This window comes from Prauserella muralis (assembly GCF_003202285.1).
GTDB classification, from domain to species: Bacteria; Actinomycetota; Actinomycetes; order Mycobacteriales; family Pseudonocardiaceae; genus Prauserella_B; species Prauserella_B muralis.
Genome location: NZ_MASW01000005.1, coordinates 1 through 224659 on the forward strand (window position 1 = coordinate 1; position 224659 = coordinate 224659).

Below are 224659 nucleotides of genomic sequence, written 5' to 3' on the forward strand. Positions count from 1 at the left end.
CCGTGCGGCGGCACGTCTCAGCGGGTTCCGCAGAGCGCGTGCTCGATCAGCTCGACGGTCGGGTCGGTCGTGAGCTCCGGCGCGCCCGGTTTCGGCACCAGCGAGTCGGAGTTGATCGACACGACGACGCTGCGCGTGCCGTCGGTGGTGACGCCGTTGCGGGTCTTGAAGCCGTGGATGTCGCCGCCGTGTGACCACGAGCCGCCACACGAGTTCGGAATCCACATCAGGCCGAGCCCGTAGCGCGCGCCCGGCCACGCCGGGTCGAAATACGGTGCCCGCACGGTCCTCGTCATCTCGGCCAGCTGAGCCGGGCGCAGCACGCGGCCACCGAGCAGGGCCCGCAGGAACCGGTTGCCGTCCTCGGTGGTGCTGATCATCGCGCCCGCCGCTCCGCCCCAGGTCGGATTGAGCACGGTCGTGTCCACCGGCTCGGTCCACGTGCCCGGGTCCTCCGGCCGGTCGAGGTCGGTGAGGAACCGGGCGTAGCCGACGGCGTTCGGGCCGGGGACGAACGGAAAGCTCCCGGGCGCGTAGGTGTGGCGCAGCCCGAGCGGTTCGATGATGCGGGTGCGGACCTCGTGCTGCCAGCTGTGCCCGGTCACCCGGTGGATGATCATCCCGGCGAGGATGTAGTTGGTGTTGGAGTACCGCAGGTCCTCGCCCGGCGCGAAGTCGGGCTCGAACCGCATCGCCCTCGCGACCAGGTCGTGCGGGCGGAAGGTCCGGAACCGGGCGCGCTCGAACTGCTCCCGGTCGAACAACTCGGGCATGGCACGCAGGTACTCGGGCAGACCGCTGGTGTGCTGGAGAAGCTGGCGCACGGTGATCCTGCTGCCGTCGTTGCCGTTTCCGGACACGACGCCGGGAAGCCAGCGCTCCACGGTGTCCTCAAGCGACAGTCGACCCTCGCCGACCAGTTGCAGCACTGTCGCCGCGACGTAGGTCTTGGTGAAGCTGCCGATGCGGAACCGCGCGTTCCACGGCACCGGGGTCTCGCGGTCGGCGTCGCCGAATCCGCTGCGGACGGTGACCTCCCCGCGCGGTGTGTCGAGCTCGGCCAGCACGCCCGGTGCGCCCTGGTCCAGCAGGGCATTCGCGTCCCGCCGCAGGGTGTCGCGGTCCGTGCGGGAGCCGCTGCCGGCGTGGGCGGCGCCCGCCGCCACGGTGCCCATCGCCATCGTCATCGCCATCATGAGCGCAGAAATCCGTTTCATGGCCGCCACGCTAGGCAGCGCACGGGCGCCCGTCGTCGCCCTGCGACGGCAACTACGGCTACCCCCGGTGGGGTAGTGGTCGATACCACTGCCGGTGGGTGACCCCCGGCTCGTCTCGGGGCTACCGTGAGCGGGTGCGGACGACTCTGCGACCGGCCCTGGTCGACGTGTTGCTGGCCCTCGTGCTCACGGGACTGAACATCGCCACGCTGCTGAGCTGGGAAGGACCACGCACCGGGCCGGCCTTCGCGCTCGCCGTGCTCATGGCGGCGCCACTCGCGCTGCGGCAGCGGACCCCGGTGGTGACCCTGACGGTCATCGGCGCCGCGATGGCCGCGTACAGCCTGCTCGGCCACGGCGACATCCCGGGCGGCGGGGTGGGGCTGCTCATCGCCCTGTTCACGGTGGCCACCCTGCGTCCGCGCCCGGTGGTGACGGTGCTGTGGCTGGCCACGGTGGCGGTGCTCGCGATCGTCTACACCGAGGCGGCGGAGCAGCTCGCCTGGCCCGAGTACGTCCAGGCGGGACTGATCGCGCTCGGCGCGTGGGTGCTGGGGGAGAGCACCCGGCGCTGGGGCCTGCGCACGCAGCGCCTCGCCGAGCAGGCCGCCAGGGCGGCCGCCGACGAGCGCGTGCGGCTGGCGAGGGAACTGCACGACGTCGCCTCACACCACATGTCGGTGATCTCGCTGCAGGCGGGCATGGCCGAGTACGTGGTGGACAGCGACCCGCGGACGGCCAAGGAGGCGATGGCCACCGTCGGCGACGCCAGCCGCGCGGCGCTGACCGAGATGCGCCGCCTGCTCGACGTGCTGCGCGTCGACGACACCGCCGCCGACCGGGACCCGCAACCAGGCCTGGCCATGCTGGACGGGCTCGTGGCGCGCACACGCAACGCCGGGCTGCCGGTGGAGCTGACCGTCACCGGCAGCGTCCGGCCACTGCCGCCCGGCCCGGACCTGTGTGCCTACCGGATCGCGCAGGAGTCACTGACCAATGTGCTCAAGCACGCCGGACCGGCCAGCGCGCGGATCGACCTCGACTACGGAGAACGGACGGTGACCCTGCGGGTGAGCGACGACGGCACGGCGGCACGGCACGGCCAGGTCCCGGCGGCGGCGCACGGCATCCGCGGCATGCGCGAGCGCGCGGAACTCTACGGCGGTGTGCTCACGGCCGGGCCCGCGGAGGACGGCGGTTTCCGCGTGGTGCTGCGCCTTCCGGTGGGGGAGCGGCGATGACGGTGCGCGTGCTCGTCGCCGACGACCAGGCTCTGATCCGGGCGGGGCTGGCCGGCCTGCTGCGGACCTCCGAGGGGCTCGAGGTGGTGGGCGAGGCCGCCGACGGGGAACAGGCGGTGGCCCTGGCCACGGATCTCGCCCCGGACGTGGTGCTGATGGACATCAGAATGCCCGTGCTCGACGGGATCGCGGCCACGCGGAGACTCCTCGCCGGGGCCGGCGACAGCCCGCCGCGAGTGCTGATCCTCACCACGTTCGACCTCGACGAGTACGTCTACGCCGCCCTCCGGGACGGCGCCGCCGGGTTCCTGCTCAAGGACACCCCGCCCGACCGGATCATCGCCGCGGTCCACACCGTCGCCGCGGGCGACATGCTGATCGCGCCGCACATCACCCACCGGCTGATCGAGACCTACGCCCAGCACCACGAAGCGGCGCTGGCCCGGCGCGACCTGGCGGAGCTGACCGCGCGGGAGACGGAGGTGCTGCGGCTGGTCGGCAACGGCCTGTCCAACGCGCAGATCGCGCGGCGGCTCGTGCTCAGCGAGGCGACCGTGAAGACCCACGTCAAGCGGACGATGGGCAAGCTGCGGCTGAGCAGCCGCGCCCAGGCCGTCGTGGTGGCCTACGAGACCGGCTTGGTCGTCCCCGGCGCCGCCGCTCGGCGCCTAGGCTAAGCCCCTTCGCCATTTGCCTAAAGGCATTAGGCTGCTGCATAATGACTGATGGCAGGAGGGAGACCATGGCACGGGCGGGGCTCAACACGGAGCGGCTGACGCGGGCCGGAGCGGAGCTGGCCGACGAGGTCGGCTTCGACCAGGTCACCGTCTCGGCGCTGGCCAGGCGCTTCGACGTCAAGGTCGCGAGCCTGTACTCCCACGTGGCGAGCTCGCAGGACCTCAAGACGAGGATTGCCCTGTTCGCGCTGGACGAGCTCGCCGGCCGCGCGGCGGAGGCACTGGCAGGCCGGTCCGGCAAGCAGGCCCTGGCCGCTTTCGCCGGCGTCTACCGCGACTACGCCCGCGACCATCCCGGCCGCTACGCCGCGACCCAGCTCCGGCTCGACCCGGAGACGGCGGCCGCGAGCGCAGGGCGCAGGCACACGGAGCTGGCGCGGGCGATCCTGCGCGGCTACGACCTGGCGGAGCCGGAGCACACGCACGCCGTGCGGCTGCTGGGCAGCGTCGTCCACGGCTACCTCAGCCTCGAACTGGGTGGCGCGTTCAGCCACAGCGCGCCCGCCCCCGAGCAAAGCTGGCCCCGGATCGTCGACGCCCTGGACGCCCTCCTGCGGAACTGGCCCGCGAGCTGACGCGGATCCGCGACGACAGGCAAAGGATCATGAACACCACATCCACCCTGGCCACCACGCCCCTCACCGCGGAGCTCCTGCGCGGCGCGCTCGACCTCGAACGCACCCCGCACGGGGTCCTGCCGCACCGGCTGCCCGCCCGTGCCCGGGCGCAGTGCGCCGACCCGCAGCTGGCCATGGCCGAGGCCGAGCCCTCCGGCGTGCGGCTGGTCTTCCGCACCCGCGCCACCGCGATCGAGCTCGACACGCTGCCGACCAAGCGCCACTACGCGGGCGCCCCACCCCGGCCCGACGGCGTGTACGAACTGCTGGTGGACCGACGGCCGGCCGGGCAGGCCAGCGTGACCGGCGGCAACACGCTGGTCATCGACCCGGCCACCGGCGCCGTCGAGAAGCGGCCCGGCCCGGCCGCCACCGTGCGCTTCGCAGGCCTGCCTGGGCGAGCCAAGGACGTCGAGATCTGGTTGCCCCACACCGAGATCACCGAGCTCCTCGCGCTGCGCGCCGACGCCGTGGTCGAGCCGGTGCCGCCCCCGCGGCGGCCGGTGTGGCTGCACCACGGCAGCTCCATCAGCCACGGCTCCGGCGCCGCGGGCCCCACCACCACGTGGCCCGCGCTGGCCGCGTCCGCGGCCGGGGTGGAGCTGGTCAATCTCGGGCTGGGCGGCAGCGCCCTGCTCGACCCGTTCACCGCCCGCGCCCTGCGGGACACCCCGGCGGACGTCATCAGCGTCAAGATCGGTATCAACGTCGTCAACGCCGACCTGATGCGCCTGCGCGCCTTCGGCCCTGCCGTGCACGGTTTCCTCGACACGATCCGCGAAGGCCACCCCGCCACGCCGCTGCTGGTCGTGTCGCCGATCCACTGCCCGATCCACGAGGACACCCCGGGCCCGGGCGCGTTCGACGCCGAGGCGCTGCGCGCGGGCAGGCTGCGGTTCCGCGCGACCGGCGACCTCGCCGAACGGGCCGCGGGCAAGCTGACGCTGCGCGTCGTGCGCGACGAGCTGGCTCGCATCACGGAGCAGCGGGCCGCCGACGACGCGAACCTGCACTACCTCGACGGCCGCCTGCTCTACGGCGAGCAGGACTTCGCCGAGCTGCCGCTGCCCGACGAGCTGCACCCGGACGCCGTCACCCACCACCGCATCGGCGAGCGCTTCGCCGCGCTGGCCTTCGCCGCGGACGGCCCGCTCGATCCCCGCACCGCCGTTAGCCGGAGCTGATGCCGGGCACTCTCGGACGATGACCTTCGAGAGGCCGGAGGACGATGTCGCACACCACGATGCCGGCCGGAGCGGGGGAGCGAACGGCGCCCGTCCGGCCTCCGCCGTGGGCGCGGCACGCGTGTCCCGGCCGAGACCGCGCGGGTGGGCCGAGATGCTGCTGGTGGGGCTGGGGTTCGGCGTGTTCCAGCTGCTGTGGGTGGCGGTGTCCGGGGAGGCGGCCGTCGCGGACGCCAACGCGGACGCGCTCTACCGCTTCGAGCAGGAGCTCAACCTGGCCGTCGAACCCTCGTTCCACGCCCTCGCCGACGGCGAGGGCGTTCTGGCGAGCGTCGCGGGCTACTACTACGTCGTCACCCACTTCGCGGTGACCGCCGGGCTGCTGGTGTGGCTGTGGTGGCGGCACCCCCGCAGCTACCCGCGCCTGCGCACGACCCTCATCGGCGTCAGCCTCAGCGCGCTGATCTGTTTCTGGGTGGTTCCCGTCGCCCCGCCACGGCTGGCGATGGCGGCCTCCCCGGACACGCTGGTGCAACGCGACGTGTTCGGCTCGGCCCACGCCGACGGCGGGCTGCTCAGCCTGGCCAACCCCTACGCGGCGATGCCGTCCCTGCACGTCGCCTGGGCGGTGTGGGCCGCGCTCGTGGTGAGCCTGGCCCGGCACCGGCTGCGGTGGCTGGTGTGGCTGTACCCGCTGACGACCACCGCGGTGGTGCTGGCGACCGGCAACCACTACCTGCTCGACGCCGTGGCAGGGTTCGTCCTCGTCCTCGCGGTGCACGCCGCACTGGGCCTCGGTGACGCGCGTCTCCTCCGCGACGTGCCGGTTGCTGGCACGCTGATACCCGCGAGTAACCGTGTCGCCGAGGAGGACCCCCGATGCGCCCACCGACCGCGCAGAGTTCCGTGGAGATCGCCGCGCCACCCGGCCTCGTCTACCGGCTGGTGTCCGACGTGCCGGGGCAGGGCCGCTGGGCCGCCGAGATCGACCGCTGCCGGTGGCTCGGCGGAGCCACCGGAGCGGTCGTGGGCGCGCGGTTCCGCGGCGTCAACCAGCACCGATCGCGGCGCTGGGCCACCACCTGCGTCGTGACCGAGGCGGAGCCCAGCAGGCGGTTCGCCTTCCGCGTCCAGGTCATGGGCGTGCCGTCGGCGTTGTGGCGCTACGAGATCGAGCCGACCGAGACCGGCTGCCGCGTCATCGAGAGCACCCGGAGGCTGACCCCCCGGATCACCACCCTCGCGGTCAACCGGCTGCTGCTGGGCATCCGCGACCGCGACGAGCACAACCAGCGCAACATCGAGGCCACCCTCGCGTCCCTGAGGCAGTACGCCGAGCTGGAGGCACGCGACGCCACGGCGCGCTGACCGCGGATCGCGGCGTCAGAGACGGTCGACGACCACGCGCATGCACTCGGTGCGCCCGCAGCAGGGCACCCCGCACTGCTGCTTGGCCGTCGGGCGCAGGCAGCCGACGCACAGCCCGTCGACCATCTTCTTCGTGGTCCGGACAACCTTGCCCCTGCGGTTGGCGACCCGGTCGGCGGACTTGTCGAGCACGCGAGCGGCCTCGGTCCAGAATCCCATCGTCCGTTCCTCCTCCTACCCGAGAACGACAGTGCGTGACACTACAGTCACTCACGGCGAAGGGGATCTCAAGCAGATCCACCTGAGGGGCTGACGGCAGGCGCTCCGCCACGGGGGTGAATCGCCCACCGCCCACGGCCGAAGCCGGGAAAGGGCTTTCGGTACGGCGACCTCCGGCTTAGACTCCCCGGCGACCATGGAACCCACCCGTTCGGATGACGCCATGCCCGCAGGTCAGCAGCCTTCGCCACGTTCGCGCCCGCCCCGCGAGCCGATCAGAAAGCCGGGGATCTGGGCCGGACTGGTCGCGATCGTGCTGCTCGGCGTCCCGTGGTACCTGCCACCCGGCGTGATCGAGCCCGTGGTGCTCGGGCTGCCGCTGTGGACGATCGTCGCGATCGGCTCGTCGATCCTGCTGTGTGCCTATCTGACCTGGGTGATCTCCGCCCACTGGAACATGGTGGAGGACGAGGAGGAGGCGGCGGCCGCCGACGCGGGCCCTGTCGACGAGGAACGGGGGCGCTGAGCCGTGGACAACCTGTCCTTCGGCGGCGCGGCGGGCATCGTCGTGCTGCTCGGATACGCCGTGATCATGCTGGGCATCGGGTTCGTCGTGGGCCGCAACCGGCCCGGCGCCCGCGAGAACATGAAGAGCTACTACCTCGCCGGGGGCAACCTCGGCATGCTGGTGCTGTTCTTCACCCTGTACGCCACGCAGTACAGCGGCAACACGGTGGTGGGCTACGCGCCGCAGGCCTACCGCGAGGGCTTCGTGTGGTGGCAGTCGGTCACGTTCTTCACCGCGATCATCGCCGGGTACATGCTCTTCGCGCCGAGGCTGTACGTGCTGGCGAAGAAGCACTCCTTCATCACCCCGACCGACTGGGTGCGGTTCCGCTTCCGGTCCACGCCGGTCACCCTGATGGCCACGTTCCTCATGCTGTGGGCGCTGGCGAACTACGTGCTGGAACAGCTCATCGCCATGGGCCACGCGATCGCGGGCCTGACCGGCGATACGGTGCCGTACCAGCTCGGCGTGGCGGTGTTCGTCGTCGTCATGCTCGCCTACTCCTGGATGGGCGGGATGCGCGCGGTCGCCCTGACCGACGTGATGCAGGGCATCGCCCTGCTGATCGGCATCATCGTGCTGCTCGTGGGTGCGCTCTACCTGGCGGGCGGCTCGATCGGCGACCTGACCCAGTACCTCGCCGAGAACGAGCCCGACGCGATCGCCGTCCCGCCGCTGGAGACGTCGGTCAACTGGTTCTCGATGATCCTGCTCGTGGGCATCGGCATCGCCCTGTACCCGCACGCCATCCAGCGGATCTACTCGGCCCGCAGCGAGCGCACGCTCAAGCGCTCGCTCAAGCGGATGGTGTGGATGCCGCTCATCACCGCCGGTGTCGTGTTCTGCATCGGCATGCTGGGCATCCGGCTCTTCCCCGGACTGTCCGAAGCGGACTCGGAACGGCTCGTCGGCATGATCGCCAACGAGGTGGGCTCGCTGAACGTCGTGTTCTACGTGGCCATGATCCTGCTGTTCGGCGGGGTCGTCGCCGCGATCGTGTCCACGGCGGACTCCGCGCTGCTCAGTTTCTCCTCGATCATCTCGCGTGACCTCTACGGCCGGTACCTGCGGCCGAAGGCGAGCGAGCGGCGTCAGGTCGTCGTCGGCAAGGTGGCCGGGGTGGTCGCGGTGATCGGCCTCCTGCTGCTGGCGTGGAACCCGCCCGCCACGCTCGTCGAGGTGTTCGTGCTGAAGATGGAGCTGCTCATCCAGCTGGCACCCGTCTTCGTGCTCGGGATGTACTGGCGGCGGATGGCGGCCGGACCCGCGTTCTGGGGCATGCTGGCGGGCGCCGCACTGGCCGGCGGCATGACGATCGCCGGCGAGGAGTCGGTGTTCGGTGTGCACGGCGGCATCGTCGGGCTGCTGCTGAACCTCGCCATCTGCGTCGTCGGATCACTGCTCGTGCCGCAGCGGCCGGAGCCCGCCGGCGAGCAACCGTCCGACACGGCGACGGTGCGGCCCCCGCTCGACGCCGCCGGCGCGGACTAGCGAACCGGCGGTTCAACCAGCGGCAGCGGCGCCGGGAAGTGGCAGGCCACCGGGTGAGCGGTGTCGCGGATCTCGAGTGCGGGCTCGTCGGCCCGGCACCGCTGCTGCGCCTTCCAGCACCGGGTGTGGAAGCGGCACCCCGCCGGCGGGTCCAGCGGAGACGGCACGTCGCCGGTCAGCACGATCTCCCCGCCGGGCGCGTCGTCCCGCCAGTCGTCCACGCTCGGCGCGGCCGACAGCAGCGCCTGGGTGTAGGGATGCGCCGCGTGCAGGAAGACCTGCTCGGTGTCGCCCGACTCGACGATGCCGCCGAGGTGCATGACCGCGACCCGGTCGGCGAAGTGCCGCACCACCCCGAGATCGTGGGTGATGAACAGGTACGCCACGCCGAGCTCGTCCTGCAACTGCCGCAGCAACGTCAGCACCTGCGCCTGGATCGACACGTCGAGCGCCGAGACCGCCTCGTCGCAGACGATGACCCTCGGCCGCACGGCCAGCGCCCGCGCGATCGAGATCCGCTGCCGCTGCCCGCCGGAGAACTGGTGCGGGTAGCGCGCCGCGTGTCCTGCGTTGAGCCCCACCCGCTCCAGCAGGTCCGCCAGCTCGGCGTCCCACCGGTCCTGCGGCACGAGCCCGGGGTGGATCCGCCACGCCTCGGTGATGAGCTCCCGCACGGTCATGTGCGGGTTGAGCGAGGCGTACGGGTCCTGGAACACCAGCTGCACCTGGCGGCGCACGGCCTTGAGGTCGCGGCGCGCCAGCCCCGTCACGTCCCTGCCGTCGAGCCGGACCTCACCCGCGATCGGGCGCAGCAGTCCCACCACCGTGCGCGCGACCGTGGACTTGCCGCACCCCGACTCACCGACGAGGCACACGGTCTGGCCCTCGTGCACCGCCAGGTTCACCCCGGCGACGGCGCGCACCTCGCGGCGCCTGCCGAACAGGCCCTGCCGCGTCCGGTACCCCGCGACCAGGTCGACGAGCTCAAGCACCGGCGTGGCCGACGGTTGCGCCACGGCTGACCACCTCCTCCGCGTAGTGACACGCACTCGACCTGCCGGGGGCGACCTCGCGCAGCGGCGGCTCCTCCGTGCGGCAGCGCTGCCGGGCGAACGGGCACCGCGGATGGAACGCGCAGCCGCCCGGCAGAGCCGCGATGTCCGGCGGGTAGCCCTCGATCGGCCGGACCCGTCGGTCGCCGTCGCGCGCCGACGGGCTCGCGGCCAACAGACCGAGCGTGTAGGGATGGGCGGGCGCGGGGTAGACGTCGGCGACGGCACCCGCCTCCACCGCCTGCCCCGCGTACATGACGACCACCGAACGCGCGGCCCTGGCCACCACACCCAGATCGTGGCTGATGATGACCATCGCCAGCCCGGCGCGCTGGCGCTGCCGCAGCAGTCGCAGGATCTGAGCCTGCACGGTGACGTCCAGCGCCGTCGTGGGCTCGTCGGCGACGAGCAGCCGCGGCTCGAGCGCGAGCGCCATGGCGATCATCACCCGCTGCCGCATCCCGCCGGAGAACTCGTGCGGATAGGCACCCGCGCGCCGCGCGGCGTCGGGGATGCCGACCTCGGTCATCGCCTCCACCGCGCGCCTGCCCGCGTCGGCCCGCCCGAGACCACGACGCCGGCGGAACATCTCGGCCACCTGGTAGCCGACGGTCAGCGAGGGGTTCAGCGCGCTCAGCGGATCCTGGAAGATCATCGCCAGCTCCTCGCCCCGGAGCCTGCGCACGCGGTCGGCGTCGGCGGCGCGCAGATCCGTGCCGTCCCAGCGGATCTCGCCCGCCTCGACGCGGGCCTGCGCGGGCAGCAGCCCCAGCACCGCCAGCGAGCTGAGGCTCTTGCCACTGCCCGACTCGCCGACGATCGCCAGCGTCTCGCCCTCGCCGACCGTGAACGACACCCCGCGCACCGCCCGCACGTCGCCGAACGCGACCACGAGCCCGGACACCTCCAGCAACGCACTCACCGGACCACCGCCGCACTGGCCTGCCCGGACCCGGACCTCGCCGCGTCGCCCAGGATGCCGACACAGACCACCACGAGCGTGAGCGCCACTCCCGGCACGGCGGCGATCCACCACGCCGAGGCGAGGTAGTCGCGGCCCCCGGCGATGGTGGAGCCCCACGAGGCCTGGTCGATCGGCACCCCGAGGCCGAGATAGCTCAGCGCCGCCTCGGCCACCATCGTCAGTCCCACCTGGACGGTCGCGGCCACCAGCAGCGGCTGCACGCAGGAGGGATAGATGTAGCGGGTCATGATGCGCACGCTGCCCGCGCCCAGCACCCGCGCCGAGTCCACGAACTCGCGGTTGCGCGCCGACAGCGCCGAGCCGCGCACCACCCTGGCGAAGATCACCCACCGGGTCACCGCCAGCGCGATGATGACGTTGGTCAGGCTCGGCCCGAGCGCGCCCGCGAGCAGGATCGCGAGCAGGATGCTGGGAAAGGCCAGCTGCATGTCGCCGACCCGCGAGATGACCGCGTCCAGCCAGCCGCCGTAGTACCCGGCGAGCAGGCCGAGCACCAGCCCGGTCAGCCCGCCGACCACGACCACGGTGACGGCCACCAGCAGCGAGACCCGGGACCCGGCGATGACCTGCGCCAGCAGGTCCCTGCCGAGCTGATCGGTGCCCAGCAGGGCGAACGAGCCGTCGGAGAGGGTGCTGCCCGGGGGCAGCAGCCGGTCGGCCACGCCGGTGGACACACTGTCGTAGGGCACGAGCAGCGGGCCGAACACGGCGACGAGCACGAACAGCGCCAGCACCCCGCCCGCGACCCTGGCTGCGGTCGTCTTCATACGGTCTCCAGCGTGATTCTCGGGTCGAGCCAGAAGTAGAGGACGTCGACCAGCAGGTTCAGTCCGATGTAGAACACGGCGATGAGCAGGATCGCCGCCTCCGCGACGGCGTAGTCGCGGTTGACGATCGACTCGATCATCAGCGAGCCGATGCCCGGCCAGGCGAAGACCTGCTCGATGATCACCGCGTCGGCGATGAAGTTGCCGAGCACGAGCCCCAGCACGGTCACCACCGGGGTCAGCGTGTTGCGCAGGACGTGCACGTTGAACACCACCTGCTCGGAAAGGCCCTTCGACCGCGCAGTGCGCACGTAGTCCTTGCCGAGCTCCTCCAGCGTCCCGTTGCGCACGAGCCGCGCGAGCCAGCCGAGGAACGGCAGCGCGAGCGTGAACGCGGGCAGCACCAGCGCCAGCGGGGTGCCGTCGGCGGTGGCGGGCAGGATGTCGAGCGTGCGGGCGAAGACGAGCACGAGCATGATGCCGACCCAGAACGACGGCAGCGCCTGGCCGGTGAGCGCGAGGTAGTTCACGAGCCGGTCGGCGAACCGGCCCGTGTGCCGTGCGGCGTACACCCCGAGGGGGAACCCGACGAGCAGCGTGAGCGCCAGCGCGTAGCCGGCCAGGGTCAGCGTGGCGGGCAGCCGTTCCAGGACGCCGGCGAAGGCGTCGCCGCCGAGCCGCCACGACTCGCCGAAGTCGAGCCGGACGACCTCGCCGAGATGGCGCACGTACTGCACCAGCAGCGGGTCGGCCAGTCCCAGGTCGGCCCGCAGGGCCTCCCGCTCGGCCTCGGTGGCCTGGCTGCCGAGGATCAGCGACGCCGGGTCGCCGGGAATCACGCGCAGCGCCAGGAACACGATGGTGATGGCGCCGAAGAGGAGAAACACCGACTGCCCCAGCCGGCGCGCCACGTAGATGATCACGTCAGTGTGCTCTTCCTGCCCGGCTCGACGCGCGCACCACCAGCTCGGCGGGCAGGTGCCGCTTCTCCGGAGCGGACTCGTCGTCGCGGGCCTTCATCCGCTGTTGCAGCACATCGACCGCGGTGGTGCCGATGTCGGCGGCCGGAAGCCGCACGGTGGTCAGCGGGGGATTGAGGTAGGCGGCGAACGGGTGGTCGCCGAACCCGCCGACGAGCACGTCGCCGGGGACGCGCAGGCCGGCCTCGGTGAGCGCCCGGTAGACCCCGAGCGCGAAGTAGTCGTTGCCGACCATGATCGCGTCCGGCAGGTCACCGCCGCGCACGATCTCCTGAGCCAGCCGGTAGGCGTCGGCGGGTTCCCACGGCAGGGCCAGCGACTCGTGACGCCGCGTGGGCACGGCGCGCACCGGCTCGTGGGGCTGGAGACCGGACTCGGCCAGCGCCCGCCGGAAACCCGCGGTGCGGTCCTCGACCGGGGAGATCGGCAGGTCCTCCTCCAGCAGGCACAGCGAGCGCGCACCGCTGTCGATGAGGTGCCGGGTGGCGACGTAGGCGCCGTGTTCGTAGTCGACACCGACGAAGTCGAGGTCGAGAGCAGGGAAGTCACGGTTGAGGCACACCAGCGGAACCCCCGACTCGTCGAGCCGGGCCCAGTGCTCGCCGTCGCTGCGGACGGGAACGACCAGCGCGCCGTCGACGCCCCAGCGCAGCAGCGTCTCCGCCGCGGCGCGGTCCCCGTCCGGGCTCTCCTCGGTCACCAGCAGCATGAGCGAGTAGCCGTTGACCCGCCCCCGCTGCTCGATGGCGCTGATGAGCTGGGCGTAGAACGGGTTCGACGGGTTGGTGATGACGAGGCCGAGGGTCATCGCCGAGCCGAGCACGAGGGAACGGGCCATGGAGTTGGGCACGTACCCGAGGCGCTCGGCCTCGGCCTTGATGCGGGCTCTGGTGTCCTCGCCGACGCTGTCCTTGCCGGTCAGCGCGCGCGACACCGTGTTGACCGACACCCCGAGCGACTTCGCGATGTCCTTCAGCGTCACCCGCCGTGACTCCACCATGCGTCTCTCCTCAGGTCGCCAGCGTCACGCCACGCAGATCCGGCTGGTTGCTCGGCACCGGCTCGAATCCCTCGACCGTGCTGCGCAGACCGTAGGTGCTGATGAGCGCGGCCGGGAAGATACCGACGGCGTCGTCCCAGATGATCTTGCAGGCCTGACCGTAGAGGCGGCCGCGGGTGCGCCGGTCGGAGTCCTGGTGCGCCCGGCGCAGGATGCCGTCGAGCCGCGGGTTGCGGTAGCCCATCCGGTCGGCCTGCGAGTCGTACAGCCTGCCGAGGGTGAAATCGGCATCGCCGGTGGTCACGGTGTTGATCTGCAGATCCATGTCGAACTCCTTGGCGTTGAGGCGCCGCAGCCACTCCGCCTTCTCCAGGTTCTGCGGCTCGACGGTGACGCCGACCTTCGCCCAGTCGGAGATCATCGCCTGCGCGAGCGCGTCGGCCAGCGGCCCGGTGTCGCTGAACCACATCAGCGAGGTGCGAAAGCCGTCGCCCAGACCGGCCGCGGCGAGGTCGCGCTTCGCGGCGTCGGGGTCGTGCTCGTACGGCTGCTGCGGAGCGTGCCCGAACACGGTGGAGGGAATCGGCGCCGTCATCAGCTCGGCGCCGTCGCCGAAGAGGTTGCGCACGGTCCCGGCCACGTCGACCGCCCGCCACATGGCCCTGCGCACCCGCGGGTCGGTGAACGGCTCGCGCCCGCAGTTGAACCAGGTGAAGTAGTAGGCGTAGCTGGGCACGGTCTCGAGCCGGATCTCGTCGAGGCCCTCCAGCTCCCGCAGCTGGTCGGGCGGGATCGGCCACAGCACGTTGAGGTCTCCGGTGCGCAGCGCCGTGATCTGGCTGGAGGTCTCCGGGATGAACGGCAGCGTGACGCGGTTCAGCTTCGGCGTGCCGTTCCAGTAGTCGACGGCGGCCAGCCGCAGCTCGTCGGAGGGGGTGAACGCCTCCACCCGGAACGGGCCGCTGCCGATCGGCTTGCGGAAGAAGCCCTCGTCGTTCATCTTCGCCGCGGGCAGGATGAACATCAGCGTCAGGTTCACCGGCATGGTGCCCAGCGGCTCGCTGGTGGTGACGCGCAGCGTCGTGTCGTCGGGAGCGTCCACAGTGGATACCGACGTCCACAGTGCCGACTGCGCCGTGCCGGCGTCCTTGACGCGTTCCAGGGACGCCTTGACGTCGCGTGCGGTGAGCTTGCTGCCGTCGTGGAAGGTCACGTCGTCGCGCAGCGCGAACACCCACGTGTTCGGGTCAGGCTGCTCCCACGAGGTGGCGACGTGGGGGACCAGCTTGTCGCCGTCGCGGCGGATCAGCGTGTCGTAGATCAGCCGCCCGGCCAGCAGTGTGCTCTCGTCGACACTGCTCGGGCCGTGCGGGTCGAGGTCGTTGATGGGCTGGGCGAAGGCCGCGCGCAGCGCCTGCTCGGCGGCGCCCTGGTCGCCGCCGCCGACACTGCAGGCGGCGAGGTAGGCGCCGGCCAGGCTGATGCTGCTGATCTTGAGGAAGTCGCGCCGGCTGTGCGTGCTCACCATGGTGGTCTCCTATGCTCATTCCTTGAGCGTGAGATAGATCTGAACCTTGACCGATCCTTCGTCCCCCTCGACGGATCCGCGGATCCGCAACCACTGGCCGAACTCCCGCACCGGCCAGGAGATCATGCCCTCGCCCTCACAGACCTGCGGCGGGTACTCGGCGTCGCACCAGTGCAGGCCGTCCGGGGAGACCTGCGTGGTCAGCACCACCCGTACCGCGGGGGAGGAGGCGCGCAACACCTGCACGAACCAGCGGGCCTCCGTGGCCCAGCCGGTCTCGTACGGCTCGGTGGCGAAGTCCCCTTCCAGGACCCGATAGCGTTCGAGCACCGCGGCTTGTGACTGTCGCATGAGGACCTACCAATCCACCGAGATCAGGACCGAGTCCAGGAAGAGGAAGTTCCGGACGTCGGTGTGGGTGCGGGTGCTGACGTAGAAGTTGAGCAGGTTGTCCAGCGAGTCGTAGCGCTCGGCGTAGGCGGGAACGGGCACGTCGCGCATGTCGTAGACGCGGTCGTTGACCTGCAGCTCGACGTTGCGCTGCCGCTCGGTATCGAGCTGCCAGCGCAGGTAGTGCCAGTTGACCTTGGTCGGCACCTCGTTGTAGCAGAAGGACTGTGGCTCGCCGAAGTAGCGCCAGTCGTCCGGGTTCGGCGCGGTGAAGTCGTCGGTGGCGGCGAGCTTCGCCTTGCCCTCCAGGTGCTCCCTTGGCGTCGGCTCGGGCACGACCGGATACATCCAGCGGCGCGTGAACCGGTTCTGCAGGTCGGTGTTCTGGTACCGGGCGACGCAGTGGTAGCGGACGCCGCGGTCGTCGCAGATGTCCGTGGCGACGGTGAAGGCGCCGAACTGCTGCTCCGAAGGGTGGATGTTGCCGTCCCAGTCGCCCGCTCCGGCCTTGCGGGCCGCGCCGTTCTCCTCCGAGGCCGCCTCGGCCTTGTAGGTGAAGTACGTCTCGAACTGCACGAGGCCCTTCTTGGCCATCGTCAGCCGCCGGATGGCCACCGCGGTGTGGCCTGCGAGGGGCCGGGTGGCGACCTTGAGCGCGTAGGTGCCCGTCATCGCACCGTGGGTGCCGACGTCGAAGAACGTGCAGGAACTCAACTGCGGCGGGCGGAAGTCGCGCATGTGGTCGTCGACGGTGTCGAGGTTGCCCTCGCCGTCGTGGTTGCCGATGAGCTCGGTCCAGCCGTGGGTGCCGGAGTTGAACTGGTCGAACACCAGAATGCGGGAGAGCGGGTTGTAACGGGACAGCGCCGGGTCGGCGTCGAGCATGGCCCGCCGCAGACTGCCGGCGAGCGGTGTCTCATTGGAGTAACCCAAGGTTTCAGCTCCTGAGGAGAGGCGTGAGCGCTCCGGTAGTTAACGTTCACGTGAGCGCTAATTCGAGCTGGGTGAACGTTAACCCTCCGGCTTGGCTGAGTCAACGGTGCCGCCTGATGAAAACGCCGGACCCTTGACAGTCGCTCCGCCGCGGACATAGATTGCCTGCTCGGCAGCTCCATTAACGTTAACTTTAACGTTAATGCTGCGTGTCTCTTCTCTCCCCGAAGACGTCATCAGCTGTTGGTTCCGCGTTCGCGCACACCGGGCACTGTGGCCCCGGACGAAAGGACCGATCGATGCGTGTGAAGTCAGTACTGACCGCCGCCGCGCTGGCGGTGGCCCTCACCTCGGCGCCCGTGGCGAGCTCCGCGGCCGAGCAGACCGCGCGGCCGTGCGGTGACGCCCCGGCCGCGCCGGTGGCCACCGGCGCGGTGTTCAACGACCCGGCGGGGGGAGACCCCACGGCGATCGTGCGGCAGATCTGCTCCCTGGTGCGGCAGGCGCCGAGCGGGTCGCGCATCCGCGTCGCCCACTTCGTGATCTCCGGCGAGGCCGGCCTCGACGTCGCCACCGAGCTCGCCGAGGCACACGAGCGCGGCGTCGACGTGCAACTGGTGCTCGACGGCTGGCAGGTGGACAACCCCGCCGTCGAGCTGTTGCGCCGCACGCTGGGCACCGACGAGTCCCGGCGGTCGTGGCTGCACGTCTGCACCGGCCTCTCGCCCGAGGGCAACACCGCGGCCTGCATCGGCACGAAGGGCCAGCACAACAAGTTCTACCTGTTCTCCCAGACCGGCGGCGAGTCCGATGTGGTCGTGCAGTCGTCGGCCAACTTCACCGACCTCAACTCGACGACGTACTGGAACAACGCCGTCACCCTGCCCGGCAACACCCGGCTGTACCGGGCGTACGACGCCTACTTCGAGGACCTGGCCGCCGAGCGGCGCACCGACGACTACGCGCGCACGACCACGACCGGCATGCGCGGCGGATCGGTGACCGCCTACTTCTTCCCGTTCGCGACCGGCGATCCGGTGCTGGATTTCCTCGCCGGGGCGGGGTGCGACACGCGCACCACCATCCGCATCGGCATGTCCGAATGGGACACCTACCGCATCGGCATCGCCGAGCGGCTGCTCGAACTGGCGCGCCGGGGCTGCCAGGTGCGTATCGTGCACGGCAAGCTCGACGCCGAGGTCCGGGACGTGCTCTCGGGGCATCCGAACATCGCCCTGCGCGCGCTCGACGACGCCGGCGCGCTGCCCGGCCGCATCCACTCCAAGTACCTGCTGCTGGAAGGCCGCCATGGCGGCGACCGGCACGCGCGATGGGTGCTCACCGGCAGTCCGAACTACAACCACACCTCGTTGCGGCGCAACGACGAGGCGATGATCAAGACCAACATCGGCTCGCTCTACGAGCAGTACGAGGACAACTTCGCCACCATGTACACCGCCGCCGGCTGAGTCCCCGCCCCAAGCTCCCCAATGCGGCATTCGCTCCACTGGATGGAGCGAATGCCGCATTGGGGAGATCTAACGTGACGAATGTGGCATTGGGGAGCTTGGGGCGGCGGCGTGTGCGGTGTGCTCGTGCCTGCGCCGGTAGACGAGTGCCGCCATCGCCAGCAGCATCACGCCGTGCCCGATGCCCATCAGCGCGCCACCGGAGACGACGCCGGCCCAGTAGGGCGGCAGCAGCACGACGAACGGCAGGTACATCGCCAGCGTCATCTCGACGATGGAGCCCCGGCTGTGGCGGCGGAACCACATCCAGCCCGCCATCGCGACGGCCATCTCGGTCGCCATCACCATGGCCCTGGCGTCGGTGTGGTCGAACACGGCCGACCAGCCCGCCGCGGAGAAGCCCCACCGGACGAGCGGGCCGAGGATCGCCATCCCGAGCCCCATCGCGATCGACATCTCGACGAAGTGCAGCACCGCCCTGCGAGTGACCGAACGGGTCGGTGCGGGCGCGCCGTGGTCGTGTTCAATGCGGGTCGGATGCCCATGGGAAACGCCGGCGGTTGTCATGGCTCCTCCAGAAATGGATAGCGGAACTATCTATAATGGGAAGCTACACTATCCATGTGGCGATGTCTACCGGAAGGAGCGCGAGCGCATGCGGATGGCGGAGCTGAGCCGGGAGTCGGGAGTCGCGGTGGCGACGATCAAGTACTACCAGCGGGAGGGACTGCTCCCGCCCGGCGAGCTGACGAGCCCGAACCAGGCCCGGTACGGCGCGGCGCACGTGCGCCGCCTCAAGCTCGTGCGTGCGCTGCTCGAGATCGGCGGGCTGTCCATCGCGGCGGTGCGGGAGGTGCTCGCGGCGATCGACGAGCCGGGCGTCTCCACCCACGACGTCCTGGGCGTCGCGCAGCACGGGCTGCCCGCCGTGAGGGCGGACCTGGGCGACGAGGACCGCGCGTGGGCGATGAAGCGCGTCGAGGCGATGGCCGCCGGGCGGGGCTGGGAGCTGCACCCGGAGTCGCCGCTGACCGACTCGCTCGTCGGTGTGCTCTGCGCGCTGCGCGACGTCGGGCACGAGTGGGTGCTCGACGCGCTCGACCGCTATGCCGAGGCCGCCGATCAGGTCGCCGGCGCCGACATCGACGCGGTCGCGCGCCTCGGCTCCACGGAGGCCATCGTCGAGGGCGCCGTGGTGGGCACGGTGCTCGGTGACGCCCTGCTCGCCACGCTGCGCCGCCTCGCCCACGCCGAGGTCTCGCGCAGGCGGTTCCAGAATCCGCCGCCGGTGCCCCGGCAGGAGGATTCCGGGCGATAATGCCCGGCATGGCCTACGATCCCGACCTCGCCGACCGCATCCGGGCCCTCGTCGGCACCGAGCGAAACCTCACCGAGCAGCGGATGTTCGGGGGCTTGGCGTTCCTCGTCAACGGCAACATGTCGGTGGCCGCGAGCGGTCAGGGCGGCCTGCTGGTGCGCCTCGGTCCCGACGAGGGCGACACCGTGACCGAAGGCGAGCACGTGCGGCCGATGGTGATGCGCGGCCGTCCGATGCGGGGGTGGTGGCAGGTCGACGCCGAGGCCCTGGACGCCGCGGGCGAGCTGGAGCGATGGGTCGGCCGCGGTCTCGCCTACGCGCGGTCGCTGCCGCCGAAGCCTGCCCGCGCCTGACCGCGCCGGTGGACAGCCGGGCGGCACGGGGCGATACTCCCGCCATGCCCAGCGTCGACCGGCGTGCGCACACTCGCCTCAGCACCGCCGAGGTGGCGGCGCGGGAGGCGTTCGCGTACTGGCGGGAGATGATCTGCGCGACGTTCGTGCGGCTCGCCGCCGAGCCGGTGTCCGACGCGGACTTCAGCGGCCGGATCGACCACGTGCCGGTGGGCGAGGTCGAGCTGTCCACGGTGGTCGCCTGTGGCCAGCACGTTCGCCGCACCCGTGGCCTGATCGCGGCGGACACCGGGGAGTTCCTGCTGGCCAGCATCCAGCTGCGCGGTGAGGGCCGCGTGGGGCAGGACGGCCGCACGGCGATCCTGACCCCGGGCACGATGGCCTTCTACGACAGCACGCGGCCCTACACGCTGCACTTCGACCAGCCCTTTCACCAGCTGGTGGTGCAGGTGCCGAAGAGCGAGCTGCTGCTGCGGGACAGCCGCGATCTCACCGCGCGGGCGCTCGGCCCCGGCACCCCGGGTGGGGTCGTGTCGTCGTTCTTTCGCTCCCTCGCCGAGGGCGCGGGTTCCGGCGCCGCGGAGCTGACCGTGCTCGTGCCGCACGCGATGGGCCTGCTCTCGGCCGCGGCGTCCTACGCGGGCCGCCTCGCGCCCGCCCGGCCCGCCGCCGACGCGTGGGCTCGCGAGCGGGTGCTCGGCTTCCTCCGCCGCCACCTGGCCGATCCGGCGCTCGACGCCGAGACGGTGGCCAGGGCCTGCCACGTGTCCCGCCGCACCGTCTACCGCCTGGCCGGTCCCGGCGGCGTGGCCGTCCAGCTCCGCAGGCTGCGCCTGGAACGCGCCAGGGCGCTGCTGCTGGCCGAGCCGCTGCGTCCGGTGGCAGGCATCGCGGCCGACTGCGGCTTCGACAGCGAGTCCGGCTTCTACCGCGCGTTCCGCGCCGCCACCGGGCAGACCCCGGCCGAGTACCGGCGCAGCCACGGCTCCGGCACAGCCGGACAGTGACGACGGCACACGCGGTCAGCCGCGCGGCCGCGCGGCCGGCGCATCGTGACACCACCACGGTCAACCGACGATCCGATGTGGAGGTCACCATGGACAGCACGGTGCGGGTGGCGGCAGTGCAGGCGGAGCCGGCGTGGCTCGATCTCGCGGCCGGTGTCGACCGGACCATCGACCTGATCGGGCAGGCGGCCGCGGGTGGCGCGCAGCTCATCGCGTTCCCCGAGACGTTCCTGCCCGGCTACCCGTGGTGGATCTGGCTCGACTCTCCCGCGGCCGGCATGGCGTTCGTGCCCCGGTACGCGGTCAACTCGATGACCCGCGACGGCGCCGAGCTGCGCGCCATCGCCGACGCCGCGCACAGGCACGGCATCCACGTCGTGCTCGGCTTCAGCGAGCGTGCGGGCGGCAGCCTCTACATGGCGCAGGCGTTCGTGTCCGGCACCGGCGAGCTGATCTCCGTGCGCCGCAAGCTCAAGCCGACCCACGTCGAGCGCGCGGTGTTCGGCGAGGGCGACGGCAGCGACCTGCAGGTCCACGACACGGCACTGGGCAGGCTCGGCGGGCTCAACTGCTGGGAGCACCTGCAGCCGCTCACCAAGTACGCGATGTACAGCATGGGCGAGCAGATCCACGTGGCGTCGTGGCCGAGCTTCTCCGTCTACCGGGGAGCGGCCACCGCGCTCGGGCCCGAGGTCAACACGGCGGCAAGCCTGATCTACGCCGTGGAGGGGCAGACCTTCGTCGTCGCCCCGTGCGGTGTCGTGGGCGCGGCGGCGCAGGAGACGTTCTGCGACAGCGACCTCAAGCGCCAGCTGCTGCCGCCCGGCGGCGGCTTCGCGCGGATCTACGGCCCGGAGGGCTCGGTGCTGGCGGAACCACTCGCCGAGACCGAGGAGGGCATCCTCTACGCCGACCTGAGCCCGGACCTGCTGGCCATCGCCAAGTCGGCGGCCGACCCGGTGGGCCACTACTCCCGGCCCGACGTGCTGCGGCTGCTGGTCAACCGCAACGCGGCCCCGCAGGTGATCGAGGCGCCGCCGGAGGCGCAGCCCGCCATGGAGACCTTCCCGCCCACGATGGCGCCGGCGTGAGCGCGCGGGCGACGGAGCAGGCGATCCCGCCGCGGCCGGCCGTCCCGGCCACCGGAGACCAGCACGTCGAGTACCTCGCCTGCCCTCCCCGGACCGGGCTGCGGCGCGCCGTGGGCTGAGCGGGGGCAGCCCGGCGTCAGCGTCCCGTCAGGGGGTGCTGCTGGGATCGGGACATGACGACACCGGAGGAGGGGCGGGGTGCGGCGGCGACGCTCGCCGACGCGGTGTGGGAGGCGGCCCGTGACGCCGCCGCCGGGCAGTTCGGGCTGCTCGTGTCCCGGATCGCCGCGCTGGGCGAGGCGGAGCTGGCGGCGCCGACGCGGCTCGAGGGCTGGTGCGTGCGGGAGCTGCTGGCCCACCTGACCCGCAACGTCGACGCCGTCCGGTCCGGCCTGGACGCGCCGTCCCCGCCCCGCGCGGAGATGGACCTTGCCGGGTACTACGACGGCGCGGCGCCGGTCGCGGCGGCGGTCCGGCAGCGTTCGCTCGACGACGCGGCCGGGCTCTCCGGACGAGCGCTGCGGCAGCGGTTCGCGGCGACGGTCGGCCAGGTCGGCGCCAGGCTGGCGGCGGTTCCCGGCGACCGGGTGGTGCGGGTGCGGCTGGGCAGCGTGCGCCTGTCGGACTTCCTCGTCACCCGGTGCGTCGAAGGTGTGGTGCACGGGCTCGACCTGGCCAGGGCCGTCGACGCCGACCCGGCGGGGTTCGTGCATCCCCCCGCGGCCTCGGCGTGCGTGCGGCTGCTGGCGGCCCGGGCGGCGCGACAGGGGCAGCCGGTGTGCCCGCCTGCCGTGACGGCACCGGTGGACACCGCCGTGATCCGGTTCGTCGAGCACCTGACCGGGCGCGCGACCGAGGGCGACCTCGGTGCGCTGGCCGCGGTCGCCCCGGTCCTGTGCTGAGGGCGGGGCCGCGGCCCGTCGCGGTGTTGTGCGCGGGGTCGGCCGTGCTGCTCATCGGCATGGGACTGCGGCAGGCGTTCGCGATGTTCCTGCATCCGGTGACCACCGAGCTGCACTGGTCGCGGGAGAGCTTCTCGCTCGGCATCGCCGTGCAGCTGCTGGTGTGGGGCTTCTCCCAACCGGTGGCGGGGGCGATCGCCGACCGCTACGGCACGGGGCGCGTCGTGTTCGGCGGCGGCCTGCTCTACGCCGCAGGGGTCGGACTGTCGGCGCTGGCCTGGTCGCCGGTCCACTTCGGATTGACTGTGGGCTGCATGGTCGGGATGGGCATGGGCGGCGCGGGATTCGCCGTCGTGCTGGCCGGGATGGTGCGGGCGATGCCGCCCGAACGCAGCTCCCTCGTCATGGGCATCGGCACGGCGGCCGCGTCGGTCGGTCAGTTCCTGCTCGTGCCACTGGCCGCCGGGCTGATCAGCGCTCGTGGCTGGGCACCCGCGCTGGCGTTGCTGGCGGTGGTGGCCGCGGCCATGTGCCCGCTGGGGTTCGCGCTGCGCGGCAAGCCAGCGGCGCGTGCCGAACCGGCGGGCGGCGGCGCGCTCGCGGCCGCCCGGCAGGCGTTCGCCCACCCCGGGTTCGTCATGCTGACGCTGGGCTACTTCGTGTGCGGCTTCCAGCTGGCGTTCATCGGCAACCACCTGCCCGCCTACCTGGAGGACCTGGGCAGCTCCGCGGCCGCGGGCGCCATGGCGCTGTCGCTGGTGGGGCTCTGCAACGTCGTGGGCTGTCTCGTCTTCGGCGCGCTCGGCGACCGCTATCCGAAGAAACATCTGCTGGCCTCGATCTACCTCGCGCGGGCCGTGGCCATCACCTGGTTCGTCCTGGCCCCGCCGTCCCTGCCGGGGCTGGTCGCCTTCGCCGCCGTGATGGGCTTTCTGTGGCTGTCGACCGTGCCGCTGACCACCGGGCTGGTGACCGAACTGCTCGGCTCGGCCCACCTGGCGATGCTCGGCGGGCTGGTGTTCTGCAGCCACCAGGTGGGCAGCTTCCTCGGCGTGTGGCTCGGCGGGCTGATCTTCGACCACACCGGCAGCTACACCGCGGTGTGGTGGGCCTCGGTGGTACTCGGGCTGCTCTCGGCCGCGCTGCATCTCGGCATCAGGCGGGCTCCCCGGACCGCCGTGGCGCTCGCCTGAGCGGGCGCGGACGCGGGCCACCGCACTATGACAGCTGTCATAGTCCCCGGGTACGATCCTCGGCGTGACCGTGCGGTTTCTGGTGCTGGGCCCGGTGGCGCTGCTGCGGGGCGACCGGGGCGAGGTGCTGCCCGGCCGCCGGGAGCAGGCCCTGCTGGCCGCGCTGCTGGCCCACCGCAACGCCGTCGTCCCGGCCGAGCGGCTCGCCTCGTGGGCCTGGGCGGGGGAGACGTCGCCCAGCCGCAACGCCCTGCAGGCGCGCATCTCCCGCCTGCGTGCCCTGCTCGGCCCCTCCGGTGCGGCACGGCTGGAGTACCGCGCGGGCGGCTACCGCCTGCTCGCCGCGCAGGGCGAGGTCGACGCCGACCGGCTCCACGCCGCGCTCGACGAGGCCCGTCTGCTGCTCACCGGTGGCAGGCCCGCCGAGGCCGGGCGAGTGCTCGCGGCGGCGCTGGCCCTGTGCCGGGGAACGCCGTACGCGCCCTACGGCGAGGCGCCCTTCGCGACCACGGCGGCGGCCGCGCTCGACGAGCAGGTGTGCGCCGCGCGCGAACTGCGGGCCCGCGCCGCGCTGGAGGCGGGCCAGCTGCAGCACGCGATCGCGCTGGGCACCCAGCTCGTGCGGGAGCGGCCGCAGCGGCCGGACGGGGCGCACGTGCTCATGTGCGCCCTGCACCGCGCCGAACGGCGGAGCGAGGCCCTGGCGGTCTACGACACCGTGCGCCGCGCGCTGGCCCGCGAGACCGGCCTCGAACCGGCGCCGGAGCTGCGCACGCTGCAGCGGCAGATCCTGCGGGAGGAGCGCGAGCGGGCCGCCGCCACCACGCTGCCCGGCCCCGGTGGCCCGCTGGGCGGCGACCCGCTCGGCACCGTCCGCTGGCTCGCCGCCGAGGGCGAGGTGGACGCCGCGCTGCGGCTCGGCGTGCGCTGTGCGTGGGGCTGGTCGCTGACCGGTGAGCGCGAGCAGGCCAGGGCCCTGCTGCACGAGCTGCTCGTGCTGCGACCCCGTCCCGGCGATCGGGCGCTCGACCTGCGGGCCAGAGCGTGGGCCGCGGCGCTGGGCGCGCACGGCCCCGAGGAGCACACCGCGCTGCGGCAGGCCCGCGACGCCCTGGCCGCACTCGCGGGCACCTGGACGGTGAGCGACGCAGTGGCCGCCGTGCTCGTCGCCGAACGCCACCACGAGCGTGGCGAGCCCGCCCCGGCACGGCGGCTGCTCGCCGACGCCACGCACGCGCTGGGCGCCCACCACGACGAGTGGGGACTCGCGCTCACCCGCCTGGTGCGGGCCAGGGGCCTGCTGCTCACCGGCGCGTGCGACGACGCCGAACGCACGGCGGCCGGGGCGCTGCGATGCTTCCACGCCCTGTCCGACCCGGCCGGCGAGCTGGCCGGTCTCGACCTGCTGGGCTACGCGAGCGAGGTCCGCGGCCAGTACGACCACGCCGCGCGGCATCACCTCACGGCCGTCCGCTACGCCGAGCAGGCGGGGTGGCCGCACGCGCACGGTATGCAGCTCGCGCGCCTGGGCAACGTGCTGCACCTGGCCGGCGACCAGCAGGGCGGCCGCACCCGGCTGCGGCAGGCGCTCGCGCAGGGCCGCCGCAGCGGGTCGGCGTTCGTCGAGGCCTTCGCCCGCAACGGCCTCGCACTGGTCGCCGCCCGCGCGGGGCAGCACATGCGGGCGGCACAGGCCCACCGCAGCGCGCTGCGCTGGTACCGCGACACCCGCTCACACTCCGGTGTCGCCTTCACCGCCGCCGCCCTGTCCCGGCTCACCCCGGACGAGGCCGAGGCCGCCGCCCTGTGCCGCGAGGCCTACGCCGCCGCCGTCACCACGGCCGATCCCCGGTCGGTGGCCTATGCGCTGGAGAGCGCGGCCGTCCGCGCCGCCTCGCCCGCCGAGGTGGCCGCCCTGCACGGCGCGGCGGCCGCCCTGCGCGAGCGCGCCGGGCGCCCGTTGCCCGCAGGCGAGCAGCCGGACCTGGACCGTGCCGTGCGGCGGGCCCGGCAGGTGCTCGGTCCGGCTTTCGCGCGGTACCGCGACGCCGCCGCCACGGCCGCCGACGGCGGCACCGGCCCCGGCGAGCTGCCGGCTCTGACCGCGGGCTCGTAGCCGGTGACAGGCGGCCGGCCGCGCCGCTCTACTTCGTGAGCCGCCTGCTGCCGCCGTGCCAGTCCTCCTCCATGCCCGTCTCGCCCGGCTCGACGCCGAACGCGCGCAGCTGCGGGCGTTCCCGCAGGCTGCGCTTCAGCTCCGCGAACCCGGGGAACGAGGCCAGCCCGACGACGTGGTCCCACAGCCGCACCGCGTCGTCGTCGCCCGGCAGCCTGCTGATGACGGGGCCGAAGAACGCCGTGCCCTCGGGCGGTCCGAAGTGGATGATCGGGGTGCCGACGTCCTTGCCCGTCAGCGACAGCGCCTCGTCGGTCTCGGCCTGGATGAGCTCGTCCCAGTCGCCGTCCTCCAGGGCGTCCGCGAGCGCCGCAGGCAACCCGGCCTGCTGCAGCAGCGGCTCGACGAAGGCCCGCTCGCCGTAGGCGGCGGTGTCCCGCCCCGCGGAGGAGGGTGCGTCGAACGTCTGCGTGCCGATCGCCTCGTACAGCGGCCCGACGGCGTCGCGGCCGTGCTCGGCCCTGGCCTTCGCCGCCACCCGCAGCAGCCGCAGACCCGCGGTGTGCCCGGCCTCGTAGCCCGCCGGGAAGTGCCGTTCGTAGTCGACGCCGGCGTTGACCAGCCGCAGTGAGATGAACCGCCAGTCCACCGTGTAGTCGCGTCGCGCGACGACCTTGCGCACCCATTTGCTGGTCATCCAGGCGAACGGGCACACCGGGTCGAAGTAGAAGTGGATGTCGGTGCTGCTCGCGCCGGTCACGGCAGATCGCTCCTTCCCGGCCCGGACTCCGCCCCGGACCCTCGGACCCGACTATAGGCGCCGGGCACCGAGGGGGCCCGGCGTGTCAGGCGTTGACGTCGTGCTGGCTGTACACCGACTCGTGCCACGGGATGAAGAACCGTTTGAGCCCGTTGACGACGAAGTAGAGCAGCAGGCCCAGCACCGAGAGCAGGATGATGACCGCGAACAGGGCGGGGGCGTTCAGCTCGTTGAGGGTGCGCACGACGAGGTAGCCCAGGCCCTCGCTGCCGCCCAGGTACTCGCCCACGATCGTGCCGATGATCGCGAAGACGATGCCGACCTCCATGCCGGCGAACACGTACGGCATCGTGCTCTTCAGTTCCAGATGCCGGAACGTGTGCCAGCGGCTGGCGTTGAGGGCGCGCATGACGTCGCGCTGCCCGGACTCGACCGACCGGACGCCGAGCTGGACGTTGAGCATGATCGGGAAGAACGCGAGCATCGCCGACATGATGATCTTCGACGTCATGCCGAAGCCGAACCAGATGACGAACAGCGGGATGAGCGCCACCTTCGGCACCACCTGCGAGGCCACGATCATGGGCCGGAGGCTGTACTCCATCCAGCGGACCTTGCCGAGGATGGCGCCGACCGTGATGCCCGCGCCGAGCGCGATGAGGAAGCCGGCGATCGTCTCGGTGGCGGTGACCCTGGCGTGCGCCCAGGTCTCCGGATCCTGCACGAGGTCCACCAGGCTCGCCAGGACGGTGCCCGGCCGCGGAAGCACGAGCTCGGACATGTTGTTGACCCGCACGAACACATCCCACGCCAGGAAGAACACGGCCAGCAGCAGTGGCGTGCTGATCCAGGGCAGCCACCTGCCCATTCGCTGAGGAGACATGGCCGGCCTCATTCCTCTCCGTCGAGCGCGTGACGCAGCTCGCGCACGATCTTGCCGAACTCGGCCTCGGTCTCGACGTCGATGTCACGCGGCCTGGCGAAGTCGACGTGGGTGATGCCGCTGATGCGCCCCGGCCGCGGGGTCAGGTGCACGACGCGGTCGCCCAGGAAGACGGCCTCCGCGATGTCGTGGGTGACGAACACGACCGTGGCGTTGGTGGCGAGCGCGATCCGCTGCAGCTCCAGGTTCATCCGCTCGCGGGTGAGCGCGTCCAGCGCTCCGAACGGCTCGTCCATCAGCAGCAGCTTCGGGTGCGTCGACAGCGCGCGGGCGATCGCGACGCGCTGCCGCATCCCGCCGGACAGCTCGCGCGGGTAGGACTTCTCGAAGCCCTGCAGGCCCACCAGCTCGGCCAGCTCCCTGGCGCGTTCGCGCCGCTCGGCCTTGCCGTCACCACGCAGCTGCAACGGCAGCGCGATGTTGTCGAGCACCGAGTACCACGGAAACAGGTTCGCCTCCTGGAACACGACGCCCAGCTGCGACACCACCGAGGAGTCCACTGTGGAGCCGTCCCACAGGGAGCGTCCCTCGACGAGGATCTTGCCCTCGGTCGGGGACAGCAGCCCGGCCAGCATGCGGAGCAGGGTGGTCTTGCCGCAGCCGGAACGGCCGATGAGCGAAACGAACTCGCCGTCGGTGATGGTGAGGTCGATGTCGTCGAGGGCCTGGGTGGTGGCACGTTTGGTCCGGAACTGCTTGCCGACCCCGGTCAACTCCAGCTTCGGCGGTGCCGCCGGGGCGGGAGTCCCGGCTGCGGCGTCGAGCGTCTCGGCGTGGTGGGCGGACATCGGGCTCCTTGGGCTCAGGCCTGGGATTCGGGCAGCATGCTGTTGTCGAACCACGAGGTGGCGTCCCCGCCGGGCTTGGCGATCCCGGCCTTGGTCAGTTCCTCGTAACCGGCGAGCCAGGCGCTCTCGTCGGTGACGAGCAGGGGCTGATCGGGGTCGCCTCCGGTCCAGATCTCGCGCATCTCGCCGAGGCTCTTGCGGGCGATGGTGTCGTCGTCGAGCGTGGCGAAGGAGTACTTCTCGCGCAGCGTGGCGAGCGTCTTGTCGAAGTTCTCGTCGGCGACGTAGGCGGCCAGTGCGTCGTGGATGCCCGCCATGAAGCCCTTGAGCGCCTCGGGGTTGTTCTTCATGACCTCCCTGGTGCTGACGTAGACCTGGGTGTCCGCCTTGACGACGGTACCGGGGTCGAACACGCCAGCGTCGTCGTGTTGGGACTGCACGATGTTGGCGGTGTCGATGCTCACCGCGTAGCCGGCGATGCGGCCCTGCTGCACGAGCGTGAACGTGCCGGGGGTGAGGCCGGTGACCTGCTGCTGCGTCTTCGCCGGGTCGAGTCCGGCGTTGGCCAGCACCAGCGACACCACCTTGCTGCTGGTGCCGCCTTCCGAGGGCACCCCGATGGTCTTGCCGACGAAGTCCTCCGGCTTCTCCAGCGGGTCGTTCTTGCTGTAGACGATGCGCAACGAGGAGCCCCGGCTGAGGGTGCCGATGTTCACGATCGGCTGCTTCGACTCCGCCACGGCGGTCATCACGTCGATCTGGCCGATGCGGCTGACCGGACCGACGCCGGAGAGCAGCGTCTGCATCGCCTGAGGAGAGCCCTTGACGGCCTGCAGCTCCACTTCCACACCGTGCTTGGCGAAGTGCCCGCCCGCCACGGCGAGCAGCTCCGGCGACATCGACAGGGTCTCCAGCGGCAGCAGGCTGAGGAACGTCATCGCGCCCTCGCCGCCACCACCGCCCGCGGCGGGACTCGACCCACAGGCCGACAGCAACGTGGGGCCGGCGGCCACGGCGGCGGTGGCCATGGCGGAACGCCTCAGGAAGGCCCTTCTGGACAGTGAGGACGGGATCAGCGATTGGGTCGACACGATCTGTCTCCTAGTTCCCTTCGGCCGGCCACCACCCTGTGACCGGCTGGAGGGAGGTTGGCCCGATCCGGCGCCTCGCGTCAAGCGCGCGGTCAGTCCACACGAGCACCGGCGAGACCCGGTTCCGGCCGCCCCGACGGCATGGCGGGCGGCCGTGCGCAGGCGCCGGACGGCGGCATCCCGCGTGCCTCGTGCGGCGGTCCCGCGCGCCGGGCGCGCACTGCCGTTTTCCCGCGCTGGCCTGGGGAATCGGGTGTCCCGTGCCACCCGGGTTCGTGCGGCGGGACCGGGGTCCGGCACCGACCGGACATGCCCCGGCGCGCCACCGTGACCGACGGCGAGGCAGGCCCACCGGTATCGACGCCGTCTATGCACGGCATCGGAACTTTCACTTTCCCGCCACTGAGCGGAGATCTCTACTGTCGTCAGACATGAGGATCGTGGTTTCCCGGCTCGAGGACTTCCCGCCGGGCGAGCGCCGGATCGTGCAGGCCGGACGCCGCTCCATCGGCGTCTTCCGGGTCGGTGACAACTTCTACGCGCTGAACAACTACTGCCCGCACCAGGGTGGCCCGCTCTGCCTCGGCACGACGCAGCCGTGGGTCACCTCGGCCAGGCCGGGGGAGTTCGTGCTCGACGAGCAGGAGGCACTCGTGGCGTGCCCGTGGCACGGCTGGGAGTACGACCTCGCGACGGGCCAGTCGTTCCTCGGCCCCGGCGAGCCGCCGGCGCGGACCTACGACGTCAAGGTCGAGGTCGCCTCCGGCGAGGGAGAGCCCAAGGGCGGCCGCATTCCGGGTCCCTACGTCGCCGAGACGTACCCGGTGCACGTCGAGGACGCCTACGTGGTGGTGGAGACGACCAGCGGTTCTCGGCGCCGCGAGACACCGGGAGGTGAAGGGTGAGCAACACAGCAGTCGCCGAGGCGGCGGGCCGCACGGCCGGCAAGCCCGGCTACACGATCGTCGATGCCGACATCCATCCGTCGGCACCGGCGGCGGAGATCCGCGCGCGATTGACCGGCGACCACCTGGCGCGCTGGGACATGTTCGGCAGCAGGGTGCCGGGGCCGCCGGAGATCTACCCTCGCGTGCGCAACGCCGGTTTCCGGCTCGACGCCTGGCCCGAGCAGGGACCGCCCGGCAGCGACCTGAGGCTCATCCAGGACCAGCTGCTCGACGAGTTCGAGGTCGACCACGGCATTCTCATCCCGCTGCAGGGGCACAGCTGGGGCGCCGAGGAGCCGGAGTACGCGGCCGCGCTGTGCCGCGCGCTCAACGACTGGCAGCGCGACGCGCTGCTGGGTCCCGAGCCGAGGCTGCACGGCTCCATCGCGATCCCCATGGAGTCGCCCGACCTCGCCGCCGAGGAGATCGCCCTGCGCGCGGACGATCCGCGGTTCGTGCAGATCCTGCTGTCCACGGGCGGAGAACTCGGCTTCGGCCGCAGGCGCTACTGGCCGATCTATGCGGCGGCGCAGGAGGCCGGGCTGCCGATCGCCGCGCACACCGGCGGGCTGGAGCAGCACCGCGGCGCGGGCTGGCCCTCCTTCTACCTGGAGGAGCACGTCTGGAACGGCAACATGATGGCCGCGCTCATCCTGAGCATGGTGAGCGAGGGCGTCTTCGACCGGTTCCCGGACCTGCAGGTGATCTGCGTCGAGGGCGGCATCGCGTGGGCGGGCCCGCTGATGTGGGCGCTCGACGACGCCTGGGAGCGGCTGCGCACCGACGTTCCGCACCTGCGCAAGCCACCGTCGGAGTACGTCCGCGAGCACTTCTGGTTCACCACGCAGCCGATCGAGGAACCCGACGACCCCGGCGACCTGGAGATCACCCTCGGCCACGTCGGCATGAACGAGCGGATCATGTTCGCCTCCGACTATCCACATTGGGACTTCGACTCGCCGCGGCACGCGCCGCGCGTGTTCCCCGCCGCGTTGCGCACCGGGATCATGGGTGCGAACGCGTGCCGGTTGTACGGGCTTGCCGACCGGGCCGCGGAGGCGGTGCGATGACCGCCGCGGCTCCCGCAGGCACCGGCACGATCGACACCGACGTCCACTGCGCACCGGCGAGTCTGGCCGACCTGACGCCGTACTTCGAGCCCTACTGGCGCACCTACGTGCTGGAGGGCGGCGTGTCGCTGTCCGCAACACAGGGCCTGGCCTACCCGCCACAGGCGCCGACCACCGCGACCCCCGAGGCGCGGGAGGCGGGGCTCACTCCGGCCAGGACGGTCGGCGACCTGCGGGCACACGTGCTGGACCCGCAGGGCCTGCGGGCGGCGCTGCTGACGTGCACGGCGTCCTTCGCGTGCAACCGCAACCCGTACTACGAGGCGGCACTCACGCGCGCGGTGAACGACTGGATGATCACCGAGTGGCTCGACGCCGACGACCGGCTGCGGGCCGGCATGGTGGTGCCGACGCTGGACACCGAGGCCGCCGTGGCCGAGATCGAGCGGATCGGTGACGATCCCCGCGTCGTGCAGGTGCTGTTGCCCACCCGCACCGACGCCCCGTGGGGCAACAAGCGGCACCGCCCGCTGCTGCGGGCCGCCGCCGAGCACGGGCTCGTGGTCGGGCTGCACGCGTGGGGCCGGGTCGGCAACGCGCCCACCTCCAGCGGCCTGACGCACACGTACCTGGAGGACTACCTCGCCAACTCGCAGACGATCGTGCAGGCGCAGGTCGCCAGCCTGGTCACCGAGGGGGTGTTCGCCGAGCTGCCGGACCTGCGGGTGACTTTGCTGGAGTCCGGGTTCTCGTGGCTGCCGACCCTGCTGTGGCGGTTCGACAAGGACTGGAAGGGCGTGTGGCGCGAGGTGCCGTGGCTGGACAGCAAGCCGTCCGACGTCGTACGCGGGCACATCCGGCTGACCACCAACCCCGCTCACCTGCCGAGGCAGGCCACCCAGGTGCGGCAGGCGCTGGACCTGCTCGACGCGAAGGCGATGCTGCTCTACTCCAGTGACCATCCGCACGACCACGGCACCGGGCACGACCGGCTCGTCGCGGCGCTCACGCCCGACGAGCGGGACGCGATCTTCGCGGGCAACGCCGCGGAGTGGTACCGCCTCGGGTAGCGGATCCGGCGCGGCCCGGCGGCCACCCGGCCGCCGGGCCCGTCCTTGACAGCCGATCGGCGGCGGCCGCTAATAGAACCATGGGTTCGGGCCGGGGCAACGCCGCACGACGGCCGGCGTCGCTGGCCAGCCTGGATCTCAACCTCCTGGTGTTTCTGCGGGAACTGCTGCGCGAGCGCAACGTCACCAGGGCCGCCGAGCGCGTCGGCGTCAGCCAGCCGACCGCGAGTGCGGCGCTGGCCCGCCTGCGCAGGCACTTCGGCGACGAGCTGCTGGTGCGTTCGCGCGGCTCGTTCGTGCTGTCCCCGCTGGCGGCGCAACTGGCGCCCCAGGTGGAGCCCGTCTGCGCGAGCCTGGAGCGGTTGTTCTCCACCAGCGCGGAGTTCCGCCCCGCCGAGTCGGATCGCGAGTTCACCCTGTTGATGGCGGACTACGTGCTCGTCACGCTGGGCGAGCAGCTGTCGCGGGAGATGTTCAAGACCGCACCCGGCATCCGGCTGCACGCGAAGGTGCTGCAGAAGCTGCCCGCCGACATTCCGGAGGCACTGCGGCTCATCGACGGCATCGTCTCCGTCGGCAAGGCCGAGCTGCACGCACCCGGGATCCATTCGGTGGAACTGTTCCGCGACCGGTGGGTGTGCATCGTCGATCGCGACAACCCGGTCAGCGAGCGACTCGAACTGGCCGACCTGGAACGGATGCCGTGGGTCGTGCCGCATCACCCGGACGGCGGCTACCCGCCGAGCTCGCCGCTCGGGCCATTGATGGCGCGGCTGGCCACGCATCCGCGGGTCGCCGTGCGCGTCGACAGCTACCGCGCCACTCCCTACTTCGTGGCGGGCACCGACCGGATCGCGATCATGCAGCACCGCCTCGCCCGCCAGTTCCGCGGCCGCGCGGACCTGCGCGTGCTCGAATGCCCCGGAGATCCGCCACCCATCGTGGAGAAGCTGTGGTGGCACGAGGAACGGGAAACCGACGAGGGGCACCGGTGGCTGCGCGGCGTGGTGGAGCGTGCCGCCCGCCCGCTCGATCACCGCAACGCCCTCGCCGCCAGGACACGCCACGCCGCCTCGGCGTGAATTCGCCTGCGGCACAAGACATTTGACCGGTCTCCCGTCGCGACACCCTGCCGTCCGACTTCGGTCATTCGCTGCCTGCTCCGGTGTGCGACCGTCCATTAGCGTCGCCGATCGAGCCCGGAAAACCTTGCCCGGCAGGAGATGATCGACGTGACCTGTTCCTCGACGGCGACCACCGTGACCCGCAGGACGCGGGAGGTGGCCTTCGACGGCGAGCTCCGGATCGTGTCCCGGCGGGCCGAGGCCGACGGGGTCATCTCGCTGCGGCTGGCCACCGGAACCGGGGATCCGCTGCCGGAGTGGTCTCCGGGCGCGCACCTCGATGTGCTGCTGCCCACAGGGTTCGTCCGCCAGTACTCGCTGTGCGGCCCGGTGGAGGATCGCTCGACGTGGCGGATCGGCGTGCTGCGGGAGAGCGACGGCAGGGGCGGCTCCGCCTGGCTGCACGACAACGCCACCGAGGGTGGTCTGCTGCGGGTACGCGGGCCACGCAACAACTTCCCGCTGCTGCCCGCCCGTCGCTACGTGTTCATCGCGGGCGGCATCGGGATCACGCCGCTGCTGCCGATGATCGCCGAGGCGCAGCGCGCTGGCGCCGACTGGGTGCTGCACTACGGTGGCCGCACGAGCACGTCGATGGCGTTCCTGCCGGAGCTGCGCGGCCACGCCGGGCGCGTGCTCGTCCGTCCGGAGGACACCCAGGGCAGGCTCGACCTCGCCGCCGTGCTCGGCGAACCGCAACCGTCCACACTGGTCTACTGCTGCGGTCCCGGCGGGCTCATCGACGCGGTCCGGGACCGCTGCCGCGGCTGGCCCGCTGGCAGCCTGCACGTCGAGCGGTTCACCCCGGTCGAACCGCCCGAGGACGAGGTGGCGGACGGGCCCGCCACCGAGGTGGAGTGCACGCGTTCCGGGGTGACGCTGACCGTGCCGCCGGGGACCTCGATCCTCGAGGCCGCCGAGCGAGCCGGAATCAGCGTGCTGTCCTCGTGCTCGGAGGGCATCTGCGGCACGTGCGAGACCGAGGTCCTCGGCGGCGAGGTGGAGCACCGTGACTCCGTGCTCACCGACGAGGAGCGGGAGGAGGGGGAGACGATGATGATCTGCGTGTCCCGGGCCAGGGGCGGCCGGCTCGTCCTCGACCTCTGACGGCTGCCGCTCCAGGTGCCCGCGCGGGGGCGAGATGACCGTACGATCGGTCGTATTGTCCGGTGTGCGGTGTGGCAGGATGTGCGCCGATGACTGAGCGGGCGCGCCCGGCGCAACCAGGACGTACCGGGGCCGCGGTGGTGGACCGGCGGCTGCAGCGCGGCGCGCGGTCCCGGCGGACCATCGTGCGGCACGCCGTGCACGTCGCCTCGGAAGAGGGCCTCGCCGGGCTGAGCCTCGGCAGGCTCGCCACCGACCTCAGGCTCAGCAAGAGCGGGGTGCAGTCGCTGTTCGGCACCAAGGAGCGGCTTCAGGTCGCGGCCGTCGAGTTCGCCCACGACGCGTTCGCCGATGCCGTCGTCCGCCCGGCGCTCACCGCGCCGCGGGGTGCCGCGCGCCTGCGCACGCTGATCGAACGCTGGATCGCCTACGCCGAGGCGCCCCTGTTCACCGGAGGCTGTTTCTGGGCGGCCAACCTCGCCGACTTCGACAGCAGGCCGGGCCCGGTCCGCGACGCGCTGTTCCGGCACCAGCAGGACTGGCGCGACCTGCTCGCCACCGAGTTGCGGCAGGCCGCCGAGCTCGGCGAGATCGGCGAACTCGACACCGATCTCGCCGCGTTCCAGATCGACGCCGTGCTCGTGGCCGCCAACACCGCACTCCGGCTCGGCGAGGCCGACGCCGCGGGCAAGGTCCGCCGCGTCGTGGAGAGCTTCCTGACACCCGCCCGCTGAGCCGCGCGTCGACCCACCACGCACGGACCTTCGTCCGCGCAACGGCCGGCGTCCGGCCTGTCCTGCGTGCTGTCCGAACCGGGAGCGCTTGACGAACCGTGGTGGCACCGCCGACAATCGCGACTGTGCCGGACGATTGTCCGTCACGCGGACGACGGAAGGTGACGGCGGATGCCGGACAGGACAGCGCCCGCGGGCTCCGGCGACCGGGGACCGCTCGCCGGGCTGCTGGTGGCCGACTTCTCGCGCATCCTCGCCGGGCCCTACGCCACGATGCTGCTGGCCGACCTCGGGGCGGACGTCGTGAAGGTCGAGGGCCCCCAGGGAGACGACACCCGCAGCTGGACACCGCCCGCACGCGACGGGGTGTCGACCTACTACCTCGGGATCAACCGGGGCAAGCGCTCGATCGCCCTGGACCTGCGCGACGAGCACGACGGTGCGCTCGGCAGGGAACTGGCCCGCCGCGCCGACGTGGTGATCGAGAACTTCCGGCCGGGTGGCCTGGCGAAGTACGGGCTTGGCTTCGAGCAGGTGCGCGAGCGCAACCCTGGCGTCGTCTACGCCTCGATCACCGGGTTCGGCTCCGGCCCTGGCCGCGACGTGCCGGGCTACGACCTGATGGTGCAGGCGATCTCCGGGCTGATGAGCCTCACCGGTGACCCGGACGGCCCGCCGTACCGGGCGGGGATCTCGGTGTTCGACGTGATGGCGGGCAACCACGCCGCCATCGGCATCCTCGCCGCCCTGCGCCACCGGGACGCCACGGGCGAGGGGCAGCACGTCGAGGTCAACCTGCTGTCGTCGGCGCTGACCGGGCTGGTCAACCACAGCTCCGCCTACGTCGCCGGGGGAGAGGTGCCCTACCGGATGGGCAACGCGCACCCCAGCGTGTTCCCCTACGAGCCACTGCCCACCGCCGACAACGACCTGATCGTCGCGGCCGCCAACGACGGGCAGTTCCGCAAGCTGTGCACGGTGCTCGGCGTGCCGGAGCTGGCCGACGATCCCCGGTTCGCGCGCAACGCCGACCGCACCGCCAACCGGGCGCAGCTGCGGCCGCTGCTGGTGGAGCGGCTGGTCACCCGCGCCGCGAGCGAGTGGTTCGACCTGCTGGTCGAGGCCGGGGTGCCGTGCGGGCCGATCAACACCATCGACGGCGGGTTCGCGATGGCCGAGCGGTTCGGGCTCGACCCGATCGTCCGCGTCGGCGACGGCGAGCGGGCCGTGCCCACCACCCGGCACCCCATCACCTTCTCGGCCAGCTCCGTCACCTACCGGTTGCCACCACCCGAGCTGGACGAGCACGGAAAGCAGCTGCGCGCCTGGCTGGCCGCCGACGGGGAGGACGGGCATGACTGACGGGACCGACGGCTATCCCACGGCGCTCGGCGCCGCGGACCGCACGCGGATCACCCTGCTCGGCCAGGACCTCGCCGAGGACATCATGGGCTCGGTGGGCTTCGGGGAGCTGGCGTTCTGGCTGGCCGCCCAGCGCAGGCCGACGCCGGGGGAGACGCGCGTGTTCGAGGCGGTGCTGGCGGCACTGGCCGACCACGGCTTCACGCCCACGGCCATCGTCACCCGCCTGACGTATCTGTCGGCACCCGACTCGATCCAGGGCGCGCTGGCGGCCGGGCTGCTCGGCGGCGGCTCCCGGTTCCTCGGCGTCACCGAGGACACCGGAGCGTTCCTGCACGCCGTGCTGGCCGCACGGGACGACCCGCCCGCCGACGAGGCCGGGTGGGACGCGCTGGCGCTCGAGACCGTGCGTGCCCGCCGCGAGGCCGGGCAGTTCGTGCCCGGCCTGGGGCATCACCTGCACAAGGACGGCGACCCGCGCACGCCCCGCCTGATGCGCATCGCCACCGAGGAGGGCCTGTTCGGCCCGCACCTGTCGCTGTTCGCCGCGATCGGCCGGGTGCACCCGCGAGTGCTCGGCAGGACCCTGCCGCTCAACGGCGCCGGCGTGTGCGGCGCCGCGCTCGCCGACCTCGGGCTCCCGCTGGCGCTGCTGCGGGGCTTCGCGCTGCTCGCCCGCACCGCAGGGCTCATCGGCCAGCTCGCCGAGGAGATGCGCAGCCCCGTCGCGCGCGACATCTTCCTCGCCGTCGACTCGCACAACCGGCCCGTCCCGCCCCAGCCTGACACCAACGGAGGTTCTCATGGCTGAACTGGTCGCGGTGATCGCATCCACCCACCACCCGTTCTACTACCGTGCCAGCCAGTCAACGGGCCAGGACCGGCCCGACTTCGCCGACGAATGGGTCCGCAAGATCACCGCGTTCCGCGAGACGCTCACGCGCGCCAGGCCCGACGTGCTGGTGATGGTCGGCTCCGACCACTTCCACCAGCTGTGGCTGGACAACATGCCGCAGTTCCTGGTCGGCAAGGCCCCGTTCTACGACGCCAACTTCCACAACGAGGAACGCGAGTTCGGCCTGCCCAGGATGCTGCTGTCCGGGCAGGAGGACCTGTCGGCGTACCTGCTGCGCGAAGGGCTGGACGCCGGGTTCGATCTCGCCTTCTCCAACGAGCTGCGCATCGACCACTCGATCACCTGCCCGATCATCACCCTGCGCCCGCAGAACGACCTGCCGATCGTTCCCATCTACACCAACATCTTCGCGCCGCCACTTCCGCAGCCGAAACGGTTCGTCCAACTCGGACAGACCATCAGGGAGCTCGTCGAGTCGTGGCCCGAGGACAAGCGGGTCGCCGTGATCGGCACCGGGCACCTCTCGCTGGAACTGGGCGGTCCCCGCCAGTTCGGTGATCACGGACCCGACCCGGAGTTCGACCGCAAGGCGGTGGACTGGATCGCGCACGGCGACCTGGAGAAGTGCCTCGGCGAGGTGACGCTGGAAAGCCTGCACCTGCCGGGCAACGCCACCCACGGATTCATGGACTTCATGCTCATGATGGGTGTCGCCGGTGAGGGCCGGGCCGCCGACTACGTCGACACGCTCGACCTGTTCCACACCATGGAGGCCTACTTCACCTGGTATCCCGAGGGAGGCTCCCGGTGAGCAAGTACCTGATGAACAAGTTCCTCTACACCATCGACCGCGACCCCGCGCTCGTCGCCCGGTACAAAGAGGACCCCCGTGGCACGGTCGCCTGGTGGGAGACCGAGCAGGCGGGCCGGATCCTCAACTGTGCCGAGGCCGAGGCCACCACGTGGCTGCGGTTCTCCGACGAGGAGCGCACCGCGCTCGCCGAACACGACTACCCGACGCTGTTCGATCTGGGCGCGCACCCGTTTCTGACCCTGACGCTGTTCATCGCCATGTTCGAACACGACTACGCCGAGCCGCTGGCGTTCCAGCGCGAGTACGCCCGCCGGCTCGCGGGCAGGACACTGCCCTATCCCGACATCGCCACCTGAGGCCACCTGAGGCCACCTGACGCCGCGCCGAGAGTGGAGGCGTGGCCGGTCGTGGCTGCTCTCATCCAATGAGAACCCGCGTTGACCCTCTCGGGACGCCCTGGTTTGTTCACCCAGCCAGTTCGTCCGGTTTCACACGAGAGTGGGTCCCCATGACGCACCTGCCCTTGGACCACGCGGGTCCCCGGAACACCCGCGAAGCGCGGAAGGTGGCCGTCGCCAGCTTCGTCGGCACGGCCATCGAGTGGTACGACTTCTTCCTCTACGGCGCGGCGGCCGCGCTCGTCTTCGGCCCGCAGTTCTTCCCGTCCGGCGACCCGGTGCTCAGCCAGCTCGGTTCGTTCGCCACGTTCGCCGTGGGGTTTCTGACCCGGCCGCTGGGCGGGATGATCGCCGGGCATTTCGGCGACCGGATCGGGCGCAAGCGCATCCTCATCCTCTCGCTGCTGCTGATGGGCTCGGCGACCGTGGTGGTCGGGTTGCTGCCCACCTACGCGCAGATCGGCGTCGCGGCGCCGGTGATCCTCGTCGTGCTGCGGTTGCTGCAGGGCCTTGCGGTCGGCGCGGAGTGGGGCGGGGCGGCGCTCATGGCCGTCGAGCACGCCCCGCCGAAGCGGCGCACGCTGTACGGCTCGTCGACGCAGCTCGGTGTCCCGGCGGGCGCGATCCTCGCCAACCTGATGATGCTCGTGCTGTCGGCCACGACCGGCCCCGCGTTCACCGCATGGGGCTGGCGCATCGGTTTCGTCGCGAGCATCGTGCTCGTCGTGTTCGGGCTGGTGGTCCGGCGGACACTGACCGAGAGCCCGCTGTTCGCGCAGGCCGCCGCGCGCCGGGCCACCGCGAGGGTGCCGCTGGTGCAGGTGCTGCGCCGCTACCCGGCCGGGGTGCTGGTCGCGATCTTCGCCACCGCCGCCTCGCCCGCCATCGGCTACACCGTGCTCACGTTCATCCTGTCCTACGGCACCGAGCACGTCGGGTACTCACGCGACGCGCTGCTGGTGGTGATCATCGTCATCAGCGCCCTGCAGTTCGTGTCCACGCTCGTGCTGGCCGACGCCGCCGACCGCTGGGGCCGCCGCCGCACGATGGTCGTCGGCTCGCTGGTGCAGGTCGTGGCGGCGCTGGCGTTCTTCCCGCTGTTCGACACGGGTGTCGTGCTGCTCGCCGTGGTGGCGTGCGGGTTCGCCATGGTGGCCAACACGGCGCAGTACGCGCCGCTGCCCGCGGTGATGAGTGACCTGTTCCCGACGAACCTGCGCTACAGCGGGTCGTCGCTGGGCTACCAGTTCGGCAGCATCGTGGGCGGCTCGCTGGCGCCGATCGTGGCGACGGCGCTCTATGCCGGGACGCGGAACTCGCTGCTGATCGGTGGGTACCTGGCCGGGATGACCGTGCTGGCCCTGGTGGCGATCCTGCTGGCCCACACCGCCGCGCTCACCCACCGGGTCACCGACGCGGAGCGCCGGCTCGTGGCGAAGTGACCACGTTGGCTGTACCCCCGTGTGTGGTTATATATGGGGGTACAGTCGACGTGGTGCTGGGGGAAGGGGAACGGTCGCGATGCCGAAGATCAACGTGTACCTGCCGGACGAGCTGGCCGAGGGGGTGCGGGCCACCGGCGTGCCGGTGTCGGCGATCTGCCAGCGAGCACTGGAGCAGTCGGTGCGCCGGGTGAGCGCCATCCGCGCGACCGTCCTCGGCGACGTCGAGTCGGACGATCCGACGGCGCGGCTTTCGCAGTTCACCGACCGCACCCGCGCGGTCATCCGGCTCGCCGTCGAGCGGGCCCGGGCCGACGGTGCCCCCGAGGTCGGCACCGAGCACGTCCTGCACGGCATCCTCGCCGAAGGCGCCAACCTGGCCCTGCGCGTGCTGGCGGCCCTCGAGGTCGAGCCGGACCACGTGGAGCGCGCACTCGCCGCCGCGCCCGTGCCGGAGACGCCGCCGGGGGAGCGGCCTCGCGCGGCGCGCTTCAGCGGCCCCGCCGCCAACGTCCTGGAGCTCACCGTCACCGAGGCGCTCGCACTCGGCCACAACTACGTCGGCTGCGAGCACCTGCTGCTCGGCCTGGTGGGCGAGCCCGACGGCACGGCGGGCCAGGTGCTGCGCGCCCTCGGCGTGGACGCCAAGGGAACCCGGCGCGCCGTCGTCGCCGCACTGAGCGGCTACACGCACCTGCGGGCGCAGAGCGCAGGTCAGCCGGAGGTGGCCACGATGCTGGCCACGGCGGTCCGCGACCAGCTGCGTCCCGTGCTCGACCGCCTCGACCGGCTGGAGCGGCACGCCGGGATCGCCGGGGAGTGAACGTCCACCGCGGACGTCGCCGCCGCGGATGAACCGGCTCCGCCGCCGGCCCGTGTAGCGAGCATGACGACCGAGGTCCGCGACGACCAGAGCGCCCGCGATGCCCGGGACGCCGGGGGCGCCGAGGACGGCGCCCCCGGCGGCCGCCCGCGCCGGGCGCGGGCCCGGGTCGCGACGGCGCTGGCGGGTGTTGTCGTGTTCGTCGCGCTGGTCGCGCCGAACGGCACCGGCAACCTCGGCCCGGCCGCGTTCGCGCGGATCCCGGTCGAGGCGCTGGTCGGCGTCGCGGTCCTCGTCGTCCTGCCCGCCCGCCCCCGGCGGGTGACCGCCGCGCTGGCCGGCGTAGCGCTCGGTGGGCTCGCGGTGCTGCGGCTCGTCGACTGGGGCTTCCACGCCGTGCTCGCCAGGCCCTTCGATCCGGTCTTCGACTGGGGCATGTTCGGCCGGGCCGGCGAGTTCCTGACCGCCTCGCTCGGCGGTGGCGGCGCCCTCGGCATCACCGCCGCCGCGGGCCTGCTCGCCGTGGCGGTGCTCGTGTGTGTCCCGCTGTCCGTGCTGCGCCTGACGCGCGTGGCGGTGACCCGCCGGAGCACGACGCTGCGGCTCACCGGTGCGGCGGGGGTGGTGTGGCTGGTGTGCGCGGTGCTGAGCGTGGAGCTCACACCCGGCGTGCCGGTCGCCTCCGGCAGCGCCGCCGACCTGGCCTACGACCACGCCCGGCAGTTCGGCGCGAGCCTGCGTGACGGCGAGAGGTTCGCGCAGGAGGCCGCCGTCGACGACTTCCGCGCCACGCCGGGCGCGCAGTTGCTCACCGGCCTGCGTGGCAAGGACGTCGTCGTGGCCTTCGTCGAGAGCTACGGGCGCGACGCCGTGGAGGACCCGCAGTTCGCACCGGACATCGGCGCGGTGCTCGCCGCGGGCGGCGCCCGGCTGCGCGCGGCCGGGTTCGGCTCGCGCAGCGCGTATCTGACCTCGCCGACCCTGGGCGGCGGCAGCTGGCTCGCCCACGCCACGCTGCTGTCGGGACTGTGGGTGGACAACGAACAGCGCTACCGCACACTGCTCAACAGCGACCGGTTCACCCTCAACCGCGCCTTCCGCCGCGCGGGATGGCGCACGGTCGGCGTGATGCCCGGGCTCACGCGGGCGTGGCCCGAAGGCCGGTTCTACGGCTACGACCGCGTCTACGGCGCCGACGACCTCGGCTACCGGGGGCCGCGGTTCAGCTGGGCCACGATGCCCGACCAGTTCACGCTCGCCGCGTTCGAACGGCTCGAACGCGCCCGGGCCGACCGTGCCCCCGTGATGGCCGAGATTCCCCTGCTGTCGAGCCACGCGCCCTGGTCGCCGCTGCCCCGGCTGGTCGGCTGGGAGGAGCTGGGCGACGGCTCGGTGTTCGCGAGCATGGCCGGGCCCGGCGCGCATCCGGACGCCATCTCGTCGCGGGAGACCTCCCGGGTGCGCGACGACTACCGGAAGGCCCTCGAGTACTCCCTGACCACCCTGGTGTCCTATGTGGAGGCCCATGGCGACGACGACCTCGTGCTGGTGGTGCTCGGTGACCACCAGCCCTCGCCGCTGGTCACCGGTGAGCCCGGCAGCAGGGACGTGCCGGTCAGCGTGATCGCCAGGGACCCGCGGGTGTTCGAACGACTCGGCGGCTGGGGCTGGCACGACGGGCTCGAGCCGGGCCCGGACGCCCCGGTCTGGCGGATGGACGCCTTCCGCGACCGGTTCCTCACGGCGTTCGGCCCGCGGGGCGCGGGCGGGTCTTGACCGGCCTGCCGCGGCTGCCCACACTGGACCGACCGCTTGCCGGACGACTGTCCGCGCAGGAGCGAGGGACCTTTACTCTCGTTTTCCGGGAGTAAAGGTCCCTTGCTCACCGTGATCGGAGGGCGCTCATGGACCTCGGACTGCTGGTGCTGCGGCTGTTGCTGGCCGCGCTGCTGTTCGGGCACGGCACGCAGAAGCTGCTCGGCTGGTTCGGCGGGGCGGGCATCGCGGGCACCGCCGCCGTGTTCGAGCGGTGGGGCTTCGTCCCCGGCTCGCGCCTGGTCGTGCTGGCCGCGCTGACCGAACTGGCCGGCGCGGCCTCGATCGCCACCGGCCTGCTCACCCCGGGCGGCTGCGCGCTGGTGATCGGGACGATGGCCGTCGCGGCGGCCGCCACCGCGGGCAACGGGTTCTGGGCGCAGCAGGGGGGCTGCGAGGTGCCGTTCTGCTACGGCGCGCTGGCTGTCGTCCTCGCCGTCACCGGGCCGGGCTCCTGGTCGCTCGACGCGGCCCTCGGCCTTTCGGGGCTGGCGGGTCCGGTGTGGGGCGCCGCGGCACTCGCCGTGGGACTGCTCGCCGCGGGCGTTCCGCTGGCCGCGCGGGCGCGGGTGCTGCGGGCGCGGGCCTGACCGGGAGCTCTCAGTGGGTGGCGACGGTCTCGATGGGGCGCGCGCGCCAGGCGTCCCAGTCGGCCCCGATCGCGCTCGCGGCGTGCAGCAGCAGCGGCAGGTGCCGGCCGGTGAGTCGGTCCATGTCCGTCTCGGCCGCGTGGGCGTTGACGTTGACGGCCGCCACCACCCGGCCGTCGCCGTCGCGGATCGGGGCGGCCACCGAACGGATGCCGAGCGCCAGCTCCTGGTCGGTCGCGGCCCAGCCCTTGGCGCGGACGTCGCGGAGCACGGCGTCGATCTCGTCGCGCTCCGGCTGCCAGCGGGGCGTCAGTCCCGACCGGCTGGGTTCGGCCAGCACCCGGTCCAGTTCGCCGGGCGGCAGCGCCGCGAGCAGGACTTTGCCGAGCGAGGTCTGCAGCGCGGGGAAGCGGGTGCCGATCGTCACCGTCAGCGTCACCAGCTTCGGTACCGCGACGCGGGCGACGTAGACGATGTCGGAGCCGTCGAGCTGGGCGATCGAGCACGACTCGCCGGTCTCGCGCACCAGGTCCCGCAGATGCGGCCGGGCCAGGTCCCAGAAGTCGGCGGAGCCGATGTAGGCCATCCCCAGCTCCAGCACCCGCGGGGTGAGGGAGAACGCGCCGTCGGCGCTGCGCACGTAGCCCAGCTGCTCCAGGGTGATGAGGATACGGCGGGCCGTGGGCCTGGCCAGCCCCGTCGCCGTGGCGACCTCGCTGAGTGTCATGGTCGCGTGGCCGGGCCGGAAGCAGCGCAGCACATCGAGACCCCTGGCCAGTGCCTCGATGAACTCGGGATTGCCGTCTCGACGCATGGCCGCAGCGTAGCCCGCCGGACGGCCGTCCGATAATCGGCGCTCCACAGAAGGGGCGGGTTGACAACGGATCGGGCGGGGTCGAAAGTATGCGGCGAGGCGATGACCGTACAGCGGACTTGTGTTCGCTATCGTCCGCCGGGCGATGCGGCCGAGTGAGGAGTTCATCGATGAACGAGCGAGCCGAGTTCAGGCCAGGGCAGCCGGTGGTGTTGCGGGGCGGCACCGTCCTGCCGATGGACGGCACCCACCAGGTGCTCGGCAACACCGACGTGCTCGTCGTGGACGACCGGATCGCCGCCGTGGGACGTGACCTGGCGGTTCCCGACGGCGCCGCGGTGATCGACGCGACCGACGGCATCGTCCTGCCGGGCATGATCGACACTCATCGGCACATGTGGCAGACCGCGATGCGCGGCTACGGCGCCGACTGGACGCTCACGCAGTACTTCGTCTGGTACTACCTCGACCACGGCAGGCTGTTCCGGCCGGAGGACATCCATGCGGGCAACGTCCTCGCCGCCGTCGAGGCGCTCGACGCCGGGGTCACGACGGTGGTCGACTGGTCGCACGGTCTGCAGACCGTCGACCATGCCGACGCCGCCGTCGACGCCCTGCGGTCCGTGCCCGGCCGTCACGTCCTCGCCTACGGCAACATCCAGGCCGCGCCCGCCGAGTGGACCGCGGCGCCGGAGTTCCGCGACTTCGTGCGGCGCCGCATCACCGGCGACGACATGCTCGGCTTCCAGCTCGCCTTCGACGTCACCGGCGACCCGGAGTTCCCGGAGAAGCCCGCCTTCGAGGTGGCGCGCGACCTCGGTGTCGCGGTCACCACGCACGCCGGCGTGTGGGGCGCCACGAGCGACGACGGCATCCGGCTGATGCACGAGCACGGCTTCATGACCCCCGAGACGATCTACGTGCACGCCGCCTCCCTCTCTGCCGACTCCTACCACCGCATCGCCGCGACGGGCGGGTCCATCTCGGTCTCCACCGAGAGCGAGCAGAGCGCAGGGCAGGGCTACCCGCCCACCTGGGCCATCCGGGCCCACGGAATCCCGGTGTCGTTGTCGATGGACACGAGCGTGTGGTGGAGCGGCGACCTGTTCTCGGCCATGCGGGCCACGCTGGGCGCCGACCGGTCCCGGGAACACCTGGAGGCGCACAACTGCGGCGACACCGTGACGCACTGCGCGCTGCGCGCGGAGCAGGTCGTGGACTGGGCGACGCGGGGCGGCGCTCGCGCCCTCGGCAGGGACGGTGACCTGGGCAGCGTGGAGCCCGGCAGGAAGGCCGACGTGGTGCTGCTCAAGAACGAGCACTCGCCGGTGTCGTTCCCGGTGCTCAACCCGTTCGGGCACGTGGCGTTCCAGGCCCAGCGGGCGGACGTGCACACCGTGCTGGTCGACGGCAAGGTCGTCAAGCACGACCACCGGCTGCTCGGCGTCGACCTGGCCGCCGTGCGCCGCGAGGTCGAGCAGACGATCGACCACCTGCGCTCGTCGATGGGGGAGCAGGCGTGGCGGGACGGGATGAACCCGCAGATCCCGGAGACCAAGGTGCTCGACAACCCGTACACCTACACCGACTACCGCAGCTCCGCCACCCACACGGCGAGCTAGGGGCCGGGGCACGCTCAGCGCAGCCGGGCGAGCACGTCGGGGCGGTGACTGTAGAGCCGCGCGATGCCGCCGACGGTGAACTCGGTGAGCAGGTCGATCACCGCTTCGCGGTCGGGCGCGGCACCGGGCCAGGACAGGTTCACCAGCGCCTCGGTCATCGCGAAGTACATCGCCACCAGCGCGGTGTCGGCGCGGCCGGACTCGATGCCGTGTGTGGCCCACCGCTCGCGGCTGGCGGCCGTGTAGACCTCCGCGAGCCGGGAGCGCAGCCGCGTCAGCGCCGGGATGCCGGCCCGCTCGGCCTCCTGCAGCACCGGCAGCGCCTCCGGGTGGGCGGCGACGAAGTCGAACATGCTGGCGTAGTTCTTCCGGGCCCACGAGCGCAGGCCCAGGTCGGCGTCGCCGCTGCCGCGGGCCGCGATGGTGCGGAAGGCCAGCTCCTCGAGCTCGGCGACCGTCTGAGCGAACAGCGCGGTCTTGTCGCCGAACTGCTCGTAGACGGCCTGCCGCGTGAGTCCGGCGCCCCGGGCGATCTGCTCGATCGTCGCGCCCTGCAGGCCCTGGTCGGCGAAGGCCCGCCGCGCGGCACGCAGCACGAGCGCCCGCTGCTCCTCCACGGGCACCCGCCGCGGCCGCCCGGGACCACGCTGCCGAGGGGTTGACATCTGTACGACCTCACCTCGATCCTTTTTCCGACAACGATGTCGGAAATTGGCTCACCGGGGAGCATGATGCGTCCGCACCACCGGCGGCTCACCGCCCTGCTCGTGTCCATCATCGGTCTGCTCTCGCTGACCGTCGGAGCCGCACCGGCCGGCGCGACCGACTTCTATCTCCCGCCCTCGCCCCTGCCTGCGGGCGACAACGGCGACATCATCCGGCACGAACCAACGCGGTTCTTCCTCGACCCGGCCAAGCTCGTTGCGGCTCCCGCGAGCGCGCGGCGCATCATGTACCGCAGCACCGACACGCACGGCGAGCCCGTGGCCGTCACCGGCACCGTGCTCACCCCCACGGTGCCCTGGACCGGCGCGGGCGAGCGTCCCATCATCGGCTACGCGGCGGGCACCCAGGGCGTCGGTGACCGGTGCGCGCCGTCGAAGGCGATGGCCATGGGCACGGAGTACGAGGGGCCGTTCCTCTCCGGCCTGCTGGCGCGCGGCTACGGCGTCGTGGTGACCGACTACGAGGGTCTCGGCACGCCGGGCGTGCACACCTACGTCAACCGCAAGGCCGAGGCGCATGCCGTGCTCGACGCGATCCGCGCCGCGCAGCGCCTGCCCGAGGCCGCTCTGCCCGATGCGGGCCCGGTCGCCATCGCGGGCTACTCGCAGGGCGGTGGCGCCTCGGCGGCCGCGGCGGAGCTGCAGCCCGCCTACGCGCCGGAGCTGAAGCTCAAGGGCGCCTACGCGGGCGCTCCGCCCGCGGACCTTGCGGCCGTCGCCGGTCGTCTCGACGGGCACTCCGCGGTGGGCTTCCTGCTCTTCGCCGTGGCGAGCATGAACGACGCCTATCCCGAGCTGGACATCGCCGCCGTGCTCAACGACAGGGGCAGGGGCCTGCAGGAGCAGGTGGAGAACGAGTGCACGGCCGACGCGCTCGTCAACCACGCCTTCACGCGCACGAGGGACCTCACCCGGGACGGCAGGCCGATCACCGCCTACCTCGGCGAGGAGCCCTACGCCTCCGTGGTGGAGCAGCAGCGGATCGGCACCCTGGCTCCCCAGGCGCCCGTGCTCGTCACCCACAGCGCGACCGACGACATCGTCCCCTACGCCCAGGGCCGCGCCATGGCCCGCGCGTGGTGTGCCGACGGTGCCACGGTGCGGTTCCGGACCCTGGCGACGCCGAGCCACGTCGGCGGCTACGCCGCCTCCGTCCCGATCGCGTTCGCGTGGCTGGAGGGCCGCATCCAGGGGCTGCCCGCTCCGAGCAACTGCGGCACGTTCTGAGCGGCTCGCTCCGAGGCCGCGGCGGCCGTTCTCGATGACGCCACGCCCCGGCGACCCCGTGGGCGCGGTGGCGCGGCGCGGATCTCGCGCACCTGCTCGACGCCGGTCCGGCCCCGCTCACGCGGCCGCGGTCGCCGTGATCCGGCACCGCTTACTGTGGGGCCTTGCCCGACCCCGCTTCCGGCTGGGAGATCCTGACATGGCCAGTAAGTTCACCGAGCTTGCGATCGACTGCGCCGATCCTCACGCTCTGGCGCGATTCTGGTGCGCGGTCCTGGACTACGAGGTGCAGGGCGACGACGACGGTGTTGTCACGATCGGCTCCCCCGCGGTCCCGGAAGGCGGCAAGCGCCCCGGCCCGGTGCCACCGACGTTGACGTTCGCGCGGGTGCCCGAGGGCAAGACCGCCAAGAACAGGCTCCACATCGACGTCAACCCGACCGACAGGGACCCCGACGACGAGGTGCGTCGCCTCCTCGACCTCGGTGCCCAGCGCGTCGACGTCGGCCAGGGCACCGCGAGCTGGGTCGTACTCGCCGACCCCGAGGGCAACGAGTTCTGTGTCCTCGCGGACCGCCGCCCCTGACCGGCACCCCGCACGGGAACGCAGAGCTCGCGGCGCGGAACGCAGGACTCGCGGCCCGGAACGCAGGACTCGCGGCCCGGCCCGCGACAGATGTCGCGGTCGCCGGTGCCGTTGCGCACCGTTTCTTTCTGTGCTGCGGAAGCACGGTCGCCGCGACGTCTCCTCCCTGGGCATCGTGGAGCTGCCACGGCGCCCGCCGCCGGCCGCCCGACGACGCGCCGGCCCGACAGCGAGGAGATGACCCATGACGCTCGCCCCTCCCGGACCGCCACCGGTGTTGCCCGCGGACAACGCCCACCTCATCGGAGGCGACTGGGTGCCGGCCGCGAGCGGCGAGGTGATCGAGGTGCTCAACCCCGCGACCGGCCAGGTGCTGGCGCGCGTGCCCCGCGGCACCGCCGCTGACGTGGACGCGGCGGTGTCGGCCGCCACCGCCGCCTTCCCGGCATGGCGCGACACCAGCCCGTCGGCGCGGGCGGCGTTGCTGACCCGGTGGGCCGCGCTCATCGACGAGCGGGAGTCCGAACTGGACCAGCTGGAGTCGCAGGAGGTCGGGCGTCCGCACTGGGGGCCCACACCCATGGCCGGCATGCTGCGGTTCATCGCGGGACAGGCCGACAAGGTCAGCGGGCTCAGCCTGCCCGCCCACAGCCCGGACGTGCTGGGGCTGACCCTGCGCGAGCCCTACGGCGTCGTCGGCAGCGTGATCCCCTGGAACGCGCCGGGTCCCATGTTCGCCAACGACGTCGGCGCCGCCATCGCGGCGGGCAACACCATCGTGATCAAGCCCGCCGAGGACGCTCCGCTGACCCCGCTCGCGCTGGCCCGGCTGGCGCTGGAGGCCGGGATCCCGCCCGGTGTGGTCAACGTCGTCACCGGCTACGGCCCCGAGGCGGGTGCGGCCATCCCGGCGCATCCCGGCGTGGCCAGGATGAGCTTCACGGGCTCGCCCGCCACCGGCTCGGCCGTGATGGAAGCCTGCGCCAAGCGGATCATCCCGCTGCACCTCGAACTCGGCGGCAAGTCGCCGCAGGTGGTGCTCGCCGACGCCGACCTCGCCGCGGCCATTCCCGCCATCGTCCGCGGCATCACCCTCAACACCGGGCAGATCTGTGCCGCGGGCTCGCGCGTGGTCGTCGACCGCTCCGTGCACGCCGAGGTGGTGCGGGGTCTCGCCGAAGGACTGGCCTCGGTCACGGTCGGTCCGTGGTACGAGAACGTGCAGATGGGCCCGCTCATCAACGCCACGCAGCGCGAGCGGGTGCTCGGCTACCTCGACGCGGGCCGTCAGGAGGGCGCCGAACTCGTCGTCGGTGGCGGCGTGCCGTCGGGGGAGCGGTTCGACGACGGCTTCTTCGTCGAGGCCACGCTGTTCGACCGGGTCGAGCCCGGCATGCGCATCGCGCAGGAGGAGATCTTCGGCCCGGTGCTGTCGGTGATCCCCGTCGACGGCCCGGAGGAGGCGCTGGCCGTCGCCAACGGCACCGACTACGGCCTGGTCGCCTCGGTGTGGACCTCCGACGTCGGCAAGGCCGTGACCATGTCCCGCGGGTTGCAGGCCGGGCAGGTCGCGGTGAACGCCGCGCTCGGGGCCGGGCTGATCGGCGGCCCCTTCGGCGGCTACAAGCGCAGCGGCTTCGGCCGCACGATGGGCGCCGACGCCGTACTCAACTACACCCAGGTCAAGACGGTGTCGCTGCGAGGCACCGCATGAACGCCGCCACACGGAGTAGTCGCGGCACCAGCAGCACGAGCGGAAAGGACTGAGGCGCGGTGGCGGAGACAGTGCGGGCGGCGGTGCAGGCCGGGCCACGCCGGATCGAGATCCGGGAGTTCCCCCGGCCGAAGATCGGGCCGGACGACGGGCTGCTGCGGGTGGAGGCCAACGGCATCTGCGGCAGCGACGTCGAGATGTACAAGGGGCACATGCGGGCCGGAGGGCCGCCGTTCGTGCCAGGGCACGAACCACTCGGCGTCATCGAGGAGATCGGCGACCGCGCCGCCGAACGCTGGGGCGTCAAACCGGGCGACCGGGTGGCGCTGGAGGTGATCGTGCCGTGCCGCTCCTGCCACGCGTGCCTCACCGGCCGCTACCAGTCGTGTCCGAATCGGACGGTGGGCCACGGCGTGACCCCGGTCGACGTCGAGCCGGGCATCTGGGGCGGGCTCGCCGAGTACCTGTACCTGTCGCCGGGCGCGGTCCTGCACCCGGTCGACCGCACCCTGCCCGCCGAGCTGGCGGCCATGTTCAACCCGCTCGGCGCGGGCGTGCGCTGGGCCTGCCACCTCGGCGGCGTCCGGCTCGGTGACACCGTGGTCGTGCTCGGCGCCGGTCAGCGCGGGCTCGCCTGCGTGATCGCCGCCCGCTGCGCGGGTGCGGGCACCGTCATCGTCACCGGGCTGGAGGCCGACCGGCACAAGCTGGCGCTGGCCCGCGAGTTCGGGGCCGACCACACGATCGTCGTCGACGGCGACGACGCCGAGGACACCGTCGAGCGGGTCGGTGACATCACCGGCGGCGCCATGGCCGACGTGGTATTGGAACTGACGCCCATGGCCACGGCACCGGTCACCGACGCGCTGCTCGCCGCACGGCACGGCGGCCGCGTCGTGCTCGCCGGGCTCAAGGGCGGCAAGCAGGTCCCGCTCCAGACCGATCTCATGATCAACAGGGCGCTCACCGTCGTCGGCGCGTTCGGCGTGGACGCGACCGCCTACGCCCAGGCCATCTCCATCATCGAGTCGCGGCGCTTCCCGCTGGAGAAACTGCACACCCACACCTTCGGCCTCGACGACACCGCGCACGCGATGGAGGTGCTCGCCGGCGAGGTGCCGGGCGAACAGGCCGTGCACGTGTCCGTCCACCCGAACTCCTGACCGTTCCTGACCGCCGCCGACCGGAGGAGGCCTCCCGCCGTGCTCGTGGACACCCACGCCCACCTGCTGCCCCGCGACTACCCCGCCGATGCGCCGGAGTGCTTCCCGCGCATGGAGGCCGTCGACGGCGACACCGCAAGGACACTGCTGTTCGGCAGCGTGCGCTTCCGCGCCAAGGACGTCTTCTTCGACGCCGAGCGGCGGATCGAGCAGGCCGCGGCGTCGGGTGTGGACACCGAGGTGCTCACTCCCATGCCGCCGCTGCTGCGCTACGACCTGCCCGCGGGCGACGGGCTGTCGCTGGCCCGGCACGTCAACGAGTTCACCGCCACCCTGTGCGCCACCGACCCGTCCAGGCTCATCGGTTTCGGCATGGTGCCGATGCAGGACGTCGACGCCGCCACCGCGGAGCTCGCCGCGATCCGCGACGCCGGGCTGCGCGGCGTCGAGATCGCCTCCAACGTGCTCGGTGTCTCGATCGGCGACGAGCGTTTCCTGCCGTTCTTCGCCGAGGCGGAGCGGCTCGGGCTGGCGATCTTCGTGCACGCCATGCCGGTACAGATGGACCGGCTGCCCGCCTCCGCCATGGGCACCTACGTGGTCGGCATCGAGGGCGCGCTCGCGGCGTCGTCGCTCATCCTCGGCGGCACCGCCGACAAGTGCCCGGACCTGCGAGTGTCGTTCAGCCACGCCGCGGGCGGCTTCCCGCTCATGGTGCCGCGCGCCCAGTACTTCTGGAGCGGCACCTGGAACGAGGAACCCCCGGTGCCGGAGCGCGCCGTCGCCCACACCGACGGGCCGTCCCCGCTGGACTACGCCCGCCGCTTCTACTACGACACGATGGTGTTCGACCGGCGCGCCCTGCGCTACGTGATCGACCTGCTCGGCGACGACCGGCTGCTCATCGGCTCCGACTTCCCGGCGATGCCGCGGGAGGTGCCGGCCGCGCGCACGCTGCTGTCGCTGGAGCTCGCCGGCGAGGCGCTGGAGAACATCAGCCACCGCAACGCGCAGCGCTGGCTCGGCATGGAACTCACGTGACGGGAGGCAGCAGCCCCTCCCTGACCGCGACGAGTGCCGCCTGCGTCCGCGACGACAGCCCCAGCTTGGCCAGCACGTGGCTGACGTGGGTGCGGGCGGTCCGCTCGCTGATGCCGAGCTCACCGGCGATCTGCCGGTTGGACATGCCCTCGGCCACCAGCACCAGAATGGAGCGCTCGCGGGTGGTCAGTGCCGCGAGCCCGCTGGCGGGGGAGGAGAGCTGGCGGGCGAGCCGCCCCGCCACCGCCGGGTCGAGGTGTACCTCGCCGCGCGCCGCCGCGCGCACGGCCGCGGCGATCTCGTCCGGTTCCGCGTCCTTGAGCAGGTAACCGGCCGCACCCGCCCGCAGCGCGGACTGCACGCGCTCGGTCTCGCCGAAACTGGTGAGCACCACGACCGCCAGCCCGGGATGGCGCTCCCGCACCGCGCCGATCGCGGTGATGCCGTCCATGCGGGGCATGAGCATGTCCATGAGCACCACCTGCGGCAGCCGCAGCTCGGCGGCCAGCCTGGCGAGCCGGTCGAGCGCGTCGGCGCCGTCGGAGGCCTCGCCGACCACGTGAATGCCGGGCATCGTGTCCAGGAACGCGGTCAGGCCGCGGCGCACGACGGCATGGTCGTCGACGACGAGCACCCCGATGCCGCCATCCGGCGCCTGCCCGTTCACGAGGCCGCCTCCAGCGGGGTCACCGGGATCCGGGCGCGCACCCGCGTCCCGCGCCGGGCGCCGCCGACCTCCAGGGTGCCGCCCCAGCGTTCGGCCCGCTCGCGCATCGAGACCAGGCCGATGCCACCGGAGCAGCCCGCGTCCGTCCCCGCCGGGCGGCCGAGTCCCACGCCGTCGTCGCATACCTCCAGCAGCAGCCACCCCGGCACCCGGTCGTCGCCCCGGTCGAGCCGCACCACCGCCGAGGAGGCCTGCGCGTGCTTGACCACGTTGTGCAGCGCCTCCTGCGTGATCCGGTAGAGATCCTCGGCCAGCTCGGTCGGCAGCTCCGGCAGCTGTCCGGCCTCGACCTCCACGTGCAGGCCGGTGGCGGCGTGCACCGACTCGGCGTGGGTGCGCACCGCGGACGCCAGGCCGCGGCCGACCAGCTCGGTGGGGTGCAGCTGCAGCACGAGGCCGCGCAGGTCCGCGAGCGCGTTCTGCGCCAGCTCCAGCAGCTCGTCGGCCACGGCGCCCACGCCGTCCGGGCCGCCGCCGAGTCCCGCGTCCACCTGGGCCCGCAGCGCCTTGGCCTGCATGCGCATCGAGAACACCTGCTGCACCACGGAGTCGTGCAGCTCGCGGGCCAGCCGGGCGCGTTCCTCGACCTGTGCGTCGTGCCGCGAGCGGGCCAGCAGGTCGGCCGAGTCGACGGCCATCGCCGCCTGGTCGGCCATCGCGTCCAGGAAGTCGAGCGTCTCGGGGCCCGGGTCCTCGCCGGGCGAGTAGTAGGCGTTGAGCACGCCCACCGCCCTGCCGCGCACCACGAGCGGCACGGCGACGAAGCTGTCCCACTCGGGCCCGCCCATGATGTCGTGCAGCGGCGCCCACGCCGGGTCGGCGAGCACGGCGGCCTTGCGGTGGGGCACGACGATGCGGCTGCGGGTGCGGAAGGCCTCGACGAACATCATGCGCGCGCCGAGCCGCCTGCACTGTTCCAGCCGCTCGGCGAAGTCCTCGGCGTCGGTGAACCCGGCCTTGCCGACAACGCGCATCAGCCCGCCCTCGACCCGCAGGATCTGCACGGCCGCGATGTGCGTGGCCTGCATGACCTCCCTGGCCACCACGTCGAGCGTCACGCTGAGTGACGCCGCGTCGGCGACGCTGGAGGCGGCCCTGGCGATCGCCGCGAGCCTGCGCTGGCCGCGCCGGGCGTCGTCGAAGGAGCCCGCGTCACCGGCCGGCCTGCCGCACTCCGGGCACCGGCCGTCCTGCTCCGTCGTCTCCACCGTCACGCCGACCCCTTCGTCCCCGCCGTGCGCGCGGGTCCCAGTCTCGTCAGCGCTCACGCCTGCTGCAAGCAGGCCGCCGCTTTCCGGCGCAACGACTCGCATCGAACGCGACAAATGACGTAGGACGCCTGGTGAGCGGCGCCGGGGTGTACCCGGACGGACAACGGGCTACCCCGCGGGGCGATGAATGCTTCCGGTGGCGCCCGAGGGCGCCGGATCATGGCGCTCGCGGGCGCGGCCGCCCTGTGCGTGCCCGCGCTGGTGCTGCGCTTCGCCGTCGGCCACGCCAGCCCCGTGCTGGGCACGTTCGTCTACGGGGCCGCCTTCATCGGCGCGGCACTGCTGCTGGTGTGGGGCACCGAACTGGCCGAGCTCGAGGTGCCGACCGGCGTGGCGCTGTCCGCGCTCGCGGTGGTGGCGATCCTGCCCGAGTACGCGATCGACCTGCAGTTCGCCTGGCGGGCGGGGGAGAACCCGGCCATGGCGCCGCTCGCGCTGGCCAACATGACCGGCGCCAACCGGCTGCTCATCGGCATCGGCTGGGCGGTGGTCGTGTTCGTCGGCGCACTCGGCTACCGCGCACGGCGCAGGCGCGGCGAGTACGACGACGCCGAGGGCGAGCAGGGCGGCGGCCCGTACGTGAGCAGGCTGCGCAGGCTCGCCACCGTCGACGTCGTCGTCCTCGGCGCCGCCTCGCTCTACATGCTGCACATGCCGTTCCGGTCGACGCTGAGTCTCGTCGACACCGCGGTGCTGCTCGCGATGTTCGGCTTCTACGTGGCGCGGATCAGCCGCGCGCCGCAGGAGGAACCCGAGTTCATCGGTCCTCCCGCCCTCATCGCGCGGGCGTCCACCGCGTGGCGGCGCACCATCGTGGTCGGGCTCATGACCTCGGCTGCCGCGGTGATCGTGCTGATGGCGCATCCGCTCAGCGAGTCGATCACCGGCACCGGCACGCTGATCGGGGTCGACAAGTTCCTCATGGTGCAGTGGGTCGCACCGCTGGCCACCGAGTCGGCCGAGCTGCTGCCCGCGTGCCTGTTCGCCTGGCGGCAGCTGCCCGACAAGGGACTCGGCACGCTGCTGTCGTCGAAGATCAACCAGTGGACGCTGCTGGTCAGCATGGTGCCCGCGGCGTTCGCGCTGTCCGCGGGCAGCCTGTCCGGCCTGCCGATGGACGCCGTGCAGCGGCAGGAGATCCTGCTGACCGCGGCGCAGTCGCTGTTCGCGCTGAGCCTGCTGATCGACCTGCGGATCAGCGTGCGGGAGGCCGCCGCGATCATGGCGATCTTCCTCGGTGACCTCACCGCGAGCGTGGTGCTGAGCGGGCAGGACACGATGACCGCGGTGCGGTTCGGCTTCTCGGCGCTCTACCTGGTTCTGGCGGCGGTGCGGCTGGCCCGCGCCCGCCGCGCGATCCCGGGGGTGCTGCGGGACGGGGTGCGAACGCACCCCCGGGAGCTGGTGGACGACGTGCGTGCCGTGGCCTGAGCGTCGCTCAGCCGCCGGACACGCGCCCGGGAACCTGCTTGCCGGTGTCGTAGGCGATCTGCAGGAAGTCCGAGGCGGCCACCACGGTCAGCAGGGTGCTCACCACGCGGGTGGCACGCGGGGCGGCGACCAGGCCCGCCGTCATGCCCGTCGCGATCCACACGCTCAGGCAGAACGGGCAGGTCAGCATCTCGCCGACCGCGTGCTGGGCGCCGTGGCCGCGCACCGACTCGTTGAGCTCCGCCATCCCGGCGGGCTCCTCGTAGTGGGCGAAGGGCGCCCGCAGCGGGCTGGTGACGGCGTCCTTGGCCAGCAGCCTGCTGGCCTTGTGCGTCGCCACCGCCACCCGCACCGTGTCGCCGGTGCTGATGCGCTGGGGCAGCCGGACGCCCAGCGCCCTGCCCGCGGCCGTGAGTGCCCCGGCGAGCCCGGCGTACGTGCCGAGCACGACCAGGTAGCCGCGCAGCGGCCGGTTCGCCTCTCCGGCGTACAGCCGGTGAACCCGTTGCCACGCCCGCGCGGCCTTCGAGGCGGCCGAGGCCGTCGAGGCGGTCGTGTCCTTCGATGTGTTCGAGGGGGATGTCAGCGCTGCCATGTCCGGGGGCTACCCGGTCCGGCGGGGCGCAACCCGCCCGGATGAGCACGGGCGCGATCGACCGGAACCGCTCCGAAACCGAATCGCTATTGACACGAATAGGTGACCGGCGTCACCCTATCGGGGCGCTGCGCCACGGTTAGCAATTGTTCGCCCGCGGTGAGATGAGGTTGCCGTATGACGGAAACCAGTGGGGCCGATTCGGAACAGTTCACGTTGCCGGGCAAGCATTTGCCGCCGGTCGAACTCGCGAATCTCCCGGAGCCGGTGCCCCTGCGCAGGATCACCGGCGCCAGTGTCATCATCCTCGCGACCGCCATCGGGTCGGGGGAGATGATTCTGTGGCCCTACATCACCTCCCAGATCGGATTCGTCTTCCTCTGGGCCGCCATCGTCGGATTCGGCATCCAGTTCTTCCTGAACATGGAGATCGAGCGGTACACGCTCGCCACGGGAGAATCCGCCATCACGGGATTCGCGCGATTCTGGAAACCGTGGTGGTGGTTGTTCATCGTCTTCGCGCTGCTGCAGAACTTCTGGCCCGGCTGGGCCACCGGCGCCGCGACGACGGTCTCGTTCGCGCTCGGCCTCGGCGAGGACGCGCCGGTCGTGCCGATCACGATCGCGGCGCTGGTGGCCATCGGCATCACGCTCACGCTCTCGCCCGTGGTCTACCAGTGGGTCGAGAAGATCCAGGGCGTGCTCGTCGCGCTCATCATGGTGTTCGTCATCGTCGCCATCCCGGTGGCCACCACGCCCGACGCCTGGGGCTCGCTGTTCACCGAGGGTATCGGTGACATCGGCTTCCCCATCGGGCACGAGGGGCTCAGTGCGGCGCTGCTGCTAGGCGCGCTGGCCTTCGCAGGCGCGGGCGGGGCGAACAACCTGGTGCAGAGCAACTACATCCGGGACAAGCGCATGGGCATGGGGCAGCGGATGCCGCGCATCGTCTCGCCGATCACGGGCCACGAGGAGGCCAGGCCGTCGCTGGGCTACCTGTTCCCGACCGACCGGGAGAACATGCGCCGGTGGAAGGGCTGGTGGAAGGTCGCCAACTGGGAGCAGTTCATCACCTTCTTCCTCATCGGCGTGGCGACGCTGGTGGTGCTGTCCGTGCTGGCGTACTCCACGCTGCCGGTCGGCCAGGTGGAGCAGGAGGACCTGGCGTTCCTGCTGCTGGAAGGGCAGGTGCTGCAGGACGTCGTCGCGCCGTGGTTCGGCACCGCGTTCTGGGCGGCCGGCACGGTGGCGCTGTTCTCCACCAACCTCGGCATCATCGACTACACGTGCCGCCTGGTCGCCGACCAGCTGAAGGTCAACGCTCTCAAGGACAGCCACTTCTGGTCGGAGAGCAAGATCTACGCCGCGTTCGTGTGGCTGATGATCGTCGTCGGGTCCGCGATCCTGCTCGCGGGTGTGGACCAGCCGTTCCTGCTGGTGGTCATCTCGTCGTCCATCGCGGGCGTGCAGATGTTCATCTACTCCGGCCTGCTGATCCTGCTCAACCGCAAGGGTCTGCCGAAGCCCATCCGGATCGGTGGCGTGCGGCTGGCGGTGCTCGCCGTGTCCTTCGTCTTCTTCGGGTTCCTCTCGGTGCTGCTGGTCCTCGACAACCTGGGCGGCTGAGGCTGTGCTCAAGCAGCTGTGGCTACGCGTGCTCGTGGCGCTGGTGATCTGGTTCGTCCTGCTGGCGCTGATGTGGGCGGTCGGCATCCTGGGCTGAGCGCGCTATTCTGCCCAGCGGCGCACAGTGGTGTGGATTCACGCGCTACCAGGAGGTGTGGACGTGGGCGCGCCGACGGGACAGGAGGGCTCCTCGCCGGGGATGTCGGAGCAGGAGGCCCGCCAGTACATGGAGCGGCTGCGGTCGGCTCCGGTCGAGCAGGTCGCCGCGGAGCTGATCTCCAGCGTGCTCAACGCGGCCCAGGTGAAGCTGGGCAGGCGGGACGCGCGGCTGCTGATCGACCTCGCCGCGATGATGACCGACCAGGTCCGCGAGTACGTCTCGGGCGACCTCGGCAAGCAGATCGACCAGGCGCTGGCACAGCTGCGCCTGCACCAGGTCAACGCCGAGAACGAGGCGGCGGGCCGGGAGCCGGAGGCAGGCGATCTGGACCGGGTTCCCGCCCCGCCCCGGGCCGCGGGGCAGGCGGCACCGGCCGAACAACCCCGCCCGGCGTCGAGGCTGTGGGTGCCCGGGCAGTGACCGGCCGGGCCGGTGCGGCCCGGAACGGCTCAGGACGGCGAGAAGCCGGTCTCGCGTGAGGGCGGGTCGGTCGGCAGGACTTCGGTGGCGTCCTGCTGGTCGATCACGTCCTGGTCCTCCGCGGCCGCGCGCTTGGCGTCCTTGATCGCCTCGCGGGCCTCGTCGAGCTTGCGCTCGTCCGGCTGCTGGCCGGTGGTGCGGCCTGGCCTGTCGTCCGACATCGCGCCTCCCTTCGACGGCAGCGGCTTCCGGCGTACCACCGCAGGGCGAGGCGCAAACGGAGCACTACTCCTGCCTGCGGTACCGGGCGAGGTAGCGCTCGTGCAGGTCGGCGTCGCGTTCCGCGCGCGCCGCGGCCCGCGTGCGCCTGGCCGTGCCGCGCGGGTAGCCGTACTTGCTCAGCCGGTGCTCGACGCTTTCCTCGGCGTAGGCGAGCGAGTAGAAGTAGCCGACCAGCGCGGCGAGCAACACCAGCGGCAGCCGGAGCCCGAGCGGTCCGGGCAGCAGCAGCCACGCCGAGCACAGCGGCGCGAGCAGCACGGTGCTGCGTGCCGCGTGCCGCCACATCCAGGTCCGTGCCGTCACGTCCCGCAGCACCCATTCCCGGTACGCCTGCGGCAGTCTGCCGCCGACCGCATACCACAGCCACTGCACCGGGCCGGGCCGGTCGCGCTCGCTCGCCATGTCAGCACACTAACAGTTAGGGTGCTAACTGAACTACGATGCCGGGATGGACGTCGATCTCGGCGAGGACCCGCTGGCGCTGGACCGGCAGGTGTGTTTCGCGCTGTCCGTGGCCTCCCGCAGCGTGATCGCGATCTACCGGCCGCTGCTCAGGCCGTTCGGCCTGACCCACCCGCAGTACCTGGTGCTGCTCGCCCTGTGGGAGAGGACTCCGCGCACGGTGAAGGATCTCTGCGACGTGCTGCGCGCCGAGCCGGCCACGCTCTCGCCCCTGCTGAAGCGCCTGGAGTCGCTCGGCTACGTCAGCCGCCGCCGGGGGACGGCCGACGAGCGCACGCTCACCGTGGACCTCACCGGCGCGGGGCACGCGTTGCGCGCGGAGGCGGAGAAGATCCCGTACCGGGTCGTGGAGACCCTCGGCATGGAGGTGGCCGAACTGGAGCGGTTGCACGCGGCGCTCGGCCGCGTGATCGCCGCCACCGGCCGAGCGGAACGGCGCTGAGGCTCACCCGCCCGCCCTGCCGGCGAGCACCACGGTCATCCAGGCGCCCATCAGCCGCACCGGAATTCGCCTGTGGACGGTCCACTGTGCCCGTTCCAGCTCGGCGATGCCGTGCTGTCCGTGCAGAACCGCCACGAGGCGCCCTCCTGGCCGGGTCACGCGGTGCAGTTCCGGCCACAGCAGGCCGCCGGAGCCCGCCAGCCCGCCGTGCGCGGCCACCTGCCGGTTCCACGGAGGGTTGACCAAGACCACGTCGGCCCGGCCGCGGGCGACGGGCAGGCGGGTGGCGTCCGCACGGGCGAGGCCGGCGCGCACGCGCGCCGCCGTGGCGTTGTGCCGGGCCGCCGCCAGCGCCGCCGGATCGAGGTCGAAGCCCTGGAACCGGCCGTCCGGCTGCCGGCGGGCCGCCTCGATCAGCAGCGTCCCGGCCCCGGCGCAGGGATCGAGCACGACCTCGCCACCGCCGGGCCCGGCAAGGCGGGCCATGGCGGCGGCGAGCGGAGGATGCAGGGTGCCGGGGACACCGCGGGTCTTGTAGGCCCGCCGGTGCAGGGGCGCGGTGGTGAGCCGGACGCCCAGCACGGCGGAGCCGTCGCCGAGCAGCAGCCGCCAGTGCTGCGCGGTGCCGGGAGGGCGCTGCCCGTCCCGCCGGGACACGTAGCGCGCACCGGCACGGGCGAGCAGCCCGCCCACGGCGTCCTCGGCGTCGAAGCGGCTGAAGGCCCGCCTGCCCAGCACGGTGGCGGTCACCGCGACGGCCCGGGCCGGTGCGAGGTGTGCGCCGACGGTCTCGCGCAGGGCGGCCCTGGTGTGCCCGGCGTCCGGCGCGGTCGCCACGACGACGATCGCGTCGTCGGCGGTGGTCAGCGCGGCGACGCGGTCGGGTACCGGGGCGGCGACCAGCACCTGCCGGTGTCCCGTTCCCAGCACGGCTCCGGCCCCGCGGGTGATGATCTCGGATGCGGTGAGGTCCTCGAGTCCTCGAAGGGTGCGCACGAGCACGTGCGCACCCGAGGGAACGCGATGCACGGTCGTCCTCTGACGTCGCGACTCGGGGACCGCCGGGTGGCGGCCCCCGCATCGCCGGCGGCGGGCTCGCGCCGCGCCGTCGAGCCGGCGGCGTCAGAGGAACAGGAACACCGTGAACACGGCCGGGAGCGTATCCGGGCGCGGCCCCGGCGACGAACTGAATATCGAGGTCGCGCGATAACCGGAGGGGCTGTTTACCGTCGGGAACGCAACCCTTACGCTACGTTCGACAGCCCAGCCGCCCCTTCCAGGTCCAGCGAGGTACGCATGCCCGATCCGGTGCCGCAGAGCGAGCGTGTTCCCGCCGGCGTCGACCCGAACATCGCCAGCATCGCGCGGGTGTACGACGCCTTCCTCGGCGGGAAGGACAACTACGAGATCGACCGCCAGGTGTTCGAAGGCGTCAAGGCGAAGGCGCCCGAGGCGGCCGACCTCGCCTACGAGAACCGCAGCTTCCTCATCCGCGTGTGCCGGTTCCTCGCGCAGCAGACCGGCCTCGAGCAGTACCTGGACTGCGGGTCCGGGCTGCCCACCGCGGAGAACGTCCACCAGGTCGTGCAGCGCATCAACCCGGACGCGCGCGTGGTGTACGTCGACAACGACCCCGTCGTCAGCGCCCACGGCCGCGCGCTGCTGGAGGAGAACGACTTCACGCACTTCGCCTCCGCCGACATCTTCAAGCCGCAGGAACTGCTGAACAACGAGGTCGTGGTCAAGCACATCGACTTCAGCCAGCCGCTGGCGTTCCTGCAGATGGGCACGCTGCACCACTACGAGGGCGCGAGCGAGGACCCGGCGAAGATCATGAAGGAGTACATCGACGCGCTGCCGTCGGGCTCCTACGTCGCCATCAGCCACTTCCTCGACCCGGAGAACGAATACAGCAGCGTCGCGCGCAAGATGGAGGAGGTGTTCCGGCACAGCCCCATGGGCAGCGGAACCTTCCGCACGCTCGCGGAGATCGAGGAGCTGTTCGACGGTCTCGAGCTGTGCGAGCCCGGCGTCGTCCGCTGCGCCGACTGGTGGATGGACGGGCCGAGGCTCAAGCCGCTGAACCAGGTGCAGCACTGCATCGCGGGCGGGGTCGCCCGCAAGCCCTGACCAGCGGGCGGCGGCGCCCCGGACTGGGGGCTCAGGCGAGCCGCAGGGTGTCGCCGCGCCGCAGCAGCCGGATCTCGGCGGGCAGCTTGCGGTCGGCGACCTCGGTCAGGAAGTTCGACAGCGGCGAGGTGAACAGGCCGTAGTCGTCGAAGTGCACCGGCACCACACCGGCCGGGCGCAGCCACTCGACCAGGTCGGCGCCCTGCCGGTCGTCCATCGACAGCCGCACCCCGAGCACTCGTGTCCCGCCGAGGTGCAGCACCGCCAGGTCGAGGTCGCCGAACCACGCGGCGATCTGCCGGAGCTCGTCGTGCAGCACCGTGTCGCCGCTGAGGTAGATCCGGCGCACGCGGGCATCCGGGTCCGGGCGGTACTCGAGCACGCTGCCCTGCACCGGGGGCAGCAGCCGGTCGAGCGGCGTCGCCGAGTGGCGGGCGGGCACGGCGGTCACGGTGAGGCTCGCGTCGCCGTCGGTGAGCCGCTGGCTCGACCACGTGCGCATGCCGGTGGCCTCGCGAAAACCCTGCCTGGCGAGCCTTCTCGCGGCGTGCCCGGTGGTCAGGATCGGGACGTCCCGGCTCAGTTCGCGCCGGGCGACGCGGTCGAAGTGGTCGCCGTGCAGGTGGGACAGCAGCACCGCGTCCAGCGGGGGCAGGTCGGCGGGCTGGGCCGCGGGCTCGGTGCGCCGCCGCGTCACCAGGCCGTGGCCGATGTGCACCCACTGGCCGCGGTGCAGGAAGTTCGGGTCGGTCAGCAGCGTGAACGGACCCAGCCGCAGCAGCGTCGTCGCCGTGCCGATGAACGTCAGCCCGTCGGCCCCGGGCTCCGGCGCAGCCGTCATCGTCGCCTCCTCTCCGGCGGCCCGACATCGGGCACGCGGCCGGGCCGCAACCGCGCGTGCACCTGGCCGGGACCCGGGCCCGAGCGCGCGGCCAGCGCGTCGGCGACCGCGCCCGTGGCGAACGCGTAGACGCCCTTGTGCGCCAGGTCGACCAGCAACTCGGCCCGGGGCCACGTCCAGGGTGGCGCGCCGACCCCGGTGGCGTTCTCCAGCGTCTGGTCGTTGGTCAGGCGGACGGCGAGGAACATCGCCGACGCCCACGGGCCGCGCAGCCCGGCGCCCGCCATCACACCCCGCAGGGTGCCCAGCAGCACGCCCTGCCCCGCGTGCATGGCGAGGTTGAGCCACCTCGGCTGCCGGTGCGGGTACTCGGCCCGCCCGAACAGCCGCTCCAGCGTGCGCGCGGGGACGTGCGAGTCGGGCCTGCCGGTGAGCCGCTGCTCGGCCTTCTCGGCCGCCGTCATCGCGGCGACTCCCACCGCGCCCGCGACGGCGCCCTGCGCGGCCGATCGCCACCACATGCGTGCCCCTTCCGTTCCGCCCCTGGTGGGTCCGTCCGCTGCGTACCCGGGCCCGGCAGGGGCAAACCGCGCTCGACACCCGTGGCGATCCCGTGTATGGTACCAATCAGTTCCGGAACTAGGAGGTTCTCAATGGCGGGGGACACGCTCAGCGCGGCGTTCGCGGCGCTCGCCGATCCGACCCGGCGCGCGATCCTCGACCGGCTCCGCGAGGGCGAGGCGTCGGTCGCCGAACTGGCCGAGCCGTTCGCGATGACGCCGCGCGCGGTGTCGAAGCACGTCGCGGTGCTGGAGGCGGCCGGGCTCGTCACGCGGGGACGCGCCGCGCAGCGCAGGCCGAGCCGCATCCGCGTGGAGCCGCTGGCCGACATCGACGACTGGCTGCACAGCTACCGGCAGCTCTGGCAGGGCCGGTTCGACCGCCTGGACGCCCGGCTGGCCCGGCAGCAGGGTGGCCGATCCACGGACACCACGGACACCACGGACACGGACACCACCGACGAGGGGAGACCGTCATGACCGACGCCATGCTCAACCACGACACACGCGACCGCGACGCGCGCACGATCACGATCGTCCGGGTCTTCGACGCGCCACGGGAGCTGGTGTTCGGCAACTGGGTGCGAGCCGAGGACGTCGCCGGCTGGTTCGCGCCCGACGGCTACACCGTCACCGGCTGCGAGCTCGACGCCAGGGCAGGCGGGCAGTGGTGGGTGGAGTACCGCTCCGCCACCGGCGAGACCCACCGCGAGTCCGGGCGGTTCCGGGAGATCGCCGAACCGGACCGGCTGGTGTTCACGCTCACCCAGTCCGACGACCAGGGCCACACCGGACCCGAGACCGTGGTGACCGTCAGCTTCGCCGCCACGGGCACCGGAACCGAGATGACGTTCGAGCAGACCGGCTTCCCGTCCACCGGCCTGCGCGACGGCAACGCCGAGGGCTGGGACGAATGCTTCGGCAAGCTCGACCGGCAGCTCGCCGAGACCGAGATCCGTCGCGAGTTCGAGGAATGGTTCGCGAGCGCGGCCGCGAAGGACCTCGACGCCGTGATGACGAAGATCGCCGACGACGCCGTGTCCTACGAGCACGAGGCGCCGCTGGTCCACACGGGAGCCGAGCGGATCCGGGAGGTGTGCCGCCACGGGTTCTCCGTGGCCGACGGCGACTTCCGTTGGGACATCCCCGACCTGCGGGTGATCGTGCGCGACGACATCGCCGTCACCTGGGGGCTCAACCGGATGCGCGTCGACGGCCCTGCCGGGCGGCACGAGTCGTGGTCGCGCGGCACGCGGATCTTCCAGAAGGTCGGCGGCCGCTGGCGGATGATCCACCAGCACGTGTCGTTCCCGTACGACCCGCGGTCGGGCCGGGCCGTGCTCGACGCGGCCCCCGCGGACTGACCTTTCCGGCGGGGACGTTCGGCCCTGGCCGCGGCGTGCGCGCGCCGATCCTGCGGCGCTTCCTCGAACTGGCGCCAGGCGGCCGGCCGCACCTGCCGGTGGCGCCCGGCGCGCCGCTCGCCGAGTTCGAGCGCATCGCCGCGCGGTACCCGGTGTTCCGCGTGCTGCCGTACCAGCCGGAGTGACCGGCTCGCTCAGCCGCCATCGAGGAACGTGAGCACGTCCCGCGCCACCGCGCGCCGGTGCGTGCTCACGTGCCCGAGGCCCGGGTAGATCCGCAGCCGCCCGTGGGGGATCAGCTCCGCGGTGCGGGCGAACCGGTCCCTGCCGTAGAACGCGTCGCGCTCGCCACCCGCGACGAGCGCAGGGGCGGTGATGGCGGCGAGCCTGGGCTCGCCGTCGAAGGCGTCCTCGGCCTCCAGCGTGGCTAGCAGGTCCGGATCGCCCGTGCCGAGAAGCCGGCTGCCCACCAGCCAACCCGCACCGGCGAGCAGACGACGGGTGGTGGCGCGCGTGCCCAGCCCGGCCAGCATCGCGGCGGCCGCCCTGCGCGGGTTGCCCGCGCGGAGCCACTCGCACGTCCGCCGCTGCAGCCTTTTGCCCTGGGGGCCGAGCCGGCAGGCCGCGGAGACCACGGCCAGGCGCCGCACGAGCGCGGGATGGTCGGCGGCCAGTTGCAGCGCGATGCTGCCCCCGGTGGACACGCCCACCACGTCCAGCGGCCCGTCGAGGCGCACGTGACGCAGCGCCTCGGCGTAGTCGCGGGCGAGCCCGGCGATCGTCACGGGCGCGGCTAGGCCCGGCCTGCGGTTGATCCACCATACCTGGCGGTGGCGAGCCAGCGGGCGCAGCTGCGCCAGCTGTGCGCGCAGGTCGGACCCCTCCGGCTGCCGGTGATGGGCCGTGATGCCGGGCAGGAACACCAGCGGGGCGCCGGACCCCACCCGCAGGTACGGCATGCCGCCGTGCAGGGCACCGTGGGCGAGGGCGGGTTCCGGCACGGTCGTCACTGCTCGATGGGAATGGAGACCTCGGTGCGGTACTCCTCCGGTGTGCCGGTCCGGTCCGGGCCGACCAGATAGACCTCCGTCGGCGGGCCCGCCGCGTGGTGCCCGTGCACGGCGATCCACTTGTCCAGGGCGGCGTAGGCGTCGCCGATCTTGTCGTACGGTCCCTGATGGACTGTCCTCACGCACCGGCCGGCGGACAGCTCGGCCAGTGGCGCGCCGTGACCGGGGCCGAGCCGTTCGGCGCCCGCGACCGGCACGCGCACCTCGAGCTCCACCGGTTGCTCCGGCGAGTACTCGCTCAGGTAGGCGACCTCGGGTGCGCCGGCGGGCGTGAGGCCGTACCGGCCCGCCGTGGCGACCAGCGATCCGATCGTGCTGCCGATCGCGTCGCCGAGCCGGTCCGCGTCGACCCGTTGCCGTTGCACGAACGCCGTTCTGTCGGGCATGTCGCAGATGGTGACGTCGTAGTTCATGGTCATTGCTCCTTGCCGGGGATGCCGGCCGCGTGCGCCGGCGCGGTGCTGGTGAGGATGCGGCGCAGCCGCGCGATGCCCGCGTGTGTGCCGAGGACGACAAGCACGTCGCCGGGGCACAGCCGCTCCCGCGGTGAGGGTGCGGGGATGACCGTGCCGTCGTGCACGACGGCGACGACCGTCGCGCCGGTCCGGGTGCGGGCGCGCGTGTCGCCCAACGTCGCGCCCGCGTGGACCGAGTCGGCGGGGATGTCGATCTCGGCGGCGGCCAGTCCCGGGATGTCCCTGGTGAGGTCCGCGAGCCGCTCGGACAGTTGGGGCACACCGAGGATCTCGATGACGGCGTCGGCCTCCGTGCGGGTGAGCCGGAACGCCGGTCGCGACGTCTCCTCCTCGCCCGGTGGGTAGGTCACGACGTCGAAGGCGTCCTCGTTGCGGGAGACCACGATGCCGACGCGGTCACCGTGTGCGGTGCTGAACTCGTACCGGATGCCGACACCGGGCAGAAGCGCTTCCGTGATCTCCACATCGCCCAGCATGCGCGGGGCCGTGCGCACCGGGATAGGGACTTGCGGCACTGGCCCGGGTCCGAAAGTCCATTGCCGCCGGAGTCGCCGGGCGCCGCGGCAGGGCGTCCCGACTGGCACTCAGCGCGGCTTGACCACGGTCAGGACCACCACGGAGTCCTCCAGCGCGTCGAGACTGTGCCGTTCGGGCGGGATCGCGATGAGGTCGCCGTGCAGGCCATCCCAGTCGATGTCCCCGGCGTGCAGCCGGATCCTGCCGCGCAGGACGAACAACGTCGCCTCGCCGGGGCTGTCGTGTTCGGCCAGTGAGCTGCCTGCCGTGAGCGCGAGCACGGTCTGCCGGAGCATGTGCTCGTGCCCGCCGTAGACGGTTTCCGCGCTGCGGCCGTGTGGCGCGCAGGCGGCACGCTTGAGCAGCTCACGGGCGAGGGCGTCGAGCGAGGACTTCCGCATCACCCGAGTGTGCCAGCAGCGGCCGGCGGCTGCGCGGCGTCATGGCCGCGGAGGCGGGCCGCCGCCACGATCTCGCCGGGTGTGGGTAGCCCGGCGTGCCTCGTCGCCGCGCGCCGCCGCGGTGATCGCCGCCACCACGTCCCGCAGCGCGGGCGGCAACTGCTCGCCCGCGCGGAGCACCAGCCGCAGCCGGCGGCCGAGGTTCAGGCCCTCGGTCGGCACGACGACCAGCTTGCCGCTGGCCACGTCCTCCGCGAGTGCCAGCGAGCTCAGCACGGCGGGCCCGATGCCCGCTTCCGCGGCGGCCTTGATGGCCGTGGTGGACGACAGCTCCATGATCGGTGCGGACCGGGACCGATGGCCGAGCCGCTCCAGCTCGTGGTCGAGCACATACCGGGTGCCGGAACCCGGTTCCCTGCTGATCAACGGGGTGGCCGCCAGCTCGGCCGCGGGCACCGGCCTGCTCCGCCGCGCCCAGGCGTGGCCGGGCGGCACGACGAGCAGCAGCTCGTCCTGAGCCAGCACCTGCGACTCCAGGCCTGCCGGGACGTCCGCACCCTCCACGAAGCCGAGATCGGCGCCGCCCCCGAGCACCAGCTCCGCCACCTTGGACGAGTTCACCACCTGCAGGCCGATGGCGGCCGCCGGCACGCGCCTGCGGACCTCGGCCAGCCAGCCCGGCAACAGGTACTCCGCGATGGTCATGCTGCAGGCGAGCTGGATCCGGCTGGCCTGCTGCTCGCGCAACGCCGTGATGCCGGCGTCGAGCGCGGCCGCGGCGTCCACCACCCGCCCGGCCCAGTCGGCGATGACCGCACCTTCGTCGGTGAGCCGGGAACCGGTGGCGGAGCGCACGATGAGCGGCACCCCGATCAACCGCTCCATGTTGCGGATCCGGGACGCCGCCGCGGGCTGGGAGATGCCGTGTTCCCGCGCGGCCCGGCCGAGGCTGCCCAGGCGGGCGACGCTGAGCAGCAGATCGAGGGCGCCGATCTCGGGCACGTGCGACGGCAGCGGCACCGTCTCACCGTAGACCAAAGTCTGGTTTGGGGGTACCCAGAGCCAAGGCCGGTACCCGGGGTCCCGGCACCGCATTAGCGTCACGGTGCGTCAAGACATCCCGGAGGCGCCGATGCGGTACGGCTTCGCCATCGACCAGCGCACGTGCATCGGCTGCCATGCGTGCACGGTGGCCTGCAAGACCGAGCACGACGTGCCGGTCGGTCAGTTCCGCACGTGGGTGAAGTACGTCGAGTCGGGGGAGTTCCCCGCCACGACCCGGGACTTCGGGGTCCTGCGGTGTAACCACTGCACCGACGCGCCCTGCGTGACGATCTGCCCGACGCAGGCACTGTTCCAGCGCGACGACGGCATCGTCGACTTCGACAACGAGCGCTGCATCGGCTGCAAGGCGTGCCTGCAGGCATGCCCCTACGACGCGATCTACCTCGACGAGCAGACCCACACCGCCGCCAAGTGCAACTTCTGTGCGCACCGCGTCGACGCCGGGCTGGAGCCCGCCTGCGTGGTCGTGTGCCCGACGCACTCGATCTGGGTGGGCGACCTGGACGATCCCGGCAGCGGGATCGCGCGGCTCGTGGCCGGCAACCCCGTGCAGGTGCGCGCGCCGGAGCAGCACACCGGACCCAACGTCTTCTACCTCGGGGCCGATCGCGCGGTGCTCGACCCGCTCGCCGCGCCGACCGGCGACACCTACCTCTGGGCGCGCCCCGACGAGCACCGCAGGTCGGTGTCGGCGGACCTGCCCACCGACCCCGTGAGCAAGGCCCGCACCACGCTCAACACCGCACATCCCCGGCCCTGGGGCTGGCGGGTGACCACCTACCTGTGGACCAAGGCGGTCGGTGCGGGCGCCATGCTGCTCGCCGCGGTCGCGGTGCTGGCGGGCGCCGACCTCGGCGTGCTCGGCGACCTGGTGGCACCCGCGCTCGGCGTCGGCGGCGTCGCTCTCACCGGAGGTCTGCTCGTCTGGGATCTCAAACGTCCCGAGCGGTTCCTCTACATCCTGCTCAAGCCGAACCCGCGATCGTGGATGTTCTGGGGCGCCGTGGTCCTGGCCGCCGGCGCGGCGCTGTTCACGGCGTGGCTGGCCGTCGGCGTCCTGGCGGCCGCGGGCGTGCTGCCGTCCGGCAGCGCGGGCACCGTGCGCGCATGGCTCGCCGTACCGACCGTGCTCGCCGCGGCGATGGTCGCGGGCTACACGGGCTTCCTCTTCGGGCAGGCCGAGGGACGCGACCTCTGGCAGAGCCCGTTGCTGCTCTGGCAGCTCATCGTGCAGGCGGCGATGGCGGGCGGCGGCGCGCTCGCCGTCGCCGCGGTCACGGTGGGGCCGGTCCCCGGCGTGCGGACCCTGGTGCTGCCCGCGGTCGCGCTGGCGGCCGCCGTGCACGCGGTGATGGCGGTCGTCGAGTACACCGGGCGGCACGCCACGGCGCACGCCGCCGTCGCGGCACGCATGGTCGTCGCGGGCCGCTACGCCCGCCTGTTCTGGGGCGGGGGAGTCGGCCTCACCCTGGCAGGCGCGGCTCTCGCCGCGGCCGCCTGGGCGGGAGCGCCCGGGGCGACCGGGCTGGCCGCGGGTCTCGTGCTGCAGGCCGCGCTCCTCGCGCACGAGAGCGTGTTCGTCCGCGCGGGGCAGGACGTCCCGCTGTCGTGAGTTCTCGCCCACCCGTGGAAAAGGAGTCGCCCATGAGCGGGACGGAACCGTACCTTCCCGGCGCACGCAGCCACGAGCACCTGCGCAACTTCCCTCCGGTGTCCAGCTGGGACGACCACGTCGAGTACGACGCGAAGGCCCATCCGCGCAAGGTGGCGCGCTCGTACCTGCTCGTGCCCACCACCTGCTTCAACTGCGAGAGCGCCTGCGGGCTGCTGGCCTATGTGGACAAAAGCGATCTCTCGGTGACGAAGCTGGAGGGCAACCCCGCGCACCCGGGTTCGCGGGGCCGCAACTGCGCCAAGGGGCCTGCCACGATCAACCAGATCAACGACCCCGAACGCATCCTCCACCCCCTGCGACGCACCGGGGAGCGCGGCGGTGGCGGCTGGGAACGGGTCTCGTGGGACGAGGCGCTGGACGACATCGCGGGGCGCATCCGGGCGGCGATCGCCGAGGACCGCCACGACGAGGTCATGTACCACGTGGGCAGGCCCGGCGAGGACGGTTTCGCGGAGCGGTTCCTCACCGCGTGGGGCATCGACGGCCACAACACGCACACCAACATCTGCTCCGCGGGCGCGCGGTTCGGGATGTCGCTGTGGACCGGGTTCGACCGGCCCTCGGCCGACCACGCCAACGCCAAGGTCATCCTGCTGCTGTCCAGCCACCTGGAGACCGGGCACTACTTCAACCCGCACGCGCAGCGCATCATGGAGGGCAAGCAGTCCGGCGCCAAGCTCGTCGTCCTGGACCCGCGGCTGTCCAACACCGCCGCGCACGCCGACGTCTGGCTCACCCCCTGGCCCGGCAGCGAGGCGGCCATCCTGCTGTCCATCGCCTCCCACCTGCTGCGGACCCGGCGGATCGACACCGAGTTCCTGCGCCGGTGGCTCAACTGGCGAACCTACCTCGCCGAACTGCATCCCCTGGTGCCGCAGGACTTCGAGACGTTCCTCGACCGGCTCACCGACGACTACGCCCGCTACACCTTCGAGTTCGCCGCGGAGGAGGCACAGATCCCCGCCGACCGGATCGAGCAGCTCGCCGAGGTGGTCGCCGACTGCGACGGCAGGCTCGCCGCCCACGTGTGGCGCGGGCCGACCGCGGGCAACCTGGGTGGCTGGCAGGTCTCCCGGGCGCTGTGGTTCGTCCTCGCCCTGACCGGCAGTATCGGCACGCGGGGTGGGACGAGCCCGAACGGCTGGCACAAGTTCATCCCCCACGGCCCGGGCAGGCCGGAGGCGCACGAACGCTGGAACGAGCTCATCTGGCCGCGCGAGTACCCCCTGTCGACCAACGAGATGTCGTTCCTGCTGCCGCACTTCCTCGCCGAGGGCAGGGGCAGGCTCGCGGTGTACTTCTCGCGCGTGTACAACCCGGTGTGGACCAACCCGGACGGGTTCACCTGGATCGAGCAGCTGTCCGACCTGGACACCGTGGGCCTGCACGTCGCGCTCACGCCCACCTGGTCGGAGACGGCCGAGTTCGCCGACTACGTGCTGCCGATGGGACACGCGACCGAACGGCACGACACGCATTCGTACGAGACCCACGCGGGCCGGTGGCTGGGCTTCCGGCAGCCGGTGCGCCGCGTCGCGATGGACCGGCTGGGCATGGACTACACCGACACCCGCGACGTCAACCCCGGCGAGGTGTGGGAGGAGAACGAGTTCTGGATCGAGCTGTCCTGGCGCATCGACCCCGACGGCGAGCTCGGCATCCGGCGGTACTTCGAGTCCCCCTACCGACCGGGGGCAAAGATCACCGTGGACGAGTACTACCGGTGGCTGTTCGAGAACCAGGTGCCCGGCCTGCCGAAGAAGGCGGCCGAGGAGGGCATGGAGCCGCTGGAGTACATGCGCCGCTACGGCGTGGTCGCGCTGGACGACGACGTGTACCGCGGGGACGAGCGGCCGCTCGGCGACGAGCAGCTCGCCGGAGCGGAGGCCGGCCCCGGGGGCGTGCTGCGCCTGCCGGTGACCCCGGACTCGGTCGCGCCGGTCGTGGGGGAGGCCGGCGCCGTCGGGCTGCGGCACGAGGACGGCACGGCGACGGTGGGCTGGCCGACGCCCTCGCGCAGGCTCGAGCTGTACTCCACGACCATGCGCGACTGGGGCAGGGCCGAGCACGCCATCCCCGGCTACCTCCGCTCGCACGTCGCCCGCCGCGAGATCGACATCGAGGCCGGCGAGCTGGTGCTCGTGCCCACCTTCCGGCTGCCCACGCTCATCCACACGCGCTCGGGTAACGCCAAGTACCTCAACGAGATCTCCAACACCCACCCGCTGTGGCTCAGCTCGCTCGACGCGGCGCGGCACGGCATGGTCACCGACGACCTGGTGCGGATCAGCACCGAGATCGGCTACTTCGTGGCCAGGGTGTGGGTCACGGAGGGCATCCGGCCCGGGGTGTGCGCCCTCTCGCACCACATGGGCCGCTGGCGGCTGCATCCCGGCGAGGGCAGCCGGTGGGTCACGGGCATGGTGGAACTGTCCCATCCGGACGGTGAGCACACCTGGCTGCTGCGGCACCGCGGAGGCATCGAGCCGTTCACCTCCTCCGACCCCGACTCCAGCCGGATCAACTGGGAGGACCCCGGAGTGCACCAGAACCTCGCGTTCGCCGTGCACCCGGACCCCGACTCGGGGATGCACTGCTGGCTGCAGAAGATCCGCCTCGAGTTCGCCCGCCCTGGCGATCGCTACGGCGACGTGTACGTCGACACCCGCCGATCGGCGGCGGTCTACCGTGAGTGGCTGGCGAAGGCCCGGCCCGATCTCGGTCCCGGCGGGCAGCGGCGGCCGGAGTTCATGATGCGCCCGCTGGCGCCGAAACGCCGCGGCTACCGGGTGCCGGGATGCTGACCCGCAGCCGGGGCCGTTCCGCCGTTGACGACACCGCCCTGTGGAACGCCGTCGGGGCGGTGGAGGACCCGGAGCTGCACCGGGGCATCGGTGAGCTCGGCATGCTGCGCACGGCGCGCGGTGACCGCGCGGGAACGGCCCGCGTCGAGGTGGCCCTGACGACGGCGGGCTGCCCGCTGCGGGAGCACCTGCGCGAGGCGGTGACGGCCGCGGCGCTCACGGTGCCGGGCGTGCGACGGGCCGAGGTGGCCTTCACGACACTGTCCGCGCGGCAGCGGATGGAGCTGGCCCAGCGGTTGCGAGGCGAGCGCTCCACCCGGTTCGGCGCGCGGACGCTCGTCTACGCGGTCGCCAGCGGCAAGGGCGGTGTCGGCAAGTCCTCGGTCGCGGCGAACCTGGCGGTCGCGCTCGCCCGCCGCGGCAAGCGGGTCGGGCTGCTCGACGCCGACGTCTGGGGCTACTCGGTTCCCCAGCTGTTCGGCGTGCGACGCAACCCCGTCGCGCTGAACGGGCTGATGCTGCCACTGCAGGCGCACGGAGTGCGACTGATGTCGGTGGGGTTCCTCGTCGCCGACGACGCCCCCGTCCTGTGGCGCGGGCCGCTGCTGCACAAGGCACTGGAGCAGTTCCTCGCCGACGTCCACTGGGGAGAGCTGGACGTCCTGCTGCTCGACCTGCCGCCGGGCACCGGCGACATCACGCTGTCGCTGCTGGAGCTGGTGCCCGAGGCGGCACTGCTGGCGGTCACCACGCCGCAGCCCGCGGCGCAGGCCGTCGCCTCCAGGGTCGGCAGGCTGGCCCGGCAGCAGCGGATGCCCGTGGCCGGGGTCGTGGAGAACATGAGCACTCTCGTCTGCGCCGGCTGCGGTGAGCACACCGCCCCGTTCGGTGCGGGCGGCGGGCAGCGTCTCGCCGACGAGCTCGGCACCGAGCTGCTCGGCCGGATACCGCTCGACGCCGCGCTGCGCGAAGCGGGCGACACCGGCCTGCCCGTGGTGGCCGGTGACGCCAACGCCCCGTCGGCCGTCGCGCTCACGGAGCTGGCCGCCCGGCTGCCCGCCGTCCGGCGCGGGCTCGCCGGCCTGGCGCTGCCGCTGACCGTCGTGCGCTGAGCAGCCGTGACCACCGCGCGCAAACCGGCGCCGAGCCCGTCCCGGCGGCCCGGCGTGGCGAGGACCCTACTCGCCGACGCCGTGGCCGGCATCAGCGTGGCGATGGTGGGGATCCCGCAGTCGCTCGCCTACGCCGAGCTCGCCGGGATGCCCCCGGTCGCCGGCCTGTACGCGGGCGCGGTGCCGCCGCTGCTCGCCGCCGTCTTCGCGTCCTCGCCGTACCTGCAGACCGGGCCGGTCGCGATCACCGCGCTGCTCACGTTCGGCACGCTGAGCACCATGGCCGAGCCCGGCAGCCCGGAGTACGTCGGCCTCGGCCTGGCCCTCGCGTTCGTCGTGGGGGCCGTGCGCGTGGCGCTCGGGCTGGTGCGAGCGGGCTGGCTGGCGTACCTGATGTCGCAACCGATGCTGCTCGGCTTCGTGCCCGCCGCCGCGGTCCTCATCGCGTGCTCGCAGCTGCCGAAGGCGCTGGGTGTCTCCTCGCCCCCGGACCGCGGCAACGACATCCTCGAGGCGGCGTGGGCGGTGGCCCATCCGGGGCAGTGGGGCCTGCCCGCGCTGGCGTTCGCGGTGCTGAGCGCACTGGTCATCGTCGGAGGGCGGCGCCTGCACCGGCTGTTTCCCGGGGTGCTGGCCGCCGCGGTGCTCGGGATCGTGGCCTCGGCGGTCCTCGGCTACCGGGGCGCGGTGGTGGGCGCCGTGCCCGCAGGGCTCCCGCCGTTCACGCTCGACGACCTCCCGTGGGACCGGCTGCCGGAGCTGATCCTGCCGGGCGTGGTCATCGCGCTCATCGGGTTCACCGAGGCGGCCTCGATCGCCCGCCGGTTCGCCACCGAGGAACGGGTCCGCTGGAGCGCCGACCGGGAGTTCGTCAGCCAGGGGGTCGCCAACCTGACCGCCGCCGCGGTGGGAGGCATGCCATGCGGGGGCTCGTTCTCGCGCAGCTCGGTCAACCGGATGTCCGGCGCCAGAACCCGATGGTCCGGCGCGTTCACCGGGCTTGCCGTGCTGGCGTTCCTGCCGCTGGCCGGGATCCTGCGCCCGCTGCCGCTCGCCGTGCTCGGCGCGATCGTCGTGGTGGCGGTCGCCGGGCTCCTGCGGTTCCGGCCGCTGCTGCGGCTGTGGCGGCTTTCGCGTCCGCAGGCGCTCATCGCCTGGAGCACGTTCCTCGCCACCATGCTGCTGGCGCCCAGGATCGATCTCGCGGTGCTGGCGGGCATCGCGTTGTCGATCGTGGTGTTCCTGTGGCGCATGCTGCACCTCGAGGTCGACGTCGAGGCACCGGACGGCACGCTGACCCTGACCCCGCGCGGCGTGTTGTGGTTCGGCACCGCGCAGCGCCTGGACGCCGCGCTGCTCGACGCGCTCGCCGCCCATCCCGCGGCCACGCGGCTCGTCGTGAACCTCGGCGGGCTCGGCCGCGTCGACACCACGGGCGCGCTGGTGCTGCGGTCGATGCTGGACCATGCCCGCGAGGCAGGCCTGGAGGCCGAGGTGCGGGGTGTGCCGCCGCAGTCGAGGGCGCTCACCGAACGCATCCTGGGCCCGGACACCGGACCGCTGGACTGACGGTTTCGCCGCGCGCTCAGGTGGCGTGGGCCGCCCACAGCAGCGACGACAACAGCACGCCGAGGCCGTTGGTGGCCCAGTGCATGCCCGCCGAGGCCAGCACGCTGCCGCTGCGCCTGCGCAGTTCGCTGAACAGCACGCCCGCCACCGCGGTGAAGAGAACGACACCGGTGACGATGAGGACCTGAGCGGTGGGCCCGCTGCCGAGGACGTTGCCGAGCGCCTGGTTCTGCTCGCCGAGATGCAGCGACGGCAGGATGTGCCACAGCCCGAACAGCGTCGACGACAGGCCGACGGCCCAGACCGTGCCGAGCGGGCGCTTCAGCATCCCGAGCAGCACGCCACGGAAGGCGATCTCCTCCAGCAGCACGGTGTTCAGCGGGATGATGACGAGCGCGGTGAGCAGTGCCGAGCCGAGCGCCATGTCGTAGCGGACGTCGAGAAAGCTCGACGAGGTCCACGGCAGCAGGGCGCCGACCACGTACACCGTGGCGACCACCGCCACCGCGATCCCGCCGTAGAGCGCGCCCTTGCGCCAGCTCCGGCGGCTCAGGCCGAGGTCGTGCCAGGAAAGGCCGAGGCGCCGGGCGACGCCGACGAGCACCACGGCCACGGCGGGACCGGCGACCAGCCCGATGCCGGGTGGGCCGAGCTTGGTGATGAGGTGGACACCGACGAGGAGTGCCAGTACCAGTCCCAGGGCCAGGATCTGGCGGAGTCTTCCCGGAGCGGAGGCCGTCGGGGTGCCCGGGCTCGCGGTGTTCGGTGTGGCGTCGATACCCTCCAGGGTACGCGCGAGCGCGGGTTCGCGCCGCCTCAGCGGCGTTCCCGCAGCAGTGCCTCCAGCCGGGCCGTGTCGTCGCCGGTCCAGCCCGGCGGCGGCGCGATCGCCAGCCACGCGGTCACGGCCATCTCCCGGTACCGGTGGCCGAAGCCGGACGGCATGTCGTTGGCGAGGCCGAGGTCCGCGGTCAGCTGCGCGAACGTGATGAACGGGTACCAGCGCAGGCCTCCGTCGGCGGGCTGGGCTCCGCGCTCGGTGATCCAGGTCGGCTTGCCCACCAGCAGATCCGGTGACCACCAGACCACCGGGTCGGAGGCACGCTGCAGGTAGAGCACGCGCGGCCACATCCACGGTCCTGCGGGGCGGCCGAGGTCGGCCGCCCGGTGGGCGAACCGCACGGCGGCCCCGCCGCCGTAGACCGGCAACGCCTCCGGCGAGCCCGGGTCGCGGCCGCGCACGAGCTCGTGCCAGATCGGGCTGTTGTGGGGCGGTCCCACGAGCAGCACGCCGTCCGTGCGCGCCCGCATGTCGGTGAGGTCGCGGAAGGCGGCCTCCGCGCCGTAGGCCCCGAGGCTCTCCCCGAACACGAGCAGGCGCGGCCGCTCGGCCGGGGGCACTCGCGACCAGCGCGCGCGCACCTGCTCGAAGAGCTCCCGGCCCGCGGTCCGTGCCTGGCTGCCGTCCAGCACGAACGACAGCCAGCTGGGCAGGTACGAGTACTGGATGGTGGCCACGGCCGTGTCGCCGTTGTACAGGTATTCCAGGGCGGTCAGGAACTCGTCGTCCACCCACCCGGTCCCGGTGGAGGTCACGACGGCGAGCACCTCCCGGGAGAACGCGCCGGTGCGCTCCAGCTCGCGCACGGCGAGCGCCGCCGCGTCGCGGATCGACGGCGCCGACTCCAGCCCCGCGTACACGCGCACGGGCGTGCTCGCGGGGCGGCCGCTGAACCGGGCCAGGTCGGCGGCGGCGGGCCCGCTCGCGATGAACGCCCTGCCGTCGCGGCCCAGCGACTCCCACGGCACCAGCGAGGCGGGGCTTCCGGAGCGCTCGGCAGCGACCGGGCGCGTGACCCCCTCCGGGGTGAGATGGTTGCTGGTGCGGAAGTTGTCGTTCGCCACGGCGAGCAGGCCGTAGCCGACCGTGAGCTGAACCAGCGCCACCAGGATGGTCACCGCGATGGCCGCCGTGCGCCGCGCGGTCACCGGGCGCAACCGGCGGGCCAGCACGCGGCCGAACCTGCGTGCCGCGCGCCCGCGGACGCGGGCCACCGCCAGCAACTCCAGAAAGATCACGACGGCGATCAGCGGGACCGCCAGGTACGGCAGCGTGGCCGGCACGGGAAGGCCCATCAGCGCAGACAGCTCCCGCTGCCAGACCGCGCCGAGGTAGGCGAAGGACGCCAGCAGCGGCCCCGCGGTGTAGCCGAGCATCCGCCAGGCCAGCTCGCCCAGCCGGGCGTCGGCACGTCGCCGCCACAGCCGCCTGCCCACAGCGCCGAGGCAGACGCCCAGCAGGTATCCGATGCCCACGGCGAGCCCGCTGATGAGCCCCTGCAGCAGCCATGGGCGGGGCAGCAGCGACGGCGTCAGCGACACACAGTAGAAGCACAGCCCGAACACCGCGCCGAGAAAGTCGACGTGCTCGCGCAGCGTGGGGTGCCGTCGCAACGCAGCGGCTGCCGCGGCGGCCCGGCGGTCGGTGCGGCTCCACGGCGAAAGCAGCGGGGGCAGCGGTGTCGTCGCGATGTCCGGTTCCCGCAGCACCCGTCCACGGTGCCGGGCCGCGGCGGCTCCTGGTCAGGGCTGGACGGACCCTGCTGCTGGAGTCCAACGGCGCGGTGGCGGGTTCCTTCGCCCCTGCCGGGCGACGCGGTGTCCCGGTCAGTGTCGGCCCATGAAGACTGAGGTGAACGCGAGACGGCTGTGGGCAGGCGGCGCGGCGAGCGCGTGTGTGGCGGCGCTGGTCGCGGTGGTGGGCATTCTCATCGCGCGGGGCATCGCCCATGTCGCCGTGCTCGCACCGCGGGGCGAGGGCGTGTGGGTGGGCGCCAACACGATCACCTATGCCCTGGGCGCGGCCGGGGTGGCGCTGCTCGCCACGGCGGTGCTGCACGTGCTGCTGGTGACGGCGCCGAGGCCCCGGCTGTTCTACGGCTGGATCATGGTTCTGTTCACCGCCATCGCGATCGTGCTGCCGCTGAGCCTGTCCTACGACCTCGGCGCGCGGGTGGCCACGGCCCTGATCAACCTGGCGATCGGGTTCGCGATCGTCGTGACGCTGGAGGGGGTCGCCAGGGCCGCCCTGCTGGAGAGCCGCCCCGGCGACCGGTCGTCCTACGAGAACGACCCGTTCGGACGCCGCTGACCGGGTGCTGGTCAGCGACGGCGGAAGAGCCGTCGCACCGTGCCGGGCTCGCGCTTGCCGTCCTGGGCGCAGGAACAGCGCCGGGACATGGGGACGTCGCCGAGCACCTGCTCGACGTGCTGCCCGCAACCGCGGTAGGTGGGCTTGCCGCAGCGGGAACAGGTGGTGCGCTGACACATGGTTTCTTGGTTCCTTTCGTTCTCCGGGTGCGTTCAGGCCCCGGCAGGCAAGAGCAGCTGGGACCAGGCCCCGTATCCACCGATCAGGTCGGAGACGTCGGAGCGGCCTTTCGCGCGCAGCAGGCTCGCCGCGACAGAGGATCGCGTCCCGCCCGCGCAGTAGACGACGAGCGGTGCCGCCGCGGGCACCTGGCCGAGCCGCTTCGGCAGCTCGGCCAGCGGGATGTGCAGTGACCCGTCGATGCGGCCCCCGGCGAGTTCGCCGGCGTTGCGCACGTCGAGCACCACGGGTTCGACCTCGCCGCCGCGGGCCTGCCGCAGTTCGCGCGCGGTGAGCCGGCTCGCCCTGGTCAGCTCACCCTCCATGGCGGGGAACACGGCTTCCGGCTCGGGCAGGTGTCCGGCCACGGTGTCGAGGCCGATCCGGGCCAGGCGGACGACCACCTCCTCCTCGCGGCCGTCGGGAGCGACGATGAGAATCGGCCTGCCCGGCTCCAGCACCGTCCCCGCCAGCTCGGCGAACCGGCCGTCGGCGGGGACGTTCAGCGAGCCCCGCAGGTGTCCCGCCGCGAACTCGTGCGGCTCGCGTGCGTCCACGACGACCGCGCCGTCGGCCCGCAGGGCGAGGAACTCGTCGGCGGTGAGGGGGCGCAGGCGGCGGTCGGTGTCGAGCAGCTCCCGGCGCTTGCGGTTCAGCACGGCGTCGTAGCCGAAGTAGCCGGGTGCCGAGGGCTGGCCCTCGGTGACGATCGCGACGAAGTCCTCCTCGGTCATCGGGGCGCAGGCGTAGTTCATCAGCCGCTGCAGGCCGATCGTCGACTGCCGTTCGGTGGAGAGGTTCTTCCCGCAGGCCGACCCGGCGCCGTGGGCGGGGAACACGCGCACCTCGTCGGGCAGCGCCATCAGCTTGTGCTGGACACTGTCGTACAGCATCCTGGCGAGCTCGTCGGCGGTCGAGCCGAGCGAGGCCAGCAGGTCCGGGCGTCCCACGTCGCCGATGAACAGTGCGTCACCGGTCAGCACGCCGTAGGGCACGGAGTCCCCAGTGTGCTCGTAGACGAGGACGCTGATCGACTCGGGTGTGTGCCCGGGGGTCTCCAGGATCTCCAGCACCACGTCACCGAGGGGGATCCGTTCGCCGCCGGTCAGTGCGCGGACGTCGAACTCCGTTCCCGAGGCGCGGCGGCCGTAGCCGATCCACGCGCCGGTGCGTTCGGCGAGCTCCAGGTGCCCGGAGACGAAGTCGGCGTGGAAGTGGGTGTTGACGACGCCCTCGATGCGCAACCCGCGTGCGTGGGCGTCGGCAAGGTACTCCCCGACGTCACGGCGCGGGTCAACGACCACGGCACGTCCCGTGGTCTCGTCACCGATGAGGTAGGAAGCCTGGGACAGGCAGTCGAGGTAGTACTGGGTGAAGATCATGGTTTTCCTTCGCATGTCGTCCATACCCCCCGGGGTATATCCACGGTAGCGACATGCCCGGAAACGCGCAAACGAGGCCGGCTCGGCCGACGTACTGCTGGGGGAGGGCGCTCAGGTGCGGGTCAACGCGCACGACGCCTGCAGCATCAGCGCGTGCACGAACAGCTGGGGCAGGTTGCCGCGCAGCTGGTGCTGCACCACGTCGTACTCTTCGGCGTAGAGGCCGGGCGGCCCGCACGCCGCCCTGCTGCGTTCGAACCAGCCCCTGGCCTCGACGACTTCGCCCTGCTGCAGGCACGCCAGCGCGGTGAAGAACCCGCACAGCAGGAACGCGCCCTCGGCCGCATGAAGCGGCCTTTCGTCGTGCCGGAACCGGTAGACGTAGCCGTCCTCGGTGAGCTGCTCGCGCACCGCCTGCAACGTCGCGGTGCTGCGCGGGTCCTGCGCGGGCACGCCCCCCCGGATCGCCGGCAGCAGCAGCGCGGCGTCCACCCTGGGGTCGTGCGGGGAACGCTGCCAGCGCCCGTCCGGGTGCAGGCAGTCGCTCGCGGCGTCGGCGACGATCGCGTCGGCGAGCGCACTCCACGACGCGGCGTCACCGCGGCCCGGCTCCACGGCGGCGATCGCCCGCAGGCCGGACGCGCAGATGAGCCGCGAGTGGGCCCAGTGGTCGTCCTCCAGCTCCCAGACACCCGCGTCGGGCTCTCCCCAGCGCTTCTCGATCCCCGACACGGCCGTCTCCACGGCCTGCCACCGTGTGCTGTCCAGCCGGCCGCGCCTGCCCGCGGCCGCGAGCACCAGCAGCACCTCGCCGAGCGCGTCCAGCTGGAACTGGGCGCCTGCCCGGTTACCCGTCTTCGGCACCCCGCCCGGGTACCCGGGCAGCCCCTCGATCGGGCGCTCGGGCGGCACCGGGTCACCACTGACGGTGTACACGGGACGCAGCGACGCGCCGTCGGCCAGCAACCGTTCCACGAGCCAGTCCACGTGCCGGTCGAACAGCCGGTCGTCACCGGCGGCCGCGAGGGCCTGCGCGGCGTAGCTCTGGTCGCGGATCCACGTGTAGCGATAGTCGTAGTTGCGGCCCGCGCGGGCCCGCTCGGGCAGCGACGTGGTGGCCGCTGCGACCACACCGCCATGGTCGCTCGTCATCCCCCGGTGCACGGCATAGGCGAGCCGCGCGTCGCGGTCGCCGATGACGCCGTCGAGACGCGGCACCTCCGCGCGCCACTTGTGCTCGGTGACCTCCCAGGCCCGATCGGGATCCGGTGGCGGCCCCTCGAACGGCCGCTCGGAGATCTCCAGCACGAAATCGTGGGTGGACCCGCCGGGCACCGCCATCCGCGCCGCCAGGCCCGGTCCCGCGGCCTTGGCCTCGGGACAGCCCGACCAGCGCAGGTACAGCCCGCCGAGCCGCGCGTGCCAGACGCCGTCGTCCCGGGCCAGCTCCCGCATCGGCTCACGGCCGAAGTCGGACCTCGGGTCGAGCGCCACGTCCACCTCGGCGTCCCCGTCGAGGGCGTGCACCTGCCGCAGCAGCACCAGCCGCCCGGTGCCGCCCGGCAGGGCCATCGCCTCCCGGGACTCGATCGCGCCGCCGGACAGCCGCCAGCGCGACCGCCAGATCAGCGACCCGTCCTCGTAGAAGCCGCCGGGCACGAACCACGGATCGGCGGGACGGATCGTGTAGTGACCATGCCCGCCGAGCAGCCGCGCGAAGACGGACTCGGAGTCCCAGCGCGGCGCGCACAGCCACACGATCTCGCCGCGCTGCCCGATGAGCGCGCCGCGTTCGCCGTCGGCCAGCAGCGCGTAGTCGCGCAGGACATGCGGCCCCGGAGTCATCGCCGCTTCCCCCGCCAGGCCCGCGCGCCGGTCACCGTCGCCGCGGTGACGGCCGCGGCGACGGCGCCCACGGTGCCTGCCCGCGCCGCGCGCCGTGCGGGCGACGGCTCCGGCTTGCCCGGCAGCCCGTGTTCCCCCGAGCGGGCCATCCGCATCACCTGGGCGGTGTGCAGCGCCGTGCGTCCTGTGCCCGCGTCGGCGATCTGCGAGGAACACGAGAACCCGTCGGCCACGACCAGCGTGGAGGGGTCGGCCTCCCGGACTGCGGGCAGCAGCGCCTGCTCCCCGCAGTCCATCGAGATGTCGTACTTGCCGTCCTCGAAACCCCACGACCCGGCCAGCCCGCAGCAGCCGCCCTTGAGGTTCTGCACCGAAAGGCCCATGTCCTCCAGCAGCTCCCGCTCGGGGTCCATGCCACCGGTCGCGCGCTGGTGGCAGTGTCCCCACAGCAGCGCATCGCCGGAGGCCTCCGGCGGTTCGATGCCGAAGGTGCGGAAGAACTCCGGGAAGTGGTAGGCGTTGGCGGCCAGCCTCCGTGCGTCGTCGTCGTGCGGCATCATCCGGAACAGCTCGTCCTTGAACACGGCGAGGCAGCTCGGTTCCATGCCGACGATCGGGACGTCCTCTCGCAGGTAGGGACGCAGCTGGTCGAGCACGCGGGCGAGGTAGCGCTGTGCGAGGTCGAGGAAGCCGTAGTCGTAGAGCGGCCTGCCGCAGCACACGTGTGCCTGTGGCATGATGACGCGCCACCCGGCGGCCTCGATCTCCTCGACGCAGGCCACGCCGACATCGGTGTGCAGGTGGTTGTTGAAGGTGTCGGGGAACAGCACGACCGGCCTGCCGTGCGGGTTCGCCGTGCCGCCCCGGCGGCGGAACCACTCCTGCAGCGTCATCGGCGCGAACGCGGGCAGTGGCCGCTTCTGGTCGAGGCCGGCGACGAGCTTGGTCAGCCGGGACAGCACCGGGGTCTGCGTCGCGAGGTTGGCCAGCGCGGGCACGCGGGCCGCGACGCGGGAGGCCTGGTCGATGAGGCCGAGCGCGTACGCGTGCCGCGGCCGCCAGCGCCGCCACGAACGGTAGTGGTGGTGCCGGAACTCCGCCTTGTAGGTGGGGACGTCCACCTTCACCGGACAGTCGCTGGTGCAGCCCTTGCAGGCCAGGCACAGATCGAGCGACTCGGCCACGTCCTTGGACTGCCAGCCGTCGGTGATGACGTCGCCCTGCAGCATTTCGAACAGCAGCCTGGCCCTGCCGCGGGTGCTGTGCTTCTCCTCGCGCGTGACCTGGTAGCTGGGACACATGGTCTGCGTGGCCGTCGGGTTGCGGCACTTGCCGATGCCGACGCAGCGCAGGCCGGCGTGGGCGAAATCGCCGCGCTCCTCGCCGTAGAACATGGTGGTGTCGGGCCGCCACGGGTTGTAGTCCGTGCCGAGCCGCAGGTCCTCGTCGAGGGGGTAGGCGTCGACGACCTTGCCGGGGTTCATCTTGTACTCGGGGTCCCAGATCGCCTTGAACTCGCGCATCGCCTGCAGGAGCCGGGGCCCGTACTGCTTCTCGAGCAGTTCGCCGCGTTGCTGGCCGTCGCCGTGCTCGCCCGAGAGGCTCCCGCCGAAGGACACCACGAGGTCGGCGGCGTCCTCCAGGAAGGCGCGGTAGGTGCGGATACCGGAGCGGCTGCGCAGATCGAAATTGATGCGGGAGTGCACGCAGCCCTGAGCCAGGTGGCCGTACATGGCGCCGCTGAGGCCGTACTCGGCCATCTTCTCCTGGAGCGCGGCTAGGTACTCGCCGATCCGCTCGGGCGGCACCGCCGAGTCCTCCCAGCCGGGCCAGTTGTCCCTGCCGTGCGCGAACGCGGTGCCGCCGAGGCCGCCCTCGCGGATCTCCCAGATGTCCTCGCTGTTGCCGCCCTCCTGGACGCTCTTGGCGATGAGCATGCGGTCGTCGCTGTACTTCTTCTTGCGCCGCAGCCACTCCGTGAAGCGTTCGGCCTGGGTGAGCGACTCGTCCGCGGTGTCGGCGCCGAACTGCACGAGCAGCCACGCACCCTCGGGCGCGCCGGGGAGTTCCTTGATGTCCTCGGCGTGCATGTGCTGTTCCAGCTGGCTTTCGATCAGGTCGTGGTCCAGCGCCTCCAGCCCGATCGGCCGCCATTTCTCGACGATCTCGGTGACGTGTTCGGCGGCCTGCACGATGTCGTCGTAGCGCACGACGACCAGCGTGCGCTGCCGCAGTGCCGGGGTGAGCAGCAGCGTGGAGCGCAGCACGGTCACGCAGGTGCTCTCGGTGCCGACGAGCGCCCTGGCGACGTTGAACCCGCGCTCGGGCAGCAGTTCGTCGAGGTTGTAGCCGGAGACGCGCCTCGGCACCTCGGTCACCGGGGCGAACCCGCCGCGGATCGCGTCGGCGTAGCGGTCGCGCAGATCGCGCAGCTTCGCGTAGATCTCGCCCTTGCGCCCGCCCTCCGCGATGATCGCGTCGAGCCGGTCCTCCTCGTCGACGCCGACCCAGAAGCGCTCGCCGTCGTAGGTGACGATTTCGAGGGCCTCGACGTTGTCGCTGGTGCGCGGGCCGGGGCCGTACAGCTGCGACTGCACCGAGTGGATGCCGCACGAGTTGTTGCCGATGTTGCCACCGATCGCGCACCGCGAGTGCGACGACGGGTCCGGACCGAACACCAGCCCGTACGTGCCGGTGGCGATGTTGAGCTGCTCGTTGATCACGCCGGGCTCGCAGGTCACCTGCCGCCGCTCGGGGTCGCACTCGCCGATGCCGGTGAGGTACTTGGTGTGGTCGAGCACCAGCGCGTAGTTCACCGTCTCGCCGGACAGGCTCGTGCCGCCACCGCGGTTGAGCACCGGCGCGCCGAACCGGCTCGCCACCCGGTGTGCCGCCACCACGTCGTCGAGCGTCTTCGGCACGACGACACCGATGGGCACCTGCCGGTAGTTCGACGCGTCGTTGGCGTACATCGCCAGCGAGCCACGGTCGAAGCGCACCTCGCCCTCGACCTCGGCGCGCAGGGCGCGTTCGAGGGAACGGACATCGATCCGGACCCTCCCTCGCGGTGGGCCGGGTACGGCGGGGTCGGTTTTGGCCGGGACGTCCCGCACGGCCTGCCGAGCCGTGCTCGCCATGATGGTCTCCTCTCGGTCAGGCCGCGCGGGAGCCGTGGACCCGCAACGGTTCGAGGTCCGCCCAGCGCACCTCCAGCCCCAGGCCTGCCCGGCCGGAGTCCGGGCGCAGCGCCCCGCCCCGGGGGCTGAGGGTGCCGTCGAAGGCCGTACTCTCGCAGCGGACGTGGTCGTGGAAGTACTCGAGATGCCGCAGCCGCCGCACCGCGCAGAAGGCGTGGGCCGACACGGCGGGCGCGCAGTGCGCGGACAGGTCGATCTGGTGGACGCCGGTGAGCCCGGCCACCTCCAGCAACCCGGAGATGCCGCCGCAGCGCGTGACGTCGGCCTGCAGGCAGTCCACCGCCCCCGCGCCGAGAAGGTCGGCGAAGTCCCGCGGCACGAACGCGTACTCGCCCGCCGCCACGTCGAGCCCGCCGGGTCCGCGGTCGCGCAGCAGGCGCAGGCCGGCGAGGTCGTCGGAGGTGACCGGTTCCTCGAGCCAGGACACGCCCCACTCGGCGGCGAACCGGTGAGCCCAGTACAGGGCCTGCTTGCGGGAGAGCGCGCCGTTGGCGTCGGTGTAGAGTTCCGGCTCCGCGCCGATCGCGTCGCGGACCGCGGTGAGCCGCTTCGGATCCTCCGCGGGGAATCGCGACGTCTTCAGCTTCACTCTGCCGATGCCCTGCTCGACCCAGCCTGCGAGCTGCCCGGTCAGCCGGTCGAGGGGGTAGTTGCAGAACCCGCCGCTGCCGTAGACCGGCACCTCGTCGTGATGCGCGGGCAAGGCCCGGTACAGCGGGACGTCCAGCAGGCGGGCCTTGAGGTCCCACAACGCGATGTCCACGGCGGACACCGCCATCGCGCCCGCGCCGGAGCGGCCGGCGTTGCGGATGGCGGCCGTCATCCGATGCCAGAGGGCGGGCGGCGCGAGAGCGTCCCCGCCGCGCACGACCGAGCCCAGCTTCGACTCGACGAACGTGGCGGCGGAGACGTCGCCGTAGGTGTAGCCGGTTCCGGTGCGGCCCCCGCCGTGCACCTGGACGAGAACCATGGTCGTCGAGTCCCATTCCAGGGTGCCGTCGGACTCGACGCCGTCCGGCCCGTCGGTGGGCACCGAGAACGCGTGCACGTCGACGGCGTCGACGGGCACCGTCCCGGCGTCGGCTGCGTGGGCCATCACCGGTCGCGGCCGGGCAGGTTCTCGTAGAACTCGCTCAGCTTCTGGCGGAAGCCGCGGACCCCGACGCCGATCTTCTCCGGGTCGGACATCATGGCCTTGGCCGACTTCTTACCCTGCTCCATCTTGATGTGCGGGGGCAGCGGCGGGATCTCCTGGTCCACCTTGAACTCCAGCACGACGGGGCGGTCACTGGACAGCGCCTCGCGCCACGCCTGCTCGATGCCGCCGACGTCCTCGCAGTAGATGCCACGCATGCCGAGCAGTTCGGCGTAGCGGGCGAACGGCACGTCGGGGATGTACTGCGAGCCCATGAACTTCGGGTCGCCGCCCATGGCCCGCTGCTCCCACGTGACCTGATTGAGGTCCTGGTTGTTGAACACGCAGAAGATCAGCGGTGGGGAGCCGCCGAGCTGGTCGGCGTAGCGCTGCACCGTGATCATCTCGTTCATGCCGTTCATCTGGAAGGCGCCGTCACCGACGAACGCGATGACCGGGTGGTCCGGGTAGTCGAACTTGGCCGCGATCGCGTACGGCACACCGGGTCCCATCGTGGCCAGCGTTCCGGACAGCGAGGCGCGCATCCCGTTGCGCAGCTTGAGGTGACGGGCCCACCAGTTGGTCGCCGAACCCGAGTCGGCGGTGAGGATGGCGTCGTCGGGCAGCAGGGGGGAGAGCACCTGCGCCACCGCCTGCGGATTGATCTTGCCCTCGAAGTGCTGGCCTGCACGGTCTTCGAGCGTGCGGTTCCAGGTGCGCACGTTCTTCTCGATCCGCTCGCGCCAGCCGCGGTCCTCCTTGCGCTGCAGCAGGGGGATGAGCTCCTTCAGGGTCTCCTTGGCGTCGCCGACGACGTGGGCGTCCATGGGGTAGCGAACCCCGATCATGCTGCCGTCGATGTCGATCTCGACCCCGCGGGCGCTGCCCTCGTCGGGCAGCCACTCGGCGTAGGGGAAGCTCGTGCCGACCATGAACAGGGTGTCGCAGTTCATCACCATGTCGTCGCTGGGTTCGGAACCGAGCAGACCGATGGGGCCGGTGACGAACGGCAGGTCGTCGTCGAGCACCTCACGTCCGAGCAGCGCCTTGGCGACACCGGCGCCGAGCAGTTCGGCGACCTCGATGATCTCGCTCTCCGCATGACGGGCGCCCTGGCCGACGAGCATGGCGACCTTCTGCCCCTCGTTGAGCACCTCGGCAGCCTTGGCGAGCTCCTCCTTGTTGGGCAGCACCCTCGGCTGGCTCCAGCCGACGCTGGAGTACACGGCGCCGTGGGTCTTGGGTGGCGCGGGCTGGGCCTCCTCCTCCTGCAGGTCGACCGGCACGACGATGGTCGCGACGCTGCGGGTGGTGAGCGCGGTCTTGAACGCCCTGTCGATCACGTGCCGGACCTGGCCGGGATGCATGCACGACTGGATGAACTCCGACACGTCGGCGAACAGGCTCTCCAGGTGCACCTCCTGCTGGTAGTGGGCGCCTTGGGAGATCCGCTTCTGCTGGCCGACGATGGCCACCACGGGCTGGTGGTCGAGCTTGGCGTCGTACAGGCCGTTGAGCAGGTGGATGGCGCCGGGCCCGGACGTCGCCACACAGCAGCCCACCTCGCCGGTGAACTTGGCGTGGCCGCACGCCATGAACGCGGCCATCTCCTCGTGCCTGGTCTGCACGAACTGGGGGTCGCCCTCGGCGCGGTCGAACGCGCCGAGCAGGCCGTTGATGCCGTCGCCCGGGTAGCCGTAGACGCGGTGCACACCCCATTCCCGGATGCGGTCGACGATGTAGTCAGCCACCTGCTGCATTGCTGTTCCTCCGACTCGATGCGGGATGGTCCTCGTTCGAGTTCCCGGTGCAAAGGTTGTGAAACACACTGGTCGTGATCGATGCCCCGCAGTCGCGGCCGCTGTCCTGCAGTGGTGTGCTCGGTCCGGCGAGTCGCGTCCCCGGCACCCCGGCTGTGCAGTGGTGCGTTGACGTGGCGCGTTGCGGGTCCGAGCCGCTCATCCGCTGTGTCACCCGATGGTGTACTGGGTAGTCGAACTGGTGTTCGAGTACCGTCGAGCTTATGGGGGAGACACGGATATCGCAACGGGCTCAGAGCCTGGACAAGATTGCGTCGCTGCAACGGCAGCTCGGACGCATATCGGCCGCGCTGTACCGGCGCCTGAACACGTATCTGGAGGTGGTGGGGGATCCAGCGGATGCCGCCCAGGAACTTGCGCTGGTGCTGGCGGTCAGCGTTCCGCACGCTCGCCGTGAGCTGGCGGTCGCGGAGGCGCTGGCACGGCGCCTGCCGGAGACGTTCGCCGCGCTGCGCGCCGGGGAGATCGATGCCTACAAGGCACGCAAGGTCGTCGAACCGACCGCATGTCTGACCGACGAGCAGGCCAGGGCCGTCGACCGGGGACTGGTCGGCAGGCTCGAGGGCAAGACGCCGGTCAACGTGCGGCGAGCGGTGCAACGGGTCGTGCACAAGGTCGACCCGGCCGGTGCCGCCGCACGGGCCATGCGCAGGCGCGCCGACCGGCGTGTCGAGCTGCGCCACCGGGACGAGGCCATGGCCACGGTGGCGGCAGAGCTGCCTGCCGAGGTGGCCAGCGCCGTCTACGCGAGGATCGATCGTGCGGCGCGGGGTCTTCGCTGCAAACGGGAGTCACGCTCGCTCGACCAGCTCCGCGCCGACGTGCTGACGGACCTGGTCCTGGGCGGCCAGTGCGGAACCGAAGCGACCAAGGCGGAGATCTTCGTCTACATCGACTTCCGCACGCTGGCGCAGTTGAACAACGACCCCGCCGAGCTGGCCGGTCACGGGTCGATTCCGGCCTGGCTGGCGCGGCAGATCGCGCACGATCCGTCGAGCGTCTGGCGGCGCATCGTCACCGATCCGCTCACCGGCCGTCCGGTGGATGTGGGGCGGCAGCGGTACCGCCCGCCCGTGGTCACCGGCGAGTTCGTGCGCGTCCGGGATCGTGAGTGCCGCTTCCCGGGCTGCCAGCGGCCCGCCCAGTTCGGCGACGTGGATCATCACAGGCCCTGGGGCAAGCACGGCGGCACCAACCACCGCGAGCTCATCGGCTACTGCCGCCGCCACCATCGGCTCAAGGACAAGCCTGGCTGGGACTACGGGCTGGACGGGGGCACCGGAAGGTTGACCGTCACCACGCCGGGCGGGCGGACGTACACCAGCGATCCGCCACCCCTGCACGATCCTCCGCCCGGCTGAGCGGCGCACGCACTGGAGCGCTGCGGTGCGAGGACGTGCGGTGGTTCGTCGGTCTTCCGGGCGGTCGTCCGTGTGACCTACGCCCCTTGCCGTTGGTACCCCTGCGGGGTATATTTCCGGCGGCAGTTACCCCGAGGGGGTATAAGGGAGGAGATCGCGATGCGTGGAAACGTCACCGATCACGCGACGCCGGGGCAGCACGGTCGGGCGCAGCAGGGTGACCGCCGGCATGACGGTCACGGGCACCGCGGCCACGGGCACGGTAGTCACGGGCACAGCGGCCACGACAAGCACGCCGGGCACTCGCCGGCCATGTTCCGCGACCGGTTCTGGCTGTCGCTGGTGCTGACACTTCCGGTGATCGCCTACGCGGACATGATCCAGATGTGGCTCGGCTACACGGCGCCCGCGTTCCCCGGCGCGAGCCTGATCGCGCCCGTGCTCGGCACCGCGATCTTCGCGTACGGCGGATGGCCGTTCCTGGTGGGTGCGGTGGCGGAGATCCGCGACCGCGCGCCCGGCATGATGCTGCTCATCGGCATGGCGATCTCGGTCGCCTACGTGGCCAGCCTCGCGGCCAGCATCGGCCTATTCGAGGTGGAGGTCTGGTGGGAGCTGTCACTGCTCATCGTCATCATGCTCCTCGGCCACTGGATGGAGATGCGGGCAATCGGCCAGGCCCAGGGAGCGCTGGCGGCGCTTGCCGAGCTACTGCCCGACGAGGCGGAACGCGTGCTCCCCGACGGGACGGTGACCACCGTTCGCATCAGCGACCTGTCCGTGGGCGACGTCGTGCTCGTCCGCCCCGGCGGACGCGTACCCGCCGATGGCACGATCGTCGACGGGTCCGCGGATCTGGACGAGTCCATGCTCACCGGAGAGTCCACACCGGTCACCCGCGGGGAAGGCGAGCGTGTCGTCGCCGCGAGCGTGTCCACCGACAGCTCGCTGCGGGTGCGAGTGGATGCCGTGGGCGACGACACGGCACTCGCCGGCATCCAGCGGCTGGTCGCCGAGGCACAGGAATCGAAGTCGCGGACCCAACTGCTGGCCGACCGCGCGGCCGCGCTGCTGTTCTACGTGGCCGTGGCAGTCGCTGCGGTCACCGTGCTCGCGTGGGTACTGCTCGGCGATCCCGACGCTGCGCTCGTGCGCTCGGTGACCGTGCTGATCATCGCCTGCCCGCACGCGCTCGGCCTGGCCATCCCGCTCGTGACGTCGATCTCCACGGCGAAGTCGGCCCGCAACGGCATCCTGGTGAAGGATCGCCTCGCGCTGGAACGGATGCGCGACGTGGACGCCGTCCTGTTCGACAAGACAGGCACGCTGACCGAGGGCCAGCACGCCGTCACCGGCGTCGCCGCCGTGGACGGTGACGAGGACGGCCTCGTCGCCCTCGCCGCCGCCGTCGAGTCGGACAGCGAGCATCCGCTGGCGCGGGCGATCGTTGCCGACGCCGCGCAGCGCGGTGTCACGGTGCCCGCCGCCGGGACCTTCCGCGCCATGACCGGTCGCGGTGTCGAGGCCACGATCGACGGACGGCAGGTGTCCGTGGGCGGTCCGGCGTTGCTGCGCGAGAGCGGGGTGCGCATCCCGGAGGAGCTCGGCGAGCGGGTCGCCGCATGGCAGTCGAGGGGATCGGCCGTGTTGTACGTGCTCAGCGGCGAAGGGATGCTCGGTGCGCTGGCTCTGGAGGACCAGGTCCGTGCCGAATCCCGCGCCGCGGTCGCTGCGCTGCACCGCCTCGGCATCACGGTTGCCATGGTCACCGGCGACGCGACACAGGTCGCCGAGGCGGTGGCCGCGGACCTCGGCATCGACGAGGTGTTCGCCGAGGTGCTGCCCGAGGACAAGGACTCCGTGGTGGCGGATCTGCAACGGCGCGGCCACATCGTGGCCATGGTCGGCGACGGTGTGAACGACGCGCCTGCCCTGGCGCGAGCCGACGTGGGCATCGCGATCGGCGCCGGCACGGACGTGGCCATCGAGTCCGCCGGTATCGTGCTGGCCTCCGACGACCCCCGCGCTGTGGTGGCGGCGAGGACACTGTCTGCGGCGAGCTATCGCAAGATGATCCAGAACCTGTGGTGGGCGGCGGGGTACAACCTCGCCGCGATCCCGCTCGCCGCCGGCGCGCTTGCCTGGGCCGGATTCGTGCTGCCGATGGCGGTTGGGGCTGTGCTGATGAGCCTGTCGACCGTGGTCGTCGCGCTCAACGCCCAGCTGTTGCGTAGGGTCGACCTCCGGCCCGGCCGTGCGGCGGTCGGCTGAGCGGGCGCCGGCGTTCGGGTCCGGACCACTCCGGTCCGGACCCGAACCGCTGTCGCGGCGAGGTTGTCAGGAACGCTGCCTGACACGGAAGAAGTTGCTCTCCTCACCGCCCTTGCGGTGCTCCTGGTACACGAATTCCAGCTTGCGTTCGTCGAAGGTGGACAGCCACTCCTCCCACGACACGTGCTCGAGCTTCTCCCCGCCGTAGCCGGGGAAGTCGAAGCGGAGCCTGCCGAGGTGATCGTCGTAGGTGCTGCCCGGCACGCTAGCGGGAACCGCACCCCGCTGTTCGGCCCACGCCTTGATCTCGTCGTGGTCGGTCGTCACCAGAGTCTGTCCCGGGTACTCCTCGTGCGACATGTCGCCAATCTCCTTCCTGGTGTCGAAGAGGTCGCGGTAGCGAGTCAGCAGCGGCGAAACCAGGCGTCGCCCACCACCATGTCGTCGATGCCCTGCGACTCACAGAACCGGGTCAGATCGGACAGATGGTTGATGAACCCGGTGCCTTTGAAGTTGAGTGAGGTGTTGCACAGCATGCCGGTGCCGCGTTCCGCGGCGAACGCCGTCAGCAGCTCGTGCAGCTTCGCGTTGCCGGCCTGGCTCACCGTCTGAACACGGGCGGTGCCGTCGACATGCGTGACGGCACCGAAGCCATCGGTGCGGAACCGCCGGAAGTACAGCATGTGCGGGTCGGGGGTGTCGTCGTCGAAGACGTCGGCGAGGTCCTCGACGCGGCAGCACGGCGCGATCGGCCGGTAGTCCTCGCGTTGCTTGATGGTGTTGAGCCGGTCCTTCGTCGCCGGGTCGAAAGGCTCGGCGAGCAGCGAGCGGTTGCCCAAAGCGCGGGGGCCGATCTCCCACCGCCCCTGCACCCACGCGACGATGCGCCGCTCGGCCAGCGCCGAGGCCACGGCTCGCGGATCAAGGGGTACGCAAGACCACCGCGCCGGGTCCGGGGCTGTGTCCCATTCGAATTCCAGTCCGCTGTAGACGTCCCATTCGATGTGCGGGTCGCCGGTGCTGGAGCACCAGGCGTCGATGGCCGTGCCCAGCGCCGAACCCGAGTCATTGGTGCACGGTGGCACGAACACCGACGAGAAGTAGCCTTCGGATCGCCAGCGGGCGTTCCACTCGCAGTTGAGTCCGCACCCGCCGGAGATCCGCAGTGGAATGCCGGGCGGCAGTTCCTCCTTCGCGGTGAGCGAGAACTCGGTGAACAGGCGGTCGGACAGCACGGCGGCCGCTGTGGTGGCCACTTCGGATTCGACACCGGCGTTGTACACCGGCGAGTCGCGAAACGATTCCTTCGGGGCGGGGTAGAGCGTGGGTTGGCGCAGGATGCGCTCGACGGTGTCGGTGATCGCGTCATCCGTGTGGGCGGTGTCACCGAAGGCGGCCAGCGCCATGAGCTTGCCGCTGTCGGACAGGTCGGGCACGGCGCCGGTGTCCGCGAAGGTCGGGTCGGCGAGCGCGAAGAGGAACGCATACCGGGCCCCGGGCTGATCCAGCACCGGAATCTCCCGTTGCACCGTGTAGTCCTCACCGATCAGGTAGAACGCGCCGGTGACCCCCTCCCACACGAGCACGGCCTGCTCCCGGGGTGTTTCGCTGTCCGGGGCCATGCCGAGCGCCATCATGATGTGCGAGCGGACATGTGAGGACGAGAACAGCTCGACCTGCTCGCCGAGGAAGCGGGTGCTGCGCCGCACCGGGGCAGCGACGCCGTGGTAGCCGGCGCCGACGGGCAGCCTGCCGGACTGCCAGCCGCCGAGCGCGACCACGTCGGGTACGCGGTCCAGACGTTCGGCGACGTGCAGCATGGTGCTGGGCGTGAACGGCGAGTGGCGGGGAAAGGAGTCCTTCTCGGACTCCAGGGAGAACCTCAGGCGTCCGTCGTCGAGCACGGCGATGGCCCCGTCGTGTCCCGGTTTGCAGGCCGCTACGAGCATGCCCGCCGGGTACCCTTGCGTCCGGAGGGCAAACGGCAGCGATGCGGACGGTCAGCCGCGCCGCCGGGAGTCGTCGTCGAGCGGGTAGTCGCTGAGTCCGACCGCGCCCGTCGGGCTGGCCTGCTCGCCGCGGGAGGACGCTGCCGCCCGCCCCGGCTGGGCCGGCTGGTCGGGGGACTCGTCGCCGAGTTCGTCCTTCTCGTTCTCGGCGGGGGAGGTGCGGTTCGCTTCCCGCTCGGCGAGATGCTCGACGTACTCCTGCTGCGGATCGTTCTGCTGGTCCTGCATGACCTGGCGGGTACCCGGGCGGGGGCGGTGCCGAACGTCTGCGCCTTGTCGGGTTGTCGCTGCGGCGCCCGTCAGCCCTCGCGCGAGCCGATGGTCACGTTCGTCTGCTGGCGTTGCCCGTTCCGCACGAACGTCAGCTGGTGTTGCTGGCCGGGCTCGGCCCGCCGCAACGCGGACAGGACGTCCTCGACGTTGGCGATCTGCTGGTCGTCGAACCGGACGATCACGTCGCCCCTGCGCAGGCCTGCTTCGGTGGCGGGGCCGCCGTCGTCGACGCCGAGTACGAGCGCGCCCTGTTGGGTCTGCAGGCCCAGCTGGTCCCGGATCGCGGGAGTGATCCGGCCGAGCGACACCCCGAGGTAGGCGTGGGTGGCCGTGCCGTCCTTCAGCAGCTCGTCGGCCACGTCGAGGACGGTGGCCGAGGGGATCGCGAAGCCCAGCGACACGGCACCGGCCGACGGTGGGATGTAGGCCTCGTTGATGCCGATGACGCGGCCCTGCGCGTCCAGCAGCGCGCCGCCGGAGTTGCCGGGCGAGATCGAGGCATCCGTCTGGATCAGATCGACCAGCGACTGGGTCTGGCCCGCCGATCCGGGGATCTCCCGGTGCAGCCCCGAGATGATGCCCGCCGTCACCGAGTTCTGGAACCCGAGCGGGCTGCCGATCGCCAGTGCGCGCTCGCCCTGTCGCGGCAGCTGCGTCCGATACTCCGGAACCGGCAGGTTGCCGCGCTCGGTGCGGAGCACGGCGAGGTCGGTGACCTCGTCGGTGGCGAGCACCCTCCCGCCCGACTGCGTGCCGTCGGCGTAGACCAGGGTGACCTGGCGCTGGTTCTTGACCACATGCTGGTTGGTGACCACGACGTTGTCGCGCAGCACCACACCGCTGCCGAGGCCCGAGCCGGTGCGCACGGTGACGACACTCGGCTCGACCTGCTCGACCAGGTCGGCGTAGCCGGTGTCCTGCTGGCCCTGCGCCGGCGCGCTCGTCTGCTGCTGTGCCCGCGAATCCTGCCGGCCGCCTCCGTCCGCGGTGCATCCGACGGGGGCCAGGACCAGTGCGGAGGCCGCGGCCGCCGCGAGAGCGCGCTTCCACGACCGGGGTGACGAGTGGGGCGACATGCTGGACGACTACCCGAGCACCGACCGGGTGAATCCCCGATCGCGGCCGCGGCACATCACGAAGGAAAAACGCCCTGATTCGGACACCGGCGGAGAGGGCACTCCGATCGGGAACCCGTCGTGTGCCGCCCGGAGAGGAGCCGCCCGTGCGCCCGTTCGTTCCGGCAGCCGCAACCGCCGTCGCGCTGCCGCTGCTCGCGGCCTGTGGTGACACACCACCCACCGACCGGATGCCGCCGGCCCCGCCGAGCGTGTCGTCGACGACGACGCCGACCAGCCCGCCGGCGAAGCCCGGCGAGGAGATCACCGTGCGCGGCACCGTGGCCAGCGGTGTGGAGCCGAACTGCCTGGTGCTGTCGGCCGGCGGACGGGAGTACCTGCTGCTCGAGCCGGAGCCGGTGCTGAAGCCGGGCGTGCAGGCGGTGGTACGCGGTAGGACACACCCGAACCAGGCCACGACGTGCATGCAGGGCACCCCGCTGCGGGTGCTCGACGCCTGGCGCGCCTGAGCGCTGCGGCGGGCAGCGCCCGCGAGATCACAGGAGGAGATTGGCGATGAGTACCCCGTACGAGCCCGCCACGAGGACCGCACCGCAGGAGACCGTGGGCAGCTATCCGCGGTATGCCGACGCGGAGCGCGCCGTGGACTACCTGTCCGACCACGACTTCCCGGTCGAGCGCACCGTGATCGTCGGCCGGGGACTGGAGATGGTGGAGCAGATCACCGGCCGCTACACCGTCGCCTCGGCCGCGGGCAGGGGAGCGGCGACCGGTGCGGTGGTCGGCGCCCTGTTCGGCTGGCTGTTCGGCCTGTTCGGCTGGGTGGCGCCGCTGATCGGCGACCTGTGGCTGGCGTTGTGGGGAGCGCTCTTCGGCGCGGTGGCCGGGGCGTTGATCGGCGCCGCGTTCGGGGCGGCCGGACACGCCGCGACCCGCGGCAGGCGCGACTTCAGCTCGTTCCCCGGCGTCCGGGCAGCCAGCTACGACGTACTGGCCGACACCCAGGTGGCCGACCGGGCCCGCGAGGCGTTGCAGGCCGAGGGTGCGCCAGGCGTGGGGAACACCGGCCATGCGCGCTGACCCGCGTCGCCTGCTCGCCGCGCTCGTGGCCGTTGTCACCGGGCTGACGCTCGCGGCCTGCGGCACGGCCTCGCCGCGCACCGCCGACGTCGACGGCCTGGTCCAGCCTGCGGGCGGCAAGGACGTGCCCTACTGCGGTGCGCACATGCTGCGGGGGCGCATGGCGCCCGCGGAACCCGCCGACGGTGGCAGGCAGGCGATGCTGCGGCTGACCAACACCTTCGCCGGTGCCTGCGTGCTGCAGGGCTACGGCGAGCTGCGGCTCATCGGTCCCGAGGGGCAGTCGCTGCCGACCGCGATGCGGCGCACCTCGGGTGCGGTGCCCGATCCGCTGGTCCTGGACCCGGGCGAGCGGGCCGGGATGCTGCTGCGGTGGGGCACGACGGCGGCGCCGTCGGAGCGGGGTGCCGCGCAGTGCCAGCCGGATCCCGCCTACCTGCTGGTGTCGCCGGCCCACGACAACGACCGGTTCCGCGTGAACTGGCCGTTCGGCCCGGTGTGCCGCAACGGACTGTTCCAGCTGACCGCGTTCCAGCCGATCTGATGGCGGATCGCGGCCCGACCGAAGGGCACACCGGATGACTCCGACCCTCAGGCTGGGCACCATCGCGGGCGTGCGCGTGGGCATGCACTGGAGCGTGCTCGGCATCCTCATCGTGCTCGTCGTGGGCCTGGGTTACGCCAGCTGGCCCCGGGTCCTTCCCGGCTACCCCGCCTACGCCTACGCCGTCGCCGCCCTCGTGGCGGCGGTGCTGTTCCTGGCGTCGCTGCTGGCGCACGAGCTGGCCCACGCGGTCGTCGCGCGGCGCAACGGCATCGGCGTGGAGGGCATCACGCTGTGGCTGCTCGGCGGCGTGGCGCGGCTGCGCGGTGAGACCCGCTCGCCGGGGGCGGATCTGCGGATCGCCGGGGTCGGCCCCCTGATGAGCGTGCTGGTGGGCGCCGGATTCGGCCTCGTCGCCTGGTTGTGCGCCACCGTCGACGCGCCGTCGCTGGTGTCCATCGTCCCCGCCTACCTCGCGGTGATCAACGGCGTGCTCGCGGCTTTCAACCTGATTCCGGCCGCACCGCTGGACGGCGGCCGGATCCTGCGGGCAGCGCTGTGGGCGTGGCGCGGCGACCGCACCAGGGCCGCGGTGTGGTCGGCGCGCGCGGGCCGCGGCCTCGGCCTGGCCCTGGTGTTCCTCGGTGCGTGGCGGCTGCTGTTCGACGGCGCGGGCAACGGCCTGTGGTGGATCCTCATCGGCCTGTTCATCGCGAGCATGGCCGGCGCCGAGGAACGCCAGGCCGAACTCGGCTCCGCACTCGCCGGCGTCCGCGTCCGCGACGTCATGACGCCCGGCCCCGACACCGCCGACGGCGACGCCACCGTGTCGGCGTTCCTGCACGACGTGGCGCTGGTCCGCAGGCATTCGGCCTTTCCGCTGCTCGACGAGCACGGCAGGCTCCAGGGTCTCATCACGCTGAACCGGCTCAAGTCGGTGCCCGCGGAGTGGCGCGACACCACCCGGCTCGCCGACGTGGCGTGCCCGCCTGTGGACGTGCCGCTCGCCGAGCCGGACGAGCCGCTGTCGGACCTGCTGCAACGGCTCGGCGGCTGCACCGACGGCAGGGCACTGGTCTTCTCGGACGGTGAGCTGGCAGGCATCGTCTCGCCGAGCGACATCAGCCGCATGGTGACGCTGCGCGGCATCGGCGCGGGCCGGCAGGGCACCGGCGCCGACCTGACGGGTGAGCCCTACGTTCCGCCCGGCAGGCGGATGTGAGCAACGGGCGGGACACCGCCGCTCACCGGGCCGGGTCGATCACCGTCATGCCCACGGGCGAGGCGCCGTCCAGCGCGGCGAGCGCCGGGCCGGCGTCGGCGAGCCCGATCACGTCGCCGAGCAGCCGCTCCGGCCGCAGCGTGCCGTCGGAGATCAGCGCCAGCATGGCGGGGTACTCGCTGGCGGCCATCCCGTGGGAGCCGTAGAGCTGCAGTTCCCACGCCACCACCAGGTCCATCGGCAGCGGTGGGGTGGCCGCCTCGCCGAGCAGCAGCCCCACCTGGACGTGCCTGCCGCGCCTGCGCAGGCAGCGCACCGACGACACGGCCGTGGCCGCCGACCCCAGCGCGTCGAGCGACACGGCCGCGCCACCCCCGGTGAGCTCGCGGATCGTCGCCGCCGGGTCGGGGTCCGCCGCGGCGTCGACGACGGCTTCCGCGCCGAGGTCACGGGCCAGCCGCAGCGCCGAGGTCGCGACGTCGACGGCCGCCACCCGGGCACCGAGCGCGGCGCCGATCAGCACCGCGGACAGGCCCACCCCTCCGCAGCCGTGCACCGCGAGCCACTGGCCGCGGGTGAGCCGGCCGTGCGCGGTCAGCGCACGGAACGCGGTCGCGAAGCGGCAGCCCAGCGACGCCGCCGTCACGAAGTCCACCGAGTCCGGCAGCGCGACGAGGTTCGTGTCCGCGGCGTGGATCGCGACCCGCTCGGCGAACGAGCCCGGCCCGGTGAAGCCCGGCTGCGTCTGGTATGGACAGACCTGGGCCTCGCCCGCGTGACAGTGCTCGCATCGGCCGCAACCGCAGACGAACGGCACGGTCACGCGGTCACCGGGCCGCCACCGGGTGACCTCGGGTCCCGTCCGCGCGACGGTGCCGGCGAGCTCGTGGCCGGGAACATGCGGCAGCGGCACCGGATCGTGCCCCCTCCACGCATGCCAGTCGGACCGGCACAGCCCGGTCGCGCCGACGGTGAGCACCACACCATCGGCCGGGCACACGGGCTCCGGCACGTCGGCCAGTTCGGGAACGACCCCGTGGTCGGGGTAGACGACCGCCCTCACCCGCACGGATTCTGCCAGGCCCGCTCCGCTCACTCGGTGAACGGGTAGGCGCCCTGCCCGTCGGCGCCGCCGATGCGCACGCGTTGCCGGCGCACGTCGTAGGCGTCCGTCTCGTACCGGTACTGCGGCACGTAGACGTGGCCCCAGGTGTGTCCGGGCGCGCCCGCCAGCCTGCTTGGCACCTCCAACAGGCGGGCGCTCGCGCGCACTCCGGCGAATACGCCGCCGTCGTCGGCGTGGAACGCCGAGGCCATGGGCCCCTCGGCGGGCGAAAGGACGACCCTGGGGGCTCGCGCGGTGCCCTCCACCACCGGGTAGTCGTCGACACACGGGAACACGAAACCGATCATCTGGTCCACCAGTACCGGGCTGCGGGCCCGCAGAAACCGCGCGAGCGGGACGATGTCACGCACGACCGGCGCACTCACCGCCAGCCAGCCCTGTGGATCGGTGCTGCGGTCCTCGGCGAGCACCCGCACCCGGTCCGCCCCCTCGGGAACCGCGCCGCGCTGCACCGTGAGGTTCCGCCAGGGCCGGAAGTCTCGCCAGTCCTCGTCCCGGCCGTGCCGGGGGTCGTCGTAGGGCAGCTGCGCGGGCGCCGGGTCGCGGATGGCCACGGTGCCGAGCGGCCTCACCGTCGATCCGGGGCCGTGCGACTGTCCGAACTCGACGGACACCGTGTTGCCCTGTTCCGGCCGGCCCGCCAGCCACAACGACAGCAGCTGTTCCGGTGCCAGCGCGGGCAGCGCGAACCATTCGGTGGCGAGTGAGCCCGTGGTGACGGGGCCGCCGCGCAGGCTGCCCCACACGTGCGGGGTGGCCGAGTGCGGCAGGGCCCGCGGACCCCGGCGGGGCTCCGCGGGCATGGGCCGGCCGGGTAGCCCGCCCCCGGCGACGAACCCGTCGAGCACGGGCCGCGCGGCAGGCGCCGCCACCGGGTGGAGAGTCCCTCCCGCGGCAAGCGGCAGCAGTTCGACATGGTCCTCGAGCCCGCACCGCGGGCCGTTGGTGAGCCGGTCCCAGTTGTCGCCGCCGACGGAGTAGCTCGCGGCCATGGCCGACGGCGCCGCGAGGAAACCGCCGAGCAGCACGGCGACCGACGTCAGGGCGGCGAGCGTGAGCGCCGAGGCGGGCATCGCGGTCCAGCCCGGATTGCCCGCCGGGTGCCGGGTCCTCGCCCGCGATCTGACCACCAGGGGCCTCAGCGCCACGACCCCGCCCGCGGCGGCACCGGCCAGCAACCACAGCACCGGGTTGTCGAGCGGGAGGCCGCCGGGCCGCACCGGCGAGTCGGACCAGGGGACACCGTAGTCGGAGTGCGTGGGCCAGGCGTTGGGACCGACGAACGACAGGCCCGCGGCCAGCGCCACCAGGCCCAGCCCGGCGGGCCCGAGCACCCGGACCGCCCTCCGGGCGCCGGCCAGTCCGCCCGCGCGCGCGAGCAGTACCACGGCGACGGCCAGCACCGGGGCGCTGAGCCCGGCGAGTGCGCCGAAGTGGTGTGACCACTTGGTGGGCGTGAGCCACATCGCGGCGAATCCCGCGGTGAGGGCGCCGAGCAGCAACCCGGCGCCGGGCAGCCCGGCGGCGCGGTGGGTGCGGCGCAGGATGCCGGCCGCGAGCAGCAGCATCGCCACGACGGTCAGCAGCACGGCCAGCCGCTTGCCCGCGGCGCCGAACGTCGTCGTGCCGAGCAGGCCCTCGTAGCGCTGGATCTCCTCGTACCAGCCGAGGCTCGGACCCAGCTCGTCGCGGATCTCCGTGGCGCGGAACACGGCGCCGGCGGTCGAGTCGGCGAACAACGCGACCAGCCCCACCGAGCCGACCCCGAGCAGCATCGCCGCCCGCGCGGCGATCGCCCACCACGGCGCTCGCGGGCTGCCGGCGACGGTCCGCACGACCTTGGGTGCGAACAGCGCCACGGTGCACAGCACGACGACACCGCTGGGGGTGACGGCGATGGTCGACCCGGCGGCCAGTGCGGCCAGCCCGAGCCAGCCGAACGGCGCGGTGCTGTCCGGCCGGGTGGCCTTGAGCAGCGCCGCGAACGTGGCGGCGTAGCCGAGGGCGACGAATGCCTCGGGCCGCACGCCCAGGTTGAACGGCAGCCAGCAGGCCAGGAAGAACACGGCGGTGAGCAGGTGCAGCCCCAGCGGTCTGCGGGATCGGCACAGCGGGTGCACGATGCCCCTGCTGACGACGAGCCAGGTGAGCAGGCCCGCGGCGACGCTCGGCAGGCGCAGCACCACCGGCTGCAGACTGAGCTCGGAGACCTGCCTGACTACCTGGTGCACCAGGGTGAACAGTTCGGAGGCGTCGAACCAGCGGTAGTAGTTGGTCATGTCGTCGCCGTTGCGGGCGATCAGCGCGGCCCAGCCGTCGTCGTCGGCGACGGGGCCGATCACCGCCCAGCAGGCGAGCACTCCGGCCAGGCCGAGGTCGGCGAGCAGCAGCCCGGGCCGGACGCGTGGCGCCGGCACGCGCGTGGGCGGCGAGGCCGCCACGAGCAGCACCAGGCTGCAGGCGAGCAGGATGAGCGCGGCATGCACGAGGCTCGATTTGAGGTCGGTCGGGGAGGTGTCGAACCACGCGAAGGCCCGCGCCGTGACCTGGAGCCCTGCGGCCTGTTCCGGCGGCAGGTCCGTGTCGAGGACGAAGATCTCCGGTGCCGCGACCCCGGGCAGCCGTATCGGCGGGCGGTCGCCGAGCACCATGGTGGTCTGGTGGGCGTCGGCGTCGATCACCAGGTCGCACCGCGCGGCGGACGGTGGGGGCAGCGGCACCTGCCGCTCACCGAGCACCACCTGCAGCGCGCCTCGCTGCGCGGCGACGATCAGCCCGGGCCGGTCGAGCCCGGGCGGGGTCGTGGCGAGGATCGTGCTCCGCTCCGCGCCGGGGGCGAGCGCGGCCCGCAGGCCGGCGCAGGGCACGGTGGCGTGGAACGAGACCGGGCGGTACGGCGTGAGGAACGCGGTGGTCGGCGTGGCCGGCTCACCGGCGGCGGGCCAGTGCACGGTGGTGCGGTCGTTCCATACCGGAGCGAAGGGAAGTACTGCCGCGAGCACGAGCCCGGCCAGCCCCGTCACCAGCCCGAGTGCGTGGGCCGTCCGGGCGATCGACGCCCTGGGGCGCGACGTCGCGGGCCTGGCCGGAGCCTGCCGGGTCCGTTCGGCGTGGATCGTCACCGCACGGCTCCGTGCGTGGTGCGACGAATGAGTGCCACCCCCTCGGACCATGGACTGCGGGCGAGCCTGCCCGGATGCTGCGCTTCGGGCGGCGTTCGCCTGCTGTGTCGTGGCCGGAGACGGCGGTGTTAGCGGGGGAGACCGTACTGTGACGCCTCCCGGGCGGAGCCGGGGCTCAGCCCGCGCGGCGGTGCGGCGGGTAGGTCAGGGCGAAGTCGAGCGGCACGCGGCCCGCCGAGCGGATGCAGGTGAGCACGGCGGCGAGACTGGGCAGCCAGCGCTGGTGGGTGTCCGGCTCCACGATCCAGTGCGACAGGTCGTCGGGCCTGCGCTCGTCGGGCAGCGGGATGGTGGTGCCCGCCGTGAGCACGCGGACGCCGTCGGGCAGCGGCTGCAGGTCGAACGCGGGCGCGTCCGCCTCGACGAGCAGCAGCACGACGGAGCCGCGCCGGGTCGGCACGCTCAGCGCCGGCCCGGCGCAGCCCTGCCGGGACAGGCTGTAGAGCACCTGGTCCGACAGCGACCTCGGCACGAGCACGGCGCCGATCCCGGAGCCGGTGACCAGCACGGGCGCGCCGCCCTGCCAGCGCACCGGCCAGCCGAAGAGGCCGCGGTAGTCCGGCGTGCTGCACTCGTCCAGGCGTGCGGTGGGCTCGGGCATCAGGCTCTGTTCGGCGCGCATGACGGTTCCCTTCAAGCCCATCGCGGGCCACGTGGCGGCACTGCGTTGTCCGTACCCGCGGTACTCTAATGGCACTGCGTGCCGTTAGCAAGATGTCCTGTTAGGTTCTGCCCATGCCCGACGAGCCTTCCCGATCGCCCCGGCCCCGCGCGGGCCGGACCACCGCAGGCAGGCGCAAGCTGCGCCACGCCCTCACCGTGGCGGCGATCGAGAAGTTCCTCGAGCAGGGCTACGAGGCCACGACCGTGGACGAGATCGCCTCGGCGGCCGGGGTCGGCAGGCGGACCTTCTTCCGGTACTTCCGGTCGAAGGAGGACGCGATCTTTCCCAACCACGAGGAGGTGCTGCGCGACATCGAGCGGCTGTTCGCCGCGGCCGATCCCGCGCGCAACCCCGTGGAGGTCGCGTGCGCGGCCGTGGGGCTGGTGCTCGACTTCTACCTGGCCGACCCGGAGGTCTCGGTGAAGCGGTACGCGCTGACGAGAACCGTGCCGTCGTTGCGGGACAAGGAGGTCGCCAGCGTCGACCGCTACCAGCGCGTGCTGGCCGCCTACCTGCGGGCGCGGTTCGAGGCCGACGGCGACCCCATAGCCGACCTGCGCGGCTCCGTGGCCGCGGCGGCGGTGGCGGCAGCGCACAACCATGTGCTGCGCCGCTGGCTGCGCAGCGGCGGCACCGACGACGTGCACGCGCACGCCAGGGAGGCGTTCCGGCTCGTCACCGACGCCTTCTCCGAGCCGGAACGGCAGGCCGAGCGCGGCGAGCAGCCTGCGGACCAGACGGTGGTCGCCGTGCTGACCACCACCACGCCACTGCCGGACGTGGTGAGCAGGCTCAGCGCCGCCCTGCGCGGCACGGGCGCCGAGCAGGGCGCACCATGACCGGCCCCTAACGGCACGGCGTGCCGTTAGGGGCCGTGGGGTGCGGGCCGGGCGGTCAGGTGGCGCGGCCGCTGAGCTTGTCACGCATCCGGTCGATCAGTCCCGCCCCGGGGGCCAGGATGCGGTTGGCCGGTGGCTTGTCCGGCGCCTGCGGGTGCGGCCGGGTCGGGGCGGTGCGCTTGGCGTCGATGATCTTCTCGCCCAGCTCCACCAGCTCGTCCTCGGAGCAGGCCTCCCGCAGCTTGGGCAGCAGGTCGTTCTCCTCGTCCTCGACGTGATGGCGGATCGACTCCATGAGCTTGCCGAGCAGCTCGTCGAACTTGGGGTCGGTCGCCTCCAGGTCCTCCAGCTGCTTCATGAGCAGCTCCGCCTCGGAGTGCTCCTCGATCTCGTGATCGGCGACCTCGTCGCCGTTCGGCAGCCGCTTGCGCGCGGCCGGGTACATGTACTGCTCCTCGGCCACGGAGTGCCGCACGAGCTCGGTGATGACGTGGTCGGTCAGCTCCCTGCGCCTGCGCGGGTCGACCGTCGTGTCCTCGAGTTCGGTGAACACCTGCTCGACCTCACGGTGGTCGGCGATGATCACGTCGATCAGGTTCTGTCGCTGGGACGTCGTCATGGCGTCTCCTCGGTGGCGGGTCGGCCAGTTCGGTACGGCACCGGGATACCCCCGGCCCCGGGGGCGAAACGGCCGTGATTCGCCCCGCGGTGCGGCGGGAATTCCTCGGAGTGAGCTGAGCTGACCCGGCACGTGCAGCACGTGCGGTGAGGGAGGAGACATCGTGAGCCCGCGACACAGGACAAGCCACGACGAGCGGCCTGCCGCCGAGCAGCCGCAGGCGCCGATGGTGCCCGAGGAGCAGTACGGTCCGTGGAAGGGCATGCGGCCCCCGCACACCCACCCGTCGGCCGTGCCCGCCGACCGGTACCGCAGGCCCTCGCGCCAGGTGCCGTTCCGGGACGTGCTGGCCGGGTTCCCCAGCGCGCTGGTGTTCCTGGCCGGGGTGTGGCTGCTGGTATGCCCGTGGCTGATCGACCACCCGGTGGCCGCGGCCGGGTTCAGCCCGGCGTGGAACGACATCCTGACCGGCCTCGTGGTGGCCGGCCTCGGTGCGGTGCGTGCCGTGTCGCCGTTCCGCACCGCCTGGGCGGGCTGGCTCGCCGTGCTGGCGGGCGGCTGGCTGGTCGCCGCGCCGTTCGCGCTCGGCTTCGAGGAACCAGGACAGGTGGCAGGCGCGACCGGCAACGACATCGCCGCGGGCGGTTTCGTCGTCGCGCTCAGCCTCGCCGGCCTGGCGCTGGCGGCGTTCTGGCAACGGCGTGCGGCTCGGGAGACCGGAACGCGGAACTCGCGGGCCTGAACGCAGGACTCGCGGGCCTGAACGCAGGACTCGCGGGCCTGAACGCAGGACTCGCGAGCCCCGGCCGGGCTCGCGAGTCCCGCGACCGCCGCGTCGTCAGCTGAGGCCCTCCTTGAGCTTGCCGACCATGCCCTTGCCCCCGGTGAGGTGCGGGTCGCGCGGCTGCGGTTCGCCGTCGTAGCTGGCGAACAGCTTCGGGTCCGGCGGGGGAGCGGTCCCCGGGCCGCCCAGCGGCTCGGGCGACTCCACGATGCCCATCTCGTGGGAGCCGTCCGGGGCGGTGCCCCGAGCCCAGGCGCCCTGTGCGGAGTCGTTGCCCTCCGAGAGGTTCCACAGGCTCGTGGCGTGCTCGCGGTGCTCCTCGTCGAACAGCGCGCTCGGGGCGACGGTGTCCTCGATGCCGTCCTGCTTGAGCTGCTCGATCGCGGCCAGCCACATGTTCTGGTGGTAGGTGTCGCGCGCCAGGTTGAACTTCAGCATGTCCTTGACACCGGGGTCGTCGGTCATGTTGTACAGCCGCGCGGTCTGCAGCCTGCCCTGTGCCTCGGCCGCCACGTTGGCGCGGAAGTCGGCGAGCAGGTTGCCGCTGGCCACGATGTAGCCGCCGTTCCACGGCACGCCCTGGCTGTTGTTCGGCATGGCCCCGCCGCCCGCGACGATGGCCTGCTGCGGGTCCATCCCGCCGATCACCGCGGCTATCACCGGGTCCTGCACCGCCCGGGTGGTCTCGGTCGCGGGAGCGCCCTCGAGCAGCCGGGCCACCATGGTGGCGATCATCTCGACGTGACCGATCTCCTCGGTCGCGATGTCCATGATCAGGTCCTTGTACTTGCCCTCCATGCGGCAGTTCCAGCCCTGGAACAGGTACTGCATGGTCACGGTCATCTCGCCCCAGGCGCCGCCGACCAGCTCCTGCAGCTTCCGCGCGTACACGGGATCCGGCTGCTCCGGCTTCGCTTCGAACTGCAGCCGTTTCGTGTGTTGGAACATGAGTCTCCTACTCAGTGTGAGGTGGGCATTACGCCGCGAAGAGTTGCCTCGCACCGGCCGGGCAAACACCCGATCGGGCTTTTGTTTGCCCGATCGGGGGCCGGGTAGCCCGGCAGCGACCCATCGACCGAGAGGGGGTTCCCATGCCAGACCAGCGAGGCGAGGCTCACGTGCGCAGGCCGGTCCGCCTGGCGGCGCTGACGGTCGGCGCCGCGTTCCTCGTCGTGGGCGTACTGGGCTTCCTCCCCGGCGTCACCACGGACTACGGCGAGCTCGAGTTCGCGGGCCCGGACTCCGGGGCCCAGCTGTTCGGCCTGTTCACCGTGTCGGTGCTGCACAACATCGTCCACCTCGGATTCGGCGTGCTCGGTGTCGCGGCGGCCGCCGCGCCCGCCCTGGCCCGCGCCTACCTGATCTGGGGCGGTGGTCTGTACCTGCTGCTCGCGGTGTACGGGGCGGGCATCGACCGCTCGAGCCAGTTCAACGTCGTCCCGGTGGACGCGGCGGACAACTGGCTGCACGCCGGACTCGGCCTCGGCATGATCGCCCTCGGCGTGCTCACCACGGCGGCCGAGCGAGCGAGGGAGACGGCCGCACAGCGACGGCGATGACGACGTGGCGGCACCGCGCTCTCGCCCCCGCACGGTGGCTCCGGGAGGCGCTGCGCGCGCCGGGCCGGGAGCGCGAAGGACTGACCCAGAGCGCCAAGATGGCCGTGGCGGCCGTCGCCGCCTTCCTGGCAGGGCAGCTGGTCGACCCGGCGCAGTCGTTCATCGCCCCGTACGCGGCCGTGTTCATCATGAGCGAGACGGTGTACCGGTCGCTGACCAACGCGGCGAGCCAGGTGGCGGCGCTCGTGCTCGGGGTGGTCCTCGCCTTTGTCACGATCCAGCTGGTCCCACAGCAGATCGCCGCGCTCGCCGTGGCCGTGTTCGCCGGGATGCTGATCGGCCAGTGGGGCAGGCTGGGCGGCAGCGGCATCTGGGTCGGCGTCACGGCCCTGCTCATGCTGACCTACGGATCCGCGGGGAACGTCCTGTACCTGCTGTACCGCGTGGCCGAGACCATGATCGGCGCGTCGATCGGCGTCGCGGTCAACACGCTCATCCTGCCGCCGCTGCATCTGCGGGACACGCAACACGCCGTCGAGCGCACCAGCGCCGACATCGCCCGGCAGCTGAGCGACATCGCCGAGGGGCTGCGGCACGAGTGGACCGAGGACGACGCACGCGACTGGCTGCACGCGGCGCGCTCGATCGAGGCCGGCGCGCGCTACGCGACGGAGGTGGCCGGCCAGGCGCGGGAGAGCACCTGGCTCAACGTGCGCAACCTCTTTCCCGGCGTCCACGACCGCAGGCACAGTGCCGTCGCTCACCAGGCCGCCATCGCGACCCTCGGCGAGGTCGCCCGGCAGCTCGAGCACATCGCCGACGTGCTGCTCGCGACCAGCAGGCCCGGCAACCTGTCGCTGGGGCTGGACCGTGACTTCGCCAACGGCTTCCCCGCGCTGCTCGACGCGATGGCCGACGCCGTCGGCCGGTACGGCCGCCAGGAGAACCGGGAGGGACGGGGTGCGACCCGCCTGGCCGAGGCACTGCGGCGGATCCTGGACCACCATCACCGGCTCGCCGACGACGGCGAGCAGAGCATCCACCCGCCGGGTGCCGGGAGCGGGCGAGTCACGCTGCTGCTGGCCACCGAACGCGCCGTGCGCGCCATGCTGGAGGACTCCACAGGGGCGACGGCCGCCCGGTGACCAGCGGCAGCGGCAAGCGCTAGGAGCGGGACGCGGACGCCGTGGCGAGCGCCTCCTCCCGGCTCGCGGTCAGCTCCAGCACCTCGTCGAGCCCGGTCAGCTGCAGCGGCCGCAGCACCGTCCTGCTGGGCGCGACCACCCGGAAGGCGATGTCGCGTGCGGCGCACTCCTCGTGCGCGCTCATCAGCACGGTGAGCCCGGCCGAGCCGAAGAACGACACGTCACTGAGGTCGGCAACCAGCGGCCCCGGTGGCACGGCCCGGCCCGCGGCGGCGTGCAGCTCGGCGCGCAACGTGTCCACGGTGCCCAGGTCGACCTCACCCACGGCGGCCACCACGATCGTCGGCGTGTCGCCGGCGGATTCTGTCCTCACGTCCAGCAAGTCGCTCATGGCGAGTCCTCTCGCTACCCCTCGTGTCAACGGCAACGGCGGCGAGAGCCACGACCCGCGGGAAACCCAGCGGGGGACGAGCAACCACGGATACGGGAGCACCTCGCCGCGAACCGGCTGGTAGCTCAACCGTGCCCGAAATGTTAGCGCACGGAGTCTTCGCCCGCACAACCCCACCGCCGCCCCGGGTGTTCGCGATCACCCGGCACGGGCATCGGCCCGCGACGTTTGGAGCCGCGCGGCACCGGGTACGGCTGCGGCGCGGTAGGCCGACGGCGACGGGAGGGTGGCGTGCAGTTCCGCCAGGTGTTCGAGGACATCTTCCGGTTCGAGATCCTGCTGGCGGCCGGGGTGTTCGCGGCGATCGCCGCGGCGCTGCTGCTGGCGCTGGCGCTGAGCAGGAAGAAGTCGGGCGACCGGCGCAGGCGCGACTCCCATCCCCTTGTCGAGGGCGGGTACGCGCTCGTGCTCGCCGCCGTGGCCGGCGTCATCGTCTACATCACCGCCTCGGCTCACGACGAGGTCCGCGAGGCGAGCACCACCAACCGCACCGATCCCGCGCCCGCCGCCGAGGTGAAGGTCACCGCGTTCCAGTGGTGCTGGCAGTTCGACTACGCCCGCAACGACAAGACGGTCACCGGCGTGTGTTCCGAGAAGGACCGCAAGCTGCCCACGCTGATCGTGCCTGCCGGACAACCGGTGAAGTTCAACCTGACGTCGTCGGACGTGATCCACTCGTTCTGGATCCCCGACCTCGCGGTCAAGATGGACGCCTTCCCGGACCACACCAACAGCGTGACACTGACGTTCGACCATCCGGGGCGCTGGCTCGGCCGCTGTGCCGAGTTCTGCGGGCCGTACCACCCTTCGATGCACTTCTATGTCCGTGCCGTGCCGCCTGAGCAGTACGAGCAGTGGGTGCAGGCATGACGAGCCGCCTCACGGCGACCGAGCCACCGGGGCCGCAGCCGACCCACGAGCCGCCGCGGTCGTGGCTGGCCAGCACCGACCACAAACGCATCGCCATCCTGACGCTGGGCACCGCGCTGGTGTTGCTGTTCGCGATGGGCGGCCTGGCGCTGGCCATGCGCACCCAGCTGGCGCAGCCGGACTCCGACTTCGTGCAGAACGACACCTACAACCAGCTGTTCACCATGCACGGCTCGGGGATGATCTACCTGGTCATCACCCCCATGGCGCTGGCGCTCGGGCTGTATCTGGTGCCCCTGCAGGTCGGTTCCCCCACGGTCGCCGCGCCGCGCACCACCATGCTCGGGTACTGGCTCTACGTGCTGGGCGCGATCGCCGTGCTGTCCGGGTTCCTCACCGCGGGTGGCGCGGCCAAGGAGGGCTGGACGGCCTACACCCCGCTCTCCAGCGCCCGGTTCGCCCCGAACGTCGGCACCGACCTGTGGATCCTCGGCAACTTCGCCTCCAGTCTCGGCATGATCCTCATCGCGGGAACGGTCCTGTGGACGGTGCTGCTGAAACGCGCGCGCGGCATGACGATGCTGCGCGTGCCGGTGTTCAGCTGGGCCATGGTGGCGACCAACCTCATGGTGCTGGCTGCCTTTCCCTCGTTGCTCATCGCGCTCGGGCTGCTGGCGGTCGGCCGGATGAGCCCGGACGTCTTCAGCAGCAACGTCTGGAACATTGGCTACCAGCACCTGTTCTGGTTCTACGGGCACCCGGTCGTGTACGTGATGTTCTTCCCATTCGTGGGCGCGGTCGCCGAGGTGCTGGCCACGTTCGCGCGGAGGCGGTTCTTCGGCTACAAGGCGACGGTGCTGTCACTGCTGGCATTCGCGGCGCTGTCGATGAGCGTGTGGGGCCACCACATGTTCACCACCGGCCAGGTGGCCGACGACTACTACTCGCTGACGTCGATCGCGTTGCTGGTCCCCGCCGGGATCGAGTACTTCGCGATGCTGGGCACGATCATCGGTGCGCGGCTGCGCTTCAGCGTGCCCATGCTGTTCGCGCTGGCCTTCATCCCGCAGTTCCTCGTCGGCGGGCTCACCGGCATCATGGTCGCGACACCGGTGCTCGACTACCAGATGCAGGACTCCTACTTCGTCGTCGCGCACTTCCACTACACCCTCGCGGCGGGCAGCCTGTTCGGTTTCTTCGCCGGGTTCTACTTCTGGTTCCCCAAGGCCACCGGCATCATGCTCGGCAAGGGTCTCGGCCACGTACACTTCTGGCTGATGGTCGTCGGCATCAACGCCACGTTCCTGCCGATGTTCTGGCTGGGCATGGAAGGCATGCCGCGGCGCGTCGCCTCGTACCTGCCCACGGACGGCTTCGGCACGCTCAACTTCATCTCGACCGTCGGGTCCTGGGTGCTCGGCGTGGCGATGCTGGCGTTCGCGGCGAACCTCGTCGTGTCGATCGTGCGCAGGCGCACCCGCCGGGCGGCGGACAACCCGTGGGAGGCGCACACCCTCGAGTGGGCGACGTCGTCCCCGCCGCCGCCGCTGAACTTCGACGCCGCGCACCCGCTGCCGCCGATCACCAGCTTCACCCCGCTGCTCGACCTGCGGCGCAAGCACGTCAAGGACAGGGAGCCGACGTGAACCCCGCGCTGAAGCCCGTGCTCGTCGTCCTCGGCTGGGCGGCGTTCAACGCGGTCCTGGTGCTGCTGATGCTCGTCTACGGCGAGAACGCGTTGTTCATCGGCATGTACGGGGCGGCGGTCGGGCTCGCCCTGCTCGTCGCGGGCGCGGTGTTCCTCGGCAGGCGGGACCCGGCAGGGCAAGGCCGTCGCACGGTCGCCGTGGCCAGCCAGTCGGGTCTGCTGTTCGCGCTCGCCGCCGTGCTGGCCGGGGCGGGGCTGATCTTCGGCTACTGGCTGACCGGCTTCGCGATCATCCCGCTGCTGGCGGCGTTGGCCCGGCAACGCAAGGAAGTGCTGCCGCGGGGCGCCGCGCCCGCGGCCACCGAGGTGTCCACTCTGCACAGCCAGCGGCCGCAGGGTGGAGATGGTGGCCCGGTGGCCAAAGGGGTCAAGGCGGCCACGGCCACGGTCGTCGCGGCCAAGGCGGCGGGCTGGTGGCGCCGCCGGAGGAGGAGCTCCAGGACATGACGGGCGGGATCGTCCACATGGGAGCCATGGGGTTGCTGGTCTCCGTGGCGGCGCCGGTGCTCGTGCTCGCAACCCGGGAGCGGGTTCCGTGGCGGCGGGTGCCCGCGCCGCCCGCGGCGGTGTTGCCCGGCTTCGTCGTCCTGCACGGGATCGTCACGATCGTCCCGGCACACTGGCACCTTCCGGCGCCGGTGGACGGCCTGCTGCACGCCGTGCTGCTGGCGGGAGCCGTGGTGTTCTGGCTGCCCGTCGTCGGGCCACGCAGGCCGGGTGAGGCGGCACGCGCGGTGTATCTGTTCCTGGCGGGGCCGTCGCTGGATCTGGCCGCGATCTACCTGATCATCCAGGGCGACTCGGCCGGCGGGCTGGCCATGATCGTGGGAATGCTGCCGATCGGGCTCGCGGCCATGGCGGTGACCTGGCGCTGGATCACGGAGGAGGAGCGGCACGCATGGTGAAGGCCAAGCTCGCGGATGCGGTGGACCGCCGGTTCCAGGCCGCGAAGGGCCTGCGTCCCCGGGCGAACAAGGTGTTTCCCGAGCACTTCTCGTTCCTGTTCGGTGAGCTCGCGCTCTACAGCTTCGTGGTGCTGCTGATCTCCGGAGTGTACCTGTCGCTGTTCTTCGACCCCTCGATGGAGAAGGTCGTCTACGACGGGTCGTACACGCTGCTCGACGGGCTGCGCATGTCCCGTGCCTTCGAGACCACGCTGAACCTGTCGTTCGAGGTGCGCGGCGGTCTGCTGGTGCGGCAGGTGCATCACTGGGCGGCGCTGGTGTTCGTCGCCGCCATTCTCGTGCACATGCTGCGGATCTTCTTCACCGGAGCGTTCCGCAATCCCCGCGAGTCGAACTGGCTCATCGGCGTGTTCATGCTCGCCATCGCGGTCGCGGAGGGGTTCGTCGGCTACTCGCTGCCCGACGACCTGCTCTCCGGCACCGGCGTGCGGATCGCCTCCGGCATGATGCTGTCGATTCCCGTGGCCGGCTCGTGGATCCACTGGATCGTCTTCGGTGCCGAGTTCCCTGGCGACATCTTCATCCCGCGGTTCTTCACCCTGCACATCCTGATCCTGCCCGGCCTGCTGCTGGCGCTGGTGGCGGTGCACCTGGCCAGCGTGTGGTACCAGGAGCACACCCAGTTCCCCGGCAAGCGGGCCAAGGAGCGCAACGCGGTCGGCACCCGCACGATCCCGGCGTTCGCCATGAAGAGCACCGGGCTGGCCACGGGCGTGACCGGCGTGCTGCTGCTCATGGGCGCGTTCCTGCAGATCAACCCGGTCTTCAACTACGGCCCGTATCACCCGGAGAAGGTCTCGACCTTCGCGCAGCCCGACTGGTACCTGCTGTTCGTGGAGGGTGCGCTGCGGTTGTTCCCTCCGTGGGACATCGTGGCGTTCGGGTACCGGATTCCGGCCGCGTTCTGGCCCGCCGTGGTGTTGCCGGTGCTGCTGTTCACGATCGTGGGCCTGTACCCGTTCCTGGAGGCGTGGCTCACCAAGGACCGGAGGCACCACAACCTGCTGCAGCGGCCGCGGGACGTGCCCGTGCGCACCAGCCTCGGCACGATGGGCATCACGTTCTACCTGGTGCTGCTGCTGATGGGGATGGACGACGTGCTGGCGTTCCTCTTCGACATCCCGGTGACCCGCATGGTGTGGATCGGCCGGGTCGGCATCGTGGTGCTGCCGGTCCTGGTCGCCTGGGTCACCTACCGGGTGTGCCTGCGGTTGCAGCGCTACGACCGCGATGTGCTGGAGTCCGGAGTGCACGTCGGCGTCATCGAGCCGAACCCGGAGGGCTACTTCGTGGAGGTGCGCCAGCGGCTGCACGCCGAGGCGGGCGACGGCAGGCCCGTGCGGCCCCGCTACGACGGCAGCCGGGTGCCCGCGCTGCCCGGTGACGTGGAGATCCAGGCGGACGCCGAGCCCGCCCAGCGCGCGGGCCGCGACTGACGAGCAGGCTCAGGGCTGCTTGCCGAGCAGCCAGAAGGCGGGCCCGACGGGGCCGGTGAAGTCGCCGAGAGCGATGAAGTAGCCGTCGGAGTCGACGTCGATGGGCAGCTGCGGCAGCGGGCGGGTGGCCGGACCGAAGATCGGCTTGGCGTAGTCGGCCAGGTTGAACTGCGATTGGTGGCAGGGGCACATGGCCCGGTCCAGCGCCGTCTCGTACATGCCCACCGGGCAGCCGAGGTGCGTGCACACGCGCGAAAAGGCGTAGTAGTCGCCGTAGTTCATGCCCGCGCGCTCGGGCCACTCGGCCACGTCGGTGTCCTCGGGAAGCCGGTACAGGGTGGCCGGGTTGTCCGACTGTTCCATCACCTTCGCGAGCTTCTCCGGGTCGTCCGCCTCGGCCTCCCGGAACGGAAACACGACGAGCGAGGCCCCTGGCTCCAGATCGGCGGGCGTGACGAGCTCGACCTTCGTCGGCTCGGTCGCCAGTCGCAGGTACACCTTCTCACCGACCTGCGGCCGCCAGCCGGTGTGCCACAGGGTGTCCTTCGGCTCGGCGTGGGGGCCGGTCTCCCACGGATCACGCACGAAGGCGCCGAGGCCGACCACGCCGAGGGTCGTGCCGAGGATCCCGCCGCTGGCGAGCGCGGCCCTGCTGAACACGGACCGGCGGTTGAGTCCCGCGTTGTCGCGGGCGTCGTCGACGGTCGCGACGAAGACGCTGCGGTCCTCCTCGCTGGAGCCGTTCTCCAGGTGCCGCTGCTGGACCGCGACCTCCTGGGGCAGCAGCCGTTTGACGGTGAGGATGAGCGCGGCCGCGACACCGAGCACCGCCAGCCCGAGGAAGAGCCCGAGCAGCGGGGTGTAGAGGGTGTAGAGGTAGTGGTTCTCCTCGCCGGGCGGCACGTAGTGCCAGGGCCAGAACAGGAACATGCCTCCCGCCGCCAGCGCCGAGAGCCCGCCGCCGATCCAGCAGGTCAGCACCAGCAGGCGCGACCCGCGGCTCGCGGTCGCCTCCGGTCGCCCGCTGCCCCGGTACTCCTCCAGCTGGACGCCGTCGAGCTCCGCGCTGCGCCGCACCAGCTCGTCGCGCGAGCGACCGTCACCCTCCACCGCAGACCCTCCCGAGCCTCGCCGGACACATCTGGCCCGACGGGACTATCCGGAGGCGGACGCTCCGAAACCCCGCGGAGGGTGATCGGCGCGCCGGGCTCAGCGGCGGCGGGGCTTGCCGCCCCGCAGCGCGAGTGCGACCCCGCCCGCTCCGGCGGCGGTCGCCGCGGCGGCGACGGCGCCGTGGTGGTGCGACAGCCACAGCTGCGGGCTGTGCTTCTTGGCCTGCCCGTCGAACCGGCCGTGGGCGCCGAAGTCCTGGCCGGCCTCGTCGTCGAGCGGATGCCACAGGTTCGCCGGGCGCCGCGGGTCCTCGGGACGCTCCGTCTGCTGCGAGTCGTAACCGGTGCGGGCCAGGTAGCGGTCGAGCAGGCCGGGAGCGATCTTGTTGACGACCAGCGTGCCGACGGTGGCCAGCCCGGCCCAGTACTCGCGGCGGCGCGGGTGGTCGGCGGCGTAGACGATGGCGCGGGCGGCGACCTCCGGCTCGTAGATCGGTGGCACGGGCTGCGCCTTGTGCCGCATGCGCGACAGCGCCCAGTCGAACTGCGGGGTGTTGATGCCGGGCAGCTGCACCATGGTCAGGTGCACCTTGCTGCCCTCGTGCAGCAGCTCGCACCGCAGCGACTCGGTGAAGCCCTGGATCGCGTGCTTGGCGCCGCAGTACGCCGACTGCAGCGGGACACCCCGGTAGGCCAGCGCCGAGCCGATCTGCACGATCGTGCCGCGCTCGCGGGGCCGCATCAGGTCGAGCGCGACCTTGGTGCCGTGCACGAAGCCGTGGTAGGTGGCGTCGGTGACGCGGCGGAACTCCTCCGGCTCGATCTCGGTGAACGGTCCGAACACCGTGGCGAACGCGCCGTTGACCCACACGTCGATGGGACCCAGCTCGGACTCGATCGTGTCTGCCGCCGACCGCAGTGCCGGGTAGTCGGTGACATCGACGGGCACCGGCAGGGCCGTGCCGCCCGCCTGCTCGACGTCCCGTGCGGCGGCCCGCAGCCCCTGCTCGCCGCGGGCGATCAGCGCCACCCGGTCGCCCCGCGCGCCCAGCATCCGTGCGGTGGCCCTGCCGACCCCGGCGCTGGCCCCGGTGACGACGACGGTCTTCGGCGTGCGGTTGCTCATCGTGCCTCCTTGCTCGTTCACGTGTCGCCGTGCTCGCGCCTGCTCGTACCGGATACCCGGTACCGTGCCGCCGATGCGTCCTGCCTGGCGGGGATGGCTACGGGGTTCGGCGCCTGCCGGGCCCGCCGAGCTGGTCCTGACGCCGCTGTTCCGCGTCGCGCTCCGCGGTGCCTGCCTCGCCCTCGCCGGGCGGCAGGTTGTCGGGTGGCGGCATGCGCAGCAGCTTCGCGAACGGCACGTCGGTGGTGGAGTGCAGCACGACCGACAGGGCGATCGTGATGGCGACGAGGTCGAACACCGCCTGGCCGCCGCTGATGCCCGCGTGCAGGGCGTGCAGGCCGTAGACGGCCGAGGCGAATCCCTTCGGGCCGAACCAGGCGGCGGCCGCCCGCTCGGTGGCGGTCAGCCGGGTGCGCAGCATCGACAGCAGGATCGACGCGGGGCGGACGACGAAGATCGCGAGCAGCGCCACCAGCCAGGCGCCCCAGCTGAGGTCGCTGATGCGGTCCGGGGTGATGAGGGCGCCGAAGACGAGCAGCGCGGCGAACTTGGTCAGCTCGGAGAGCAGGTCCCCGAAGGGGTGGAAGTGCCTGGCCGCCGTGCGGTCGAGGGTGGCCAGCGCGGACCCGGCGGCGAACGCGCCGAGGTAGGGGTTGGCGTGGGTGAGGTCGCACGCCGCGTAGAGCACCACCGCGATCGCGAGCGGCCCCAGCGGTTGCAGGCGTGGCTCTGCCGACAGCAGGGGCAGCCGCCACGCCAGGGTGACCAGCGCGGTGATGGCGATGCCGAGGCCGAGACCCAGGACCAGCTCGAGCACCAGCTGCCCCGGATGGGGGCTCTGGTGCTTGGCGACCGCGATGAAGATCAGCACGAAGGGCAGGGCCAGGCCGTCGTTGAGGCCTGACTCGACGTTGAGCAGCCTGCGCAGGCGCAGCGGGATGTCCTTCCTGCCCACGATGATCGAGGCGAACACCGGGTCGGTGGGGGCGAGGATCGCGCCCACCAGCAGGGCCGTCGGCCAGTCCAGCCCGGCGAGGAAGTGCGCGGGCACGGCGACGCCGACCATGATCAGCGGCATGCCCAGGCCCAGTGCCCTGCCGGAGAGCCGCCAGCCCTCGCGGAGCGCGGCGAGGTTCGCCCGCTGGCCGTCGGTGAACAGCACCGTGTACAGGGCCAGGTCGGCGAGGGTCGTGGCGGCGCCCTCCGGGATGTGGACGACGCCGAACCCTCCCTGGCCGAGCAGGGCGCCCGCCAGCAGGAACAGCAGCGCCGTCGACAGCACCGTCCGGGCGGCCAGCCCGGACAACGACACGCTCAGCAGCAGGACCGCCCCGAAGGCGAGCACCAGCGCCACGGATCGTCCTCTCGTCCTCGCGCGCTGCCGTGCTCATCGGCGGGCCGGGCGACGACAGCGCGATCGGTGCCCCGGAGGTCCCGGGGCACCGATGGCGGGGCAGGGCGGGGTTACTGGCCGGCCTTCACGCCGGGCTCGCCCGCCTGGAACTGGATCATCTCCTTGGGCTTGGCGCCGGGGGCGTTGGGCTCGGGGCCCCGCTTGCCCATCGGCAGGACGACCCGCTTGTACGTGGCCTCCAGCACCATGGCGCTGCCCGTGTAGAAGGCCACCCCGGCCGAGGCCACCAGCGTCCAGCCCGCCGCGATCTCGACGCCGCCGAAGCCGCCGATCAGCCCGATCGCCAGCAGCGTCGAGCCGGCCGCCAGCGTGAGCAGCACCAGCGAGACCGCGAGGTTCTCGGCCATGGCGGCGAAGGCGCCGATCCACGTGATGGCCGCCAGCCCGATGAACCAGAAGCCGAACGCGGTCGCGGCGACGGGACTGGTCGCCGTGCCCGGCACGATGCCGAGCGCCACCAGCAGGTGGTAGATGCCGTAGGCGATCCAGAACGAACCCCACGCGCCGTGGATGCCCGTGGCCAGGGCGTCGCGGGCGCGGTAGGACCACATGCCGGCGAGGAACTGGGCGATACCACCGAAGGCGAAGGCCATGGGGGCCAGCACCAGTGGCGTCGTCGTGTCGTTGCCGTACCAGCCTGCGATGTTGGCGGCGACCATGAAGGTCGACACGGCGAACCCCCACAGGCCGAGCACCGATGGGGCCGCCACCGGGCTCAGGTTGATGTTGGTGTGCTCGCGCCAGAACGTGAACTCGTTGGCGTTGCCGTTACCGTCCGCGGCACGGGTCCGGCCGTCCGAGACGGCCGCGCTCCGGGTCATGGCGGTTCCACCTCCTTCAGGTGGTCGATTGCTGCGTGCATCAATCGCCTACCCGCCACCCGGGCGGGGCACTCTGCTGTTGCTCTTTCGTGATGTGACAGGACAAACCGGGATGTTTCGGGCGGGACCGTGACCGTCGTGTCGTCGCAGGGCAGGGGCGTCTGCCGCGGTGCGGGACGGTCGCGGAGAATGGGGGAGTTCCCGACGAAGGTGCCCTCCGTGTCAGCTGAGCAGGATCCGGCCGCGGCCGTGCGGTCGCGGCTGCGGGCCGACTGCGCGCGCTGCGCTGCCCTGTGCTGCGTCGCGCTGCCGTTCTCCGTCTCCGCGGACTTCCCGGTCGACAAGCCGGCGGGCGAGCCGTGCGGCAACCTGCTCGCCGACCACCGCTGCGGCATCCACGACCGGCTGCGCGAACGGGGATTCGCCGGCTGCACGGTGTTCGACTGCTTCGGCGCGGGCCAGCAGACCACCCAGGTCACCTTCGGCGGCCGCGGCTGGCGGGACGAGCCGGGCGCGGCCACCCGCATGTTCACCGTGTTCGGCGTCCAGCGGCAGCTGCACGAGCTGCTGTGGTACCTCGCCGAGGCGGTGCGGCGGCCGCAGGCTCGCCCTGTCCGCGAACGCCTGAACGGGGCGCTGACCGACGTCGAGCGGCTCACCCGGGGCAGTGCCGAGGAACTGGCGCGGCTGGATGTGGCGGCCGTGCGGGCCGACGTGAACACCCTGCTGCTGCGGGTCAGCGAGCTGGTGCGCGCGACCGTGCCCGGCCGCAGGCGCGAGCACCTGCGCGCCGACCTTGCCGGGGCCAGGCTGGCCGGAGCGCGGCTGCGGGGCGCGAACCTGCGCGGCGCCTGCCTGATCGCGGCGAACCTGCGGGGCGCCGATCTGCGTCTTGCCGACCTCATCGGTGCCGACCTGCGCGACGCCGACCTCGGCGGTGCGGATCTCACCGGCAGTCTCTTCGTGACCCAGGCCCAGGTCAACGCCGCTCGCGGTGACGCGGGCACCCGGATCCCGGCCGCCCTGACGCGGCCCGCGCACTGGTAGCGGAACGGCCGATCTTGACAGGCAGCCGTTTGGCTGCCTAAGCTGAAATGCAGCCAAACGGCTGCCTATCCGGGAAGGCGCACATGGACGAGGTGTTCAGGGCACTGGCCGATCCCAGCAGGCGCAGGCTCCTCGACAGTCTCAACGCCCGCAACGGGCAGAGCCTGCGCGAGCTGTGCGCGGGGCTGGACATGGCACGCCAGTCGGTGAGCAAGCACCTCGCCGTGCTGGAGGAGGTGCACCTCGTCACCACCGTGTGGCACGGCAGGCAGAAGCTGCACTACCTCAACGCCGCACCGATCAACGCCATCGCCGAACGCTGGATCCACCAGTACGACCGCGAGCGCGTGCGGGCGCTTGCCGACCTCAAGACAGCATTGGAGTCCGAACCGATGAGCCAGCCCGACTTCGTCTACACCACCTACATCCAGACCACGCCGGAACGGCTCTGGCAGGCACTGACCGACCCGGCGTTCACCCGCCGGTACTGGGGCCTGGCCTTCGAGACCGACTGGCGCCCCGGCTCGCCGATGGTGTGGGAGGAGGGCGGCGCCCGCATCGCCGACGCCGAGCAGGTGGTGCTGGAGGCACAGCCGCACCGGCGGCTCTCCTACACCTGGCACACCCCCACCGCCGAGTGGGCCACGCGCGCCGGGATCACCGACGACGTGCTCGCCACGCTGGCCGCCGAGCGCCGCTCGAAGGTGACCTTCGAGATCGAGCCGCTCGACGGCCAGGTCAAGCTGACCGTCGTGCACGACGGCTTCGAGCCGGACAGCACGATGCTGAGCATGGTCAGCCAGGGCTGGCCGCACCTGCTGTCCGCGCTGAAGACGTTGCTCGAGACGGGCGAGCCGCTGCCCGATCCCCAGCCGGCGGGCTGAGCCCGCCTCGCGGCCAGGGCTCAGGGGATGGCCAGCGCGGGCGCGTCCTGTCCGGGAGCCGGCGTCAGTGCCAGCCGGTTGGCGTCGGCGAGTTCCCACGCGGTCCGGCGCGGGGGCGCGCCGTCGAGCTGCCACTGCCCGAGCAGCAATGCCACCTTGGCCTGCATCTCGGTGCGCAGCCGGTGGAACGAGTCGGCCGGGTTGGCGCCGACCTGGCCCAGCAGCAGCCACCACGCCCAGGCGGCGGCGCCCGCGTTGGCCACGAAGTCGGGGATCACCGGTATCCCGCGTGCGGCGAGCATCGCCTCGGCCTCCGGCGTGGTCGCCGAGTTGGCCGCCTCCACGACCACCTTCGCCGCCACGTCCATCGAGTTGTCCGGCGTGAGCGCGTAGGAGATCGCGGCGGGCACGAGGATGTCGGCCTCGGTCGCGATGACCGCCGAGGAGGGCAGGCGCCGCACGTTCTCGGGCACGCGGGTGCGGTCGATCTCGCCGTAGGCGTCGCGCAGTTCGAGCAGTGCCGGGACGTCGAGCCCGTCCGGGTGATAGAGGGTGCCCGCCGCGTCGGCCACGGCCACCACGCGCATGCCTGCCTCGTGCAGGTACCAGGCCGCGCCGCCGCCCATGGTGCCGATGCCCTGGATGGCCACGGTCGTCTCCGGCACCGGCCAGGCCCACGTGCTCGCGGCGCCGAGGCAGGCCTGGGCCACGCCGTAGCCGCCGATCACGTCGCCGAGCAGCAGCCCGCCCGGCACCGGCGCGTCCAGCCCGGCCCGCACCCTCCGCAGCGTGCGCTGCGGGTCGGCCGAGCGGGTGATGGCGGCGTGGTAGGACTGCTCGAGGCCGAGGCGCGCGAACACGTCGTCGATGAGGTGCTGGGGCACGCCGAGGTCCTCGGCGGTCACCCAGTGGGCGTCCAGCCACGGGCGCATGGCCTGGCAGAAGCGTTCGAGCACGCCGACCGCGCGCGGGTCCTTCGGGTCGAAGTCGATGCCGCCCTTGGCGCCACCGACGGGCAGGTTGAACGTCGCGGTCTTCGCGGCCATGCCGCGCGCGAGGTCCTCCACCTCGGACTGGGTGCAGCCTGCCCGCATGCGCGTCCCGCCGGTCGCCAGCCCGGAGACCAACGTGTGCACGACGAGATAGCCGTGGGCGCCGGTGACCGGATCGGTCCACGTCAGTCGCAGCAACGGCTCGGCGTCGCGTACCGTCGCCGCGTTCGCCGCGGCCCGCGCCGGCACGGTCCGGCCGGACGGGTCGTGCATCGTGGTCACCTGGCCCACCTCCATCGCTTCCGATCGGGTCGTTCTCGAACCGGCCGCGGGCACGGCAGGACACCGCCGATGCCGGAAACGGCCGACGGTCTTTGCGTCGCTGCGGGATGCCCGGTGCGGGGTGCTCGGGGCCGGTACGTCCAGAGTGCGGCCTGTGATCACGCTGCGTCCAGTTAAGGATCATGCACGGTGACGTTCACGCTTCCTGCACAGCTGGAGGCGCGCCCGGAGAACACGGCCTAGTCTTGCGGCATGGAGCTGTCGTTGCATCGATTGCGGATGCTGCGGGAGTTGCATCGCAGGGGCACGGTCACCGCCGCCGCCGCGGCGCTGCACTACACGGCTTCCGCCGTGTCCCAGCAACTCGCGCAACTGGAGCGGGACGTCGGCGCGAAGTTGTTCGAGCGGCTGGGCAGGCGAGTGCAGCTCACCGATCTGGGCATGCTGCTCACCGAGCACGCCGAGGTGATTCTCGGCTCGGTCGAGCGGGCCACCATGGCGCTGGAGGAGGCGCAGGACGGCGTCGCCGCACGGTTGACCGCGGGAGTGTGGGCCTCCGTCGCCACGGGACTGCTGCCGCCCGCGCTGGCGGCGCTGGCGGCCGACCATCCGGGCATCGAGGTCCGAACCAAGGAGCTGGCCCCGGAGGAGACGGCGGGCGCGGTGCGCGACGGCTCCCTCGACTTCTCCTTCGTCATCGACTATTCGGACTATCCGATGCCGTGGGACCCGACACTGGCGCGCGTGGTGATCGCGGTGGAGCGCCTGCACGCGGCGGTGCCTGCGGGTTCGGTGCCCGCCAGCGCGGTGGAGCTGACGCAACTGGCCGACTACCGGTGGATCCTCGCCGGCCCGCGGTCCCATTTCGGCCGTGCCGTCCGGATCGCGTGCCAGCGGCACGGGTTCGAACCGAAGATCGACCACGAGGTGGGGGAGCAGGCCACGGCGCTGGCGATGGTCGCGGCCGGGCTCGGCGTCACCCTCGTGTCGGATCTCGGGCTGTCGCTGCGCCCGCCAGGGGTGGACATCGTCGCGCTCACCGAGCCGGTGATGCGCACCGTGTCCATCGCCCACCGCGCCTCGGCGGCCCGCAGGCCCTCGCTGCAACTGGTGATCGAGGCCGTGCGCGCCGCCGCCGCCGAGCAGGGCCTGGGTGCCAGCGGCGCGCTGCCCGTACCGGATTGAGTTCGTGAGCGCAGAGGCGAACCCCGGCGTGCGGTAGTCTCGGCGCGCACCAGCGGCGCGACCCCGGGAGGTGAAACCCGTGTCCGGCAGTGCAGGCAGGGTCCTCCCGCCGTGGCCGCCACACCGGACGGCCTGACGGCGGCGAGCGCCCGCGGCTCGTCCCGAAAGGCGCCCATGACCGCTTCACCGTCCGTGTTCCCCTCCCTGTCCGCCGTCGTGGCGACCCTGCGTGCCGCCGGATGCGTGTTCGCCGAGGACGAGGCGCGCCTGCTGCTCGCCGAGGCGCGGGAGCCCGCCGCGCTCGCCGAGCTGGTGGCGCGGCGCGCCGCCGGGACGCCGCTGGAACACGTCCTCGGCTGGACGGCCTTCCACGGGCTGCGCATCGTGACCGAGCCCGGCGTCTTCGTGCCGCGCAGGCGCACCGAGTTCCTCGTCGACGAGGCCGCGCGGCTCGCCCCGCCGGGCTCGGTCGTGGCCGACCTCTGCTGCGGCACGGGCGCGGTGGGCCTGGCACTGGCGACGGCGCTCGGCGCCACCCGGCTGCACGCCACCGACATCGAGCCCGCCGCCGTGCGCTGCGCCCGGCGCAACCTCGCGCGCGTCGGCGGCCACGTCCACGAGGGTGACCTCGACGCGCCCCTGCCCGCCGCGTTGCGCGGGCGGATCGGCGTGCTCACCGCCAACGTGCCCTACGTGCCGACGGCCGAGGTCGCCCTGCTGCCGCCGGAGGCGAGGGAGCACGAGCCGGCGATCGCCCTCGACGGGGGCGCCGACGGGCTCGCCGTCGTGCGCCGGGTGAGCGCCCTGGCGCCACGCTGGCTCGTTCCCGGGGGACGCCTGCTGGTCGAGACCAGCGAGCGGCAGGCGCCCGTCGCCGCCGAGACGTTCCGCGGCGACGGGCTGGAGCCGGCGGTGACGACGTCGGCGGAGCTGGGGGCCACCGTCGTCGTCGGCACCCTGCCCGCCTGAGCCCTCACGGTGGACGCCTTGCGCCGCTCGGTGCCGCCTGTTATGCATGAGTCATGCATGAGTGCCGCATCGCTCGGAGCCGGTGACGCGTGGGCGCGCTGCTCGCGCTCGCCTCGGCGGCCTGCTACGGGCTGTCCGACTTCGCGGGTGGCCTGCTGTCCCGGCACACGCACGCCACCCACGTGGCGCTGGCCGGGCAGGCAGGCGGCCTCGTGCTCGCGCTGGCGGCCACGCCGCTGGCGACGGCGGCGGCGGTGAGCCCGGCCGATGTCGGCTGGGGCTTGCTCTCCGGCGTCGGGACCGGCGTCGGGATGCTGCTGCTGTTCCGGGGGCTGAGCCGGGCGGCGATGAGCGTGGTGGTGCCGGTGAGCGCGGTCGGCGGGGTGGCGTTGCCGGTGCTGGCCGGGGTGGTCCTGCTGGGCGAGCGGCCCTCCCTGGCGGCCTGGGCCGGGATCGGCGTGGCGGTGCCCGCGCTGTGGCTGGTCTCGCGGCCCCGCGACGGTGGCTCCGGGCCCGTGGCGGCGGCCGGGGACGGTCTGCTCGCCGGCGCCGGGATCGCCCTGCAGTACCTGGCACTGGCGCAGGCGGGCCCCGCGTCCGGCCTCTGGCCGGTGGTCGCGGGCCGGGTGGCCGCGATCGGCACCCTGCTCGTGCCCGCACTGGCCGCCGCGCGCCGGCCGCGTCCGCCCGCGCGGGTCACGCTCGGCGCCGCCGCCACCGGCGCGGCCGCCGCGCTCGCGCTCGTCTGTTACCTGCTGGCCACGCGCCAGCAGCTCGTCGTCATCGCGGTGGTGCTGTCGTCGCTGTACCCGGCCATCCCGGTGCTGCTCGGCATCACCCTGCTCCGGGAGCGGCTGTCGTGGACGCAGACGGCGGGCCTCGGGGCGGCGGGCGCCGCGGTCGCCCTGCTGACGGCCGGGTAGCCGGCGCGCCGGCGTCCGGGCCCGCCACGGCCTCAGCGCGCGGCGAGATCGGCCTCGACGGCGGCGACGGCCTGCTCCGGGGTGACGTCACGGCCGAGCACCAGCCCGTCGCAGACGAGCGCCGTGGCGCCGGTGGCGGCGACGACCTGCCGGGCCGCGACGCGCCACGGCAGCCCGCGCCGGCGGGCGGCCCGCCACACCGCGGGCAGCAGCCACGCGGTGTTGCGCGGATCGGCCACCGTCAGCTCCACCTCGTCGTCGGCGAAGCGTTCCCGCAGCGCCCGGTACACCGCGCCGGTGCGCTCCATGTCGTCGCGGCAGTGCGCGTACGGGTCCTCGGCACCGGCCGCGCCCAGCACCCCGATCGCCTCGCCGTCGAGCCTGCCGCAGCAGCCCGATCCGCCCATCTGCTGATCCCACTGCCGGACCAGCACCACACTGTGCCGCGCCACGTCGCCCACCTCCCGTCGCCTTCCATTATCCGCCGGGTTGCGACCGTCGGCGGTGCCGCGGCGGCCCGGCCCGCGCTAGGCTCACCGCGCTGGGCTGGGGGTGGGGTATGGGAACGGTGGACGTGCGGCCCGCGCCACGGGACGGTGTGGCGCCGCTGCCGGGCTTCGCGTGGCGACCGGTCGGCCTCGTCGCGTTGGCGCAGCTCGCCGTGCTCACCGCGGTGTCCTGGCGGTACGGCTTCCACCGCGACGAGCTGTACTTCGTGGCGGCGGGTGAGCGGCCCGCGTGGGGCTACGTGGACCAGCCTCCGCTCGTGCCGATGCTGGCCAGGGCCGCCGGGGAGGTCCTCGGCGACAGCCCGGCCGCGCTGCGGGTGGTGCCGGGCCTGGTCGCGGCGGCGACGGTCGTGGTCGTCGCGCTCGTGGCCAGGGAGCTGGGCGGCGGCCGCGCCGCCCAGGTGCTGACGGCGGCGGCCACGGCGCTGTCGGCGTTCGTGCTCGTCACCGGGCACATGCTGTCCACCGCGACGCTCGACCTGCTGGTGTGGACGGTCGTCGGGTTGCTCGCGCTGCGGCTGCTGCGCACGGGCGACGGCCGCTGGTGGGTCGCCATCGGCCTGGCGGTCGGGGCAGGCCTGGCCGCGAAGTGGCTGGTGCTGCTGCTGGTGGCGGTGCTCGGGCTCGCGGTCCTGCTGGTGGGGCCGCGCAGCGTGCTGCGCAGCGGCTGGCTCGGCGCCGGTGTCGCGCTCGCCGCGGCGCTCGCCGCCCCGGTGGTGGTGTGGCAGGCGGCGCACGACTTCCCGCTGCTCACCGTCGCGGGCGGCATCAGCGAGGACGACGGCGCCGAGAACCGGATCCTGTTCGTGCCGCTGCAGCTGGCCTACCTGTCGCCGGTGCTGGCGCCGGTGTGGCTGGCTGGGCTCGTCCGGCTGTGGCGGCGGCCGGAGCTGCGGTGGGCGCGTGCCCTGGCGGTGAGCTACCCGCTGCTGTGCATCGCGCTGCTGGCGCTCGGCGGCAAGCCGTACTACTCGATCCCGCTGTTGCTGCTGCTCGTGGCGGCCGGGGCCGAACCGACGCTGCACTGGCTGCGGCGGGGCCCGGTCGCGTCGCGACGCTCGCTGGCCACCACGTCCGCGGTGGTGGGCGGCGTCCTGTCGGTGGTGGTGGCCCTGCCGGTGCTGCCGCCGGGCCTGCTGAACGGTCCCGTGCTCGCCATGAACAAGGAACAGGGCGAGCAGGTGGGGTGGCCGGAGTTCGCGGCGACGATCGCGCGGGCGTGGCGGCAGATCCCGCCGCCGGAGCGCGCCACCGCGGTGATCGTGACGAGCAACTACGGCCAGGCCGGCGCGATCGAGCGGTACGGTCCCGGCCTCGGGCTGCCCCAGCCCTACTCGGGGCACATGTCCTACGCGGACTGGGGCCCGCCGCCGGACACCCTGCGCGGCCCGGTGCTGCTGGTGGGGCCGGCAGGCGAGGACACCCCGGATGCCTTCACCGCCTGCCGGGTCGTGGCCTCCCACGACAACGGCCTCGGCGTCGACAACGACGAGCAGGGCACCCGCGTGCGCCTGTGCGCGGGCACCACCGCGCCGTGGTCCCGGCTGTGGCCGCGGCTGCACCACTTCTACTGACAAGCAGGGCCGGCCCGCCGCGGCTTGCGGCCAGTGGCGGTCAGCGGCCCTTCGGCATGACCAGCCACAGCACCAGGTAGGCCAGGACCTGCGGCCCGGGCAGCAGGCAGGACAGCACGAACAGCAGGCGCACCGTGTTGGGGTTCCAGCCGTAGCGCTCGGCCAGCCCGCCGCACACACCCGCGATCATGCGATTGCTGCGCGAGCGGGTGAGGCGATTCGTCGTCTGTGTCATGCCTCCACGATCCCGCGGCCCCCGCGGTCCCGCATCGGTGAGGTCCCTGACGCGGACCCGGAGATCAGCGCGGCCGGGTGCCGGGCGCCGGTTCCGCCGGTGGTGAGCCGCTTGGCGTAGCAGTGGTCCACGTACGGGCCCTCGGTGTACGGCTCGATCTCGGTGTAGCCGTGCCGCAGGTACAGGGCACGGGCCTCGACGAGGTCGGACCGGGTGTCCAGGCGCAGCGTGTGCACCCCCCGCGCGCGGGCCCGGGCCTCCAGCTCGCGCAGCAGCGCCGAGGCGATCCCGCGCCCGCGGGCGGCGTGGTGGACGAACACGCGGGTCAGCTCCCCGATGCCGCCCGGAATCAGCCGCAGCCCCGCGCAGCCGAGAACCGCGCCGTGTTCCCGCGCCAGGAGCAGCAGCCCGTCCGGAGGGACCAGGTCGTCGCTGGGCTCGTCCCGCAGCGCGGCGTCGACCTCCTCCGCGGTGGCCGGGCGACCGTGGTACCGCCCGGCGACGTCGCTGACGTAGTCGCGCAGCACGCGCCTCGCCTCGGGCGCCGACGGCGGGGTCTCGGCGATGGTCACGGCAGGGTGCCCGGTCATCGGTGGGCGCTCACCTCCGGTCGTGGTCCGCCGAGTCTGCCGGGGCGCCACGGCCCGGGGCGAGCCGTTTTTTCGCCTGCGGCTTCGCGGGACCGCTAGGGTGGCGGCGCCGAGGTGAGGAGGACGACGTGACCGACGCCCGGAGTTCCGACGACCGGCTGCGGGACAGCGTGGACAGGCCCAGCTCCGCCCGGGTCTACGACTACATCCTGGGCGGCACCCATCACTACGCCATCGACAGGGACTTCGCCGAGCGGCAGCTGGCGATCATGCCCGAGATGCGGCTGGCCATGCAGGCCAACCGGGCGTTCCTGGGCCGGGCGGTGCGCTACGCCGTGGACCAGGGCGTGCGGCAGTTCGTCGACATCGGCTCGGGACTGCCCACCGTCGGCAACGTGCACGAGGTGGCCGACGAGGCGGCGCCGGGGCAGTGCCGGGTGGTCTACGTCGACAACGAGCCGATCGCGCGGGCGCACGCCGAGATCCTGCTGGCCGACACCGCCGACCCGGACCGGCACCGGGCCCTGCTCGGCGACTTCTTCGACCATGCGCGCCTGTGGGACGAGATCGTCGCCACCGGCCTGATCGACCGCACCCGGCCCACCTGCCTGCTCGTGGTGGGCATCCTGCACTTCATGCCGCCCGAGCGGGATCCGGAGGCGTCGCTGGCGTTCTACCGCGAGCGGCTGGCGCCGGGCTCGCTGCTCGTGCTGTCCCACGGCTCCCGCCGCGCCGACGACGCGCAACAGCGTGAGGTGGAGCGCAACTACCAGCAGACCACCAACCGGATGCACCTGCGCACCGCGGAGGAGTTCCTGCCGTTCTTCGGGGACTGGACGCTGGCCGAGCCCGGCATCGTGCCCGCGGCGCGGTGGCGGCCCGACGCGGCCACGCGCTTCGCCGACGACCCGGACCGCGCGCCCGTGCTGGCCGGGGTGGCCCGCAAGGGCGGCGACGGCTCCGCGACGGCCTGAGGCTCAGTCCTGCCGGGTGCGGGCGCGTCGCCGTGGCCGGGCGGGCACCGGCGTCCGGGCCGGGATTCCTTCCGCAGGACGGAAGAACGGGGCGGGGGTGGCGACGTGCGCGGGGCGGACGAGGCATGATCGCGGGGTAGTCGGACCAGGAGGCCAGATGAGCATTGTCGGCACCCGCGTGGTCCGTGTCGAGGACGGCACGCTGATCACGAAGGGCGGCACCTACGTCGAGGACCTGCGGCACGAGGCGCTCACCGGCGCCGTGCACGCGACGTTCGTGCGCAGCCCCGTCGCGCACGCCCGCATCACGTCGATCGACACCTCGGAGGCCCTGCAGGCGCCCGGGGTCGTCGCGGTCTACACGGCCGCCGACATCGACCTCGCGCCGGGGCAGGCCGGGCCCGTCGCCCAGCCGTGGCTCGCCGACGGCGTCGTGCGCTACGTCGGCGAGCCGGTCGCGCTCGTGCTCACCGAGCAGCGTTACCAGCTCGCCGACGCCGCCGAGCTCGTCGACGTCGACTACGACCCGCTGGAGGCGGTCGCGAGCATCGACGCCGCGCTGGCCGACGAGACGCTGCTGTTTCCGGACCTCGGCAGCAACGTCGCGCAGGTCACCGGAGGCGAGTTCGACGAGCACGCGTTCGACGACTGCGAGGTCGTGGTCACCGAGACGATCGTCAACCAGCGCGTGGCACCCGCGCCGCTGGAGGTGCGCGGCGCCGCCCTCGCCTGGGGCGAGGACGACCGGCTGACGGTGTGGCTCTCCACCCAGAACCCGCAGCTGGCGCGCACGATCATCGCGCTGGGCCTCGGGGTCGGCGAGGAGCGGATCCGCATCGTGACCCCGGACGTCGGCGGCGGCTTCGGCGCCAAGATCGGCTCCGACCCGGAGCCGGTGGTGCTCGGGTGGGCGGCCAGGCGGGCGGGCAGGCCGGTGCGCTGGACGGAGACGCGCAGCGAGAACCTCACCGCGATGACCCACGGCCGCGCACAGCAGAACACGGTCACCATCGGCGGGCGCCGCGACGGCACCGTGCTGGCGTTCCGGCTCGAGGTGGTGCAGGACGCGGGCGCCTACCCGAGGACGCTGTTCCTGCCGACGCTGACCGAGCTGATGGCCTCCGGCGTCTACCACTTCCCGCGCGTGGAGACCAGCAGCAAGGGCGTGGTCACCAACACCACGCCGATCTCGGCCTACCGCGGTGCGGGCAGGCCCGAGGCGACCGCGGCGATCGAGCGCGCGATGGACCTGTTCGCCGCCGAGATCGGCCGCGACCCCGCCGAGGTGCGCAGGACCAACTTCATCCGGCCGGAGGAATTCCCGTACCAGACCCCCACGGGGGCCAGCTACGACACCGGCGAGTACGCCGCCGCCCTCGACCGCGTGCTGGAGGCGGGCGGTTACCACCAGCTGCGCGCGGAGCAGGCACGCAGGCGGGAGGCGGGCGAGCCGGTGGCGCTGGGCCTCGGGCTGGCGGCCTACGTCGAGATCACCGGCGGCGACGGCGGCGGCGAGAGCGGCCGGGTCGACGTCAACCCGGACGGCTCGCTCACCGCCTACACCGGCGCCTCGCCGCACGGCCAGGGCCTCGGCACCTCGCTGATGATGCTGCTGTCCGACCAGTTCGGCATTCCGCTGGAGCGCATCACCGTCCGCCACGGCGACACCGATGAGGTGCCCACCGGCGTCGGCACCTTCGGGTCCCGGTCGCTGCAGCTGGGCGGCTCCGCCGTGCGCCGGGCCGCCGAGACCGTGATCGAGCGGGCCCGCGCGCTGGCCGCCGAGATGCTGGAGGCCTCGCCCGACGACGTCGTGCTCGACACCGACCGGGGTGCCTGGCACGTGCGCGGCGCGCCGTCGAGCGCCACCGTCGGCTGGGCCGATGTGGCGGCCCGCGCCGGGGACGGCGAGTTGTCGGAGGACGTCTGGTACGACGAGGGCACGCCGACCTTCCCGTTCGGCGCGCACCTCGCGGTGGTGGAGGTGGACACGCTCACCGGCAAGGTCGTGCTGCGGCGCATCGTCGCTCTCGACGACGCCGGCCCGGTGGTGAACCCGCTGGCCTTCGAGGGTCAGCGGCACGGCGGGCTGGGCCAGGGCGCGGCTCAGGCGCTGCTGGAGGTGATGAGCTACGACAGCGACGGCAACCCCACCACGGCCACGCTCGCGGACTACTCGTTCATCAGCGCCACGGAGCTGCCCGACTTCGAACTGCTCCACATGGCCACGCCCACGACCCGCAACGCGCTCGGCGTCAAGGGCATCGGCGAGGCGGCGACCATCGGCTCCACCCCGGCCGTGCACAACGCCGTCGTGGACGCCCTGGCGCACCTGGGGGTGAGGCATCTGGACATGCCCGCCACACCGCTTCGGGTGTGGCAGGCGATCAACGACGCGAGGAAGGCGGACTGAGCGGTGCGGGTCACGATCGAGGTCAACGGGCGGACGGTGTCCGAGGAGGTCGAGGACCGGATGCTGCTCGTGCACTTCCTGCGCGAGCAGGCCGGAATGACCGCCACGAACATCGGCTGCGACACCACGTCGTGCGGCGCGTGCACGGTGCTGCTCGACGGCGAGTCGGTGAAGTCGTGCACGGTGCTGGCGGCGCAGGCCGACGGGCACGCGGTGACGACGCTGGAGGGGCTCACCGGCCCTGACGGCGACCTGCACCCCGTGCAGCGCGCGTTCCGCGAGCAGCACGGACTGCAGTGCGGCTTCTGCACGCCGGGGATGATCATGGCGTCGGTGTCGCTGCTGGCGCACAACCCCAAGCCCACGCGCGAGGAGGTGCGCACGGGGCTCGAGGGCAACCTGTGCCGCTGCACCGGCTACCACAACATCGTCAACGCGGTGGTCGACGCGTCCGGGCAGGAGGTCGCCCAGTGATCCCGGCACAGTTCCGTTACCAGCGCGCGAACACCGTCGAGGAGGCGCTCGCCGCGCTCGCCGAGCACGGCGACGAGGCCAAGCCGCTCGCGGGCGGCCACTCCCTGCTCCCGCTGATGAAGCTGCGGCTGGCCGCACCCGAGGTGCTGGTGGACCTCGCGCCGCTGGACGAGCTGCGGTTCGTGCGGCTCGACGGCGACACCGTGCGCATCGGCGCGCTGACCCGCCACCACGACCTGCACGGCGACGGCGTGCTGCGCGAGCATGCGCCGCTGCTGGCCCACGTCGCCGGCGAGGTGGGCGACCAGCAGGTGCGCCACCGCGGCACGATCGGCGGCTCGCTGGTGCACGCCGACCCGGCCGCCGACCTGGCCGCGGCGCTGCTGGCCTGCGACGGGACCCTGGTGGCCCGCGGACCGCGGGGCGAGCGGGAGATCCCCGCCACGGAGTTCTTCCTCGGCCCGTTCACCACCCCGCTGGAGCCGGACGAGCTGCTCACCGAGGTCCGGCTGCCTCGCCAGACCGGCCGTGGCTGGGCGTTCGAGAAGTTCACCCGGCGCGCCATCGACTGGGCGATCGTGGGCGTGGCCGTGTGCGGGCAGTCCGTGGGGCTGGTCAACATGGCGGGCACGCCGCTGCGGGCGAGCGCGACCGAGCGGGCGCTGGCCTCCGGCGCGCCGATCGCCGAGGCCGCCGAGCTGGCCGCCGAGGGCACCAGCCCGGTCGACGAGCCGCACGCCACCGCGGAGTACCGCCGCCACCTGGCCCGCGTCCTCACCGCCCGCGCCCTGGAGGCCGCGGCCGCCTGACCGGTGGTGCCCAGAGCTCCCCAATGCCACATTTGTTCCACTGGATGGAGCGAATGCCGCATTGGGGAGCCGGGTGGGCTCGCGGAGGGGTCGCCGGCATCTACTACGATCCCTTGCCCATGGCCTCCCCTTCCCACCGCGTGTACCTCCACATCGGTCTGCCGAAGACCGGCACGACCTCGCTGCAGGCCCTGATGTGGCACCACCGTGAGGCGATGGCCGCCGACGGCGTGCTCTATCCGGGTGCGGAGAGAGGCGAGCAGCACCGCGCGATCATCGACGTGCACAACACGCGGTACAAGGCGTGGAACGAGGAGCGCGTGCCGGGCGCGTTCGAGCGCGTCGTCGCGGAGCTCGAGAACACCGACAAGCCCGCGTCGGTCTTCTCCACGGAGCTGATGGCCCCCGCCAGCCCGGAGGAGGCACAGCAGGTGCTCTCCGCGCTGTCGTTCGCCGAGGTGCACGTGGTGTGCACCGTGCGCGACTTCGCCCGGCAGGTGCCCTCGGTGTGGCAGGAGAACGTCAAGACCCGGCACAGGACCACCTACGACGCCTTCCTCGGCGCCCTGCGCTCCGGCGAGCTCAACGGCATCACCCGGCCGTTCTGGGACTTCCAGGACCTGCCGAGGGTGCTGCGCACCTGGGGCGGCACCCTGCCGCCGGAGCGGGTCCACGTCGTGACGGTCCCGCCGCGCGGTGCGTCGTCGCGGCTGCTGTGGGAGCGCTTCGCTCCGGTGGTCGGCCTGGACCCGGAGAACTACTCCACCGAGGTGCCGCAGGAGAACTTCTCCCTCGGCATGGTCGAGACGGAGCTGCTGCGCAGGATCAACGTCGCGCTGGACAAGGACTTCCCGTGGATGCGCTACGCCACCACGGTCAAGGACACCTTCGCCGCCAAGATCCTGTCGCGCCTGCCCGATCCGTCGCCGATCCGGGTGCCCGCCGAGGACTACCCCTGGATCTGCGAGACCGCGCAGCGGTTCATCGACGACATCCGCGACCGTGGCTACCACGTCGTCGGCGACCTGGACGACCTCATGCCCGCGCCGCCGCGCGAGGGTGAGCCGGAGCCGTCCACCATGCCCGCCGACTCGGAACTGCTCGCCGTCGCGGTCAAGGCGCTCGCCCGCTACCTGCAGTTCAGGGCCGCACCCCGCGCCGCACCGCCGTCGGCGGTCCCGGCGCCCGTGCGCAGGCTCTCGCACACGCTGCGCGGGCTGTCCGAGCAGTACCCGCAGCTGATGACGGCCCGCCGGATCTACTCGAAGGCGAAGTCGCAGCTGCGCCGCTGACCACTCCCGGCTGGGCGACGCTCAGGGAGCGGTCCGCGTTGCCGGGCGCCCGTCCTCGGCGTCCGGCAGCGTGTCGAGCACGTCCGCGGCGATCGCGCGGGCCGAGGGTTCCAGCTCGGCGTTGAGCGTGCGGAACACATGCTGGGCGCGTTCGGCGGGCCAGTCGGCGGGTAGGTGCTCGCGGGGCAGGCGCGGGTCGCCTCGGATGGCCTGCAACCACTCGGTCTGCAGCAGCAGGTGCCGCGCCAGCGGGTCACCGGACTGCGTGGCGCGCTCCGGCGTCTCCCACCGGGCGAGGAACCGCCGGTAGCGCCCGGCCTGGCTGTCGAGGTCCCACGCGTCGCGCACCAGCTCGGCCACGTCGGTGGGCGGCAGCGCCCTGGCCTGGAACACCTTGATGTGCTCGTCGGCTTCCAGCCCCTCGAGCAGGGGCTCCACGTCGACGGTCGACGGCGCGATCCACAGCCCGCTCTGCAGGCTGCCGAACCCGGCCCACAGCAGGCGCGAGCGCAGGACATGCCGCTGCCGCTGCCACGACTCGGGCATCGAGAAGCCGAGCAGCGTCCACGTGCCGTCCCCGTGGGCGTTGACCGCACCGAGCCGCCAGACGCGGGTCTCGCCGTCCTGCAGGATCGCGGTGGAGCGCTCGGTGAGGCCCACGTAGACGCTGCGGCCCCGGCGCGTGCGGGTCAGCAGGCCGCGCCGCGCCATCCGGCTCAGCGTCGAGCGGGTCGCGTGCTCGGACACCCCGGCTCTGCTCAGCACGTCGAGCACGCTGGCGGTGGCGACGTGCACGCCGCGGCCGAGCACGTACGAGCCGAAGAAGGTGAGCAGCAGCGCCTGGGGACGCGGCGCCTCCGGGAGCTCGGAGAACTCCGCGGGCTCCGCGTCGGCCCCGCCCAGGGGGGCCAGCTCGGCGAGATCATCGGTCACGACGCCATCGTAAGCGCTTCGATATTGGGCAAGCCATTGACTGCCGTAGCGATAGTGCTTAACTTTCTGACGTCCCCAGCGGCCAGCAACGAGGCAGGGTTCCCGCGATGTCAGACACTTCAGCTCCCCGCCACTCCCGGACGCAGCTCCGGCGTGCGGTGCTGTCGAGCTACCTCGGCAGCGTCATCGAGTACTACGACTTCCTTCTCTATGCGACCGCGTCGGCGGTCGTGTTCAGCAAGGTGTTCTTCTCCAGCCTCGACCCGGTGGTCGGCACGGTCGCGAGCCTGGGCACGTTCACCACCGGCTACCTGGCCCGTCCGCTCGGCGGCGTGCTGTTCGGCCACTTCGGCGACGTGCTCGGCCGCAAGCGGATGCTCGTGATCACGATGACGATGATGGGCATCGCCAGCACACTGATCGGCCTGCTGCCCACCTACGACCAGATCGGCGCCTGGGCGCCGATCCTGCTCGTGCTGCTGCGCGTGCTGCAGGGTGTGGCGGTCGGCGGCGAGTGGGGCGGTGCCGTGCTGATGTCCGCCGAGCACGCCACCACCCGGCGCGGGCTGTGGGCCAGCTTCACCAACGCCGGCGCGCCCAGCGGCATGGTGGTCTCCACACTCATGCTCACCCTCGCCGCCGCCGTCACCACCGACGAGCAGTTCCTCGCCTGGGGCTGGCGGGTGCCGTTCCTGCTCAGCGTCGTGCTGCTCGCCATCGGGCTGTTCGTGCGGCTCAAGGTGGAGGAGACGCCGGTGTTCGCCGCCGCGCAGGACCGGACCCCGCGTTCCCTGCCGCTCGTGGAGGTGCTGCGCAAGCACCCGAAGAACCTGCTGCTCGCCGTCGGCGTCGGCTTCGGCGCCTTCGTCGCGCAGGGCACGCTCACCACGTTCCTCATCGCCTACGCCGTGGGTGCCGGCTTCGAGCGGCAGACCGTGCTCAACGCGCTGACACTGTCGTCGGTGGGCGCCGTGTTCGGCATCGTCGGCTTCTCGGCGCTGTCGGACCGCGTCGGCAGGCGCCCGGTGGTGCTCGGCGGCGCCGTGGCGACCGCCGCGGTGGCCTTCCTGCTCTTCCCGATGATCGACAGCGGCTCGGCGGTGCTGCTCACCCTGGCCGTCGTGCTCGGCCAGTCGGTGACGCACCCGGCGATGTACGGGCCGCTCGCGGCGCTGTTCACCGAGATGTTCGGCACCCGCAACCGCTACACCGGCGCGTCGCTGGGCTACCAGATCGCGGGGCTCGGCGCCGGCATCGGGCCCGTCGTGTTCGCCAGCATGACCGGCGCGGGCACCACGGCGATCTCGGCGGTGATCGCGGGCTGCTGCCTGCTCACCGTGGTGTGCATCCTCATCACGCGGGAGAGCCACCGCGCCAACCTCACCGACGAGCCGGTGGAGGCCGGGACGGTGGCCGGCCGCAGCGGCGTCACGCCTGGCTGATCGCGCGGTAGTCCGGCGCCTTCGAGACCAGCCCGCTCTCCAGGTGGAACCTCCTGGCTGTCTCGAAGGCGCCCCGGCGTACGGCGGGCGTGCGGGGGGCCTCCCGGCGCAGGATCGGCAGCAGGGCGTCCAGCGCGGCGGGCTTGGACTTGTCCAGGTAGCGCCCCAGCAGGTCCCGTGCCCGGGCCTCGTCACCGTGGATGACGTCCAGCGCGCGCTGGATCGCCCGCTGGAAGCCGGCCAGCTCCTCGCGTTTGCGATCCAGCAGCCGGGTGGTGCTGAACACGATGCCGTGCAGCGCGCCCCGCAGGCTCGGCACGTCGCCGCGGGCGGGGGAGAGGTAGATGCGGCCCACCCCGGTCGCCTCGGCCTGCTGCCCGATCGGCTGGAAGAACGCCAGCGCGTCCACCCGCCCGGACCGCAGGGCACCGATGGCCGCCGTCGCCGAGCTGCCGAGGTTCACGAGCGTGGCGTCGACGGCGGCATCGCGGCCGATGCTGCCGAACAGGTAGTTCACGAGCCCTTCGGTGCCGCTGCCGGGGCCCGTGATGCCGATCCGCCTGCCCACCAGCGCCCCGACTCGCTCGCCGGTGCCGGCCTCGTCGCCGGGCCCGTCGAACGACGACGCGACGATGAGGTCGACGTAGTACTCGGTCACCAGGCTGGACACGATCCGGGTCCCGTCGTCGATGCGGGCGAGGTTGAACGCGTCGGTGGTCACCCCGGCGCCGAGGTCGATGCTGCCGGACTTCAGCGCCGCGGCGACCTTGGCGCCCGTGCCGAGCCGGGGCCGTTCGCCCAGGGTGAGACCCGCGTCGGTGAAGAAGCCCTCGTGCTCGGCGATGAACAGCGGCAGGAAGGCCACGGAGTTGCTGATCTGGCCGATGTTGAGCACACCGGGCGGGGTCGTGGAGTGCCGCGTGGCGCAGCCCGCGGCCAGCAGCGGGCCGGCCGCGAGTCCTTTGAGTACACTGCGGCGGCTGGGGAACCGGCGCTCACTCATCGATCGGCTTCCAGCGGTTGACACGCTTGCCGAGCAGGCCCACCACGACGTTGAGCACGGCCGCGATGACGCTGAGCACGACGAGCGTGGCGAACACGCCCGCGGTGTCGAACTGGGCGGCGGCGTCGTTGATGAGGTAACCGAGGCCGCGGTTGGAAGCCACCAGCTCGCCGATCACCGCGCCGATCAACGCGTACGGGATGGCCACCTTCAGCCCGGTGAGCACGCCGGTCATCGACGCGGGCAGCACCACCTTGCGGGCGATGTGCCAGCGGTTGCCGCCCATCAGCCGCACCGCGTCGACGAGCCCGCGGTCGACGTCGCGCACCCCGGCCGCGGTGTTGAGGAACACCAGGAAGAACACCGTCGCCGCGGCCAGCAGCACCTTCATGTGCATCTCGATGCCGAACCAGACGATGAACAGCGGCGCCAGCGCCACCTTCGGGATGGAGTACAGCGCCATCACGAACGGGTCGAGCACCCGGTACACCAGCGACAGCGAGGCCAGCACGAACCCGGCCAGCGCGCCGGTGACCGCGCCGAGCGCGAAGCCGTAGACGATCTCCTGCACGGTGATCCAGGTGTGCAGCCACAGCGTGCCGTCGGCCGCCCACTCGCCGAGCCGTTCGGCGATGTCGCTGGGCTTGCTGATGAACGTGATGTCGATCCAGCGGTCGGCCGCCAGCTGCCAGAATCCCAGCAGCAGCACGAGCAGCGCCAGCCGCAGCGACCACACCGTGGTGGTGCTGCCGTGGCGCTGCCACCAGGTGCGCGGCAGCGCGACCCGCACGGGCCCCTCTTGCCTGCCCGCCGGGGTCAGCAGGTCGTCGGTGGTGCTCATCGGGCTCCCTCCCGCAGCGCGGCGGCCAGTTCGGTGTGCAGGGCGACGAACGCGGGGTCGACGCGCAGCGCGTCCGCGGAGCGTGGCCGGGGCAGCTCGACGGCGCGGTCCAGCAGGATGGTGCCGATCGGGCCGAGCACCACCACGCGGTCGCCGAGCAGGAGCGCCTCCTCGATGTCGTGGGTGACGAACACGACCGTCTGGCCGCCCTCGGCCCACAGCCGCAGCAGCTCCTCCTGCAGCTCGCGGCGCAGCTGCGCGTCGAGCGCGCCGAACGGCTCGTCCATGAGCAGGGTGGCCGGGTCTGCCGCGAGCATCCTGGCCAGGCTCGCCCTGCGCCGCATGCCGCCGGAGAGCTCGCGAGGGTAGTGGTGCTCGAAGCCGGCGAGCCCGACCCGCTCGATCAGGCCGGCCGCCACGCGCCTGCGCTCGGCCGAGGGCACGCCGCGGATCTCCAGCGGCATCTCGACGTTGCGCTGCACGCCCCGCCACGGCATGAGCGTGTCGGACTGGGTGAGGTAGCCGATCTCGGTGTCCGGCCCGGACAGCGGCCGGTCCTTGTAGCGCACCTCGCCCTCGCTGGGCTCGGTGAGCCCGGCCAGCAGGTTCAGCAGCGTCGACTTGCCACAGCCGCTGCGCCCGAGCACGGCGACGAAGCTGCCCTCCTCGATGCTCAGGGTGAAGTCGCGCAGCGCGACGGTGGCCACGTCGTCCTTGGCGAAGCGTTTCGTCAGCCCGCTGGTGTGCAGGAGTGCGGTCATCGTTGACCCCGTTCGTCGGTCTCGTCCTCGGCCCGCAGGCCGTAGGCGTCGTAGCTGAGCTCACCGGCCTGCCAGCGTGCGCGCAGGCCTTCCTCCGTGGACAGCCGCTGTCGCACGGACTCCAGTGCGGAGTCCACATCGGAGCGCGCCACCGCGGTGACGCCGTCGTCGTCGAGCACGAGCACGTCACCGGGCTCGATCGTGGTGCCGCCGATCTCCACCGGCACGTCGATGCTGCCGCGCTCGGTCTTGGTGGCGCCGCGTATCCGCCGCCAGCGGGTCCACACGGCGGGTCCACTGCGGACCAGGTCGGCGCTGTCGCGCACGGACGCGTTGACCAGCACTCCCGCGACGCCCCGCACGCGGGCCTGGGTGGCGAGCAGGTCGCCGAGCAGCGCGACCGGCCGCGGCTGCGGCATCGTCAGCACGAGAACCTCACCCGGCCGGGCGTGAGCCATCACCTCGTGCACGGTGCGGTTGTCGTCCTGCCCGCACAGCGCGATCCGCGCGGGACCGGCCACGGCGCGCCCGCCGGGCAGCGGTAGCCACTCGACGTCGAGCAGCCCGCGCCTGCCGTAGGCCTCGTACACGGTGGCGGTCCCGGCGGCGGCCAGTTCGTCCCATGCCGCGCTCACAGTGCGCCCACCACGTTCGGCAGCAGCCGCTGGAACGCCTCGGCCTGCCGGATCGCCGGGTCGCCGGTGACCTTGCGGGCGTGGTTGCCGCGCTGGTCGGCCCGCTGCGTGTAGTACTCCCGCAGGTACTGCTGCGCGGCCATGCATCGCATCGCGTCGGCCTTGCGGTCGAACACCGGGGTGATGTCGACGTAGACGCTCGGCGTGAACCCGCACAGCTCCGGCTGGTGTGGCTCGAACACGAGGAACTCCGACGGGGGTGCGGTGCGGAACCCGCTGGCCACTCCGGCTCCGGAGCTGAGCAGCCGCGCCCGCGCGACCATCGCGTGCGCCACGGGGTGGTCGGGGTTGAACGGGTCCCGCTCCGGGTGGGTGAGCACCACGTGCGGCGCGACGTCGCGCATCAGCTCGGCGAGCCGGTCGACGGATTCCTGCGTCGCGTGCAGGGGATAGTCGCCGAGGTCGAAGGCCTGGAACTCGGCGCCCACGGCGGCGGCGGCCTTGGTGGCCTCCTCGTGCCGGATGCGCTTGACGTTCTCCTCGGTCTGGCCTTCCTGCTTCCACAGCTCGCCGGACTCGCCGCGCTCGCCGTAGGACAGGGCCACGACGAGCGCCCTTCCGCCCGCCGCGGTGTGCGCGGCCACCGTTCCCGCGGCGCGCCACACGAAGTCGGCGCTGTGCGCGCCGACCACCAGCAGCCGTCGCTCGCTCATGCCTGGCTCCTCGCCGGTGCGTCGGCCAGCGGTGCGGCGCCGACGAGCCACCTGCTGTTGTGCACGGTCATCGTGCGGACCTCGGTGTCGGTGAACCCGGCCTCGAGCAGGCGGTCGGCCGCGATCGCGAGCCCGTCCTCCACCGGTGGGTTGAACGGCTGGCCGAGATCGCTGGAGACCACCGAGTGCTCGGGCCCGGCGTCGCGGATGTTGCCCAGCCACACGTCCCAGCCGACCTTGCCGGTGTAGGGCGTGGTGAGGCAGCGCTCCAGCAGGGCGCCCTTCGCGGCGAGGGCGCGCTGCCGTTCGATGCCGACGCGCTGGGAGGTGAACTCGGGGTGGGTCACCACCACGCGCCGCACGCCCTCCTCGGCGGCGGCGTCGATCACCCGGGCGATCTCGTCGGAGTGCAGGTGCCCGGTGGCCAGCACCATGTCGTGCTTGGCGATCAGCCGCAGGATCTGCCGGGTCGGCTCGTGGACCTCGCCGTCGGCGCCGAGCACGTCGACCGGGTCGGCGGCCATCCCGGCGTCACGCAGTTCCTCCTGGATCCTCGCCCACATCGGGGGAGTGGCGCCCTCCGGCTCGGCGGCCTGGCACTGCCGCTGGTTGGCACTGTCCACAGTGGGCATCCAGACGACCTTGGCGCCGCTGCGGCCCGCGATCTCGACGGCGATGGGGTTCAGCCCGCCGACGGAGGCGTTGAGGGTGACCGCGCCGAGCACGTCGGTGCCCGGCCGTGCGCGCCGGACCACCTCGGCGCGTTCGGCGGTGGGGACGTAGTGGGACTTCAGGACGAAGCCCGCCATGCCGACGGCGGCGAACCGCTCGGCGAGGGTGACGTCGTCGACGCGGCGCCGCATCACGTCGGGCGCGATGTGGACGTGCACGTCGTAGGCGCCCCGGACCAGGTCACGCGCGTGCGCGGACGGCTGGGGATGCTCGGTCATGTCGCTCCTTTGCGGCCATTATCGACGCCGAGATTGTTAACAATCTTGGCGCAGACGTCAACCCATCCGACGCCGGCCGCGAGCGGAGGCCGCCGCGGCTGGGGTTTCGTTACGGGAGGTGCCGCACGCCGCCCTCGGCGTTGTCGACCTCGCGCAACGCGGCGATGACGCTGCGCAGGTGGGCACGCGCGGCCTGTTCGGCGGCCTCGGCGTCGTGGGCGCAGATCGCCTCGATGATGGCCAGGTGCTCGGGCAGCGACACGGCAGGCCTGCCCGGGTGCATGGCGAGCTTGAACTGGTGGCGCACGCTCTGCGCGCGCAGCCGCTCCAGCACGCGCGAGGCCGTCTCCTGGCCGCTGATCTCCCGGATCCGGCGGTGCAGGGTCTGGTTGAGCCGGGAGTAGCCGAGCACGTCGCCGCTGGACACCGCCGCGCGCATGTGCGTGCCGATGGCCGTGAGCTCCCCGATCTCCGTCGCCGTCACCCGTTCGGCCGCCTTGGCCGCGCAGAGGCCCTCCAGCATCATGCGCACCTCGCTGATCTCGACGGCCTCGGCCAGCGACACGGCACGGACCCGGGCGCCGCGGTTCTGCACCCGCTCGACCAGGCCCTCGTTGGTCAGTTCGAGCAGCGCCGAGCGCACGGCCGCCCTGCTCGCGGCGAAGCGCGCGGACAGGTCCGCCTCCACGAGCCGCTGGTTGGGCACGAACTCACCGCGCACGATCGCGTCCCGGATCGCGTCCACCACCGGCTTGCCCTGCACGGGCCGCGCCGTCTCGCCCTCGGTCACCCTCGTCTCCCGGATCGCAGGTTGAACTATTGTCGCCAATTTTGTTAGCTAGTGTATCGGTGCGAACGAGAGGAGCCGGAAATGCGCGAGGACGCGCCGACCATCGCGGTGCTGGGGCTGGGCGAGGCGGGCGGCGCGATCGCCGGCGACCTCGTCGCCGCCGGGGCGGTGGTGCGCGGCTACGACCCCGCGGTGCCCGCAGGCGAGGGTGTCGCCGCCACGGCGGGCGAGGCCGACGCCGCCGCGGGAGCGGACCTCGTGCTCAGCGTCAACAGTGCCTCGGCGGCGGTCGGCGCCCTGCGGGCCGGGATCGGCGGCCTCGGTGCGGGCGCGCTGTGGGCGGATCTGAACACGGCCTCGCCCGGGGTGAAACGGGAGCTCGACCGGATCGCCGCCGAGCACGGCACCACCTGCGTCGACGTCGCGATCATGGCACCCGTGCCGGGCCGGGGCCTGCGGGTGCCGATGCTGGCCAGCGGCCCGGACGCGGCACGCGTGGCGGCACTGCTGGAGCCACTCGGCGCGTCGGTGGGCGTGCTCGACGGCCCCGCCGGGCTGGCGGCGAGCCGCAAGCTGCTGCGCAGCGTCTTCTTCAAGGGGCTCGCCGCCGCGGTGGTGGAGGCGCTCGAGGCAGGCAGGGCGGCGGGCTGCGAGGAATGGCTGCGGGACAACATCGTCACCGAGCTGAGCGCCGCCGACTCCTCCACGGTGGACCGCCTGGTGGGCGGGACGCACCGGCACGCCGTGCGCCGGCAGGCCGAGATGGCCGCGGCCGCCGACATGCTCACCGAGCTGGGCGTGCCGCCCGCGGTGACCGGCGCCAGCCGCGACCTGCTCGCGCGGCTGGCGGGCTCCCGCGCTGACCACGCCGCGGGCTGACCGCAGAACTCGCGGGCCTGAACGCAGGACTCGCGGGCCTGAGCGCAGGACTCGCGGGTCAGCCCGCCACCGGGATGCTGATCTCGGTGCGGTACTCGGCGACCCGGTCCGTCTCACCGGGGCCGACGAGGTAGGTCTCCGTCGGCGGTCCCACCGGCCGCTGCCGGTGTTCGACCACCCACTCCTCCAGCGCCCGGTACGCCGCACCGATCCCGTCGTAGGCGCCGTGGTGCACGGTACTGGCGCAGCGGCGCGGCGGCAGCGTCACGAGCGGCGCCTGGTGGCCGGGCCGCAGCCGCTCGGCGCCGGCGACCGGCAGCCTCGCCTCGATCAGCAGCGGCACGTCGGGCGCGAACGCGCTCAGATACGCCACCTCGGGTGGGCCGGAGGGGATGAGCCGGTGCCGTTCGGCCCGCGGGTAGAGCGACGCGGTCAGCGTGCGGATCGTCTCGTCGAGGGTCTCCAGCCACGTCTTGCCCCGCCGGGCCAGCGCGGTGCGGCGGGGCGTGTTGTGCAACGTGACGTCGTAACGCATGCGGTGGCGCCTTCCACGATCAGCTCTCCTCGTCTCCTGACGTGGCCCTCCGGCCTGCCGGCAGTCGCACGTCAACATATCGAGGCAGGCGGGACGCCACGGCGCTCGCCTGAATGGCCTCACGAGATCACCGAGATGGCGGTGAACCGCGGCCGTGCGGCCGCACGTGTGTCCGAGAGCCCGGGAGGTTCGGCCAGATGGGATCGGGCATGAGATGCGGCCGAGCGGGTAGCCGGGCCGGGTGACCGGCAACGAGGACACCACGACCAGCACCGTCCGCGTCGGCCTGCTCACCGATCCCGGGCTGCCCACCGAGGTGGCGGGCACACTCGCCGGCGAGCTGCCGGGGGAGCTCACCGAGCGGGTCGGCGGCGGCATCGCCTGGCACGTCGACCACCGGCAGGAGCCGATGACGCTGGACGACGACGGCGAGGTGCCACTCGCGCGGATCGCCCAGCGCATGCGGGCCAAGCACGGCTGGGATCTGCTGCTCTGCGTGACCGACCTGCCGAGGCGGGTGGAGTTCCGGCCGGTGGTCGCGGAGGTGAGCACCCGGCACGGGATCGCGCTGGCATCGCTGCCCGCGGTGGGCGCGATCCGCCTCCGCCCGCACCTGTGCGACACCCTGGTCCGTCTCGTGGCGGAGCTGCGCGAGCGCGGCGGCGGGCGGCCACGGGGCACGGCGCGCGGCCTCTTCGCGCCCGCGCGGTGGCTGGACAATCCCGACGCCGACATCGACGCCTCGCTGGCGCTGGTGGGCGTGCGCGGGCGCCTGCGGCTGCTGTTCGGCATGGTGCGCGACAACCGGCCGTGGCGGCTGGTGCCCCAGCTGTCCAGCGCGTTCGCCGCGGCCGTGGCGACGGGCGCCTTCGGCGTGTTCTTCAACAGCATCTGGACCATGGCCGACGCGCTCAGCGGCTGGCGGCTGGCGCTGGTCAACCTGCTGGCCGCCACGGCGATGGTCACGTGGGTGACCGGCTACAACGGACTGTGGGAGCGGCCGCTGGGCACCGAGGCCAGGGCCAGGGCGGCGCTGTACAACGCGGCGACGATCACGACCGTGTTGCTCGGCGTCGCCTGCATGTACGCGGTGCTGTTCACGGCGACCACCCTGGCGGCGCTGGCGGTGATCACGCCGCCGTACTTCGAGCAGACCCTGGGTCACCCGGTCGGCTTCGGCGACTACCTGCAGCTGGCGTGGCTGGCCAGCTCGATGGGCACGGTCGCGGGCGCGCTCGGGTCCAGTCTGGAGTCCGCCGACGCGGTCCGGCAGGCGACCTACAGCAGGCGCGAGCGCGAACGGCGGGAGCGCCTGGCCGAACAGGAACGCGAGGAGAAGGAGACCGGCGAGTACGAGTGAGGTGAGGTCAGCCGTCGAAGAGCCTGCCGACGTGGTAGCGCAGCACCTCCATGGCGTCGTCGGGGCCGCGCTGCCCGACGAGCACGCTCGTGCCGAGCCCGTGGTTGACGGCCAGCAGCCGGGCCGCCTCGGTGGCCGGGTCGCGGTCGGCGGCCAGCTCGCCGCTCGCCCTGGCGTGGCGCAGCACGCCGGTCAGCTCCCGCTCCAGGCGGGCGGGCCCCGCGACGAACGGTTGCCCGGCCAGTTCCGGATCGGTCATGGCCAGCACCGCGTAGGACGTCCAGACCAGGTGGAAGGCGCGGCTCCGCTCGTCGGTGGGCAGGGCCTCGGCGAGGAACGCCTCGACGTAGGCGCGGGCGGGCACCGGCCGGGGCAGCGCCGCCAGCCGTGCGGCCCATCGCGTCCGGCTGCGCTCCTCCAGCAGGAGCAGCGTGCCGTGCAGCAACTGCGCCTTGGTCTCGAAGTAGTACTGCACCAGGCGCAGGGACACCCCGGCCTCCGCGGCGACGGCGCGCAGGGTCACCGCGTGCAGGCCGTCGCGGGCGGCGACGCGGACCAGCGCGTCGGCGATCCCGGCGCGCCGCTCGGTGTGGTCGACCGTCTTCGGCACGGCACCTCCTTCATGGTACACATGTATCATATCAGCGGGACGGGTCGCGGTGAGACGGGAGCTGCCATGACGGAGCGCAAACCACCCGGTGTCAGTTTCGAGTCCTGGGTGGACAAGCAGATTCGCGAGGCGCAGGAGCGGGGCGAGTTCGACAACCTGCCGGGCGCGGGCAAACCGCTGCCGGGTGCCGGCGGCCGGGTCGAGGAGAACGAGTGGCTGCGCGACTTCGTGCGCCGCGAGGGCGTCTCCACCGAGGCCTTGCTGCCGACGTCGCTGCGGCTGCGCAAGGAGGTCGAGCGGTTGCCGGAGGCGGTGCGCGGCCTGCGCACCGAGGGCGAGGTCCGCGACGTCGTCGCAGGCCTCAACCGCCGGATCGCCGAGTGGATGCGCACCGGGACCGGCCCGCGGATCCCGCTCGGGCTCGTCGACGCCGACGACGTGGTGCGGCACTGGCGCGCGGGCTGACCCGCGCCGGTCGTGCTCGGGCCTTTCGCCGGTGGCGAAAACCCCAGGACGCGATTTCGCCGGTGGCGAAGCCGGGCCGTGAGCACTGTGGACACTGCCGTCGTTGCCCTAGCGTCGCCGGGAGATCGACCGGCGAGAAAGGGCGGCAGATGGCGCAGACGGCACAGGCAACCACCCCGTCCGGGGTGACACTGACGGACTCGGTGTCCGAACGGCTCATGGCGCAACGGATCCTCGTGCTGGGGCAGGAGGTGACCGACGACATCGCCAACCGCCTCACGGCCCAGATGCTGCTGCTGGCCGCCGACGATCCGCACGCCGACATCGCGCTGTACATCAACTCGCCGGGCGGGTCCATCTCGGCGGGCATGGCGATCTTCGACACGATGGAACTCGTCGCCTGCGACGTCGCCACGTACGGGCTCGGGCTGGCGGCGTCGATGGGGCAGTTCCTGCTGTCGGCGGGCGCTGCTGGCAAGCGGTACGCGCTGCCGCACTGCCAGGTCATGATGCACCAGCCCACCGGAGGCGTGGGTGGCACGGAGTCCGACATCGCCAGCCAGGCGGCGATGCTGCGGCACAGCAAGCGCGAGATGGCCGAGCTGATCGCGGCGCACACCGGGCAGCCGGTGGAGCGCATCACCGCCGACGCCGACCGCGACCGGTGGTTCTCGGCCGAGGAGGCGCTCGACTACGGCTTCATCGACAGGGTGGTCTCGCGGGCGGGCCAGCTCCGGTGAGTCCGCTGTAGACGAAAGGCGGGTGAGCCACGGCGCCCTCGCACACCGCGCCGGGCGGCGGCGAGCCCACGGGCACCCTCAGTACGCAGCGTGCACCGACGGTGCCCTGGTGCGCCGCCGGACCGCGTTGCCTCTCGCCCGGCACTAGGCTGGCGGGCGAGGAGGTGCGTATGACGGACGAGACCGGGCAGGCGCGGGTGGTGCGCAACGAGGAGCTGGCCCGTTACGAGCTCTGGGTCGGCGACGCGGTCGCCGGCTTCAGCGAGTACGCCGACAGTGACGGGCGCACGGTCTTCCGGCACACCGAGATCGACGACGCCTTCGCCGGGCAGGGCCTGGGCAAGGTGCTCGCGGCCGGGGCGCTCGACGAGGCGGTCGGCCGTGGCCGGGTGATCGTGCCGGTGTGCCCGTTCATCGGCTCCTACGTGCGCAAGAACCCCGGCTACACCGAGCACGTGCGGTGGCCGGAGGGCACCGCGGGGGAGTGACTCGCGCGGGTGGCCGCCCGGCGCGACCTCGCCGGGCGGCCACCGTCGGGGACGCCGGCGGCTCAGGCGTGCAGCGCCTCCTTGAGCGTGGCGGCGGCCTGCGCGATCGCCGCTGCGGCGGCGTGGGTCTCCCGCAGCGCGTTGAGCATCACGAAGTCGTGGATGACCCCGGTGTAGCGCACGGCCACCACGGGCACCCCGGCCTCGCGCAGCCGCGCCGCATAGGCCTCGCCCTCGTCACGCAGCACGTCGGCCTCGGCGGTGATCACCAGTGCCGGCGGCAGGTCGCGCAGCTCGTCCAGGCTCGCCAGCAGTGGTGAGGCCGTGCTCTCGGTCCGCTGGGCGTGGTCGGGGATGTACTGGTCGAGGAACCAGACCATCCCTTCGGCGCGCAGGAAGTAGCCCTCGCCGAACCGGCGGTAGGACTCGCTGTCCATGCGCAGGTCGGTGACCGGGTAGAACAGCACCTGGTGGCGGAAGCTCACCGTGCCGCGCCGTGTGGCGAGCAGGGTCACCGCGGCGGCCATGTTGCCGCCCGCCGAGTCGCCCGCGATGGCGATCCGCCGCGGGTCGAGCCCGTGCTCGGCGCCGTGCTCGGCGACCCACACGGCCGCCGTGTAGTTCTGTTCCACGGGCACCGGGTACTGGGCTTCGGGTGAGCGGTCGTACTCGGGGAAGACGACGGCGGCGTTCGCGCCCGCGGCCAGTTCGGCGACGAGCCTGCCGTGGGTGTGCGCGTTGCCGAAGACCCAGCCCGCGCCGTGCAGGTAGACGATCACCGGAAGCGGGCCGGTGGCGCCGCGGGGCCGGACGATGCGGAGTCTGACCTCCCCGGTCGGGCCACCCGGGATGATGAGGTCCTCGACGTCGGTCTCGGGCGCGGCGATCTCGCCCGCCTGCACCTCGTCGACCGCGGCGCGGCCCTCCTCGATGGGCAGCTGGTAGAGGTACGGCGGCGCCTCGGTGGCCTCGGCGAAGGACAGGGCGGCGGGCTCGAGGGCCAGGTTGTGCGGGTTGGCGGTCATGGCGATCTCCTTGTCGGTTGCGGTCCGGCCGGGCCTGGGTTCGGGTTGACGGCGACCGGTACATCGCACACAACCATATTGTGCACAATTTAATTGCCTAACATGGGATAGCTCACTTCGTCTTGCGCCGGGGACGGCCCCCGGCGACGATGGCGTGTTGATCGCCGGCGGTGGACGGACAGGAGGCGCGCGATGGCGGCACAGGAGGCCGGGCCCCGGCTGGACGACCAGGTGTGCTTCGCGCTCTACGCGGCCACGCGTGCGGTCACCGCGCTCTACCGGCCGCTGCTCGACGACCTGGGGCTGACGTATCCGCAGTACCTGGTGATGCTGGCGTTGTGGGAGCACGACGAGCTGGCCGTCAACGAGCTGGGGCGGCTGCTGCACCTGGACTCCGGAACGCTGTCGCCCCTGCTCAAGCGGCTGGAGAAGCTGGAACTGGTCGAGCGGCGGCGGCGGGCCGACGACGAGCGCTCGGTGCGGGTCACGGTCGCACCCGCGGGCCGCGCGCTGCGCGCGAAGGCCGTCCCGCTGCCCGGCGTCGTGGGCGAGGCCATGGGCCTGGACGAGCGGCAGCTGGACGAGCTGCGGCGGACCCTGCGCGGCGTCACCGAGTCGGTCAACGACTACCGGGCCACACTCGGCTAGAGTTAGTTCACATATTTACTAACTTGGCCGGTGCGGGAGGGGTGCATGGCCGCGGACGAGGACAGCGGGGACGCCGCCGAGCTCGACTTCTGGTCTTTCGTCGACCTCGCCAAGCGCAGGCTTGCCGACGAGTACGGCTTCCGGCACCAGCTCGCCACCGAACTGCTGCTCACGCTGAACCGGGCGGCCAACATCGTCACCTACGACCTCGAGGCGTCCGTGCACCGGCCCCGGGGGCGGTCCTGGTCGGGCTTCCGGCTGCTGTTCGTCACCTGGCTCGCCGGGCCGCTGGAGGCCAAGAAGGCCGCCGAGCTCACCGGGATGAGCAGGGCGGCGGTGTCCAACCTCGCCAAGACCCAGGTCGCCGACGGCCTGCTCGAGCGCATGCCCGCCGAGCGGGACGGCCGCTCGGTGCTCCTCTCGCTCACCGAGCGGGGCAGGCAGGAGATGGTCGAGCTCTTCGCCGAGCAGAACGAGCGCGAGTACGAGTGGGCGACCGTGCTCACCGAGGCCGAGCAGCGCATTCTCGTGATGCTGCTCGACAAGCTCGTCACCAACCGCGACCAGTTCGACGTGCGGGGGCGGAACTGAGCCGCGCCGGCTCTTGACAGAGTTAGTAAATGTATTAACTATATGAGGCAGGCCTGCCCGCGGCCCTCGACCAGACAGCAAGGAGGCAGTCATGGCGTACTACCGCCAGGTCGGCACCGTGCCCCCGAAGCGCCACACGCAGCATCGCAACGACGAAGGCGGGCTCTACTACGAGGAGCTGATGGGCGAGGAGGGCTTCTCCTCCGACTCGTCCCTGCTGTACCACCGCGGGCTGCCCTCGGCGATCGTCGACTCTCAGGTGTGGGAGCTGCCCGACCAGGCCACCACCGCCAACCACCCGCTCAAGCCCCGGCATCTCAGGCTGCACGAGTTGTTCGCCAAAGAGGCCTGGGCCGAGACCGACGTGGTCACCGGGCGCAGGCTCGTGCTCGGCAACGGCGACGTCCGCATCTCCTACGTCGTGTCCACCCAGGACTCGCCGTTGTACCGCAACGCCGTCGGCGACGAGATCGTCTACATCGAGTCCGGCCAGGCCACCGTGGAGACCGTGTTCGGAACCCTGGAGGCCGGGCAGGGCGACTACGTCGTCATCCCGACCTCGACCACGCACCGCTGGCTTCCGCACGGGGAGGGGCCGCTGCGCGCCTACGCCATCGAGGCCAACAGCCACGTCGCGCCGCCCAAGCGCTACCTGTCGCGCTACGGCCAGCTGCTCGAGCACGCGCCCTACTGCGAGCGTGACCTGCACGGGCCCACCGAGCCGCTGCTGCGCGAGGGCACCGACGTCGAGGTGCTCGTCAAGCACCGCGCGGGCGGAACGGTCGTCGGCACGCGCATGGTGTACCCGGCCCATCCCTTCGACGTGGTCGGCTGGGACGGCTGCCTGTACCCGTACACGTTCAGCATCCACGACTTCGAGCCGATCACCGGCCGCGTGCACCAGCCGCCGCCGGCGCACCAGGTCTTCGAGGGCCACAACTTCGTGGTGTGCAACTTCGTGCCCCGCAAGGTGGACTACCACCCGCTGTCCATCCCCGTGCCCTACTACCACTCCAATGTGGACTCCGACGAGGTCATGTTCTACTGCGGCGGCGACTACGAGGCCCGCAAGGGCTCCGGCATCGGGCAGGGCTCGGTCTCGGTGCACCCCGGCGGCTACGCGCACGGCCCGCAGCCCGGCGCGTACGAGCGCAGCATCGGCGCCGAGTTCTTCGACGAGCTCGCGGTCATGGTCGACACCTTCCGCCCGCTCGAGCTGGGGGAGGGCGGCCTTGCCTGCGAGGACAGCGGCTACGCGTGGACGTGGGCCGGGCGGGGGCCGCGGGCGTGAGCGCAGTGCCCGCCTTCGCCAGGCAGCTGTGCGACGACGCGGCCGTGTTCCCCCCGGGGCTGCTGCCGCTGGCCGACGCGGTGCCCGCGCACCGGGCCCACCGCGCGGCGGCCTACGCCGGCGCGGTCGGCCCGCTGGTGCTGGCCGCGCCCGCACTGCGGGAACTGGGTGGGCTGCTGGATTCCGGGGAGCCGCTGGAGCTCGCGGTCACCGCGCCGTCCGGGCCGGAGCAGGCGGCCGCGGCGCTGAGCGCCGCCCGCGGTCTGCCGGTGGCGGTGCGGGCCGTCGAGGTCGCCGTGCCCCCGGAGCTGGGGGTGCCGGAGTTCTTCGCCGCGCTGGACGGCGTCGAGGTGCAGGCGCCGGTGTTCGTCGAGGTGCCGCGCGACGCGCGGCGGCCCGCCGTCCTCGCCGCGTGCGCCGAGCGCGGCCACCCGGCCAAGTTCCGCACCGGCGGGGTCACCGCGGAGCTGTACCCGGACGAGGCCGAGCTGGCCGCCGCGGTCGCGGCGGCCGTCCGGGCGGGCGTGCCGTTCAAGGCCACCGCCGGGCTGCACCACGCGATCCGCAACACCGACCCGGAGACCGGGTTCGAGCAGCACGGATTTCTCAACCTGCTGCTCGCCACGGACGCCGCGCTCGGCGGCGCCGACGAGGCCGAGCTGGCCGCCGTGCTCGCCGAGCGCGACGCCGGGTCCGTCTCCGCCCGCGTGCGGGAGCTCGGCGCATCGCGGACCGCGGCGGCACGCGCCGCGTTCGTGTCCTTCGGAACGTGCAGCATCACCGAGCCGCTCGGCGAGCTCGCGGACCTCGGGCTGGTCCCGGCCTCGCTGCTGCGGCGGGGAAGGGGTTGACGCATGAGCACCATCGACATTCCGGCCGGGTCCGGGTTCGGACTGGCCAACCTGCCCTACGGCGTGTTCTCCCCGCCGGGCGCGCCGCCCAGGGTGGGCGTGCGGGTCGGCGACTCGGTGGTCGACCTGGCCGCCCTGCTCGGCGACGACGTGTTCGCCCGGCCGTCGCTCAACGCGTTCCTGGCCCAGGGCCGGGCACGGTGGGCCGAGGTGCGGGAGCGGATCACCGAGCTGGTCTCCGGCGACGTGCCCGGCGCCGCCGTCCACCCGCTGAGCGCGGTGCGCCTGCACCTGCCCTTCGAGGTCGCCGACTACGTCGACTTCTACGCCTCCGAGCACCATGCGTCGAACCTGGGCAGGCTGTTCCGCCCCGACGCCGCGCCGCTCATGCCGAACTGGAAGCACCTGCCCGTGGGCTACCACGGCCGCGCCGGCACGGTCGTGGTGTCGGGCACCGACATCGTCCGCCCCTGCGGGCAGCGCAAGGCACCCGACGAGGACAGCCCGACGTTCGGCGAGAGCCGCAGGCTCGACATCGAGGCCGAGCTTGGCTTCGTCGTCGGCACCGGCTCGCCGCTGGGCACGCCGGTGGCCTGCGCGGACTTCGCCGAGCACGTGTTCGGCGCCGTGCTCGTCAACGACTGGTCGGCCCGCGACATCCAGGCCTGGGAGTACGTGCCGCTGGGGCCGTTTCTCGGCAAGAGTTTCGCGACGTCGGTCTCGCCGTGGGTGGTGCCGCTGCTCGCGCTGGAGGCGGCACGCGTGCCGACGCCCGACCAGCACCCGCGGCCGCTGCCCTACCTGGCCGAGACCGAGCCGTGGGGCCTGGACATCGACCTGTCCGTGGAGTGGAACGGCGAGGAGGTCGCGCGCCCGCCGTACCGGGAGATGTACTGGTCGCCCGCGCAGATGCTCGCGCACCTGACCGTCAACGGCGCCACGTGCCGCACCGGGGACCTCTACGCCTCGGGCACGATCTCCGGCCCCGAGAAGCACCAGCGCGGCGCGTTCATCGAGCTGACGTGGGGCGGCAGGGAGCCGGTGACGGTGAAGGGCGAGCAGCGCACGTTCCTGCAGGACGGCGACGAGGTCTGCATCTCCGCGACCGCCCCTGGCGCCGACGGTGGCCGGATCGGCTTCGGCGAGGTGCGCGGGCGGATCCTGCCCGCCCGTCCACAGTAGAAACAGGACAGAAGCGGACATCGTGCCCCACCCCGGGCGGGCCGCGCGTCCTGGCGCGCTGAACAACACGGTCGCCGCGTCACCTCCGGCGGGTGGCCTGCGCGCGGGGCGCTGCCCGGTTGGCATCATGAGGCAGCCGACCGAGCCGAAAGTGGGGTCCGTGCCGTGGGGAAGAAGCTGCCTGCCGTCGTGCGCGACGTGCCCGGTGCGGGCGGGGTCCGCGAGGCGAACGCGGCGGCCGTGCTGGGCGCCGTCCGCGTCGGTGGCCCGCTGTCCCGGGCGGCGATCGCCCGGCACACCGGCCTGAGCATGCCGACCGTGAGCCGCCAGGTCGCGGCCCTGATCGACCTCGGCCTGCTGTGTGAGGTGGCGGGGCAGGCCGAGACCAGGGCCGTCGGAAGGCCCACCGTCCCGGTCGACCTCCACGACGACCTCATCGCCGCCTGCGGCGTGCACGTCGGCATCACCACCACGACGTACGGACTGACCAACCTGCGGGGCAGCCTGCTCGGCAGCGAGCGCATCGCGACCCCGCCAGGAGCGCCGGAGAAGGTGCTGCGGCACATCGCCGGGGAGGTCACGGCGTTTCTGGCGCGCTGGCCGCAGCGCCGCATCATCGGCGTGGGGTTCGCCATCGGTGGCCAGGTCGACGCCGAGCGCGGGCTGCTGGACCACGAACGGCTCGCCTGGCGTGGTGTCGCGGCGCGCACCGTCCTGGAGCAGGTCACCGGCCTGCCGGTGTACCTCGACGGGCACGTGCCCGCCATGGCCGCCGCCGAGTTGCTGTTCGGCGCGTCCGGGCGCGCCGCGAGCTCGCTGTACTTCTACGCGCGCGAGATGGTGGGCGTCGCCGTCGCCACCCACGGCAGGCTGCACCGGGGGCCGGGGCAGTCGGGCAGCATCGCCCACCTGCCGGTGGGCACCGACGTCGCCTGCACCTGCGGCCGCACCGGCTGCCTGGAGGCGACCGTCGCCGAGAGCGCCGTGCTCGGCCGCGCCATGCGGGCGGGCGTGATCGGCACCGCGGACATGGGTCTGCTGCGCGGCGCGGCCGAGGCCGGTGACCCGGAGGCCGACCGGATCCTCGCCGAGCGGGCGCGGGCACTGGGGCGGGCGGTCGGGCTCGTCCGCGACGTGGTGAATCCGGAGCTGGTCGTGCTCGGCGGGCAGGCCATCACGGACGCCCCCGGCTACCTGGAGGAGCTGCTGCGCAGCTTCGCCGAGACGACCGCGCTGCCCGGCACGGGCATCGTGGAGGTCACACGGTTCGGCCCTGACGTGCAGGCGATGGCCGCGTGCACCGGTCTGCTCACCCAGCTCTACGACCACCCGCTGTCCGTGCTCGGCGCCTGAGGCACTTCTTTCCCGGCGTTCCGAAGTGGACGCCGGCGCGGCGATCGCCGCCCGGGGCGTGGACCGTGTTGCCGGATCCGCCGGTGCGGGGGGATCGTTGGCGGCCGATACCGCCGACCGTCACCCGGCGGAGGTCCCGAACGCATCCGGCGCACCCCGAGGAGCTCCCATGCCCCGCATACTCGCCCTGTCCGGCAGTCCCTCACCCACCATCCGCACGGAGGCCGTGCTGACCCATCTCGTCGGCCGCCTTCGGGCGCAGGCCCACCGGGTGGCCCTCACCCCGGTGCGCGAGCTGCCGCCCGGCCCGCTGTTGTCGGCCGACACCGCGCATCCCGACATCGCCGCCGTCGCCGGCGCCGTCGGCGCGTCCGACGGCATCATCGTGGCCTCACCCGTCTACAAGGCGGCCTACAGCGGACTGCTGAAGTCCTTGCTCGACCTGCTCCCGCAGTACGCCTTCGACGGCAAGATCGTGTTGCCGCTGGCCACCGGCGGCAGCCTCGCCCACGTGCTCGCCATCGACTACGCGCTGCGCCCGGTGTTGCAGTCCCTGGGCGCGGAGCATGTGACGTCCGGCCATTTCCTGCTGGACCGGCACATCCGCGTCACCGGGCACGGTGTGTCACTGGATCCGGAGGCGGAGGCCCCATTGCGGTCCGCTGTGGACGGTTTCTCCGTGGCGCTGCACCGGCGCGCGCGGCTGGCCGTCGCCTCCTGACTCCGCCACGACGCCACCGTCGAGTGCCCCGACCGGTCCGGCCACCCTGGGCGCTCAGTCGATACAGAACTCGTTGCCCTCGATGTCCTGCATGGGGATGCAGGAGTCGGTGCCGTCGTACAACGTCCGCACGTGGACCGCGCCGAGCGGCACCAGCCGCGCGCATTCGGCCTCGAGCGCGGCGAGGCGCTCCTCACCCACGAGCCCGGTGCCGACCCGCACGTCGAGGTGGACCCGGTTCTTGGCGGCCTTGCCCTCGGGAACACGCTGGAAGTACAGCCGCGGGCCCACCCCTGAGGGATCAACGCAGGCGAACCAGGAGTCGCGCTCCTCAGGAGGTTGTGCCTGCTGGAAGTCATCCCAGGAGGCGAAGCCGGCCGGTGGCGGCGGGATGACGTAGCCCAGCACCTCGCACCAGAAACGAGCGAGGCGTTCGGGTTCTGCGCAGTCGAAGGTGACTTGGAACTGTCTGGTCGCTGACATCGGGTGCACCGTATCGCGAGCCAGGCGGCCTTCGCCGCCCGTTTTGCAGGTCGGCCCGCAAGCAGGTCGTGGCCCGGGCGGGGCGTCAGCGTGCCCTGCGGCGGGCGAGGAAGTAGGAGATCCAGAACGCGGCGGCGGAGGCCAGCATCAGCGCGGCGAGAAACCACATGATGGCATCGGGCTCGAAGGCCACCAGCATCACCGCGAACAGCGCGAGCGCCAGCACGGTGAGGACCGCCATGGCCCTGATGCGCTGCTTCGGGATGTGCGTCACGGTCCGTTCGCGTTCGTCGGCCATGGTGCCATCCTGCCAGGTGGGACACCCGGTTGCGCTTTCCGTATGCTCGCGGTCGGCGATCATGAGCACGGGGGTGGACGTGGAGCTGTCGCAGACGTTCGGGTGGCGGGACCGCACGGTGGCGTGGGATAGGTTCGGTACGGGACCCGCGGTGGTGCTGTGTCACGGCACCCCCTGGTCGGCGCAGCTGTGGGCACCGTTCGCCAGGGCGCTGAGCCGCGAGTTCACGGTGTACGTGTGGGACATGCCCGGCTACGGCCGGTCCTCGAAGGAGCCCGGGCACGCCGTGGACCTCGGCACCCAGGGCGAGGTGTTCGCCGGCCTGCTCGCCCACTGGGAGCTCGCGCAGCCGCACGTGATCGCCCACGACTACGGCGGTGCCGTGTCGCTGCGCGCGCACCTGCTGCACGGTGCCCGCTACGCCTCGCTGGCCCTGGTCGACGTGGTGGCGCTGGCGCCGTGGGGCTCGGAGTTCTTCCGGCTCGTGGCGCAGCACGCGGACGTGTTCACCGCGCAACCGTCCACAGTGCACCAGGGTGCGCTGGAGGCCTACATCGGCACGGCCAGCCACCGCGGGCTCACCGCAGGGCAGCTGGCCACCCTCACCGCGCCGTGGCTGACGCCCGAGGGGCAGCGCGCGTTCTACCGGCAGATCGCCGAGGCCGACCAGCGCTACACCGACGAGATCGAGGGCCGCTACGGCGAGCTGGACCTGCCGGTGGCCGTGGTCTGGGGTGCCGAGGACACGTGGATCCCCGTGGACAGGGCGCACCGGCTCGCCGGCGCCATCCCCGGAGCGCACCTGGAGATCATCGAGGGTGCGGGCCACCTCATCCAGTACGACGCGCCCGTCGAGCTGGCGATGACGCTGCACCGCTGGCTGGCCGCGCGCGTGTGAGCCCTGCGGGCGCGGCCTGTCAGACCTGCCAGTCGCGCAGCACCGCGCCGGTGTCGCCGCCCGGTTTCGCGGGCGGCGCCGGGGTGGCGACGGCGGTGCGGGAGAACCGCGGCGCCGGGGCCGCCTGCAGCACCCCGTCGACCTCCAGCAGCGTCTGCCGCGCGGCGATGTGCGGGTGCTCGGCGACCTCCTCGAGCGACAGCACGGGGGTGACACACGCGTCGGTGCCGCCGAACACCTCGGTCCACTCGTCGCGCGTGCGGGTCAGAAACGCTTGGCTGAACGCCGCGCGCAGCCGCGGCCAGCCCGCGCGGTCCAGCTGGGCGGGCAGCTCCGCGGCGTCGAGACCGAGGCCGTCCAGCAGCTGCGCGTAGAACCGGGCCTCCAGTGCCCCGACCGCGACCCAGCGGCCGTCGGCGCACACGTAGGTGTCGTAGAACGGGGCCGCGCCGTCGAGCAGGTTGGCGCCGCGCTCGTCGCTCCATCCGCCGTAGCCGCGCATGGCCCACACCATCTGCAGCAGCACGCTGGCGCCGTCGACCATCGCGGCGTCCACGACCTGGCCCTCGCCGGAGCGTTCCCGCTCCCACAACGCGGCCAGCACCCCCGCGACGAGGAACATCGAGCCGCCGCCGAAGTCGCCGACCAGGTTCAGCGGCGGCACCGGCGGCTCGCCCGGCCTGCCGATGGCGTGCAGGGCGCCGGTCAGCCCGAGGTAGTTGATGTCGTGACCGGCCCGCTCGGCCAGCGGGCCGTCCTGGCCCCAGCCGGTCACCCGGCCGTACACCAGGCGCGGGTTGCGCGCGTGACAGTCGGCGGGCCCCACACCCATCCGCTCGGCCACCCCGGGGCGGAAACCCTCCAGCAGCACGTCCGCCCCGCCCGCGAGCCGCAGCACGAGCTCCCTGCCCTCCGCGGTCTTCAGGTCGGCGGCGACGGAGCGGCGGCCGCGCAGCAGCTGGTCGGGTCTGCCGCCCGCCAGGTCGAGCCCGCCGGAGGGCCGCTCGACGCGCACCACGTCGGCGCCCAGGTCGGCCAGCACCATCGCGGCGTGCGGGCCGGGCCCGATCCCGGCCAGCTCGACGACCCGCAGTCCCGCCAGTGGTCCCGCCACGATGCCCGTCCCCTCTCGTCGCCCGACCGCCCCGCAGCTGCCGGTGCCGGGCACGTGACGGCGATCGTGCCGCTGCGTGTCCGGCGCCGCGCTTTTGGCGACACCCTACAAACTCTCGACCCGGTGCGTGGCGGGTCCCCGCATTACCCGACCGGCCGGTAACGAGCAGGGTAGGGCATGGTGCAGGCGGCGGTCCGCGACCCGGGCGTCGCCTTTCGTCTGTCGTCGTGTGGATTGGTGAGGTTGTCGGTTTTGTTCAGTCGTGTCGCGATCGTGAACCGCGGTGAGGCCGCCATGCGGCTGATCCATGCCGTGCGGGACCACAACGCCGGTGGTGGACCGCGGGTGGAGACCATCGCCCTCTACACCGACGCCGACCGCACGGCGACGTTCGTCCGGGAGGCCGACCACGCCTACCTGCTCGGCCCGGCGTCCGCGCGCCCGTACCTCGATCTGGAGGTGCTCGAGCGCGCCTTGGTGGAGACCGGCGCCGACGCCGCGTGGGTCGGCTGGGGATTCGTCGCGGAGGACCCCGCGTTCGCCGAGCTGTGCGAGAAGCTGGGCGTCACGTTCATCGGCCCGAGCGCCGAGGCGATGCGCAAGCTCGGGGACAAGATCGGCGCCAAGCTCATCGCCGAGGAGGTCGGCGTCCCGGTGGCGCCGTGGAGCAGGGGAGCGGTCGAGACCGTCGACGCCGCGCTGGCCGCGGCCGCCGACATCGGCTACCCGCTCATGCTCAAGGCCACCGCGGGCGGCGGCGGGCGCGGCATCCGGGTGGTCACCGGCGAGGACGAGCTGCGCGACGCCTTCGAGCGCACCAGCGCCGAGGCCGCACGCGCCTTCGGCAGCGGCGTGGTGTTCCTGGAGCGGCTGGTCACCGGTGCCCGGCACGTCGAGGTGCAGGTGATCGCCGACGGCCAGGGCACCGCGTGGGCGCTGGGCGTGCGCGACTGCTCGGTGCAGCGGCGCAACCAGAAGGTCATCGAGGAGTCGGCGTCGCCGCTGCTGAGCCCGGAGCAGACCAGGGAGCTGAAGGCCTCCGCCGAGCGGCTGGCCGTCGCCGTCGGCTACCGCGGCGCGGCGACGGTGGAGTTCCTGTACCACCCCGGCGAGAAGCTGTTCGCCTTCCTGGAGGTCAACACCCGCCTGCAGGTGGAGCACCCGATCACCGAGGCCACCACCGGCGTCGACCTGGTGCGGGCGCAGCTGCACGTCGCGGCGGGCGGCACGCTGGAGGGCGAGATCCCCGGCGAGCTCGGCCACGCCGTGGAGGCGCGGCTCAACGCGGAGGACCCCGACCGCGACTTCGCCCCCGCGCCCGGCCGCATCGCCCTGCTGAAGCTGCCCGCCGGGCCGGGCATCCGGGTCGACACCGGGGTCAGCGAGGGCGACGTCATCCCCGCCGACTTCGACTCGATGATCGCCAAGATCATCGCCTACGGCCGCGACCGCGACGAGGCACTGGCCCGCCTGCGCCGCGCCGTCACCGAGACGACCGTGCTCATCGAGGGCGGCAGCACCAACAAGAGCTTCCTGCTCGACCTGCTCGACGCGCCCGAGGTCATCGAGGCCAGCGCCGACACCGGCTGGATCGACCGCGTGCGCGCCGAGGGGAGGCTGGCCAGCACCCGCCACTCCGGCATCGCGCTGGCGGCCGCCGCGATCGAGGCCTACGAGGACGAGGAACGCGCCGAGCGGCAGCGGCTGTTCTCCACCGCCTACGGTGGCCGCCCGCAGGTCCAGCACGAGGGCGGGCGCCCCATCGACCTGAAGCTGCGCGGCACCACCTTCCGGGTCACCGTCGCGCGGACCGGGCCGCAGCGCTTCCGCATCGGCATCACCGACGCGGGCGAGCTGCGGCCGGTGGACGTCGAGCTGCAGCGCTACGACACGCGCTCGGGCCAGATCGTCGTCAACGGCAGCCGGTTCCGGCTCGTCACCGGGACCTACGGCCCGATCCACCTGGTCGAGGTCGACGGGGTCGCGCACCGCATCAGCCGCGACGAGGGTGGCGTGGTGCGCTCGCCCGCGCCCGCGCTGGTGGTCGCCACGCCGGTGGAGATCGGCGACGAGGTCGAGGCGGGCGCGCCCGTGCTGGTGCTGGAGAGCATGAAGATGGAGACCGTGCTGCGCGCGCCGTTCCGCGCGACGCTGCGCGAGCGGGGTGTCTCCGTCGGCAGCCAGGTGGAGACCGGCGCGCCGCTGCTGCGTCTCGAACCGCTGGCCGACGACGCCGCCGCGGCGGCGCCCGCGGCCGCGGCGAGTGGCGTGGACCTCGCCCTGCCCGCCGAGCCCGCCGGGCTCACCGCCGAGCGCAGGGCGCGGCGCTGCCTGGCCGAGCTGCGCGGCAGGCTGCTCGGTTTCGACATCGACCCGCACGACGAGGGCCGCGTGCTGGCCGACTACCTCGCCGCCCGCGCCGAGCTCGTCGCCGCGGGGCACCGGCCGGTCGAGGAGGAGGCCGAGCTGCTGCGCACCTTCGCCGACCTCTCGGAGCTGGTCCGCAACCGGCCCGCGGGGGAGGAGACCAAGGCCGAGACCCGCGTGCACAGCCCGCGGGAGTACTTCCACACCTACCTGCAGAGCCTCGACGTGGAGCGCGCCGGGCTGTCGGAGACCTTCCAGCAGCGGCTCGCGCGGGCGCTCGGCCACTACGGCGTCGAGGACCTGGAGCGCGGACCGGAGCTGGACGAGGCGGTGTTCCGCATCTTCCTCGCCCACCAGCGGGCCGCCTCCGACGTCGGCATCGTCACCGCGCTGCTGCAGCAGTGGCTCACCGAGCCCGCGCCGGCCAACTCCGTGCGCGAGGCGGTGGGCCAGCTGCTGGAGCACCTCATCGTCGCCACCCAGCTGCGCTTTCCCGCGGTCGGCGACCTGGCGCGCAGCGCGGTGTTCCGCTGGTTCGCCCAGCCCATGCTGCGCCGCAACCGGGCCGAGATCTACGCCAGGGTGCGCGCCCACCTGCGGTACCTGGACGAGCACCCGGACGCGGCCGACCGCGACGAGCGCATCGCGGAGATGGTCGCCAGCCCCGAGCCGCTGGTGCGGGTGCTCGGGCAGCGGATCGGCAGGCCCGGCGCCGACCTCGGCCCGCTGCTGGAGGTGCTGAGCCGCCGCTACTACCGCAGCCGCGGGCTGGAGAACGCCGCCGGGCGCAGGGTCGCGGGCCGCGCGTGCTTCACCGGCGAGTACGAGCTGGAGGGCGAGCGGCTGCGGCTGGTCGCCACCGCGGGCGACTTCACCGAGCTGACCGCCGCGCTGCACGCGGTCGCCGAGGTGGCCGCCGACGCGCAGGCCCCGGCCGTGCTGGTGGCCGACGTCTACCTGACCTGGGACGAGCAGCCCGGCGACGCCGACGCGATGGCCTCGGCACTGCGCGAGGTGCTGGCGGGCGTGCCGCTTCCCGGCAGGGTCCGGCGCGTGACCACGACGGTCGCGGGCCGCAGCGGCGCCGCGATGCACCACCACTTCACGTTCCGCCCCTCGTCGACGGGACTCGCCGAGGAGCGGCTGATCCGCGGCCTGCACCCGCTGATCGCGCAGCGGCTGGAACTGCGCCGGTGGCAGAACTTCGACCTCACGCGGCTGCCGTCGGCCGACGAGGAGGTCTACCTGTTTCGCTGTGTCGCGCCGCGCAACCCCTCCGACGAGCGGCTCGTCGCCATGGCCCAGGTGCGGGACCTGACGCCGCTGCGCGACTCGGAGGGCCGCGTGCTGGCCCTGCCCGCGGTCGAGGGCACCCTGGACGCCTGCCTCGACGCCATCCGCACCGTGCAGGCGCGCCGCCCGGCCAAGAAGCGCTTCGACACCAACCGGATCCTGCTGTACGTGTGGCCGCCGAGCGAGCTGACCCTCGACGAGCTCAAGGCCATCGCGCGGCGCGTCGTGCCCACCACCGCGGGAGCGGGGCTGGAGGAGGTGCTGTTCCTCGGCCGCCAGCGCGACCCGGAGACCGGCGAGCTCACCGACATCGCCGTGCGCATCTCCTACCACGCGGGCTCCGGGATGCGCCTGACGATCGACGAGCCGCCGACCGAGCTGATCCAGCCGCTGGACGACTACGGCCAGAAGGTGCTGCGTGCCCGCCGCCGCGGCACCGTGTACCCCTACGAGCTGGTCGGGCTGCTCGCCGGACGCGGTGGCGAGTTCACCGAGCACGACCTCGACGACACCGGGGCGCTCGTGCCGGTCGAGCGGCCGAAGGGCCGGAACAAGGCCGGCATCGTCGCCGGGGTGGTGCGCACCCCGACGCCGCGGCACCCGGAGGGTGTCACCCGGGTGGTGCTGCTCGGCGACCCGACGAAGGCGCTGGGTGCGCTGTCCGAACCCGAGTGCGCGCGGGTGATCGCCGCGCTCGACCTCGCCGAGCGCCTGCGCGTGCCGGTGGAGTGGTTCGCCCTGTCGGCGGGCGCGCGGATCGCGATGGACTCCGGCACCGAGAACATGGACTGGGTCGCCGCCGCGCTCAAGCGCATCGTCCACTTCACCCAGGACGGCGGCGAGATCAACATCGTGGTGGCCGGGATCAACGTCGGCGCCCAGCCGTACTGGAACGCCGAGGCGACGATGCTGATGCACACCAAGGGCATCCTGGTGATGACGCCGGACTCGTCGATGGTGCTCACCGGCAAGCAGTCACTGGACTTCTCCGGCGGGGTGTCGGCCGAGGACAACTTCGGCATCGGCGGCTACGACCGGGTCATGGGCCCCAACGGGCAGGCGCAGTACTGGGCGCCGGACCTGGCCGGTGCGCGGGACGTGCTCATGGCGCACTACGACCACAGCTACGTGGTGCCCGGCGAGCAGCGCCCGCGCCGCGCGCAGACGACCGACCCCGTCGACCGCGACGTATCCGGCTTCCCGCACAACGTGGTGGGCAGCGACTTCACCACGGTCGGCGAGATCTTCTCGCGCGAGGCCAACCCCGACCGCAAGAAGGCCTTCGACATCCGCACGGTGATGCGTGCCGTCGCCGACCAGGACCACCCGGTGCTGGAGCGCTGGGCGGGCATGGCCGACGCCGAGACGGCCGTGGTCCAGGACGTGCACCTCGGTGGCTGGCCGGTGTGCCTGGTGGGCATCGAGTCGCGGTCGGTGCCGCGGCGCGGCTTCCCGCCGACCGACGGCCCGGACACCTACACCGCGGGCACGCTGTTCCCGCGCTCGTCGAAGAAGGTGGCGCGTGCCATCAACGCCGCGAGCGGCAACCGGCCGCTGGTGGTGCTGGCGAACCTGTCCGGCTTCGACGGCTCGCCGGAGTCGATGCGCAAGCTCCAGCTGGAGTACGGTGCGGAGATCGGCAGGGCGATCGTCAACTTCACCGGCCCGATCGTGTTCTGCGTGATCTCCCGCTACCACGGCGGCGCGTTCGTGGTGTTCTCCAAGGCGCTGAACCCGAACATGACCGTGCTGGCCGTCGACGGCTCGTTCGCCTCGGTCATCGGTGGCGCGCCCGCCGCGGCGGTCGTGTTCGCCGGGGACGTCAACGCCCGCACCGACAACGACGAGCGGGTCCGTGAGCTGCAGGAGCGGCTGGCGGAGGCGAGCGGCGCGGAGCGGGCCGCGTTGAGCACCCGCCTCGCCGACGTGCGCGCGAGCGTGCGCGCCGAGAAGGTGGGCGAGGTGGCCGCCGAGTTCGACGGCGTGCACAGCATCCAGCGCGCCGTGCGGGTCGGCTCGGTCGACGCGGTGATCGCACCCGCCGACCTGCGCCCGGAGATCATCGCCGCCGTCGAACGGGGACTGGCGGCGCGGTAGCCGACGCGGGCCCATGACCCGCGGGCGCCGGCTGGTCCGCCGGTGCCCGCGGGCCATGGTGTGCCCGGGGGACGAGGGTCACGACGAGGCGACCCGCTCGGGCTCGCCGTCGTCCTCCCCGGCGAGGGCGTTGATCCGCTTCTCCTCGCGCACCGACCGGATGGCGGCCGTCAGGCCCGCCGCCCAGAGCACCCCGACCGCGGTGAGCACGGCCGCCGTGAGGCCGGGCGCGACCCCCGCGGAGGTCAGCAGCGTCCGCGCGTTGGTGAACACGATCAGCCCGCCGGCGCCCGCGCCGAGCACCCGCGGGGGCAGCCTGCGCACCAGCCACGCGGCGACCGGCGCGGCCAGCACGCCGCCGATCATCAGGCCGGCCACCACCGTGTAGTTTAGCTGCTCCTCGCTGGAGAGGCTGACCAGGAAGCCGATGCTCGCGGCCAGCGCCACGATGAACTCCGAGGTGTCGACCGAACCGACCACCTTGCGCGGCTCGAGCCTGCCCGACGACAGCAGGGTCGTCGTGGCCACCGGGCCCCAGCCACCGCCGCCGCTGGCGTCGACGAACCCCGCGACCAGGCCGAGCGGCGCGAGGAAACGGGCGCCGGGTCGCGTGCTGGTGATGAGCCTGCCGAGTTTCAGGAACGCGAACCGGATCAGCACGTAGAGGCCGAGCACGAGCAGGATCGTGGTGATCCAGACCGAAGCCGACTCGGTGGACAGCGAGGTCAGCACGTACGCGCCGAGGACGGCGCCGACCGCGCCGGGCAGCGCCAGGATGCCAACGGTGCGCCAGTCGATGTTGCGGAACCGCCAGTGCGCCACCCCGGACGCCAGGGACGTGCCCACCTCCGCCAGGTGCACGGCCGCCGACGCGACCGCGGGCACGGTGCCCGCCGCCACCAGGGTGGTGGTGGCGGTGACGCCGAACGCCATGCCCAGTGAGCCGTCGACGAGCTGGGCGAGGAACCCGGCCAGACCGAACAGCAGAAGAGTGCGCATACGGACCTCGGTTTCGCGAAAAAGGGAAGCGGTTGTCGTTGATAACCTCACCCGCCGGGTGAATTGCTCGCCAGCGAATCCGATCGTGACAGAACGGTGCCGCTCGGGTCCACCGTGTCCCGTATTTCCTGGCCTGCGTGGGACGATGCGGCCGGATGGCGCATTTGTTTCTTTCTGGAAGAAAGCGCAGACCGGTGGGCGTTTCCTTCGTCAGCTCCGCCTTTTTTGGTTTCTCGCCGTTAGCAATGCCGTGAAAGAAAAGGGCGGGCACCGCCGTGTGATTCGCGCCTCAGGCCCGGCGTCCGGTTTCCGCGTGGCCCAGCTCGGTGAGCCTGCCCGTCAGAAACGCCCGCTCGGGTTCGGTGCCGCCGAGGTCCAGCGCCCGCCGGTACGCCAGCGCGGCCTCGTCCCGGCGGTCCAGCCTGCGCAGCAGGTCGGCCTTGACCGCGGGCAGGTACCGGTAGGCCGCCAGCCGCCCGTCCCGCTCCAGCTCCGCCACCTCGGCGAGCGCGGCCTCGGCGCCACGGACCATCGCCACCGCCACGGCCCGGTTGAGCGCGACCACCGGCGACGGCCACACGGCCAGCAGCGCGTCGTAGACCACCAGGATCTGCGGCCAGTCGGTGTCGGCGTAGGTGGGTGCGGCGGCGTGCAGCGTCGCGATGGCGCCCTGCAGTCCGAACCGGCCGGGTCGGCCGCCCCGCAGCGCCCGCACCACCAGCTCGTCGGCCTCGGCGATGTCGTGCGCGTCCCAGGCGGAGCGGTCCTGATCCTCCAGCGGCAGCAGGCGGCCGTCCGCGTCCGTGCGGGTGGCGCGGCGGGCGTGGTTGGCCAGCAGCAGCGCGAGCAGGCCGGCCACCTCGCGTTCGGCGGGCAGCAGCGCGTGCAGCAGCCGCGCCAGGTCCAGCGCCCGCGTGGCGAGGTCGGCCCTGGTGAGCGCGGGCCCGGCCCGCGCCGTGTGCCCGGTGGTGAACAGCAGATGCACGACGGTCAGCGCCGCGTCGAGCCGGGCGGGCAGCTCCTCCCGCGGCGGCAGCCGGAACGGGATGCGCGCGGCCGCGATCTTCTTCTTGGCCCGGGTGATCCTGGCCGCCATGGTCGGCTCGGGCACCAGGAACGCCGCGGCGATGTCGGCGGTGGCCACACCGCAGGCCAGTCGCAGCGTGAGCGCCACCTGGGCCTCCCGGGTCAACGCCGGGTGGCAGCACAGCAGCACCAGCCGCAGCCGGTCGTCGGCGACCACCTGGCCGGTGCCTGCCTGCTCGGCGGGCACCGGCTCGACGAGCAGGCGCAGCTTCGACCGCAGCGTCCTGGCCCTGCGCAGCGCGTCGAGCGCGTTGTGCCGGGCCACCGTGGTGAGCCAGGCGCCGGGCTTCGCCGGCACGCCGCCGCGGCCCCACTCCTCGAGCGCGGCGGCGTAGGCGTCCTGGACGCACTCCTCGGCAAGGTCGAGGTCGCGGGTGAGGCGCACCGTCGCGGCGAGCACCGCCGTCCACTCGCGACGGTGCGCCTGCTCCAGGGCCTGCCGGAGGGTCGTCATTCCTCGAGCAGCGGCCGCACCTCGACGGCGCCGTCCATGATGGGCAGCAGCGTGCCGATGGCGATGGCCTGCTCGAGGTCGGCGGCCTCCACCACGAAGAACCCGGCGAGCACCTCCTTGCTCTCCAGGAACGGCCCGTCGGTGACCAGCCCGTCCTTGTGGATCGTGCGGGCGGTGGCACGCGGCTGCAGGGCCTGTTCGTGGACGACCCGCGCGCCCATGGCGGCGATCTTCTCGCCCGCGCTGAGGTTGGCCTCCATGACCTCCGGCGGGATGTCGGCCACGTCGCCGGGGAGTTCGGCCTCGTAGATCAGGATCGCGTACTGCGGCATCGCCGGCCCCGTTCCCTCGTCCCGCTCGCTCACCAGTTGCCCGTCTCCGGTCCCATCGCACCGTAGCCCAGCTCGCCCGCCCGGCAGTAGCGGGCGACGACGGCTCCGGTGCCGAGGGCGGTGCAGTCGCGCAGGGCGAAGGCGGCGGGCAGGGTGCCCGCCCCGAACAGGCGCTTGCCGCCACCGACGAGGACGGGCAGCGTCAGCAGGTGCAGCTCGTCGACGAGGTCGTGGCCGAGCAGGGTCTGCACCAGCTCGCCGCTGCCGTGCACCTGGAGCTCGCCCTCGCCGTCCCGCTTGAGCCTGCCGACGGCTGTGCCGAGGTCTCCGGTCAGCAGTGTCGCGCCGGACCAGGTCAGCTCGCGCGGGGAGCGGGAGGCGACGTACTTCGGCAGGGCGTTCATCCTGGCGCCGATCGGGTCGGCGGGGCCGGCCAGCGGCCACGAGGCGGCGAAGATGTCGTAGGTGCGGCGGCCCAGCAGCAGGGCACCGGCCCTGCCGACCACGTCGGTCATGAGCCGTACCGCCTCCTCGCGCAGATACGGAACGGCCCAGCCGCCGTGCTCGAAGCCGCCGTCGCGGTCCTCGCCGGGGCCGCCGGGGGACTGGACCACCCCGTCCAGGGAGAGGAACGCGGTCACCATCAGTGTGCGCATGTCGGGTCCTTTGCCGTCGTGCTCGGTGGCGCCGGGTGGCGCCCTTGCCGAAAGACGGCGAACGGGACGCGCGGGAATCGACAACGAACGGCCCCAGGTGTGTCCGGGGTCTCACCTCGGGGCCGGGCGCCGCTCAGGCGGCGAGCGCGGGCGCGCGCAGCAGCGCCTCGCCGGAGGCGGTCAGCACCGCCGGCACCAGCGTGCCGACCGGCCCGGGTCCCGAGGGCCGGACCAGGCCCTCGTGGGTCAGGTGGTGGGCGGTGTACTGGTCGCAGCACGGCACGCCGTCGATGAACAGGTCGGGCTCACTGCTGCAGCGCAACTGGGCCCGGCCGGCGGCGACCGCGCGGAGCATGGCCAGTGATCGGTGGCTCGTGGCGAACATGGCAGGCCCCTTTCCGGTCCGATACCCCTACGTCGAACGCGGCGCCGCGAATTCGACATCGTGGCTGGGACTGTCCCGCGCTCGGACGGGTTCCCCTAGGGGCCTTGTTCCCTGCGCGCGCGGACGTAGGACTCGATCCCGTCGAGGACGCGGTGCACCCCGAAGTCGAGATCGAGGCCGATGCCGCTGTCCGGAAGGCCGGTGGGCTGGAACACGCCGTCGCCGATCAGCGCGGTGAGCGCCGGATAGCGGTCCGGATCGACGAACTCGCGCAGGGCGGCGTCGTAGCCCGCCTCGGACTCCTCGGTGGTGAGGCCCGCCCTGGCGCGCCCGGCCGTCATGTCGACGGCGAATCCCGCGAACTGGCGGACGGCGGCCAGGAGCAACAGGGTCGCCGAGATGGCGTCGCCTCCGGTCAGCCCGGCGCGGGTCAGCGGCCGCAGCGCCGCCTCGAACCACGCGAGCTGGTGGGGGCCCGCCGGCGGTGTGCTGAGCTGTGCCCGCAGCGTCCACGGATGGCGCAGGTACAGCTCCCACAGCGCGTGCACCCAGGCCTCCAGCTCGGCGCGCCAGTCGGCCGGGTCTCCGGTGTAGGGCGGCGGATCGCCGGCTGCCTTGTCGGTCATGAGCTCGACCAGCTGGTCCTTGCCGGAGACGTAGCGGTACAGCGACATCGTCGTGTAGCCCAGCTCCGTGGCCACCCGCTGCATGGACAGCGCGTCGAGGCCTTCGGCGTCGGCGAGGGAGATCGCCGCCTGCGCGATCTGGTCGAGAGTCAGCTTGGGTTTCGGGCCTCTGCTCGGCCTCTGCCCGCCGCGCCACAGCAGCTCCAGCAACTCCAGCCGTGCCCGGGGGTCGTTCGCGTCCGCCATCAGCTCCTCGTTCGTCGTGCTTGACGACCATCCTAAAACTGTGTATCACTTACACAAAACAGTGTAGGAGATACGCAGTTATGGAGATGTGGTGAACGGCGAACACGCGATCGAAGTGACGGGGCTGCGCAAGGCCTACGGTTCCGTCCCGGTGCTGGACGGCATCGACCTGAGAGTGGAGCGCGGCAGCATGCTGGCGCTGCTCGGGCCCAACGGCGCGGGCAAGACCACGACCGTGCGCATCCTGAGCACGCTGCTCCGGCCGGACGCCGGCACGGCGCGCGTCCACGGCTTCGACGTCGAGCGGCAGGCGGGCGCCGTCCGCAGGTCCATCGGCGTCACCGGTCAGCACACGGCCGTCGACGGGCTGCTGACCGGCTACGAGAACCTCGTGCTGATGGGCAGGCTGTTCCGGCTGCCCGGCCGTGCGGCACGGAGCAGGGCCACGGAGCTGCTCGAGCGGTTCGGCCTCGCCGAGGCGGCATCCCGGCAGGCCAAGACCTACTCGGGAGGCATGCGGCGCAGGCTCGACCTCGCCATCAGCCTCATCGCCGCACCGCCCGTGCTGTTCCTCGACGAGCCGACCACCGGGCTCGACCCGCGCAGCCGCAACGCCGTGTGGGAGACCGTGCGCGAGCTGCTCACCGGCGGGGTGACGGTCCTGCTGACGACGCAGTACCTGGAGGAGGCCGACCAGCTCGCCGACCGGGTCGCCGTCGTCGACGGCGGCCGCATCGTGGCCGACGGCACCCCGGCACGGCTGAAGCAGCAGGTGGGCGCGGAGCTGCTGGAGCTGGCCTTCGCCGACCCGGGCGCGTTCCACCTGGCACGGGAGATCCTCGGCCAGGACGGCCCGCGTGCCGACGAGCGCGCCCTGCGGGTCAGTGTCGCGGTCGAGCACCCCAAGGACGTGCGGCGGATCCTCGACCTGCTCGCCGAACGCGGCGTCGATCCCGACCGGCTCGGCGTGGAGAAGCCCACGCTCGACGACGTCTTCCTCACCCTCACCGGAGCGCACGCGGGAGGTGGGCAGTGAACACCGTGAACACCGTGAACACCCCGGTGACGCGCGCGGGCGAGGCGCGCTGGGCGCTGTCCAACGCCGGTGCCCTCGTCGGCCGCAGCCTGCGGCACATCACCCGCAGTCCCGAGCAGCTGATGCTGATGCTGTTCCTGCCGACGATGCTGCTGCTGATGTTCCGCTACCTCTTCGGCGGCGCGATCGCCACCGGGGGAATGTCCTATGTCAACTACGTGATCGCGGGCAACATCGCGGTGAGCGTCACGTTCAACGCGACGGCCACGAGCGTGGCGGTGGCAGGCGACATGCTGGAGGGGATCGTCGAACGCTTCCGGTCCATGCCCGTGTCCAGCCCTGCCGTGCTCGTCGGGCATGTCGCCGCCTCGCTGGCGCGCAACCTCGTCTCGATCGCGGTGATGGTCGGCGTCGGGCTGCTGGCGGGCTTCCGCCCGGTCGCGGGGCCGGGGCAGTGGCTCGCGGCACTGGGCCTGCTCGTGCTGTTCACGCTGGGCGTGTCGTGGATCGCCGTGCTGCTCGGCGTGCTCGCGAAGACGGTGGAGGGCGCCAGCGGCCTGTCCATGCCCCTGGTGTTCGTTCCCTACGTCAGCAGTGCGTTCGTCCCGCCCGGCACCATGCCGGAGGCCCTGCGGGTGATCGCCGAGAACCAGCCGGTGACGCCGATGGTCGACGCGGTGCGGGCACTGTTTCTCGACCAGCCCGTCGGCGACAGCGCCTGGCTCGCCGTGGCGTGGTGGGGTGGCCTCACGCTGGTGGCCGTCCCGCTGGCGGGCGTGCTGTTCCGGCGCCGGTCCGCCCCCGGGAGCCGGTGATCGTCCCGGCCGCGGCCTGCCGCCGCGTCAGGGCCGCGGCCGCGCCGCCGTGGCGACGAGGACGTCCCTGGTGAGCTCCAGGTGGCCGCGGTGCTGGGCCAGCTCCTCGTACACGTGCTGCAGGGCGCCCGCCTGGGTGGTGCCGGGCACGGCGTCACGGTAGGCCGGGGGCGGCTCGTGCCGCAGCGGCGCGGCGGCGTCGGCGGCGGCGACATCGGCCCGCAGCTGGGCCTTGGCTGCCGCCACCCGCCGCACCAGCTCCTCCACCGGGCCGGTGGCGGTGAACTCGGCGTCGCGGTCCCGGTGCACGGTGCGGCCGGCGACCAGATGACCCGCCCAGTACTCCGCCACGCCGAGGCAGTGCGTGACGATGGCGTACGGCGAGTTGGCGCCGGGCAGGCCGGGCCGCGTGTTGGCCAGGTCATCACCCAGCCCGGTGAGCACCTCGGCCATGCCGTCGAGCGCGCGGTCGGTGAAGTAGAGGTACTGCTCCTCGGTCAGCATGCGCGTCATCGTCACATGGGCCCGCGGGGGCCGACAGGGACATCCGTCGCGTCGAGCACGAACGCCGCCACACCGCCCAGCGCCACCAGCAGCGCCAGCGCGCCGACGCCGATGCCGAGCCGGGCGAGCCCGGTGAGCGGGCCGCGGCGCAGCGCCAGCGCGCCGAACACGATCGCGAGGACGCCGACCGGCAGCACCGCGAACCACAGCGCGCCCAGCACGAGCGCGAACACCACCGTGATCCAGCCGTAGGGCTGCGCGTCCCGGAACCCGGGCAGCACCAGCAGCCACGCCACCCACGTGGAGACGGCGAGCACGAGACCCACGGCGGCGATGGCCACCGAGGCCGGCGCCAGCCCGGACCGGGGCAGGCCTCCGGACCGATCGTCCGGTGTGGACACCCGGCTCACCTCCCTTCGCGACGTCCGGCCGTGGCGTCGGCCGCCCGGCGCCGGATGGTACCGGCAGCCGGCGCCGGGCCGGACCGCGTACGACCGGGCCCAAACCGGTTGTGACACCGCCACGCCGGATGCCACGATCAGGCGGGCGGCGCGCGGGCGCGCCGCGGAAAGGAGCCCGGTGACCCGGCCGGAACATCCCTTCGACACGGTGACCGTCGAGGAGCTGCGCGCGGGCGGCAGCGTCAAGTGGACCTCGCACGGCGACGCTCTCGGCGCCTTCATCGCCGAGATGGACTTCGGCACCGCGCCCGCCGTGCGCGACGCGCTGCGCGAGGCGGTGGAGCGGGCAGCGTTCGGCTACCTGCCGCGGCGGCTGTCCGACGACCTGGCCCTGGCCTGCGCCGCCTGGCACGCCGAGCGGTACGGCTGGAACCCCGCCGCCGAGTGGATCCACCCGCTGCCCGACGTGCTCAAGGGCCTCGAGGTCGCCCTCGACCTGCGCTCGCCGCCCGGGCGCCCGCTGATCCTGCCGACGCCGGCCTACATGCCGTTTCTCACCGCGCCCGCGCTGCTCGGCCGGGACCTCATCCAGGTGCCGATGGCCCGCGCCGGCGACGCCTACGAACTCGACCTCGACGCCCTCGGCGCCGCCTTCCGCGCAGGCGGCGACCTGCTCGTGTTGTGCAACCCGTGGAACCCGGTCGGGCGGGTGTTCACCGAGTCCGAACTCGCCGCCGTCGCCGACGTGGTCGAGCGGCACGGCGGCCACGTGTTCGCCGACGAGATCCACGCGCCGCTGACCTATCCCGGCCACCGGCACGTGCCCTACGCCTCGGTCTCCGACGCCGCGGCGCGCCATGCGGTGACGGCGACGTCGGCGTCGAAGGCGTGGAACCTGCCCGGCCTCAAGTGCGCCCAGCTGATCCTCACCAACCCCGGCGACGCGGCTCGCTTCGCCGAGACCGGGTCACTGGCCACCCACGGCGCCAGCACGCTGGGCGTGATCGCCGGCATCGCCGCCTACACGGCCGGACGGGCCTGGCTCGACGACGTGCTCGGCTACCTCGACGGCAACCGGCGCCTGCTCGCGACGCTGCTGGCCGAGCACCTTCCCGGCGTCGGGTACACGATGCCCGAGGGCACCTACCTCGCCTGGCTGGACTTCACCGGCCTCGGGCTGGGCGACCACCCGGGCGCCGTCCTCCACGAACGTGCCGGTGTCGTGCTCGTGGACGGGCCGGAATGCGGCGAGCCGGGGCGCGGGCACGCGCGGCTCAACTTCGCCACGCCCCGGCCGGTTCTGGAGCGGCTCGTCACCGGCCTCGCCGGGGCGGTCAGCACGGCTGGCTCCCGGCCATGACCGCAACCGGCAGCACGGTCGACGGCCGCGCGGCCGTCCAGCGCAGGACGATCGTGGTGCTGTCGATCGCGCAGGTGCTCGGCGGGCTGGGCGTCGCCATCGGCGTGGCCGTCGGCGGCCTGATCGCCGCGGACGTCGCGGGCACCGAGGCCGTCGCCGGGCTCGCCCAGACCTGCGGCGTGCTCGGTGCCGCGCTGGCCGCGGTCCCGCTGGCGTGGCTCACGCGCAGGCACGGCAGGCGTGCGGGCCTGGTCAGCGGGCTGCTGACCGGCGCGCTCGGCGCCGCACTCGTCGTGCTCGCCTCGACGGCACGCTGGCTCCCGCTGCTGCTGGCCGGGCTGGTGCTCTTCGGCGCCGCGACCGCGGCCGGGCTGCAGGCCCGCTACGGCGCCACCGACCTGGCCGTGCCGGAGCGGACGGCGCGGGCCCTGTCGGTGGTCGTGTGGGCCACGACCGTGGGCTCCGTGCTCGGGCCCAACCTCACCGACCCGGCAGGCAGGCTCGGCGTCGCGCTCGGTCTTCCCGCCCTCACCGGCCCCTTCCTCGTCACCGTCGTCGCGTTCACCGCGGCCGCGGGCGTGCTGTTCGTGCTGCTGCGGCCCGACCCGCTGCGGCTGAGCGCGGCCGGCCCTGCCGGCGGTACGCGGCCCGGCCCCGACGGCGGCGGTGTCGTCGCGTCGCTGCGCGACATCGTGGTGCGGCCACGGGCGCTCGTCGGCCTGTGCGCCATCGCCTCCTCCCACGTGGCGATGGTCTCGGTGATGGTGATGACGCCGGTGCACATGCACCACGACGTGTCGCTGTCGCTCATCGGGTTCGTCATCAGCGTGCACATCCTCGGCATGTACGGGTTCTCACCGCTCACCGGCTACCTCGCCGACCGGGCGGGGCGGCTGCCGGTGATCGTCGCGGGCACGCTGATCACTGCCGCCGCGGGCGTGGTCAGCGCGACGGCACCCGGCCACGACGCGGTCCGGCTCGGCATCGGCCTGTTCCTGCTCGGGCTGGGCTGGTCATGCGGGCTGGTCGCGGGATCGGCGCTGCTGTCCGAGTCGGTACCGGAGCGGACCCGCACCGCCGCGCAGGGTGTCTCGGACCTCGTCATGAACGGCTCCGCGGCGATCGGCGGCTCGCTGGCGGGTCTGGTGGTGGCCCTGTGGTCGTACGGCTGGCTCGCCACCGGCGCCGCGGTGCTGATGCTCGCGGTCGGGGTGTTCTCGGTGCTGCACACCCGCCGCCGGACGGCGGTGGCGCCGTGATCCTTCCGGCCGCCGTCGCCCGCGGCGTCGCCCGCGGCACCGTCACCCTCGCGTTCCGCCGCTGGGCGAGACAGAACGTGCGGCAGGGCGACACCCTGACGACACCGGCCGGAGTCATCGCCATCGGCGCGGTCACCACCGTCGATCCCGCCGCGATCACCGACACCGACGCCGCCAGGGCGGGTGCGTCGTCCGCGGGCGCCGTCCTGGCGGCGTTGCGTGGCGACGCGTCCGACCCCGTCTTCCGGATCGAACTCAGCTGGGCGGGGCCCGACCCGCGCGTGGCTCTCAGCGCCGACGACACGCTCACCCCGGCCGACGTCGCCGCGATCGCCGACCGCCTCGGCCGCCTCGACCGGCGGTCCGCACACGGGCCGTGGACCCACGACGTGCTGCGCCTGATCGCGGCCCAGCCCGGGCGGAGGGCCGCCGAGCTGGCCGCCTCGCTGGGGCGCGACCGCGACCGGCTCAAGCTCGACATCCGCAAGCTGAAGCAACTCGGCCTCACCCACAGCCTGGACGTCGGCTACCGGATCTCCCCGCGAGGCGCCGCCTACCTCGCGGCGCTCGACGCGTAGACCCGGCGCTGTCACGTTCGGCGCCTCGGTCTCGTCACCCGGTCGGACATGGCAGCGAGAGCCGGGGAGGCACGATGATGACGGCGACCATGACACAGCAGCACACGGCGCGGCAGGCCGCGGTGACCGCGATCACCGCGCTGGCCGGGCTGGCGACCGTGGTGGCCGGGGTGTGGGCGCTGGCCGACACCGGCTCGTTCGCGGCGTTCGCCGGGTTCGACGAGCACGTCCACTTCCTGCACGACATCGGCGCGTTCCAGCTGGGCCTGGGCGCGGGCCTGCTGCTCGGCCTCATCTGGTCGGACGCGCTGGCCACCGTGCTGGCCGCGTTCCTTGTCGGCAACACGGTGCACGTGGTGAACCATGTGGTCGACCTCGACCACGGCGGCAGCCTCTACCAGCCGTGGGCGCTCGGCGTCCTTTCGGTGCTGGTCGCCGTGGCGCTCGGGCTGCGACTGCGGCTGCTCGGGCTGGTCCCGGGGGTGGTGGGCACGGCCACCGTCGCCGAGCTGGCGCCGTTCGTACGGCAGAAGACGATCAGCATCACCACCTACCGCAAGGACGGCAGGCCCGGCAGCAGCCCGGTGAGCATCGCGGTGGAGGGCGACCACGCCTTCGTCCGCAGCTTCGAGAACTCGCTCAAGACCAAACGGCTGCGGCGCAACCCGCAGGTGGAGATCGCGCCGTCGAACTGGTCGGGCAAGCGGATCACGGGGCAGCCGGTCACCGCCCGCATGCGGCGGCTCGACGGTGCGGAGCACCGGCACGCCGCGGCGGTGCTGCGCCGGAAGTACCCCGTGCTGCACGGGGTCGTCGTACCGTTGTTCCATCGCGTGCTGCGCGCCAGGACCGGGCGTACGGTCCACTTCGAACTCCGCGTGGATTGACCGGGTTCGTGCTCTTGACGTGCGGCGCGGCGGTCTTCAGTATCAGTTGATCTCCGCGCAGCGCCGAAGGGAGTGAGGAATGGCCCGGCCCGGTTCCGGCGATGGCGGCTTCGTCCGCGTGCTCGGCAGGCTCGACGTGGTGGCGATCGCGTTCGGCGCCATGATCGGCTTCGGGTGGATCGTGCTCACCGGCGGCTTCCTGGAGGACGCGGGCAGCCTCGGCGCGGCGCTGGCGTTCGTGCTCGGCGGCGTGGTGGTGGGCCTGGTCGGCCTGACGTACGCGGAGCTGGTCTCGGCCATGCCCGAGGCGGGCGGCGAGCACAACTACGCCCTGCGGGCGCTCGGCGCGCGGCCCGCGTTCATCACGTCGTGGACGCTGGTGCTGGGGTACGTGTCGGTCGTGGCGTTCGAGGCCGTGGCGCTGCCGCAGACGCTGCTCTACCTGGTGCCCGAGCTGCCGGTGGGCCGCATGTGGTCGATCGCGGGCTACGACGTGTACGCGAGCTGGGTGGCGGTCGGCGTCGCGGGCGCGGTCATCATCACGGTGCTCAACTACGTGGGCGTGCGGCCCGCGGCCGTGTTCCAGACCATCGCCGTGCTGTTCCTGCTCGCCGTCGGTGTGCTGCTGACCGTCGGCTCGGTCACCGGCGGCTCGGCGGCCAACCTGGAGCCGCTGTTCTCCGGCGGTGTCTCCGGTGTGCTGCTCGTGCTCGTGGCCACGCCGTTCCTGTTCGTCGGCTTCGACGTCATCCCGCAGTCGGCAGGGGAGATCAACCTGCCGCCCCGGCGCATCGGCACGCTGCTGGTGATCTCGGTCGGCCTCGCGGTCGCGTGGTACGTGATGATCATGGTGACGGTCGGCTCCGGGCTGGCCCACGGGCGGCGGGCCGACGCCGAACTGCCGACGGCCGATGCCATGTCCGCGCTGTGGGGCAGCCCCGCGATGGGCACCGTGCTGGTCCTCGGCGGCATCGCGGGCATCCTGACCAGTTGGAACGGGTTCATGCTCGGCGCGAGCAGGCTGCTGTTCGCGATGGCGTCCTCGGGCATGCTGCCGCGCTGGTTCGGCCGGATCCACCCCCGGTTCGGCACGCCGGCCAACGCGGTGCTGTTCATCGGGGCGCTGTCGGTCCTGGCGCCGCTGTTCGGCAGGCAGATGCTGGTGTGGCTGGTGGACGCGGGCAGTCTCAGCATCATCGTGGCCTACCTGCTGGTGGCGCTGAGCTTCCTGGCGCTGCGCCGCCGCGAGCCGAGCATGCCGAGGCCGTTCCGGGTCCGGGCCGGACGGACCACCGGCGTGCTGGCGGTGCTGCTGAGCCTGGGCACCGGTGTGCTGTTCCTGCCCGGCATGCCCGCCGAGCTGATCTGGCCCGCCGAGTGGATCATCGTCGGCGCGTGGTGGCTGGCCGGAGTCGCGCTCGTGCTGCGCGTTCCGCGGGTGCGGCCCGGCGCCGATGCCGAACACCGCCTCGCCGAACAGGTCCGCAGCCGCTCCTGAGGGCCCTCGCCCGCGAGTCCTGCACTCAGGCCCGCGAGTCCTGCACTCAGGCCCGCGAGTCCTGCACCCAGGTCCGCGAGTTCTGCGCTCAGGTCCGCGAGTTCTGCGCTCAGGTCCGCCAGATGTGCGGGCAGGTGCGCGCGCGGCGCGCACGGAATCCCGATTCGCACGCGTCCCGTGGTCCCGTCGCCATCTCCCCAATGTGGCATTGGTGGCGTTCAACGCCACCAATGCCACATTGGGGAGACACGGCTGCCACGCGCCGGACGCGAGAGCACCGGGTCGCGGTTCCGGCCGGGATGGCAGTGCAGGTGAACCCGAGCGCAGAACTCGCGGGCAGGAGTGCAGGACTCGCGGGCAGGAGTGCAGGACTCGCGAGGTGGGTGCGGGGGATAGTCACTGACAAAACGCGACAAGTTTTCGCGTAACCCTTGCGGCCGCGCGGCCGGGTTCGCCATATTGGTTTGGACCAGTTCGCCGACGAAGGGTCCATACCATGCTTCGCCGCAGAACCTTCCTCGCCGGCCTGGGGGCCACCGCGCTGACCGTGCCCGCCGCGACGGCGTGGGCGCGGACGGCAGCGCCCGCACCCCTCTCGCTGACGATCGTCAACGACTCCGGTGAGTTCGCCAACGACTCGATCTGGGTGTACGTGGTCGGCACCGACCTCGTGAACAACGTCCAATGCAGAGCGACACCCGACGGCACGGCCGTGCCGGTCTCGGTGTCCGACAACGGTTCCGACGGCTACACCGACTACGCCATGCCGCTCGCCGCGAGCGGCGCCACCACCCTGCACCTGCCCACCATGTCCGGCCGCGTCTACTTCGCACTGGGCAGCAAGCTCAAGTTCAAGGCCGTCGCCGACGGCAACGGCAGGCCCGCCCTGCAGTACCCGGCGGGCTGGGTCGAGTCGGACCCGAACTTCGGCGTGCTGCACGACTTCGTGGAGTTCACCCACGTCGCGCCGGGCACGCCCGACCTGCGGCCTGGCATGTACTGCAACACGACGATGGTCGACCAGTTCAGCGTGCCGCTGGCCATCCGGCTCGACGGCGCCCGCTCGCAGACCACGGGCACCCTCGCGCCCGGTGGCCGGGCACGGATCTTCGCCGACGTGGCCGCGCAGCAGGACTTCGGCTCCCTTGTGGTGGACGACGTGCGGGTGATCGCGCCAGGGCACGGCCTCGACGCGGGCCGCTTCCGCCGCGACTACTTCGACGCCTACATCGACCAGGTGTGGAACCGCTACCGCGGGACCGACCTGCGGATCCAGACCGAGGGCGGCGGCTACACCGGCCACGTCGACGGCAGCGGGCACTTCGTGTTCACCAAGGACACCGGCGAGGCCACCAGGCCCATCCCGCGGCCGTCGACCCGGGACGTGTTCTTCTGCGACGGCGCCCTCGCCGCACCCAACGACGGGCTGACCGGCCCGGTCGCCGCCGTGCTCGGCGCGGGCTTCAACCGCTCGATCCTGCACGAGCCGGGCACCCAGCCCGGCACCGACCCAGCCGCCTTCTACCGCAACCCGGTGACCAACCACTACGCCCGCATCGCCCACTCGGCGACCGTCGACGGGCGCGCCTACGGCTTCGCCTTCGACGACGTGGGCGGGTTCGCCTCCTACGTCGAGGACCCGCAGCCCACCTCGATCACGGTCACCCTCACCCCCTTCTGAGGCACACGGAGATCCCGATGACCCGACTGTTCAGCCTCGCCGCGGCCGTGCTCGCCGGCGCGGCACTCGTGCTCACCGGCACCGCGACCGCGGCGCAGGACCGACAGCAACACCAGCAACCACACGAACCCGGGGCCGCGGCACTGCCGGGCAAGCAGCTCACCGGGTACTGGCAGAACTTCGTCAACGGCGCCACCCCGTTGCGGGTGGCCGACGTGCCGGACGCCTACGACGTCATCGCGCTCGCGTTCGCCGAGGCCGACCCGGCGCGGCCGGGGGCGGTGACGTTCGGCGTCGATCCCGGCCTCTCGAACGCGCTCGGCGGCTACACCGACGCCGACCTCGCCGCCGACATCGCGGCCAAGAAGGCCGCGGGCACCTCGGTGGTGCTCTCCATCGGCGGCGAGCGCGGCAACGTCGACTTCTCGAGTCCCGCCGCCGTGAGCAACTTCGTCGACTCGTTCGCCGCCATCGCCGGGGAGTACGGCATCCAGGGGCTGGACGTGGACCTGGAGCACGGCTTCGACGTCGGCAACGTGGCCAGCGCGATCCGGCAGCTGCGCGAGCGGCTGGGGGAGGACTTCCTGCTCACCATGGCGCCGCAGACGCTCGACGTGCAGCCGGGCGGCACGTACCTGCGGCTCATCGACCAGGTCGCCGATCTCGTCACCGTCGTGCACACCCAGTACTACAACTCCGGGTCGATGAACGGCTGCCACGGCCAGGTCGTCCACCAGGGCAGCGTCGACTTCATCACCGCGCAGGCCTGCATCCTGCTGGAGCACCTGCGGCCGGAGCAGGTGTCGCTGGGCCTGCCCGCGAGCCCGTCGGCGGCGGGCAGCGGCTACGTCGCGCCGGACGTCGTCACCGCGGCGCTCGACTGCCTCACCAGGGGGCAGCGGTGCGGTTCCTACGTGCCCGCGCAGCCGGTGCCCGGCCTGAGCGGTGTCATGACGTGGTCGGTGAACTGGGACGTCGCGGACGGCCGGTCGTTCTCCGGCCCGGTGCGGGCGCACCTGGACTCGCTCGGCTGAGCAGCGCGAGAGCCCTCGGCGTGCTGGCCGCCGGTGCCGGTGTGTTGGCCGCCCGCGTCACGTGGGTGGCCAACACACCGACGTGCGTGGCGGACGCGGCCGCCGGTGAGGCGGGTGCTTGCCCTGCGGCCACCCGGACGGGTACAGTCTGCAAGCGCTTTCACGGAAAGCGCTTTCTCCTGCCGGCCGGAACTCTGACTCAAGGGTGAGCGTGATGTCGAAGCCGCGATGGTCCTTGCTCGTGATCGGCGCCCTGGTCGCGGCGCTGGTTCCCGGTGTCCAGGCGGCGGCCCGGGACGACGGGCCGATCCTGGACCCGATCCCGCACGACCCGGTGACCTCCGGCCTGGGACTGACCGTGACGGAGTTCGCCCGGTTCCCCAAGTCCGAGCCGACGCCCGCGCCCACCGACCCCCGCCTGATGCGGCACGCCCGCATCAACCACCTCGGCGAACTGCCCGACGGCTCCGGGCGCACCTACGTTCCCGACCTCAACGGCTCGCTGTACCTGCTCGGCGCCGACCGCCGGCCCCGGGCCTACCTCGACGTCAAGGCCTCCTTCCCGGACTTCTTCTCCGGCAGGGGCCTGGGGCAGGGCTTCGGGTTCGTCACCTTCCACCCCGGGTTCGCGCGCAACGGGATCTTCTACACGGTGCACACCGAGTCCGGTGCCGCCCTCGCCACCCCGACGACCCACCCGGGGCAGCCGGGCACCCGGTTCCACGGGGTCGTCACCGAATGGACCGCCGACGATCCCGCGGCCGACGTCTTCCACGGCAGCCGCAGAGAGGTGCTGCGGCTCGGCTTCGCGACGCAGATCCACGGCATCCAGCAGATCGGCTTCAACCCGACCGCACGCCCCGGCGACACCGACCACGGCCTGCTCTACGTCGCCGTCGGCGATGGCGGCCTCGGCGTGTCCAGCACCGAACCGCAGGAACTGTCCACACCGCACGGCAAGATCCTGCGCATCGACCCCGCGGGCGACGACGGGCCCACCGGCAGCTACGGGATCCCGGCGGCCAACCCGTTCACGGACACCCCCGGCGCCCTCGGCGAGATCTTCGCCTACGGCATGCGCGATCCCCACCGGTTCAGCTGGGATCCGCAGGCGGGCAACCGGATGTTCCTCGCCCACATCGGCCAGCACGCCATCGAGGCGGTCTACGAGGTCCGCTCCGGGGACAACCTCGGCTGGAGCGAGCGGGAGGGCACGTTCCGCTACGACCGTGCCGACCGCTGCCGCCTGTACCCGCTGCCCGCCGACGACGAACAGTACGGCTACGTCTATCCCGTGGCGCAGTACGACCACAACCCGCCCGCGGGCTGGAACTGCGACGGCGACGTGGGCCGCGCCATCAGCGGTGGCTTCGTCTACCGGGGCGAGGCGGTGCCGCAGCTGCGCGGCAAGTACCTGTTCGCCGACCTGGTGGACGGCCGCGTGTTCTACACCGAGGCGGCACGGATGCGCCGCGGCGCCGAGCCCGCGACCATCCACACGCTCAAGATCTACGACCAGGACACCCAGCGCTGGACGAGCACGGCCGAACTGGCCGGGGACAGCCGAGTCGACCTGCGCCTCGGCCGCGACGCCGAGGGCGAGCTCTACCTGCTGTCGAAGGCCAACGGCACGGTCTGGAAGATCACCGGCACCAGGCCCTTCGCCGGGTGCAGGCCCTCCGGCGCGACGGTCGGCGACGTCACCGCGGCGACGGACTGGGCACCGGTCACCCCGGCCAAGTGGCGTTTCCCCGGGCGGGAGGTCGTCCTCGCCGAGGCGGGCACGCCCCGGCCGGGGCCCCGCAGGCCCTTCGAGTACGCGGTGCTCACCACCGGCCCGGAGTACACCTCCGTGCGCGTGGACGCCGAGGTGCGCCTCGACACGCCGGTGGAGGTCAGCAACCGCGACGTGGTGCTCGTGTTCGGCCACCAGTCCGACACGCGGTTCTACTACGCACACCTGTCGAGCGACAACACGATCTACCCCCACAACGGGATCTTCGTGGTGGACGACGCCGACCGGCTGCGCATCGACGACCAGTGGGACGCCCGCCGTTCACGCGGCGCCGCCCCGGCCGTGAGCGACACCCAATGGCACCACGCGCGCGTCACGCACTGCGCCGCCACCGGCGAGATCGCCGTCTACGTCGACGACATGCGGCATCCGTTGATGACCGCCGTCGACAGGACGCTGTCGGCGGGGCGGGTCGGCTTCGGCTCGTTCGACAACATCGGCAGCCTGCGCGAGCTCACCGTGACCGGCGGCGTCGCGTAGGGCTCAGCGGCCGCAGGCGAAGCCCGCCCAGTCCTGCGGCGGGACGCCGAGCCGGACGCGCTCCAGGTCCGCCAGGATCTCCTCCAGCGCGCCCGGCTCGGCCAGGTAGCCGAGCACGGCGCGGTGGAACGCGTTCGTCATGGCGGGCGGCATCAGGTCGCTGGCGTCGTAGCAGAGCACGTCGGCCGTGGTGAGGATCCTGGCGACGGACCGGCTCACGCGGTCGGTCTGCGCGGCGGCCGACACCGCCCTGTTGACGGTGAACACCGCGCCCTGCTCGGCCCGTGGCCAGAGCCGCTGGGCGTCGTCGGAGGCGAGGAAGCGCATCAACTCTCTCGCCTGCGGCGTGCTCCGGAACATCGTGGCCAGGTCGGCCGACACCTCCCACGCCCGTGCGGTGCCCGCCGTGGGGCCGGGGGTGGGGAAGAACGCCAGCCGCGCGCCCGCCTTCCGGTAGTCGCTCACCACCGACGAGCCCTGGTGCTCGAGGAAGCAGCCCGGCGGGTCGGCGAACATCGTGTCGTTGGCCTCGGTGAAGTCGGTGAGCAGCGCACCACCGCGGCCGCCGTGCACGGCGCCCTCGGCGAGCACCAGCTCGCCCCACGCCTCCCACGCGGCGCGCACCTCGGGCGCGGTCCAGGGCAGCTCACCGGCGGCCCAGCGCTGGTAGACCCGCGGGCCCGCCCTGCGCAGCAGGATGTCCTCGATCCAGTCGGTGCCGGGGAACCCGGACGCCGCCATGGCTCCCATGCCGAGGCACCACGGCGTCCGTCCCTCGGCGGCGTGGGTGCGCGTGAGGCGCACCAGCTGTGACCAGGTGGCGGGTGCCGGGCCCTGCAGCATCGCGGGGTTGTACCAGACCATGCCCTTGAGCGTCGCCTTCACCACCACCGCGTAGGGCCGTCCCGTGCCGGCCTGGGCCAGCTGCAGCCACTGTGGACTGTAGGAGCGGCGCAGCGTGTCCGCCAGCTCGGCCACATCGGACAGTGCGCCCTGCCGCTGGTAGTTCACCAGCTCGTTGGGACTGGGCAGCACCGCGACATCCGGTGGCGTCCCACCGCGCACGTCGACTGCGAGCACCGCGCTGAGCGAGCGGGTGCCGTGGTAGTCGTAGGCGATGCCCGTCTGGCGGCGGAACTGCTCCAGTATCTCCCGGAACGCCGCGCCCTCGGCACCCGTCCACGGCCCGATGATCGTCACCGCCCCCGCGGTGCCGCAGCCGGTCGTCAGCGTCGCCAGCGCGGCGAGCACCAGCAGCAGTGCCCGCCCCGGCCGCCTGCGTCCCGGTCTCATGTCAGGTGAAACCGGTACTCGTTGATCCGCGCCTGGAAGCCGGTCACCACCAGGGCGGCGAGGCCCGCCGAGCACAGCACGATCAGCCAGCGCAGCATCGACGGCCACAGTGCCGCGGCGAGGGCGCTGTCGGCCCGCTCGCCCGCGACGGTCAGGTCGTGCTCGGCCGCCGAGGCGCGCGGCGGAGCCGATCCGCTCGGTGTGGCGGCGAACTCGGCGACGGCCGGGCCGCAGCCGATGCTCCAGCACCGGCCGGTGACCAGTGCGGCGACGAGGCGCCGGTCGGCGGCGGTCGAGGACTGGACCCGCTGCTGCCAGGCTCCGACGTCCTCCCGCAGCTGCACCGCCCCGGCCTGCGCCTGGGCCTGCGCGGGCAGCGTGAGCGCGGTGAGCGTGGCGACGGCGAGGAGCAACCCGGTCGCCGCCAGCAGATGCGGGTTCAGCGTGCGGCGGAAACGCCGGCGGAAGTACAGCTGCACGGCGACGAGCGCCGCGCCCAGCACGAGCACCGGCACCACCCACACCGCGACCGTGGCCGGGTGCGTCCAGCCGGTGGCGAGCTGCCGGTCGAGCGCGTCCAGCTGCGCGGCGCGCAGCCTGCTCAGGTGCGCCAGCATGCCGTCGGAGCCGTGCAGCAGCTGCGCGGCGTACCAGACGTCGGTCGCGGCGGCCACCGACTCGTCGCCGGAGCGGTATCGCACGTCCGCCTGCGCCATCCAGCTCGTGTAGGACGCGAGCAGTCCCTGCACCAGCTGGAGCTCGCGGCGGCTCACGGGACCCGCCGCGTTGTGCTCGCCCGCCTGCGCGAGGCTCTGCCCGGCCACGCCGAGCTGGGTCTGCGCGAGCTCACCGGAGCCGCCCAGCCGTGCAGGGCCGTCGTCGAGCGCCAGCACCGCCGCCGTGTTGGCCCGCACCAGCGACTCGTAGGCGGAGGCGGAGCCGAGGATCGCGGGCACCGCCTGCGCCCGTGCCGTCTCGACGGTGTCGCGGACCCCGGTGAACGCGGCGAACGACGTCACCGCGACCAGGGCGACGCCGACGAGCAGCCAGCCGCGCAGCAGCCGCAGCCGCCGCCCGGTGGTGCTGCGGCCCTCACCCACCCGGACGGTGGCGAGCAGGGCGGTGCCGAGCTGCGCGGCGATTCCGTGCCTCACAACCGCGTCCTCGGCCGTACCGCGTGGGCGAGGTCGATCAGCACCCCGTGGCTGTCCGGGTCGCGCGCCTGCCGGGTCAGGGCGTGGAACGACTGCTCGAGCAGCAGCCGCAGCCTGCGTTCGCGCTGCTGCTGCCGCAGCTGCCCAGCCTTCTCCAGCGCCACCTCCCGTACCTCGGTGGTCAGCCGGTCGCGGGTGGGGCCCCAGCCGGGGGTCTCCTCGTCGTCGAGCGACAAGGTCGGCAGGCGGTCGAACGCCTGGCGCAGGTCCTCGACCGACGGCAGGCCCGCGGGCAGCCGCCCGGCGAGCACGCGCACCGCCGCGATCCGGGCCGCCGCGGCGTGCAGGGACACATCGGGGACCTGGTCGAGCGCGGCCACCGCGCCGGGCCGGTCACCCTCGGCCAGCCGCAGCCGGGCGAGCCCGAACGCGGCACCTGCCTGGCTCCGGTCGCGCAGCCACACCGCGCGGTAGAACTCGGCTGCCTCGGTGGCCCTGCCCTGGTACTCGGCGCAGTAGCCGAGGGCGAGCTTCGGTGCCGCCTCGCCGGGCAGCGCCCGGTAGACGCGGTCGAAGCAGGCCTCGGCGGCGGTGGGCCCGGTGGCGGCGAGGGACACCAGGCCGCGGTGCCAGGCCAGGCGCCAGTCGTGCTCGGCGGCGTCACCGAGCGCGGCCTCCGCCTCGGCGAGGCAGGTCCACGCGCGGGCGGGGTCGGCGAGGTCGAGGTGGGCGCGGCAGCGGGTGAGCGAAAGCTCCGCCGACTGCCAGGGCACGCCGGAGAGCTGGCCGAGGAGCCTGCGGGCGTCGGGTGAGCGCAGGTCGGCGAGGAAGGCGGCGGCGACGTCGGCCTGGTCGATCCGGGGCGGGGGCAGCAGCACGGCGGCCGCGGCGGGGGAGGGCAGCCCCGGGGCGAGCAGGGGCGGTCGGTACTGGCGGGCGGGCCGGGCGGTCCACCGGTCGAGAGCGGGCACGGTGCCGAGCCCGGCGTCGAGCAGTGCGGTCGTCTCGGCGAACACGGCCGACGGCGCGGGGCGCGCTTCGCCGTCGCGCAGCGACTGGATCTCGCGCAGCACGCCGTCGAGCGTGGCGGCCATGTCGGCGGCGGAGGCGAAGCGCTGCGGGAACGCGGCGGTGGCGCGGTCGAGCGCGTGCCGCAGCGAACGCACCCCGAAGCCCGTGCCGCCGTCGCCGGGGCGGGCCGCGGCGTCGGCACTGGCGTCGAGCAGCTCGGTCAGCGTCCTGCCGAGGGTGTGCAGGTCCGCGCGGACGGTGACGCCGTGGTCGCGCAGCTCGTCCTCGCCGACCTGGTAGCGGCGGGTGAAGGCCAGCGGTGTGCTGTCGTCGCCGACCCTGCGGGTGGCGCCCAGATCGATGAGCGTGACGCGGTGGCCGCCGTGGATGACGTTGTCCGGCTTCAGGTCGCAGTAGAGCAGGCCCTGGCCGTGCAGGTAGTGCAGTGCGTCGAGCAGCTCCTGCGCGTAGCCGATGACGTGCTCGGCCCGCAGCGGCTCGCCGAACACCTCCTCGCCCGCGGCGAGCCTGCGCAGCAGCTCCCGCAGGGACAACCCGGCGACGTACTCCATGACGAGGTAGCCGCGGGACTGGCCGGTGTACGGGTCGGCATGGCGGACGTTGCCGAAGATGCGCACGATGTTCGGGTGGTGCAGGGCGGTCAGCACGCGGCGCTCGGCGTCGGCGAGCCGCGTGTCGGCCGGGTCGATCATGCCCTTGACGGCGACGTGCATGCCGTCCAGTTCCAGGTCCCTGGCCAGATACACCCAGCCGAGGCCCCCGTGTGCCAGGCAGCCGAGCACCTCGTACTTGCCGCCGAGGACGTCGCCGGGCCGCAGGGCGGGCTCCGGATCGGACGGCTGCGGGGTGACCGGCTCGCGCGGCGCGGGCACCTCCACGAACGGCAGCCGCACCTCGGCCTGCTCCGACCACGGCAGCCTCGGCACGCCGAGCAGCTCGCCGCCGAGTGCCTCGGTGGGGGCGTCGCCGCGTGCGGACGAGCCCGCGGCGGGCGTCGTCGGGTCCGGGGTCGTCGCCTCGCTGCGCGGCATGTCGATCGACCCTACCGAACCGGGGCGGGGCGCAGGGCCGCTTCCCGGCGATCGGGGCCCGGGTGTCCCGGCGCTGGAGGGCCGAAAGGCCCTTCGGTAACCGGGCAACCACCGCGATTCTGACCGTGGCACATCACGAAGGAGGCCACGATGACGCACCCGGCTCACACCACCACCTGGCACGTCGAGATCTACATCGACGAGCACGAGGACAAGACCAGGGCGGAGGCGCGGTTGCACACCAGCGCGGACACCCACCTCACCGGGCGGGGCCTCGCCCGGCGCAACCCGCGCGACACCGACGTGCCCGAAATCGGCGACGAGCTCGCCGTCGCCCGTGCGCTGGCCGACCTGGCGCACCAGCTCATCGAGGCGACGGCGGGCGACATCGAGGCGGTCACGCACAAGCCGGCTCACCTCACGAGCTGACCGTGGCCACCCGTCGCGTCCGGCTCGCACTCGTCGCCGGGACCGTCCTTGCGGTCGTGGCGGTGCTCGTCGCCGTGCTGTTGTTGTTCGGAGAAGACGACTCCCCGCGGACGCCGCCCGCGGCGCCGCGCGGCCGGGCGGCGCTGGGTCTCGCGGTGAAGATCGACAACGTCGACCTGGCGCGTCCGCAGACCGGGCTCGCCTCGGCGGACGTGGTGTACGTCGAGCCGGTCGAGGGCGGGCTGACGCGACTGGTCGCGGTGTACTCGGCCCCGCCCGCCGTCGCCGGGCCGGTGCGCAGCGCCCGCGAGACCGATGTGGAGCTGCTCGCCCAGTACGGGCGGCCGGCCCTGGCCTTCTCCGGTGAGGCGCCACAGCTGCGCGGGCTGCTCGATCGCTCGCCACTCGTGCTCGCCTCACCGCAGGAGGCGCCGTCGGCGTACTTCAGGGACGCCGCGCGGGGAGCTCCGCACAACCTGTACGTGCGTCCGGGCCGGCTGCCCCGCGGCGAGGGAAAGCCGGTCTCCGACGTGCTGGCGTTCGGCCCCGCTCCCGCCCGGGGCACCCCTCGCGACTCGTACGAGGTGCGGTATCCGGCGGCGGCGGTGCGGTTCGACTGGGACGGCGCGCGCTGGACGGTGACGATGAACGGGACGCCGTTACGCTCCACCGAGTCCGGGCGCCTCACCGCGGCGTCCGTGGTCGTGCAGCGGGTGGCGGTGCGTCCGGGGCGGGTCACCGACGCCGCCGGTTCGGCGTCCCCGGTCGCGCGGACGGTCGGCAGTGGCCAGGCCGTGGTGCTCCGCGACGGCACGCTCTACCCGGCCCGCTGGTCGCGGCCGCGGCCCGCCGACGGCACCCGCTTCACCACCGGCTCCGGAGCATCGCTGCCGCTTGCCGGCGGGGTGGTGTGGGTGCTGCTCGTACCCGGTCGCTGACCCGCCGGCTCAGTGCGGCGCGATCTGGGCGTAGTGACCGTCGTAGCGGCGGTAGAGCACCGAGCCCCTGCCGGAGCCGGTGTCGGCGAAGAACGTGAACGGCAGGTCGGTCTCGTCGAGCCGCCGGGCCGCCTCGGCGGGCGTCAGCTCCGGCACGGGATGGACGTTGACGGTCAGCGGCACCGACTGCTCGCCCGCCGGCGGCGCCGGCGACGAGAGCCGGGCGAGCCGGTATCCGGTGGGGCCGACGCGGTACACCACGCTGTCCTCGCCGGTGCCGGCGTCGGTGAAGAGGTAGCAGTCGTAGTCCATCAGGTCCATGGTCAGCGCCGCCTGGTCCGGGTCGCACTCGGCGAGCCGGTACTCCTTGCGGCGCACGATCTCCCGCTGACCCGCGGGGCGCGCGAGCGGCAGCGGGCCTGCCGGGGCGACGCCCGTCCACGGGCGGGCCCTCCTCGGTCCGCTCAGCTGGGCCACCTGGTCGCGCAGCCGGGCACGAAGCTGCCCGGCCGCCTCGGTGAAGAACGCCGCCGCGACCTGCGCGCGCACGAAGCGGCCGTCGACCTCCAGGTTCGCCTGCGCCAGCGCCGGGACCGGTGCGCTGGGCCGGGTGAACGCGGTGAGCTTGACGCGGGCCGATCCCAGCCGGCCGGGCAGTCGCCGCGCGAAGCCGGCCAGCTGCTTGCGCACGTACTCCCGCGCGCTGTCGAGCACCTCACCCCGGGTCTGCACCACAAGCCCGCATGCCAGAGCCTGCCTGCGCATCCGCATCGTTCCTTCCCTCGAACCGCGGTGGTCATCGCGACCACCGGCGACGGCGGACAGGGCACAAGGTCCCCGGCGGCCGCCGCGGACCCCGGCCGTGCCCGATTCTCCCAGTCCGGGCCCGCGTGCGGGCGACGGCGCGACGGCAGCGAGCCGGCGCTCAGCCCTCGCCCCGGTGGGGCGTCACCCCGGCCTCCTCGTCCAGCAGCGCGATCACCTGCGCGTCGGTGACCTCGGGGAAGTCGCGGTAGGCGTGGCCGACGGCGCGCATCCACACGCGCGGGTTCGGGCACACGGTGTGGTCGGCGGAGGCGGCCAGCTCCTCCAGGACGTCGGCGGGCGCGACCGGCACGGCGAGCACCACCCGGCCTGCGCCGCGGGCCCGCAGGACGCGCAGCGCCGCCCGCACCGTCGCGCCGGTGGCGACGCCGTCGTCGACGAGCACCACCGTGCGGCCGGTCACCGCGAGCGCGGGCCTGCCCCGGCGGTAGCGGGCCGCGCGGCGGTCCAGCTCGGCGAACTCGTGGCGGGCCGCGGCCTCGACGTCCTCGTGGGACAGCCCGAGCCGTTGCTGCAGCCCGGTGTTGGTCACCAGCACGCCGCCCTCGCCGACCGCCCCGACGGCCAGCTCCGGCTGCCGCGGCGCACCGATCTTGCGGACGAGCAGCGCGTCCAGCGGCGCCCCGAGCGCGTCGGCCACCTCCCTGGCGACCACGACACCGCCCCGGGGAAGTCCCAGCACGATCGGATGCCGTTCTCGCAGGAACCGCAGCCGTTCGCCCAGCTCGCGGCCCGCGTCGGCGCGGTCGTCGAACCGCATCGCGCACCTCCGGAAAGGTCGGGTCCTGTCGTGCCCCTCGATGCTCGCGCCCGCACGCCGCGGCGGTGAAGGGCCGAAGGTCCCCCTTGCGGCAGTCGGGCGGGCCGGAAGTCCGCCACGACGAGGGACCAACGACCCGCGAGCAGGGACCTACGACTGCAGTGCCGCGCCCGCGCCGCGCCCTACCGTCGTCGGTACCAGGACAAGACAGGAGAGAACCATGAGCACTCAGGGCTCTGTGACAGGAAAGGTCGTCGTGGGGATCGACGGCTCCGAGGCGTCGACGCAGGCGACGCGGTGGGCGGCCCGGCTGGCGGCCCAGCGGGAACTGCCGCTCTACATCGTGCACGCCTACGGCCTGCTCGGTCGTTACTACGGCGAGCTGCCGATCTCGTCGGGCGTGTTCGAGGCGGTGGAGGACGAGGCCAAGACGCTGGTGTCCGCGGCGGCCGAGGCCGCCCGAGCCGAGGCTCCGGGCGTCGAGGTCGAGGCCGTGGTGATCGACGAGCCACCGGTCACGCTGCTCATCAAGCTCTCCCGCGAGGCACGGTTCGTCGTGCTGGGCGCCTCCGGTCTCGGCGGCTTCGCCGGCATGCTGGCCGGTTCCACGGCGGTCGGCCTTGCCGGCCACGGCGAGTGCCCGGTGGTCATCGTGCGGCACCGGGAAGGCCAGGAACAGCCGCCCGCCGACGGCCCCGTGGTGGTCGGCGTCGACGGCAGCCCGGTCAGCGAGCGGGCCATCGCGGCGGCGTTCGAGGAGGCCTCGTTCCGGGGCGCTCCGCTGGTGGCGGTGCACGCGTGGCTCGACGTCGAGTACGAGAGCGCCTTCAACCGGGCGCGGGTGTTCTTCGAGGGCGGCCCGCTGCAGCAGGACGAGGAGCGGCTGCTCGCCGAGCGCCTCGCGGGGTGGCAGGAGAAGTACCCCGACGTCGCCGTCGAGCGGGTCCTGGCCAAGGACCGGCCCAAGCACGAGCTGCTGGAGCGCTCGGCCACCGCGCAGCTGGTCGTGGTCGGCAGCAGGGGCCGCGGCGGTGTCGCGGGCATGCTGCTCGGCTCCACGAGCCAGACTCTGCTGCACCACGCGCAGTGCCCCGTGATGATCGTGCGCCCCGGCAAGAACAGGGACTGACCGGCGATGCGTGCGCTGCGGCTCACCGCGTGGCAGTCCGAGCCGGTGCTGGCCGAGGTCGAGGAACCGGTGCCCGGTCCTGGCCAGGTGGTGGTGCGCGTCGGCGGCGCCGGCGCGTGCCACTCCGACCTACACCTGATGCACGACTTCCGGCCGGGGATGCTGCCCTGGGGCCCGCCGTTCACCCTCGGCCACGAGAACGCGGGCTGGGTGCACGCGGTCGGTGCCGGGGTGAGCGGGCTCGACGTCGGCATGCCCGTCGCGGTGTACGGGCCGTGGGGCTGCGGCAACTGTGCCCGCTGTGTGCTCGGCGCCGAGAACTACTGCGAGAACACCGCCGCCGCCCCGGTTCCCGGTGGTGGCGGGGGGCTCGGGCTCGACGGCGGGATGGCCGAGCTGATGCTCGTGCCGCACGCCCGCCACCTCGTGCCCCTTCCGGGCGGCCTCGACCCGGTGGTGGCGGCCCCGCTGACCGACGCCGGCCTCACGCCGTACCACGCGGTGCGGCGGTCGTGGTCCAAGCTGCCGCCGGGCTCCACGGCGGTGGTGATCGGCGTCGGCGGACTGGGGCATCTGGCCGTGCAGATCCTGCGGGCCACCACGGCGGCGAGGGTGATCGCCGTGGACACCCGGCCGGAGGCGCTGTCGCTGGCCACCGGTCTCGGCGCGGACCTCGCCGTGCCTGCTCAGGAGAGCGCCGCCGGCGAGATCAGGGCTTTCACCGGCGGGCGGGGAGCCGACGTGGTGCTCGACTGCGTGGGCAGCGACGCCACGCTCACCCTCGGCGCGGCGTGCGGCCGCCCGCTCGGCGACCTCACGATCGTCGGCCTCGGCGGCGGCACGCTACCCGTGTCGTTCTTCGCGCTGCCCTACGAGATGTCGGTGCAGACCACGTACTGGGGCAGCAGGCCCGAGCTGGCCGAGGTGCTCGACCTGGCGGCCAGAGGGCTGCTGCACACCACGACCACGACCTTCCCGCTCGCCGAGGCCGCCGACGCCTACCGGCAGCTGGCTGAAGGGAAACTGACCGGCCGCGCTGTCGTCACCCCTGCGACGCCCTGAGAGCGCGGCCTCGGCGAAACCCCGGGTTCCCCTGTGGAGCCCGGGGTTCTCGCGTTGCGCTCCGTCGCCGGAGGGGCCGTTGTCCTGCGGTGGAAGGGACGAAGGACCCTTCGCCCTCGCCGCACCGGCAACGACAGTGAGCTGCGTGCCGACGACACGAGGAGGCCGGTGACATGGGGCGGGACCACAGGGATCCGACGGCGCTGACGAGGCTGTGGCGGCGGCTGGGTCCCGGCCACAACCCGCTGACGCGCGGCAGCGACCGCGTGGAGGGGCTGGCGCTGGTGCTTGCCCTGCTCCTGCCTGTGCTGACACTGCCGTTCGCGGCGGCCCTGGGCTCGGACACCTACGCGCGCCAGGCCGAGGCCGCCCGCGTGCAGGCGAGCACCCGGCACGAGGCGACGGCCGTGCTCGTCGAGGACGCGCCGCCCGCCGACCCGGCGGCCAATCCGGGCGGCAGCAGGCAGAGCGTCAGTGCCGCGGCCGAGTGGCGGCTGCCGGACGGCAGCGTGCGTGCCGGTGACGTCGTCGTCGAGAGCGGCGCCCCGGCCGGCACGGAGGTCGGCATCTGGCTCGACGTGCACGGCAGGCAGGTGAGCGCCCCGCTGTCACCGGGCGCCGTCGCGTGGAACGCGGTCGCGGTCGCGGTGACCGTCTGGCTGGGTGTCGTCCTGTTGTGCGCGCTGGGTTTCGCGCTGACGCGCCGCCTGCTGGACAGGCACCGGTACGCGCGCTGGCAGCACGAGTGGAACAGGCTGGAAACCGAGTACCACGGCTGAGGGTGACCATAGTGGACGGTCAGTGACCACTGTGGAGCACACGGAACGCAAGGACCGGCTCGAGGATCGCAGGCGAAAAGGGGTGGATCCGCGGCAGCGGACCCACGCCTTTTCGCGCTGGTCAGCGTCGCGGCCTGCCGTGCGTGGCGACGAACGGGCGGACGGTCAGAGCGGTCTCGATGTCGGCCGCGACGGCGCCGAGCAGCTCCTCGGTCAGGTCGGTGAGCGCGCGGACGAGGGCGAGCTCACTCGCGATCTGGGGCACCGCCGGGACGTCGAGTCCCGAACTCGCGAGCCCGACACCGTCGAAGTGATTGCCGTGGTCGTCGCCGAGGCGCACGGTGGCGCGGGTGGTGCCGTTGGTCTCTTCGAGGACGACGGACATCGTCCAGGGGGCCATCTGTGCCATCTCTCTCCTCCGAACCGCCGTATCACTGTGACAGTCGGAGGGGAGGTGTTCCTAGGGCACTTCGTCCCTTCCCGTGGCCGTTGACGGAGCGTGACGGGGACGGTCCTGCCGGTCTCGGGCCGGCATCCGCTACGGATGCGGTTGTTGCCGCGACGTGAATGTCGAAGGTCGGGCGGATGACATCCGGATGTGGTGGGGCCCGCACACCGTACACAGTGGAACCGCGGGATCGCCCAGAGCACGGAGACGTAAATGTGGTGATCATTGTACGCCCCTGGCGGCATCTTCGCCGGATGGGAACAGGTGGGGTGTCACACGGTAGGGCGCAATGTGCGTGCCGTACCCGGCACGCGGCTGTTTCACCTGGTAGCGGCCCGTACCGTGGGCGGGCTCGCCGGCCGGCAGGGGACTGACAAAAGTGTTGCGCGCGTGCACAGAGCAAATAAGATCGTTCGCGGTGGATGAGGTAGCCAGAATGGCGGGGCCGGGCGGTCCCGGACGCGGTGTCAGCCGGGCTCCGGAAAGAGGGGGCGGCCCGGCGATGTCCGGCACCGGCAGGCCGCCACGGCCCGCGCGCGAGCGGGCCGACGCGCCCGGCATTGTCCTCTCCCGACGAGGTGTTGCCCCTCGTCGCGACGCTGCCCGACAATGGTGCTTCCCTGGCTTCGGCCGGACTGAACGAGGCGGCCCGCATGTGTGCGTTCGGCGAGTTTCCCACCGCGCGATGGCTGCACGCGCCGCCTGCCGGCGGCCTGGCCTGGACCAAGTGCGGCCCGGCCACCGGCTTTCTCGCGCACCGCTGCCCAGACCGGTACCCCTGCGTCGTGTTGGAGGCGTGATTGAGACCCGCGGAACAGCCGATCCGGGACGGCACGGTCCCCGGGAGCGGCGAGAGGGCAGAACGGCCACCGCCACTGCAGAGGGTCCTCGCCACGGCGCGCGGCGAGAACTTCCCGGTCGCCATGCGGCTGCTCCCGGCGGCGCACCGGCGGCACCTGCTGGCGCTGTACTCCTTCGCCAGGATGGTCGACGACATCGGCGACGAGGCGCCGGGTGACCGGATCCGCCTGCTCGACACCGTCTCCGCCGAACTCGACCGGCTCTACGCGGGCACCGTGCCGCCCGGCCCGCTGTACCGCGAACTGGCCGCCACCATCGCCGCCTGCGGGCTGCCCCGGGAGCCGTTCGAGCGGCTGATCGACGCCAACCGGCAGGACCAGGCGGTGCGCCGCTACCGCACGTTCGACGACCTGCTGGCCTACTGCACCCTCTCGGCCGACCCGGTCGGCAGGCTGGTGCTCGGCGTGTTCGGTGCCGACACGCCCGAGCGGCGCGTGCTGTCGGACCGGATCTGCTCCGCGCTGCAGGTGCTCGAGCACTGCCAGGACGTCGTCGAGGACGCCCGCGCGGGCCGCATCTACCTTCCCCTGGACGACCTCGACCGGTTCGGTGTCGGCGAGGACGACCTGCTCGCGCCCAGGGCGAGCCGCGCCGTGCGCGCGCTCGTGGGCTACGAGGTGCAGCGGGCGGTGCAGCTGCTCGACGAGGGCACCCCGCTGGTCGGCACGCTCACCGGTGTCGCCCGCGTCGCCGTCGCCGGCTACGTCGCGGGCGGCAGGGCCACGGCGGTGGCACTGGCCGACGCCCGGTTCGACGTGCTGGTCGCCACCCCGCGGCCGTCGCGGGCCAGAACCGTCGCGGAGTGGGCCTCGCTGCTCGTCGCCGGGGGTGCGCGGTGAACCCGGCCGAGGCGTACGAGCAGTGTGAGCGCATCACGCGCGAGCAGGCCCGCAACTTCTCCTACGGCATCCGCCTGCTGCCGCCGCCACGCCGCAGGGGGCTGTCGGCCGTGTACGCGTTCGCGCGCAGGATCGACGACATCGGCGACGGCGACCTGACCCGTGAGGCCAAGCTGGAGGCGCTGGAGAACGCGCGCAAGGACCTGCACGGCCTCGACCAGCCGGGAGACGACCCGGTGCTCGTCGGGCTCGCCGACGCCGCCGACCGGTTCTCGCTGCCGCTCGGCGCCTTCGACGAGCTGATCGACGGCTGCCGTGCCGACGTGCTCGGCACGAACTACGAGACGTTCGGCGCCCTGCACCACTACTGCCGGTGCGTCGCCGGGTCGATCGGCAGGCTGTCGCTGGCCGTGTTCGGCAGCGAGGAGCCCGAACGGGACGCGCAGACCGCCGACGACCTCGGCATCGCGCTGCAGCTGACCAACATCCTGCGCGACGTGCTGGAGGACCGCAGGAACGGGCGGATCTACCTGCCCGCCGAGGACCTGCGCTGGTTCGGCTGCACCCTCGAGCTGGACCCCGCGGGCGCGCTCGCCGACGACGAGGAACGGCTGCTGTCGCTGCTGGAGTACCAGGCCGCCCGCGCCGAGGAATGGTACGCGCGGGGCCTGAGGCTGCTGCCCGCGCTCGAGCCGCGCAGCCGGGCCTGCTGTGCGGCGATGGCCGGGATCTACCACCGGCTGCTGCGCCGGATGGCCCTGCGGCCGCGTCTGGTCCTGCGCGGGCGGACGTCGCTGCCCACCTGGGAGAAACTCGCCGTCGCGGCCGGCGCACTCGCCGGAGCCCGGCGATGACCCCGCACGTGGCCGTCATCGGGGGCGGGCTGTCGGGGCTCACGGCCGCGTGCGAGCTGGCCGACGCGGGACTGCGCGTCACCGTGCTGGAGTCGCGCGGCAGGCTCGGCGGCGCCACCTTCTCGTTCCAGCGCGACGGGCTCACCGTGGACAACGGCCAGCACGTGCTGCTGCGCTGCTGCACCGAGTACCAGGCGCTGCTGCGCCGCCTCGGCACCGAGGACGGCGTCGACATCCAGCGCCGGTTCCGGATGCCGATCCTCACAGCCGCCGGGGAGGTCACCGAGCTGGCCCGCACCGGTGGCCCCGCGCCGCTGCACCTGGCCGCGGGCCTCGCGCGGTACGGCGCACTGCCCCCGCTCGACCGGCTGCGCGTGTTCCGCGCCGCCGCGGCGCTGCGCCTGCTCGACCCCGCCGACCCCCGCCTGGACGAGCACAGTTTCGGCGACTGGCTGGCCCGGCACGGGCAGAACGAGGCGACGCTGCGAGCGCTGTGGAACCTCATCTCCGTCGCCGCGCTCAACTGCGAGGCCGGTGAGGCGTCCCTCGCGCTGGCGGCGATGGTGTTCCGCACCGCGTTGCTGGACACCGCCGACGCCGCCGACATCGGCGTGCCCCGGCTGCCGCTGGAGGAGCTGCACGTCCGGCCCGCCGAGAAGTACCTGCTGGCCCGTGACGCCGACGTGCGCACCAACAGCCCGGTCCGCGAGATCGGCCGCGACGGCGAGGCGTTCGACCTGCGGCTCGACGGCGAGCGGCTGCGCGCCGACGCCGTGGTGGTGGCCGTGCCGCCCGAGGCCGCCGCCCGGATCTGCCCCGCCGAGGCGGGGCTGTCGGCCGAGCGGGTCGGCGGGCTGGGCGCCGCGCCGATCGTCAACGTCCACGTGGTGTACGAGCGGCCGGTCACCGACCTGCCGTTCGCCGCCACCGTGGACTCGCCCGTGCAGTGGATCTTCGACCGCACGGACGTTGCCGGGCTCAGTGGTGGCCAGTACCTGGCGATCTCGCTGTCGGCCGCGCACACCTGGCTGCACACGCCGGTGTCCGCGATGCGGGAGGTCTTCCTCGCCGAGCTCGGCCGGCTGCTGCCCCGGGCGGCCACGACACCGCACACCCGGTTCTTCGTCACCCGCGAACGGCGGGCCACGTTCCGGCAACGACCGGGCACCGCGCGGCTGCGGCCCCGCCCGGAGACCCCGGTGCCGGGGCTCGTGCTCGCCGGCTCGTGGACCGCCACCGGGTGGCCCGACACGATGGAGGGAGCCGTGCGAAGCGGACACCGAGCAGCCGAACTCGTCGCCACCGGGATCCGGGGAGGTGCCGCGTGACCGCGACCCTGCCCTCCGAGGTCACCGCCACGCAGGCGCTCGTCCAGCCAGCCCTGCGTGAGGCGGTCGGCGAGCTGCGCCCCGCGATGCGCCGCATCGTCAGCTACCACCTCGGCTGGACCGACGAGCACGGTGAACCCCGCTCCTCGGGCGGCGGCAAGGCACTGCGGCCCGCGCTCGCGCTGCTCGCCGCCCAGGCCGTGCGGGCGGAGCCGGAGGCGGCACTGCCCGGCGCCGTGGCCGTCGAGCTGGTGCACAACTTCTCGCTGCTGCACGACGACGTCATGGACGGCGACACCGAGCGCAGGCACCGGCCGACCGTGTGGCGGCTGTTCGGCACGCCCGCGGCGATCCTGGCGGGCGACGCGCTGCTCACCCTCGCGGTCGACGTGGTGGAGCGCGCGGGCGACCCGGCCGCCACCCGGTGCCTCACCGGGTCGGTGCACCACCTGATCGAGGGGCAGAGCGCCGACGTCGACTTCGAAGGGCGCCTCGACGTCGGACTGCAGGAGTGCCTCGACATGGCCGACGGCAAGACGGGCGCGCTCATGCGTTGCGCCGCGCAGGTCGGCGCCCTGCTGGGCAGGGCGAGCCCGGTGGCCGCGCAGCTGCTCGCCGATTTCGGCGGCAACCTCGGCATGGCCTTCCAGCTGGTCGACGACCTGCTCGGCATCTGGGGCAGCCCCGAGGTCACCGGCAAACCCGTCCTCGCCGATCTTCGCGTGCGTAAGAAGTCGGTTCCCGTGGTAGCCGCCCTTGATTCCCGTACGGCGGACGGGGCGAGGCTGCGGGAGCTGTACGGCCGGACGGATCCGCCCACGGAGGAGGAACTGCACACGATGGCAGAGCTGATCGAGCGATCCGGTGCGCTGGCCTGGACCAGGGACCGGGCGCAGCGGTACGTGGCGCAGGCGCAGACGTGCCTCGACCGGCTGCACCCGCCGCCGCCGATCCACGCCGCGCTGACCGACCTCACCCGCTTCGTCCTCGAGCGTGACCGATGACGACCTCGGCGGAACGAGACCTGGCGCTGACGGAACCGGCGGCGTCCGTGCCGCAGCGGGCGCGCGAGGCCGCCGACCGCGCCCGCGCGTACCTGCTGTCCCTCCAGCACGCGGAGGGCTGGTGGAAGGGCGAGCTCGAGACGAACGTGACGATGGACGCCGAGGACCTCATGCTGCGGCAGTTCCTCGGCATCTCCGACGAGCGGGTGACCGAGGAGTCCGCGCGCTGGATCCGCTCCTGCCAGCGGGCGGACGGCACCTGGGCCAACTTCCACGACGGGCCCGCCGACCTGTCCACCACCGTCGAGGCCTACACGGCCCTGCGGATGGCGGGCGACCCACCGGGCGCCGAGCACCTGCGGCGGGCCAGGGAGTACATCCTCGACCACGGCGGCATCGAGGCGACCCGCGTGTTCACCCGCATCTGGCTGGCGCTGTTCGGCGAGTGGTCGTGGGACCGGCTGCCGGTGCTGCCTCCGGAGCTGGTGCTGCTGCCGGACTGGTTCCCGCTCAACGTCTACGACTGGGCGTGCTGGGCGCGCCAAACGGTCGTGCCGCTGACCGTCGTCGGCTCCGCGCGGCCCCGCCGCCCCCTCGGCGTGAGCGTGCAGGAACTGCGCACCGGCACCCCGGTTCCCGAGCCGGACTCGCTGCTCACCTGGGCCGGTGCGTTCCAGCGGCTGGACTCCGTGCTGCACCGGCTGGAGAAGGTGCCGGTCAAGCCGCTGCGCGGCCTCGCGCTGGCGAAGGCCGAGCGGTGGATCCTCGACCGTCAGGAGGCCGACGGCGGGTGGGGCGGCATCCAGCCGCCGTGGGTCTACTCGATCCTGGCGCTGCACCTGCGCGGGTACGGCACCGATCACCCCGTGATCCGCAAGGCGCTCGACGGGCTCGACGGGTTCACCGTCCGGGAGCGCACCGCCGACGGCTGGGTGCGCAGGCTGGAGGCGTGCCAGTCGCCGGTGTGGGACACCGCGCTGGCCATCACCGCGCTGCTCGACTCGGGCCTTCCCCCCGCAGATCCGGCGCTGGTGCGGGCCGCCGACTGGATGCTGGCCGAGGAGATCCGCACCGAGGGCGACTGGCAGGTGCGCAGGCCACAGCTGCAGCCCTCCGGCTGGGCCTTCGAGTTCGCCAACGACCACTACCCGGACACCGACGACACCGCCGAGGTCGTGCTCGGCCTGCGGCGCGTCGAATACCCGTACCCCGAGCGGATGCGCGAGACGCTGGACAGGGCGACGGCGTGGCTGACCGGCATGCAGTCGCGCGACGGCGGCTGGGGTGCCTTCGACGCCGACAACACCCGGACGCTGTGCGAGAAACTGCCGTTCTGCGACTTCGGGGCCGTGATCGACCCGCCCTCGGCCGACGTCACCGCCCACGTCGTCGAGATGCTCGCCGCGCGCGGGCTCGCGCACACCCGGCCCGCCCGGCGCGGCGTGCGCTGGCTGCTCGACCGGCAGGAGGCCGACGGGTCCTGGTTCGGCCGCTGGGGCGCCAACCACGTCTACGGCACCGGCGCCGTGGTGCCCGCGCTGATCGCCTGCGGCCTGCCCGCCACCCATCGGGCGATCCGCAGGGCCGTCGACTGGCTCGCCCGGCACCAGAACCGCGACGGCGGCTGGGGCGAGGACCTGCGGTCCTACACCGATCCGGCGTGGATCGGCAAGGGCACCTCCACCGCGTCGCAGACGGCGTGGGCGTTGCTCGCGCTGCTGGCCGCGGGCGAGCACGGCACCATGGTGGAGCGGGGCGTCGACTGGCTGGCACGCACGCAGCGGGCCGACGGCGGCTGGGACGAACCACAGTTCACCGGCACCGGCTTCCCCGGGGACTTCTACATCAACTACCACCTGTACCGGCTCGTCTTCCCGCTCACGGCGCTCGGCCGATACGTGGAGGTGACCACACATGAACCGACAGGATGACGGCAGCGAGCTGGTCGTCGTCTCGCCGCTGCTGCTCGAGGCCAGCAGTGTCCGGCGCGGACTCGCGGGAGGCTGTGTGGTGCGGGCGGGGCCGCACGCACGCAGAGCCGCGCGGGTGGAGGCCGCGCTGAGCGAGCATCCCACGGCACCGGTGGCCGTCGCGGGCGTCTCCGGCGCGCTCGTGGACGGCCTGCGGCCAGGGGACCTGGTGGTCGCCAGCGAGGTGCGCTCCGCCCAGGGCACCCATCCCTGCCGGTCGGCGCCGCTGCTCGCGGCGGCGTTGCGACAGTCCGGTTTGACCGTCCACGTCGGACCGATCGTGGAGACCGACCACGTGGTGTGGCAGCCGGAGGGCGCGAGGCTCGCGCGGGACGGGGCGATCGCGGTGGACATGGAGTCGGCGCGGCTGCTCGACATGATCGGCTCCCGGCCCGCCGCCGTGGTGCGGGCCGTCGTGGACACGCCGAGCCGGTCGCTGCTGCACCCGGCGACCGTGCCCGGCGGCATCGCCGCCCTGTCGTCGCTGCGCAGGATCGGGCCCGCGCTGCGCCGGTGGGCCGCGGCCGCGGGTGACCGGCGGGTACTGCTGGCCGGGCCCCGGTCGTTCTGCGCCGGCGTCGAACGGGCCGTGGAGATCGTGGAGCGGCTGCTGGACCGGCACGAGCCGCCCATCTACGTGCGCAAGCAGATCGTGCACAACTCACGCGTGGTCGGCGAGCTGGAGCAGCGGGGCGCGGTCTTCGTCGACGAGCTGGACGAGGTGCCGGAGAACGCCACGGTGGTCTTCTCCGCGCACGGCGTCTCGCCCGCCGTGCGGGAGCAGGCGGAGCGGCGCAGGCTCGACGTGGTCGACGCCACGTGCCCGCTGGTGTCCAAGGTGCACGGCGAGGCCAAACGGTTCGCGCGGGACGGCAACACCGTCTTCCTCATCGGCCACGCCGGGCACGAGGAGGTCGAGGGCACCCTCGGCGAGGCACCGGAGCAGACGGTGCTCGTGGAGCGGCCGGAGGATGTGGCCACGCTCGACGTGCCCGACCCGGACAAGGTGTCCTATCTGATGCAGACCACGCTCGCGCTGGACGAGGCGGAGGGCGTGGCCGACGCGCTGCGGGAGCGCTTTCCCGCGTTGCGCGGGCCCGGTTCCGACGACATCTGCTACGCCACCACGAACCGGCAGGACGCCGTGCGGGTCGTGGCCAGGGAGTCGGATGTCGTGCTGGTGGCCGGGTCGCCGAACTCGTCCAACTCGCGCCGTCTCGTCGAGGTGGCGCAACGCGAGGGCACGCCTGCCCACCTGGTGGACAACGTCGACGAGATCGACCTCGGCTGGCTGGCGGGGGCGCGCACCGTGGGGCTCTCCGCGGGAGCCTCGGCGCCGACCGTGCTGGTCGACGAGATCGTGGACGCCCTGGCGGGCCTGGGCGCCGTCGAGGTGGCCGAGCGCACCACCGCGACCGAAACCGTGAACTTCAGCCTTCCCAAGGAGGTGCGTCATCGATGAACATGCCCGTCCATCAGGCGGTCCGGGTCGCTCGGCACATCGTCACGGAGAAGTTCGTCAAACGGCGGGAGAAGTTCCCGCTCATCATGGAACTCGAGCCGATCCTGGCGTGCAACCTGGCCTGCGGCGGGTGCGGCAAGATCCAGCACCCGGCGAACATCCTGAAACAGCGGATGCCGGTCGAGCAGGCCATCGCGGCGGTGGAGGAGTGCGGCGCGCCGATGGTGTCGATCGCGGGCGGCGAGCCGCTCATGCACCCGCAGATCGACACGATGGTCAACGAGCTGATCAAGCGCAAGAAGTACGTGTTCCTGTGCACCAACGCCGTGCTGCTGCGCAAGAAGATCGACAAGCTCGACCTCAAGCCGTCCAAGTACTTCGCCTTCGCCGTGCACGTCGACGGGCTGCGCGAGCGGCACGATGCCGCGGTGGACAAGGAGGGCGTGTTCGACGAGGCGGTCGAGGCCATCCGCGAGATGAAGCGGCGCGGGTTCCGGGTCACCACGAACACCACCGTGTTCAACACCGACACCCCGCAGACCGTCATCGACGTGCTCGACTACCTCAACGACGACCTCAAGGTCGACGAGATGATGATCTCGCCGGCGTACGCCTACGAGAAGGCGCCCGACCAGCAGCACTTCCTCGGCGTTGAGGAGACGCGCGAGCTGTTCCGGAAGGCCTTCGCGAACGGCAACCGCAAGCGCTGGCGGCTCAACCACTCGCCGCTGTTCCTCGACTTCCTCGAGGGCAAGGTGGACTACGAGTGCACCGCGTGGGGCGTGCCGCTGTACACGCTGTTCGGCTGGCAGAAGCCCTGTTACCTGATGGGCGACGGGCACGCGAAGACCTACAAGGAGCTCATCGAGGACACCGACTGGGAAGCCTACGGCCGGGGCCGCGACCCGCGCTGCGCCAACTGCATGGCGCACTGCGGCTACGAGCCGACGGCGGTGATGGCGACCATGGGCTCGCTCAAGGAGTCCCTGCGCGCCGCGCGCCGCTGACCCGGGCCCCGCGAGTCCTGCATTCAGACCCGCGAGTTCTGCGTTCCGGTGACGCGAACGCAGAACTCGCGGGCTCCAGTGCAGAACTCGCGGGTCAGCCGAAGCGGCGTTGCAGGGCGTCGGTCAGTACCGGGGCGGCGCCGCGCAGCCGCGCGGGAAACCGCAGCCACCGCGGCACGAACACCTCGGCGCGGTTGCGCTCCACGGCGCGCACCAGGGCGCGGGCGACGCGCTCCGGCGGCACGGGACGCGGCGTGCGCCGCTCGTAGGGCACGCCCCTGCGGTCGAAGAACGGCGTGTCGACCACGCCCGGCACCACCACCGACACACCCACCCCGCACCCGGCGACCTCGCCGCGCACGCTCGCGGCGAACGCGGCGAGCCCGGCCTTCGTGGCCGAGTAGACGGCCTCGCCCGCGACGTGCATGTTCCCGGCGATCGACGACACCAGCACCAGGTGCCCTCGGCCGCGCGCCAGCATCCCCGGCAGCACGCCGCGCACCAGCCGGATCGCCCCGAGCAGGTTCACCTGCACCAGGCGCTCCACATCGGACGGTGCCATCCCGGCGACCGGACCGGCCCAGCCGATGCCGGCGTTGCACACGAGCAGGTTCACGGCGCCGGCCTCGGCCAGCACGCGCCCGGCGGCGTCCGGCTCGGCGAGGTCGGCCGCGCACACGCGCGCACCGGTGCGCGCGGCCACGGCGGACAGCGCGGCGGCGTCCCTGCCGACGACGACCACGTCGCACCCGCGCCGGGCCAGCAGCGCGGCCGTCGCCGCCCCGATGCCCGACGAGCCGCCCGTCACCACCGCGGTGGTTCCCGTGCCGATCACTGGGTCTCCTTCCGTTCCTCCGCCTGAGCCGCCTGCGGTGCCCGCTGGCTGAGCAGCGCGATGCCGGCGATGGCGGTCGCGAGCCCGGTCACCTGCCCGGCGATCGGACCGGCCCCGCCGGGCAGCGTCTCCCCGAGCCACAGCGCGCCGACGCCGATGCTGACGAGCGGGTCGAGCGCGACGATCACCGCGAGCGCGGGCGCGAGCGCGACCCCCACGCGGAAGGCGTTCTGGCTCAGCAGGAAACCGGCGACGCCGCACACCACCACGAGGTAGAAGTGCCAGTGGGTCAGCAACGCCACGATGCCGCGTCGCAGGTCGTCCGCGGCGAGCTTGGTCAGGCCCGCCGTGACGCCGTAGAGCACGCCGGTGGCCGTGGCCAGCGCCATGACTCGCGCGCGGCCGGTGAACCGCACGGCCACGGCCAGGCACGCCGCGATCAGCACGGCCAGTCCCGCCGCGAGCGGCAGCACGTCGCCGAGCGACAGGGTGCCGTGACCCGGCTGTGGCCGGGCCACCACGAAGAACACGGCCAGCCCGGCCACGCACAGCGCGGAGCCCGCCAGCACCATCCGGTCGGGCCGTTGCCTGCGCAGTGCGCTGCTGCTGTACACGGCGAACACCAGCGACGTCACCAGCAGCGGCTGCACGAACACCAGGGGAGCGGTGCTCAACGCCAGCCACTGGAACACGATGCCCGCCCCGTTGGCCACGAGCGAGGCCAGCCAGAGCGGCTGCCGCAGCAGCCGGAACACCAGTCCCCACTGGACGGTCCCGCCGCCCTCGATGCGGCGCGCCGCGCGGTGCTGCAACGCGCCGGTGAGCCCGAACGCCGCGGCGGCGAGCAGGGCCGCGGGCAGCGCGACGCCGAGGACGGTGTGCTGACCACTCATCGGCTGCCAGGGTCAGGTGGCCAGGTCGGCGAACACCGCGTCGGTGCGCTTGGCGAGCCGGTCGACGACGGGTGCCAGCGCCGTGGTGCCGGTGTAGACGAGCAGGATCCACTCGCCCCACGTCATCGCGCCCCAGGCCAGCCCCGCCCCCGGCGCGAGCGCGAGCACCGGGTAGGCCTCCGACATCACCGAGCCGTGCCAGCGCACCTCGCGGCGCGGCCCTGGCATCACCGTGCCGATCGCGTTGAACCACGTGCCCCGGTACATGCCCTTGGCGACCGAGGCGTGCAGCCGCGCGGGCAGCCGTCCGCTGAGCCGCACCACCGTGTGCGCCGCCTCGGGCACGCCCGCCTCGGTCCGCTCGCGCATCACCTCGGCGACCCGCCGCGCCCGCTCCCGCACGTCCATCGGCCCCACCGGCAGGTCCATCGACACCGCTCCCGTGTGGTTGCCCGCCGAGCGCAGGCTCTCGGTGCCCCGCACCGACCACGGCACCATGAGCCGGAACCGGGCCGAGGGCTGGCTGCCGAGGACGTCGTGCAACGACTCGGCGAACACGGTCTTGAGCAACTCGGCCGGGGTCACGCCGAGGGCACGGGCGGCCTGCCGCACCTGCCTGCCGGGCAACCGCACCAGCGCGTGGTGGCGGGCGGGGCCGGTGATGGGCCCGTCCAGCGGCGTCGGCGGCGCGCTCCCGGCGCGCGCGAGCCACCACAGGCCCGTGGCGACGCGGCGGGCCTCGGGCCGAAAACCACCGCGCGAGAGCCTCGCCGACGGCCTGGTCGCCCAGGACAGACTCGCGGCGTTGTCGGTGTCGGACAGCAGCGCCTGCAGCACCGTCATCCCGTCGCCGAGTGCGTGGTGCAGCTTCACCAGCAGCGCCCGCCGCCCGCCGGGCAGGCCGGTGACGAGCCTCGCGGCGCCGACACCTCCCTGGCCGGGCAGCGGCGTGGAGAAGAACTCGTCGACGGCGGCGGGCAGGTCGTCGGCGCGCGCCTCGTCGACCAGCGACAGCGGGTCCACCCCCGCGGGGACCCAGCGGGCCCTGCGCAGCAGGCCGCCGCGGCGCAGCCTGCCGTCGATGCCGGGCACCGTGGCGAGCATGCGCGCGGCCTGCTCCCGACTCAGCGGCGGTCCCGGCTCGAACACCAGCGCCGTGCCGACGTACTGCGGCACGGCCGGGGTGTCGGCGTGCAGGAACAGCGCGTCGGGTGCGGGCAGGACCCGCCCGTGGGCCGCGGCCGTCGTGGCGGCGACCGTGCGCAGCCCGTCCTCGAGCCGGTACGCGCCCGCGTGCCGCAGCGCCGCGTCCTCCAGCGCACGCAGCCGCGCGGGCTCGGCCCGGAACGCGCGCAGCGTCGCGGCCAGGTCTCCGGGACGGGCGCACACCCGCGCCAGGCCCGCGTCGGCCATCAGCTCCGCGTTGGTGTGCCCGTGCCCGGCGATGGGCCTGTGCATCAGCACCGCCCGCCCGCAGGCCAGCGCCTCCAGTGCGGTGGCGCCGCCCGCGTTGGTCACCACGACGTCGGCGGCGGTCATCAGGCCCGCCATGTCGTCGACCCAGCCGAGCACGCGCACGCGCGGCTCGCCGGAGAACGTCGCGGCCAGTGCGCGGCGCAGGCGGTCGTTGCGGCCGGCCACCACCACGACGTGGATGCCCGGGTCGCCGTCGAGCAGTTCCCGCACGGTGTCGCCGGAATGGCCGAACGCCAGCGATCCGCAGGACACGGCCGCCAGCAGGCCCTCGGCGGGCAGCCCGAGCCGCGCGCGCGCCGACGTGCGGTCACCGGGCCGGAAGGCACGCGGGACCGGGGGAGCCGACACCGCCACCGGCGCGCCGGGCACGCCTCGCCTCGCCGGGGGCACCGCCACCTCGTGCATCACCAGGTTCAGGTCCAGCCCGTCGTGCACCCACGACGGGTGCGGCGCGAAGTCGGAGATCCACGCGGCCGCGGGCACCGAGAGACCCCGGTGCCTGCGCAGCCACTCCAGCCCGGTGCTGCCCATCGGGTAGGTGGAGACGACCAGGTCGGGCCTGATGCGGTCGAGATGCGTGGCGAGCCTGCGCCCGCTCCACGCGCCGATCACCCGCTTGGCCGCTCGCGCGAACCAGCCGTGATGCCACACCGACGCGTAGAAGAACTCGTACAGCCACGGCAGCCGCTCGACGCTGGTGGTGTAGATCCGGCGGAACGCCGGGCCGGTGCCGGGCCCCATGGCGTCCAGCACGTCGACCCAGTGCACCTCCACGCCGGGCCAGAGCCGCTCCGCCGCCTCCTGCAGGGCCCTGCCGGTGGCGTTGTGCCCCTCGCCCATGTCCGCGGACACGATGAGCAGTCGCCGCGGGGAAGTCGGCTCCGGTGTCGCGGACGTGGTCACCACCGCCAATCGGTACGGCTTTCGGCGTGCGGGCAGCGGGAATCGGGCCCTGCCGGGTGGAGTACCCACCGGGAAGGATTCAATCATGAACGCCGCGGTCGCCGCTGATGTGGACACCCTGATCGTGGGAGCCGGTCCCGCGGGTCTGCAGCTGGGTCACCTGCTCGCGGGGGCCGGCCGCGACTACGTGATCCTGGAGGCGGGTCCACGCGCGGGCGGCTTCTTCGAGCGGTTCCCCCGGCACGGCACCCTGCTCTCGCTCAACAAGCGGCACAACTACTTCGGCGAGCCCGAGTACAACCTCCGCCACGACTGGAACTCGCTGCTGTGCGACGAGCCGGGGCTGCGCTTCGGCGACTTCTCCGCCGAGCTGTATCCGCGCGCCGGCGACCTCGCCACCTACCTGCGCACGTTCGCCGCGCGCACGCGCCTGCGCATTCACTTCGGAACCAGGGTGGTGCGCATCGGCAGGGCCGCCAGCGGCTTCCGCGTCACCACCGCCGCGGGCCGCGACTACTCCTGCCGCCGGGTGGTGCTGGCCACCGGCGCGGTCGCGCCGTGGGTGCCCGCCGAGATCGACGGTATCAAGTGGGCCGCGGGCTACGAGGACCACCCGCTGGATCCGGCCGGCTACCGGGGCGCCCGGGTGGCGATCCTCGGCGCGGGCAACTCCGCGTTCGAGGTCGCCAACCACCTCGCCGGGCACGCCGCGCTGATCCACCTGATGACCCGGCGGCCCGTGCGGCACGCCTGGAACACCCATTTCCCCGGCGACCTGCGGGCGATCAACAACACGATCCTCGACATGTACCAGCTGAAGTCGCTGCACGCGACCGTCGGCTTCCGGCCCGTCTCCATCACGCCCAAGCCGGGTGGCGGGTTCACGGTCGTGGCCGAGGAGGACTATCCACACTGGACGACCCCGGGCACGGGCCGGGTCACGCTGACCTACGACCACGTCATCCGCTGCACCGGCTGGCGCTACGTGGACCCGGACCTGTTCGAACCGGACTGCCTGCCACGCCTGAAGGGCCACGGCAAGTTCGCCGAGCTCGACGGTCACTGGCAGACGAGCGTGCCGGGCCTGTTCGTGATCGGCACCGCGATGCAGGCCCGCGACCGCACGGCCGCGTCCAGCTTCATCCACGGCTTCCGCTACAACATCCGCACCCTGTTCCGGCTGCTGGAGGAACGCGACCACGGCGTGCCGCTGCCGGGGCGATCGTTCGGTCTGGGCACCGAGGCGGAGCTGGACCGGCTGGCGGCGTGGCTGATCACGAGGGTGAGCACCACCTCGGCGCTCTACCAGCAGTTCGGGCTGCTCGGCGACGCGCTGCTGTTCCGCGACGGCCGCGTGCGGGTCCTGGAGGAACTGCCGGTGGAGCTCGCGCTGGGCAGGCGCGAGGCCGCCGCGTGCGCCGACGTGCTGCTGGTGACGCTGGAGTACGGTTTCGGCAACTACGATCCGGCGCTGGACACGCTGGAGTTCGTCCACCCCGCCGATCCGGCACGGCCGGAGTGCAGCGCGTACCTGCATCCGGTACTGCGCTGGTACCACGAAGGCACACTGGCCGAACGCCTCGACCTCACCGAGTCGCTCGTGGTGCGCTACGACGTCTACGACTACGAGGAGAACTTCCCGCGCGCCCACCACAACCGGGTGGCGAATCTGCTCAACCGGATCAGCCGGAGCACCACCCGGGTCCTGCCGGAGCGGCAGTACAGCCCGGGCACCGAGACCACGGCGTTCCGGCCCTGGCCCGCCCCCGCCCGCGACGGCGGGCGTCCCGCGCCGCGGGCCCGCTGTCACTACGCGAACTGAGCGTGTTTCAGGACGGGATCCGCTGCCTGCGTGCCATCAGCCCCAGCGTGAGCAGCAGCCGGTCGCGCGGCTCGCCGACCTTGCGCCCGGTGACCGACTCGATCCGCTGCAGCCGGTAGATCACCGTGTTGCGGTGACAGTAGAGGCGCTGCGCGGCGTGCGTGGGAGAGCCGCCGCAGTCCAGCAGGGCCTCCAGCGTGGCGAACATCGACTCGCGCTCCGGCTCCGGCAGCCCCAGCAGCTCACCGAACGCCACCTGTTGCAGACGTGGCACCAGATGCGGGCTGCCGACGAGCAGCGCCTCGGGCAGCCGCTCGTCCAGCAACGCCACGCCGGGCTCGGGCAGCGACCGCGCCGCGGTCTGGGCGAGCACGTAGGCATCGCCGACGTCGGCGAGCCGGTACACCACCGGCGAGGCCCCCACACGCCCGAAGGCCGCGGGCCGCAGCGCGTCCAGCACCACCGACGGCGCCGCGTCACCGAGCGTGACCAGCCCCACGACGTCGGAGGGCCGCACGTGCCACACGGACACGATGCCGTGGGCCGCCAGCACGTCGCGCGGCGCGCGCAGCGGCTCGTCGCCCGGCGACTCCACCGGCGCGGCCACGCACAGCATCGGCCCGCTCGTGGGTAGGCCCAGCGCCGTGGCGGCCTCCTCGGCGAACTCCGGGTCGCTGCCGCGGCCCTCCAGCAGGGCGGTGAGGAAGGCGTGCCGCCTGCTCAGCTCCTGGCTGCGCAGCCGCGCCTCCTCCAGCCGGTAGGCGTCGACCAGCGCCGCCGAGCTGGAGTCGATCACGCGCCACACGTACCCGGCCGCGTCCAGCAGCGCGTGGTCGTAGTAGCCGCCGAAGCGTTCCCGTGACGTGGCCAGCAGGCCCTCCCAGATGACCCGCCCGCCGAGCCGGTAGGCGCGCAGTACCGCCTCCAGCGGCACCTTCTGCCGGGCCCGGACACGTCCCGTCTCGATCGAGGTGTCCTGCGGGTCGTCGCCCTCGGGCACCACGTCGCCCAGCGACTGCAGGCCGCGCTGGATGTTGCCGCGCAGGTTGTCGCGCAGCTCGTCCGGGTTCGCCATCCCCAGTTGCGCGTAGGCGGGCTCCCGCTGCAGCACCATGATCGTCAGCCGGTCCGCGAGGCTCTCCAGGTTGTCGATCAGCACCCGGCTGAGCGTGTGCAGCGCCTCCCTGGCCGGTCCCGGGCAGTCCGACTCCGGTCCCACCGCCGACAGTCTCATCCGCCGACCATGGCACGGATCGCGACGCGGAGTCCAGTGAATCCGGGCGCTGCGCCCACAAATCGGCGCGATCTTTGGGCGCGACGCCTATGGCCGGGTTTGGGCGGGGCGCATCAAGCTAGGGGCCTTCGGGGAAGACACGGCAAACCCCGGCGAGCCAACGAAAACCCAACGGCGGGAGGACGTGGTTGTGACGGTGCCGGACACATCGCAGACCCGGCTCGCGGAGTCCCGCTCCGGCGCCGCGCCACTGTTCTCGGCCACCGGGGTCACCGTACGCTTCGGTGGGCTCACCGCACTGGACGACGTCACGCTCGACGTGCTGCCGGGCGAGGTGCACGGCGTCATCGGGCCCAACGGGGCGGGCAAGACCACCCTGTTCAACGTCTGCTGTGGCTTCGTCCGCCCCGGCGCGGGCACCCTGACCTGGCGTGGGCAGCGGCTCACCGGGCTGCGCCCGCACCAGCTCGCCGGGATGGGCATCGCCAGGACGTTGCAGGGCCTTGGTCTGTTCGGCGGGCTCACGGTGCTGGAGAACGTGCTGACCGGTGCGGACCGGTTCCGCCGCACCGGGTTCGGCTCGGCGCTGCTGGCGCTGCCCCGCGCCCGCGCCGACGAACGCGCGCTGACCGAGCGGGCGCTGGCCGCCCTCACCGAGGCCGGGGTGGCCGAGTACGCGGGCCGCTATCCCGGCAGCCTGCCCTACCCGGTGCGCAAGCGGGTCGCGTTCGCCCGTGCGCTCGCCGCCGACCCGGAACTGCTGTTGCTGGACGAGCCCGCCAGCGGGCTCGGGGCCGCGGAGCTGACCGAACTCGGCGAGCTGGTGCGGGCACTGGCCGGGCGCATGTCGGTGATCCTCGTCGACCACCACATGGACCTCGTGATGACGGTGTGCGACCGGATCACGGTGCTCGACTTCGGCCGGGTGGTGGCCCAGGGCCCGCCCGCGCAGGTGCGCGACGACCCCGCCGTGATCGACGCCTACCTCGGCGAGGAAGCGAGCAGGGGAGGCGACCATGGCTGAGGCCGAGCTCGAGGTGCGCGCGCTGACCGCGCGCTACGGGGCGGTGACCGCGCTCGACACGGTGAGCCTGCGGGCGCGGCCCGGCGAGATCACGGCGGTGCTCGGCGCCAACGGCGCGGGCAAGACCACCCTGCTGCGGGCCGTGTCCGGGCTGGTGCGCGGCAGCGACGGCAGCGTGCTGCTCGGCGGGCGGGAGCTGGCCGGCGCGCCGGCGGAGCGCATCGCCCGCGCCGGCGTGGCACACGTGCCGGAGGGCCGCGGGGTGATCACCGAGCTGACCGTCGAGGAGAACCTGCGGCTGGGTGAGCTGCTGGGCACGACCCGGCGCAAGCGGCGGCGGGTACACCGGCTGGACGGGGTGTACGAGATGTTCCCCGCGCTGGGGCAGCGCCGCCGCCGCGAGGCCAACTCGCTGTCCGGCGGCGAGCGGCAGATGCTCGTGATCGGCAGGGCGTTGCTGTCGGAGCCGGAGGTGCTGCTGCTCGACGAGCCGTCGCTGGGGCTGGCGCCGCGTGTGGTGGCACAGATCTTCACGCTGATCCGCGAGCTGGTCGACCGCGAGGGCCTGACCGTGCTGCTCGTGGAGCAGAACGCGCGCAGCGCCCTGTCCATCGCCGACACCGGGTTCGTGCTCAACCTCGGCCGGGTCGTCGCGAACGACAGCGCGGCCGCCCTCGCGGCCGACGCCGAGCTGCGGCACTCCTACCTCGGGTTCTGACCGGTCTGGAGGACGTCACCGACGATGCAACAGTTCCTCAACGTCACGCTGGGCGGGCTGGCGCAGGGCGCCATCTACGCGGCGTTCGCGCTCGCGCTGGTGCTGATCTGGCGCGCCACGCGGATCATCAACTTCGCCCAGGGCGCGATGGCCATGTTCACCACGTACCTGGCGCTGGTGCTGATCGAGAGCGGGCAGTCCTACTGGACCGGCTTCGCGGTGGCGCTCGCGGGCGGGCTGGTGCTGGGCGCCCTCGTCGAACGGGTCGTGATGCGCCCCGTGGAGGGCGGTCCCGAGCTCAACGCCGTGATCGTCACGCTCGGCCTGTTCGTGGCACTGCAGGCGCTCGCCGCGATCCTGTTCGGGGCCACGTTCCAGTCGTTTCCCGCGCCGTTCGGGCTGCGCGGCTTCACCGTCGGCGGCACCACGATCGCGTTCACGCCGTTCAGCGTGTTCGTCATCGGCTCGGTCGTGGTGGTGATGCTCGGGCTCGTGGCGCTGTTCCGGTTCACCGACCTCGGGCTGCGGATGCGCGCGTCGGCGTTCAGCCAGGAGGTGGCGCGGCTGCTGGGCGTGCGGGTGGGCCGCATGCTCACGCTCGGCTGGGCGTTCGCCGCCGTGGTCGGTTCCCTGGCCGGGCTGCTCATCGCGGGCGGCAACCTGGTGCACCCGGCCTACATGGACGCGGTGATCGTCTACGGCTTCGTGGCGGCGGTGCTCGGGGGGCTGGAGAGCCCGGCGGGTGCCGTCGCGGGCGGGCTCATCATCGGTCTCGCACTGTCCTATGTGAGCGGTTACCTCGGCAGCGAGCTGGTGACGCTGGCCGCGCTGGCGATCCTGGTGGCGGTGCTGCTGGTGCGGCCCCACGGGCTGTTCAGCCGGGTCGCGGAGAGGCGGGTGTGATGCGCGCGCTGGTGCACAGGGTGCTGCCCTCGTCGGTGCTGCTGCGGCACGTGCTGGCCGTCCTGGCCGCGCTCGTGGTCGTCGTGCTCGTGCTGGAGACGACGAGCCAGTTCCGCAACTCGCAGTTCGCCACGATGTCCTACTACGCCATCGCCGCCGTGGGGCTGACCGTCCTCACCGGACTCAACGGGCAGATCTCGTTGGGCCACGGCGCGCTCATGGCCGTCGGCGCCTACACCACGGCGCTGCTGCTCGCCGACGGCGCGGTGCCGTTCCCGCTGGCGATGCTCGCGGCCACGGCCGTCACCGCGCTCGTCGGGGTGGTGGTCGGCGCGGCGGCCGCCCGCCTGCACGGCCCCTACCTGGCCGGGGCCACGCTGGCGCTGGCGGTGGGCGTGCCGGGGCTGGCCATCTACTTCGACGGGCTGCTCGGCGGCGAGCAGGGGCTGCGGGTCAGCTCGCCGCGGCCGCCGGACTGGCTCGACGACGCGCTGTACTTCCTCACCGCCAACGACCTCACCGGCGCCAAGTACCTCGCGTATCTCGGGTGGGGCACCTTGCTGCTCGTGCTGCTGTTGCTGGCCAATCTCATGGCGGGCCGCTACGGCCGTGTGTGGCGCGCGGTCCGCGACGACGAGGTCGCCGCCGAGCTGGCCGGGCTGCGGCTGGGCAGGCTGCGGGTGCTGGCGTTCGTGGTGAGCGCGGCGTGCGCCGGGCTGGCCGGGTCGGTGCTGGCGATGGTGGTGCGGCTGGCGGCGCCGAGCGGGTTCACGATCGTGCTGTCGCTGTCGTTGCTGACGGCCGTGGTGGTCGGCGGGCTGGGCAGCCTCACCGGGGCGCTGCTGGGCAGCGCGCTGCTGGTCTTCCTGCCGCCCGCGGTGACCAATGTGGGCACCAGCGCCGGGCTGACCGGGGTGCAGGCGGCGCAGCTGGCCCCGTTCGTCTACGGCGTGGTGCTGGTGGTGGTGATGCTGGTCGCGCCCGGCGGGGTCATGGGCCTGGTGCGGAGCTGGAGACGTCGGGGACTTCGACAAGGAGGAAGCAGATGAGCAGGCCGGCAAGACATCGGGGTCTGGTGGCCGGGGCACTGGTGGCGATCGCCGCACTGGTGGTCTCGTCCTGTGGCGCGGGAGGGCGTCCCGAGGACGGTGAGGGCGGTGGCGGCGGTGGCGCGTCGGACGTGGGCGTCACGGCCGACACGGTGAAGGTGGGCGCCCACTTCCCGCTGACCGGCGTGGCCGCGCCCGGCTACAGCGAGATTCCCACGGGCGCGAAGGCCTATTTCGAGTACGTCAACGCCAACGGGGGCGTGCACGGCCGCACGATCGAGTACGTCTTCCGCGACGACGCCTACAACCCCACCAACACCAGCCAGGTGACCAACGAGCTGGTGTTGCAGGACGAGATCTTCGCGATGGTCGGGGGCCTCGGCACGCCCACGCACAGTGCGGTGCTGGACTTCCTCAACGGCGAGGGCGTTCCCGACCTGTTCGTGTCGTCGGGCTCGCTGCTGTGGGACCAGCCGGAGCAGAACCCGATGACGTTCGGCTGGCAGCCCGACTACGAGGTCGAGGGCAAGATCATCGGCCAGTACGTCAAGCAGAACATGCCGGACGCGAAGGTGGGCCTGTTCCTGCAGGACGACGACTTCGGCGAGGACGGGGAGAAGGGCGCGCGGGCCTACATCGACGACCAGATCGTGGCCGCCGAGCGGTACGCCCCCGGCAACACCGACATCGGCCCGCAGATCGCCGCGCTGCAGGCGGCGGGCGCCGAGGTGATCATCGGGTTCAACGTGCCGTCGTACACGGCGCTGAGCCAGCTGACCGCGCTGCGGCTCAACTACAAGCCACAGTGGATCTACAGCAACGTCGGCTCCGACCCGGCGCTCGTCGGGGCGCTGCTGAGCCGGTTCTCCGAGGGCAAGGTCACCGACGCGAGCCTGATCGACGGCGCCATCACCACCGAGTACCTGCCCGGTGTGGAGGAGTCGGACGACCCGTGGACGCGGCTGTGGCAGAAGGTGTGGGACGCCCACGGCGGCGAGGGCAAGCTCACCAACTACCGCATCTACGGGATGTCGCAGGCGTACACCTTCGTGCAGGCGTTGCAGGCGGCGGGCCCGGAGCCGACGCGCGAGGGCATCGTGGAGGCGCTGGAGCGCGTCGGCGGTGAGCTGCGTGGCCCGGCGTTCGTGCCGTACCGCTACTCGGCCGACTCGCACGCCGGGCTCTCCGGGGTGAAGGTGGTGCGCATCTCCGGTGACGGCACCAAGGACCTCGGCCCGGTGCAGGTGACCGACAACGGCGACGCCGACATCACCGAGCACACCGAGAAGCACGCGCCCCCGCCGCCGGACGGGATCCCGGACGTGCAACCGGTGGGCTGACCCGCGAGTCCTGCGTTGGTGCCCGCGAGTCCTGCGCTGGTGCCCGCGAGTTCTGCGTTGGACGATGTGCGTCGCGGACCAGGTCTGCGCCGCGGCGGGGACTGGCGGGCCTGGACGCAGGACTCGCGGGCCTGGGTGCAGGACTCGCGGGCGTGGGTGCAGGACTCGCGGGGTCAGCTCAGGCCGAGGGCGGCGGTCAGCAGGCGGGCGGCGCTGCCGCCCGCCTCGATCGCGGTGTCCAGCGCGGCCGGCACGTTGAGGTCGTCGGCGAGCAGTGCGCGCAGGCGCTCGATCTCGGCCTCGCTCGCCTGCACGGGCCTGCCCGCCGCGCGGTGCAACTGCTCCAGCCGCGTGGCGGCGGAGTCGAGCACCGCGGGGGAGTAGTCCCAGCTCTGGCCCCATGCCCTGTCGGTGATCGCCAGGCGCAGCACCGGCGCGGGGTGCGTGGCGAGCAGCTGTTCCACCAGCACGAGGTTGCCCGCCGACTTCGCCATCTTGACGCCGTCGGCGGTCACCGTGCCCACGTGCAGCCACGCCCGCGCGTACGGGGCCGTGCCGGTGACGGCCTCCGCCATGGCCGAGTGGTACGCGTGGTGCGGAAAGCGCAGGTCGGCGCCGCCGGCGTGCACGTCCACGCCGACACCGAACACCGACATCGACATCGCCACGCACTCGGCGTGCCAGCCTGGCCGCCCCGGCCCCCACGGCGAGTCCCACGCCGGGTAGCCCGGCTCGGCGGCCTGCCACACGGCCACGTCGAGCGGATCGTCCTTGGCCTGCTCGTCCGGCCGCCCTCCGTACTCGGCGGCCAGCAGCAGCGCCTCCTCCCGCGTCACGCCCGCGCGCTCGGCCACGCCGGAGCCGCGGAAGTACACGCTGCCGCCCCGCACGTACGCCGCGCCGCTGTCCACCAGGGCCGCCGCGAGCCGGATGACCGGCTCGATGTAGCTGTGCGCCCTCGGCTCGAAGTCGGGTGAGCGCACGCCGAGCGCGGCCATGTCGCCCTCGAACCGGAACTGCTGGAATGCCGCGACGTGGTCGTAGGGCGATCCGGCGGCCCTGGCGGCCTCCACGAGCACGTCGTCGACGTCGGTGACGTTGCGGCACAGGATCGGCTCGACGCCGAGCGCGCGCAGTGCCCGCGTGAGGGTGTCGACCCAGACGAACGTGGCGGCGTGACCGAGATGCGTCACGTCGTACGGGGTGATGCCGCAGGCGTAGATCCGCGCGCGGTCGAGCAGGGGGATCCGCCTGCCGCCCAGCGTCACCGCGGTGGCCCCGGCCGCGGGGCGCTTCCTCGTCATGGTCTCGAACGTCATGCCGCCACGATCCAGCATCCGGCGGCGCGATGCGACTCCCTTGACCGGCGATTCGCCGCGCCCGTACGCTCGTGCCGGAACACGAAGACTGTGCCGTGTAACGGCACAGCTGCTGTGAAGACCCTGCGGAGGATTGCGGAGAACTATGGCGTTCGCGCTGCAACACCTCACGGTCCTCGACCTGACCCAGGTGATGGCCGGGCCCTACTGCTGCCAGCTGCTCGGCGACCTCGGCGCCGACGTCATCAAGGTGGAGCCTCCGGGCTCCGGCGACGCCACCCGTGCGGCCACCGGGCACCGGCTGCCGCACGGCGAGAGCGCCGCCTTCCTCGCCGTCAACCGCAACAAGCGCGGCGTCGCGATCGACCTCAAGACCGAGCAGGGCCGGGAGGCGTTCCACCGGCTGGTGCGCTCCGCCGACGTCGTGGTCGAGAGCTTCCGCCCCGGCGTCGCCGCCAAGCTGGGCATCGACTACGAGACGCTGCGCGGCGTCAACGACCGTCTCGTCTACGCCTCCATCTCCGGTTTCGGGCAGACCGGCCCGTACGCGCAGCGCCCCGGCTACGACCTCATCGCGCAGGCGATGTCCGGCATCATGAGCGTCACCGGCGACGCCGGCGCGGAGCCGGTCAAATGCGGCGTCCCCGTCGCCGATCTCTCCGCGGGGCTGTTCTGCGCGGTGGGCATCCTGAGCGCCTGCCTCGCCCGCGAGGTCACCGGTCAGGGCCAGGCGGTGGACACCTCGCTCTACGACGCCGCGCTGGCACTGTCGGTCTGGGAGACCGCGGAGCTGTGGGCCACCGGCGAGGCGCCACGGCGGCTCGGCTCGGCTCACCGGGTCAACGCGCCGTACCAGGCTTTGCCCACCCGCGACGGACACCTCACCATCGGTGCCAACAACCAGCGGCTCTGGCAGCGGCTGTGCACGGTGCTGGAGCGCACCGACCTGCTCGCCGACGAGCGGTTCGCCACCAACACCGACCGCGTGCATCGCAGGGAGGAACTGGCCGCCGAGCTGAGCCGCACGCTCGCCCGGCGTGACACCGCCGAGTGGGTCGAGGCACTGCTCGCCGCGGGGGTGCCCGCGGGGCCCATCCACGACTACCGGCAGTCCTGCTCCGATGAGCACACGCTCGCCCGCGAGATGGTCGTCGAGCTGGACCATCCGGTCGAGGGCAGGGTCCGCTCGCTCGGCATCCCGGTGAAGCTGTCCGCCACGCCGGGCCGCATCCGGCGGGTGGCGCCCGGGCTCGGGGAGCACACCGACGAGGTGCTGCGGGCCGCGGGCTGCACCGACGACGAGATCACGGCACTGCGCGGGCAGGGAGCCGTCGGATGACCGGCCAGCTGCTCATCGACGTCACGCCGCCGGTCGCGACCGCGACGTTCAACCGGCCCGAGGCCCGCAACGCGATGACGTGGCAGATGTACGACGGGCTCGTCGAGTTCTGCGAGCGTGTCGACGCCGACGAGCGCGTCCGGGTCGCGGTGTTGCGCGGCGCGGGCGGCAAGGCGTTCGTCGCGGGCACCGACATCGGCCAGTTCCGCGACTTCACCGGCGCCGCCGACGGCCACGCCTACGAGGCGCGCATCGACGGTGTGCTGGCCCGGCTCGAGGACGTGCGCGTGCCCACCGTCGCCGTCATCGACGGCTACGCCACCGGTGGGGGGCTCTCCATCGCCGCGGCGTGCGATCTGCGGATCTGCACCCCGGCGGCGAAGTTCGGCCTGCCCATCGCCCGCACGGTCGGCAACTGCCTGTCCATGGCGGCCTACGCCCGCCTGGTGCAGCTGGTCGGCGCGGCGCGCGCGATCCACCTCGTCTACACGGCCGGATTCGCCGACGCGGAGGCGGCCGCGGCGTGCGGGCTCGCCTCCGAGGTGGTCGCGGCGTCCGATGTGGACGACAGGGTCGGCGCCTTGTGCGCCCAGCTGGCCGCGCAGGCGCCGCTGACGATGCGCGCGAGCAAGGTCGCCATCCGCAGGCTGCGCGAGCACGCGTTGCCGCCGGGCGAGGACCTGGTGGCGATGTGCTACGGCAGCGAGGACTTCGCCGAAGGTGTCGCGGCGTTCACCGAGAAGCGCAGTCCACGGTGGCAGGGGCGGTGACGCGCCGTGGCGCGCTCACGCCGGGCGGCGGTAGCCGAGGGTCGCGCTGATCCGCTGCGCGGCCTCGATCACCAGCGCGCCGTAGGACTCCCGGGTGCCGGCGGGCATCCTGCTGCCCGGCGCGGAGATGGAGATGCTGGCGACCGGCTGGGCGTTGTGATCGAAGATCGGCGAGGCGACGGCGGCGATGTCGGTGCGCCACTCGCCGACGTTGGACGCATAGCCGCGCTCCCGCACGCGGTCGAGCTCGGCGAGGAAGGCGTCCCAGTCGACGATCGTGTTGCCGGTGAAGCGTTCCAGGCGCCCGCCCAGGATCTCGGCGACCTGCTCCCGGGGGAGCCAGGCCAGCATGGCCTTGCCGTTGGAGGAGCCGTGCAGCGGCACCGCGCTGCCGAGGGCGATGACGGCGCGGATCGGGTGGTCGGTCTCGACCCGCTCGATGAGCACGGCGCGGTCGCCCTCGCGCACCATCAGATGCGAGGTCTCACCGGTCTCCCTGCGCAGCTCCTGCATCGTGGCGGCGGCGGCGTCACGCACGCTGAGGTCGGCGATGGCGCGCTGCCCGATGTGCAGGGCGCGGGTGGTCAGCACCCAGCGGGTCACCTCGGCGCCGTCGGGACAGATCCACCCGGCTGTCCACAGTGTCCGGAGGGCGCGCTGCACGGTGCTCTTGGGCAGCCGCAGCCTGCGAGCCAGCTCGCCGACGCCGGCGGGCTGGGCGTAGGCGACCTCCTCCAGCACCCGGAAGGCGGAGAGGACGGTGCGCATTCCCTCGCTCATGGCCGCAGTCTAGCCGCCGGGGACGCCGCGGTCCGCCGGCGCCGCCGGGGGCGGCACCGGCGGCCGGTCCGAGTCTCAGAGCCAGCCGGGCACGACGAACAGCGCACACGTCAGGATGGGGGCGAGGGCGATCATGCTCATGCCCCAGACCATGAGCCTGCGGAACACCAGGTCGCGCACCTCGGCGGGGCTGCTCGCCACCACGAGCGCGCCGCTGGTGGAGAACGGGGAGGAGTCCACCACCGACGAGGAGATCGCCAGCGCGATGATCATGCCGACCGCGCCGACCTGGCCGGTCTGCAGGAACGGCACGGCCAGCGGGATCAGCGCTCCCAGGATGCCGGTCGTGGACGCGAACGCCGACACGCCACCGCCGATCAGGCAGATGACGAACGCCGCCAGCAGGGGCACGCCGATGCCCGCGACGCTGTCGCCGAGGAACTCGATGGTTCCCGCGCGTTCCATCAGCCCCACGTAGGTGACCACGCCACAGATCAGCAGCACGGTCGGCCAGGCCACCTCCGCGACGCAGCCCTTCGTCTGTCCCGGCGAGAGCAGGCAGATGACCGTCGCGATGCTCAGCGCCAGCAGGCCCACGTCGAACTCCAGTGCCAGCGCGCCGACCGCGAGCACCACCAGCCCGGCGAGCGTGATCGCGCGCTGGCTGTTGAGCGTGGTGACCGTGCCTGCCGCCGTGACGTCGGGCCGGGTCGCCGTGGCGGTGCCGCCACCGCCGTCCGCGGGGACCGGCGTGCCGCCGCCCGCCGGTCCGGGCGAGCCGCCTTCCGCGGCCTCGTCGCCGGGCCCGGCGACATTGGTGTCGATGCGCCTGCGCAGCAACTGCTTGCCGCCGAAGAGGAAGAACACCACCACGCTGAGCAGGGTGTTGAACAGAAAGGAACTCAGCCACAGCAGCACCGGGTTTCCTGGCAGCCCGCTGCGTTCGACCACGCCGTTGGTGATGCTGCCGAAGATGCTGATCGGCGAGAAGCCGCCCGCGCTCGCGCCGTTGATGATGAGCAGGCCCATCAGCAACGGGTTGATCTTGTAGCGGGTGGCGAAGTTCAGCCCGATCGGCGCCATGATGGCCACCGCGCCGGGGACCACCGCGCCGACCATCGTCAGCAGGCTGGTGACGGTGAACATCACCCACGGGATCAGCGCGATTCTGCCTTTCACCGCGCGGACTCCGGCGTGGATGAGCCAGTCGACCGTGCCGTTGTGCTTGGCGATGGCGAACAGCATGGTCACGCCCACGAGCACGACGAAGAGGTCGCCGGGGAATCCGGAGAACAGGTCGTCCTCCGACTCGCCGTAGATGAACGTGCCGATCAGGAACGTGCCAAGGAAGGCGACCGCTCCCATGTTCACCGAGCGCAGGGTCGCCAGCAGAAAGATGAGGACCAGGCCGATGATCGAATAGATTTCTATGGACATGTGGCTCCTCGAGGCAGACGTTGGCTCGCGGGCACTGGGAGATTAAAGATTCCGCAATGCGAAAGCGATGTCTCGCACCGGGAAAGTATGGCGCGCGACACAGTGCCCGTCAAGAAGGCACCGACAGTTCCAGTGTCCTGAATAGACTGTGGAGAATCCGATGGCAGCACAGCCGATCGGCCGGCACTTCCTGCAAATTCCCGGCCCCACGAATGTTCCCGACGAGGTGCTGCGCGCGATAGCCGCACCCACGATCGACCACAGAGGACCGGAGTTCGCCCGGCTCACGCGCGAGGTCCTGGATGGTCTGGGGCCGGTCTTCGGCACCACGAACCCCGTGGTGGTCTACGCCTCCTCCGGCACGGGGGCCTGGGAGGCCGCGCTCGTCAACACGCTCAGCCCGGGCGATCGGGTGCTGGCCTTCGAGACCGGGCACTTCGCGACGCTCTGGCGGGACATGGCCGAGGCGCTCGGGCTGCGGGTCGACTTCGTGCCCGGGGACTGGCGCCGCGGCGTGGATCCGGACACGGTCGCCGAGCGCCTCGCCGCCGACCGCGAGCACACCGTCAAGGCAGTCTGCGTCGTACACAACGAGACCTCCACCGGCGTGACGAGCCGGATCCCGGAGATCCGCAATGCCCTCGACCAGGCGGGCCATCCCGCGCTGCTGCTGGTGGACACCATCTCCTCGCTCGGCTCCATCGACTACCGGCACGACGAGTGGGGCGTGGACGTCACGGTCTCCTGCTCGCAGAAGGGCCTGATGCTGCCTCCGGGGCTTGGCTTCAACGCCGTCAGCGACAAGGCGCTGCGCGCCCGCGAGTCGGCCAGGCTGCCACGGTCCTACTGGGACTGGAAGCCGATCCTGGAAGCCAACCGGCGCGGCTTCTTCCACAGCACACCGGCCACCAACCTGCTCTACGGCCTGCGGGAGGCACTGCGGCTGCTCGACACCGAGGGACTGCCCCAGGTGTTCGCCCGGCACCGGCGCCACGCCGAGGCCACCCGTGCCGCCGTGCGCGGCTGGGGCCTGGAGGTGCTCTGCGCCGACGAGCGAGAGCACTCCGCCGCGCTCACCGCCGTCGTCGTTCCCGAAGGGCACGACGCCGAAACGATCCGCGAGCTCATCCTCGACCGCTTCAACACCTCGCTCGGCGCGGGACTCGGCAGGCTCGCGGGCACGGTGTTCCGCATCGGCCACCTCGGCCACTTCAACGACGCCGCCCTCATCGGCACGCTCGGCGGCGTCCAGCTCGGGCTGCGCCTGGCCGGTGTGCCCGTCGGCGAGCACGGCATCAACGCCGCACTCGACGTGCTCGGCAGGAAGGAGACCGCCTGATGGACGACCTTGAGCGCAGGCTGCGCGCCGACGTCGCGGGCGAGGTGGCCTTCGACGACTACACGCGGCACCTCTTCTCCCGTGACGCCAGCATGTACGCGATCCGGCCGGCCGGCGTCGTGTTCCCCCGGGATGCCGACGACGTCGCCGCCGCCGTCGCGGCCGCCCGCGACCACGAGGTTCCGGTGGTACCCCGGGGTGCGGGCACGAGCCTCGCGGGCCAGACCGTCGGCGCCGGGCTCGTGCTCGACCTGTCCCGCCACCTCACCCGCATCACCGACCTCGACCCCGAGTCGCGCACCGCGACCGTCCAGCTGGGGGTGGTGCAGGACCAGCTCAACCGGGCCGCGGCGCCCCACGGCCTGATGTTCGGCCCGGACACCTCCACCAGCAACCGCGCCACCCTGGGCGGCATGATCGGCAACAACTCCGCGGGCAGCGGCTCGGTGCGCTACGGCATGACCATCGACCACGTGCGCAGTCTCGACGTGGTGCTCTCCGACGCCACCACCGCACGGCTCGGGCCGGTCGGCGAGGACGAACTGGCGCGCAGGGGGCGCGCCGCGACGCTGGAGGGCGCGCTGTACCGGGAGCTGCCGGCGCTCGTGCAGGCCCACCGCGACGCCATCGAGAAGGGCTTTCCGGCGTTCTGGCGGCGCGCCACCGGCTACCGGCTCGACCGGCTGGCCGGGCCACCGCCGTTCGACCTCGCCAAGTTCGTGGTCGGCGCCGAAGGCACCCTCGTGGTCGGCACCAGCGCCGTCGTCGACCTCGTCCCGAAGCCCCAGCACACGGTGATCGCCGTCGGTCACTTCACCTCCACCCAGGCGGCGATCGCCGCCACCGAGGACGCGCTGGCGTGCGACCCGGCCGCCGTGGAGCTGATGGACCGCACGATCCTCGACCTCTCCCGCGAACGCATCGAGTACGCCTCCCTCGGCACGATCCTCGAGGGCGACCCCGACGCGCTGCTGTTCGTCAGCTTCAGCGGCGACGACGAGGCCGACCTGCTCGGCAGGCTGCGCAAACTCAGCACGCTGTGGCGCAGGCACGGGCACGGCTACCACACGCTGGAGGCCGTCACCGCGCAGCAGCAGGCGTCGCTGCTCAAGGTGCGCAAGTCCAGCCTCGGCCTGCTCATGGCCGCCAGCACCGGAGCCAACCGCCCGCTCGCGTTCGTCGAGGACACCGCCGTCGACCCGCGCCACCTGCCCGAGTACACGGCCCGCTTCGCCGAGATCCTCGAGCGGCACCAGCTGCGGGCCGGGTTCTACGGCCACTGCTCGGTGGGCTGCCTGCACATCCGGCCGTTCGTGGACCTCACCAAACCCGGCCAGGTGGAGACGATGCGCGCGGTGGCCGAGGAGGTCAAGGACCTCGTCACCGCCTTCGGCGGCGTGAACTCGAGCGAGCACGGCGACGGCCTGGCGCGCAGCGAGTTCAACCGCGAGATCTTCGGAGACGAGCTGTACGAGGCGATGCGCGAGGTCAAGCGTCTGTTCGACCCGCACGGCATCCTCAACCCCGGCAAGATCGTGGACGCCCCGCCGATGACCGACAACCTGCGCGACCCCGCGCTGCCGGAACCGGGGCCGCTGCGCACGAAGCTGTCGTTCGAGGTGGTGGGCGGCATGCGCGCGGCCGCCGACCGGTGCATGAACATCGGCCTGTGCCGCAAGAGCGCCACCGGCGCGATGTGCCCGTCCTACATGGCGACCCTGCGCGAGGAGGACTCCACCCGAGGGCGGGCCAACGCGCTCGTCAAGGCACTGTCCGAACCGGACCCGCGCGCGGCACTTGGCGACGAGCGGCTGCACGAGGTGCTCGACGCGTGCCTGATGTGCAAGGCATGCAAGAGCGAGTGCCCGCTCGGCGTCGACATGGCCGCGCTCAAGAGCGAGGCGCTGGCCCAGCGTCACGAGGTGCACGGCACACCGCTGCGCTCGCGCGTGTTCGGAGCCATCCGCACGCTCAACCGGCTCGGCGCCGCCACCGCACCACTGTCCAATGTGCCCGCAAAAGTGCCCGCCGTGCGGCGGCTGCTGGAACGCCGGCTCGGCATCACCGCGGCGCGCCCGCTGCCCCGCTTCGAGCGCGCGCGTCTCGGCGCCTGGTTCCGCAGGCGGCGCACCACACCGCGGCCCGCGCCGCTCGGCGAGATCCTGTTCCTGGCCGACTCCTTCACCACCTACAGCGAGCCCGCCGTCGGCAGGGCCGCGGTCGAGCTGCTGGAACGCGCGGGCTACGCCGTGCGGCTGGTCACGCGCGGCTGCTGTGGCCGCTCCAGCCTGTCGAAGGGGCTCGTCGACGACGCCCGGCGCAAGGCGGGTGCGCTGGTCGGGCTGCTCGCCGCGAGCGAGGCGCCGATCGTCGGCTGCGAGCCGTCCTGCGTGCTAACCCTGCGCGACGAGACACTGTCGCTGCTGCCGGACGATCCGGCCGCGCGCGCGGTCGCCGGGCGCGTGCGCCAGGTCGAAGAGGTGCTCACCGAGGCGATCGACGCCGGACGGCTCACGCTGGACTCCGGGACCTGGCCCGCGGGAAGGCGCATCCTGTTCCACGGCCACTGCCACCAGAAGGCCGAGGTCGGCACGGCAGCCACGGTCGGGTTGCTGCGCCGGATCCCGGGCGCGGAGGTGGCCGAGCTCGACGCCGGATGCTGCGGCATGGCGGGCTCGTTCGGCTTCGAGGCCGAGCACTACGCCCTGTCGATGACAGTGGGGCAGGACCGGCTGTTCCCCGCGGTGCGGGCCGAACCCGCCTCGACGGTCGTGGCCGCCACCGGCGTGTCGTGCAGGCAGCAGATCGCGCACGGCACCACCCGGCAGGCGCTCCATCCGCTGGAGCTCGTCCGCGCGGTCCTGTCCGAACCCGCGTCGTGAGCCACCCGGCGGCGAGCCGAAGGGCACCGTGGGTACCCAGGATGCACCCAAGGTCACCTTCGGCTCGGCCGCGGCGGGCCCACGACCTCGCGGGCCAGCGCCACCAGCGCCGGGATCGCCGGATGGCCCCGCGTGCGCCGCCAGGCCAGCACCAGCGGAATCGCCGGAGCGTCGGTGAGCGGCACGTACGTCACGCCTGGGTAGTGGTGGATGCTCGCGGTCGCCGATGTGGTGACGCCCACCGCCCTGCTGGCCGCGATGGCCGCCAGCCAGTCGTCGGTGTTGGCCACCGTCAGCGACCGCGCGGGCCGGATCTCCGGCGGCCACAGCTCCAGCGTCGTCGTGCCGGAGACGGGGTTCACGGCCACCGTCTGGCCGGTGAGGTCGGCCAGGATCAGCGAGTCGCGGGCGGCGAGCGGGCTGCCGGTGGGCACGGCCGCGAGCCGGTCCTCCACCAGCAGCCGCTCGGTGACCAGGTCCGCGCTGGTGGACTCGCCCCGCAGCAGCGCGGCGTCCACCTTGCCGCTGGCCAGGCCCGCGGTGCGCTCGTCGATGCGCATCAGCTCCAGCGGCGTGTCCGGGTGCTCGTGTTCCCAGCGGCGCAGCAGCGTGGCCGTGTGCCCGCCGGCCGCCGACCACGCGTGCCCGACCCGCAGCGGCCACGGGCTGAGCCGGGTGGCGTCGAGGGCGTCGTCGGCCGCCGCCACCACGGCGGCCGCCTTGTCGCGGAACGCCACGCCCTCGGTGGTCAGCGACAGATGGTGGGTGGAGCGGTCGACCAGCCGCACGCCCAGCCGGTCCTCCAGCTGCCGCAGCGTGCGCGACAGCGCGGGCTGGGTGAGGTGCAGGCGCTGCGCGGCACGCGTGACGTTGCCCTCCTCGGCGATGGCGAGGAAGCAGCGGAAGTGGCGCAGCTCAATGGTCATGCCCGGCAAGCATAACCCGAGCTGAATCGGCATTTCACGGATGCGCGAGGCCTTTCTAGTGTCGCGGGTATGGCGAAGCTGGACACGGCAGGACGGCCCGCGGTCTCCGCGCCGGGCCACGGCGCGCCGCTGGGCTCGGTGGCACTGGTGCTGGGCGGTGCGCTGTCGCTGCAGTTCGGCGCGGCGGTGGCCGCGTTGCTGTTCGACCGCGCGGGCTCGCTCGGGGTGGTGACGCTGCGGCTCGGCTTCGCGGCCGTGCTGCTCTGCCTGCTGCTGCGGCCGCGCGTGCGCGGCTACTCGCGCGCCGACTGGGCCGCAGTGGCGGCGTTTGGGCTCACGCTCGCCGGCATGAACACGCTGTTCTACCAGGCGATCGAGCGGATCCCGCTGGGCCCGGCCGTGACGCTGGAGGTGCTCGGCCCGCTGGTGCTCTCGGTGGTCGCCTCCCGCAGGCCGATGAGCGTGCTGTGGGCGGTGCTGGCACTGGGCGGCGTGTTCCTGCTCGGCAGGGGCGGCTTCGCCGAGCTCGACGGCGCCGGGGTGGCCTTCGCGCTGTGCGCCGGGGTGCTGTGGGCGACCTACATCGTGCTCAGCGCGCGGGTGGGCAGCCGGTTCCCCAAGGCGGACGGGGTCGCGCTCGCCCTGGTCATCGGCGGGCTGGCGACGCTGCCGCTGGGCGTGGCCGCCTCGGGTGCGGCGCTGCTGGACCCGCTGACGCTGGTGCTCGGCGCCGCGGTGGCCGTGCTGTCCTCGATGCTGCCCTACACCCTCGAGTTGCTGGCGCTGCGCAAACTGGCCGCGTCCACGTTCGCCGTGCTCATGAGCCTGGAGCCGGCGCTGGCCGCGCTGGCCGGGTTCCTCGTGCTGCGGCAGGGCCTTTCCCCGCTGCAGAGCCTCGGCATCGCCCTGGTGATCGCCGCGAGCGTCGGTGCGGTGCGGATGCGTAAGGTCGGCGGTCGTGAGCGAGATGCGCGAGTTGCTGAGCGAGGCGGCGGCGAGAGCGGCCCGCTACCGGGAGACGCTGGCCGAGCGCCCGGTCGGGGTGCCTGTGGACCGGGAGGCACTGCGGACGGCGTTCGGCGGCCCG

At 72.8% G+C, this 224659-nt stretch carries 215 protein-coding genes and 1 pseudogene (1 of these 216 cut by a window edge); 124 read left to right on the plus strand and 92 right to left on the minus strand.

Annotated features, from left to right (window positions below):
- Positions 1-17: 17 nt before the first annotated feature.
- Entirely contained in the window at positions 18-1217 is a 1200-nt protein-coding gene (locus BAY60_RS20655; RefSeq protein WP_112282715.1) for a serine hydrolase domain-containing protein, read from the minus strand.
- A gap of 134 nt (positions 1218-1351) precedes the next feature.
- Here BAY60_RS20655 and BAY60_RS20660 point away from each other — a divergent pair, with 134 nt between their 5' ends.
- The 6 genes and pseudogenes from BAY60_RS20660 (at position 1352) to BAY60_RS20685 (ending at position 6364) form a co-directional block, all read left to right on the plus strand.
- Complete coding sequence (locus BAY60_RS20660) at positions 1352-2458, plus strand: sensor histidine kinase (protein ID WP_112282716.1); 1107 nt, start codon at positions 1352-1354, stop codon at positions 2456-2458.
- A complete protein-coding gene (locus BAY60_RS20665; protein ID WP_211330410.1) occupies positions 2455-3135 on the plus strand; it encodes a response regulator in 681 nt (226 codons plus the stop codon). The genes BAY60_RS20660 and BAY60_RS20665 overlap by 4 nt, the downstream gene beginning before the upstream one ends.
- A 65-nt stretch (positions 3136-3200) precedes the next feature.
- Positions 3201-3770, plus strand: a complete 570-nt coding sequence (locus BAY60_RS20670) for a TetR/AcrR family transcriptional regulator (protein WP_112282717.1) — start codon at positions 3201-3203, stop codon at positions 3768-3770.
- Positions 3771-3799: 29 nt separating this feature from the next.
- Positions 3800-4996 carry a GDSL-type esterase/lipase family protein gene (locus tag BAY60_RS20675; protein ID WP_112282718.1) on the plus strand — a complete coding sequence of 399 codons (1197 nt, stop codon included), beginning with the start codon at positions 3800-3802 and terminating at the stop codon, positions 4994-4996.
- Between the two features lie 154 nt (positions 4997-5150).
- A pseudogene (locus BAY60_RS38020) lies at positions 5151-5768 on the plus strand (phosphatase PAP2 family protein); the annotation flags it as partial.
- A gap of 107 nt (positions 5769-5875) precedes the next feature.
- Complete coding sequence (locus tag BAY60_RS20685) at positions 5876-6364, plus strand: SRPBCC family protein (RefSeq protein WP_112282720.1); 489 nt, start codon at positions 5876-5878, stop codon at positions 6362-6364.
- 15 nt (positions 6365-6379) lie between these two features.
- Here the strand turns inward: BAY60_RS20685 and BAY60_RS20690 are convergent, their stop codons facing one another.
- The gene (locus tag BAY60_RS20690) at positions 6380-6583 is read right to left on the minus strand and encodes a hypothetical protein (protein WP_112282721.1); all 204 of its coding nucleotides are present in this window, start codon (positions 6581-6583) and stop codon (positions 6380-6382) included.
- 196 nt (positions 6584-6779) lie between these two features.
- Here BAY60_RS20690 and BAY60_RS20695 point away from each other — a divergent pair, with 196 nt between their 5' ends.
- Both BAY60_RS20695 and BAY60_RS20700 read left to right on the plus strand, forming a co-directional pair.
- Positions 6780-7109: a hypothetical protein gene (locus tag BAY60_RS20695; protein WP_245992719.1), complete on the plus strand. Its 330-nt coding sequence runs from the start codon at positions 6780-6782 to the stop codon at positions 7107-7109.
- A 3-nt stretch (positions 7110-7112) separates the two neighbouring features.
- Positions 7113-8642, plus strand: coding sequence for a sodium:solute symporter family protein (locus BAY60_RS20700; RefSeq protein ID WP_112282723.1), 1530 nt, complete (start codon positions 7113-7115; stop codon positions 8640-8642).
- Here the strand turns inward: BAY60_RS20700 and BAY60_RS20705 are convergent.
- From BAY60_RS20705 to BAY60_RS20740, 8 genes are read right to left on the minus strand one after another with little or no spacing between them, the layout of a single operon-like run.
- A complete protein-coding gene (locus BAY60_RS20705) occupies positions 8639-9658 on the minus strand; it encodes an ABC transporter ATP-binding protein (protein ID WP_112282724.1) in 1020 nt (339 codons plus the stop codon). The genes BAY60_RS20700 and BAY60_RS20705 overlap by 4 nt on opposite strands.
- Positions 9627-10616 carry an ABC transporter ATP-binding protein gene (locus BAY60_RS20710; protein WP_112282725.1) on the minus strand — a complete coding sequence of 330 codons (990 nt, stop codon included), beginning with the start codon at positions 10614-10616 and terminating at the stop codon, positions 9627-9629. Before BAY60_RS20710 ends, BAY60_RS20705 begins: the two co-directional genes overlap by 32 nt.
- The gene (locus BAY60_RS20715; protein ID WP_112282726.1) at positions 10613-11446 is read right to left on the minus strand and encodes an ABC transporter permease; all 834 of its coding nucleotides are present in this window, start codon (positions 11444-11446) and stop codon (positions 10613-10615) included. Before BAY60_RS20715 ends, BAY60_RS20710 begins: the two co-directional genes overlap by 4 nt.
- On the minus strand, positions 11443-12369 hold the full coding sequence (locus BAY60_RS20720) for an ABC transporter permease (protein ID WP_112282727.1): 927 nt from the start codon (positions 12367-12369) through the stop codon (positions 11443-11445). Before BAY60_RS20720 ends, BAY60_RS20715 begins: the two co-directional genes overlap by 4 nt.
- Position 12370: 1 nt before the next feature.
- The gene (locus BAY60_RS20725; protein WP_112282728.1) at positions 12371-13426 is read right to left on the minus strand and encodes a LacI family DNA-binding transcriptional regulator; all 1056 of its coding nucleotides are present in this window, start codon (positions 13424-13426) and stop codon (positions 12371-12373) included.
- A 10-nt stretch (positions 13427-13436) separates the two neighbouring features.
- Positions 13437-14954 (minus strand): ABC transporter substrate-binding protein, encoded by a 1518-nt coding sequence (locus BAY60_RS20730; RefSeq protein WP_112282729.1) that lies wholly within the window; start codon positions 14952-14954, stop codon positions 13437-13439.
- Between the two features lie 15 nt (positions 14955-14969).
- Positions 14970-15305: a hypothetical protein gene (locus BAY60_RS20735; protein ID WP_112282730.1), complete on the minus strand. Its 336-nt coding sequence runs from the start codon at positions 15303-15305 to the stop codon at positions 14970-14972.
- 6 nt (positions 15306-15311) lie between these two features.
- Positions 15312-16277: a DUF6772 family protein gene (locus tag BAY60_RS20740; RefSeq protein ID WP_112282731.1), complete on the minus strand. Its 966-nt coding sequence runs from the start codon at positions 16275-16277 to the stop codon at positions 15312-15314.
- A gap of 299 nt (positions 16278-16576) precedes the next feature.
- Between BAY60_RS20740 and BAY60_RS20745 the strand changes: the two genes are divergently transcribed.
- Entirely contained in the window at positions 16577-17746 is a 1170-nt protein-coding gene (locus BAY60_RS20745; protein ID WP_112282732.1) for a phospholipase D-like domain-containing protein, read from the plus strand.
- Between the two features lie 69 nt (positions 17747-17815).
- Here the strand turns inward: BAY60_RS20745 and BAY60_RS20750 are convergent, their stop codons facing one another.
- Positions 17816-18313, minus strand: a complete 498-nt coding sequence (locus BAY60_RS20750; protein WP_245992720.1) for a hypothetical protein — start codon at positions 18311-18313, stop codon at positions 17816-17818.
- 88 nt (positions 18314-18401) lie between these two features.
- Between BAY60_RS20750 and BAY60_RS20755 the strand changes: the two genes are divergently transcribed.
- The 8 genes from BAY60_RS20755 to BAY60_RS20785 all read left to right on the plus strand — a co-directional run bounded on the left by BAY60_RS20755 (position 18402) and on the right by BAY60_RS20785 (position 25726).
- A complete protein-coding gene (locus tag BAY60_RS20755) occupies positions 18402-19064 on the plus strand; it encodes a MerR family transcriptional regulator (RefSeq protein WP_112282733.1) in 663 nt (220 codons plus the stop codon).
- A gap of 8 nt (positions 19065-19072) precedes the next feature.
- Positions 19073-19417: a TfoX/Sxy family protein gene (locus tag BAY60_RS20760; protein WP_112283492.1), complete on the plus strand. Its 345-nt coding sequence runs from the start codon at positions 19073-19075 to the stop codon at positions 19415-19417.
- Positions 19418-19461: 44 nt separating this feature from the next.
- The gene (locus BAY60_RS20765) at positions 19462-20424 is read left to right on the plus strand and encodes an AraC family transcriptional regulator (protein ID WP_170160494.1); all 963 of its coding nucleotides are present in this window, start codon (positions 19462-19464) and stop codon (positions 20422-20424) included.
- A complete protein-coding gene (locus tag BAY60_RS20770) occupies positions 20421-21515 on the plus strand; it encodes a carbon-nitrogen hydrolase family protein (protein WP_245992721.1) in 1095 nt (364 codons plus the stop codon). Before BAY60_RS20765 ends, BAY60_RS20770 begins: the two co-directional genes overlap by 4 nt.
- Positions 21512-21634, plus strand: coding sequence for a hypothetical protein (locus tag BAY60_RS38390; RefSeq protein ID WP_281272751.1), 123 nt, complete (start codon positions 21512-21514; stop codon positions 21632-21634). Before BAY60_RS20770 ends, BAY60_RS38390 begins: the two co-directional genes overlap by 4 nt.
- Positions 21635-21688: 54 nt before the next feature.
- Positions 21689-22417, plus strand: coding sequence for a maleylpyruvate isomerase N-terminal domain-containing protein (locus BAY60_RS20775; RefSeq protein WP_112282735.1), 729 nt, complete (start codon positions 21689-21691; stop codon positions 22415-22417).
- Positions 22411-23610, plus strand: a complete 1200-nt coding sequence (locus BAY60_RS20780) for an MFS transporter (RefSeq protein WP_112282736.1) — start codon at positions 22411-22413, stop codon at positions 23608-23610. The genes BAY60_RS20775 and BAY60_RS20780 overlap by 7 nt, the downstream gene beginning before the upstream one ends.
- A gap of 64 nt (positions 23611-23674) precedes the next feature.
- Entirely contained in the window at positions 23675-25726 is a 2052-nt protein-coding gene (locus BAY60_RS20785) for an AfsR/SARP family transcriptional regulator (RefSeq protein ID WP_112282737.1), read from the plus strand.
- A gap of 28 nt (positions 25727-25754) precedes the next feature.
- Here BAY60_RS20785 and BAY60_RS20790 read toward each other — a convergent pair whose 3' ends face one another.
- The 4 genes from BAY60_RS20790 to BAY60_RS20805 all read right to left on the minus strand — a co-directional run bounded on the left by BAY60_RS20790 (position 25755) and on the right by BAY60_RS20805 (position 29308).
- Positions 25755-26486, minus strand: a complete 732-nt coding sequence (locus BAY60_RS20790) for a mycothiol-dependent nitroreductase Rv2466c family protein (RefSeq protein ID WP_211330411.1) — start codon at positions 26484-26486, stop codon at positions 25755-25757.
- Between the two features lie 85 nt (positions 26487-26571).
- Positions 26572-27369: an ABC transporter permease gene (locus tag BAY60_RS20795; protein WP_112282738.1), complete on the minus strand. Its 798-nt coding sequence runs from the start codon at positions 27367-27369 to the stop codon at positions 26572-26574.
- An 8-nt stretch (positions 27370-27377) separates the two neighbouring features.
- On the minus strand, positions 27378-28217 hold the full coding sequence (locus tag BAY60_RS20800; RefSeq protein ID WP_112282739.1) for an ABC transporter ATP-binding protein: 840 nt from the start codon (positions 28215-28217) through the stop codon (positions 27378-27380).
- Positions 28218-28231: 14 nt separating this feature from the next.
- Positions 28232-29308, minus strand: coding sequence for an ABC transporter substrate-binding protein (locus BAY60_RS20805; protein ID WP_245992722.1), 1077 nt, complete (start codon positions 29306-29308; stop codon positions 28232-28234).
- Positions 29309-29739: 431 nt separating this feature from the next.
- On the opposite strand from BAY60_RS20805, the gene BAY60_RS20810 reads away from it, so the two are divergent.
- From BAY60_RS20810 to BAY60_RS20875, 14 genes are all read left to right on the plus strand, one after another.
- Positions 29740-30213 (plus strand): Rieske (2Fe-2S) protein, encoded by a 474-nt coding sequence (locus tag BAY60_RS20810; protein ID WP_112282741.1) that lies wholly within the window; start codon positions 29740-29742, stop codon positions 30211-30213.
- Entirely contained in the window at positions 30210-31325 is a 1116-nt protein-coding gene (locus tag BAY60_RS20815) for an amidohydrolase family protein (protein WP_112282742.1), read from the plus strand. Before BAY60_RS20810 ends, BAY60_RS20815 begins: the two co-directional genes overlap by 4 nt.
- Positions 31322-32395, plus strand: a complete 1074-nt coding sequence (locus BAY60_RS20820) for an amidohydrolase family protein (RefSeq protein WP_112282743.1) — start codon at positions 31322-31324, stop codon at positions 32393-32395. The genes BAY60_RS20815 and BAY60_RS20820 overlap by 4 nt, the downstream gene beginning before the upstream one ends.
- Before the next feature lie 80 nt (positions 32396-32475).
- On the plus strand, positions 32476-33477 hold the full coding sequence (locus BAY60_RS20825; RefSeq protein WP_112282744.1) for a LysR family transcriptional regulator: 1002 nt from the start codon (positions 32476-32478) through the stop codon (positions 33475-33477).
- Between the two features lie 150 nt (positions 33478-33627).
- Positions 33628-34626 (plus strand): PDR/VanB family oxidoreductase, encoded by a 999-nt coding sequence (locus tag BAY60_RS20830; RefSeq protein ID WP_245992723.1) that lies wholly within the window; start codon positions 33628-33630, stop codon positions 34624-34626.
- Between the two features lie 89 nt (positions 34627-34715).
- Complete coding sequence (locus BAY60_RS20835) at positions 34716-35360, plus strand: TetR/AcrR family transcriptional regulator (protein ID WP_112282746.1); 645 nt, start codon at positions 34716-34718, stop codon at positions 35358-35360.
- 171 nt (positions 35361-35531) lie between these two features.
- Positions 35532-36722: a CaiB/BaiF CoA transferase family protein gene (locus BAY60_RS20840; protein ID WP_112282747.1), complete on the plus strand. Its 1191-nt coding sequence runs from the start codon at positions 35532-35534 to the stop codon at positions 36720-36722.
- On the plus strand, positions 36715-37533 hold the full coding sequence (locus BAY60_RS20845; RefSeq protein ID WP_112282748.1) for a citryl-CoA lyase: 819 nt from the start codon (positions 36715-36717) through the stop codon (positions 37531-37533). The genes BAY60_RS20840 and BAY60_RS20845 overlap by 8 nt, the downstream gene beginning before the upstream one ends.
- Positions 37526-38389 (plus strand): DODA-type extradiol aromatic ring-opening family dioxygenase, encoded by an 864-nt coding sequence (locus tag BAY60_RS20850; RefSeq protein ID WP_112282749.1) that lies wholly within the window; start codon positions 37526-37528, stop codon positions 38387-38389. The genes BAY60_RS20845 and BAY60_RS20850 overlap by 8 nt, the downstream gene beginning before the upstream one ends.
- Positions 38386-38748: a hypothetical protein gene (locus tag BAY60_RS20855; RefSeq protein ID WP_112282750.1), complete on the plus strand. Its 363-nt coding sequence runs from the start codon at positions 38386-38388 to the stop codon at positions 38746-38748. Before BAY60_RS20850 ends, BAY60_RS20855 begins: the two co-directional genes overlap by 4 nt.
- A 152-nt stretch (positions 38749-38900) precedes the next feature.
- Complete coding sequence (locus BAY60_RS20860) at positions 38901-40232, plus strand: MFS transporter (RefSeq protein WP_112282751.1); 1332 nt, start codon at positions 38901-38903, stop codon at positions 40230-40232.
- Positions 40233-40311: 79 nt separating this feature from the next.
- Positions 40312-41055, plus strand: a complete 744-nt coding sequence (locus BAY60_RS20865; RefSeq protein WP_112282752.1) for a Clp protease N-terminal domain-containing protein — start codon at positions 40312-40314, stop codon at positions 41053-41055.
- Between the two features lie 63 nt (positions 41056-41118).
- Positions 41119-42831: an alkaline phosphatase family protein gene (locus BAY60_RS20870; RefSeq protein ID WP_245992724.1), complete on the plus strand. Its 1713-nt coding sequence runs from the start codon at positions 41119-41121 to the stop codon at positions 42829-42831.
- Between the two features lie 128 nt (positions 42832-42959).
- Positions 42960-43460, plus strand: coding sequence for a DoxX family protein (locus BAY60_RS20875; protein ID WP_112282753.1), 501 nt, complete (start codon positions 42960-42962; stop codon positions 43458-43460).
- Between the two features lie 10 nt (positions 43461-43470).
- On the opposite strand, the gene BAY60_RS20880 is transcribed toward BAY60_RS20875, so the two are convergent.
- On the minus strand, positions 43471-44274 hold the full coding sequence (locus BAY60_RS20880) for an IclR family transcriptional regulator domain-containing protein (protein ID WP_112282754.1): 804 nt from the start codon (positions 44272-44274) through the stop codon (positions 43471-43473).
- A gap of 170 nt (positions 44275-44444) precedes the next feature.
- On the opposite strand from BAY60_RS20880, the gene BAY60_RS20885 reads away from it, so the two are divergent.
- Positions 44445-45896, plus strand: coding sequence for an amidohydrolase family protein (locus tag BAY60_RS20885; RefSeq protein ID WP_112282755.1), 1452 nt, complete (start codon positions 44445-44447; stop codon positions 45894-45896).
- A gap of 14 nt (positions 45897-45910) precedes the next feature.
- Here BAY60_RS20885 and BAY60_RS20890 read toward each other — a convergent pair whose 3' ends face one another.
- Complete coding sequence (locus tag BAY60_RS20890) at positions 45911-46561, minus strand: TetR/AcrR family transcriptional regulator (RefSeq protein WP_112282756.1); 651 nt, start codon at positions 46559-46561, stop codon at positions 45911-45913.
- A gap of 66 nt (positions 46562-46627) precedes the next feature.
- On the opposite strand from BAY60_RS20890, the gene BAY60_RS20895 reads away from it, so the two are divergent.
- The 5 genes from BAY60_RS20895 to BAY60_RS20915 all read left to right on the plus strand — a co-directional run bounded on the left by BAY60_RS20895 (position 46628) and on the right by BAY60_RS20915 (position 52352).
- A complete protein-coding gene (locus tag BAY60_RS20895) occupies positions 46628-47848 on the plus strand; it encodes a lipase family protein (protein ID WP_112283496.1) in 1221 nt (406 codons plus the stop codon).
- A gap of 199 nt (positions 47849-48047) precedes the next feature.
- Entirely contained in the window at positions 48048-48434 is a 387-nt protein-coding gene (locus BAY60_RS20900; protein WP_112282757.1) for a VOC family protein, read from the plus strand.
- 244 nt (positions 48435-48678) lie between these two features.
- Positions 48679-50148 carry an aldehyde dehydrogenase family protein gene (locus BAY60_RS20905; protein WP_112282758.1) on the plus strand — a complete coding sequence of 490 codons (1470 nt, stop codon included), beginning with the start codon at positions 48679-48681 and terminating at the stop codon, positions 50146-50148.
- Positions 50149-50207: 59 nt separating this feature from the next.
- Entirely contained in the window at positions 50208-51311 is a 1104-nt protein-coding gene (locus BAY60_RS20910) for a zinc-dependent alcohol dehydrogenase (RefSeq protein ID WP_112282759.1), read from the plus strand.
- A 39-nt stretch (positions 51312-51350) separates the two neighbouring features.
- A complete protein-coding gene (locus BAY60_RS20915) occupies positions 51351-52352 on the plus strand; it encodes an amidohydrolase family protein (protein WP_112282760.1) in 1002 nt (333 codons plus the stop codon).
- Here BAY60_RS20915 and BAY60_RS20920 read toward each other — a convergent pair.
- Positions 52345-53019, minus strand: a complete 675-nt coding sequence (locus tag BAY60_RS20920; RefSeq protein ID WP_245992725.1) for a response regulator — start codon at positions 53017-53019, stop codon at positions 52345-52347. The two genes, BAY60_RS20915 and BAY60_RS20920, sit on opposite strands and share 8 nt — an antisense overlap.
- On the minus strand, positions 53016-54293 hold the full coding sequence (locus BAY60_RS20925) for a GAF domain-containing sensor histidine kinase (RefSeq protein ID WP_245992726.1): 1278 nt from the start codon (positions 54291-54293) through the stop codon (positions 53016-53018). Before BAY60_RS20925 ends, BAY60_RS20920 begins: the two co-directional genes overlap by 4 nt.
- 180 nt (positions 54294-54473) lie before the next feature.
- Between BAY60_RS20925 and BAY60_RS20930 the strand changes: the two genes are divergently transcribed.
- The gene (locus tag BAY60_RS20930) at positions 54474-55781 is read left to right on the plus strand and encodes a sodium:proton exchanger (protein ID WP_112282762.1); all 1308 of its coding nucleotides are present in this window, start codon (positions 54474-54476) and stop codon (positions 55779-55781) included.
- A 7-nt stretch (positions 55782-55788) separates the two neighbouring features.
- On the opposite strand, the gene BAY60_RS20935 is transcribed toward BAY60_RS20930, so the two are convergent.
- Positions 55789-56376: a DUF1360 domain-containing protein gene (locus tag BAY60_RS20935; RefSeq protein ID WP_112282763.1), complete on the minus strand. Its 588-nt coding sequence runs from the start codon at positions 56374-56376 to the stop codon at positions 55789-55791.
- A 177-nt stretch (positions 56377-56553) separates the two neighbouring features.
- On the opposite strand from BAY60_RS20935, the gene BAY60_RS20940 reads away from it, so the two are divergent.
- Positions 56554-58002, plus strand: coding sequence for an Nramp family divalent metal transporter (locus BAY60_RS20940; protein ID WP_112282764.1), 1449 nt, complete (start codon positions 56554-56556; stop codon positions 58000-58002).
- 160 nt (positions 58003-58162) lie between these two features.
- Complete coding sequence (locus tag BAY60_RS36850) at positions 58163-58582, plus strand: hypothetical protein (protein WP_146771062.1); 420 nt, start codon at positions 58163-58165, stop codon at positions 58580-58582.
- Between the two features lie 29 nt (positions 58583-58611).
- Here the strand turns inward: BAY60_RS36850 and BAY60_RS20950 are convergent, their stop codons facing one another.
- Together BAY60_RS20950 and BAY60_RS20955 are read right to left on the minus strand one after the other, a co-directional pair.
- Positions 58612-58803, minus strand: coding sequence for a hypothetical protein (locus BAY60_RS20950; RefSeq protein ID WP_146771063.1), 192 nt, complete (start codon positions 58801-58803; stop codon positions 58612-58614).
- Positions 58804-58867: 64 nt separating this feature from the next.
- Positions 58868-59266 (minus strand): DUF5313 family protein, encoded by a 399-nt coding sequence (locus BAY60_RS20955; protein WP_112282767.1) that lies wholly within the window; start codon positions 59264-59266, stop codon positions 58868-58870.
- 46 nt (positions 59267-59312) lie between these two features.
- Here BAY60_RS20955 and BAY60_RS20960 point away from each other — a divergent pair, with 46 nt between their 5' ends.
- Positions 59313-59768, plus strand: a complete 456-nt coding sequence (locus BAY60_RS20960; RefSeq protein ID WP_112282768.1) for a MarR family winged helix-turn-helix transcriptional regulator — start codon at positions 59313-59315, stop codon at positions 59766-59768.
- Positions 59769-59771: 3 nt separating this feature from the next.
- Here the strand turns inward: BAY60_RS20960 and BAY60_RS20965 are convergent, their stop codons facing one another.
- Entirely contained in the window at positions 59772-60797 is a 1026-nt protein-coding gene (locus BAY60_RS20965; protein WP_146771064.1) for a methyltransferase domain-containing protein, read from the minus strand.
- A 267-nt stretch (positions 60798-61064) separates the two neighbouring features.
- Here BAY60_RS20965 and BAY60_RS20970 point away from each other — a divergent pair, with 267 nt between their 5' ends.
- Positions 61065-61898, plus strand: a complete 834-nt coding sequence (locus BAY60_RS20970) for an SAM-dependent methyltransferase (RefSeq protein ID WP_112282770.1) — start codon at positions 61065-61067, stop codon at positions 61896-61898.
- Positions 61899-61929: 31 nt separating this feature from the next.
- Here BAY60_RS20970 and BAY60_RS20975 read toward each other — a convergent pair whose 3' ends face one another.
- Both BAY60_RS20975 and BAY60_RS20980 read right to left on the minus strand, forming a co-directional pair.
- Complete coding sequence (locus tag BAY60_RS20975) at positions 61930-62739, minus strand: MBL fold metallo-hydrolase (protein ID WP_112282771.1); 810 nt, start codon at positions 62737-62739, stop codon at positions 61930-61932.
- On the minus strand, positions 62736-63260 hold the full coding sequence (locus BAY60_RS20980) for a hypothetical protein (protein ID WP_112282772.1): 525 nt from the start codon (positions 63258-63260) through the stop codon (positions 62736-62738). Before BAY60_RS20980 ends, BAY60_RS20975 begins: the two co-directional genes overlap by 4 nt.
- Before the next feature lie 132 nt (positions 63261-63392).
- Between BAY60_RS20980 and BAY60_RS20985 the strand changes: the two genes are divergently transcribed.
- Genes BAY60_RS20985 through BAY60_RS20995 form a run of 3 tightly spaced genes read left to right on the plus strand, consistent with a single transcriptional unit; the run spans position 63393 to position 64848 of the window.
- Entirely contained in the window at positions 63393-63779 is a 387-nt protein-coding gene (locus BAY60_RS20985) for an ArsR/SmtB family transcription factor (protein ID WP_112282773.1), read from the plus strand.
- Complete coding sequence (locus BAY60_RS20990; RefSeq protein ID WP_112282774.1) at positions 63776-64663, plus strand: SRPBCC domain-containing protein; 888 nt, start codon at positions 63776-63778, stop codon at positions 64661-64663. The genes BAY60_RS20985 and BAY60_RS20990 overlap by 4 nt, the downstream gene beginning before the upstream one ends.
- Before the next feature lie 35 nt (positions 64664-64698).
- Positions 64699-64848, plus strand: coding sequence for a hypothetical protein (locus tag BAY60_RS20995; RefSeq protein ID WP_211330412.1), 150 nt, complete (start codon positions 64699-64701; stop codon positions 64846-64848).
- A gap of 9 nt (positions 64849-64857) precedes the next feature.
- On the opposite strand, the gene BAY60_RS21000 is transcribed toward BAY60_RS20995, so the two are convergent.
- The 5 genes from BAY60_RS21000 to BAY60_RS21020 form a co-directional block, all read right to left on the minus strand.
- Positions 64858-65673 (minus strand): alpha/beta fold hydrolase, encoded by an 816-nt coding sequence (locus tag BAY60_RS21000; protein WP_245992727.1) that lies wholly within the window; start codon positions 65671-65673, stop codon positions 64858-64860.
- Complete coding sequence (locus tag BAY60_RS21005; protein ID WP_170160495.1) at positions 65670-66146, minus strand: GyrI-like domain-containing protein; 477 nt, start codon at positions 66144-66146, stop codon at positions 65670-65672. The genes BAY60_RS21000 and BAY60_RS21005 overlap by 4 nt, the downstream gene beginning before the upstream one ends.
- A gap of 2 nt (positions 66147-66148) precedes the next feature.
- Positions 66149-66673 carry a cation:proton antiporter regulatory subunit gene (locus tag BAY60_RS21010; protein WP_112283499.1) on the minus strand — a complete coding sequence of 175 codons (525 nt, stop codon included), beginning with the start codon at positions 66671-66673 and terminating at the stop codon, positions 66149-66151.
- Positions 66674-66793: 120 nt separating this feature from the next.
- Positions 66794-67126 (minus strand): cupin domain-containing protein, encoded by a 333-nt coding sequence (locus BAY60_RS21015; RefSeq protein WP_112282776.1) that lies wholly within the window; start codon positions 67124-67126, stop codon positions 66794-66796.
- A 39-nt stretch (positions 67127-67165) separates the two neighbouring features.
- Complete coding sequence (locus BAY60_RS21020) at positions 67166-68146, minus strand: LysR family transcriptional regulator (protein WP_112282777.1); 981 nt, start codon at positions 68144-68146, stop codon at positions 67166-67168.
- A gap of 85 nt (positions 68147-68231) precedes the next feature.
- Here BAY60_RS21020 and BAY60_RS21025 point away from each other — a divergent pair, with 85 nt between their 5' ends.
- Genes BAY60_RS21025 through BAY60_RS21040 form a run of 4 tightly spaced genes read left to right on the plus strand, consistent with a single transcriptional unit; the run spans position 68232 to position 75351 of the window.
- Positions 68232-69803: a 4Fe-4S dicluster domain-containing protein gene (locus BAY60_RS21025; protein ID WP_245992728.1), complete on the plus strand. Its 1572-nt coding sequence runs from the start codon at positions 68232-68234 to the stop codon at positions 69801-69803.
- A 32-nt stretch (positions 69804-69835) separates the two neighbouring features.
- Positions 69836-72670, plus strand: coding sequence for a molybdopterin-dependent oxidoreductase (locus BAY60_RS21030; RefSeq protein WP_112282779.1), 2835 nt, complete (start codon positions 69836-69838; stop codon positions 72668-72670).
- Entirely contained in the window at positions 72664-73782 is a 1119-nt protein-coding gene (locus BAY60_RS21035) for an Mrp/NBP35 family ATP-binding protein (RefSeq protein ID WP_112282780.1), read from the plus strand. Before BAY60_RS21030 ends, BAY60_RS21035 begins: the two co-directional genes overlap by 7 nt.
- 6 nt (positions 73783-73788) lie before the next feature.
- Positions 73789-75351, plus strand: a complete 1563-nt coding sequence (locus tag BAY60_RS21040) for a SulP family inorganic anion transporter (RefSeq protein WP_112282781.1) — start codon at positions 73789-73791, stop codon at positions 75349-75351.
- A gap of 16 nt (positions 75352-75367) precedes the next feature.
- Here the strand turns inward: BAY60_RS21040 and BAY60_RS21045 are convergent, their stop codons facing one another.
- Together BAY60_RS21045 and BAY60_RS21050 are read right to left on the minus strand one after the other, a co-directional pair.
- The gene (locus tag BAY60_RS21045; protein ID WP_245992729.1) at positions 75368-76249 is read right to left on the minus strand and encodes a CPBP family intramembrane glutamic endopeptidase; all 882 of its coding nucleotides are present in this window, start codon (positions 76247-76249) and stop codon (positions 75368-75370) included.
- Entirely contained in the window at positions 76168-77901 is a 1734-nt protein-coding gene (locus BAY60_RS21050) for an alpha/beta hydrolase (protein WP_112282782.1), read from the minus strand. The genes BAY60_RS21045 and BAY60_RS21050 overlap by 82 nt, the downstream gene beginning before the upstream one ends.
- A 130-nt stretch (positions 77902-78031) precedes the next feature.
- On the opposite strand from BAY60_RS21050, the gene BAY60_RS21055 reads away from it, so the two are divergent.
- Entirely contained in the window at positions 78032-78502 is a 471-nt protein-coding gene (locus BAY60_RS21055) for a DUF6069 family protein (RefSeq protein ID WP_112282783.1), read from the plus strand.
- A gap of 11 nt (positions 78503-78513) precedes the next feature.
- Here BAY60_RS21055 and BAY60_RS37255 read toward each other — a convergent pair whose 3' ends face one another.
- The 6 genes from BAY60_RS37255 to BAY60_RS21080 form a co-directional block, all read right to left on the minus strand.
- A complete protein-coding gene (locus BAY60_RS37255; protein WP_170160497.1) occupies positions 78514-78681 on the minus strand; it encodes a hypothetical protein in 168 nt (55 codons plus the stop codon).
- Between the two features lie 33 nt (positions 78682-78714).
- Complete coding sequence (locus BAY60_RS21060; protein WP_112282784.1) at positions 78715-80103, minus strand: MBL fold metallo-hydrolase; 1389 nt, start codon at positions 80101-80103, stop codon at positions 78715-78717.
- A 111-nt stretch (positions 80104-80214) separates the two neighbouring features.
- Positions 80215-81948, minus strand: coding sequence for a glycoside hydrolase family 15 protein (locus BAY60_RS21065; RefSeq protein WP_112282785.1), 1734 nt, complete (start codon positions 81946-81948; stop codon positions 80215-80217).
- A complete protein-coding gene (locus BAY60_RS21070) occupies positions 81945-85085 on the minus strand; it encodes an FAD-binding and (Fe-S)-binding domain-containing protein (protein ID WP_112282786.1) in 3141 nt (1046 codons plus the stop codon). The genes BAY60_RS21065 and BAY60_RS21070 overlap by 4 nt, the downstream gene beginning before the upstream one ends.
- A 16-nt stretch (positions 85086-85101) precedes the next feature.
- Positions 85102-86241, minus strand: a complete 1140-nt coding sequence (locus tag BAY60_RS21075; RefSeq protein ID WP_112282787.1) for an enolase C-terminal domain-like protein — start codon at positions 86239-86241, stop codon at positions 85102-85104.
- Complete coding sequence (locus tag BAY60_RS21080) at positions 86241-88040, minus strand: thiamine pyrophosphate-requiring protein (protein WP_112282788.1); 1800 nt, start codon at positions 88038-88040, stop codon at positions 86241-86243. The genes BAY60_RS21075 and BAY60_RS21080 overlap by 1 nt, the downstream gene beginning before the upstream one ends.
- Positions 88041-88303: 263 nt before the next feature.
- On the opposite strand from BAY60_RS21080, the gene BAY60_RS21085 reads away from it, so the two are divergent.
- Positions 88304-89461 carry an HNH endonuclease signature motif containing protein gene (locus tag BAY60_RS21085; protein WP_112282789.1) on the plus strand — a complete coding sequence of 386 codons (1158 nt, stop codon included), beginning with the start codon at positions 88304-88306 and terminating at the stop codon, positions 89459-89461.
- Positions 89462-89620: 159 nt separating this feature from the next.
- Positions 89621-91732 (plus strand): heavy metal translocating P-type ATPase, encoded by a 2112-nt coding sequence (locus BAY60_RS21090; RefSeq protein ID WP_112282790.1) that lies wholly within the window; start codon positions 89621-89623, stop codon positions 91730-91732.
- Positions 91733-91798: 66 nt separating this feature from the next.
- Here the strand turns inward: BAY60_RS21090 and BAY60_RS21095 are convergent, their stop codons facing one another.
- The 4 genes from BAY60_RS21095 to BAY60_RS21110 all read right to left on the minus strand — a co-directional run bounded on the left by BAY60_RS21095 (position 91799) and on the right by BAY60_RS21110 (position 95090).
- Entirely contained in the window at positions 91799-92092 is a 294-nt protein-coding gene (locus tag BAY60_RS21095) for a hypothetical protein (protein WP_112282791.1), read from the minus strand.
- A 44-nt stretch (positions 92093-92136) separates the two neighbouring features.
- Positions 92137-93681, minus strand: a complete 1545-nt coding sequence (locus tag BAY60_RS21100; RefSeq protein ID WP_112282792.1) for a carbamoyltransferase C-terminal domain-containing protein — start codon at positions 93679-93681, stop codon at positions 92137-92139.
- 51 nt (positions 93682-93732) lie between these two features.
- Complete coding sequence (locus BAY60_RS21105; protein ID WP_112282793.1) at positions 93733-93969, minus strand: hypothetical protein; 237 nt, start codon at positions 93967-93969, stop codon at positions 93733-93735.
- 71 nt (positions 93970-94040) lie between these two features.
- Positions 94041-95090, minus strand: a complete 1050-nt coding sequence (locus tag BAY60_RS21110; RefSeq protein ID WP_112282794.1) for a S1C family serine protease — start codon at positions 95088-95090, stop codon at positions 94041-94043.
- A 146-nt stretch (positions 95091-95236) separates the two neighbouring features.
- Here BAY60_RS21110 and BAY60_RS21115 point away from each other — a divergent pair, with 146 nt between their 5' ends.
- From BAY60_RS21115 to BAY60_RS21130, 4 genes are read left to right on the plus strand one after another with little or no spacing between them, the layout of a single operon-like run.
- Complete coding sequence (locus BAY60_RS21115; RefSeq protein ID WP_112282795.1) at positions 95237-95599, plus strand: hypothetical protein; 363 nt, start codon at positions 95237-95239, stop codon at positions 95597-95599.
- A gap of 46 nt (positions 95600-95645) precedes the next feature.
- The gene (locus tag BAY60_RS21120) at positions 95646-96170 is read left to right on the plus strand and encodes a YflT domain-containing protein (protein WP_112282796.1); all 525 of its coding nucleotides are present in this window, start codon (positions 95646-95648) and stop codon (positions 96168-96170) included.
- On the plus strand, positions 96160-96714 hold the full coding sequence (locus BAY60_RS21125; protein ID WP_112282797.1) for a DUF4232 domain-containing protein: 555 nt from the start codon (positions 96160-96162) through the stop codon (positions 96712-96714). Before BAY60_RS21120 ends, BAY60_RS21125 begins: the two co-directional genes overlap by 11 nt.
- Before the next feature lie 34 nt (positions 96715-96748).
- Entirely contained in the window at positions 96749-97936 is a 1188-nt protein-coding gene (locus BAY60_RS21130) for a site-2 protease family protein (protein ID WP_112282798.1), read from the plus strand.
- Positions 97937-97958: 22 nt separating this feature from the next.
- Here the strand turns inward: BAY60_RS21130 and BAY60_RS21135 are convergent, their stop codons facing one another.
- The 3 genes from BAY60_RS21135 to BAY60_RS21145 all read right to left on the minus strand — a co-directional run bounded on the left by BAY60_RS21135 (position 97959) and on the right by BAY60_RS21145 (position 102866).
- Positions 97959-98999 (minus strand): zinc-dependent alcohol dehydrogenase family protein, encoded by a 1041-nt coding sequence (locus BAY60_RS21135; RefSeq protein WP_112283501.1) that lies wholly within the window; start codon positions 98997-98999, stop codon positions 97959-97961.
- 29 nt (positions 99000-99028) lie between these two features.
- Entirely contained in the window at positions 99029-102184 is a 3156-nt protein-coding gene (locus BAY60_RS21140; RefSeq protein WP_170160498.1) for an arabinosyltransferase domain-containing protein, read from the minus strand.
- Positions 102185-102359: 175 nt separating this feature from the next.
- The gene (locus BAY60_RS21145; protein WP_245992730.1) at positions 102360-102866 is read right to left on the minus strand and encodes a hypothetical protein; all 507 of its coding nucleotides are present in this window, start codon (positions 102864-102866) and stop codon (positions 102360-102362) included.
- A gap of 113 nt (positions 102867-102979) precedes the next feature.
- On the opposite strand from BAY60_RS21145, the gene BAY60_RS21150 reads away from it, so the two are divergent.
- A complete protein-coding gene (locus tag BAY60_RS21150; protein ID WP_112282800.1) occupies positions 102980-103747 on the plus strand; it encodes a TetR family transcriptional regulator in 768 nt (255 codons plus the stop codon).
- 55 nt (positions 103748-103802) lie between these two features.
- Here BAY60_RS21150 and BAY60_RS21155 read toward each other — a convergent pair whose 3' ends face one another.
- Positions 103803-104366 (minus strand): hemerythrin domain-containing protein, encoded by a 564-nt coding sequence (locus BAY60_RS21155; protein WP_112282801.1) that lies wholly within the window; start codon positions 104364-104366, stop codon positions 103803-103805.
- A 163-nt stretch (positions 104367-104529) separates the two neighbouring features.
- Here BAY60_RS21155 and BAY60_RS21160 point away from each other — a divergent pair, with 163 nt between their 5' ends.
- Positions 104530-105108, plus strand: coding sequence for an SPW repeat protein (locus BAY60_RS21160; RefSeq protein WP_245992731.1), 579 nt, complete (start codon positions 104530-104532; stop codon positions 105106-105108).
- Positions 105109-105204: 96 nt separating this feature from the next.
- Here BAY60_RS21160 and BAY60_RS21165 read toward each other — a convergent pair whose 3' ends face one another.
- A complete protein-coding gene (locus BAY60_RS21165) occupies positions 105205-106098 on the minus strand; it encodes a manganese catalase (RefSeq protein WP_112282803.1) in 894 nt (297 codons plus the stop codon).
- 143 nt (positions 106099-106241) lie between these two features.
- Here BAY60_RS21165 and BAY60_RS21170 point away from each other — a divergent pair, with 143 nt between their 5' ends.
- Both BAY60_RS21170 and BAY60_RS21175 read left to right on the plus strand, forming a co-directional pair.
- On the plus strand, positions 106242-106709 hold the full coding sequence (locus BAY60_RS21170) for a DUF4383 domain-containing protein (protein ID WP_112282804.1): 468 nt from the start codon (positions 106242-106244) through the stop codon (positions 106707-106709).
- A complete protein-coding gene (locus tag BAY60_RS21175) occupies positions 106706-107854 on the plus strand; it encodes an FUSC family protein (RefSeq protein WP_112282805.1) in 1149 nt (382 codons plus the stop codon). Before BAY60_RS21170 ends, BAY60_RS21175 begins: the two co-directional genes overlap by 4 nt.
- Before the next feature lie 19 nt (positions 107855-107873).
- On the opposite strand, the gene BAY60_RS21180 is transcribed toward BAY60_RS21175, so the two are convergent.
- Entirely contained in the window at positions 107874-108245 is a 372-nt protein-coding gene (locus BAY60_RS21180; RefSeq protein ID WP_112282806.1) for an STAS domain-containing protein, read from the minus strand.
- Positions 108246-108536: 291 nt separating this feature from the next.
- Here BAY60_RS21180 and BAY60_RS21185 point away from each other — a divergent pair, with 291 nt between their 5' ends.
- From BAY60_RS21185 to qcrB, 5 genes are read left to right on the plus strand one after another with little or no spacing between them, the layout of a single operon-like run.
- Positions 108537-109175: a cytochrome c oxidase subunit II gene (locus tag BAY60_RS21185; protein ID WP_112282807.1), complete on the plus strand. Its 639-nt coding sequence runs from the start codon at positions 108537-108539 to the stop codon at positions 109173-109175.
- Positions 109172-110821: a cytochrome c oxidase subunit I gene (locus BAY60_RS21190; RefSeq protein ID WP_112282808.1), complete on the plus strand. Its 1650-nt coding sequence runs from the start codon at positions 109172-109174 to the stop codon at positions 110819-110821. The genes BAY60_RS21185 and BAY60_RS21190 overlap by 4 nt, the downstream gene beginning before the upstream one ends.
- Complete coding sequence (locus tag BAY60_RS21195; RefSeq protein ID WP_112282809.1) at positions 110818-111330, plus strand: hypothetical protein; 513 nt, start codon at positions 110818-110820, stop codon at positions 111328-111330. Before BAY60_RS21190 ends, BAY60_RS21195 begins: the two co-directional genes overlap by 4 nt.
- The gene (locus BAY60_RS37590) at positions 111327-111788 is read left to right on the plus strand and encodes a cytochrome c oxidase assembly protein (protein WP_211330413.1); all 462 of its coding nucleotides are present in this window, start codon (positions 111327-111329) and stop codon (positions 111786-111788) included. Before BAY60_RS21195 ends, BAY60_RS37590 begins: the two co-directional genes overlap by 4 nt.
- On the plus strand, positions 111782-113284 hold the full coding sequence (gene qcrB / locus BAY60_RS21205) for a cytochrome bc1 complex cytochrome b subunit (RefSeq protein ID WP_112282810.1): 1503 nt from the start codon (positions 111782-111784) through the stop codon (positions 113282-113284). Before BAY60_RS37590 ends, qcrB begins: the two co-directional genes overlap by 7 nt.
- Positions 113285-113293: 9 nt before the next feature.
- Here qcrB and qcrA read toward each other — a convergent pair whose 3' ends face one another.
- From qcrA to BAY60_RS21225, 4 genes are all read right to left on the minus strand, one after another.
- Entirely contained in the window at positions 113294-114394 is a 1101-nt protein-coding gene (gene qcrA / locus BAY60_RS21210) for a cytochrome bc1 complex Rieske iron-sulfur subunit (RefSeq protein WP_112282811.1), read from the minus strand.
- Between the two features lie 99 nt (positions 114395-114493).
- On the minus strand, positions 114494-115522 hold the full coding sequence (locus tag BAY60_RS21215; RefSeq protein ID WP_112282812.1) for an SDR family oxidoreductase: 1029 nt from the start codon (positions 115520-115522) through the stop codon (positions 114494-114496).
- Between the two features lie 97 nt (positions 115523-115619).
- Positions 115620-116876, minus strand: a complete 1257-nt coding sequence (locus BAY60_RS21220; RefSeq protein WP_112282813.1) for a cation:proton antiporter — start codon at positions 116874-116876, stop codon at positions 115620-115622.
- A gap of 110 nt (positions 116877-116986) precedes the next feature.
- The gene (locus tag BAY60_RS21225) at positions 116987-117757 is read right to left on the minus strand and encodes an acetate uptake transporter (protein ID WP_112282814.1); all 771 of its coding nucleotides are present in this window, start codon (positions 117755-117757) and stop codon (positions 116987-116989) included.
- Between the two features lie 219 nt (positions 117758-117976).
- Here BAY60_RS21225 and BAY60_RS21230 point away from each other — a divergent pair, with 219 nt between their 5' ends.
- Positions 117977-118804: a pentapeptide repeat-containing protein gene (locus tag BAY60_RS21230; protein ID WP_245992732.1), complete on the plus strand. Its 828-nt coding sequence runs from the start codon at positions 117977-117979 to the stop codon at positions 118802-118804.
- Between the two features lie 83 nt (positions 118805-118887).
- Complete coding sequence (locus BAY60_RS21235; protein ID WP_112282816.1) at positions 118888-119688, plus strand: ArsR/SmtB family transcription factor; 801 nt, start codon at positions 118888-118890, stop codon at positions 119686-119688.
- Between the two features lie 20 nt (positions 119689-119708).
- Here BAY60_RS21235 and BAY60_RS21240 read toward each other — a convergent pair whose 3' ends face one another.
- Positions 119709-120953: a Glu/Leu/Phe/Val dehydrogenase dimerization domain-containing protein gene (locus BAY60_RS21240; protein ID WP_112283504.1), complete on the minus strand. Its 1245-nt coding sequence runs from the start codon at positions 120951-120953 to the stop codon at positions 119709-119711.
- 261 nt (positions 120954-121214) lie between these two features.
- Between BAY60_RS21240 and BAY60_RS21245 the strand changes: the two genes are divergently transcribed.
- The 3 genes from BAY60_RS21245 to BAY60_RS21255 all read left to right on the plus strand — a co-directional run bounded on the left by BAY60_RS21245 (position 121215) and on the right by BAY60_RS21255 (position 124039).
- Positions 121215-122147 (plus strand): LysR family transcriptional regulator, encoded by a 933-nt coding sequence (locus tag BAY60_RS21245; protein ID WP_112282817.1) that lies wholly within the window; start codon positions 121215-121217, stop codon positions 122145-122147.
- A gap of 174 nt (positions 122148-122321) precedes the next feature.
- On the plus strand, positions 122322-123116 hold the full coding sequence (locus tag BAY60_RS21250; protein ID WP_112282818.1) for a putative protein N(5)-glutamine methyltransferase: 795 nt from the start codon (positions 122322-122324) through the stop codon (positions 123114-123116).
- Between the two features lie 89 nt (positions 123117-123205).
- Positions 123206-124039, plus strand: a complete 834-nt coding sequence (locus BAY60_RS21255) for an EamA family transporter (protein ID WP_112282819.1) — start codon at positions 123206-123208, stop codon at positions 124037-124039.
- Positions 124040-124071: 32 nt separating this feature from the next.
- On the opposite strand, the gene BAY60_RS21260 is transcribed toward BAY60_RS21255, so the two are convergent.
- Positions 124072-124491 (minus strand): hypothetical protein, encoded by a 420-nt coding sequence (locus BAY60_RS21260; protein ID WP_112283505.1) that lies wholly within the window; start codon positions 124489-124491, stop codon positions 124072-124074.
- A 107-nt stretch (positions 124492-124598) separates the two neighbouring features.
- Between BAY60_RS21260 and BAY60_RS21265 the strand changes: the two genes are divergently transcribed.
- The gene (locus BAY60_RS21265) at positions 124599-126122 is read left to right on the plus strand and encodes a glycosyltransferase family 39 protein (protein ID WP_112282820.1); all 1524 of its coding nucleotides are present in this window, start codon (positions 124599-124601) and stop codon (positions 126120-126122) included.
- Between the two features lie 40 nt (positions 126123-126162).
- Here BAY60_RS21265 and BAY60_RS21270 read toward each other — a convergent pair whose 3' ends face one another.
- The gene (locus BAY60_RS21270; protein WP_112282821.1) at positions 126163-126357 is read right to left on the minus strand and encodes a PspC domain-containing protein; all 195 of its coding nucleotides are present in this window, start codon (positions 126355-126357) and stop codon (positions 126163-126165) included.
- A complete protein-coding gene (locus tag BAY60_RS21275; protein WP_112282822.1) occupies positions 126354-126947 on the minus strand; it encodes a GNAT family N-acetyltransferase in 594 nt (197 codons plus the stop codon). The genes BAY60_RS21270 and BAY60_RS21275 overlap by 4 nt, the downstream gene beginning before the upstream one ends.
- A 128-nt stretch (positions 126948-127075) precedes the next feature.
- Here BAY60_RS21275 and BAY60_RS21280 point away from each other — a divergent pair, with 128 nt between their 5' ends.
- The 5 genes from BAY60_RS21280 (at position 127076) to BAY60_RS21300 (ending at position 132909) form a co-directional block, all read left to right on the plus strand.
- The gene (locus BAY60_RS21280; RefSeq protein WP_112282823.1) at positions 127076-127921 is read left to right on the plus strand and encodes an SAM-dependent methyltransferase; all 846 of its coding nucleotides are present in this window, start codon (positions 127076-127078) and stop codon (positions 127919-127921) included.
- 157 nt (positions 127922-128078) lie between these two features.
- Positions 128079-130334 carry a xanthine dehydrogenase family protein molybdopterin-binding subunit gene (locus BAY60_RS21285; protein ID WP_112282824.1) on the plus strand — a complete coding sequence of 752 codons (2256 nt, stop codon included), beginning with the start codon at positions 128079-128081 and terminating at the stop codon, positions 130332-130334.
- Positions 130335-130337: 3 nt separating this feature from the next.
- Entirely contained in the window at positions 130338-130808 is a 471-nt protein-coding gene (locus tag BAY60_RS21290; protein WP_112282825.1) for a (2Fe-2S)-binding protein, read from the plus strand.
- The gene (locus BAY60_RS21295; protein ID WP_112282826.1) at positions 130805-131617 is read left to right on the plus strand and encodes an FAD binding domain-containing protein; all 813 of its coding nucleotides are present in this window, start codon (positions 130805-130807) and stop codon (positions 131615-131617) included. The genes BAY60_RS21290 and BAY60_RS21295 overlap by 4 nt, the downstream gene beginning before the upstream one ends.
- 119 nt (positions 131618-131736) lie before the next feature.
- Positions 131737-132909 (plus strand): sulfotransferase family protein, encoded by a 1173-nt coding sequence (locus BAY60_RS21300; RefSeq protein ID WP_112282827.1) that lies wholly within the window; start codon positions 131737-131739, stop codon positions 132907-132909.
- A gap of 21 nt (positions 132910-132930) precedes the next feature.
- Here the strand turns inward: BAY60_RS21300 and BAY60_RS21305 are convergent, their stop codons facing one another.
- Positions 132931-133842 (minus strand): PaaX family transcriptional regulator, encoded by a 912-nt coding sequence (locus BAY60_RS21305; RefSeq protein ID WP_112282828.1) that lies wholly within the window; start codon positions 133840-133842, stop codon positions 132931-132933.
- Positions 133843-133949: 107 nt separating this feature from the next.
- On the opposite strand from BAY60_RS21305, the gene BAY60_RS21310 reads away from it, so the two are divergent.
- Positions 133950-135284: an MFS transporter gene (locus BAY60_RS21310; RefSeq protein WP_112282829.1), complete on the plus strand. Its 1335-nt coding sequence runs from the start codon at positions 133950-133952 to the stop codon at positions 135282-135284.
- On the opposite strand, the gene BAY60_RS21315 is transcribed toward BAY60_RS21310, so the two are convergent.
- The 7 genes from BAY60_RS21315 to BAY60_RS21345 form a co-directional block, all read right to left on the minus strand.
- Positions 135271-136287, minus strand: coding sequence for an ABC transporter substrate-binding protein (locus BAY60_RS21315; protein WP_112282830.1), 1017 nt, complete (start codon positions 136285-136287; stop codon positions 135271-135273). The two genes, BAY60_RS21310 and BAY60_RS21315, sit on opposite strands and share 14 nt — an antisense overlap.
- Positions 136280-137128 carry an ABC transporter permease gene (locus BAY60_RS21320; RefSeq protein ID WP_112282831.1) on the minus strand — a complete coding sequence of 283 codons (849 nt, stop codon included), beginning with the start codon at positions 137126-137128 and terminating at the stop codon, positions 136280-136282. The genes BAY60_RS21315 and BAY60_RS21320 overlap by 8 nt, the downstream gene beginning before the upstream one ends.
- Positions 137125-137889 (minus strand): ABC transporter ATP-binding protein, encoded by a 765-nt coding sequence (locus BAY60_RS21325; protein WP_112282832.1) that lies wholly within the window; start codon positions 137887-137889, stop codon positions 137125-137127. Before BAY60_RS21325 ends, BAY60_RS21320 begins: the two co-directional genes overlap by 4 nt.
- A complete protein-coding gene (locus BAY60_RS21330) occupies positions 137886-138524 on the minus strand; it encodes an RraA family protein (RefSeq protein WP_112282833.1) in 639 nt (212 codons plus the stop codon). Before BAY60_RS21330 ends, BAY60_RS21325 begins: the two co-directional genes overlap by 4 nt.
- Complete coding sequence (locus BAY60_RS21335; RefSeq protein WP_112282834.1) at positions 138521-139237, minus strand: PIG-L deacetylase family protein; 717 nt, start codon at positions 139235-139237, stop codon at positions 138521-138523. The genes BAY60_RS21330 and BAY60_RS21335 overlap by 4 nt, the downstream gene beginning before the upstream one ends.
- Positions 139234-140187, minus strand: coding sequence for a DUF6282 family protein (locus BAY60_RS21340; protein ID WP_112282835.1), 954 nt, complete (start codon positions 140185-140187; stop codon positions 139234-139236). The genes BAY60_RS21335 and BAY60_RS21340 overlap by 4 nt, the downstream gene beginning before the upstream one ends.
- 109 nt (positions 140188-140296) lie before the next feature.
- A complete protein-coding gene (locus tag BAY60_RS21345; protein WP_245992733.1) occupies positions 140297-140977 on the minus strand; it encodes a GntR family transcriptional regulator in 681 nt (226 codons plus the stop codon).
- 81 nt (positions 140978-141058) lie between these two features.
- On the opposite strand from BAY60_RS21345, the gene BAY60_RS21350 reads away from it, so the two are divergent.
- On the plus strand, positions 141059-141856 hold the full coding sequence (locus BAY60_RS21350; protein WP_112282836.1) for an NAD(P)-dependent oxidoreductase: 798 nt from the start codon (positions 141059-141061) through the stop codon (positions 141854-141856).
- 58 nt (positions 141857-141914) lie between these two features.
- On the opposite strand, the gene BAY60_RS21355 is transcribed toward BAY60_RS21350, so the two are convergent.
- A complete protein-coding gene (locus tag BAY60_RS21355; protein WP_170160500.1) occupies positions 141915-142391 on the minus strand; it encodes a GyrI-like domain-containing protein in 477 nt (158 codons plus the stop codon).
- A 241-nt stretch (positions 142392-142632) separates the two neighbouring features.
- Here BAY60_RS21355 and BAY60_RS21360 point away from each other — a divergent pair, with 241 nt between their 5' ends.
- Positions 142633-143751, plus strand: a complete 1119-nt coding sequence (locus BAY60_RS21360) for a hypothetical protein (RefSeq protein WP_112282838.1) — start codon at positions 142633-142635, stop codon at positions 143749-143751.
- Positions 143752-143758: 7 nt separating this feature from the next.
- Here BAY60_RS21360 and BAY60_RS21365 read toward each other — a convergent pair whose 3' ends face one another.
- On the minus strand, positions 143759-144361 hold the full coding sequence (locus tag BAY60_RS21365) for a TetR/AcrR family transcriptional regulator (RefSeq protein ID WP_112282839.1): 603 nt from the start codon (positions 144359-144361) through the stop codon (positions 143759-143761).
- 66 nt (positions 144362-144427) lie between these two features.
- On the opposite strand from BAY60_RS21365, the gene BAY60_RS21370 reads away from it, so the two are divergent.
- From BAY60_RS21370 to BAY60_RS21380, 3 genes are all read left to right on the plus strand, one after another.
- Positions 144428-144826 (plus strand): DnaJ family domain-containing protein, encoded by a 399-nt coding sequence (locus tag BAY60_RS21370; protein ID WP_112282840.1) that lies wholly within the window; start codon positions 144428-144430, stop codon positions 144824-144826.
- Between the two features lie 149 nt (positions 144827-144975).
- On the plus strand, positions 144976-145566 hold the full coding sequence (locus tag BAY60_RS21375; RefSeq protein ID WP_112282841.1) for a ClpP family protease: 591 nt from the start codon (positions 144976-144978) through the stop codon (positions 145564-145566).
- A 170-nt stretch (positions 145567-145736) separates the two neighbouring features.
- On the plus strand, positions 145737-146054 hold the full coding sequence (locus BAY60_RS21380) for a GNAT family N-acetyltransferase (protein ID WP_112282842.1): 318 nt from the start codon (positions 145737-145739) through the stop codon (positions 146052-146054).
- 62 nt (positions 146055-146116) lie between these two features.
- Here the strand turns inward: BAY60_RS21380 and BAY60_RS21385 are convergent, their stop codons facing one another.
- Positions 146117-147079 (minus strand): alpha/beta hydrolase, encoded by a 963-nt coding sequence (locus BAY60_RS21385; RefSeq protein ID WP_112282843.1) that lies wholly within the window; start codon positions 147077-147079, stop codon positions 146117-146119.
- Positions 147080-147271: 192 nt separating this feature from the next.
- On the opposite strand from BAY60_RS21385, the gene BAY60_RS21390 reads away from it, so the two are divergent.
- The 7 genes from BAY60_RS21390 to ssuE all read left to right on the plus strand — a co-directional run bounded on the left by BAY60_RS21390 (position 147272) and on the right by ssuE (position 153716).
- Positions 147272-147727 carry a MarR family winged helix-turn-helix transcriptional regulator gene (locus tag BAY60_RS21390; protein WP_112282844.1) on the plus strand — a complete coding sequence of 152 codons (456 nt, stop codon included), beginning with the start codon at positions 147272-147274 and terminating at the stop codon, positions 147725-147727.
- A gap of 45 nt (positions 147728-147772) precedes the next feature.
- Positions 147773-148318, plus strand: coding sequence for a MarR family winged helix-turn-helix transcriptional regulator (locus BAY60_RS21395; protein WP_112282845.1), 546 nt, complete (start codon positions 147773-147775; stop codon positions 148316-148318).
- Positions 148319-148409: 91 nt separating this feature from the next.
- Positions 148410-149609, plus strand: a complete 1200-nt coding sequence (locus BAY60_RS21400) for a homogentisate 1,2-dioxygenase (RefSeq protein WP_112282846.1) — start codon at positions 148410-148412, stop codon at positions 149607-149609.
- A complete protein-coding gene (locus tag BAY60_RS21405) occupies positions 149606-150460 on the plus strand; it encodes a hypothetical protein (RefSeq protein ID WP_211330414.1) in 855 nt (284 codons plus the stop codon). The genes BAY60_RS21400 and BAY60_RS21405 overlap by 4 nt, the downstream gene beginning before the upstream one ends.
- A gap of 3 nt (positions 150461-150463) precedes the next feature.
- Positions 150464-151642, plus strand: a complete 1179-nt coding sequence (gene fahA / locus BAY60_RS21410; RefSeq protein WP_112282848.1) for a fumarylacetoacetase — start codon at positions 150464-150466, stop codon at positions 151640-151642.
- A 165-nt stretch (positions 151643-151807) separates the two neighbouring features.
- Complete coding sequence (locus BAY60_RS21415) at positions 151808-152995, plus strand: ROK family transcriptional regulator (protein WP_112282849.1); 1188 nt, start codon at positions 151808-151810, stop codon at positions 152993-152995.
- Positions 152996-153164: 169 nt separating this feature from the next.
- Positions 153165-153716 (plus strand): NADPH-dependent FMN reductase, encoded by a 552-nt coding sequence (gene ssuE, locus BAY60_RS21420; RefSeq protein WP_112282850.1) that lies wholly within the window; start codon positions 153165-153167, stop codon positions 153714-153716.
- Between the two features lie 54 nt (positions 153717-153770).
- Here ssuE and BAY60_RS21425 read toward each other — a convergent pair whose 3' ends face one another.
- A complete protein-coding gene (locus BAY60_RS21425) occupies positions 153771-154199 on the minus strand; it encodes a VOC family protein (protein WP_112282851.1) in 429 nt (142 codons plus the stop codon).
- 85 nt (positions 154200-154284) lie between these two features.
- On the minus strand, positions 154285-154497 hold the full coding sequence (locus tag BAY60_RS21430) for a hypothetical protein (protein WP_112282852.1): 213 nt from the start codon (positions 154495-154497) through the stop codon (positions 154285-154287).
- A gap of 61 nt (positions 154498-154558) precedes the next feature.
- On the opposite strand from BAY60_RS21430, the gene BAY60_RS21435 reads away from it, so the two are divergent.
- Entirely contained in the window at positions 154559-155395 is an 837-nt protein-coding gene (locus BAY60_RS21435; protein WP_112282853.1) for an alpha/beta fold hydrolase, read from the plus strand.
- 19 nt (positions 155396-155414) lie between these two features.
- On the opposite strand, the gene BAY60_RS21440 is transcribed toward BAY60_RS21435, so the two are convergent.
- Complete coding sequence (locus tag BAY60_RS21440) at positions 155415-156509, minus strand: CaiB/BaiF CoA transferase family protein (protein WP_112282854.1); 1095 nt, start codon at positions 156507-156509, stop codon at positions 155415-155417.
- A 252-nt stretch (positions 156510-156761) separates the two neighbouring features.
- Between BAY60_RS21440 and BAY60_RS21445 the strand changes: the two genes are divergently transcribed.
- Positions 156762-162266 (plus strand): ATP-binding protein, encoded by a 5505-nt coding sequence (locus tag BAY60_RS21445; RefSeq protein WP_112282855.1) that lies wholly within the window; start codon positions 156762-156764, stop codon positions 162264-162266.
- Between the two features lie 78 nt (positions 162267-162344).
- Here BAY60_RS21445 and BAY60_RS21450 read toward each other — a convergent pair whose 3' ends face one another.
- The 6 genes from BAY60_RS21450 to BAY60_RS21475 all read right to left on the minus strand — a co-directional run bounded on the left by BAY60_RS21450 (position 162345) and on the right by BAY60_RS21475 (position 167050).
- The gene (locus BAY60_RS21450) at positions 162345-163265 is read right to left on the minus strand and encodes a sulfite exporter TauE/SafE family protein (protein WP_112282856.1); all 921 of its coding nucleotides are present in this window, start codon (positions 163263-163265) and stop codon (positions 162345-162347) included.
- Between the two features lie 289 nt (positions 163266-163554).
- The gene (locus tag BAY60_RS21455) at positions 163555-164805 is read right to left on the minus strand and encodes an RNA polymerase sigma factor (protein ID WP_112282857.1); all 1251 of its coding nucleotides are present in this window, start codon (positions 164803-164805) and stop codon (positions 163555-163557) included.
- Positions 164802-165170 (minus strand): YciI family protein, encoded by a 369-nt coding sequence (locus BAY60_RS21460; protein WP_245992734.1) that lies wholly within the window; start codon positions 165168-165170, stop codon positions 164802-164804. Before BAY60_RS21460 ends, BAY60_RS21455 begins: the two co-directional genes overlap by 4 nt.
- A complete protein-coding gene (locus BAY60_RS21465; protein ID WP_112282858.1) occupies positions 165167-165793 on the minus strand; it encodes a dihydrofolate reductase family protein in 627 nt (208 codons plus the stop codon). The genes BAY60_RS21460 and BAY60_RS21465 overlap by 4 nt, the downstream gene beginning before the upstream one ends.
- A gap of 133 nt (positions 165794-165926) precedes the next feature.
- A complete protein-coding gene (locus BAY60_RS21470) occupies positions 165927-166178 on the minus strand; it encodes a hypothetical protein (protein ID WP_170160501.1) in 252 nt (83 codons plus the stop codon).
- A 95-nt stretch (positions 166179-166273) separates the two neighbouring features.
- The gene (locus tag BAY60_RS21475) at positions 166274-167050 is read right to left on the minus strand and encodes a TetR/AcrR family transcriptional regulator (protein ID WP_112282859.1); all 777 of its coding nucleotides are present in this window, start codon (positions 167048-167050) and stop codon (positions 166274-166276) included.
- Between the two features lie 88 nt (positions 167051-167138).
- On the opposite strand from BAY60_RS21475, the gene BAY60_RS21480 reads away from it, so the two are divergent.
- Together BAY60_RS21480 and BAY60_RS21485 are read left to right on the plus strand one after the other, a co-directional pair.
- Positions 167139-168086 carry an ATP-binding cassette domain-containing protein gene (locus BAY60_RS21480; protein ID WP_211330415.1) on the plus strand — a complete coding sequence of 316 codons (948 nt, stop codon included), beginning with the start codon at positions 167139-167141 and terminating at the stop codon, positions 168084-168086.
- Complete coding sequence (locus BAY60_RS21485; RefSeq protein WP_245992735.1) at positions 168083-168901, plus strand: ABC transporter permease; 819 nt, start codon at positions 168083-168085, stop codon at positions 168899-168901. The genes BAY60_RS21480 and BAY60_RS21485 overlap by 4 nt, the downstream gene beginning before the upstream one ends.
- Before the next feature lie 27 nt (positions 168902-168928).
- On the opposite strand, the gene BAY60_RS21490 is transcribed toward BAY60_RS21485, so the two are convergent.
- Both BAY60_RS21490 and BAY60_RS21495 read right to left on the minus strand, forming a co-directional pair.
- A complete protein-coding gene (locus tag BAY60_RS21490) occupies positions 168929-169414 on the minus strand; it encodes a mycothiol transferase (protein ID WP_245992736.1) in 486 nt (161 codons plus the stop codon).
- A gap of 2 nt (positions 169415-169416) precedes the next feature.
- Positions 169417-169806, minus strand: coding sequence for a hypothetical protein (locus BAY60_RS21495; RefSeq protein ID WP_112282861.1), 390 nt, complete (start codon positions 169804-169806; stop codon positions 169417-169419).
- 178 nt (positions 169807-169984) lie between these two features.
- Between BAY60_RS21495 and BAY60_RS21500 the strand changes: the two genes are divergently transcribed.
- From BAY60_RS21500 to BAY60_RS21535, 8 genes are all read left to right on the plus strand, one after another.
- Positions 169985-171166: a MalY/PatB family protein gene (locus BAY60_RS21500; RefSeq protein WP_245992737.1), complete on the plus strand. Its 1182-nt coding sequence runs from the start codon at positions 169985-169987 to the stop codon at positions 171164-171166.
- Positions 171163-172425, plus strand: a complete 1263-nt coding sequence (locus tag BAY60_RS21505) for an MFS transporter (RefSeq protein WP_112282863.1) — start codon at positions 171163-171165, stop codon at positions 172423-172425. Before BAY60_RS21500 ends, BAY60_RS21505 begins: the two co-directional genes overlap by 4 nt.
- The gene (locus BAY60_RS21510) at positions 172422-173003 is read left to right on the plus strand and encodes a hypothetical protein (RefSeq protein WP_112282864.1); all 582 of its coding nucleotides are present in this window, start codon (positions 172422-172424) and stop codon (positions 173001-173003) included. The genes BAY60_RS21505 and BAY60_RS21510 overlap by 4 nt, the downstream gene beginning before the upstream one ends.
- Before the next feature lie 74 nt (positions 173004-173077).
- Complete coding sequence (locus BAY60_RS21515) at positions 173078-173890, plus strand: PPOX class F420-dependent oxidoreductase (protein ID WP_245992738.1); 813 nt, start codon at positions 173078-173080, stop codon at positions 173888-173890.
- 79 nt (positions 173891-173969) lie between these two features.
- Entirely contained in the window at positions 173970-175388 is a 1419-nt protein-coding gene (locus tag BAY60_RS21520; protein ID WP_112282865.1) for an APC family permease, read from the plus strand.
- Between the two features lie 496 nt (positions 175389-175884).
- Positions 175885-177069 carry a beta-1,3-glucanase family protein gene (locus BAY60_RS21525; protein ID WP_112282866.1) on the plus strand — a complete coding sequence of 395 codons (1185 nt, stop codon included), beginning with the start codon at positions 175885-175887 and terminating at the stop codon, positions 177067-177069.
- 17 nt (positions 177070-177086) lie between these two features.
- The gene (locus tag BAY60_RS21530; protein WP_112282867.1) at positions 177087-178103 is read left to right on the plus strand and encodes a chitinase; all 1017 of its coding nucleotides are present in this window, start codon (positions 177087-177089) and stop codon (positions 178101-178103) included.
- A gap of 214 nt (positions 178104-178317) precedes the next feature.
- The gene (locus tag BAY60_RS21535) at positions 178318-180378 is read left to right on the plus strand and encodes a PQQ-dependent sugar dehydrogenase (RefSeq protein WP_112282868.1); all 2061 of its coding nucleotides are present in this window, start codon (positions 178318-178320) and stop codon (positions 180376-180378) included.
- Positions 180379-180381: 3 nt separating this feature from the next.
- Here BAY60_RS21535 and BAY60_RS21540 read toward each other — a convergent pair whose 3' ends face one another.
- Genes BAY60_RS21540 through BAY60_RS21550 form a run of 3 tightly spaced genes read right to left on the minus strand, consistent with a single transcriptional unit; the run spans position 180382 to position 184888 of the window.
- Positions 180382-181671 carry an ABC transporter substrate-binding protein gene (locus BAY60_RS21540; protein ID WP_112282869.1) on the minus strand — a complete coding sequence of 430 codons (1290 nt, stop codon included), beginning with the start codon at positions 181669-181671 and terminating at the stop codon, positions 180382-180384.
- Complete coding sequence (locus BAY60_RS21545) at positions 181668-182825, minus strand: hypothetical protein (RefSeq protein WP_112282870.1); 1158 nt, start codon at positions 182823-182825, stop codon at positions 181668-181670. The genes BAY60_RS21540 and BAY60_RS21545 overlap by 4 nt, the downstream gene beginning before the upstream one ends.
- Entirely contained in the window at positions 182822-184888 is a 2067-nt protein-coding gene (locus BAY60_RS21550; protein ID WP_112282871.1) for a tetratricopeptide repeat protein, read from the minus strand. Before BAY60_RS21550 ends, BAY60_RS21545 begins: the two co-directional genes overlap by 4 nt.
- Before the next feature lie 150 nt (positions 184889-185038).
- Between BAY60_RS21550 and BAY60_RS21555 the strand changes: the two genes are divergently transcribed.
- Both BAY60_RS21555 and BAY60_RS21560 read left to right on the plus strand, forming a co-directional pair.
- Positions 185039-185317, plus strand: coding sequence for a DUF1876 domain-containing protein (locus tag BAY60_RS21555; protein ID WP_112282872.1), 279 nt, complete (start codon positions 185039-185041; stop codon positions 185315-185317).
- Between the two features lie 2 nt (positions 185318-185319).
- A complete protein-coding gene (locus BAY60_RS21560; protein ID WP_245992739.1) occupies positions 185320-186255 on the plus strand; it encodes a DUF3048 domain-containing protein in 936 nt (311 codons plus the stop codon).
- 9 nt (positions 186256-186264) lie between these two features.
- On the opposite strand, the gene BAY60_RS21565 is transcribed toward BAY60_RS21560, so the two are convergent.
- Positions 186265-187020 (minus strand): sigma 54 modulation/S30EA ribosomal C-terminal domain-containing protein, encoded by a 756-nt coding sequence (locus BAY60_RS21565; protein ID WP_112282873.1) that lies wholly within the window; start codon positions 187018-187020, stop codon positions 186265-186267.
- 160 nt (positions 187021-187180) lie between these two features.
- A complete protein-coding gene (locus BAY60_RS21570; RefSeq protein ID WP_112282874.1) occupies positions 187181-187840 on the minus strand; it encodes a phosphoribosyltransferase in 660 nt (219 codons plus the stop codon).
- Between the two features lie 220 nt (positions 187841-188060).
- Here BAY60_RS21570 and BAY60_RS21575 point away from each other — a divergent pair, with 220 nt between their 5' ends.
- The 3 genes from BAY60_RS21575 to BAY60_RS21585 all read left to right on the plus strand — a co-directional run bounded on the left by BAY60_RS21575 (position 188061) and on the right by BAY60_RS21585 (position 190810).
- On the plus strand, positions 188061-188969 hold the full coding sequence (locus BAY60_RS21575) for a universal stress protein (protein WP_112282875.1): 909 nt from the start codon (positions 188061-188063) through the stop codon (positions 188967-188969).
- A gap of 6 nt (positions 188970-188975) precedes the next feature.
- Positions 188976-190031 (plus strand): NAD(P)-dependent alcohol dehydrogenase, encoded by a 1056-nt coding sequence (locus tag BAY60_RS21580; RefSeq protein WP_112282876.1) that lies wholly within the window; start codon positions 188976-188978, stop codon positions 190029-190031.
- Positions 190032-190204: 173 nt separating this feature from the next.
- The gene (locus BAY60_RS21585) at positions 190205-190810 is read left to right on the plus strand and encodes an Rv1733c family protein (RefSeq protein ID WP_112282877.1); all 606 of its coding nucleotides are present in this window, start codon (positions 190205-190207) and stop codon (positions 190808-190810) included.
- A 121-nt stretch (positions 190811-190931) separates the two neighbouring features.
- Here the strand turns inward: BAY60_RS21585 and BAY60_RS21590 are convergent, their stop codons facing one another.
- Entirely contained in the window at positions 190932-191219 is a 288-nt protein-coding gene (locus tag BAY60_RS21590; RefSeq protein ID WP_112282878.1) for a dsRBD fold-containing protein, read from the minus strand.
- An 839-nt stretch (positions 191220-192058) separates the two neighbouring features.
- On the opposite strand from BAY60_RS21590, the gene hpnC reads away from it, so the two are divergent.
- From hpnC to hpnH, 7 genes are read left to right on the plus strand one after another with little or no spacing between them, the layout of a single operon-like run.
- Positions 192059-192958, plus strand: coding sequence for a squalene synthase HpnC (hpnC, locus tag BAY60_RS21595; protein WP_245992740.1), 900 nt, complete (start codon positions 192059-192061; stop codon positions 192956-192958).
- Positions 192955-193812, plus strand: coding sequence for a phytoene/squalene synthase family protein (locus tag BAY60_RS21600; RefSeq protein ID WP_112282879.1), 858 nt, complete (start codon positions 192955-192957; stop codon positions 193810-193812). Before hpnC ends, BAY60_RS21600 begins: the two co-directional genes overlap by 4 nt.
- Positions 193809-195140, plus strand: coding sequence for a hydroxysqualene dehydroxylase HpnE (hpnE, locus tag BAY60_RS21605; RefSeq protein ID WP_112282880.1), 1332 nt, complete (start codon positions 193809-193811; stop codon positions 195138-195140). Before BAY60_RS21600 ends, hpnE begins: the two co-directional genes overlap by 4 nt.
- Positions 195137-196144 carry a polyprenyl synthetase family protein gene (locus tag BAY60_RS21610; protein ID WP_112282881.1) on the plus strand — a complete coding sequence of 336 codons (1008 nt, stop codon included), beginning with the start codon at positions 195137-195139 and terminating at the stop codon, positions 196142-196144. Before hpnE ends, BAY60_RS21610 begins: the two co-directional genes overlap by 4 nt.
- Complete coding sequence (shc, locus tag BAY60_RS21615; RefSeq protein ID WP_112282882.1) at positions 196141-198075, plus strand: squalene--hopene cyclase; 1935 nt, start codon at positions 196141-196143, stop codon at positions 198073-198075. Before BAY60_RS21610 ends, shc begins: the two co-directional genes overlap by 4 nt.
- Positions 198059-199576, plus strand: coding sequence for a 4-hydroxy-3-methylbut-2-enyl diphosphate reductase (locus BAY60_RS21620; protein WP_112282883.1), 1518 nt, complete (start codon positions 198059-198061; stop codon positions 199574-199576). The genes shc and BAY60_RS21620 overlap by 17 nt, the downstream gene beginning before the upstream one ends.
- On the plus strand, positions 199573-200583 hold the full coding sequence (gene hpnH, locus BAY60_RS21625; RefSeq protein WP_112282884.1) for an adenosyl-hopene transferase HpnH: 1011 nt from the start codon (positions 199573-199575) through the stop codon (positions 200581-200583). Before BAY60_RS21620 ends, hpnH begins: the two co-directional genes overlap by 4 nt.
- A gap of 94 nt (positions 200584-200677) precedes the next feature.
- Here the strand turns inward: hpnH and BAY60_RS21630 are convergent, their stop codons facing one another.
- From BAY60_RS21630 to BAY60_RS21640, 3 genes are read right to left on the minus strand one after another with little or no spacing between them, the layout of a single operon-like run.
- Positions 200678-201418 carry an SDR family NAD(P)-dependent oxidoreductase gene (locus BAY60_RS21630; protein WP_112282885.1) on the minus strand — a complete coding sequence of 247 codons (741 nt, stop codon included), beginning with the start codon at positions 201416-201418 and terminating at the stop codon, positions 200678-200680.
- Positions 201415-202311 (minus strand): DMT family transporter, encoded by an 897-nt coding sequence (locus BAY60_RS21635; RefSeq protein WP_112282886.1) that lies wholly within the window; start codon positions 202309-202311, stop codon positions 201415-201417. Before BAY60_RS21635 ends, BAY60_RS21630 begins: the two co-directional genes overlap by 4 nt.
- 12 nt (positions 202312-202323) lie before the next feature.
- A complete protein-coding gene (locus BAY60_RS21640) occupies positions 202324-204693 on the minus strand; it encodes an MGDG synthase family glycosyltransferase (protein ID WP_170160502.1) in 2370 nt (789 codons plus the stop codon).
- Between the two features lie 82 nt (positions 204694-204775).
- Between BAY60_RS21640 and BAY60_RS21645 the strand changes: the two genes are divergently transcribed.
- Positions 204776-206512, plus strand: coding sequence for an NAD(P)-binding domain-containing protein (locus BAY60_RS21645; RefSeq protein WP_170160503.1), 1737 nt, complete (start codon positions 204776-204778; stop codon positions 206510-206512).
- Positions 206513-206519: 7 nt separating this feature from the next.
- Here BAY60_RS21645 and BAY60_RS21650 read toward each other — a convergent pair whose 3' ends face one another.
- Positions 206520-207746 (minus strand): PucR family transcriptional regulator, encoded by a 1227-nt coding sequence (locus tag BAY60_RS21650; protein ID WP_112282889.1) that lies wholly within the window; start codon positions 207744-207746, stop codon positions 206520-206522.
- A gap of 190 nt (positions 207747-207936) precedes the next feature.
- Between BAY60_RS21650 and BAY60_RS21655 the strand changes: the two genes are divergently transcribed.
- The 5 genes from BAY60_RS21655 to BAY60_RS21675 are packed head-to-tail and all read left to right on the plus strand — an operon-like array spanning position 207937 to position 212780.
- Positions 207937-208770, plus strand: coding sequence for an ABC transporter ATP-binding protein (locus BAY60_RS21655; protein ID WP_112282890.1), 834 nt, complete (start codon positions 207937-207939; stop codon positions 208768-208770).
- The gene (locus BAY60_RS21660; protein WP_112282891.1) at positions 208763-209488 is read left to right on the plus strand and encodes an ABC transporter ATP-binding protein; all 726 of its coding nucleotides are present in this window, start codon (positions 208763-208765) and stop codon (positions 209486-209488) included. Before BAY60_RS21655 ends, BAY60_RS21660 begins: the two co-directional genes overlap by 8 nt.
- A gap of 24 nt (positions 209489-209512) precedes the next feature.
- Complete coding sequence (locus BAY60_RS21665; protein ID WP_112282892.1) at positions 209513-210391, plus strand: branched-chain amino acid ABC transporter permease; 879 nt, start codon at positions 209513-209515, stop codon at positions 210389-210391.
- Positions 210391-211440: a branched-chain amino acid ABC transporter permease gene (locus BAY60_RS21670; protein ID WP_112282893.1), complete on the plus strand. Its 1050-nt coding sequence runs from the start codon at positions 210391-210393 to the stop codon at positions 211438-211440. The genes BAY60_RS21665 and BAY60_RS21670 overlap by 1 nt, the downstream gene beginning before the upstream one ends.
- On the plus strand, positions 211437-212780 hold the full coding sequence (locus BAY60_RS21675) for an ABC transporter substrate-binding protein (protein WP_112282894.1): 1344 nt from the start codon (positions 211437-211439) through the stop codon (positions 212778-212780). The genes BAY60_RS21670 and BAY60_RS21675 overlap by 4 nt, the downstream gene beginning before the upstream one ends.
- Positions 212781-212953: 173 nt before the next feature.
- Here BAY60_RS21675 and BAY60_RS21680 read toward each other — a convergent pair whose 3' ends face one another.
- On the minus strand, positions 212954-214099 hold the full coding sequence (locus tag BAY60_RS21680; protein WP_112283514.1) for a class I tRNA ligase family protein: 1146 nt from the start codon (positions 214097-214099) through the stop codon (positions 212954-212956).
- A gap of 145 nt (positions 214100-214244) precedes the next feature.
- Here BAY60_RS21680 and BAY60_RS21685 point away from each other — a divergent pair, with 145 nt between their 5' ends.
- Together BAY60_RS21685 and BAY60_RS21690 are read left to right on the plus strand one after the other, a co-directional pair.
- Positions 214245-215438, plus strand: coding sequence for a CaiB/BaiF CoA transferase family protein (locus BAY60_RS21685; RefSeq protein ID WP_112282895.1), 1194 nt, complete (start codon positions 214245-214247; stop codon positions 215436-215438).
- Complete coding sequence (locus BAY60_RS21690; protein WP_112282896.1) at positions 215435-216208, plus strand: enoyl-CoA hydratase/isomerase family protein; 774 nt, start codon at positions 215435-215437, stop codon at positions 216206-216208. Before BAY60_RS21685 ends, BAY60_RS21690 begins: the two co-directional genes overlap by 4 nt.
- Positions 216209-216223: 15 nt before the next feature.
- Here the strand turns inward: BAY60_RS21690 and BAY60_RS21695 are convergent, their stop codons facing one another.
- Together BAY60_RS21695 and BAY60_RS21700 are read right to left on the minus strand one after the other, a co-directional pair.
- Positions 216224-216988: an IclR family transcriptional regulator gene (locus BAY60_RS21695; RefSeq protein ID WP_211330416.1), complete on the minus strand. Its 765-nt coding sequence runs from the start codon at positions 216986-216988 to the stop codon at positions 216224-216226.
- Positions 216989-217063: 75 nt separating this feature from the next.
- Positions 217064-218425 carry an SLC13 family permease gene (locus tag BAY60_RS21700; protein WP_112282898.1) on the minus strand — a complete coding sequence of 454 codons (1362 nt, stop codon included), beginning with the start codon at positions 218423-218425 and terminating at the stop codon, positions 217064-217066.
- Between the two features lie 160 nt (positions 218426-218585).
- Between BAY60_RS21700 and BAY60_RS21705 the strand changes: the two genes are divergently transcribed.
- Positions 218586-219764 carry a pyridoxal-phosphate-dependent aminotransferase family protein gene (locus tag BAY60_RS21705; protein WP_112282899.1) on the plus strand — a complete coding sequence of 393 codons (1179 nt, stop codon included), beginning with the start codon at positions 218586-218588 and terminating at the stop codon, positions 219762-219764.
- The gene (locus BAY60_RS21710) at positions 219764-222646 is read left to right on the plus strand and encodes an FAD-binding and (Fe-S)-binding domain-containing protein (RefSeq protein WP_112282900.1); all 2883 of its coding nucleotides are present in this window, start codon (positions 219764-219766) and stop codon (positions 222644-222646) included. Before BAY60_RS21705 ends, BAY60_RS21710 begins: the two co-directional genes overlap by 1 nt.
- A gap of 53 nt (positions 222647-222699) precedes the next feature.
- On the opposite strand, the gene BAY60_RS21715 is transcribed toward BAY60_RS21710, so the two are convergent.
- Positions 222700-223572: a LysR family transcriptional regulator gene (locus BAY60_RS21715; RefSeq protein WP_112282901.1), complete on the minus strand. Its 873-nt coding sequence runs from the start codon at positions 223570-223572 to the stop codon at positions 222700-222702.
- A 69-nt stretch (positions 223573-223641) separates the two neighbouring features.
- Here BAY60_RS21715 and BAY60_RS21720 point away from each other — a divergent pair, with 69 nt between their 5' ends.
- Positions 223642-224659 carry the 5' portion of an EamA family transporter gene (locus BAY60_RS21720; protein WP_170160504.1) on the plus strand. 29 nt of this gene lie beyond the right edge of the window, so 1018 of the gene's 1047 nt are visible here — the first part of the coding sequence; the start codon lies at positions 223642-223644; its stop codon lies beyond the right edge, outside the window.

Excerpts from the sequence above, each read along its gene's own strand:
- BAY60_RS21465 (WP_112282858.1), bottom strand. The coding sequence starts at position 165,793 with ATGCGCACACTGATGGTGACCGCGTTCCTCTCCCTGGACGGGGTGGTC.
- BAY60_RS21070 (WP_112282786.1), bottom strand. The coding sequence starts at position 85,085 with ATGGCGAGCACGGCTCGGCAGGCCGTGCGGGACGTCCCGGCCAAAACC.
- BAY60_RS20980 (WP_112282772.1), bottom strand. The coding sequence starts at position 63,260 with ATGTGGTGGCGATCGGCCGCGCAGGGCGCCGTCGCGGGCGCGGTGGGA.
- BAY60_RS21250 (WP_112282818.1), top strand. The coding sequence starts at position 122,322 with ATGACCGCTTCACCGTCCGTGTTCCCCTCCCTGTCCGCCGTCGTGGCG.
- BAY60_RS21620 (WP_112282883.1), top strand. The coding sequence starts at position 198,059 with ATGAACCGACAGGATGACGGCAGCGAGCTGGTCGTCGTCTCGCCGCTG.
- BAY60_RS20810 (WP_112282741.1), top strand. The coding sequence starts at position 29,740 with ATGAGGATCGTGGTTTCCCGGCTCGAGGACTTCCCGCCGGGCGAGCGC.
- BAY60_RS20665 (WP_211330410.1), top strand. The coding sequence starts at position 2,455 with ATGACGGTGCGCGTGCTCGTCGCCGACGACCAGGCTCTGATCCGGGCG.
- qcrB (WP_112282810.1), top strand. The coding sequence starts at position 111,782 with ATGGTGAAGGCCAAGCTCGCGGATGCGGTGGACCGCCGGTTCCAGGCC.
- BAY60_RS21535 (WP_112282868.1), top strand. The coding sequence starts at position 178,318 with ATGTCGAAGCCGCGATGGTCCTTGCTCGTGATCGGCGCCCTGGTCGCG.
- BAY60_RS21145 (WP_245992730.1), bottom strand. The coding sequence starts at position 102,866 with ATGCGCGCCGAACAGAGCCTGATGCCCGAGCCCACCGCACGCCTGGAC.
- BAY60_RS20890 (WP_112282756.1), bottom strand. The coding sequence starts at position 46,561 with ATGTCAACCCCTCGGCAGCGTGGTCCCGGGCGGCCGCGGCGGGTGCCC.
- BAY60_RS21055 (WP_112282783.1), top strand. The coding sequence starts at position 78,032 with ATGAAGACTGAGGTGAACGCGAGACGGCTGTGGGCAGGCGGCGCGGCG.
- BAY60_RS20775 (WP_112282735.1), top strand. The coding sequence starts at position 21,689 with ATGACGACACCGGAGGAGGGGCGGGGTGCGGCGGCGACGCTCGCCGAC.
- BAY60_RS21375 (WP_112282841.1), top strand. The coding sequence starts at position 144,976 with ATGGCGCAGACGGCACAGGCAACCACCCCGTCCGGGGTGACACTGACG.
- BAY60_RS21670 (WP_112282893.1), top strand. The coding sequence starts at position 210,391 with ATGCGCGCGCTGGTGCACAGGGTGCTGCCCTCGTCGGTGCTGCTGCGG.
- BAY60_RS21570 (WP_112282874.1), bottom strand. The coding sequence starts at position 187,840 with ATGCGGTTCGACGACCGCGCCGACGCGGGCCGCGAGCTGGGCGAACGG.
- BAY60_RS20795 (WP_112282738.1), bottom strand. The coding sequence starts at position 27,369 with ATGTCTCCTCAGCGAATGGGCAGGTGGCTGCCCTGGATCAGCACGCCA.
- BAY60_RS21650 (WP_112282889.1), bottom strand. The coding sequence starts at position 207,746 with ATGAGACTGTCGGCGGTGGGACCGGAGTCGGACTGCCCGGGACCGGCC.
- BAY60_RS21525 (WP_112282866.1), top strand. The coding sequence starts at position 175,885 with ATGCTTCGCCGCAGAACCTTCCTCGCCGGCCTGGGGGCCACCGCGCTG.
- BAY60_RS21175 (WP_112282805.1), top strand. The coding sequence starts at position 106,706 with ATGACGACGTGGCGGCACCGCGCTCTCGCCCCCGCACGGTGGCTCCGG.
- BAY60_RS21690 (WP_112282896.1), top strand. The coding sequence starts at position 215,435 with ATGACCGGCCAGCTGCTCATCGACGTCACGCCGCCGGTCGCGACCGCG.
- BAY60_RS21355 (WP_170160500.1), bottom strand. The coding sequence starts at position 142,391 with ATGCGTTACGACGTCACGTTGCACAACACGCCCCGCCGCACCGCGCTG.
- BAY60_RS21320 (WP_112282831.1), bottom strand. The coding sequence starts at position 137,128 with ATGAGCACCACCGACGACCTGCTGACCCCGGCGGGCAGGCAAGAGGGG.
- BAY60_RS20940 (WP_112282764.1), top strand. The coding sequence starts at position 56,554 with ATGACGGAAACCAGTGGGGCCGATTCGGAACAGTTCACGTTGCCGGGC.
- BAY60_RS21550 (WP_112282871.1), bottom strand. The coding sequence starts at position 184,888 with ATGCCGCGCAGCGAGGCGACGACCCCGGACCCGACGACGCCCGCCGCG.
- hpnE (WP_112282880.1), top strand. The coding sequence starts at position 193,809 with ATGACCCCGCACGTGGCCGTCATCGGGGGCGGGCTGTCGGGGCTCACG.
- BAY60_RS21590 (WP_112282878.1), bottom strand. The coding sequence starts at position 191,219 with ATGGCACAGATGGCCCCCTGGACGATGTCCGTCGTCCTCGAAGAGACC.
- BAY60_RS21340 (WP_112282835.1), bottom strand. The coding sequence starts at position 140,187 with ATGACCGAGCATCCCCAGCCGTCCGCGCACGCGCGTGACCTGGTCCGG.
- BAY60_RS21165 (WP_112282803.1), bottom strand. The coding sequence starts at position 106,098 with ATGTTCCAACACACGAAACGGCTGCAGTTCGAAGCGAAGCCGGAGCAG.
- BAY60_RS21385 (WP_112282843.1), bottom strand. The coding sequence starts at position 147,079 with ATGACCGCCAACCCGCACAACCTGGCCCTCGAGCCCGCCGCCCTGTCC.
- BAY60_RS20880 (WP_112282754.1), bottom strand. The coding sequence starts at position 44,274 with ATGCGTCGAGACGGCAATCCCGAGTTCATCGAGGCACTGGCCAGGGGT.
- BAY60_RS21155 (WP_112282801.1), bottom strand. The coding sequence starts at position 104,366 with ATGACGACGTCCCAGCGACAGAACCTGATCGACGTGATCATCGCCGAC.
- BAY60_RS20690 (WP_112282721.1), bottom strand. The coding sequence starts at position 6,583 with ATGGGATTCTGGACCGAGGCCGCTCGCGTGCTCGACAAGTCCGCCGAC.
- BAY60_RS21310 (WP_112282829.1), top strand. The coding sequence starts at position 133,950 with ATGTCAGACACTTCAGCTCCCCGCCACTCCCGGACGCAGCTCCGGCGT.
- BAY60_RS21120 (WP_112282796.1), top strand. The coding sequence starts at position 95,646 with ATGAGTACCCCGTACGAGCCCGCCACGAGGACCGCACCGCAGGAGACC.
- BAY60_RS21515 (WP_245992738.1), top strand. The coding sequence starts at position 173,078 with ATGATGACGGCGACCATGACACAGCAGCACACGGCGCGGCAGGCCGCG.
- BAY60_RS20825 (WP_112282744.1), top strand. The coding sequence starts at position 32,476 with ATGGGTTCGGGCCGGGGCAACGCCGCACGACGGCCGGCGTCGCTGGCC.
- BAY60_RS21710 (WP_112282900.1), top strand. The coding sequence starts at position 219,764 with ATGGACGACCTTGAGCGCAGGCTGCGCGCCGACGTCGCGGGCGAGGTG.
- BAY60_RS20695 (WP_245992719.1), top strand. The coding sequence starts at position 6,780 with ATGGAACCCACCCGTTCGGATGACGCCATGCCCGCAGGTCAGCAGCCT.
- BAY60_RS21565 (WP_112282873.1), bottom strand. The coding sequence starts at position 187,020 with ATGCGCAGGCAGGCTCTGGCATGCGGGCTTGTGGTGCAGACCCGGGGT.
- BAY60_RS21400 (WP_112282846.1), top strand. The coding sequence starts at position 148,410 with ATGGCGTACTACCGCCAGGTCGGCACCGTGCCCCCGAAGCGCCACACG.
- BAY60_RS20820 (WP_112282743.1), top strand. The coding sequence starts at position 31,322 with ATGACCGCCGCGGCTCCCGCAGGCACCGGCACGATCGACACCGACGTC.
- BAY60_RS21095 (WP_112282791.1), bottom strand. The coding sequence starts at position 92,092 with ATGTCGCACGAGGAGTACCCGGGACAGACTCTGGTGACGACCGACCAC.
- BAY60_RS21430 (WP_112282852.1), bottom strand. The coding sequence starts at position 154,497 with ATGGCCGACGAACGCGAACGGACCGTGACGCACATCCCGAAGCAGCGC.
- BAY60_RS37255 (WP_170160497.1), bottom strand. The coding sequence starts at position 78,681 with ATGTGTCAGCGCACCACCTGTTCCCGCTGCGGCAAGCCCACCTACCGC.
- BAY60_RS21265 (WP_112282820.1), top strand. The coding sequence starts at position 124,599 with ATGGGAACGGTGGACGTGCGGCCCGCGCCACGGGACGGTGTGGCGCCG.
- BAY60_RS20970 (WP_112282770.1), top strand. The coding sequence starts at position 61,065 with ATGCCCGATCCGGTGCCGCAGAGCGAGCGTGTTCCCGCCGGCGTCGAC.
- BAY60_RS20735 (WP_112282730.1), bottom strand. The coding sequence starts at position 15,305 with ATGCGACAGTCACAAGCCGCGGTGCTCGAACGCTATCGGGTCCTGGAA.
- BAY60_RS21300 (WP_112282827.1), top strand. The coding sequence starts at position 131,737 with ATGGCCTCCCCTTCCCACCGCGTGTACCTCCACATCGGTCTGCCGAAG.
- BAY60_RS21065 (WP_112282785.1), bottom strand. The coding sequence starts at position 81,948 with ATGACTCCGGGGCCGCATGTCCTGCGCGACTACGCGCTGCTGGCCGAC.
- BAY60_RS21170 (WP_112282804.1), top strand. The coding sequence starts at position 106,242 with ATGCCAGACCAGCGAGGCGAGGCTCACGTGCGCAGGCCGGTCCGCCTG.
- BAY60_RS20755 (WP_112282733.1), top strand. The coding sequence starts at position 18,402 with ATGCGGATGGCGGAGCTGAGCCGGGAGTCGGGAGTCGCGGTGGCGACG.
- BAY60_RS21080 (WP_112282788.1), bottom strand. The coding sequence starts at position 88,040 with ATGCAGCAGGTGGCTGACTACATCGTCGACCGCATCCGGGAATGGGGT.
- BAY60_RS37590 (WP_211330413.1), top strand. The coding sequence starts at position 111,327 with ATGACGGGCGGGATCGTCCACATGGGAGCCATGGGGTTGCTGGTCTCC.
- shc (WP_112282882.1), top strand. The coding sequence starts at position 196,141 with ATGACGACCTCGGCGGAACGAGACCTGGCGCTGACGGAACCGGCGGCG.
- BAY60_RS20715 (WP_112282726.1), bottom strand. The coding sequence starts at position 11,446 with ATGAAGACGACCGCAGCCAGGGTCGCGGGCGGGGTGCTGGCGCTGTTC.
- BAY60_RS21370 (WP_112282840.1), top strand. The coding sequence starts at position 144,428 with ATGACGGAGCGCAAACCACCCGGTGTCAGTTTCGAGTCCTGGGTGGAC.
- BAY60_RS20860 (WP_112282751.1), top strand. The coding sequence starts at position 38,901 with ATGACGCACCTGCCCTTGGACCACGCGGGTCCCCGGAACACCCGCGAA.
- BAY60_RS21240 (WP_112283504.1), bottom strand. The coding sequence starts at position 120,953 with ATGCACGACCCGTCCGGCCGGACCGTGCCGGCGCGGGCCGCGGCGAAC.
- BAY60_RS20865 (WP_112282752.1), top strand. The coding sequence starts at position 40,312 with ATGCCGAAGATCAACGTGTACCTGCCGGACGAGCTGGCCGAGGGGGTG.
- BAY60_RS20960 (WP_112282768.1), top strand. The coding sequence starts at position 59,313 with ATGGACGTCGATCTCGGCGAGGACCCGCTGGCGCTGGACCGGCAGGTG.
- BAY60_RS20745 (WP_112282732.1), top strand. The coding sequence starts at position 16,577 with ATGCGTGTGAAGTCAGTACTGACCGCCGCCGCGCTGGCGGTGGCCCTC.
- BAY60_RS20670 (WP_112282717.1), top strand. The coding sequence starts at position 3,201 with ATGGCACGGGCGGGGCTCAACACGGAGCGGCTGACGCGGGCCGGAGCG.
- BAY60_RS21075 (WP_112282787.1), bottom strand. The coding sequence starts at position 86,241 with ATGGCCCACGCAGCCGACGCCGGGACGGTGCCCGTCGACGCCGTCGAC.
- hpnH (WP_112282884.1), top strand. The coding sequence starts at position 199,573 with ATGAACATGCCCGTCCATCAGGCGGTCCGGGTCGCTCGGCACATCGTC.
- BAY60_RS21390 (WP_112282844.1), top strand. The coding sequence starts at position 147,272 with ATGGCGGCACAGGAGGCCGGGCCCCGGCTGGACGACCAGGTGTGCTTC.
- BAY60_RS20985 (WP_112282773.1), top strand. The coding sequence starts at position 63,393 with ATGGCGGGGGACACGCTCAGCGCGGCGTTCGCGGCGCTCGCCGATCCG.
- BAY60_RS21245 (WP_112282817.1), top strand. The coding sequence starts at position 121,215 with ATGGAGCTGTCGTTGCATCGATTGCGGATGCTGCGGGAGTTGCATCGC.
- BAY60_RS21180 (WP_112282806.1), bottom strand. The coding sequence starts at position 108,245 with ATGAGCGACTTGCTGGACGTGAGGACAGAATCCGCCGGCGACACGCCG.
- BAY60_RS21645 (WP_170160503.1), top strand. The coding sequence starts at position 204,776 with ATGAACGCCGCGGTCGCCGCTGATGTGGACACCCTGATCGTGGGAGCC.
- BAY60_RS20655 (WP_112282715.1), bottom strand. The coding sequence starts at position 1,217 with ATGAAACGGATTTCTGCGCTCATGATGGCGATGACGATGGCGATGGGC.
- BAY60_RS20930 (WP_112282762.1), top strand. The coding sequence starts at position 54,474 with ATGAATGCTTCCGGTGGCGCCCGAGGGCGCCGGATCATGGCGCTCGCG.
- BAY60_RS20760 (WP_112283492.1), top strand. The coding sequence starts at position 19,073 with ATGGCCTACGATCCCGACCTCGCCGACCGCATCCGGGCCCTCGTCGGC.
- BAY60_RS21455 (WP_112282857.1), bottom strand. The coding sequence starts at position 164,805 with ATGACGACCCTCCGGCAGGCCCTGGAGCAGGCGCACCGTCGCGAGTGG.
- BAY60_RS21675 (WP_112282894.1), top strand. The coding sequence starts at position 211,437 with ATGAGCAGGCCGGCAAGACATCGGGGTCTGGTGGCCGGGGCACTGGTG.
- BAY60_RS21635 (WP_112282886.1), bottom strand. The coding sequence starts at position 202,311 with ATGAGTGGTCAGCACACCGTCCTCGGCGTCGCGCTGCCCGCGGCCCTG.
- BAY60_RS20850 (WP_112282749.1), top strand. The coding sequence starts at position 37,526 with ATGGCTGAACTGGTCGCGGTGATCGCATCCACCCACCACCCGTTCTAC.
- BAY60_RS21105 (WP_112282793.1), bottom strand. The coding sequence starts at position 93,969 with ATGCAGGACCAGCAGAACGATCCGCAGCAGGAGTACGTCGAGCATCTC.
- BAY60_RS21585 (WP_112282877.1), top strand. The coding sequence starts at position 190,205 with ATGGGGCGGGACCACAGGGATCCGACGGCGCTGACGAGGCTGTGGCGG.
- BAY60_RS21215 (WP_112282812.1), bottom strand. The coding sequence starts at position 115,522 with ATGAGCAACCGCACGCCGAAGACCGTCGTCGTCACCGGGGCCAGCGCC.
- BAY60_RS21520 (WP_112282865.1), top strand. The coding sequence starts at position 173,970 with ATGGCCCGGCCCGGTTCCGGCGATGGCGGCTTCGTCCGCGTGCTCGGC.
- BAY60_RS21475 (WP_112282859.1), bottom strand. The coding sequence starts at position 167,050 with ATGGCGGACGCGAACGACCCCCGGGCACGGCTGGAGTTGCTGGAGCTG.
- BAY60_RS20975 (WP_112282771.1), bottom strand. The coding sequence starts at position 62,739 with ATGACGGCTGCGCCGGAGCCCGGGGCCGACGGGCTGACGTTCATCGGC.
- BAY60_RS21680 (WP_112283514.1), bottom strand. The coding sequence starts at position 214,099 with ATGACGTTCGAGACCATGACGAGGAAGCGCCCCGCGGCCGGGGCCACC.
- BAY60_RS21315 (WP_112282830.1), bottom strand. The coding sequence starts at position 136,287 with ATGAGTGAGCGCCGGTTCCCCAGCCGCCGCAGTGTACTCAAAGGACTC.
- BAY60_RS21325 (WP_112282832.1), bottom strand. The coding sequence starts at position 137,889 with ATGACCGCACTCCTGCACACCAGCGGGCTGACGAAACGCTTCGCCAAG.
- BAY60_RS20675 (WP_112282718.1), top strand. The coding sequence starts at position 3,800 with ATGAACACCACATCCACCCTGGCCACCACGCCCCTCACCGCGGAGCTC.
- BAY60_RS21575 (WP_112282875.1), top strand. The coding sequence starts at position 188,061 with ATGAGCACTCAGGGCTCTGTGACAGGAAAGGTCGTCGTGGGGATCGAC.
- BAY60_RS21005 (WP_170160495.1), bottom strand. The coding sequence starts at position 66,146 with ATGAACTACGACGTCACCATCTGCGACATGCCCGACAGAACGGCGTTC.
- BAY60_RS21505 (WP_112282863.1), top strand. The coding sequence starts at position 171,163 with ATGACCGCAACCGGCAGCACGGTCGACGGCCGCGCGGCCGTCCAGCGC.
- BAY60_RS20685 (WP_112282720.1), top strand. The coding sequence starts at position 5,876 with ATGCGCCCACCGACCGCGCAGAGTTCCGTGGAGATCGCCGCGCCACCC.
- BAY60_RS21660 (WP_112282891.1), top strand. The coding sequence starts at position 208,763 with ATGGCTGAGGCCGAGCTCGAGGTGCGCGCGCTGACCGCGCGCTACGGG.
- BAY60_RS21685 (WP_112282895.1), top strand. The coding sequence starts at position 214,245 with ATGGCGTTCGCGCTGCAACACCTCACGGTCCTCGACCTGACCCAGGTG.
- BAY60_RS20840 (WP_112282747.1), top strand. The coding sequence starts at position 35,532 with ATGCCGGACAGGACAGCGCCCGCGGGCTCCGGCGACCGGGGACCGCTC.
- BAY60_RS21425 (WP_112282851.1), bottom strand. The coding sequence starts at position 154,199 with ATGTCAGCGACCAGACAGTTCCAAGTCACCTTCGACTGCGCAGAACCC.
- BAY60_RS21695 (WP_211330416.1), bottom strand. The coding sequence starts at position 216,988 with ATGAGCGAGGGAATGCGCACCGTCCTCTCCGCCTTCCGGGTGCTGGAG.
- BAY60_RS20725 (WP_112282728.1), bottom strand. The coding sequence starts at position 13,426 with ATGGTGGAGTCACGGCGGGTGACGCTGAAGGACATCGCGAAGTCGCTC.
- BAY60_RS20955 (WP_112282767.1), bottom strand. The coding sequence starts at position 59,266 with ATGGCGAGCGAGCGCGACCGGCCCGGCCCGGTGCAGTGGCTGTGGTAT.
- BAY60_RS21125 (WP_112282797.1), top strand. The coding sequence starts at position 96,160 with ATGCGCGCTGACCCGCGTCGCCTGCTCGCCGCGCTCGTGGCCGTTGTC.
- BAY60_RS21015 (WP_112282776.1), bottom strand. The coding sequence starts at position 67,126 with ATGCGGAAGTCCTCGCTCGACGCCCTCGCCCGTGAGCTGCTCAAGCGT.
- BAY60_RS20900 (WP_112282757.1), top strand. The coding sequence starts at position 48,048 with ATGGCCAGTAAGTTCACCGAGCTTGCGATCGACTGCGCCGATCCTCAC.
- BAY60_RS21190 (WP_112282808.1), top strand. The coding sequence starts at position 109,172 with ATGACGAGCCGCCTCACGGCGACCGAGCCACCGGGGCCGCAGCCGACC.
- BAY60_RS20990 (WP_112282774.1), top strand. The coding sequence starts at position 63,776 with ATGACCGACGCCATGCTCAACCACGACACACGCGACCGCGACGCGCGC.
- BAY60_RS21130 (WP_112282798.1), top strand. The coding sequence starts at position 96,749 with ATGACTCCGACCCTCAGGCTGGGCACCATCGCGGGCGTGCGCGTGGGC.
- BAY60_RS20935 (WP_112282763.1), bottom strand. The coding sequence starts at position 56,376 with ATGGCAGCGCTGACATCCCCCTCGAACACATCGAAGGACACGACCGCC.
- BAY60_RS21395 (WP_112282845.1), top strand. The coding sequence starts at position 147,773 with ATGGCCGCGGACGAGGACAGCGGGGACGCCGCCGAGCTCGACTTCTGG.
- BAY60_RS20875 (WP_112282753.1), top strand. The coding sequence starts at position 42,960 with ATGGACCTCGGACTGCTGGTGCTGCGGCTGTTGCTGGCCGCGCTGCTG.
- BAY60_RS21555 (WP_112282872.1), top strand. The coding sequence starts at position 185,039 with ATGACGCACCCGGCTCACACCACCACCTGGCACGTCGAGATCTACATC.
- BAY60_RS20895 (WP_112283496.1), top strand. The coding sequence starts at position 46,628 with ATGCGTCCGCACCACCGGCGGCTCACCGCCCTGCTCGTGTCCATCATC.
- BAY60_RS21470 (WP_170160501.1), bottom strand. The coding sequence starts at position 166,178 with ATGTTCGCCACGAGCCACCGATCACTGGCCATGCTCCGCGCGGTCGCC.
- BAY60_RS20885 (WP_112282755.1), top strand. The coding sequence starts at position 44,445 with ATGAACGAGCGAGCCGAGTTCAGGCCAGGGCAGCCGGTGGTGTTGCGG.
- BAY60_RS20800 (WP_112282739.1), bottom strand. The coding sequence starts at position 28,217 with ATGTCCGCCCACCACGCCGAGACGCTCGACGCCGCAGCCGGGACTCCC.
- BAY60_RS21090 (WP_112282790.1), top strand. The coding sequence starts at position 89,621 with ATGCGTGGAAACGTCACCGATCACGCGACGCCGGGGCAGCACGGTCGG.
- BAY60_RS21580 (WP_112282876.1), top strand. The coding sequence starts at position 188,976 with ATGCGTGCGCTGCGGCTCACCGCGTGGCAGTCCGAGCCGGTGCTGGCC.
- BAY60_RS21335 (WP_112282834.1), bottom strand. The coding sequence starts at position 139,237 with ATGAGCGAGCGACGGCTGCTGGTGGTCGGCGCGCACAGCGCCGACTTC.
- BAY60_RS21435 (WP_112282853.1), top strand. The coding sequence starts at position 154,559 with ATGAGCACGGGGGTGGACGTGGAGCTGTCGCAGACGTTCGGGTGGCGG.
- BAY60_RS20730 (WP_112282729.1), bottom strand. The coding sequence starts at position 14,954 with ATGGTGAGCACGCACAGCCGGCGCGACTTCCTCAAGATCAGCAGCATC.
- BAY60_RS21715 (WP_112282901.1), bottom strand. The coding sequence starts at position 223,572 with ATGACCATTGAGCTGCGCCACTTCCGCTGCTTCCTCGCCATCGCCGAG.
- BAY60_RS20950 (WP_146771063.1), bottom strand. The coding sequence starts at position 58,803 with ATGTCGGACGACAGGCCAGGCCGCACCACCGGCCAGCAGCCGGACGAG.
- BAY60_RS21540 (WP_112282869.1), bottom strand. The coding sequence starts at position 181,671 with ATGAGACCGGGACGCAGGCGGCCGGGGCGGGCACTGCTGCTGGTGCTC.
- BAY60_RS20750 (WP_245992720.1), bottom strand. The coding sequence starts at position 18,313 with ATGACAACCGCCGGCGTTTCCCATGGGCATCCGACCCGCATTGAACAC.
- BAY60_RS21150 (WP_112282800.1), top strand. The coding sequence starts at position 102,980 with ATGCCCGACGAGCCTTCCCGATCGCCCCGGCCCCGCGCGGGCCGGACC.
- BAY60_RS21270 (WP_112282821.1), bottom strand. The coding sequence starts at position 126,357 with ATGACACAGACGACGAATCGCCTCACCCGCTCGCGCAGCAATCGCATG.
- BAY60_RS21700 (WP_112282898.1), bottom strand. The coding sequence starts at position 218,425 with ATGTCCATAGAAATCTATTCGATCATCGGCCTGGTCCTCATCTTTCTG.
- BAY60_RS21285 (WP_112282824.1), top strand. The coding sequence starts at position 128,079 with ATGAGCATTGTCGGCACCCGCGTGGTCCGTGTCGAGGACGGCACGCTG.
- BAY60_RS21085 (WP_112282789.1), top strand. The coding sequence starts at position 88,304 with ATGGGGGAGACACGGATATCGCAACGGGCTCAGAGCCTGGACAAGATT.
- BAY60_RS20905 (WP_112282758.1), top strand. The coding sequence starts at position 48,679 with ATGACGCTCGCCCCTCCCGGACCGCCACCGGTGTTGCCCGCGGACAAC.
- BAY60_RS20835 (WP_112282746.1), top strand. The coding sequence starts at position 34,716 with ATGACTGAGCGGGCGCGCCCGGCGCAACCAGGACGTACCGGGGCCGCG.
- fahA (WP_112282848.1), top strand. The coding sequence starts at position 150,464 with ATGAGCACCATCGACATTCCGGCCGGGTCCGGGTTCGGACTGGCCAAC.
- BAY60_RS21665 (WP_112282892.1), top strand. The coding sequence starts at position 209,513 with ATGCAACAGTTCCTCAACGTCACGCTGGGCGGGCTGGCGCAGGGCGCC.
- BAY60_RS21380 (WP_112282842.1), top strand. The coding sequence starts at position 145,737 with ATGACGGACGAGACCGGGCAGGCGCGGGTGGTGCGCAACGAGGAGCTG.
- BAY60_RS21100 (WP_112282792.1), bottom strand. The coding sequence starts at position 93,681 with ATGCTCGTAGCGGCCTGCAAACCGGGACACGACGGGGCCATCGCCGTG.
- BAY60_RS20870 (WP_245992724.1), top strand. The coding sequence starts at position 41,119 with ATGACGACCGAGGTCCGCGACGACCAGAGCGCCCGCGATGCCCGGGAC.
- BAY60_RS21030 (WP_112282779.1), top strand. The coding sequence starts at position 69,836 with ATGAGCGGGACGGAACCGTACCTTCCCGGCGCACGCAGCCACGAGCAC.
- BAY60_RS21490 (WP_245992736.1), bottom strand. The coding sequence starts at position 169,414 with ATGACGCGCATGCTGACCGAGGAGCAGTACCTCTACTTCACCGACCGC.
- BAY60_RS21350 (WP_112282836.1), top strand. The coding sequence starts at position 141,059 with ATGCGCGAGGACGCGCCGACCATCGCGGTGCTGGGGCTGGGCGAGGCG.
- BAY60_RS21235 (WP_112282816.1), top strand. The coding sequence starts at position 118,888 with ATGGACGAGGTGTTCAGGGCACTGGCCGATCCCAGCAGGCGCAGGCTC.
- BAY60_RS21035 (WP_112282780.1), top strand. The coding sequence starts at position 72,664 with ATGCTGACCCGCAGCCGGGGCCGTTCCGCCGTTGACGACACCGCCCTG.
- BAY60_RS21530 (WP_112282867.1), top strand. The coding sequence starts at position 177,087 with ATGACCCGACTGTTCAGCCTCGCCGCGGCCGTGCTCGCCGGCGCGGCA.
- BAY60_RS20765 (WP_170160494.1), top strand. The coding sequence starts at position 19,462 with ATGCCCAGCGTCGACCGGCGTGCGCACACTCGCCTCAGCACCGCCGAG.
- ssuE (WP_112282850.1), top strand. The coding sequence starts at position 153,165 with ATGCCCCGCATACTCGCCCTGTCCGGCAGTCCCTCACCCACCATCCGC.
- BAY60_RS21705 (WP_112282899.1), top strand. The coding sequence starts at position 218,586 with ATGGCAGCACAGCCGATCGGCCGGCACTTCCTGCAAATTCCCGGCCCC.
- BAY60_RS21275 (WP_112282822.1), bottom strand. The coding sequence starts at position 126,947 with ATGACCGGGCACCCTGCCGTGACCATCGCCGAGACCCCGCCGTCGGCG.
- BAY60_RS21450 (WP_112282856.1), bottom strand. The coding sequence starts at position 163,265 with ATGCGCACTCTTCTGCTGTTCGGTCTGGCCGGGTTCCTCGCCCAGCTC.
- BAY60_RS20845 (WP_112282748.1), top strand. The coding sequence starts at position 36,715 with ATGACTGACGGGACCGACGGCTATCCCACGGCGCTCGGCGCCGCGGAC.
- BAY60_RS21060 (WP_112282784.1), bottom strand. The coding sequence starts at position 80,103 with ATGATCTTCACCCAGTACTACCTCGACTGCCTGTCCCAGGCTTCCTAC.
- BAY60_RS21225 (WP_112282814.1), bottom strand. The coding sequence starts at position 117,757 with ATGACCCGGAGCGCGGCCGTCTCGGACGGCCGGACCCGTGCCGCGGAC.
- BAY60_RS21110 (WP_112282794.1), bottom strand. The coding sequence starts at position 95,090 with ATGTCGCCCCACTCGTCACCCCGGTCGTGGAAGCGCGCTCTCGCGGCG.